This is a genomic window from Fibrella aquatica (genome assembly GCF_041321135.1).
Lineage (GTDB): Bacteria > Bacteroidota > Bacteroidia > Cytophagales > Spirosomataceae > Fibrella > Fibrella aquatica.
This window is the reverse complement of sequence record NZ_JBGGWF010000004.1, coordinates 288,357-519,042: the sequence shown is the minus strand read 5'-3', so window position 1 is coordinate 519,042 and position 230,686 is coordinate 288,357. Positions and strand designations below refer to the sequence as shown.

Sequence of the window (230,686 nt, the reverse complement as noted above, 5' to 3'; positions counted from 1 at the left end):
TCAGGGGTCGATATCTACGCGCTGCGGATTGGCAATGTGATTGAACCGCACGAATACGCGGAACTGTTTCCTCACTATTTTGCCAACCCCGAGGTGCGACGCCGGAATGCCTTCTGCTACATCGATGCGCGTGATCTGGGTCAGATCGTGGATTTATGCCTGCAAAAAGACAATCTTGGTTTTCAGATTTTCAACGCGGGGAACGATCATAACGGAGCCATTATCCCCAGTAAAGAACTGGCAGAACGGTTCTTTCCCAACGTCCCCATCACGCGCGAAATGGGTGAACACGAAGCGTTGTTCTCGAATCGTAAAATCCGGGAGGTGCTGGGATTTAAAGAGCAACACAACTGGAAGAATTACGTGAAAGGGGAGTAGTGACACTTATTGAGCTACCCAGCCACCATCGACGGAGAAACAGGCCCCGGTAACGTACCCGGAGGCCCGGCTGGCCAGATACAGGGCAACGCCGCTAATCTCGTGCAGTTCACCCCAGCGCCCCATCGGAATTTTATTGATGAAGGCCTGATACTTTTCGGGGTCGTTCAACAGGGGTAGGTTCAACTCGGTTGCGAACGGGCCGGGTAAGATGGCGTTGACCGTGATGCCTTCTTTGGCCACTTCCAAAGCCAGGGCGCGGGTCAGTTGCAGAATGGCCCCTTTGCTGGTGGCATAGGGCGTACGTTCGGGGAGGGCCGTCAGCGCCAGCATCGAACCCATATTGATGATCCGGCCGTAGCCATGCTGTTTCATCACCGGCACCACTTCGCGGCAGGCGAGCCAGGTGCCGGTTACATTAACTTGCTGTACGCGGTTGAAATCATCGAGCGAAAGGTCTTCGATAGCGCCCCGCGTGTTAATGCCCGCTGAGTTGATCAGAATGTCGATTTTTCCGAACAGATCGACGGTCTGGCTAACGGCGGCTTTAATGCTTTGCTCATTCGTGACGTCGCAAACCAGACTGGTACACTCGGTGGCATAGCGCGCTTTGAGATTTTCCTCTGCCTGACGGTTAGCTGCTTCGTCGCGGGCAGCAATAACAATGTTGGCGCCAGCCTCGGCCAGCCCCTGCGCCATCACCAAACCCAGCCCCCGGTTACCACCTATCACCAGTGCCGTTTGCCCGTGCAGCCGGAACAGGTCTAAAATGCTGTGTTCTACCGGAAGTTCTTTCATAGCTATGAACCCGAATCAGGTTGCTTATTCGATGAGGGTAAGTAAAAGTAGATGATGATAAAGGCCAAAGAGCCTCTCGATTTCAGAAGCAGCCCCGAGGTTGGTTTGTTCACCGATCATCAAAGATAGTGAGGGATGCACCCATGATTTGGTGACAGGTCAGCTGAAAGAACTCCGCAGTGAAATCGCAAATCGTATGTATTGGTGCATTACGGCTGGCGAAGGATTTTTTTGATAAACAGCTCGTTGCCAACCCGAACCTGCACGACATATAATCCCGCTTGCTCCAGTGGTATGGCCATACGAGCAGGCATTGTTCCGTTGGTTAGTTGGCGCGAATAAGCCCGACTACCCCGACTGTCGAATACATCCAGACTAATCGGTTGGGTTTCCGTTTTCAGAAACTCAATCCATAGCTGACCAGAGGTTGGGTTTGGGTACATCTGAATGCGATCAGCGGCGGGTTCAACAGCGGTCGGTAGTAAACCCGTTAGTTCACCAGCGTTGAGAATGGTCCCGGTGCCACACTGGTTCGACACAGACGTGAGCCGGGTGACGCCAGCAGCCAACGCAGCGAACGGTATGGAAGCCGGTTGTGAGGTAGCGGTGAATGAGGTGCCATCAGAAAACGCAAGTTGCCAGGGCGCTTCGCCGGTCAGACTCACGCTAACTGACACCGGCTGGCCAGCCAGGGCTGTTACCGACCCCGTAACCGAAGCCGTGGGTAGCGACTGAACCGCGAAGGCTGGTCCGGCCACTAATTCGGCGTAGGTGATTTCGCGGGGCACAAGGCGTAGGCGGTAACCGGTGCCCGGAGCGAGATCGGCGGGTAGCGTGACGGTTAATGAAGGCAACGTACCTGAGCCAATAATGCGGGTCGTAGTGAAATTGCCCGACACATCGGAAAGTTGAACGTCGTATGTCCAGGTGCTGGCAGCGGTGGTATTTTCGGGCGTGGCCGTTACCGTCACTGAGTTGCCGGGGCAGTAGGCTGGCAATGCCAATGCGTTGGTCGTCAGCTTGGGACGTGGTGTCAGCGTTACCGTGTACTCATCCGTGAGGCAGCCCTGTCCGTCCGTCACCCGGAACGTACCTGACTGATTCACCGTCTTGATCGTGCGCTCGGTTTGCCCCGTCGACCAGGCGTATCGGGCGGCTTCTCCGTTGCCGGCAATGGCATTCCCCGGCCACGACGCGGTTAGGGTCAGCGTATCGGCGTAGTTGAGCGAAAACGATTGACGACGATTGACGTTCTTCAGCATCGTGAACCGGTCGCGCACGCCGCTGGGGGCAATCCACTGTGCATCGAGCCGATTTTCAGACGCGTCGAGGAGCATTGAGCCGCCTTCGTCGGTATAACTGTAGACCATGGCCCGGTGCGGATAATTTGGTGCCCGCCCCGTATTAGCGCCCCCCGAGCCATTGACAATGTAGACCAGACTTCCGTCTTTTTGAACAATCGGGCAGGAGTTGGGCGAGCCATCATACCGGCCGTTGGTAGTATCGACGGCGTATATTTTTTTGTCGAACGTGGTTGATAGTCCCCGATGACCGCGCATTTGGTAGGTACGCTCGTAAACGTGACTATGTCCGCTCATGACCAGATCGACGTTGTAGCGCTCAAAAATGGGTGTCAACCGTTCCCTGTTCAGAATCAGGTCCTGCTCCGTATCCGAGTTACGCGATCCCTGACTGTAGGGCGGGTGGTGAAAAAAGATGATTGTCCAGGGTTTTTTGTTGGCGGCCAGATCTCGTTTTAACCACTGAACCTGCGTGCCAGTAGTATCCCAAAGACGGTGTTTCCCTGCTTCATTGCCAAACGAATCCAGCGAAATCAGGTGGACAGGGCCGTAATCAACGGCGTAGTAGGCCGACGAACCGGACGGTACGCCCCCGGCTTCGCCTTCTTTTGGATGGGTAGTCAGGTCGAAATAAGGGATATTGAAATCGTTGACGTCGTCGTGATAATCGTGGTTGCCGGGGGTGGCGTAAAAAGGCAGGTTGCGCAGTTGTTCGGGGTAATAATCAAATACGGTGCGCTGAAACTCGTCATCTTTTCCATTGGAATAGGCATTGTCGCCGAGCCACACCCACAGATCGGGCGGGCGGTTGGCCGATGCCGTCTTGAACGCCTCAAACCCCTGCCGCTGCCGGTCTGACCCCGTACCGAAGTCGCCCAAGACCCAGAACCTAACGGGTGTATTCGACCCAAAAGCGGGCGCTGTTTTGATGAAATAAGAAGCATCATTCGTCGACAGATCAGCGGTCGACGTACCTACGGTGTAAGCATAACGTGTTGTCGGTTGTAATCCGGTCAGTGAAACGGCATGCTCAGTAGTTACTGTGGGAGAAATTACCTGTTGTGTGAGGCCTACTCCGTAACGTACCCGGCTGTCGGTAGGCTGATCGGTGCGCCAGCGGACTACCACACTCGTTGGCGTTATACGTTGCAAATAAGGGCCACGAGTGATTTTCTGAGCCAGGCCGGGAAGGGTAATCAGGAAGAGGATGAGGCAATTAAGGCGTAGTGATGGCTTCATGCGCTGAGATTGTTGCAGAATGCGCAAAGGTAGGGCCAAACAAAGAAGCCCGCTAACGAGAGTCAGCGGGCTTACCGAGTTTTGTGTGTACTGTGAGGCCGTCAATTCGGCTCATTTATGGGTATTAAGTAGTTTTACAAAGACCGTGCCAAAGTGGTGAGGGGTGAGGGGTGAGGGGTGAGGGGTGAGGGGTGAAGGGTGAGGGGTGAGGGGTGAGGGGTGAAGGGGTGAAGGGTGAGGGGTGAGGGGTGAGGGGTGAGGGGTGAGGGGTGAAGGGTGAAGGGTGAGGGGTGAGGGGTGAGGGGTGAGGGGTGAGGGGGTGAAGGGTGAGGGGTGAAGCTTTCGTGAGAGTATTACGCTTGCGAAAGCAACACCCTTCACCCTTCACCCTTCACTCTTCACCCTTCACCCTTCACTCCTCACCCTTCACCCCTCACTCATCGCCCGCCTTTCAGGTTAGCCAGGAACTCGACCATGTCGCGGATTTCGCGTTTCGAGAGTAAATAACCCATCGGCGGCATGCTCGAAGGCATATTCTCCCGCTTGGCAATGCGTGAAGCAGCTACCTTCAGCGGTTCGGCTTCGGTCGTTTTAAGCACCAACTCTGTACTCGATTCCTGCATTAAAATTCCGTTGACGGTTTGGCCGTCGGTCAGCGTGAGCATCACCGAGCCATAACCAGGCGACAATCGGGCACTCGGCTCAATCAACGCTTCCAGTAGCTGATCGCGGGTGAGCACATTGCCAATGTTGGTCAGTGAGGGGCCTACTTCGCCGCCCTGACCGCCAATGGCGTGACAACGCACGCACTGCCCGGTTGAGTTGGTCATGAAATAACGCCGACCCGCCAGCCGATCTCCGCCAAACAAAGCATCCTGGTAATCAGCTACCGTCATTCCGGTCGAGCGGAACGGGGCAAGCTTGGCAATCAGCGTGGCTGACTTACTGGCGTCGACGGCTTCATTCAGGTCAAGAGACAGGCTTGGAGGTAATGTTTTCGCGGCTGTCCGGTCAATTAAACTCGCCAGAATCGGTTCGGTATTGGCCACCGGCATCTTGCCCAACACCTGAATAAGTTGCTGTTGTTCTTTTTCGGTGCCTTTCTCAAAAATGGCTTTAGCCATATCGGTCAGGGCCGCCGACGAGAGGTTCTGCCCGCCCATCAGGCCCAGCGCCACCGTCCGAACATCGGCGTTGGCATCGCTCATGCCTAACTTCAACGCAGATTCCATGCCCTGATAACGCAGGCTGTTCAAGGCTGTCAGCATAGCACCACGTACCTCCGGCGACTTGCTTTCCTGAAGCAGTTTGCTCATCTGTTCGTTGGCATTCGTCAGGCTGAGCGACGTGGCCATCTGAGCCGTAGCTACGAGGACCGCCGGTTCCGAATCCTGCAAAAACTCGTTTACAAAAGGCTGCATGGTTGCTTTAACCGCCAGTGGGTTCCGCTCCACAGCGCCCCGGTAACGGCCATCGACCCGGTCAAGCACCGATGGGTTAGCCCAGGTGCTCAGGGTTGCCAGTGCTTCGGCCCGCAGCGTTTTGTCTACATCCGTGCGCTTCACAAATTCCAGCATTTTGCCGATCTGCTCGTTGCCACCCACGCGTAAACAGGCGTTGATGGCCCGACGCAGGAGAGGCTCTGACGTGAATCGTTTCTCGCCGAGTGTAGCCGCCAGTTGAGGCAGGGCAGTCGGGATCGATTCGTCGTCGTTGATGGCGCGGGCCGCTTCGGTAACAATGTACTCGTCGCTATCTTTCAGGAAAAGGGCCACTTTATCGCTCTTCATGCGGCGTAAGGCCAGCACACCCGCGATCCGCAGTGATTTCTCGGGGCTTTTAGCGAGCGCCGCCATCTGATCAGGATTGGCAACGCGCGACAGGGCCAGCACCGCCGCATGACGCAGGTATACATCTTCGTCGTTGTTGGCCTTTACCATCGCCAGCAATGGGTCAACCGCCGCCTGATTATTGATACGACCCAGCGCCTGTGCACTGAAAAACTTGACCCGTGGGTTTTGGCTCGCCAGCAATGGCAGCAACGTCGGCCCCGCTTCGGCCAGCCGTTCGTCGCCGATTACTTTAGCCGCCTGCGCCACAATTTCGGGGTCTTTGTCGGTCAGCAATGAAACCAGTGGTTTGCCATACGTTTTGTCTTGCCGGGCCAGTTGTCCCAGACCCCAGATACCATGAATACGGGCTAGCTGACTCGTAGTCTGGGCAATCGCTTTGTTCAGCATGGCGGCACCCGAAGCACCCCGATTAGCCAGCTCGAACTGTGCTTTCTGCCGGATACGCATATCTGGGTTGCTCAACAGCGTGTACAGTAAATCAACGGTTTGGGTTGAGTACGTCAGTTGCATTAACCGTTTTGTTTCGGCCCTCAGATCTTTAAGGTCATTCTGATCGGCAGTTACGTCCATTTTCCAGACGCGTCCGTAGTTCTTGGTATCCCAGCCGTTGATCCAGTCGGCTACGTACAGAGCACCATCGGGGCCGAAGCGAATACCGGTTGGTAGCAGACCCGACAGGATATTTTTCTCGCCGTCAAGCACAAACGAAGCGCCTTTTGGCTTCAGACCAAACGACCAGATCGGTGACCGGGCGGGGTTTCCTACGAATTCAACCAGGAAAAATTTGTTCTTCCAGGCCGATCCCAGCGCCGTTCCGGGGTTGTAGACCATACCCGTGGGGCCGTTGTGAAAATTCATGATCGGCGGAATGATATAGGCAGCCTGACCATCCCAGCGGGGTGTGTACAACTTCTCGTCCATCCAGACCTTATACAGGTTGTTCTTCGGATCGGTGTATTTGCCGTACTGCCAGTTTGAGCGCCAGCCTGCGTCAGAGCCTTCTACCACGTGTACCAGCCGCTCGCTTTCGCCGGGGTGGTCACCGTCATTATCGGAGCTGATCAGGTTACCGTACTCGTCGAAAACAAACTCGTGAGTGTTCCGAAGGCCACCAGCAAAGATTTCGAAGTTGGTGCCGTCGGGGTTCGACCGGGCAATGATGCCTTCGTTCGACCGCTTATGATTCACGCCTTCGGCCGTGGTGATGTTGGCCCCGATGTCGCCGATGTTCCAGTAAATTTTGCCGTCAGGCCCTTCAATCGGGTTCGACATGCCATGTCCGCCAAAACCGATATGCACGCCGTAGCCGTGGCTGATCGATGTTTTCTGATCGAGCACACCGTCGCCGTTCGTGTCTTTCAGCCGCCACATATCGGGCGCAATCGCAATAAACGTGTCTTGGGCACGTACCAGAATACCACCGGCAACGTCAGAAATTTCGTCGAAGAAATCGTTCAGTATCCGCATCGACACGTCGGCGAGGCCGTCACCGTCAGTGTCTTCCAGCCGCCATACCTCGTCTTTCTCCACGGCAAGGTCGTGCCAGTCGTGGCTGCCATCTTCGTTGAGGTCTTTCAGCCACTCGTTTTCTTTGCTCTTCGCAGGATCGAAGGTGGAGCGTAGAAATTTTCGGCGATCTTCAACCGTTTGAAAACCGATCGACTCGGTCATCCAGTTGCGGTGACCACGAATATCAAATTCTGAATTTTTCTGCCGGTTTGTCCGCGTCAGATACACCCGTCCTTTGTCATCTATCGACATGGCAACCGGGTCGGGAGCCAGCGAATCCGACGCCCAAAGTGATACCTCTAAACCGTCGGCTACTTTCAGCGCAGTTTTGCTACGGACTTCCTTGGCATTGGCAAGGCCCTTAGTCGCATCTTCCCGAATGACGAGTGCTGTAGACTTTGTCTGTTTGGAGCCGCCACCGGGCGCCATTTTTATACAGGAGACAACGGCAATGGCCAGAAAAGCCAGCCACAGCAGGGGTGTTTTGAGTGATTTCATGCGAAGTATTGAGCAGCGATATGTCTGTATTCGTGAATTATCTTTTCTGGTTTTAGCCAGGAACTGGTAACGTACCCAGTAAAGCAGAAACGGGCCAACCCTTACCGTCTGTGCTTGGTTAAAGCAACGATAAAGATTGACCCGTTGTGGGTGGGGGTTAAGCCGAATTACACCCGCTCTACTTTCACTTTCAGCACAAACTCATCCATCTCAATCTCGACCGATGAGCCATTGAGGCCCGTAACAAGGTCGAGCGATACGGCTTGTACTTCCTGCTGAATATAGGCTTTGTTGGCTTCGATGGCCGAAATCAGGAGCTCGTTATTACGTTCTAACTCGATGCGAATCTTATCGGTCACGTCGAACTGCTGATCTTTCCGCAGGTTTTGAATCCGGTTCACCACATCGCGGGCAATGCCTTCGCGGCGCAGTTCATCGGTTACGTTCACATCGAGCGCCACCGTCAGCGGTCCGTCAGTAGCGACAACCCAACCCGGAATATCCTCAGTCAGAATCTCTACATCTGACAGTTGTACATCGTAATTCGCAATTCGTAATTCCCCTGCGCGTTCCAGTTCGGCCAGTTGCTCACTGCTCATGCCGGTGATAGCCGCTGCTACGTCTTTCATCTGCTTCCCGAATTTAGGGCCAAGCGCCTTGAAGTTTGGCTTCACTTTTTTGGTCAGAATACCGCTGGCATCGTCGACAAAATCCACCGCTTTCACGTTCACCTCCGATTGGATGATCGGGGCAACATGCTCAATTTGCCGTTTCATGTCTGGTGTCAGTACCGGAATCAACAGACGCGACAACGGCTGACGAACCTTTAGTTTGTGCCCTTTCCGAAGGCCGTGAACCATTGAACTGATTTGCTGGGCCAGTGCCATCGAGGCCTCCAGATCGGCGTCGATCCAGTCTTCGTTTGCTGTAGCCCAGTCGGTGAAATGGATCGAATCGTGCTTGAACGGCGTGTTTTTGGCAATCGATTCTTCCCGAACGCTCTCAGTCAGGCTCCGGTAAAGCCAATCGGCGTAGAACGGCGCAATCGGCGACATCAACTGCGCTACCTCCGCGAGGCAATGTTGCAGCGTTTGGTAAGCGGCCCGCTTGTCTGTACTCATTTCCCCGGCCCAGAAACGGCGGCGACAAAGCCGAACGTACCAGTTCGAGAGTTGGTCGTTCACAAAATCCTGAACCAGTCGACCCGCTTTCGTCGGGTTGTACCCGTCGAATTGCTCGGTGACTTCCTTGATCAGCGTGTTCAGTTTCGACAGAATCCACCGGTCCAGTTCGGGCAGTTGCTCGCGTGGAATGCGGTCAAACTGCTCGATTTTATAGCCGTCGAGGTTGGCGTAGAGCGCGAAGAAATTGTACGTATTGGTTAGCGTACCGAAAAAGCGGCGCTGTACTTCGGCGATCCCATCGAGATTAAATTTCAGGTTGTCCCACGGTTCGGCGTTGGTGATCATGTACCAGCGCGTGGCGTCGGCCCCATACGTACCTAGCGTCTCGAACGGATCGATGCCGTTGCCCAGTCGCTTCGACATTTTGTTGCCGTTCTTATCCAGCACCAGCCCGGTCGATACCACGTTTTTGAACGCGACCGAATCGAACAGCATACCGGCAATGGCATGCAGGGTGAAGAACCAGCCCCGCGTCTGATCGACCCCTTCCGAGATAAAATCAGCCGGGAACGACCGTTCGAAAACCTCTTTATTCTCAAACGGATAATGCCACTGCGCATACGGCATAGCCCCCGAATCGAACCAAACGTCGATCAGGTCCGGCTCGCGCTGCATCAGCTGACCATCTTCCGACACGAAGAAAATCTCGTCGGAGTAGGGACGGTGCAGGTCGAACGTACCTGACGCATGGGCCGCCAGAAACGACTCATTTTTTGCCCTTTGTTCGTCGGTCAACACATCGGTAGCCAATGCTTCCAAGACGTATCCACGCAGTTCTTCCACTGATCCGATACATATTTCAGCCTGTCTCACGCCCGGCGCAGGTTCGCTTCGCCAGATCGGCAGGGGCGTACCCCAGAACCGGCTGCGGCTCAGGTTCCAGTCGACCAAGTTTTCGAGCCAGTTACCAAAACGACCGGTGCCGGTGCTTTCGGGTTGCCAGTTGATGGTTTTGTTCAACTCCACCAGTCGGTCTTTCACCGCCGTGGTTTTGATGAACCAGCTATCCAGCGGGTAGTATAGAATCGGTTTATCCGTCCGCCAGCAGTGCGGGTAGGGGTGTTCGTATTTCTCGACCCGGAACGCCTTGTTGTCTTCTTTCAACTGAATGGCAATGAGCACATCGGTTGGTTTGAAATCAGGATCGGCGCGTTCTTCGTCGCTGTAATATTCTTCCTTCACGTATCGGCCCGCGTAATCGGTGATCTCCGCCACAAACCGGCCCTGACGATCCACGATGGGTACGTCTTTTCCGGTTTCGTCTTTGACCATGATGGCGGGAATGCCGTTCTGCTGCGAAACCCGGAAGTCATCGGCCCCAAATGTGGGCGACGTATGAACCACACCCGTACCGTCTTCAGTCGTGACAAAATCGCCCAGAATAACCCGGAACGGCTTGCCAACCCCCTCTCCGGTTGCGGGTGTCACATACGGCATCAGTTGCTCATACTCGATGCCTTCGAGGTGTTGCCCCTTGAACTCCGACACCAGCGACCAGGGAATGACTTTATCCGTAGGCAAATAAGCCTCGAAAGCCGCCAGACTTTTATCGGCCTCCACTTTGGCTTTCTCGCTAAACCAGCGGCCCACCAGATTTTTGGCCAACACCACGTGCACCAGCCGGTGTGTGTAGGGGTTGATCGTTTTCACCAGCACGTAATCGATGTTGGCTCCAACGGTTAGGGCCGAGTTGGCGGGCAGGGTCCAGGGCGTGGTAGTCCAGGCCAGGATGAACACGTCGGCGTCTGCCGAGTCGAAGAACAGGAATCCCGATTTGCCATTGGGTTTTACCTTGAACTGCGCTACGATGGTGGTATCCCGCACATCGCGATACGTACCTGGCATGTTCAGTTCATGCGAGCTTAGGCCCGTTCCGGCTTTGGGCGAGAAGGGCTGAATCGTGTAGCCTTTATACAGCAGGCCTTTATCGTACAGCTTCTTCAGCAGCGACCAGACCGACTCGATGTAATCGTTCTCGTACGTGACATAAGGATTGTCGAGGTCGACCCAATAGCCCATCTTCTCGGTCAGGTCGTTCCACAAGTCGGTGAAACGCATGACCGTTTCCCGGCATTTCTGGTTGTAGTCCTCAACGCTGATGGTCTTGCCAATATCGTCTTTGGTAATACCCAGCTCTTTCTCAACCTGGAGTTCGATCGGTAGCCCGTGCGTATCCCAGCCGCCTTTGCGGTCGACCTGGAATCCCTGAAGCGTTTTATACCGGCAAAAAATGTCTTTAATCGTCCGGGCCATCACGTGGTGAATACCGGGCATGCCGTTGGCTGAGGGCGGACCTTCATAAAACGTAAAGGTCGGCTGTCCGTCGCGGAGCTTCACCGACTGGTCAAACGCACGGGTACGTTGCCAATGGGCCAACACGTCGCTGGCCAACTGGGCGTAGTCAAGATTCTTATATTCTTTATAGATCACGGCGTAACGCAGGTCATTTCAGGGTGCAAAGATACGGCTTCTTCTACACCTACAAGGTTATAGAGTCAGTGGAGGGTTCCCACAAAGAGTAAGTTCACTACTCAGAAACTGCAAATGGTCCAAACGAATAAAGCCCTCGCTGGAGGGCTTTCACTTTATCTCTTGAATCCAGTCAACAAGTTCTTTTAGTTCTGTGTCATTGAGCGAGGAACGCTCAGACTTATCGTAAACAGATAACAAGTACACCTCATTGTCGGCTACATACACGCATGTGATGACGCGGGCTCCTCCTGATTTGCCCTTGTTTTTACTAGCAATGGCAAGCCGGATCTTATAGCATCCGTTCCCAAGCGGCGTTCCTTGCTCGGGTTCATTTTGGAGTTGTTCGATTAGTGTAGATAACTCACTTTTTAGTGAAGGGTATTTCTTCACTAATCGCTTTGCCTGCCGCTGAAACGGTAAAATAGGAATTACATCAAAGCTCATTGAGTTCGCTTAAAAAATCGCTGAGTTTGGGTTTTGGCAATTTGCCTTCTCTCATTTGCTTCATCTGTTCGAACGCCTCTAGGAGTTCCTGGCGATGGAGATTTTTAGACTCATCAGGTAAGTCTAGTCGCTTTCTAATAGAATCCCATTCTTTGATCGGTATAAACACCCCGGTTACATTCCCTTGGTGATCAGCGAGATATTGAAGGTTCATGGTCTTATCTGATTGATGAATATGCAGTTGTATTTGTTGGTAATCTGCAAAAGAAAGAATGGCTCTACTGATCGTATTTGTGTCAATCAAATAGCTCTTTCCCATTCGTTCCGTTTACCTGCATAAAGCCGTTTGTTAAAAGGGGAAAGATACACTTTTTGACCCTGAATTGCTCGTGAAGAAGATCTTCTTCTACACCTAAAAGCCTGGTCAGTACCGATAGGGTTCCGGTTATTAGATTTTGGTTAGCGAAATTGGCTGTATAAACTAATGCCGATCGCCGTACGTTTTATAGAGAGTAAACAACCAACGTTTTATCTATGAATATGCACAACGTATGGCGGCAGCCTGCCCGGCGTCTGGCACTCGGAGCCATGGCTTTTGGACTGCTTTTCGGGCTTTCGGCCTGTAGCAGCACCGCCACCGATGACCTGAGTCCCGAAGACTCTAATGTGATCATTACCAATTACGATCGGCAAGCCGACTTTAGCCAATATGCTACTTATAGCCTGCCCGATTCGGTGCTGGTTGAATCGAACGATCGCTATACACAGTCGGCTTTAGCGACTGAGCAGCGCTTTGTGGCGAGTTTAGCGACAGAGTTGACCAACCGTGGTTTTACGCGGGTACAAGCCGGACAGCCCGCCGATATGGGTGTTGTTGTTACAAGGGTGAATGATCGGTATACGGGCGTATCGGTGAATCCGTATGCTGGTTATTTCGGGAATTATTGGGGCGGTTTCGGTCCCGGTTTCGGTGGATTTTACGATCCCTTCTTCTCACCTGGGTATTACCAGTATTATCAGGTAGCCGATCAGTTCTGGCGCATTCAGATTGTTGATCTGAAAAACCGGCCCATCATCACGCCCAACACCGACCCCAACGCGCCGCAAAACCAACTGCGTGTGCTGTACCTGGCCGAAATGCGGGGTAACGGTATTTTCAACGACAGTGCCGTTGACAAACTCATCGCCGACGCTTTTGCGCAATCAACGTACCTCCGTCCAACACGTTAAGACAACTCGTATGAAACTCACTCAACTACTGACAGCGTCATTGCTGTTAGCTTCTTCTATGGCCTGGGCGCAGGTTCAGCCCATGCCCGGCAACCCGGATTACGACAATAGTGCCTCCCGCAACGCGTATAATCTAATGCGGGAATCGACCTATAACAGGTACGTTACCTTCAACGGATCAATCCGTTATGGTGTCAGCATGCCCATGGGTACGTCTAAAAATTATATTGATAAGCTGTCGCCTGCCAATGTGATCGCCACGATGGAATGGCAGTTTCCGCAGAAATTCTCGCTGGGTTTGCAAACAGGCTATCAGTATAGCCAACAGCGATTGCCCCGGGCAATTTATGATTTAGGCGAAGAAACCATCTCGGCGGTGCAAACACGCACGCTCACGCTGACACCGGTGATGGCGACGGCGTCGTACTACTTCAGTGACCCCGCCTCGGCCATTCGTCCTTACGTTCAGATAGCGGGTGGTGGCGCCTTTGTGAACTACACGAACTTCTACGGAACGCTCTCTGATGCCAACAAAAAATTCGCCGGTGCCATTGCGCCCGCGATTGGTCTGAAAGTGTTCGGCCAACGCGAAAGTCGCCTGGGTGGTGAAGTTCAGGCGCAGTACCAGAACGTATTTTATAACTACAACGAGATCAACAACGCCCAGAACGTCATGCTCTCGGCCGGGTTGACGTATCGGTTCTACTAAAGGGAGTTTGTGGTTTGTAGTCTATGGTTTGTGGTTGCGCTGCTGCTCTACGAGTTAGAGACTTAGCAGCGCAACCACAAACCATAGACTACAAACCACAAACTTATTTCCCCCCCTTCGGATGAGCCTGATCGTGGGCTTTCTTTAATTGATCCAGGCTGGTGTGGGTGTAGATCTGGGTGGCGGCGAGGCTGCTGTGGCCCAGTAAATCTTTAATAGCGTTTAAATCGGCCCCCCGGTTGAGCAGATGCGTGGCAAACGTATGGCGCAACACGTGGGGGCTCTTTTTTTCCAGCGTGGTCACCAGCGAAAGATACTTGTTCACGATCCGCTGAATCAGCACCGGATAAGCGGCAATGCCTTTGTCGCTCACGATGAGGCTGCTCGGGTCAGCTTTTCCATCAAAGAAAATTGTCTTTTGCTGCTGGTACTGGCCAATCAACTCGAAGAGGGGAGGCGTTAGCGGAATGAGTCGGTGTTTATTCCGTTTACCTAAAACGGTAATCGTGCGGTCGTAGGGGTTGATATCGCCAGGTTTCAGGCCGGTCAGTTCGCTTAGGCGAATGCCGGTGCCGTAGAGCAGTTCGAGTACGAGTTTATCGCGTAGGCCAATGAAATCGTCGGGAAATTCGATGTCGTCGAGCAGCGTTGCCATTGGCTTTTCTTCCACAAACGTCGGCAGCTTTTTGCTCATTTTCAGCGCCACGATCTTCTGCATCGGGTCGACGGTAATTTGCTGACGACGAAGTAAATACCCGTAAAAACTGCGGAGTGTGGCGATCTTCCGGTTAACGCTCGACTTATCGAGTTTGGCTTCAACCAGTGAGACGATCCAGGCACGGATCAGGAGGTGATCGGCCTCGCGGGGTAACGTACCTGCGTGGTGTTCCTGCAAAAATTCGGTGAACTGAAGCAGGTCATTTTCATAAGCCACCAAGGTGTGATGACTCAGCCGCTTTTCGTAGCGGATATGCTGTAAAAAATCAGAACCGGAATCTGCCGGCGGTAGGGGAGGAACGGGCTGCATAGGAATAGAACGAAGATACGCACCAATTCACCAAACCTGTTACACCAATACTGCCGGTAAATTCCGGTTCAAACAACGGGCGTCGATTAAAAAACCGACTACTGCTGCGTGTGGTTGCCGTACATTTTCTCTTTGTAGGCAGCGCGAATGACGTCTTTCCGACGGCTGATCGAAGGCTTCTGGAAAGCAGTACGTGAACGCAGTGAGCGCAACACACCTGTTTTCTCGAATTTCTTCTTGAACCGCTTGAGGGCTTTGTCAATCGACTCGTTTTCTTTTACGTTAATGATAATCATTGAATACCGGTATTTTTGTGTTTTGCAAAACGGACTGCAAAGATAGCAAAATTGCTACATGAAACAAGCGGTGATTGACCTCGGAACCAACACGTTCCACCTGATGATTGTTCAAAAAAAGCCGGACGCGGCCCGTGCCGATGCTGACCCTGGGGCGTATCAAACGCTCTTTCGCGAGAGCAGACCCGCTAAAATAGGACGCTCATCGTCGGCCAGTGGTGGCGGAATCAATCAGCGCATCATTACCGACGAAGCCATAGAGCGGGCGTTGAGTGTTCTTACCTACTTCCGCGGCGTGCTCGATCAGCATCAGATCGACCCGGCCGAGGTAGCGGTATACGGCACCAGTGCCATTCGGGTAGCGCAGAATCAGCAGGCATTCGTTGATCGGGTGAAACAGGAAACGGGCCTGCAAATTCGGGTTATCTCGGGCGACGAAGAGGCTGGCCTGATTTATAAGGGCGTACGCTCGTCGGGGGCTATTCCGGCCGATGAAACAGCCATGGTCATGGATATTGGCGGCGGCAGCGTCGAATTCATTATCGCTGGCCGTGACGGAAATGACAGCCGGATTTTCTGGAAACAGAGCTTCGAGATTGGCGGTCAGCGGCTGATGGAGCGTTTCATGGGTGAAGCCGACATCATTAGTCCGGCGTCTGTTTCGCGAATGCAAACGTTTTTCCAGGAACAGTTACTGCCGTTGACCAACGCCGTGCATCAGTATCAGCCCACGGTGCTCGTTGGCTCATCCGGTTCGTTCGATACGCTGGTGGATATGTATTTCCATGAGCAGACAGGTACGTGGCCACCCGCCGAACAGGCGGCGTTCACCTTACCAATTGCCGATTTCTACCATTTTTACCAACTGCTCATCGAGCGGAATCACGACCAGCGCATGGCCTTACCCGGCATGATCGAACTGCGCGTGGATATGATCGTGGTAGCTGTTTGCCTGATCGACTTCGTCCTGCGATCGTATGGTATCAAGTCGATCAGCGTCTCGACGTATGCGCTAAAAGAGGGAGCGCTGGTATGATGTACGATTTACGACGTACGATGTACGATTTATTGCTTCCGCGTCACTTGTAATCGGCGTAAGCTGACGCGAAAGCAATGAATCGTACATCGTACGTCGTAAATCGTAATTCAATTCGCCGAATAGTGTTGCAAATACGACACCAGTCGGTCGAAGTTCATGGCTTCGTAGGCGTTTTGCGACTGACGGGTGAGTTGATGCCGGTAAAGATCGACCAGGCCCAGGAAGTGCGGATTGTGTGTCAGGCTGGCAACCGTCAGCCCTTTATAGCAGCGGAATGTCTGGTTGTAGACAAACGGACAGGGTTGCGATGGGTTTTCGTTCAGGATCGTATCCAACGTACCCAACGACATGGAACTATCAATCAGATCGAGGCCGGTTTCGGTGAAAAAATCGGTGATTTGGGTACAGACCGAATCCAGTTCGCTATCCGTGCGGATGCTATAGCGCGGTGGATTCACCTGTTTGTACTTGCCAATGGAGATCAGTAGGGTGTTGGCATCGGGCCGAAAATCGGTCAGCGTGGGCAGAAATTGCTGGGCAATCTGTTCCACCTGCTCGTTGCGGCAGCCGAAGTTCACGTCGAGCAACGTAGTGGACCCGTAGTAGGAGGGTGATAGAATGATGTTCTGAAAACCGGTGGAGGTCACTTTGCGAAACTGCTTCTTTTCGGGAAGTAGCACAAAGTCGTAGCGCCCAAAAAAGTGGGCCAACTGCCGGTACAGGCTCGTTTCAAAAGGCGTCAAAGTCATGGCTTTGGTAGAACCCGCTGGTTCGCGTAGCAAGCGTTGTACGGAATATTCCCTTACCTTAAATTCATTATCAAGGTAACTCTTTTTGGTGGCATCTGTTTCCACGCGGTTGCTTTGCCATGATTATCGGCTTTCACCTGATTTTTCAGGATAGACAACTGATCGTCAGTTAATAGGCTGAGGTGGCTGAAAACGACACAACGGCTGGAAACTTTTGCGACCTAGACCCGGTTTACCGTATACATTAACTGGGGGCGACTGGAATTGACAGCTTGCCGAAAGTGCGTGTAAGCATGCCGGGAGTTGACGGTATTTCCCGCCCAAACAAATCGTCAAAACAATAACTGGCGAATATAACTACGCCATGGCTGCTTAATCCGGAGGGTTTAGCAAATGCCATCGTCTCCCCGACCTACGTGCTGCCGGTTGGATCAGGAGGCGTCGACTCGCAGCGCTGGCTTCGATAATCATTGTGACAAGGAGCGAGACAAAACAATGTACGGTTGTCAGTAGGCCTGTTGTGAGCCAGCTGCCCGCCCGACAATTCCAATCACAACTAAGCATGTAGAAAGCGCGACGCTTTCCTTGACTGGACCAGGGTTCAAATCCCTGCGTCTCCACGAGGTAAATGCCTGATAATCAATGGTTATCGGGCATTTTTTTTGCCATTTATGAAATATGGCAAAAAAAATGGCAAGCCTAATTGTATTAATCCATGAATCAGGGCAAATCCGACAAATTTCCCTTCAAGCTGGCCGTTCTCCGCAAGCCCGCTGACAATGACCTCACCAAGCAGTGGGTGGTCGAGTATCACATCTGGCATATCACCGAAAAGATACTGAAGCGCAAGCGCGTGGTCCTGGCTCAGCCGACCGTAAAAGAGCGGTTACAGGCCGCTTCTGACCACATCAAAGATCTTAATCAGGCGCTGAAAACGGGTAGGGCATTTACTGGTGAGAAGCCCGCCGACGAGGAACCGTGGCGGGTACCTATCAAACGGGACCGGTCGCCCATTGTCAAGTCGGTTCCTGAGAAAATCGCGGCTAACCGGCCCATCATTCCGGCCATTGTTGAGTACCTGGCCTTCGTTAAAAAGACGTTGGCACGAAACACCCATATGGGCTATAAGACCTCGCTGTATTCGCTGATGAACTACCTCAATCGGCATAGTAAAAGCCATATCTGGCTGGGCCACTTCGACCAGCTGGAGGCGCTGACCTATCTGGAGGAGGTTATCACCGTAGAGGGTAATGGCAATCGCACCCGAAATAACCGGCTGAACGACGCCAGTGTGTTCTTTAACTACTATATTAGCCGGGATCAGCGGACCCGAAGCCTGATCAATCCGTTTGAAAACTTAAACCTGCTGCCCTACCTGAAGCACAAACACCAGGCGTATTCCAAACGGGAGCAGACCGCCTACCGTAAAGCCTGTGAAGAACTGGGCTTCAACCAGCTGCTACTCTTTGTGCGGTTCATATACTATACACTGGCCCGGCCCAATGAAGAGGTACGTCGGCTCAGGATCCGGGATATACGGGAAAAGGTGATCTACATCACGGCCGAGAGCGCCAAAACCTCGGAGGGGGAGTATATCGATATACCCAGCCCGCTGGCTAAACTCATCGAGACCTATAAGCTACGCAGCTTCCCGGATCACTATTATGTCTTCAGCTACAACGACGAGCCCGGGCCGGATCTGATCGGGCCCAAGTATATGTACCGGCGTCACATCAAAGTGCTGGAGAAGATGGAGCTGACCGATACCCACCACGATGTATACAGTTGGAAACATACGGGGGCGGTGGCCCTGTGGGAAGCCACCAAAGATATTGAGCTAGTTCGGCGGCAATGTCGTCATAAGGACATGAAGCAGACGATTGAGTACCTACGTGACTTAGGTGTTCACGCTGACAACGAGAAAATACACCAATTTCCAGAATTCTAATAGGTTCCCGTACTATAAATAATGGTGATCATATTCCTTGTAAATCTAGATTCACTCTATTGATAATCATTTCGTTTTCTATATTATGCTTCCAGATTATACACTTATCATAGTCCAATAGCTTAACGGAGGCTTGGTTTCTAGGATAAATTCTTAAGATAGCTTTATTTGTTTCCAGGAAATTACTTTTTGAATTTATGATATTTCCTTTTTTGTCATCTATGTAAATAAATCTATCTTTTGGAAATTTAATACTCAAATTAATTGAATCTTCTTTGTTGAATTTAAATTTATAATTAAAAAACAACTGTTCCCCTGCCTTTAAAAGAAAATCAATTAATTTTCTTTTAAAATTGTACTTATAGAAAAGGAGCACTGATGTATCATTGGTCACTTTAGCACTTGTAGCACTACTAAAATCAGACGCAAATCCCTTGTCAAGTATATTATCAATATATTTATCATAATCCTCTTGATCTTGGCCTTCTTTGCCAGAATTAAATTTTACTATGGCTGCATCTAAGCAAAAAGTAAGTGCCTGTCTAGTTCTGATATCTTGTGTATCGATATTAATAGCAGATTCTTTGTAACTATTGTCGCAATAGTTAATATAATCACATATTATAGGATAAATAAAGGTTTTTCTAAAAAGATCATAATCTTGTTCGTGTAAAAAATCAATAATATTCAGATAGCTGTCTTTTGAGGATTTATAAATTAAGCTGAATATTGTCTCTCTATCTACCGAATTGACAATAAATTCAGCGGCAAAATAATCTTGTAAAGATTTGTGAGCCCATTTCAAAGATGTGCCTAATCTTACAAATAATGGAACACTCGATTCTAGGTCTTCTATGTAGTTAACTTCTTTAAAGATTAAAGAAGAATTCTTATCCTTAGCAGACTTTACGAAACGAATAAGTTCTTGTTCGGTAAACTCTACTTTAGTTAACTTTGAAGATTCCCAAGCTAATCGCCTCAAAATTAATCTAAAATCATGAATATCTAGTCCCGATTGCTTATCACGTCTGTAGCCATCTTTTGATAAGTCATGATGCTTATATAAAGCATTGTAAACTTCATCGTAGAATGATGATTTTTTTGATGGGATATCTTTATTATACGTATAAGTTTTATAGAGTAGTGATGATAAAAAAGGGTTACTTAAAAAATCCTTAGCTTGTTTTTTGGATTTAATATCCGCTATCAATTTTTCACTAATACCTAATTTGCTCACTTGATCATACTTTCTAAATAGTTCGTATGACTGGGCCTCAGTTAAAGATTCAATTTCGAATGATTGAAAATCACCAAAAGCAGATAAAGATGATTCAGGTCTCGATGTTAATATATACCAATTCTCATTTGCTCTACTTATAAAATTTTTTATGTCTTTGATAACCACTTCTTTATGCTTATTCTCAATCTCATCAAATCCGTCTAGCAAAATAGTAAAATGTCCTGAGTCTAATAGTTTTACCACAAGGTCTCGATCAACGGTATTGTTTAGGCCATTAATTTGATCTAGTATATTTTCTAAAAGAGAATTTTTTTTCTTTAAATGCCTTAGTTCTACTACTACCGGTATTGATAGATTTTGTTCAATCAGCGATAAAGCAATCCATTTAGTTAAAGTTGATTTTCCCATGCCAGCCGTATCAGAAATTAATAATTTCTGATACGGCTTTATATATTCCTCTTTAAATTGATCAATTAAAAAACTCTTCATATGCTTTTCGCTGGATCGAATGGATAAAGGCACATAAATTGATTTTATATTTATTTGCTGATTCGGAAAAACTAGAACATTCATTTTATTGAAATCAATATATGATCTAGTTAAATAATTTCTAAATTTAGCCTCAATAAGTTCTGCCGAAATTTCTTTATTTTTTTCCTTGTTTTTGAACCACTTACTCATGCTATCAACTTTCGACTTAAGCAGAGCGCTTATAAAAGGCTCAATCGCGTATTTGCCAGCTTCAAGCATAGCTTGCGCCTCTTCCGAAGAAAGATTAATGTCCATGTTCATAGTAGTACTTAATTTGTTTTAAAAAGTTGACTGATAAATATTCTCTCATTCACGATTGAAGTGTGCTTGTCCCTTCGCTAATAAGTTTTGTTTAAAGCTTTAGTTGTTCAGTTGACTACTCTTGATAAAGGAACCAACTGTTTGCCGATCAACACCCAAAATTCGTCCAATGGCGGAGAGCGATACTTTTGATTTTAGTAGCTCCCGGATCGCCTCCTCTTTGCCCGACAGCTTCACTGATTCGTTTCGGCTACCCTTCGGCCGGCCAAGCTGCATGCCTTCTGACTTTTTTCTGGCCAGTGCTTCTTTGGTCCGCTGGCTGATTAGTTGACGTTCGATCTCAGCAGATAGACTAAAAGCAAAGGCCAGTACTTTCGAGTTTATGTTGTTGCCCAACTCGTAGCCCTCCTTAATGGCGAACACCCGGACATCCCGTTCCATGCAGTCGTGCAGAATGCTCATGATCTCCATCAGGGAGCGGCCGAGCCGGGACAGCTCCGTCACATAGAGCACATCTTTTGCTTTCATTGATGAGAGCAAACTCCCCAGGGCGCGATTGGCAGCAGACTTGGTACCACTGGCGGTCTCTTCGATCCACTGATCGACATGCACCCGATCGGCAGCGGTCTTCTTCAGGATTTCGAAGCGTTGGTTTTCGGCCGTTTGGCGGTCGGTCGATACCCGGAGATAGGCGTAAATCATAGGGTGCGTGGTTAAACCCATTCAACTCCCTAAATATATGCAATTGCTGAAAGTATTTAAGGTGATTTACTATAAGGCAAAAATGGGGTAGACAAACGGTCGTTTACCCTCCACAGGAAAGGCCACTCTACCGTTTGAATTTTAGTTTATTACCGACTTAGCAAAATCTGGCTCTCGTCTCACCCGCCCGCTCCCTTGGTTTGTTGTACTTCCCATGACCGCCTCCTCCCGGCCTGCTCTAAACGAAAGAAGCCCACTCAGTAAGTAGACTTCTTTCGTTTAGCGCCATTTGGCTAACTTTATGAACGGTTACAAACTCGCCACCTGACGATCGGCGTTTACCCTGTTCAGTCAACATCAACGCCCATGAAAATAATTACAGCCAGAGTACCGCCTGAGATATACAGCGCGGTCAGACATTACAAGCAGATCCGCTCGGCAAAGGATCAAAAGCTGACCATCAGCGAGGCCCTGGCGGAACTGCTGAAGAAAGGATTAGAAGCCACCGATACTCCGATCGCTAAACCCAATTAAAAGAAGCCCGCTCACTGAGCGGGCTTCTTCGTTAAATCGTGTTCTGGGTACGTACCTGCAAGACGTCATCGCGGTACTCCTCACTGAGTCGGTAGTTGTTGACCACCTTCAGGTTCTTGATCTTGCCCAGCTCACCCCGCATCATCCGCATCTCCAGCAGCAGGGGCGTGATGTCCATGCCCGGGGCGGAGGCCGGTGCCGCCTGACTTCCTCCGGAGTTTCTGCTGACTGAGCCCATGTTTCGATAAGCCCCCGTGACCTGCACCGCCTGGAGGGCATGAGCCAGATTAGCCATCACCGGATTCTGAAGCATCTCGCCCCCCATGATCCACTCGGGCCGTTTCTCGCCTACTATGTAAGAACCTGCTCCCTTGTTGACCATCGTCGGTTTGGTTTTGAACCCTGATGCCCCGCCATAGAGCGAATCCACGTCGGTAAAGCCCCCGTCGTCTTTCATAGCAATGCCACTCACGGCAGCCCCCGCCGCAATGCCCCGTCCCAGGGCCAGAGCCGAATACAGCCCCTTGACCACAGGCCCCCCGAAGCCCAGCAGCGTAAAGGCCGGGTTGGCCCATACGTCACTGATCTCCTTGTAGGTATTCATGGCAATCTTGGCGATGGCGTAGGCCCGCTCGGCGGCAAACATGGCTTTGTAGGCTACCGTATGCTCACCCACCAGCGACCGGAAGCCCGAAATACCCTCGGCCACAAACTGAGCCATGGCGTCCTCGAAGGCCCGCTTGGCCTGCAAGCGCTGCCCATCGGTGAGCCGTTCATCCGAGGCCAGTTGCTCCATGGCCATGAGCTGGCGGTTGACCAGCCGCTCCTGAATGGCGGCCCGCTGATTGGCCTGATCGTTTTGGTTGGCGGTGATGTCGGCCTCCACCCCGGCACTGTCCTGATGAAAGGTTTCCAGCAGCGTGAGCTTGGCGTGCAGGAACTGATCCAGAATGGCCAGCTCGGTGGTGTGGTGCACCTGATCGCTGATCTGCCCCCCCGCATGCGCCAGGTTATTGGCCGCCAGATCCGCATCCCGCAGCACCTCCAGCCGCTTCAGGGCCATTTCCACCATCATCTCGTTGTAGGCCTGCTGCTCGGTCAGGGCCTCATCGTTGGCATCTTTGGTCGCCTTTGCCTGCCGCTCGTGTTCTTTGGTCTGAATGGCCGACAGTTCGGCGTACATCGCATCAGATACCTCCGCCTGTTTGGTTTTGTCACTGCCGGCCAGCTCGAGGAGAACGGCGTAGTGATCATAAAACTGAAGCTGCTCTTTCTCAAACTCATCGTCGCGGGCCTGCGCTGCTCTGATCCGGGCGTCACTGAGCAGTTTTTCGTATTGCTCCTGGTGTCGCTGGGCATCGGTCAGCTGACGATCACTTTTCTTTTTAGCGGCTTTCTCCTCGGGAGTTGGCCCCAGATCAATGCCCGGCCCGTCTTTGGGCGGTGCAATACCGGGTTGGCCACCACTGGCCCCTGCCTCGGCCGATCGGCGGGCATTGCGGCGGCGGGTCAATTCTTTCTCTTCCAGGTAGTCCCCGCTCAGCCGGGTGCGCCGGGCCTCCAGATCCCCGATCTCTTCGAGTTTTGCCCTCAGCTCGGTTTGTACCTGGTCGAGTTCCTGATTGGTCATCGCCCGACGGCGAGTCATGCCGGTTCCGTCGTTGGTGGCCGTTCCCTGCACGCCGTTTGCCTGGCGATAGGCCATCCCTTTGGCCATTGCCCGCGCCAGAGCCAGTTCCTTTTCGGTTTCTTCGATGGCAATCCGGTTGGTGTACTTGAGCACTTCTTTCTGTTGGCGTACGTACTCGCGGGCTTTATCAGTGCTGACAGCCATGGCGTTGCCCATCGAATCGAACTGTGTCACGGCCGAGGGGATCGTTTGGGCGATGGTGGCGATGATCTTGTTGAGTTCGGTCTGCTCGCCGGTGGTCAGCTTGGTTTTCCCCTTCAGCTCATCGTGGCGCTTCAGCAGGGGGGCGGTATCGCGCTCTAGTCCCTTCACCGTTTCCCGCTGATTCTCGAAGCTGGTATTGGCCTCCTCTGAAGCATTGGTCAAGCCCAGCAGTTTGGTGGTCAGGCTGACCAGGCCACTGGCCAGCGGAATAAGCTTAGTCAACAACTGCTCTTTCAGATCGGCGAGCTTCTTCAGGTTCACCGCCAGCTCCAGATTCTTCTTGTTGTACTCGGCGGTGATGCTGTCAGTCTGGGTCAGGGCTACCGTGGCCCGGCCAGACTTTTGGGCCAGCAGCTCGGTGTTGCTGGCCAGCTTGCTGAGCACCTCCATCTCACCTGCGCCGGTGAGCTTTGATTTCTCCAGCACGGCCATGAACTCGACCTGGCTACCCGATACTTTTTTGAGCCCCTCCAGATACTTGGTAAAGGCTCCGTACATATCGGTCTGGATCAGATCCCGGTACTCCTTAACCGGAACGCCCGCCACTTTAGCAAACGTCTCGGTTTCGGTGAGCATTTTCTGGAAGATATTGACGGTGGCCGTTGAGCCCCGCTCGGCCGTCACGTTCAGCTCCGAGAGCGCCGCCGACAGGCCCAGTACCTTGCCCTCGCCCACGCCCAGCGGAATCAGCACACCCCCCATGCGGTTGGTGAAATCGGACAAAACCGGCGCGGTGGCTTTGCCTTCGGCTCCCAGCACGTTCAGGGCATTACCGATGTGGAGTAAATCGTCATCAATGTTATCCGTACGAATGCCGGTCAGTACGTTGCGCAGGCCCAGCACGTTCTCTACGGTCTGCTCCACGCCCCCGAACTCGTCACCGATGGCCACGTTGACCCGGTTGGCGCCATCGACGAACTTGTCCATCTCACCCGCTGCCACCCCGAACTGCCCACCGGTCGCCGCCATCGCGCGCAGATCCTCGGTACTGGTCCGGGTGGGCATCTTGTAGAGCTTCTCGTTGAGGGCCTCCACCTGCTGGCCACTCATGTCGGCATTCTTGGCAATGTCGGCGAAGCTATCCGCCATTTTGAGCGAGTGATCCAGTACGATCGGAGCCAGCCCCACCAGTTGCTGTAGTCCGGCGGTGAGCAGATTCCCCCCCAGCACGCCGGTGAGCGTACCCACCACGTTTTGTTTGAAGCCCGCCCAGCCTTTGGCCGCTCCGTTTAGCCTCGCCCGCATGTCGGTCTCGGCAGCGGCCAGCGTCTGGTACTCCTTCATTTTCTTGGCAAACGCCGCCGGATCGTCGGCCTCTCTCATTTTAGAGAGTTCACGCCGGGCCACGGTGGCGGCTTTGCCCACTTCGGTGAGCATGGTCTGGGCCTGTTGCCCGTTGATGACCAAATCAATAACGGCCCGTTCATTTTGAGTTGCCATGGTAGTTACAGGGGAATGGGTAGGGAAAGGGTAAGCGCATTTTCAAGCAATTGCACCGGGATGGTGAGGTATTTGGCGGCGAGTATCTCCCGTAATCGGTGCAGCTCGTAGCCCTTCTTTTTGGCGTACCAGCGTTTAGGCTTGCGGCCGGGTGAACCCATGCGTAATCGCCGGGCCGTAATGTGATCGGCGGTGTCCGTGCCCCGCCCTACGCCCATATCGACAAAGCGGCCGTAGAGCAGGAACTCCATCACCACGCGGGGCGAGGCGTCCCCACCCGATACGTTCTGCCACCAGCGCCGGCGCAGGTTGCCGGTTCGTTGCTGGCCGGCGCTTTGCCCACCCATGCCGAAGCGGTAGCCCCGGCTTAGCCTGGTGCTGGTAACGCCACGCCTGGTGGTGCGCTCAGTGATCAGTACCTTATCGATCGACTCCTGAAAGTGCTGGGTCGCGTAGTTGGCCCAGTCCGAAATCGCTCCCTTCAGGTTGATGCGCTGGTTGAGGTCAAGTTCCTGGTAGGTCATTACAGTAGGACGTAGCCCTCACCGGGTACCAGGCTGATGGTGCGCGATCGGCCCAGGATCAGCTTGAGCGAGACCCGGATCAGAATGGCGGTGTAGTGCTCAAACTGGGGATCGATCACCTGCACGGCTCCCGCGATCGGCGCGGTGATGGTGTATTCGGGGTTAGGGTTGGTCATCGTCGCCGTCTGCTCAAAGTCAGGGCTGTAGCTTTCCTTAACCCGAAACGTTAAGGCCAGCGGGGTCTGAAAGGTAGCAGGCTGGGTACGGGCCGGATCCAGCCATGCCCGCACGGTCAGGGTGGTGAAGCGCCGCGACAAGCTAGAACTGATCCCCTGCGGATACTGGGCGGTGGGGTAATTGATAATCTCGGTGGGGGGAATGCGGGTCACCTGACTCAGTTCCACGTACACAATCGGGGGCACCGCCGGGGCCGGACTTTCCCCGATCGGGGGCAATAGCCGCGTGGTCAGCCGGGCGGTGACCATCCCCGCGCGGGCGGGCAGCTCGGTCTGAATCAGATCGAGCAAACCCGTGGCCTCATTGCCCTGCCCGTCGCGCAGGTGCAGCCGGGTGCCGGGCAGTAGCCCCGATGCCTGCGCCACCGGCAAGAGCAGCACCTGCGTCAGCCCTTTGGCCTGCGATCGAAAGGAGAACACTGACCTAAGGCCCGAGAGCCATCCGCCCCGTCTGCCCCCCAGCGTCACACTCTCACCCGACAGGGGAAAGGGCGTAGCACTGGGATACACCCGGCCCTGACTGTCGCGATGTTGAGGGACGTAGCTGATCACCAGCAGGCCCAGACTATTCTTACGTTTACCCTCAGCGTTCAGATACCGATCGGATTTGGCAAACAGGGGCTCGGTCACGTTACCCGGACAGCGCAGGGCGGGCATGTCCCAGCTGGCCGTCGAGCCCGGGCGCACCTCCCGAATCATCGAGACTGTGCCCACCCGCAGCTTGACCGGCGTTTTGCCGTCGCCGTACACCACCGGCGGTATCACCACAGGCTGGTTATCGACGCCTTTTTGCAGAGCATCACTGCCCTCGACGTACTCAAAAACCGAGTAGCCCGCCCGGGCCGCGTCACTCACGCTGCCGGGCTCCAGATAGCGCGCTTGGCGCAGATCCACGGCGGGCTGTAGCAGCAGATCACTAAACCGGTCCACGTAACAAACTCGGCTCCGGGAATCCCAGCGAAAAAACAGCCCGTAGCGCTCCCTGATGCTCTTGAGAAACTCGCCCACGCTCACCTCCGGGAGATGTAAACCCGGTTTGGCCCAGTACTCGCTGATCTGGTTAGTCCCATCCGGCGAAACGCCCGAGCGGGCCGTCGATCGGATCGCGGTCATGTTGATGATCACCAGTCGCTTCACCCCTTCGTCCCCCGCCCAGTTTCCCGCCATGCGGTAGCCAAACTTACCCAGGAGCTGCCCTACCACCCAGCTCAGAAAGAAGAACGGCACGATCGGCCGGGCCAGTGACCCCGTGAGCGAATCCGTCAGAAACGCCCCGTTTGCATCTACCTCATTGACGTAATTGGGCCGGGCGTAGGAGAAGCCGGCGGGCAGATCGGGGATACGCTGGGCGGTGAACTCCTCGTCCATGAAGTGCTCATTACGCAGGGGGAAGAACGTCAGAGGAAACGAGCCGATCGGGAGCTGGGCAATCTGCCCCATCCGGGTGGCCATCTGACCCGGGTTCATCGCCCCCAGAAAGACGGGATCCGACAGCGCCTCGACCAGGCTTAGCTGGCTCAGCTCATCGGTGGCGGCGGAATAATCCAGCCTCAGCGTGCCCGAGCCCTTGCCGTTGTCCACCCGGTAGCGCAGAATGGCGTTGCGGTACAGGCCTCCGTCGACCAGCAGGCGCACCGCCAGCTCCATGGCTCCCGAGGCGGCGGGCCGGTGGGTCTGATGGACAAACGCCTGATTGGGCGGGCAGTCGTGGAGCGGAAAGGTGAGGGGGTAGGAAAAGCCGCCGGGCAGGGTGTCCGTGTCCAGCAGCCCCGCCGCCTGCTCCAGCGTCAGGGTGCTGCCCTCGGATAACAGCAGGGAAAGGCCGGCCTGATTGCGGATATCGATCATGGAAAAGAAAGGGGGTAGTGTAGGCTATGGTAAAAAGTTAATCTCCGACCGTTTCGGGTCGGAGATCAGACTAGTTGAACCGGCCTAAATTGGCATTGTAATCAGCCTGCACCTGAGCCAGTGGATTCTTGCCGGAAACAGTCAGGTTTTCCATGTAAGCCCGGTACACCAGCGCTTTACAACCGCCTCCCATATTAGGAATAACTGCCGGGTTGGCTAGAGTTGCTTCGGGCATAGTTGCGGTGCGTATCTGGACACCGTTTAAATAAGTAGAAATTGAGGCACCTACGCGAGAGAATGCGATGTGATAAAGTGTACCTGCAACTAGAGACCCATTGGGTATTTCAGCAACCGTGGCTTGCACTGACCCACCTGCTCCCCCTCGCGGGCGCAAACCGTCCAATCCCATATCGATTCTCCACTGAGTGTTATTGGGTGTAGTCGTGGTGGAGCGCCCTAGAAGCTGAGCGTAAGAGTTTGAAGCTGCGGTCATCTTGATCCACATAGAGATCATGAAGTTTGGGTTAGATGAGGCAAGGTTATAATTGTCACCTAGAACCACATTCCCCACAGAGTTAAACTCAATGGCTCCCGCGCTATTATAAGCAATCTGTGTGCCGTTGACTGTGGCTAAAGGCGCGGCATCTACCAAATTATACAGTGATGCGCCGTTGGCTAAGAAGCCAGGTGCTGGCAATGCCCCCCCCTGATAGGTGGCCGGGTTTTTAAAATCAAAGAGGAAAAGTGACCCCAGATTAAGGACAGAATCCTTGTACAGCTTGGGAAGTGAGGTGTCCGTGAAAGTGGACGTTAGTTTTATGACTAAACCCATGATTGATTGAAAGTTGAACTGTTGAAAAAAAGATTAGAATTACCAGCCTTTAAGTGTGATAAAATTGTGTATTGCCGGGGCGACAATTGTCTGATTGGCGGCGTCTGTTAAGTGAATGTTGTCAGAGCGCAATGAGGACGGGACAGTGTCATTGTTGAAGTCGGTCACGTCCTGAGGAATAGCAGGATTATAATTCCGTATCAACAGTTCGCGAATGTCAAGGAAGTTTCGGGGGTAAGTGGCGCGGAGCGTGTTGTTCAGGGTCATCATGTTGTTGTAGTTGTTGTTTCCAACAAACTCTCCAGCATAGTTTCCATTGAGCACCGACATGACAATGAATCGCCTATCCAGGCTCTTTTGCATCGCAACCGTGGCGGCAATGTCAGCGAGTACCGTTGCCGTTTCGTTGTAGTTGTTTCGACCCATCCAGATAATGCAAATCGATTTATCCCAGCTCGACGTAACAGGGTTGACCATTACGTTCTTATCGATAATCACGATAGAACCCTGTGTTGTCCGGGTAAACGTGTAGTTTCCCGACGAATCACGGGCAAGCGTGCCGGCTATATTAGAAATGGTTGCCGTGATGCTTCGCCCATTCTGCATGATGTTCAGGTTGGCGGGGGTAACGGCTACGCTACCTGAGGCGGGTATCTGGTAGCCGGCCACCTGCACACTCACCGAAATAGCCCCATGCCTGAAGGCGATCTGTGTACTGGTGTCACCGCCTACACCCCCATTGCTGACGGTACGTCCATCGCTAAAAAGTGCCTGGAGATGGGTCGGGTAGCTTGCTGCTGTCAGGCTATCGCCAATAGCACGGATATTCTTACTAGCCACGATCAGCCCGGAAAGCGCATCGATCTGAGCCTGTAGGTTGCCCGACAGGATCGAGGAAATAGACTGACCCCTCAGAATTATATCCCCGTTTACCACTAGGTTCCCGGCGCGGTCAATACCGATCGCTACCTTGTCGAGCAGGTCTTTTATCGAATAGGTGTAACCCGATTGATCGGGCCACTCAGTAGGCATCAGCGCCTGTAGCACCATGATGGCGGCCGATATGTCGCCCACCTGCGGCGTGCACAGCCTACCCGCCTTGTTGGTGTAGAAGCTCGTTCCCAGGATGGCATCGATCAGGGCGAAAGAGTGCTCAGCTAGATCATAGCCTGGTGCGGAAAGCGCATCAATCGTGTTGCGCAAACTGTTGTCCAGCTTGCTCCGTCCAATGGTATCATTGGCAACTCCCCCTCCCAGCGCGGTAACATCCCAATTAGCCGGATCGAACGTAGCGCCCGAGGTGCCATTAGCTTTCCTACGGTAGCTATTGCCCCCGTTCGTGACCGTGTCGCCAGCGATGTACGGCGTTTCCGGTGTCCATGCTCCCTTGAAGGCAGCGGGGTTGGCCGCGTTCCATTGCGCCTTTTCCTCCTGAGAGACCAGTAACGCCCCGGTTTCGTTTTCTATCTTCTGTCTTAGTGTAGGCATCTTAATTGTAGGTAAGTATTTTGAGAAGGGTAGGACTGGCAGTGGGCGAATAGATATAGACGGTTGTTGTGCCCGAAATCGTCTGTATAATCAGTTTGGCCGGGCCGGTGGCCGCTGCCGTGGTCTCGGCCGTGGTCGTGGTTTCTGTCAGGCTGAGTTTCCCGCCCAGCGCCGTCGCAATCTTGCTGTCCACCTCCGCGCGGTCGTTCAGCCGGTTGGTCGTGTACAGTGCCGTTTCCAGCTTGGCACCCAGGGCCGTGCTGGTCAAATACGAGGGAATACCCGTCAGGGCAGAGAAGGCCGTGACCGGCGTGGGGATGAGGCTAATTAACCGGTTCACTTCAGCCGTGGTGGCCAGCGTGACGGTGGGTTTATTGTCACGGGGCCGATAGATCGGATTGCCCTGACTGTCCTGACTGAACTGCGCCTGCGCGAGGGTGGAAACAAGGGCCAGAACAAGGCCTATTAAGAGTCGTTTCATACGAAAAAAGGGAGGAATTTGTTTGTTCTTGACTAGTCAGCTAATAGAATCTTGCGCCGGGTGGTGATGCCGTTTCGGGTCTTGCACAGATAGAGCGTGTCGGTATCGTTCCAGCGCTCATCATTGGCGACCTCGACCAGGCACGTACCCGAGGGCAGGGCCACGGTCAGTAAAGCCTGGTAGGTAGGCCGCTCGATCAGGGTCAGGCCACTGAGCACGTACACCGTTGAGAGGGAGGTGAGCCCAGTGCTGGATACGTAATCGATCTGGATAGCGCCCGGCTCGCGGGGCCGATTCGGCACAAAGGAGGCGGGCTTACTGAGCCACTTCCAGGTGAAATAGCCCTGGGGGTCGCGCTTGCTTTCGCCGGTGATCTCATAGAGGTAGACCGTATAGGTCTCGGCCGAGAGAGACATCCGGGTCTGGGGAGACAGATCCAGCTTCAGCCGATCGGTGGTCCCCTCGGGGCGGGTCAGCTCAGCCCCGGGGACCACCGCCTCAGTGGCCAGTCCGATATCGAAGCGCTCAAGCTCTTCGATGGAGTCCTTGCGGCAGAAGCCGATGGAGAAGCGCATGGCCGCGATGTTGAGGGATAATCCGTCGCGGGTGAACAGAAACAGTACCTCGCCGGTCTCGTCGTTGCGCAGCCGATCGATGGAGTCAGTAGTAAGATTGGAAGCCGAAGCCATAGGGAGGTGGGGTTAGGGTCGCTGATCGGGAGGGCTAGTTGATCAGCGTACGGGTGATGGGAGCCGGTGGGGTGGGGTTGGCGCCCGAAAAGGAGACGTTGTAGCTACCCGTCCAGGTGAACTTCTGGCCCAGCAGCGAGGTGAACTGAAACCGGAAGTTCTCCGGCTTGGCGGTCTCAAAACCGGCGGGCATTGTCCAGGCATCGAAGGCCGCATTGCGGTCTTTACACCGCAGGATCCAGGAACCTGATTTCTGGCCGTTATCCAGCTCGATCCAGCAGGTGATATCCCGCTCGTGGAGGGGGTTGTTTACGTCCTGCACCGGCCAGACCCACAGCCCGAAGAGGCGTCGGCCAGCCTGTTCCTTCATCAGCCAGACGATGGGTTTTTCTACCTCACGCTCACCGACCGAGACGTTTCCCTTGTAAATAAATCGTTTGGGGATGATGAACTCGATCTTGTTCTGATCCATGAGCTCGAAGAATCGCGGGAAGTTTTTGGCCTGAAAATTCCCGGCGATCATCATCTCGTATTGCCCCATCGACAGGGCGGGCTTGGGCACCATCTGACCGCCTTCCTCGGCTGAGAAGGCCTGACCCTGCACAAAGTCTTTGTACGCTTTATCTGACCACAGAATATTACCATGGTAGAGCAGGCTCCGGATCAGCAGCTGAAAGCGGGTTGATCTGGGATTGAGTGGTCGACGGTTCCCTTCCGCTTCACCCACGAACTCAGCGGCACCGTTGCCCCCATTCAAATCCGGGTTCCACATCTGCTCCGATTCGGTGTCGTCGCGGTACCAGCCGCACAGCTTCAGATTGGCAATGGCCGCGCGCAGATCAACAGTGCCTTTGGGGTAGGGCATCTGACCCACCACCTGCAAGCCATCGTAGCTGATCGGCGTATTGCATTTCCAGCGCCAGTCACAAAGCACTTTCTCCGCTTCCTCGTACCACATCTGGTACCAGTAGAGGGGCTCGTAGGTGTGGACGGTGGAGTTAACGCCAAAATTCTGAACCTTCTCGGTGGGGTAATTCGCCTTTACGTGCAGGGGATTGCCGGCGTTATCGAGCTTGATTGAGCCGTCCCCGTTTTTCTGCCACAGCGTGCGATCGTCCCAGGTGCGCCGGGCGTACTGATCGCGGCCCACAAAGGCACCACTAGTCCGGTAATACGTGGCCAGGGTGGAGGCATCCGGATCGAAGAGGCCACCCGCTCCCCGCCAGTCCGGACCGGGGATGCGCATGTAGATATCGTTATCCTGGCGATTCTTGATGTAGTTGACCACATCGGCGAGGCTTCCCCCATACTGGAAGAATTTGGCCGGATCACCCGTTTCGGCGATGCCCTGCGTAACGCCCAGATTCGCAGCAACCTGAAATTCATGCCTCAGATACTCCGAGGTATTGTCGGCAAATACCTCGATATCGAAGCCCACCAGCCCCAGGCCCGGACCACGTGCCGACAGGTAGACCCGTTTGCCCAGCTCCTGCCAGAGCGACCAGTCCGTAGAGGTAATCGATCGGTCGTTGCCGTAGGCCAGCAGCGGCGCTTTCTTGGGATCACCATCGGCCAATGTATTTGCCCAGGCCGTGGCCATGTTCTTGGCATCGGCATCGGTCATCATCCGGTAGCGTTTCGATACGGGCAGATTCAACCGGTTGACGATCACGTCCCGCTCCATGTGGGTGAAGCCGGCGTTGGTGAATCGACGATTGTTCTCGGCCACATTCGCCGTAAACGGCACGCCGAAGCCCATGATGAACACCCGATTGGCCGGGTTTGTCCAGCCGGAGGGGAAGCGACTGGCTAGCAGGGTGTTTTTGGCCAGCTGCTCGGTAAAGGGAAACCAATTGCCCTGGGGCCGGGGGGCAGTCTGTTTTTGGCCCAGCGAGCTACTTAGCAGCAGCAGCCACAGAAGTAGGGTGTTTAGGAAACGCATGGGGATTTGGAATAAGGGTTTAAAGAGAAGCAACGGTGGTATTGAAGGCATTGCCGAAGAGATCATTGCCCGGCTCAGCGACGGGAGCACTGCCCGCTTCCCGACCCTCAGCGATCGCGTCGGTGCTGATACCTCCTCCGCCCCCGCCAGTCGGTGGTTCGGGGCTGACGGTACCGGTATCGGAGGTGCGGACGGCCAGCTCAGGCCCCGAGTCGGTCACGTCGATGGCTTTCTGATAGAGCATGGCCGTGGCCGACCGGATCTGAAGGCTGTAGGTGCCGTTGGGTACGTCCGCCAGCAGGCAGGCGTAGTGCTGCACATCGGCGACGGGAATCAGTCCCTCACGGGGCCAGCCTATCGCCTTGTAGCCCATCCGGACGGGTACAGCGCTGTAGGCAGGGGTACTGCCGGTGGCGATCAGCAGCGCGTACAGCTCCTGGCCATCCTGACCACCGCCCGGGCCATTGGTGTACACGCTGAGCGTGCCCAGTCCATTGCCCGCCCCGTTTCGGCCGACGTACAGCAGGACAGGAGCCGCGACCGGAGGGGTATCCGTTACCCGCAGGCGGTTGGTGCCTGGCATGGCCGCGATGAGCTTCTGGAGCGCCAGCCCTGCGGCCAGCTCCGCCGCCAGCAGGGCTTCGCCCTGCTCGACGGTTAGGTTTTCGGCGTAGGGGAAATACCGGTCGACGCCCTGGGGAGCGAGCGTCGAGCTGGTGTTGCGATTGCGAACGAGAATATGGTTCATGACAAAAATGGTTAGGAGATGGGCGCTGGGGGCAGCGGGGCTGATGGGTAGGCGGTGGTCCAGTTGTAGTAGTTCTCCAGCGAGAAGCCGTAGACGGCGTAGCTAGCCGGATCACGGGCTACCATCACGTGCAGGTAGCGGTTGCCAGCTCCCAGCGGCGGGGTGGGGTAGGTGTCCGTGCCGGGATTGGTCGATTTTGACGAGTAGGCCTCCGTCACCGAGGTGGTGCCACCGGCCAGCTGAGCATCTTCCGCGCTGGAGATGGTATACAGCCGGTTACGCTGCGAGCTGACCTCCCGAAAGACAATGCCCGCCTGCGTGGTGGTGATCTCGATATCGAGTTGCCAGTCCCTGCCGCCCAGCGAATAGAGCCGACCCCGCACCTGGGTGATGGTCGGGAAGGTGATGCGCAGTACCTGGCTGGCTGAGCTGGCCAGATTCGCGGTGTTGCGGGCTGAATAGGTCAGACTCAGTTGCCCCGACACCTCAGCATACCCACTGAGCTTGCGGGTCAGGGGATCGAAGGCGAGCCCTTCCGGAATGCCCGTCAGGGTGTAGGTCAGGGCCAGACCGCCCGGATCGCTGAAGGCCGGAAGGATCGTCTCAAAATAAACCACATCGGCCACCAGCGTTAGTAGCGGTAGGGCCGGAGCCACGGGAGGCTGCGCCGCTGGTGGCGTAATGCTCCAGTTGAAGGCCGCGACGGCCGAACCACCCCGACCGTCGACTGCGCCGTAGCTGATCGTTCGGATGTAGGTCTCACTACCGGCGTTGGGCGTACCCGATACCACGCGCGTAACCGGATCGAAGCTAAGTCCCTGGGGCAGGCCATTGATCGAATACGTCAGGGCATCGCCATCCGGATCACTGAAGGCCGGGAGGGTCACGCTCAGGGCAGCACCGCCCACCGAGGAGCGGTCAGCGATCACCGGAGCCACGGGCACCCGGTTGGGCTGCGCGGCCACATCGATGCGCAGAGTGCCCACCGCCGAAGCACCCAGGGCATCGGTAGCCGTCACGGTAGCGATCACCGCCCCCGTAGCCGTGGGCGTACCCGATACCGTACGATTGCTGGCGGTGTAGCTCAGCCCACCGGTGAGGCCCGTCAGGACGATCGTGACCGAATCGCCATCGGGATCACCGATGACGGGTAATTGATAGCTGAAGGCCGTGCCCACCTGCGCCGACTGATTCGGAAAGGTTGGCATGATCGGTGGCCGGTTGGGCTGGGCATCGGGCGATAGAACGGCCGTGTTGCTTGGGCCGGATTCGCCCTGGGTGTTGCCCGTAATGATTTGGAAACTGTAGGTTTGGCCGGCCGCGTTGACGCGTCCATCGGGGGTGCTGAAGGTGGTCTCCGCTGGCCCCAGATCCACGAGTTTCTCCCAGCTGCCACTGCCCGCGCGGAACTCGACACGCTGGTAGTTGGCGTTGGTGGCATTGACCGACCAGTCAAGCCTGACCACCGCATTGGTCCGCGCGGCCCGGAGCGCCGAGGCAGGCAGGGGCTTGGTCGGCACGGCCGTCAGCTGCACGCTCACCGAGGCCGTCGCCACCGGGTTGTTCTCACCCAGCGACAGCACCGCCTGCACCGTGTGCTGACCTGGTACCAACGTGATGCCACCGGGCCGGGGGAAGGCCCACCTCGGTGCCTCGCCAGGACCGGCGTTGACGTCGGCATCCCAGCCCACGGTTTGGCCGGTCGGCAGGGTCACGTAGAGCGCCATCCGGTCATAGTCCAGCGTGGTAGGTACGTTGCCGTTGCGGTCGCGTACGGTCACGCCCAGGTTAGCCCCACCGGCCGGAAGCTGCGCCTGTGAGCCTGCGCTCAGCGTAGCCAGCCGAACCGGGGGTTGACCCTCGCCAAATAGCGCAAAATCGAAGAGGAACGTCTGAAAGCGTACCGAGGCCGGATCACTCCAGGGGCCTTGTCCGTGTGTGTTTACGCCACGTACCTGGTAGGTTCTGGTGATGCCATACCCGATGGCCGGTACGTTCATCGACTGCACACGCGCCGCCAGCGAAGCCGGAGTGCCCCATGAGCCATCGGCGTTCAAGAGCCGGTATTCCACCGAGGTCTCGGTCTGATCGGCCAGTCGCCAGGTCAATACGGCATCAGTGGCGGCGCCCACTTTGGTCAGTTGCACATTCGTCGGCTTACCAGGCACATCGCCCACGGCCACCGGGGCCGGTTCGTAGTGGGCGATGATCTCCAGATCAGGGGTGGTATCGACCGGCACGGGTTCGTAGTGGGCGATGATGGCCAGATCGGGCGTCACACTGCCCCCGCCAATGGTCAGATCAGCCAGGGCGATCTTCACCACTTCCTTCAGCCCATCGCTGGCTGTGCGCTCACAGAGCAGGTATTCGGCCGAGGTTACCGTCGGGAACACGCGCACTTTTACGCCGGCCACGATGGCAATCCGGCTCGATACATTACCACGCCGCATGATGGCCTCCAGATCCGGTAGATCCAGATCAGGCACCAGCAGGCAGTCTTCAGGACCAGCCCGGAAGGTGACCAGTTCCGAAAGCAGACTGTTGGAGGGAAGGTGATACACGTAAACGGCATACACCACGCCATCAACGAAGGGCAGTCCGTTTACGTCTCGGGTAAAGGTGCGGCCTGTCTGAAAGGCTTCTTTGGGCAGGTTGGGATCCAGGGCGTACGCCCAGTCAGCCCCCTGCGGGTCGTCAATACGTAGGTGCTCGTTCATTGGGGAAGAGAAGTGGCCGGAACGGCCCGCACGCGAATACGTACCTGGCTGACCAGCGTGCGCTGAAGAGTGAGTTGCTGGTCATCAATTTCCGACCGGGTGTATACCGTCTCGTTTAAGTCGGCGATCTGGGTGACGGGGATCGGGTCTTCTTTAGCCCGGTAGAGCTGATCGCCGATGGCCTGCTTGAGAAAGCCCTTCTGGTTGATATCGCCCTGCGCTTTGAGCTGATTCAGCGTGATCAGATCGCCCTGGGTCAGGTTGCGCGCCGCGTCCGAGATGGTTGGATCCCGGGCCTGTAGTACAGTGACCTGATTGACGGTGACTGATCCGGCCGGGGCAAACTGACGGGGCGGCAGGGGCTCCTGCTGCGCGTCATCCTCGGGACTGTAGTAGTGCTCCTGACGAAGGGCAATCAGCTCGAAGGCGTGGGCGTGCAAATTGTCGCCGTCCTTGCCCTGCTGAATCGACCCGGACACCAGCCCCATGGGCATCAGCGCATCCGCCGCCAGCGGCGTCAGGGGACGGCGGATGAGCCACTTTTCCCGCGAGCGGTAGAAGTCTTTCCAGTGGGCCAGCTCCGTTTTGGGGCGGTAGCCGGTGGTCAGGCTCAGCCGATCCTGAAGATGAGCTTCATACACCTGAAATTCGCCTTCCTCAGCCGCGTAGGGATGAATCAGGGCGCGCTGGGCCTGCTGGGCGAAGTAAGCCAGTTCCTCGGAGCCCTTGCCCCAGGTGGTCAGCACGTCGACGGCTCCCAGGCTATTGACGTACGCCAGCTGCCGGGCGTAGGGCCGGTAGGCGTAATCAAGCGTGTAGGTATAGGCCTCGGTGATGGGTTGCCGGGTGGCCGTATTGATCAATCGGACACTGTAACCCGACAGGGTACGGCCCGGATCGACCTGGGCCAGATCCAGCGCCACCGGCCCCACGGCGTAGGTCAGCACGCCCGAGGCGGGCCACGGCCGGGGGGCTACCAGCTCAGTTCGCTCCTGCGCAAAGCCGTCCGCCCACGACAGGGTCACCAGCAGGCTCACGCCCAACGTGGCACCCGGATTGAGAAACGACAAAAACTGCACCGAATCAGGCGCGATATAGCGCCGGGTCGGTCCCAGCCGCAGGGCGTAATCCAGCCGGTCAGCCGGGCGTACCCACCCATCCAGGGAGAAGCCACTGCCCGACTGACGGGCCAGTGAAGCCCCGCCCCGGTAAATGTGACGAATGTCTGTGCGCGTTACCCGGCCTACCTGAAGGGGATCCCCGTAGGCCTCGGCGTATTCCACGTAATAGGCGCGGTGCTGCTCCAGGCGGGGCGTAGTCAGGGGATAGCTCGTGGTCAGATACCCATCCAAAAGGGGAGCCACGTCCAGTTCAGCCCGGCCGTCCTCACCCGTTTCGATGGGCGTGGTATAGACCGTCTCATAGTCGGTGTCGGCGTTCTCGCCGGTGGTATCGGGAAGTTGTACCCGCAGGGCCACGTGCACACTATACCGGGGTCGGATGCCCGCCGATCGGCCGGGGGTCAGGTTACCCACCACGTGGCGAAGCAGGGAGGTCTGGGCGGTCAGATTGTACTGGGGGCCGGGGCGGCGGGCGGTGAGGGTAAAGCCGAGGAAGTCACTCAGCTCGATATCGACGGTAAAGGCCTCCCGGATGGCGTACAGGTCGCGCAGGTAGGGCAGCACCTGATTCAGGTACGCCGTATTACCCACCCCAGACGTGCCCAGCGGAATCTCGTAGGGGCCGGAAGGGTTGGCCCGGCCCGTCAGGATGAGCTCCTGACCCGCCCAGACCAGCCGGATCTGATCACCGGCCCCCACCGAAAACAGCGAGAGCCGATTAACGGCTACCACGCCCGCGCTGGTCAACCGGTCGTCCCCGTAGAAAATATACTGGGTCTGCCCGCTTCCGATCAGGGCGCGGGCGGCGGGTTCTTGCTGGGTAACGATGGCCATGGGGCGAAATAGGCCCCGCTCGGCGCGCCAAAACAGGTCACAACTGAATTAGAAGCGGCGGGTCAGGGGCAAACGCCAGTAAAAAGCACAGGCCATGCCGTACCAGTGCGCGCCGAGGGGGCCGATTTTCTCTAGCCGAATCCGTTCATTTTCCGTGTCGGTGTCGGGGTTCGGCAGCCGGTGTTCCGCCTCGTCCAGGCGAATCTGTTCCAGTAGGATCAGCAGGGCGTCGCGGGCCTGAAGGCGGGCCGTACGCCGGGCGGCAATGCTGCCATCGGTCTTATACAGCACGGCCATACTGCCCTCGATCCGGCTGGTGTAGTTATCGCGGTTAGCCGATAAATCTTCCTCAAACGCTTCCCAGACCAGCAGGGGAGCGCTGCTCAGGGTGTTTTTGGCCGCTTCGACGATCTCTTTGGGATCGCCCACCTCTTCCACGTAAATGAACTGCGCGGCCTGCTCACCGGGCACGTGCGGGAGCAGGGTCTTGCCGTAGTCTTCATATTGCTGATCCGTCATGACTCGTTGAGTTTATCGGCCTCCTCGATCAGTGCCTGAAGCGTGGTTAAGACCAGGTACACGTTAGTTTGCTCCAGCTGGGCGTAGGTGCCCAGCGCCCCGGTCTGGCGGGCCAGGCTCAGCCCCACGTCGAGCCAGGTACTGGAGCCGGATCCCGCCTCCGAGGGGGTGAAGATCCGGGGAAACAGGCGGATCAGTTCCGTCCGTGCCCCCACGTAGTTGTAGTGCGTGCCGGCAATCATGGATCCGGCCCAGTGCTTCTTAACCAGCCCGGCGATTTTAGGCAACAGTTTGGAGTTGAAATCAGGCGGCCCATCAAAGGAGAATTTCCAGCTGCGGCTCACATCGACAGCGGCCACCAGATCATACAGGCTCTCGGGGTTACCCCCGGTGTACTCGCTCAGGGCGGCCTCGGCGAAGAGAAAGCCCCCGAAGGTGAGATTCTCCAGCCCGTCCCCCGGCCCCCAGAACCGCCGAAACCGCACCCTCACCCGGCCGCGCATCCATTTCGTTGGGGGCGTATCCAGCCAGCGAAGCAGCTCCAGCAGGTGGAGTTTCTGATCGGTAGTCAGGGCCTCCAGGTGCGAGAGCGTCAGCCCCGACCACAGCATCAGCAGGGCGTAGGCGTAGTGCTCGGTCTGCCGGTGCAGCACGCGTTCGACCTGACCCCATTGCTTCGGGGTCAGGTCTTCCCAGCACGCGGGGAGCGTGTAGTGGCGGAGTCTACCGTCAGGCAGGCGAAGGCTGAAGGCGTGCATCAGGCGGTGGCGGGCTTGGGTTTACTACCGTTGACGTTCCGCGTGGTACGGCCCACCGATGTTTTAAGGTCTTTGACCTCATTCATGAGCTGCTCGTGGCTGGTGCGATTGGTTTCCTGCATCTGGTTGATGGCCGTGGCCAGTTGCCCGTTGGAGGTCACGTTATCGCGGGTCATACCGACGAGCATGGTCTGGGTATTGGCCCGCTCGATGTCATGCTTTTCCTGCTGGGCCTTTAGCTCGGCCGTGTGGGCGAGCTGACGGGCATCGGCGGCGGTGATCAGGTCTTTGACGTAGTTGACCAGCTTGTAGATAGCCACGATCAGTACGGCCACAAAGGGCGTTGCCTTGAGCATTTCGCTCAGGGCGGACATGATGTTGAGATCCGGAGTCGGAGTCATATAAAAAGGAGGGTTTAGGTACGTTGGAGGAGGGGTTAAATCACGTCGTAGGCGGTCTTTTCGACCACTTTGCCCTTGACGGTTACGCGGGCAATTCTGGCCCGGAGCACCTGCTGACGGTTCTTGCCGTTGGCCCGAAAGGAGACGTGCACCCAGCGGGGGTTACCGGTCTTCTTGTCGGGATGCTCCAGAATCAGCTGATCAAACACGAAGTTGGCCCGGATGTAGGTCAGCAGCTCCAGATTAGTCAGAAAACTCAGCCCGTCACAGTCGATATCGATGGCCTGCCCCAATGTGTGGGCCGAGGTATCTGATGCGCCGGGAATGACCTTATTCAGCGACGGGGAGCGAAAAAAAGAGCTGATGGGGAGGCGGTACAGGTAATGCTCGCAGAGCGGCGCATAAATGGTCTCGTAGACCAGCAGCATGTTGGCCCACTGGGCCGCGTTGGGCGTATTGGGGATGCCGTGGGCAATGGCCGTGTCTGAATAGGTGGCCTCCTGATAGGAGCACCATTTACCCAGGGGGGCTTTTCCCTTCACCACTAGCTCAGGCAGTTCGATCGGCCCCAGCGTGGAATTCTCGTCGTCTAGCTCTTCCATGATCTAGCGAAGCAGAAGAAACGTGCCGACTGAACCGATAGCCACCCCGACCACAAATAACCGCCCGGATCTACGCTTCAGATCAGCCTCGTACTGACTCAAACAGTCATAAAGCATCATGAAAGTAGGTGTGGCCTCGATCCGTTTCCGGTACCGGCGTGGCAGGGCATCCCGGATCAGGTTATACACGCGCCTGGCTTCGGACAGCTCTGCTTCGGCGGTGCTCAGTTCAGCCTCCAGTCGGCGCTGCTTGGCCTGATCGTAGCTGGTCAGCGTATCACCCTGAGCCACCACGTTATGGATGGCAGCCAATTCAGCCTTCAGGGCCGCAATGCGCGCCTCAGCCTGCACGTACACATTATCCGCCGCCTGGGCAAACTTGTAGAAATCAGTGATGCTGATGGCCGTCAGGCTTTTGGGGAAATCAGCGGGCAGTGTCCGGGGCGGCTGGGCGGAGGCCAAACAGGCTATCACGCACAAACAGATACTCAGTAACAGCGTTCTCATACGGTTTTTGGGTTTGGTAGGTACGTTGGTGGGCGGCTTTAGCGGTGTCTTTGGCTGTGGTCACCTTGCGCTCCAGGCGCTGACGAACCGTGTCAACGTGCGGGGCTGTGGTGCCGGATTGTCCTTTCTGGGACTTGTTGCAGCTGAGCAGTAGCCCGCCCATACCAATCGATAGCAGGGTGGTCAGGATCGCCGCCGTGATCCAGAAGAAGCGTTTTTGGGTAGCGTTCATGGTGACGGGAAGTTTAGGCAAAAAACCAGCGGAACGAGTCGCAGATGATGCTGACGGTGACCTCATGGCAAAGCAGCCACTTTAGCCAGGACAGAGGCGCGAAAAACAGGTTAACGATGGCCCAGAACAGGCTGTGGTGAATCTGAAAGCCGATCAGGGCCGTGGCAAAGCAGAACAGGGTATACAGGAAGCTGCGCATGGGAATAGAGGGGTTTACAAGCCAACAATGCGATCGCCACCGATCCGGGTGGCGCGGAGCTGTGGTGCGGCCGGATCCGGGGCCGGGGTAACTACCAGTATCTGAAGCGTGGCGCCCGTCTGCTGCTGGTAGTAGCGGATCAGGCCGTCGATGCGGGCACTGTCCTCGACGGGTTTACGGTAACCCGCCGCCGTGGAGGCCTCCGATACGCCCAGTACCTGAAGGCCCGACTCGGTAATGTCGATCTGCCGCTCGCGCAGACAGATGGCCAGCGTGGCGAAGACCAGGGCTTGCTGCACCGTCTCCAGTTGCTCATCGGTGAGCTCTTCCGGATCCAGGGCTAACCGGGTCAGGTAGGGACGAATCTGTCCCCGCTCGGCCCGGCGCATGCTGGGCAGCATGGCCTGATAGGTCATCCGGCGCGAGTCGATGAAGTAGAACCGATCGAAGATCGCCGCCGAGGGCACCAGGAGCGGAGCCGGGCGGGATTCGACCCACGCGGGAAAATCGGCGGGGCTGCTCTCCAGCACCATGAGCAAATCTTCCACCGCGTCCCAGCCCTCGGTCTTCAGACTGGTCTTGACCTCATCGTACTGCCACTGAAAGGCATCGCCTTGGGTGCCCGATGACTGGCGCAGTACGCCCGCGTCGGTGATCTGCACGTTCTGGATCGGCAGGGCTTTAAGCAGAGCCAGATTGCCCACCGATCGGCGCATGTAGGCCAGCGCCCGGGTTTGGGCCGCGTTGGGGGCGGGTAAGCGGAGCAACTCGTCAATCAGGCCGAAGCCCCCCAGCAGGCGGGCCAGCACGGCCTCGGCGCTGCCCAGGTAGGGACGCAAACCGTCAAGGTTCGTATCCCGGTTTACGTTGACGGCGGCTTTCAGCTGGTCGATGGTGGCAATTAGCTGGCTCATGCGGCGGCGGGGGTTGTCACCGCCTGCGTGGAGCCGCCCGTATCGAGCGTGGTCAGGATGGTGTCTTTGAAGTTAAACGTCAGGTCAGGGTAGCGCTCGTACCAGCCGTTGTACTCAGCGACCAGCTCCAGGGGCTCCAGTACCCGGTCGCGGTAGGGCTTGGCTTTGGCCAGCATGATCCAGAAGGCCTCGCGTTTGTTGGAGCCTCCGTTGGTGGAATTGGTGCCCGCACTGGAGAACCCGAACAGGGTCGGATCCACGCCCAGGGCGTAGAGCAAATGAGACGTACCCTCGGCCATGTCCAGGTTGTACTTCCCGTCGCGGGCCTTGTCATCGAGCACGTTGATGACGATACCCATCTCGCGGTTATCGTTGCCGAAGCCGGTCCACTTCTCGGTCAGAATGCCCTTGTTGGCGTTTTTGACGTCGGTGAGCCGGTCCATCAGATCCGCCAGAAACTCATCGCGCAGCTTGAGCTGCTCCTGCTCGGTGGCATTGGTCCACTTGCTGCCCCAGACTTTTTCCCAGTACTCAGTCGGCACTTCGATGTGGTACCGAAGCGTCATCTGATTCTGAAGGCCGTACTTCTTAAACTGGGGAATGGCTTCCAGTACCGCCAGCCAGCCCGAGGAGCGGGCCGCATCCCAGGCGGCCAGCTGATAGTGCGCTTTGCCTGGCGAGGGAAACGAAATGGGGTAGATGATTTTGTAATCCGGTTGACCCCGCAGCCATTCGGCGCGGTCGTAGCGGTAGGGATTCAGGGCCTTGATCTTGGTCGTTTCCGGATCGGTAGCCCGGGCCTCGGGCCAGTTGGCGTTGACGTAGACCGTATCCAGCTCCCCGCGCGCATTGGCCCGGCCCCAGCGGCAATCAGCCGTTTCGTTGTTGTGCAGCTGCACAATCTTTTTGCGATCGCGCGACAGGATCAGTTCCGGGAACCCGTTCCACCACCAGGCCATGTCCAGATTGGCCTCGAGCAAATAGCGCTTGGTGGCCACTGAGCGCAGGAAGGCCTTGATCTCAGGATCATTGACCATCGTGGTGCTTTCCTCGTCGGCTGAAGCGATGACGCCTCCGCCCATCCACAGCGTGGCCGTGTCGGTCAGGGCGCGGGGGATAATGGTGGATTTGGAGGCGGTCTTGACCACGTCCTGGGGGAAACTGTTGTTCTCGCCCCAGTAAATCAACTCGTTATCACCGGGCTGATTGGCCAGCTTGACGGGGGGCTGAGTCGGGCGAAAAACCGCACTGGTGCCGATCTGGGGAAGACCCGAGACAACGGCTTTGGCAGTAGGCAGGTAAGCCACCGTACCGCCCGCGTTAAGATGTATGGGCTGGTCCATTAGCGCACGGGGTGGGCATTGATGTACATGATCAGGTGTAGATGCAGCTGCCGGATCTGGTTGTTATCCAGATTCCGGATGTGATACATCCAGTCCCGTTTGCGCGGGCCGTTTGACGCCGATCGGGCCGGAGCTATGCGCTTGGCGTCGTGGTGGTCATCTCCGCGCCGGGTCAGAACGGCCCGCGCAAACTGGATAGATTCGCCACCCGTCTGCTTGGTCTCGTCGGCGGTGACAAAGCAGATCGAGAAGGGAACGGGGAGCCCGTTCTTGTCCGTCTCTTTCATGATGGCCAGGGCCTGCTGAAACGTGATCAGTGGCGATTTCATGGGTCAAAATTGCCCGCTGCCAGCCGGGGGAAACAGGTCACAACTGAATCTTATCACCTTTCGCCCCAAAAAAGGAGTCTTTTTGGTCGCTTTCAGGCAGTTAGCCATTTCAAAACCAAAACGCGAGGGGCTTTTCACGCAGAGGACCCCGCCACGCACTACCGGTCAGATGCAATTGCACCCCCCGTTTCCGGTGATATATGACAGGGGTTGTCGTGGAACAGGCAGGGCCGTGGAACGTTGCGTACGTACTTGGTGCAACAAAAATGCCCGATCACAGCGCGATCGGGCATTCCATATTACTCTCAAAATGCTTAGACAATCTAAGCGTCGTTACGCACCCTTGTTGTAGGTACGTGGCTCATAGGGTACGGCCTTGATCAGGCGTATACCTAATTGCTCTATGTCTTTCACGTGGTCAGCAGGGATGATACCACGAGCGACCCAGTTAGTAATGGTGGCCACGCTGGGGATATTGAATTTCTTGATATACCGGGTAGGGGTGAGCCACTCGGTCAGGGGGTAGTCTACCCCATTCAGGCGCAGCACGTCGCGAAACTCGGCTACCAGGTCACCGGCCTGATCGATGAGCACGTCGCGTTTGTTATCGTACTTCTGCCAGATCTCGGCAATGTCTTCGGGGCTCACGTTGGGCTGTTGTTCTAACTGCTGAATGGCTTCACGGGTGGCAATGCACTCCTCAGCCGTGCCCATCTTATTGAGTTGCTTGTATACGTCGATTAGGGTAAGCATGTGTTGGTAAGTGGTTAGGCCGGGGCCAGTACTGGCCCCGGCTGGTTGGTTATTTGATTTCTAAGAATACGGTCTCACCTGCTTTCTTCGCCGGTGGATACACCCGGAAGGTGTCGCCCGTGCTTTCGTCGGTGTACATCGTACCCGTGTAGGGAATGGCTTTCAGGTACGTTTCGTGTTGCTTTCTGGCTTCAGTAGCCTGAGCAACCACCGCGTTCAGGTTGGCCCACGTTGGGTTCAAGCTGTAATCGTATTTAGTACCTGATTCCTTCACGGTCATGCTCACCCCGTAGCGGTTAATCCCTTCTTTACCGTAGGCCCGAACCTCTTCGATCGTGGCGGTTTTGGCCGACTCTTTCAGGCACGTAGCCAGAAACTCCAGCCGTGCGGCCTGAGCCAGCAGACTGATCGAGTCGCCCCCGTCTTCGACTAATTGGCGGACAAATTCAGTGGCAAACTGAGCCAGCTCTTTTTTCGTCGTGGCAGTGGCTACTTGCTGAGGGATAAGAAGATCGAAGTTCATAACTATTTGTTGTTGTTAGTAATCAATAAGTTTAAGAAGGTGGGGGCTGGTTAGGCCCCCTTTGGTGTTAGTCGAACATTTCCAGTGTATCGTACAGTTGGAGCAGCTTCCATTCCTGTTGTTCGATCATCCGTTCACATTCCTCCATGAGTTCCGGGTTGCGGACCATTCGGAGGCGGAGGTCGTAGATGTAATCCTCCATCAGGTGAATTTGCTGTGTTAAGCGCTTTTTGATACCGTCTTGCATTTTGAGAGTTGTTTTAATGCCCTCCCTTTGAGGACATAACAAAGGTACGTATTGTTTAGTTACTAAACAAATTACAGAGACGCTATTATTGATTTTTTTACGATAAAAAAGGGTCAAAAAAAAGACGCAAACAGACTAGTTCTGTTTGCGTCTTTTTTGTTGTTACAACTTTCTATTTCGCCTATATCTTGGCTTTACTTTAAGATGAAGCCCTCTACTCTTTTTATTCTGAATCTTTAGTTTCCAATTCTCTCGAATTGTATATAATTTTCCTAGTATGTGATATTTAAGATAACCTACAGGTTCAAGTATTAGATTTTTTGAAAATTCCTTTTGAATGTCTTGTACACTTTCTTGTAGAGACACAACTTTAATTTCTTCGAAATTGGTTTTCGACTTAGCTTTTTGAAGCCTAATGTATTTTTCTAATTGATCTTTGCTTTTTAAACTTTCCTCAGTCAGTGAAAAATTCTTGAATGGCGAATTCTGAGTATGATCCTCCCGTATCTTAATAATCTCTTCGATACCACCCTTAAACTTGAACGTAACGAGATATTTGATTCTGTCGCCATAGCCTTTACCTTGATGATGTAGTCTATAAGGATAAATTATAGCCGTGAAGTAATTATTGAAGAAGTCATCTACAGCATCCCAGATTTTCAAATTTGTTTTGACTACGTATCTACCATCTGTTGTTGATAAATGAATTTGCTTCGTTATTTTCTTATTCTTAAATAGTTCATTTATTTGAGTTGAGCTCATTCCTTCCAGATATACTACAACTGGATCATACGTTTTTCTGTAAACTTCGAAGGGTCTCAATATTAATGGCGAATCTCCAAAATCTTCAATCAGTAGGTAAATATTGTTGCTTAATTTAAGGTATATCTTCAAAATTACTGTAGACCGATCCTTTAAATTTTCAAGTAGAACACTAGAAATATAATCGTTATCAGATTCTATTGTTGATGTTGTACCATAACCTCCTCTTACTTGATGACCTGATTTTAATAGATAGGTAAAAATAGTATAAACAAGCGCAACTATAGAAATTAGTAAAGCAATTATTGCTACTATTAACCCTGTTAAACTGATCAATTCATCCTGGTTCATTTTTAGTTTTGGGTTATACGCCTGTATCGTATCGCAACCTATGCATTGTTAACTAAAACAGCAAATTCCTTGGATAGCTAAATAAGTTATCCAAGGAATTTGCTGTTTTAGTTGGGGGGTATCGCCTTTTGTTTATTGATTAGGCAAAACCTTGTAGCAGGGTCAGATCGCTGTTACTCAGTCGCTGGTGGCGCAAACCGCCCTTGTCGATAATGCACCTCAGGTACTCGTCATCAACGGCCTGAGATCACCACTGCCCCCCATCAGCACCGTCAGCCACCAGAACAGGGTATCGGCCCCGTCGGTGAGGTGGGTGGTCAGGCTCTGATCGATCGTGGTGGTGTACTTCTCATCGGTCTTATCCTTCTCAAAGCCGTTCTTGCCCTGTTTGGTACCAGCCGCCAGCATGGCCGAGGTGCCCACCAGGGTATTCTCCCGGTTGAATCGCTGACGGGCCACGCCGGGCGTTTTCTCGCGCAGGGCCTTACCCCAGGCAATGTAGCGCTCATGATGGCCCGGAACCTTGCCGATGTAGCGCTCGGTGACCTTCCAGCCGTTTTTCCTCAGCGTATCGATCACCACCGAGGCGTAGGTGTTCTTGCCCAGCCCTGAGCCGCCCACCGCCGTCTGATCAAAGACAAAGTCCACCTGCTTTTTGAGCCGGTATTTGAAGTAATCACAGAAGGCCTGAGCCACGTCGACGGTCTCGTGCGGATGGGGCAGGTAGAAATGGTTCAGGTAGCGCACCTCGTCAAAGCCAGACTGATTTTTGATGTGCAGGCGGCTCAGGCGCTGGCCGACCCACAGGCAGTTGAAACTCGCGCCATAGTCACCGGCGATGGTCAGCGATTGAGCCGGATCATCGTCATCATCCTTGCGGCAGTCGGTGAAGACCGCCCCAAACTCGTGTTTGTCGACAAAGCTGTAGTTGTGGGCATCGTAGCAGTGAATGTCCCGGTCCAGACTGGGGTAAAATCCGCCCTCGGTGGCCTGATCGCGCTTGGTCAGGATCTGGGCCAGCCACTTGGCGGGCGGCAGATCCCGCTTCTGCTGACGAAAGTAAGCCATGCCCAACACGTCGATGTTGACGAAGCTACTGGCCTCGAAATAGTACGTCAGATCCCGCCGCAGCTGATCCTGTAGTTTTCGGCACTCGCTGATGCGGGCCGTTGCTGAAGCGTTAGGCCCTTTCAGCAACCGCTGCTGATCATCGTAGACCGCCTGCTCCAGATCCAGAATCAGCTTCACGGCTTCCGCGTTGTGAGGCTTGGCCCCTTCGGTTTCGGCCTCAAAGATCCACTTAGCCTCCTTGCCCGTGGGCATATCGGTGGTGAACCACTCGCCGTGGTGGAGGTGACAGTGTCCGAAGCGCTCCCGATTGCCCCTTTTGATGGGGCGTACCTCCTCATCAAGCTTGCGTTTGTTGAGCAGCTTGACCTCATCGCCCAGCACCGCGTCGACGGAGAGGCCGTTGGCACTACCGGGCCGATCCTGCCCCACAAAGGGCACCACCGAGAGCTGCTGGCCATCGCGCACAAACATGCAGTGCTTGGGATCCAGCGGCGTGTAGTAGGGCAGTTTCAGGCCCAGACTCTTCTCGGGGTAGCGGCCCACCCAGTAGTTGCGATCCCGTTCGTAGCCGATCCGGTGCAGTCCGTTGAGGATCGCCGGGAGCGTACGGGTCAGGATCTGCATGTAGGTGGTCCCCAGCAGGGGGAACGAACCGCCGGGCATCTGTTTAACGCAGTCGTGCAGGTGGGGCGCTAAGATGCCGTCTGATTTACCCCCGCCCCGGCCGACCACCCCCGTAAAGTTCTGGGGATTGATCAGCCGGGCCATGATCTGGGCGTAGTTGACGTGCACGTCACGACGTACCTGATCGGGCTGTTCTACCTGGTTCTCGGTCATGGCAGGGGATCCAGTGGATCGGCAAAGGGTTCAGCGGGGGCAATGTCTTCAAAATCCACGTCACTGATCAACAGCTCCCGCGCGGCCCGCTCGCCCAGGTGGCGTTTGACCTGAGCCAGCAGGCCCGGATCCCGCTTGGCACCCACTAGCGCCGGATTGAACTGCATATGGACGTTGATCACGCCCGCCCCGATTTCAGCCTGAGGCGCGGGCTGGTCGTAACCACCCAGTTTGATCAGGTTCTTATCGCAGTTGGCCGCCACGGCAAGGTTACCCTTGGCGATCGCTTTCTGGCGCAAATCTTTGATCTGGGCCGTCAGGACGATCTTCTCAAAGTCTGCTACGGCGGGGGCGCAGTGGGCGTAGAAGCGCTTGGCGTGGCTGATCTCGTGGTAGACCTGGGCCTCGGATAGCTTCCACTCAATGCTGAAGTGAGAGGCCACCTCCCCGTCGTGCTTGGGATTGAAGCTCAAGATATAGTCGCGGATCTTCATCCAGCGCAGGGCGTGCGCTTTCAAATCGGGTGGTAATTCATCAATACCCCCCGCTTTGTACCACTTGATCAGGGCATCGAAGATTTCGTCAAACCGGTTTTTCATGGTGGGTCATTTGGGCTAGTAGGGCCTCGTAATGGGTTAGTTGCTGCTGGGCGGCTTCTTTCTTTGCCGGATCCGTGGCCTCCCGGACACGCTTGCGATACCGACTCACCGAGGCGCGTACATTCAGCAGTTTCATGGGCTCCGGCGCGGGTTCTTCCCGGGGATTGTATAGCGCATCCAACTCGCGGGTAATGGCCTTGATGCGCAGGGCCAGCACCCGCCGGGGATCATCTTTGCCCTCATCGGCCAGTATCGCCCGGAGCTGGGCTTTGGCCTCCGATCGCTCATTGAGCAGGGGCGGAATACCCAGATTCAGCACGGGCTTTTGCAGACTGGCCGGCGCGGGGACAGCAGGTGTGTCGACCGGCGCGATCACGGGGGCGGGCAGAGGAGCAATACTGGCCAGCGCTTTGGTGAGCGCATCGGATAGCTTCACCCGGGTGAAGCTATCCGATCCACGCTGGAGCAATCGCCCCGTGAGCGAGGCCGGATCAAGGCCAGTTTGTTTCAGTAGCTCCAGGCCGGCGTTATAATCGGGATTGGCCTGATCGAGCCAGGCTTGAATAGCTGCATGCATAGGAGGATAAAAAAAGGGGAGCGCACCGAAACGGCGGCTCCCCTTTTTTCCGGTTTGAGGGTAGGTAACTAAGCAGGTTGGACAAGCTCCACATGTGGGAATTTCAGCGCGTGGAGTTGTTTAAGCTGATCCTGCGATATCGAAGCGGGATTGTAGGTACGCCCCGTGGCGGGTACGTAGAAATCCTGCTGCGTCTGAAGACCGCCGAGTTTGTAGCTCGGCCCTGTCCCTGGGAGTGCGGCCGCTGCTTCAGCGACCACCTCCGTTTTCTTTGACTCTGCCATGCGTTAGACCGTGGGTAGCATGGGCAGCGTAGCGGCCGTGTATTTAACCAGGTTGGCGGCAAACCACTCCAGTTCGAACTTCATGCCCCGGCCGTCACCACTGTTTTTGCCGGTACCGTAGGTAGCCCGCACGTTGACCTGGAATTCTTTGTCTCCGCACTGGATCATCTCGGTCGAACCCGGCAGGGGAGCCATCACGATAAAGCGGTCGTTTTTGGCCAGGTTAAACAGGGCCACCGCCGCGTCGGATTCGCCGGGCAGGTAGAACTCGGCTTTGCCTTTGAGCGACTGCCGATCGGCTCCACCCATGGCCTCCAGCAGCACCTCGGACAGGTCTTTGGTGGAATACACTTCGATGAAGCCCTTGCCATCCGCGCAGACGTGCGGGGTGGTAACCTTGTAATCGACCGGCTCCTGGAGCGTGTCAATATCGGCAAAAGGGCAAAGGAAGATCCGCTGTTGCAAACCACCCATGCGGCTGACGTTGCCCGGATCCTTGATGTTTTTGTAGGTTGCCATGGTTAAACGGATTTAGTAAGCTCCAGAAATCCGACCCCTTTCTTCACCAGCTCCGTCTGAAGCGCCGCATCGGCCAGTAGCTCGGCTACCGTGTACTCCCGGGCTTCCTGCCCCTCACCCGCGCGGCGGTACTTGAAGCTGCGCACGCTCACCTGGTAGGTCTTTCCCTTCAGGGTGAAGCTGGGCGTCAGGCTGGGATCCGCCTTCAGCGCGTCGCGCTCCGCCTCCAGGGCCTGAATCGTCTCGGCCTGGCCGTCGATGATCTCATCCCGCTCGGCCAGCTCGTCCTGATGAGTCGCCAGCAGGGTGTCACGCTCAGCGATCAGCGCATTACGCTCGGCGATCACCGTATCGCGCTCGGTCTCCAGGGTAGTGAAGGCCTGGTCCTGGGCGAGGATGGCCTGGTCGCGCTCCTTGATGGTCGCCTCCAGTTCCTCAATTTTTTTGGTTTGTTCACTCATGATCGATTGATCGTTACGTCTCTGGAGTGAGCCGGATTTGTTTTGCGCGCTTTCTACGCAAAACAAATCCGGCTACCTGAAACAAATGGGAGGTTGATTACAGGTCTGAGCGGAAGACCAGCTCAGGCAGCACGAAGCCCACCCCGCGCCAGAAGTCAGTCAGCAGTTTGACTTCCCGGTTGAAGGGCTGAATGTCAAAAGCCTGCTCGTTCTGGGTGCGCTTTTTGAGCATCACCGCGTTTTCTTTCAGCGTGCACCAGATCCGGCTCGATGAGGCCATGCCCGCGTAGCCTTTAACCAGCAGGTTGGTGTTCTCAATCGAGTTATCGATCCGGGCGTCGCCCCGCGTGTTCTTGCCGTACACCTTCTCTTTGCCCCGCAGGTAGCGGCGCTCGATGGTCTCCGAGCAGGCCACGATCATGGGCTTTTTCCAGTAGCGCTTGTCGATCTGGTCGGCAAAATCTTCGAAGTACTCCACCAGTTCGGCGGGATCCGTTGGCACGGCGCCCATCACGATGGGGGTAATGCGGCCCGCCGTAGTCAGCGTGTTCTGCACCGTCAGGTAGCCGTTCATCGACGCACCTGCCGCCCCGGCCGTATTCGCCGTTGGCTCCACGCGCACGCCCGTGGCGATCTCGTTGAGCTCCAGATCTTCCTGCATCTGAGGAATGATGTGCATTTCTACCCACCAGCGGATGAAGGGCCACTCCGAGGGCTTCACCCCGTCACCGGTCAAAAAGCCCAACCAGGTAGCCTCCAGCTCGTGGGGCGTCACCGACGTATCCACCTTCTGGTGGAACATGCGGATCTCGATGGGATCGAAGGTGGTGGTGCCGATCGGCGTGAAGGCCGCCTGGTAGGCTTGGATCAACCGGGTCTGGAGCGACTTGGCAGCCCGCCAGATGGTATCGTCCTGGATAACGACCGTGAAGAGCTCTTCGCTCTCCTGGGTGCGGCGAAGCAGCTGATACAGCCGCTTCATGTTCTGACCCGAGTTCAGGTAGTACGCCCCGAAATCGGCGATAATGTTTGAGATTGCTAATGCCATGATTAGTCGTAAAAAAAGGGGTGAAAAATGTCGCTTAGTCGATCAGGTGACTGATGCCCGCTGATTCAGCCGTGTAGCTGAGCTTGATGGGCTGGGCCTGCTCGGCATCCGGCTGTTCGTCCTTGGCGTTGCTGGGCGTGGTCGGCTCGGCCCCGTTAAGACTACCCAGCCGCGTTACTTCTTTCTGAGAAGTTTCCAGCGCCGACTGGGCTTTGTCCCGCTCAGATTTGGCGGTGTTCAGCTCCGTGGTTAGCCGGGTCACTTCCGAGTTGGCCGTGGCCAGCGCCGCAGGATCCGGGGCAGAGGCGATGGCCTCGAACTGGGCCTGGGTAACCAGGGCGCAGCCGGTAACGCCCAGCGTGGCCAGTTCAGCATTGGCTGATTCGAGCAGGCCATCGGTGAGCTGCTCGCCCTGAAGCCCGGAGAGGGCCTCCAGGGCAGGTACTTTTTTAAATCCGAACATATCGGTACGGGTTGAAGAAATAGTTAGTGAAGCACTGGTGCCGCGCAGGGCGGCGATAATCTCTTTTTGACTGGCAATACCGTCGAGCATGCCTTCTTTCACGCCCTGATCGGCGGGGAATATAGCCCCTTTGAGGATGCTGGCGTTTTTGCCCAGGTTCGGGCGGCGGTTCTTGACGTAATCAATGAAGCGGGTCGCCTCAGCGGTGGCAATGGCCCGGAGCGGTTCGGTGTTGCCTTCCTGAGCGGCCCGTACCTCGGCGTTCTTTTCGGTGGACTGATCGGCGTAGAGATCCTTGATGACAATGCCGTTCTTTTTGAAGTAGCCCGAGAAATCCTGCCAGGTAATGTAGGTGCCGATGCTGCCGACCATATCCGAGGCTCGTCCGGCGTAGAAGCCATCACAGGCTGCCCCGATGGCGTAGCCCGCCGAAGCCGCCATGCCATAATCAATCACGCAGGCCGTGTTCCAGGGAGCGGCCAGTAGTTTGTCCGCGATTCGGCTGCCCGCCATTGATTGCCCACCCGGCGAGCTGAGGATCACCAGCATGCCCGATACGTTTTTATCGCGGTAGATCAGATCGAGCTTCTCGCAGATGTACTGGGCGTAGTAGTCGTAGATTGCCCCCCGGATCTGGATGACGGCGATGGAGCCCGGGAGCTGAGCCTTCGGGTACCAGACCCAGCTGTATTCATAAATAACTGGCTCTTCTTCGGGCGTTTCAAGTGCCATAGGCGCATGGGCCAGTTGCATGGCCAGCGCGTTGCCCGTGGCGGGCTCGATGGCCCAGGGCTGGTTGGCCAGATCGGCCAGGGTGAGGGTATACTTAGCCATTTTGGGCGATCGAAGGAGAAAGGAGAAAACAGGCCTGATCAAAGTCGCCGGCCAGCTTGAGGGTATAGCCCCGGCTGTCGGGTACGTCGCTGCCCGACTCGTAGGTGTAGGTCAGGGTCATGCCCGTGGTGAGGGAGCCCACCTGCCGCCACGTAGAATCGGCATATTCCCGAAACCGGATCAGGAGCGGAATGCCCGTCAGGCGGGCCAGAACATCCGAGTACGTCGGGGCATCGTTGGGCGCAAAGCCCTGCACGCTGATCTGGTGGAGTGCTCCGTTATCGGTCTGACTCACCTGATCGATATAGCCCAGCGTACCGGGCGTCACGTAGAAGTCCTGCCAGTCGTAGCCCTCGCGCAGCTCCACGCCGCCCGTGGCGGGGCTGAGATCGGTGATACCGGCAATCGGTGTCACGCGCAGCTCAGCCCCGCCACCGGGATTCCAGGATGTCGGGCGGGTGTTCATCAGGTTTAGGTGGGTGATGGTACTACATGGCTGAAGAAATGAGTAGGGTATCTTGTGGCCACGAAATAGGGATTCGGCGGGGCGGGAAAACAGGTCACAACTGAATCAGTACGCCCGGCGCAAAAAAAAGACTACCCCCAGCGGAAGTAGTCTTTTCAACACCTAACTCTTATTAATCAAGGTTTAGCCCTCTGCCTCCTGCCGGTTACGGCCGTAGTAGCGCACGGCCGCGCTCAGGGGATACAGATCCTCGCAGACGCCCCAGCGCAGCAGGGTCTGCTCAGCCGCCCGGCGAATCGAAGCGGTGGTTTCCATGCGAATGGCGATCTCATCGCGCAGGCGCTGGCGAAACAGCTTCATCACAAACGTGTTAAAGGCCAGCTCCCGGGCGGGGGTGATTTCTCCGCCGCCGCCGTAGCGGATCTGCCAGTCGGGAATCTCTACCTCCAGGGTGTCGGTCAATGCCTCGTGGCCAATCTCGCGGCCGGCCGCCTCGAAGTAGCGCATGTGTTTCCGATCCAGGAGAGCGAACAGGTGCACGGCGTAGGGGTTAAAGGGCCTGCGCGGATCCCGGCTGATGAAGAGAGGCTTCCCTTTTGTCGAGGCCAGCACAATGTTTTTTACCAGGGGCGTTACGGCCAGCGTCAGCGTGCGACACGGAGTAGACATAGGGAATAGAGGAGGGCTTTTCAGAAACGTGATTAAACTTAACAGGCTATCTCAAGCTAAAACAGGTCACAACTGAATCAACAAGCGTAGAACTACGTAGATTCCTTATTTTCCTGCGCAATGCGCGTAGTTTCCTGCTCAACCGCCTGAGCATTAACCTCCTCGATAAAGCTAGTCTGCTTAGTGAGGAGCTGGTGAAATTCCTTGGCCCAGTTCAGCGTCGAGCGCAGCTGCCGGGCCACTTCGGTGATCGACTGCCGTTTCTGGGTGCTGCTCAGCGTATCCCAGTTGCTGATCAGGGGAGGGAGCAGGGTGGGGACGTCAAGACCCGTGATGGTCTCCTCCAGCTCGTTGATGTAGTCGCGCATGTGACCCTCGGCATACTGGAGGTAGGCGGCAGTTTTGACGCTTTCCGCCCGGCCAAATTCAGAGAGGTTGGTGTCGATAAGTTGCTCGGCCAGCCGGGTAGCCTGTTGTAGCTGTTCCTTTTTCATAATGATATAACTAGTTGTTTGTGGAACCGTCCTGTCTTCCCATATCGCCTACGTTTCCAATTATCACGCCTGTCAAAGTTCAGGTGACAGCGATTACATAAAGCCTTCAGGTTATCCAGCGCATCGTTCTTCTCGTTGTGATCCAGATGGGCCACCGTCAGGGTGACTACCGAGAAGCGAACGTTCCATTTTCCCGCAGATTGATGGCTCTGGTTTTGCGCATCGGCGAAGGCACGGGCTTCTTTGAAGGTATCGAAGGGGTGGGTATCGTCGATGGCCTCATCCAAGTATTCAATCACCGTGTAGTTGCGAATCCCGCACTGCTCACAGCAATTCTTCGCCCGCTCAAAGCGTATCCAGGCACTCAGCTTTTTGAAGTTCGGATTGTAATTCAGCTTATAATTTATGGGCATGTGGCTCAGATTTTAAGGGAAGGTTTAGGTTCTGATTTGTTTACAGGGAGTCTTATCAAATCAGAACCTTTAGGTCATGAAAAAATTAGTTTTGATCCTACTGCTCATGAGCACGCTGAGCGCTTGTAAAGAAGATGAAGTGGTCAGCTTTGGCCAGCAAACTGCTGCCAGGATTCAGGCTGAACTCCCACCAGGAAATAACAGGACCGCCAGGGTGTACATCGGTACTACGCAGATCAGTAGTGGTACTTTTATCTTTGATGGGGATTTCATTATCGTCGAAGGTGCCCGGTATAATCTGAATAGATTGGTTAGCTACCAGGTGTTTGGTGCAAACAGCACCCCGAACATGTTTCTCTACTTTTGATGGATTCAGCGCCAGCCTGTTCATTTGCAACAGGCTGGCGCTCGACTTGGATTGGTCTAAAACGGGGCTTTCTCTTCGCTGGGCAGGTGCAGCACCAGCGGGCTACGTTTGGCGATTTCGTCATTAATCTGCTCCAGCGTCTTTTGTAGAACTGGCGGAGCATGTTCGGCTCGGTACGGTTCACGGCGGCCAGACGGTACCAGCCCAGTGGCTGGTTTTCCAACGTTGACACCACAGCATTGTGGTGCGTGTTGCTATGTTGACAAGAATTCACGTTAGTTTAGTCCTATTTAGGGGTTAACTATCTGATTTTCAGTTTACTCTACCGCGCAACTAGAGTCAACATTTTGCCGTTTTTGAAGTGGTTAACTCCTTGATTATCAAAGGGGGTGTGTCAACTGTGGTGTGTTGACATAGGTTGACACCGTGTCAACCTGTGTCAACATGAGCGGGTTGCTATGCTACTACTGATAATCAAGGAGTTAACCACTTCAAAAACGGCAAAATGTTGACAGATGTTGACACGTGTTGACATTGATTATCAATGAGTTAAGGTTAAAATTGCACTAAAACGTGTCAACATGTCAACACGCACCACAATCGCCTAGAAATTACGGGCTCCGAACGCGCCGGGGTACTTGTCCATGTAGTCGTGGAGCTTGCGGTTAATCGCCTGCCGGGACACGTTCAGGTGCCTGCCCATCTCGGTCTGGTTGTAATTGTGGGCTTTGAGCAGGGCCGCAAATTCCAGTACTTCGGGCGGAACCATGACCTTGTTTTTGGCTACCTGATAGGCTTCAAAGCCGCTGGCCATGAAGTACTCGCATACCCGCAGGGCAGCGGCTACGTAGTCGACCTTGATGCCGAAGCCCTTCACGCTGCCCAGCGTGCCGTAGGCGAAGGTCCAGTCCATCGCCGCCAGAATGAGCGATATGCGCAGCACGTACTCCTTGATCTTTCCGAAAATGCCCCCCAGTACGTTGCGGTCCGTTAGACTCTCCATCCGGTTGATCTGCCGGGTGTGCTTATCCTGCCATTCCTGAAACAGCTTCACCCCCTCCACGTGCATGGTCACTACCTGGGGTTCGGAGTCGGGCCAGTCCATGCGCAGCTCGTTGTGCAGCCGCTGGATCATCTGGATATACGGCTCAATGACCTCATCAGGCAGGCTATAGGTCAGGTTGGGGGAGATCACCCGGTCGGTCTCTGCGAAGGCAAATAGCATACGGAAGATGTAGCCCGTCTGTAGCCGGTTCTGCTCGTAAAACCGGTAGAGCACGTCGGGCTGGGTGGAGCCCATCACCGAGGCTACCAGGTGGTTCTTGTCGATGTAGGTAAACTTGTTACCCGCCCGGCGCATGGAAAACGAGGAAGAAGGCGACCAGGCTGAGGTCCAGAACGAGGCTTCGGACTTGCCCGTCTTGTAGCGATCCATGTCATCGAGCCACTTGAGCAGCTCGTCTTCATAGCGAACGACGCCCTTGAAATTGTGGCCGAAAACGTCTTTGATGAGCGACTCGAAGGTGATATCGGAAAACAGCAACACCTTCTGGTTGGGAAATTTGTCCGAATTCTCAGCGGCGGCTGCCCGGCATTCATCCAGGTACAACCGGTTGTACTCGTCCTGGATCTTGTGCAAAGGACGCAGCAATACGCCCTGGATCATGGACTTACCGGAACTACTGATACCCACCGTGGCTCCCCACATGCTCAGGCACACCTGCCACCGGGAAGGAGTCTGAGCTCGCAGGGCCGAGCCGATAGCGGCCGAGGCACATTGCAACAAGGAAAGGCCAATAAAAGCCCGCTCACCGTGCATATTGTCTACCAGCTGGGCGATCAGCGGTTTGAGCCGGTCGGGAAACACGTCCAGGGGGAAAACCAGGCCCGCCCGGCGTTTCTTGGTCTCCGCTTCCAGGTCGTCATCAGTCACCAGTGACGCATAGGCGTTGGGTTCGCCTGGTTGAGGTCCGGCTGGCTTTCTGTAGCCAGTACCGATATTGGGGTTGTACTGGCGCATCAACAGTTATAGTCGTTGTGAAGAAAAGCCTCAAGCCGGATGGCCTCCGTCTCGGTCAGAGTAAGGGCGGCGGCGGGCGTGTAGAGCTCCCTGGTCTCCGGCCGGAAGAGAAACTGACCGCTCGTTGAGATGATCAGGTTGGTAGAGAGCCGGTAGAAACGCTCGATAGGTACATTGACCTCGGTGGTGTGATGCTGCACCGACCGGGGGGCAACGATCTGGTGTTGAATGAAATCGCCCGTGGGCTGATTGTACTGCTGGTTGGTGGTCTCATACCGGGGACCATATACGTTTTTGGGCGTGGCGGCGGCTACCTCCAGGCCCTCGATCAGCTCGACGGCCCGGTTGATGACCTCCTCGACAGTAGCCGGGTCAATAGGGCCCTGTTCCAGGAGGGGAACTAGCTCCTGCTGGGCGTCGGCAAAGGCCTGACGCTTTGGATTTAAAACGCTACTTGGATTCATACTTGGTGAAGCGGTTAGGTTAGTAGTGGGTTAACGGGCCAGCGGAAAGCGGGGCACCTGCCGCAGGTTGGCCAGGTGGGCCAGGATGGTCACCGGGTCCAGATCATCCAGCAGGGACATGGCCCCCAGCTGCTCCTGTACAATCTGGTAGGTGACCAGCACGTACGTCAGCCGCACCCACTGCTCGTGGGTCAGGATGACAATGCCGAAGTGTTCGGGCAGGATCTGATCAGCCCGCTCCAGCAAATGCGGGGGCGCGTACGTGTCCTGATGATCCAGCCAGCGGAGCATATCCTGATTGATGAGGCGGCGCAGGGTGGCCACGGCCTGGGTATTGACAAAGTGAGTTTCCCAGCCTGTGTTTCCTGCCAGCAGGACGGGGGCGATGGGCGTAGTTACCGGGCCGGTGGTCACAATATTGCGGGCAACGAAGCGGGTAAAGGCTTGACGAAATAGATTCATGGCTACAGGCGGACAGTTTGGTGCAGAAAGGTGATCAGATCATGCTGGGCCATGACCAGCTCAAAGCGGGGCCGGACGGGGACGGGAGTTGCCCCGCCCAGATCGGCGAAGCTGGTATACTGCCCGGCTTTTTCATCGTAGTGAATCGAGCCCAGCGTGCGGTGACTGCGCTTGCTGATGCCGTCGAGCCGGGGTTCCTCTACGGTTTGGCGCAGCTCACAGCTGCATTCATCCAGGTGTAGCCAGTGGAGGGCATCCTGGGCAACGTCCTGAAGGGTAGGATCGACGGCTTCCATGTGGGGAGTGGGGAAACTAGTCATTGAAATGCTTGTCTAGGGGATTTTTGAGGGCCTCCTTCAGGTGGGGAATCAGGAAGGAGGCCACGATGATGAGTATGATGAAGGTGGCCAGGCTGTTCATAGTCCGTCCATCTGGTCTCGAATGCGCGCGGTTTCCTTGTCGATATCGCCCAGGATCGCTACGATCAGATCGCCTACCAAGAGTCGATATTTCAGCGAGCTATTTATTGCCACGTTCTGGTGCTGATCTGCCAGGGCGAACGTTGTGTTAATTTGTTCTCCGTTCAGAAAGCGATTCATGATAATGAAGATCTTGTCCCTGCCTTCTTTCAATTTGTGCATGTCGGTGATTAGCCCCTGTGGTTGGCCAGAAGCGCTAACTGCTACGGGGGAGAGATCAACTAGCATGTAGTCAATCACACAGTTACTCCCTGACCGACGGGACGTAACATTGAGCAGCATCAGATCGAGGCGTTTCAACTGCTCAACAAACAGTGGGGTTAGGGCAAGCACCGGCGCTGAGAGGGTTAAGACAAACGCTCTGGCCGGATGCTCGGGAATCGGCATAGCCAGTATCTGTAGATCGTCACGATTGCAGGCCTTAAGCTCATCGACCAGCAGAGCCAAGGAAGTAACTTTGAGCAACGTATTGTCTATGCGAATAGTCATAAGATCAAGTAGTTAAGGGGCTAAAAGCCGGGTTGTTTGCGGTTACGGGCTGCCTGCACAGAGGCCCGGATGTGACGGCCGATTAGAAGGCGTCGATTCACCGCGCTTAGTGGCTCGGGCTCACGCCGGGGCGGGATGGGCTTAGGTACGTTCATGAGCGGGCGGGGTGGGCGTCGAGCGGGTTGTGCCTTTTTTTTAGGAGGAAGGGGATGGTAACAACCACCCCCAATCCAATCGTTAATCAGCCGATCATAGCGCGGCGAGCTGACTCCGCTTCCTATCGATCCGTTTCTGAGTTTCCTCGATGAGCATGTACAAAGGCGTGCTGATCAGAAACGAGCCGTCCTCTTCACAGGTGAAGGCCAGGCCGACGCCCTTGCCCTGATCGACTTCCTGCCGGAGAATTAATTTCACTTTCTTGCCCTCCTCCCAATCCTGCTGCACAAGAGCCAGGACATTCATATTTTCGGTCAGCTTATCAAGGATGGCCTGTAACTCAGTTGCTGTGTTTTGCTGCTCAATGCTCATTGGTTTACTGGTTTTGAGGTTAGTAGATGGCCTTTAATCATAGCATGAAACTGGCTCATCAGCCAGGTGCAGAAAAAGGATAGCAGGACGTTTCCCCGAAGGTTAGCCTGGAGGCGCAGGGCCGCGCAGGTCTGATACAGGCGCACCCACTCGTGGCGGGTGAAGCCATTTTTTGTGTACGTTTGCATTCTGATTTACTCTGTTTAGTGCCCCCGGCCTGCTTCCAACAGGCCGGGTTTTTTGTGAAAAATAAACTGGGTAAGCTTTTATGGTCAGACAGGTGGCTTCAGGCGCTGGCGCTTCAAGCGGTCAGAGATGGGAGCTACGATAGGATCAGCCTTCATTTTAAGCTCCTCCAGCACATCCACCGCCTGGGAAGCCGCCTCCAACCCGCCACCTTCGTTGATAATTGTCAGTAACTGGGTCAGCCAAACCTGGATAATGCCTGGCATTTGGCGACTCAATGCCCGCAGATCACCGCTCACCGAATCGACTACGCGGGCTTGTTCGGTGATTTCTCTGGCCACTACGCGGGCCACTAGGTTCGCTCCCTTCCGATTGACGCTCAAGTCAGTAATGGTGAGGTTATAGTCAACCCTTAAAAGGTCCGCATTCAGCAGCAGTCCCAGGTCAAGTTCGGGACTCACTAGCTTGATAGTACGGGCATTCACTCGCCCGGCAAAAGTGTTCTCTGTTTCGCTGATCGTATGGGAGGGTCGCTCACCGTTGTAAGCTGTGAGCTGGGCTACAAGACGCTTGACCGATTCGTCGAAACTCTCTTTTGTGTGCATATAACTGGTGGATATAAGCCCGCTTGGCAGGCAGACGCAGTGAAGTAATAGAAAGCGTACAGGGATAGGTATCAATCTAAAAGATTGAATTTCTGACGTTTAAATACCTTCGGGGTAGCCGGTTCTTCCTGGCGAGACTCCACTTTTAGATCCAGCCGCTCCAGGAGCAGTACCAGCCGGTTGGTAGCTTGTAACCCGCCGCGCGAGTTGACAATGTTGGTCAGCCGCGAGTAGCCAGTCAGCCCCTCGAAATACTTATCCTCGCTGGCAATACGCTCAGCCAGGTTCTTGAGCGTCATCTTCTTCGGTATCAGCTTACGTAGCCGTTCACGCCAGTGCTCGACCGTCAGGGGGTCTGGGTAGACCGTTTGTTTATTCGCGTTGCTCATGGGTTGCCCGGATAATGTCAGTAGACTACATTTACAGTGTATGTATTTCTTTGTGATACTTACGATGTAAAAGTAATGTTCAGAGTATTACAAGTCAACTGTAAGAACTACCTTTTTTAAATGGGTACCCTAGGAGGAAGAATTAAAGAAAAGAGAGAGGCAGCTGGTCTTAGTCAAAGTGATCTCGCAGAACAGCTTGGACTTCGCAGTGGGAAACAGACGATTTCTAAATGGGAGCTTGATAAAACAGAGCCGTCGGTTTCTGACTTGAAACGAATCGCCCAATTGCTTGCCACTACAGCGGCTTATCTGCTTGACGGAGTTGAGGAGGGGGAGACTATTCCCAAAGGATATACCTTAATCGAGAAAGACCAGCTTCTCGATTTACAGAATGAATTGATCTCCTACCAGAAGAAGGAGCTGTCTAGACAAAAGGTCTAGGTGCTCATACGAGCCCTACTCCTTCTTAGCTCATCGATTAATAGTGTCGCAATTTCGATTCTTTTCACGCTTTATAGCCTGTAAACCAAGATGATCTACAAAAAAAATGCATCAAAATGAAACAGAAGTACGCCCTATTTTATGCGTTTGTCATTTTGTCATGCTTAGTTGTCAGGCTAGAAGCTAAGCCAGTCACTGCCGCACCAGACAATCCTTATGAAATAATGTCTGTGGCGTTTGTGGGAAATCCTCGCCAAGAGGTAATTAAGCCACTAGTTGAACTCGTACTTCGTCGGCACAAAACCCCCCTCACCCGAGAGAACATTCTAGGATTGGCTAATGGACTGGTCGTGATGCGGAAAGACAGTAAGTCAGGAGTGACCGAAATAGCCATTCTAAGGCATATGGCCAAAACCGGATCGAGCCGCTTGACACTGGCTCAACAACTAGGACTCTCGGCTACCTTGTTAGAGTAAGATTCAGGCCTTTATGAAAGATATAGCCCTGATCATCCTGGCTGTTTTATCCTTTTTGCTAAGTGGTATTCTGGTCTACTGGCGGGAGAACAAAAAACAGTTTCAGGAGAAAATTTTTGAGCAAAAGCTCGGAGCCTATAAGGAGATTATTGAGGAACTTGGGATGTATTACGAGGACGTTTTTAGCTTCCTTAACTACTTTCAGTTTTATGAACAGTCTGCAGAGCAATGGCTAATTGACTCTAAGCCGTACTTCGCCGAATACTTCCCAAAAGCTTTTGCGCTAAAACGGCTCTACTACAAAAATCTGATCCTGTTGCCAGAGCCCCTGTTAACCCATCTTGATGAGGTACTGGGACGATGCATTCGGCACATAACGGTCCATCACCATATACATACAACCATTCCGCTTGATTCTCATGACGAACTCTACGACTTGATTGCCGCCTTCGCCGAAAAAGCGAGGGAGGACCTAAGCATCAGTGTTCTTAATGGGACGTTGAATAAACGACTGGCGCATCAGTTCTATCCGATCGACCTACCTAAAAAGTCGATAAAGAATGTAGAAGAAAGTGATGAGGCAGAAGAATAAATGAATAAGCCTGTACTCAGACTTCTCATTACACCAATAGAAGCCCAGTTGAGAAGCGGAGTAATACACAAAGAATAAAGACTCGAAGTCGAGTTGAAGCCGAGTGTTTCTTTTTGACTCCATGTTCAAATTTTGATTGATGGTGAACTATCAGCAAGTTCTGAAATGAAGCTTAATCAACCAAAGCTAGCGATGTTGCCACCGCTTGGTATAAATTCTTATTCGTTTGATAATCAATTAATTAGTTTCTGTGTAAGGAATGGTTAGGAAACGCTCGCAAATGGCAAGCTACAGAGGGGTAAAAGTGCCTCTACAATGCTTTAAAAGCCTTTTTTGGGGTAGTCCATTAATGGTTCAAATCCCTGCGTCTCCACAAAAAGCGTCTAAAACCCCGAAATTGGCTCAATTTCGGGGTTTTTTGTAGGTGGCATTTATTAAAAATGCCACCGATTGGCCCATTATCAGCAGATAAATCTATCTAGGTTTTAATAACTTTTGTCTATTACGGATTGATACAACTTAATCTACCAGTCATGGAAAGGAGTCAGATAACTGAGCACTTGAATTTAATAACTTCTGACTATAGGTTTATACAGATTTTAGCTATAATAAACTACCGAGATTTTTGTCAGACAGATATAGGGATTTTAAAAGCAAACCCATACGAAACTTTGAATTATAATGAATACAAATTTCTAACAGGATTATGGTTGAAAAATTGCAAACCAGTATTTGAGCAAGGTTCTTATAATTACCATAAAATATTAGATGAAACATGTGGTCTAATGTCTGCTCTTCACAATACTTACAAGAGTGCATTTGCAAATTTGAACCGACCTAAATCATATACAGAAAATGGAGAAGTATTTAAAGAGGCATTTTTTTATAGTGGTGCTGGTGCATTTGATTCTCAATACGCTAAACTTTCGGTAGATAAATATGCTCTAGATGGAGTCTGGCTAAAGAATAATAAGGGGTTTTCTCCAAAATCAATGAATAAGTTCTTTAATGCTATTCATACCAAGTTTCATAACAAACTTAATGATATTCTGTATAGAAGAAATTTAACTAATCCGTTAGACTTAATAGGGCTTTTCTCTTTAACTTATGATGAAATAGTTCAGGGCGATATTGAATTTGAAGCAATACTGAATAATATAAGCACTTCTTACGACAGTCGCATAGTTACTGAACTTAATGATATAGGCGATTATAATCCATTTTTAGAAAGACCAATTATAAAATTGAGGGATGGTAGGTACTTCATATCCGTTCCTCTTCTTGTAGCTGAAGCTCTATATGAATCACCGTTTTACTGGATGACTAAAGATAAATCATATGCGAGTTTAAGTCTTGCTAATAGGGGCGTAATAGGTGAGACAATAACATATTCGATTTTAAACAATGTATTCGGTGTTAAAAACGTATATAGAGGTGTTAAAATATTTAAAAACAAGTCTAAAGATATTACAGATATTGACCTTTTGGTTATACATAAAAATGTTGGATTAATATTTCAGGTAAAATCAAAAAAGCTAACAACTCTTTCCAAACAAGGCAACATTGATAGCATTCATAACGATTTTGAAAAGGCTATTGAAAGTGCTTATCTTCAGGGTGTAACAAGCAAAAACAGTATTTTAGATGCAGCAGAGTATGGTTTTAGCTGCGATGATAAAGATATAGGTGGTAAAATAAAGAATATAAAGAAGGCTTACATAGTATGCCTTGTGTTAGATTATTTTCCTGCAATAGTTCACGCGACACAAATTATGCTCTATGATAAACATTCTGAATTTGCAATTGCTCTTAATATTCCAGATTTAGAATTGATATGTAAACTGTTAAAAACGCCAGAGAAGGTGGTTGATTATCTTATAAAGAGAATAAAAAATTGTCGTAATTATTATGCGGATTCTGAACTGAGTTTTTTAGGTTATTATATTAAGAAAGGATTGAATCCTTTAAAAAAAGATATAGCATTTGTAGATTTCACTTATCTTAATTACGTGACTACATTATATTATAAATCGTTTTTTGAACGAAAAAACTTAATGGAAGAAAAGTTAGATGATGTTAGAAATGTTCTATGTCTGTGCGGTAGCGGAAAAAGATACGTGGAATGTTGTTCCTCAAAAATGGGAATTCAAAGTGACTCTATTAAATAAATAAAGAAGGGATATGCTACAATTTCATAAATAGTGTAGCTCTCCCTTCTTCAATCATTTACCTTCCTATTCTTTTGAATATGTCAAGTGCTTGAGCTGAAGCTTCGCTCAAAAAAGATGGCTGTATAACTTCAATCTTTGTCGATTGAGATTTCCCAAATCTTTCAAGCGCATAAGTTTGTAACTCGCACGACTGTAAAGAGTCTATGACTGGCTGTTCTGATGGGCGGGCCTTGTCTAAAATTTCTCCGGCTATGGCTTCTTGAGCCTCTATTTTATTAGGCTTTGCATCGTTCAACAACAAGCTGATGTATGAATCGGACACTTGTTGAGGCGTCATGTTTGCATGTATCATGTCGGCAGGGTATGAACTTAACGCGTTTGCTTGAGTATCGGCAGTACTGGCGGCATTGGCATTCTTTACCTTCGTTGCTTTACGATCAGCGATAAACTTCACCAGATCAGTAAAGTGGTTATGTCCGGTTATGTCAATTATGCCAGTTCCCGGATTGCCATTTACTTCGGTTACATAGCAAGAGTTAGTTTCACCGTGTTTCTTACCTGCTTCACGCATTAAGTCTACACCTGCGAATTCAAGCCCTAAAGCTTTGGCCGCATTGATACACACTTTTTTCTCATCTTCGCTGAGCCTAATCTTTGCTGCTTTGCCCCCTTGCGATAAGTTGGCGCGGAAGTCCCCACCACTTGCCCCCTGTTCCATCACAGATACAACCTCATTGCCGACCACAATAGCACGGATGTCGTTAACGCTACCTGTAGGCCCACTTGCCGATTTGATGAAGCGTTGCATCTTCACTGGCACATTAGCCTTGTAGAAGCTCTCTAATATGGTCTTGACTGATAGTAATGAGTCCAAGATAGATACGCCGCTACCTTGAGAGCCGGTAAGCTGTTTGACCGCAATAGGCAAGCCCAACATATCAACAGCAAAGGCCGAATCTCCACCAAAAGAAAGTTATTAGAAAGGAGGAAGGATGCCTATAGCAGATTCCTTTCTTTTTTGTTAGCGGGTGGAGAACTTAAGCTTTATATCGAGCAAAATTTGTTATAATACATCATCATTGCACGGTCACATATAATCATAGGTAAAGGTGGAAAGTAGACAGGAAGAGTTTTTGACGCTTGATCTTCGTAAGAAAGATGTCCATACCGGGTTAAGGGCATTAGTTTTTCCTGATGGAGATCATACGATCATTTATTTTCCCTCACTAAACCTCTCGGCTTATGGCAACGATGAGCGGGAGGCTACTGACATGGCCCGACTGGTTATCGCCGACTACTTTGATAACCTATTGACGTTATCTGAACAGCGAGTGATAAAGGAGCTCAGGCAATACGGGTGGGTACATAAGCCTTTTCTTACCAAACAACTCAGAAATAGTCAATTTATTGACATAGAGACTGTTAAAGCAAATTTTGAATTGCCCAAAGAGACGCAGGTCCGAGAACAATACATGACTGCATAGATGGGTAAGATTGATTCAGGCACAGTTCGATGTTGGATTAAGTTTCTTGAGTCTACAGCCATTTTTAATAGGGCTCCGGCATCACCATATTGACTATCCCAATAATAGCCTTCCTTTATTTCGATTTTGACGCTGGTGATTCATTGATCATTAACGCCTTCTGAGAGCCACGTTTTCATGATAGACCCCAGAGCTCTTCGATTAACTTCTTATGGGTCGAAATGGTCGCTACGCCATAAACGCTCAGGAAATCAGAAAGGCTAATCTTTGATACTTTCCTTTCATAACAGTAACATCAATATTGGCTACGCTTTTCATCATTGATAAGGCTGTAGCAGGCTCTTAGTCAGGATACAGCAAAAAGATAGAATACAAACCGAGAATGGTTAGAAGAGTAATAGTACTCGCAGCTTTGCTAATTAGTAGCATGACCGCTGTTTTCGCGCAAAATAGAGTGCAGCCAGTCAGGCAGGACATTCCGCTGGATTCGATTCGGCTGAGCGACCCGTTTATTTTGGCGGATAAAAAGACTTCGACGTACTACATGACCGGCACCGGAGGTATGCTGTGGAAAAGCAGCAACCTGAAAAAATGGACTGGTCCGTTCAACCCGGTCAAGACCGACCCTGACTCCTGGATGGGGAAGAATCCGATGATTTGGGCCGCCGAATTACACGCCTACAAGGGCAAGTACTACTACTTTGCCACCTTCACCAATCGGGCGGTAAAAATTGATACCGTCGGCGAGAATGTCATCGAACGGCGGGCTAGTCATGTGTTAGTCAGCGATAGCCCCGAGGGCCCCTACGTACCCATGGCCGATCCTACGTACCTGCCTGCCAACAAACCAACGTTGGATGGCACGTTCTGGGTGGATAAAGACGGGAAACCCTACATGGTGTACTGTTACGAATGGCTGCAAAACCTGAACGGCACTATCGAGAAAATTGAACTCAAGCCTGATTTGAGCGGATCGGTAGGGGAGGGTAAGCTACTTTTCCGAGCTAGCGACAGTCCTTGGAGCCGACAGAAAGAGAATGGTAAGGAGGGCCCGAATAAAGTGACCGATGGCCCGTATCTATTCCAGACCGGAACCGGTCGGCTGGGTATGATCTGGACCAGCTGGATCTACGATGTCTATACGCAAGGGGTTGCCTATTCGAAAAGCGGCACGCTCGATGGCCCCTGGTTGCAGGAAAAAGACCCGATAACGCCACCGAATTACGGCCATGGTATGCTGTTTCGCACACTGGATGGCAAGTGGTTGATGGCCCTTCACAGCCATAGAAGCAGCAACGGCCGTACCATACGGATTCCTAAACTCATTGAAGTAGATTTCTCAGGTGACAAGCTGGTTGTGGGTACGTTGTATAAGCCTTAGGCGGCTTACCTAACAGACTTGTCGTTGGAGCGGTCCGGCGCAAGCATAACTATTATTGTAAGCTATGAATGAGTTCTATCTAAGGTTGCTGACGCTAGGCCCTTCGACAGGCTCAGGGTGACAGGACACTCAGGTACGTTGATCACTGGCTTGAGTGTGCTTGTCACCCTGAGCCTGTCGAAGGGCCCGGGGCGCGAAGCCTATAGCGCGAAGCAACCTTAGCTAAAACGCATCCTAATTCGCGTCAATGAATAAGACTGAGTTGAGCGCGAAGCCTCACTGAAAAGCGCCCTTTTTGACTAAGGCATCTTTTTCTTCTCCACCCGCCAGGTCGGGTTCTGCGCTAGTCCGGCAGGTTCACCGGTAAAGAGCTTACCGGCAGCGCGGTCGCCTTTGAGCTGCCACTGGTACCAGGCGGTGGCCACTTTGGCAAATTCACCCCCGTGCGGCTGGCGGTAGGTGCCCCCGTGGCCAACGTCCATGTTAGCCATAAACACCGGCACGTGGTTAATGCGTTTGTAGTCGTCCATGCCGTTGTTGTAGGCAATGTCTTTCTCACCGCCCAGCATATACAGGGTTGGTGTATGCAGTTTGCCCAGCTGGTCTTTGGTCAGGCTGGGCATGCCACTCATGCCGCTGGCGGGATTGCCTAAAATGCCACTGTTACACACCACCACGGTGCTGACGCGCGGGTCACCAGCTACTTCAAGGGTTTGCAGACCACCGCACGACATACCGCTTACGGCGATCTTAGCCACATCCAGTTTATTGTAGTAGGGACTTTGCTTGTCTGCGTTTTGAGCCGTTGCCCAATTGATGGCATCCAGCAACTGAGACGAGGTCGATTTGCCACTACCTTTTTCGCCCTCCCGGGGCATGGGTCCAATGGCGACCACCAGAAAACCGTGTGAGGCTACCTCAGACAAAAAATTGACGTGTTCCCAGGGCGAATTAGCGCACGCGCCATTACCCCAGGCAATGATGGGTAGCTTATTTTTTTTGGTAAAGGCGCTCAGGTCTTTGGGGCGAAAGACGGTATGGGTTGGCAAGGAAGCTTCGCTGATCATCAGGGCGCTATAAGGGCCACTTCCGCCATCTTCCACCACCCTCGACGCCGGTTGAGTAGTGGTAGACACGGTCTGGGCATAGCTAAATTGGTAGGTGCCAAGCGAAATAGTGGCTATTAGCAGGCCGGTTAAAAGTCTCATAAAGAGTGTCTTTAGGAATAAAGGTTTATGCAGACCAGTGCCGGCTATTGACCGATAACAGGCGGACGTTGGCTTTGTGGTAAAAGGCAGTCCTGACGAGTTCGTTCCCTGGTGGTTTTGAAAGAAGATCAATCGCGATTGATACTATACAGCCGGGCGCTAAAAACAGAATTTCACGAAGAGTAGGACGTACCCACCCTGTATGCATACAGGGGTAATCTTCCTGAAACGACGGAGGGCCGATGCAGTAAGCCCGGCCCTCCGTTAGTAGAAAAACTCTTTTACAGATCACCTGCGGTGTCCGCACCTAAACCGTCAACGTGCCTTCAATGGAATCATCCAGCGTTTTGCCCAGCACGGCACCGGCAGCCATTTTCAGGAGGGCTACGGCATCGCCGTGCTTGTTGTCCCAGTAATAGCCTTCTGTGGTTTCGACCTTGATGACGGTTATCCGAGGGTCATCGACACCTTCCGTAAACCACGTTTTGAGTATCGGCTCCCACAACTCCTTGATCAGCTCCTTATCGGTGGAGATCGTTGCTTCTCCGTAAATGCTCAGGAAATCAGAGTGAGCCGAGCCCTGGAACAGGAGCTGAACGTGATTATCCGACTGTATTTCCTGATTTTTATGGCTGTCGTTGGCACTCAGGAACCAGAAGTTGCCCTGCTCATCCACTTTTTGCGCCGACATTGGGCGAACCGTCAACGGCTGTCCCGCTCTGATTTGCGTGCAGAAGAAGCAGGTATTCGTTTTGGTGGCCAACTCCTTGATTTTCTTACCGGCCTGGGTACGTTGCAGGTCCTTGTGATTCTCTTCGGGCTGATTGCGATTGATGCTATCCATATGATTGGGCGTTGAGTGGCTGGCGTTTCCAGCGGTATCGAATGATGCTGGATAAACCTCGTCAATCGGTATATGTTTATACGATCAACATTTTTTCATAGGGTATATCTACGATGGCAACCTGTTGATAGCCAGTTATTAAAATAATTTAATTAAGTAGTTATAGTCATATGTTTAGTGTCTAAATTGACATTTTCCTATATTATTTGTTCTCATTTTTTGATTAGAAGTAGTAACGGCACCCCTTATCAGGGCTTAATCGTTAGGGTTTACCCTAATCTATCGTTAACCTATCTAATCAACTATCATGAAGAACCCTTTACAACGAGTTGGGTACGTGGTCACTACGCTGCTGCTGAGTTGGCTGCTATGTGCCGGAGTCATGGCCCAGGATCGGCGAATCACCGGTCAGATCAAAGATGAGCAGGGATCTGCTTTGCCCGGCGTTAGCGTTGTGGTAAAAGGCACCACGCAGGGAACATCCACCGATGCCCAGGGAAACTACAATCTGCTTGTTCCCAATGGCAATGCCACACTCGTTTTCTCGTACGTTGGCTACGTAGCTCAGGAAGTAGCGGTTGGCAACCAAACGGCCATTAACCTCTCGCTGCTGAACGACGATAAGGCCCTCGATGAGGTGGTGGTTATCGGCTATGGCACGACCCGTAAATCAGATCTTACCGGGGCGGTGGCCAGTGTGAAACAATCACAACTGATGGAGCGTCCTTCACCGTCGCTCAATCAGGCGCTGTCGGGACGGATGCCGGGCGTGCAGGTAAACACTAACTCGGGCCGTCCGGGTGGTCGTACTACCGTTCGTATCCGGGGTTTCAGCTCGATCAATTCGTCCAACAATCCGCTTTACGTGGTCGATGGGGTGATGCTGCCGCAGGGCAACCAAAACCAGTTCAGCTCGGCCATCGATTTCATCAACCCCAACGATATTGTGTCGGTCGAGGTGTTGAAAGATGCGTCGTCTACGGCTATCTACGGAGCACGCGGTGCCAACGGGGTTATTCTGGTAACGACCAAAAAAGGCAAAGCGGGCGAAGGACAGATTACCTACAACGCCGACTTTAGCGTGAACACCATTGGACCAAACCGGCCGCAGGTGCTGAATGCCCGCGAATACCTGGCTACCGAAGATCTGGCCTATGCCAACATTGCCAAGTTCGACCCGGTTGGCTGGGCGGCTGGTAAATACACCAACCTGGACCCGGTGGCGCGTCGCCGTCAGTTCAGCGCGGCCCATCCGGGTGTGTTCGACAGCAACCTGAATCCGCTCTACGATACCGATTGGTTTAAAGAAACCACGCAGAATAAACTGTCGCAGAACCACCAACTGGGTTTCAGCGGGGGTAACGAACGTACCCAGTATTCGTTGTCGCTGGGTTACCGCAACGACGAAGGCCTGATCAAAACATCGTACATGAAACGGTATTCGAGCCGCTTCACCATCGATGATCAGGTGAAGAAATGGCTGAAAGTAGGCGGAACGCTGAGCTACAACAACCAGACTGAAAACCTGGTGGATATCAATGATGCCGTACCCCGGCAGATCGTGGAAGATTTTCCGTTCCTGCCCGTGAAATACGACAACGGTGCATACGCCAGCAACCGGGACTACCCAAGTGCCGAGGGGTCGTTCAGTTCGGTACATCGGCTGATGGACCGCCGTTATATTCTGAACTCGCAAACAACGCTAGGTAGCCTGTATTCAAACATCAGCATTGCCAAAGGACTGGAAATGAGAACCGTACTTGGCGTGAATGTATTGACGCAGGAAAACAACGAGTCACAAACCAGAACGCTGAATCCGGGTAACTTTGGGAATGCCGCCGCCAGAAACCGGAAAGAAAGCTTCTGGTCGCTGGAAAATTACCTGACCTACAATAAGCAGCTTAGTGAGAAAAGTAACCTCACCGCCTTGCTGGGTCTGTCGTGGCAGGAGACCAATATCTTCAGCATTGGCGCTACGGTCAACAACTTTGCCACCGATTACTTCGGCTTCAACAACCTGGGTGCCGGTGCTACCAATCCGCAGGTAACGTCGGGTGCATCACGGTTTGCGTTTAACTCGTACTTCGGTCGGGTCAACTACAGCCTGCTCGATAAGTACCTGTTTACGGTAACGGGCCGCGCCGACGGATCGTCGAAATTCGGAGCTAACCACAAGTTTGCGTTCTTCCCCTCGGCCGCTTTCGCCTGGCGCGTATCGGAAGAAGACTTCCTGAAAGGCAACCAGACCATTTCAAACCTGAAATTCCGTACCAGCTATGGCCTGACGGGTAACTCGGAGATTCCGCCCTACTCATCGCTGGCCCTGCTTAGCTCGAACTACTCGGCCATCTACAACGACACCCGTTTCGGCGGAACAGGCATCGACCGGCTGGCTAACCCCGATTTGCGGTGGGAAAAAACCGCACAGGCCGACATTGGTCTGGAGATTGGCCTGTTCAAAGGGCGCGTATCGCTGGAAGCAGACTACTATTACCGCTTAACGTCGGATATGCTGCTCGACGCACCCGTGGCGCGCACCAGTGGGTACGGCACCATTCGCCGGAACGTGGGTACGATGCAGAACGCCGGTTTCGAATTAGGCCTGAACACGGTCAACATCGACCGGGGCGATTTCACCTGGAACACGACGTTCAACATTTCGCTGAACCGTAACAAGGTGCTTTCGCTGGCCACGCCATCCGACATCTTTAACGTAGGCGGTCCGAACTTCACCAACCCCACCAACATTATTCGGGTTGGCGAAGCGGTTGGTTCATTCTGGGGGCTGACCCGACTGGGAACGTGGAGCGAGGCCGAGCGCGAAGAAGCGTCTAAATTCACCAGCTACCGGAATAACCTGACCCTGCTGCCGGGCGATATCAAGTACCTGGACGTAAACGGCGACAAAGTGATCAACGACGCCGACCGGAGCATTATCGGTAACGGTAGCCCGAAAGGATGGGGTGCGTTGACCAACAGCTTCCGATTCAAGAAATTCGATGCCACCATCGAGTTGCAGTTCATGTACGGCAACGATGTGATGCTGATGAACCTGCACGCCAGCGAAGACCGGCAGGCATTGGCCAACAGCTACACGTCGGTGCTGAACGCCTGGACGCCACAGAACCAGAATACGCCGATTGCCCAGATTCGGGAAACCCGCGCCGGGTACGTGACCAACGTAGATTCGCACTGGATCAAAGACGGCTCGTTCCTGCGTGGCCGTAACTTCCTGATCGGCTACACCATGCCTGCCGAGGTGACCAACCGGCTGAAATTGAACCGGCTGCGCTTCTACGCTACGGCGCAGAACATATTCCTGCTCGTGAAAGACCCAATCGTTGGCGACCCCGAAGTGACGCCTACCAACCAGGGTGATGGCAACAGCGCCTTCTCTCAGGGAATGATCTGGCACAACTACCCCAAACCGTCGACATTCCTGCTCGGTTTGCAAATCGGCCTTTAATCAGCACGCTGACCTCAACTCACATTATCATGCGAATTACCCTACGAAATACCTTATTTAAAGCGATGCTGGGCGGAACGCTGCTGTTCGGCCCCGTTGGTTGTACTAATTTTCTGGACGAGATGGCTCCGTCTAACCTTACAGCCGATAGCTTTTATACCATTCCTGACCATGCCGAAGCAGCCCTGGTGTCGGTTTACGCCAGCATGCGCTTCATCGGCGATGGGGCCAACATCTTCTCTAACAACTGGCAACTGCTAGAGGCGATGACAGGTACGTCGACCACCGAAACAGCCCAAAATTCTGACCTGAACAACCTGTATAGCCTGTCGCACGATGGCAATACGGTGCATGTGGTAAACTACTGGAACGGCCTCTACCGCGTTATTGCGCAGGCCAATCAGTTGCTCGATCGGGTGCCTGGTATCACGCCAATGGACGAGGCGCAAAAGACGAAAATTCTTGGTGAAGCGCGTTTTCTGAGAGCCTGGGCTTATTTCACGGCGGTTCGGCTATGGGGTGATGTGCCGCTCGTTACCAAACCACAGCCCGACGCTACGGCTCCTGATTTCAACCCGCCCCGTGCCTCGCAGGAAGAGGTGTATAACCTGATCGTCGAGGATCTGAAAGCGGCCGAAGCGGCTGGTTTGCCCTGGATGGATGTGAGTGGTCGGGTTAACCTGGCGGCGGTGAAAACGCAGCTGTCGAAAGTGTACCTGACCATGGCGGGTTTCCCGCTGAACAAAGGCGCGGCCCACTACAAGCTGGCAGCCGACAAAGCGTTTGAGGTGGTTACGTATGCCAACGCCAATCCGTCGGTGATTAACCTGTTTACGACCTACGAAGATGTACACCGCGAAAGTCAGGAAAACCGGGTCGAGCACCTGTTCATGTTGCAGTACAACGCCGTGGTAGCGTCGAACCCGATGGACAATTTCTACGGTAACTTCAAGCCTATCAATTACAACGGTCCAACCGGAACGGGAAGCTCGGTACCAACGGCTTCGTTTTACAACTCATACGAAACGGGCGATCTGCGGACCAAAGATCAGGAGGGTTATTTCTACACTACCTATTTCACCAATGGTACCGGCGCGCGCTTCAATCTGGGTGCTCCTTATGTGTTCAAGCACTTTAACCGCACGGCCAATGGTACGCAGGGCGTAGCCGGCACCCGGTTGAACAACCTGAATGTGCCGCAGATTCGGTATGCCGAAACGTTGCTCTTGTACGCTGAAGCACAGAACGAACTGGGTGCGCCTACGCAGGCGGCCTACGATGCCCTGAAGCGTATTCGGGATCGGGCGAAGCTCACCACACCGGCACTGGGCGCTTACTCGCAGAACACCTTCCGCGAGGCTGTATGGCGCGAGCGCTGGCACGAACTGTGTTACGAGCAGCTTACCTGGTTTGATATGGTTAGGCTTCGGAAAGTGTTTAACGAGACAACCAAAGGGTTCGATAATTTCGTGGGTCACGTGAACCTGAGTACCAACAAGGCGCTGGAGCAGAAGCATTTGCTGTTGCCGCTGCCTCGTCAGGAAATGCTGAACAACCCGCAGCTGAAGCCACAAAACCCCGGTTATCCTAACTAAGGGTACTGATGTCTTAATCGGTGTTGATCATCTGGTCACGCCTTGTAAAACCCCGATAGCAATAGGCTGTCGGGGTTTTTTTGTACCTTCGCTTTTATCTGAAACACCTTAATAATCAGTTTGATGGCCATGATTAAACTCACTATAAACAATCAGCCGAAAACGCTCGACGTTGATCCCGATATGCCGCTATTGTGGGCAATCCGCGACGTAGTTGGCCTGACCGGCACCAAGTTCGGTTGCGGCATTGCCCAGTGCGGAGCCTGTACCGTTCACCTCGACGGATCGCCCGTTCGATCATGTAGTGTACCTGTTTCGGCGGTGGCTGGACAGAAGATTACCACCATTGAAGGTCTTTCGAAAAATGCCGATCATCCGGTGCAGAAAGCCTGGATCGAGCATCAGGTGCCGCAGTGCGGTTACTGCCAGTCGGGGCAGATCATGTCGGCGGTGGCGTTGCTGAAACAGATTCCAAAGCCAACCGATGCTGATATCGACGCGGCCATGCAGGGTAACATCTGTCGTTGTGGCACCTACGTCCGAATCCGGCAGGCCATTCATACTGCGTCGGCCGAAATCACGGCTACGCCTAAAGTGAAGAACAGTACTAAACTCGGGAAACGATGAGCACAGACACTATACTAACAGCCAACCGCCGCGATTTTCTGAAAACGCTTGGTCTGGCGGGCGGGGCACTGGTACTCGGCATGTCGTCGGCCACTGCTGGCGTTCCTGACGTGGCGGGCATGGGTATCCTGAATATCAACGCGGCTCCCGTTGGTACCGAGCTGACACCCTACATCATCATCGAGAAATCGGTGGGAGGGAAGCCCGGAAAAATTACGATCATGAACCCTCAACCGGATATGGGTCAGGGTACGTTCCAGTCGGTTCCGGCGCTGATCGCCGAAGAATTGGGGGTATCACTGAATCAGGTGACGATTCTGCAAACGGGGGGTGAAAAATCATTTGGCGGTCAGATTTCGGGCGGTAGCGCATCGGTTCGTGGTCGGTATATGACCCTACGCAAAGTGGGTGCTTCGGCCCGCGAAATGCTGGTAATCGCCGCCAGCCAACAGTGGAACGTACCTGCCGACGAATGTACCGTAGCCAATGCGCGGGTGCACCATAAAGCATCAGGACGCAGTATCGGGTATGGTGAACTAATCGACGTGGCGTCGACATTACCCGTACCGACCAGTCCGAAACTAAAAGACCCGAAAGATTTCACGATCCTGGGTAAGGCGGCGCTCCGGCCCGAAGTGCCCGCCAAATCATCGGGTCGGGCGCAGTTCGGTATCGACGTAAAAGTGCCGGGTATGCTGTATGCCTCGGTAGAACGCAGCCCCGTTATTGGCAGCAAGCTGATTAGCTTCGATGATACCAAAACGAAGCAGGTAAAAGGCGTGCAACAGGTAGTGAAGGCGACCCGCGTGCTCGAAGAAAATAAGTATGATGGCGTAGCGGTGGTGGCCGATACGTATTGGGCTGCGCTGAAAGGCCGTCGGGCATTGGCCGTAAAATGGGATCACCAGGGCCTCGATGCCTTCAACACGGTAGCTTACGAAAAGCACCTTCGCGAACTGGCCAAACAGGACGGTGTAGTCGACCACACCTCGGGCGATTTCGGCAAAGCGTTTGCCAATGCCACTACCAAAATCGACGCGTTTTACGAAACGCCCATGGTGAGTCACTCGCCCATGGAGCCGATGAACTGCGTGGTGAACTGGCCTACCGCCGATACGGTAGAGGTCTGGACCTCGTCGCAGGCACCGGACTGGATCAAGTCGAAGATAGCCGACGAGTTCAAGATCAAGCCTGCCGATGTAAAGGTGAATATCACCTTCAACGGCGGGGGTTTTGGGCGTCGGTTATTCCAGGATTTTGTGCTCGAAGCGGCCCATATTGCCAAATCAGTGGGTAAGCCCGTAAAGGTGGTCTGGACACGCGAAGACGACACACAACTCGGCCCCTTCCGACCCATGACTTTCTCGGCCATGCGCGCCGGACTCGACGCTACGGGTAAACCGGTTGCTTTTCAGCACAAAGTCATTTCGCCTTCGATCGATGCCACGCTGGGTCGGGGCCATAAAGCCGACAAGCCCGACAAAACCATGACGGAGGGCATCAGCGAACAGAAGTACGAGATACCGAATGTCGACAACCGCTACGTCTTTGCCGACCTTCAGGTACCAACAGGCTATTGGCGGGCCGTTACCAGCACCACGCTGGCCTTTGCGCACGAGTGTTTCATCGACGAGATGGCGCATCAGGCGAAGCAGAACCCGATGGATTACCGGATGGCGATGCTCACAAAGGAGTCTGATACGAAAAAGGTGCTGGCCAAACTCCGTGAGGTGTCGAACTGGGACAAGCCGCTACCGGCCGGTAAAGGCCGCGGCGTAGCGCAGTGGGAGTTCTTCGCCGGTCTGGCCGGTCAGGTTGTCGAGGTGTCGAAGCAGAAAGACGGGTCGGTGAAGGTCGACAAAGTGTATTGCGTGATTGACCTGGGCACGGTTGTTAACCCCGACATGGTGCGGAATCAGGTAGAAGGGGCGATCTGTATGGGGCTGGTAGCGGCCACCAAAGAAGGAATCACCTTCGCCAACGGACAGGCGCAACAAACTAATTTTGATACCAATCAGATGTTGCGCATCAACGAAATGCCCGCCATTGAGGTGCATATTCTGGCCGACGGTGGAAACACGATCAAAGGCGTAGGTGAACCCGGCTTACCACCGCTAGCCCCCGCGCTGGCCAACGCCGTTTTCGCCGCCACCGGCAAACGAGTGCGCCGACTGCCGTTTGATCTAGGGAAGGTGTAAAACGAACGGAGGAAAGGGAGAAAGGAGGAAGGGGAGTTTACGGCTCAGCATTGCTTACGCGTAAGCTCCCTTTCCTCCGTTCTCCCCTTCCTCCTTTCCTCCCTTCCTCTTACTTTTGCCCCATGAATTATTGGTTAGTAAAGTCGGAGCCGGAGACATATGGCTGGCATCATTTTATTGAACAGGGGCGCGCTACCTGGGACGGTGTACGTAATTATCAGGCCCGTAATAACCTACAGGCCATGCGCGAAGGCGATCAGGTGTTGTTTTACCATAGCGTGACCAAACCCGCCGTGGTTGGTCTGGCCAAAGTTGTCTGCGAAGCCTACCCCGACCCAACCGCCGATCCTGTGCCAGCGGGCAAGCAAACGCCCTGGTGCGTAGTGGAACTGGAGCCAGCGCTGGCCTTTGCACAATCCGTTTCATTGGCACAGATCAAAGCTGAACCCATGCTGGCCAATGTGGCCCTCATCAAACAATCCCGCCTCTCGGTCATGCCCATCAAACCCGACGAGTTTGATCTGATTGTGAAGATGGGGAATAACTAAAATTTTCAGTTTGTGGTTTGTAGTCTATAGTTTGTGGTTGCGCCGCTAGTCTACGAGATGGTGACTTAGCAGCGCAACTATACACTGTAGACCACAAACCACAAACTACATTCCATGCCCACCCTCCAGCCTATCCTGAATTTTGTTGAGTTGTTGCACCAGAAAGGGCTGCGCGATGTGGTGGTGTCGCCGGGGTCGCGGTCGGCACCGCTGACGCTGGCTGTAGCGCGGCATCCCGGTTTGCGGGTACGGGTGGTGCCCGACGAGCGGGTGGCCGGCTTTACGGCCCTGGGCATGGCGCAACAGACGAAGACACCTGTGGCGCTCATCTGTACGTCGGGGAGTGCCGTGTATAACCTTAGCCCGGCGGTGGTGGAGGCTTATTTTAAACAGGTTCCGTTGTTACTACTCACCGCCGACCGGCCCCACGAATGGCTGCATCAGCAGGACGGACAGACCATCGATCAGGTAGGAATTTTCGGGAACCATGTAAAACGGAGTTACGATTTCCCCGCCGACTATACCCATCCCGATGCGCGTTGGTTTATGGAGCGGGTGGCGAACGAAGCCTTCGATTTGAGTTGCCACGGCCCCGCCGGACCGGTGCATATAAACGTACCCTTGCGCGAGCCGTTCTACCCAAAAGCCGATGAGGTGTTTCGGCCGGAACGGGGTCGTGTTGTCGAGCAGCTACCTACGCTGGCACAGTTACCGGCCGACACCTGGCACCGCTTATTGGCCGATTGGGAACGAGCCGAACGTAAGCTGATTCTGGTCGGGCAAACCACGTTCCAGCCTGATTTACAGCAGGTGCTTGCCCAGATTGGCCGTGAACTGAACGTACCTGTGGTGGGTGAAATTATCAGTAATCTTGGCCGAAATGACGTGTTTATCAGTCAGTCAGACACGATTCTGGGACAGCCTAATGAAGAAGAACTGGCCAACCTGCGCCCCGATCTGCTCGTTACGCTGGGCAACTCGTTTCTGACGCGTAATCTGAAAACCTATTTCCGCCGTTACTCGGCCGCCCAACACTGGCACATTCAGGCCCACGGTGATCGGCTCGTCGATTCGTTCCAGTCCATGACCACCCGGATTCCAATGGAACCGGCCGATTTCTTCCAGAAACTATTTGCTGATCTCGATTACCAGCATTTTCGAGAAGGCGTTGAGGAGGATGACGAAGAAGCAGAATACCTTACGGCCTGGCAAGCTGCCGAACAGGCCGCCCGTCGGATTGTAGCCCAGTCGCTCCGGGAGTCGCCATTTACTGATTGGGTGGCTACAGAAGCTGTATTGGATGCGTTACCCGCGGAGTCGCACCTGCATCTAGGCAACAGCATGCCTGTTCGGTACGCCAATATGTGCGGGCTTGACGCTAATCAGGCTATTCGGGTGTGGGCCAATCGGGGCACAAGCGGGATCGATGGGTGCCTGAGTACGGCCGTTGGCGCTGCCCTGCGAACCGAGCAGATTGTGACGGTGCTGTTGGGCGATGTGTCGTTCTTCTACGACCGCAATGCACTTTGGCAGTCAAATTTGCCAGCTAATCTGCGCATCGTGATGCTCAATAATTCGGCGGGCCATATATTCCGAATCATCGACGGTCCGTCGCAACAGCCGGAGTTAGAGACTTATTTCGAAACGCCACATCAGCTAACCGCCGAACGTACCTGCGCCGACTTCGGAATTACCTATCACCAGGTGGCAGAACTGGGTACGTTGGCCACTACGCTGGGTACGTTTTTCCAGGCATCTGACAAGCCTAAGCTGCTCGAAATCACCACCGACAAATACCTGAATGCCGAAGCGTTTAAAGCCTATAAACAGCGGTTGTAGTTGGGTTTGGTACTGTAAATTTGCTATAAGGGTGGGGGGGCTTTGAGGAAATTGCTTTCGTTAAGCTTCGCGAACTAGGCCCTTCGACTAGGCCGGTCCGCCGGTGCGGTCCCCGACAGGCTCAGGGTGACATCAATCATCACCATGTTCTGGCTAACAACCCTTAGGTTCCTGTCACCCTGAGCCTGTCGGGGACCGCACCGGCGGACCGGCCTAGTCGAAGGGCCTAGTTCGCGAAGCCTAACGAGAGCAATTTCCTGCTGTCACTCGCGACAAGCAAGCAACAACGAAAATCCTATTAATCCCGCCAAAGCCTGTCCAGACCTACATCCGGCAATCTTCCAGAATCTTCTCGTTGTTTTTGATGTAGGCATCGTCACCGGCTTTTTTAGCCAGGTCGAGCGACATTTGGGCGTCGGCGCGGGCGGCTTTGCAGTTGCTCAGCTTCGCCTCTATTTTTGCCCGCAGGTGATACGCCCAGTATTCGGTGTTCTTTTCCACCACCTTATTGGCCCAAACCAGCGCCTGATTTAGATCGCGGTTAGTGTCGAGGTAATATTGGGCGGCTCCAAAATACGTATCGGTTGAAGCAGTAGGCGAGGCCGTTTTTTCTTTAATCTGCGCCATCACGCGTGTATCGGCATCGTTTGAGATAGGCAACCGAGCAACCAGTTCATCCCAACGTACCTGAAGCGTGGCCGACGTAGGCGTGATGTCGACAAACTCAAAGGTCAGCGTTTCGGTCTTCATGATCGAGCGTTCGGGCCGTACCACCAGCCGAATCACATCGTTTACTTCCTTGTAATCATAAGCGCCCCAGGCTTGTGCGTCTTTGTTGATGATGAAGGTAAACGAATCTCTGTCGGGAACGGAGTAAAGGCCATACGTACCCGCCGACAACGCCTTTCCATTGAGCGTCATTGTCTCCGAGAGCGTGATGTTGGTGATTTTATTGGCACCCGAACGCCACACTTTTCCGTACGGAACCCGGTCGCCAAACATCGTGCGGCCTCTTAGCGAAGGACGGCCATAATCGACCGTAACTGAGCCTAAACCGACTTGTTGCGTAACGGTGGCGGCAGGGCTGGCTGCTGGTAAATCAATCTGGGCATAGCCCGCTGTCAGGCAAACAGACAGTATCGTAGAAAGGATTAGTTTATGCATGGTAGAATCGATAAAAACAGACAACAAGTTTACGACGAATATCGACAAAAAAGCCCGGTCATGTGACCGGGCTTTTGACAAACCGATAGACTATAGGGTTTAATGAACCCCACGCTTTTTTTTCGTCAGTATTCGTTGAAGCCTGACAAGCCAGCAATCAGGCGCTAGGCCGTGTCGCCAGTAGTACGGATCAGGCTAATGCCGGTGAAAAAGAAGATACCGCCCAGGACCAGATAAACGAGGGAGGCCTGCGCCACACCGCCCGCCATCAAATCCTTGCCACCCATCAGGAGGCCTGCCAGACCAAGTAAGGTCAAAATGACACCGAAAACGCGTTTGAGATTCATATGTTGAGTGATTGATAGAGATGAGAACTGCTCATGAAACAGCAAAACACCCGATCTGTTTAAAATTCAGGCTAAACCGATTGACTGGCCGTTTTCACGCAGGTACGTAACGTCAGGCTACAGCGGCTCAAGGCAAGTAACTCCTACGGTATAAACCGGCGTTTCGGCAAAGCGGGAGGCAACGATTAGCTCGGTCTGATCCATGTGGGGCCGAAAAAAATCGTGGGCGATTACCGGACTGTTATTGTCTTTCGAGAGGTGCGATAACAGCACGTGACTCATAAATGCCGGTTTGTGTTCCCTGAAGAGTGTTAGGGCCTGCTGATTCGACAGGTGACCATGCCCGCCCCTGATTCGTTGTTTCAGAAAAGCCGGGTAACGCCCATTTGCCAATAGGTCTTCGTCGTAATTCGCTTCCAGAAAAACAGCGTGACACTGTTTAAAATGGTGAATCACCTGCTCACAGGCCGCGCCAATATCGGTAAACACGCCCACGGTCGTCTCTCGATCATCGACCAGAAAGCTTTGCGGATCAACGGCGTCGTGCTGCTTGGGGAAAGCCGTCACGCGAAGCGTACCAACCTCGACGGGTTCGTAAGGCAGCAACACGCGAACGGGAAATCGAGCCGGTAGTAACCTCGTGGACCGGAGGGTTGGCGTGGTAATGTATACCGGAATCTGGTACTTGAGCGACAGTTGAGCCACCCCGCTGATGTGGTCGCTGTGTTCGTGTGAGATAAAAATCGCCTTCACCATACGGAGTGATAACCCCAGCCGCTGCATGCGTACCTCGGTTTGCCGACACGAGAGCCCTGCATCAATCAGTACGGCTTCCTGCTCATTGCCAACATAATAGCAGTTGCCATTACTGCCTGAATTTAACGAGGTAATGTAGAGAGGCATATAAAAAGAAAGGCTATTTAGTCAGGCGAGACCCTGCAAAAGAAGGGGCTCACCTGACTAAATAGCCAAGAATAAATCGAATTCGTTCGCCGGAATTAAGATAACTAACTTGGTCCGAAATCCGACGTCCCAAATCCAAAATCCCTTCTACTTTCCTCCCGACATTTTAGCCGGTGCAACTGATCCGGTTGTGGCAGGGGTGCTTTTTACGTATTTATCGAGCCAGCCGTTCATTTCCCACAGCATGTGTAGCAGGGATTCTTTGGCTGCGTATCCGTGCGATTCGTAGGGCAGGAAGACTAACCGGGTGGTGGCTCCAAAACCCTTCAGAGCATTGTAATAACGATCTGACTGAATCGGGAACGTACCTGTATTATTGTCGGCTTCACCGTGAACCAGCAACAGCGGCGTTTTCATTTTGTCGGCATTCATGAACGGCGACATCTTGTTATACACATCAGCCGCCTGCCAGTAGCTACGCTGCTCGTTCTGGAAACCAAACGGGGTGAGCGTACGATTGTAAGCACCGCTACGGGCAATGCCTGCTTTGAATAAATTGCTGTGCGTTAGTAGGTTAGCAGTCATGAAGGCGCCGTATGAGTGACCACCAACACCAACCCGACTGGCATCGACTACGCCCAATCGAACACCTTCGTCGATCGCGGCTTTGGCACTCGCTACTAACTGCTCCACATAAGTGTCGTTCGGCTCTTTGTCGCCCTCACCTACAATCGGAATACTGGTGTTGTCGAGAACGGCGTAGCCCATAGCGGCAAAAATAGCACCGCCCATAGCCGCAATCCGGTTGAATTGGTAAGGTGATCCCGATACCTGACCGGCGGCTTCCTTGCTCTTAAATTCGGCCGGATAAGCCCACATGAACGTCGGTAATGGCCCGTCTGATTTCTTGTACCCAACCGGCAAATAGAGCGTAGCCGTCAGGTCAACACCGTCGGGGCGTTTGTAGCGAAGCTGCTGTTTGGTGATACCTTTTAGCTGAGCGTATGGATGCGGGAACGACGTGATCTGCAAGGGCGCAATGCGTCTCTTCAGGTTGCGAATGAAGTAGTTCGGGTTCTCGTCGGGGGTTTCGCGGGTTGTCAGAATAACACCGGCTGCGGCATCGAGAATGGCGATGGGCCGCTCGAAAACGGGCGCTTCTGACCGCCAGAGTGGCGTAATTTTTTTCGTCGTCAGGTTCATCACGCTCACAAAAGGGCGATCCCCTTCGGGTGAGGCACCCTGTCCGTTCACGAGCATAATGTCGTTGCTGGGCAGAATATTCAGCACATCTCGGCCATATTGGTTAGGCTTCGTATCGGGCGAACCTGGGTTGCCGTAACGATCTTCCGACGAACGATCAAAAAGTACGGTTGACGCGAAATTGGCTGATGGGTTCACCAGTTTGGTGATGCTTTTTCGCGTCTGCCACCAGCGTTCGGTAGCCATGGCGGTAGTGGCGTTGCCCCAGGTAAAGCCCGTAAACCGGAAGGCAGCGTCGTAAATGGCTTTAGGTTCGCCGGTAAATGGAGCGTCGATCAGGAAAACCCGGTCGCGAACCTCTGCTTGCACTTTAGGGTCGCCTTTATCCTGCGCTACCGTGTAGTAGATCGACGCGGGTGCATCGTCGCGCCAGTCGAAATTGCGGGGACCACTTGGTGCGCCATCTGAACTGTAAGGAACACTTTCCTGCAACGGACCATCGTTAAGCATTTTCACCAACTGACCGCCAATGGCAAACACATCGGTGCGGGTTGGAAACCGGTAGGCAGGAACGAGGTACGAGAAAGGCGTATGGATGGTTTCGATCATGACGTATTTACCATCCGGCGAAGGGGACGCCGCCGCAATAATACCAGGCTGACCAATGGGCTGAACCGCACCATCTATGCCCACGCGGGCTACCTGCGAGGTAGTGAAGTAGGCAAACTGCTTTTCGTCGGATGGATTCTTCAGCAGATCCTGGTAGGTCGGCGCCTGTCCGCGTTTTCCACTGCTGTTATCCTGCATGGTTGGGCCAACAGGCACAAGGTTGGCTCCCGGTGCGGCCGCACGGCCATCTGGAATCAGCTTCACAACCAGGCTTTTGCTGTCTGATGTCCAGCGAAAGGGCGCGCCAAACGCGGCGTTGATCGCTTTATCGGTTAGCTTTTTGGCGGTGGCCGTAGCTACATCGGCGATGTATAGTTCAATCTTGCTATCGCTCGATACGGTAAAGGCGAATTTAGTTTCGTCGGGCGACCATTGGACCGATGAAATCAGGGGTGATTCGGGTAGGCCTTTTACCGCAATCTCGGTACCTGAGGGTAGTTTCTTCAGTCGTAGTCCGGTGATATACGACGCCCGGCTTGGGCCGTTGTTGGCTGGGTTCATTCGCAGACCTGCCAATTTTAGCTCGGGTTGGGCCAGTTCGGCAATCGAGGGGGCCGATGACCGTTCCAGAATCAGCATCTGATCGCCCTTCGACGTAATGCTTACGCCCGGTGTTGGCGGAATCGTAACCAGATCGGCCAGCGCTTTAGGTGGGGTTTGGTAGGTCAGTGCGTCCTGAGCAAAGGTGGTTGCTACCGTCAGTGCAAAAAACGCAGCTGTGCAGAGCAAGCGAGAATACTTGTTTACCATGTTGATGCCGTTTATGAAGTTGATCAACCAAAAGTAACGAGAAATGCCTTTCAATCAGGCTACTGTATAGCTAGTTAGTAGGCCAAATTGGGTTTTAATCCCTTTTTTTGTGCGCTCTGTCGGCTGGTCTAAAGCAGCACTTTCTGAAAGGTGTACTCTGCCGCTATTATCTTTGATTATTCGGTTTAATTTCTCCGTAGACATTCACTTCTATTTTACCAGCTACATGGAACAATTTTTTGATTTTTTTCGGCGGTTACCCGATACCAGCGACTGGCCTCCCCGCTGGTATTGCGGCACCTGGTCTGATTTCCACGGCTGGTTATATATTCTGTCTGACCTAACAATCTGGCTGGCCTATATGGCCATTCCGCTGGTGCTGATCCGGTTTGTGATCATCAAGAAAGGCGTGCCGCTGTCGGGTGTGTTCTGGCTTTTTGGCGCTTTTATTCTGCTTTGTGGCCTTACTCACCTGCTCGATGCGCTTATGTTCTGGTATCCCGCCTACCGAATTAGCGCGGTAGTTCGCTTTCTGACGGGTATTGTATCGATCCTGACGGTGCTTGCGCTGATTCGCCATTTCAATGAAGCAGTTGGGCTGCGTACTTCCGAAGAATATAATCGGGAGTTAGCCTACAGGCAGTTGGCGCTTCAGGAACTGACCCGATCAAACGAAGAATTACAGCAGTTTGCCTACGTCGCCTCACACGATCTGCAATCACCACTGAAAACGATCGCCAATTACCTGAGTCTGCTGGAAAACGTGCACGGCCCCAAGCTCGATGACGATGCAAACCGGTTAATCGGCGTATCTACGGCGGCGGCCGAACGGATGCGCAACCTGATTGATGATTTGCTGGAGTTTTCGCGGGTGGGTAATCAAGTAGCTCTGGTACCTCTGAATCTGAACGAAATAGTAGCCGAAATTCTGGACGATCAGCAAGCCGAAATACAGAATCTAGAGGCAGAGGTAGAAGTTGGATCGTTGCCTACCATCATGGGCCATAAAACTGACATCAAGCAAGTGTTTCAGAACTTGATCACCAATGGTCTTAAGTACAGCAGACCCGAGGTACCTCCTCATGTACAGATTAAAGCTACGGAAGATAAGAACGACTATCACTTCTCGGTGAGCGACAACGGAATTGGGATAGACAAACAATATTATGACCGGGTCTTCCAGCTTTTCCAGCGATTGCACGGGCGTGGGAAGTATTCGGGCACAGGTATAGGTCTGGCCACCTGCAAAAAAGTCGTCGAGATTTACGGCGGCAAAATCTGGCTCGATAGTACCGTTGGCATTGGCACTACGTTCTATTTTACCTTACCCAAAAATAACAAACGCCTGCATCACTACGCCGAGGCAGCTACCGGGAGAGACCGAGGGAGGAAGTAGTTCGAGTACCATCCATGAATTAATAAAAAAGCCTTCCTGCTTGCGTAGAAAGGCTTTTTGTCGATTTACTACTTAACCTTACGGCCGTGATTTAGGACCGTCGGGGCTAACCAGCGTACCTGGCGCGGCTTTACCAGATGGAGCCAAAGAGTTAATCCAGGCGGCAATCTTCAGCGCATCGGCTTTAGGTACCTGCGGCATGGGCGGCATCTCGGTCGCATAGTCGGGCCAGTTGGCGGGCTTCGGGTTGTAGATCAGCTCAACCAGTTGGTCGTTGGTGTACCCGCGTTTGGCCACGTCTTTATAGGCTGGCCCAATCTGCCGTTTGTCGGCGTTATGGCAGGCCAGGCAAGTATGCTTAGCCAGCAGACCTTTTACCTCAGCAAAAGTGGGGGCTTTGGCCATCGACACGGCCTGACCACTCTGCAAAGCTGGTTTGCCTTTAACGCCTGCTTTCACGGGTTTTCCGGCCGGGGTCTTGGCGGGCGCCGGGGCAGGTCTCGCAACCGAATTTTTAACGCTTACCTCAGCCATAGCCAGTTTCTGACCCTCTGGAATATTGTTCAGCGTGTAATACGCAATCGGATGAATGAGCGAGTAAGTGCCCTCTTCCGAACGTACCCCGTCGAGGGTGATCTGATGAATGTAGTTTTTCCGCAGGTTATCAACCACAATCCGGGCGCGCATGCCGTCTTCGGTGAGTTTCACGCCTTTGATCGCATGTTTTTCCTTGTTGATCGTCGGGCTTCCGTAAACGGGGTGGTATTTGTACAGAAAGCTTTCTACTGAATAGGACGCCAGATCTTCGGCCGATAATTTGGTGACGGGCTTTGTGAACTCAATCTCGAAGCCGTCGGGCATGGCCTTTACCGTACGCATTTCAAACGGCGTTCCGTTGTTCCAGACAAGGCGCTGAAGACCCTCGTTGGCATCGCCTGCCGAGCCCCAGCCCCGGTTGGTTTCGCCCACAAACAGGGAGCCATCCGGCGCAAAAACGAGCCGCATCACACCCGAGCGGAAGCCCGAACGGAATTCGATAGCCGCGCCCTGATATTCGCCGTTTACTTTCTCCATCATCACGCGCGATATCTTGCTCATGCCCTGATCGCCCACCAGTTGCTGACCGGCAAATGGGCCGAATACCCCTTCCGGAATGGTGATGATCTCCGAGTTGGAAACACCCAAAACGCCGTGAGGCAACCAGACGGCTGGCGTCTGAATTTCTGGAAACTGTTCTTTTACTTTAAAAAGTAGATCGGGCGTTTCATTCACCACGTTCTCCGGCTTAATCATGCGTCCGTTAGCATCACGATTCTGTCGGATATCAATTTTGGCATAAAACTGCTCGGCGGTCAATTTCAGCGGTGAGTTGGGCATACCCGTCCAGCGAAGACCCGCCGGATGGCCGGTGAAAGCACCCTTTTTTACATGGATCACACCACCTGAACCCTGCCAATCGCCCTGATTGTCGGTATAGAAAAGTTCACCATTGATCATGCTGGGACCGGCAGGTGAGCGCATACCGGTAGCCCAGGGCTGCATGTTACCATTCTCCGAAATCTTCATTGTCCAGCCGCGCCAGGGTACCCGACTTTCGCCCCGCCACCATTCTTCGTCGCCAAAGGCCACGTTACCCGTTACGAAAAAGGTGCCGTCGGGTGCAATTTTCGGGCCGAAGCTGTACTCATGATAGTGGCCAGACAGGGGCCAGGCGTATACTGTTTCAAACAGGTCAGCTTTCCCGTCGTTGTTGGTATCTGTCAATTTGGTTAGCTCGCCGCGTTGGGCGCAGTAGAGCGAACCATCTTTATAAGCCAGCCCCAGTACTTCGTGCAAACCCGAGGCAAACTTGCGGAAGAAAGGTCGTTTGCTGGTTGGGTTTTCAACGATGAATATGTCACCCCGACGCGTCGAAATGCCGAGGTTCCCGTTGGGAAGCATGGCAAGACCACCTACCTCAAGCAGGGTTCCTTCGGGAGCCGATACTTTGGTGATGCGGAAAAAGTCCTCTTCTTTCGGAGATTCCTGCGCCCGGGCCGCTATTGGTAGAGCCAGTGCAGCCAGTAGTAAGTATTGTTGTATCTTTTTCATAGTTGATTAAAAAAGGATCGAGTACGTCAGTTTGCCTGAAACAGGAATAAGTAGCTCCTGCACGCCGTTGCTGGTTCTGACAATCGGCTGGCTGTTCCCTGCGTCAGTCAATTGAATCATGTACGTTTTACCATCGATCAGGTACGTGTTGTTCGGCATTGGTTCGATAGACGTACCTGAGGCCAGTCGTGCATAGAGGCCTGTTCCCGGTTGAGCCACCGTTAACTGACGGCGAATTCCGTGACCGTCGGGTAAGGGCATAAGCTGGTCTTCCACCATTGTCGACGCGGTTATGTAGCGGAAGGTGGGCCTTTCCTGATCATCAAGATGATACCCTTTCGGGCGAAAACCGCTGCCTGTGGTATCGGTAGGCCACGGAGCATCTGTCGACGTAAGTCGGGCCAGTGCCAGTTGAGGTTTGCCGCCCAGATAATTCACCGTTCCCATCGGGCGCGACGACCCGTCTCCCCGGTTTTCCCACATTGGAGTTGCATCCAGGAACATACCGCGCCAAACCTGAACAACGTTGCCAAAGTCGGCATCGTAGGTGTAGTGCACCTGCTGGGGGCTACCCACAGAGATACCGTGTGTAACGCGATAAGCGCGGCCACGTTCGTTCCGGGCACGGGGAAGGTCCATGAAACTGCGAAGAATGGTGTTGGTTTCTGCCGTAACCAGAATAGGGTCTGTTTCGCCCGATTCAGTAATGGCGGTTGGGGTCAGCATGAACTGCCGGAAACCGGGGCCGGTCACCGAAATCTGGAAATCGGGATTGCCACCGCCGTAGATTTTACTGTAAACAGCTTCCAGCGGCATATCACCAGCGGGGAGGGTGATTTTTCCTGAGTTAGTCCACTCCGTCCATTTGCTAACTACCTGATTATTGATTTTCATTTGGCCGGCACCGTTGGCTGTGCTCATGCTGAATGTGTACTCACCGGGAGACTCGATGTGCAACGTACCTGAATATTTTACCGCAAAATCATTGGTAAGACGTGTGACGCCTGCTGTCAGCACCGATGAGGGGCCTTTCGATTCGGGCGGGGTGCCACCAAAGGAGGCCTCATTCTTGAAATTTCCCTTGTATAGTTCATACGACAGGTTGGTTAGCCGGGGTTTGCCTTTATCGTAGAGGCTGTAGGTGAGATTCCGGAAAGCAACGGCACCATGATCGCCCTGAAAAACCAAAGGTCCACGAGCTGTTTCGTCAGCCTTGAGCGGACCACGTGTTGGGCCTGATAGTTCTACATTTTCATGAATGAGCACACCGTTCAATTCCGCACGCAGAATGATGGCATTGGCTGTTTTTTTGCCATTGGCATCGAAACGCGGAGCCTGGAAGGCAATCCTCATATGTTGCCATAGGCCGGGTGCTTTACCCGCGTTCTGCCGGGCCGGGTGGCCTTCATAGCCCTTTTTGCCCTCAGGGCGGCTATCGTCCCAACGTTCGTAGACGGCACCTACGTCAGAGGATTTGGGTGTTGTGACGCCCCAACTGTCATTAAGCTGAATTTCGTATCGGCCTTGCAGATAGACACCAGAGTTAGCGCCTTTAGCCATCATAAAGTCAAATTCCAGGTCAGCATCTCCGTGCTCGAGGGTAGTGACCAGATTAAACTGGTTGCCATATTGCCCGGTTGGCGTACAAACAAGGACAGATGCGGTCTGTGTGCCCGAGCCCGGCTTACTTTGCAATGTATTGGCTTTGGCGAGATCGGCCATTACATCGGCAGCAATGCGCCAGTTAGACGAAACAGGCGTTCTAAAGGCACTCAAATCGTTGAGTGGTAACTTTCCGGTCGTTTGGGCACTGGCCAAATGACCGGAAAGACAACTGCCTACAAAAAAGGCAAGTGAATAAGCTATTCGCATGAAACAGGGTTGGTTAACGCCTAAAAACTTCCTTAAAAATACTATCTATATCGTACAAACAGCGAATCGTCGTGAATTGCCCCTTTGGCGGGTAAGAAAACTGATCGTTTACTTTTAGGCGCAAGGCCCCTATATTTGACACATACCTTATTGACTCATGAAAAAATTAACCTTCCCTTTTGCACTCCTGCTCTTGACTGCTGGTTTCGCTTTTGCTCAAACCCAACCTAAACAAACGCCCGAATCATCGGAAACCTGGACACCGGTTCCGCCGATTGTAACTCCCGGCAAGAGCTCGCCAACCGCTTCGGGGTTGACCGCCCCTTCCGACGCGATTGTGTTGTTCGACGGTACAAATACTAACGAATGGGTGTCGGTGAAAAGCCACGTTTCTAAAGATTGGAAAGAAACAAATCTGGGTCCCCTCAAGTGGGCTGTGAAAGACGGAGCCATGTATTCGACCCTCGGCTCGTATGCCCGCACCAAGCGCGAATTCGAGAATTTCCAGCTGCATATCGAGTTCCGCACGCCGGAAAAGCCGGAAGGTAAAAGCCAGGGACGGGGAAACAGTGGCGTGTTCCTACAAGGCTATTACGAAATTCAGGTGCTGGATAACTACGAGAATCCAACCTATTCAAACGGACAGGTCGGCTCGGTGTACAAACAGGCTATTCCATTGGCTAACCCCAGTCGTAAACCGGGTGAGTGGCAAACTTACGACATCGTGTACCATGCCCCCCGCTTCAATAAAAGTGGTATTCTGGCCGAGCCCGGCTATGTAACGGTAATGATGAACGGCATTGTGGTGCAAAACCATACGGCCATTAAAGGCAACACCGATTACATCGGTTACCCAACCATGGAGCCCCACGGCGCAGGCCCAATCCTGCTTCAGGACCACGGCAACCCCGTAGGTTTCCGCAATATCTGGATCAGAGAACTTTAAATTAATTAAGAGTTAAGAGATGAGAGGCAAGAAGCAAGAGACAAGAGTGCTTCGCCGACAATACAGTTTGCGCAAGAGCGAAGTACTCTTGTCTCTTGCTTCTTGCCTCTCATCTCTCAATCCTTAATTCCCAATTATGAAGCGTACTTTATACGTTGTCCGGCATGCTAAGGCAGAAGACCGGGCTAGCTTTATGAGCGATCATGACCGCGATCTGCTGCCGGAAGGTATCATGGCGGCGGCACGGATTGGTCGGTATCTTGCCGAAAAGGGAGTTACGACCACCCGGCTCATCAGTAGTACCGCCAATCGGGCTAAAGACACAGCAAAGGTTATTGCCGAGCAACTTGGACTGGCTCCCGACACCATTGAACTCGACGAAAAACTGTTTGAAGGTGGCCCCAAAGCGTATTTAGCCGCCATCAATAGCTTGCCTGATTCCTGCGAATCGGTGATGCTGTTTGGCCATAACCCAGATGTGTCGTACTTCTCGGAATACCTGACCCATCAGGATGTGGGTTCTATGAGTAAAGGGAGTGTGGCGGCGATTACGTTCGAAAACCTGCATTGGGCCGAAGTGTCGGGACGAACGGGTTTCCTGCAGTTCTACGTTACTCCGAAAGAACTCCTGAAGCAATGAACCGCAACCGCCGTATTTTTATCATCATTTTTATCGCTTTCACGCTGATCGTTGTCATGCTCACCGTCGACATGGCGAGTCGTACTACGGCACCCTGGAACCGGAAAAAACAAGCCTCCCGCGCCCTCCCCGGAAACCGCGTCGAAGATAAATCACTCCTCATCGACACAACCGGGCTGGATTCAGTAGCGAGGGAAAAATAAGTTTGTGGTTTGTCGTTTGAGGTTTGTAGTTGCGTTGCTACGTGTCAATTTCGTAGGTAAGCAGCGCAACTACAAACCTCAAACGACAAACCACAAACTACCTTAATGCTTCCACCAACGCCTGCACGTCGGCTCTTGAATTATATACGTTTGGCGACACGCGGATGGCGCGGCCACGAGCTGACACCGACACGTTATTAGCTTGTAACACCTTCGATAGCGCCATCGAATCCACTTTTTCGGGAACCCATACGCCCAATAAGTGATGGGCACGGCCGTTTTCTGGTTCAATCTGATAACCAAGGGCTTCCAGTGCTGGCAATGCGTCGGCCATCAGGTTCTGGCAATAGCGCTGAATGCGTTCGGGCTGGTAATCAAGAATCTGGCGAAGAGCTGTTTCCAGCATAGGCATTTGCGTGAAGTGCGTATGCTCACCCACATTGTAGCGGTACGCGCCGGGGAGGTAAACAGGCTGATACTCAGCCAACCGGTGAAACTGATTGCTGTTTAGCCGATTCATCCAGGCCTCTTCCAGCGGAATTCCCTCATCAAACGCTGGGCCATAGCAAGCTAAGCCCATCGAATAGGGGCCCATCAGCCATTTGTAGCTGGCGCAGACAAGCGCGTCGGGCTGGATAGCTTGCCAGTCGAACGGCATGGCTCCAACACTTTGCGTTCCATCAACGGCCAGCCAGGCGCCCACCTCGCGGCAGCGTTGACCAATCGCTTCCAGGTCGAACCGGGTTCCGTACATCCAGTGAATCATGGGAGCCACTACCAGAGCCGTGTCTGCCGTAATAGCGGCCAGAATAGCTTCGTTCCATGCTTCGGCAGCGGGTAACAAAGCGGGCATGTCAACGGTGTGAATCACCAGTTGCTCATCGGCACTGACCCGATCCCAGGCATACACATCCGACGGAAACTCGCTGCCAATCAATACAATTCGTTGCCCTGCCCGCAAGCCGGGTTTGTTGGGTAGGTTACGGGCCACCACCGCCATACCATAGGAGATAGACGGAATAAGAGCAATACGATCAGGGTCGGGTTGACTGATAAGTTGGGCGAATAACTCGCGAACGATTACGCCACCACTGAAAAAATCATCGGGCGTCAACCCCATTGGGTTGGTTTGCAGTTGCAGCGCATCGAACCCCGCTTGGGTAACGGCTTTGCTGAGTGGGGCACGTGTGGCGCAATTGAGGTAATGCACATCAGCCGGGTACGTATACTGATTGCGCTGACAGGAAAGATCAAGTTGTTGCTGAATCATAAGGGAAGTTAGCACTTTGGCACAGTAATTATGATGAATTATAGTACGCGGATTTTCTTTGGGTACGCGGATTAAGGGGATTTAAACCGATTGACGCGGATTTCTGGATTTAAAGGGATTTGCTTCGCTTCTGGCTATGAATCCGCTTAAATCCAAATCCGCGTCAATCGGTTTAAATTCCTTTAAATCCGCGTACCCATTATCCATCACACTAATCCGCGCACCCATCAATAACATGCAACTACTCGGTATTGGCTCCCGTATACGTCATTCAGAATTTGGACATGGCGTAATTATTAACCTGAAAAGCAACGGCTACACTGTCACCTTCATGGATGAAGGAGTGAAGGTACTCGCCTTTACAGCCTCTTATGAGATTATAGAAGCCATTGAGCCCGATGGCGATTTGGTTAGCCTTTTCGATGTGGAGCAGGCCCTATCGCGGGTGTTGCAGAAGTGGGGCGGACTTACTGAAATCGTACCGCTCGGTGATAAGTGGAAAGGAGGGAAGCTGATTATGAAACCCGGCCGAACAGATCTTGCCAGCAAAGAAATGCCGATCGATGCCTTTTTTCACAAGATCGTGATGGTGCGCGATCGGCTGCGCGTGCTCGAGCAACGCGTGAACGCCAGTGACCTTAACGACGAAGAAAAAGTAAGCATCCAGCAGTACATCACCCGAATCTACGGCAGTTTAACCTCTTTCAATCTCCTGTTCAAACACCCCGAACAAAGCTTCGTCGGGGAGAAAAGCGGGGCAGATGTATGAAATTTTAAGTCCAAAGTCTAACGTTCAAGGTCCAATGTTGCTCCGCTGACTCAGCATTCGATTGTCAGCGGAGCAACATTGGACCTTGAACGTTAGACTTTGGACTTAAAATTTCATTTCATCACCGCCAATAGCTCAGCGATCATCATGGCGGTGGCTCCCCAAACGCGGTGGCCCTGAATGTCGTAGAAAGGGGCATCCACGGTGACACCGCGCACTTCGATCTGACTATCGCCCACGATGGTTGTATCCAGCAACGTGGTCAGGCTGACTTCAACGACGGCATCGACCTCGCGTGGGTCGGGGTAAAAATCGGGCCGGGAGGTCATGACGCCTACTACCGGTTGCACGTAGAAGTTGCTGGGTGGAATGAACAATTCAGTGAGTAGCCCCAATACCGTTACGTCCTGCACTTTGATGCCAATTTCTTCCTGTGCTTCGCGAAGAGCTGTCTGTATTAAGTCGCGGTCGGTTCGTTCAGCTCGCCCGCCCGGAAAGGCCATTTGCCCAGCATGCACACCGTCATATTGCGGACGCAGAATGAGCGGCAGGTAAATTTCATTCTGATAGGGGTAGAACAAAATCAGTACGGCACTGCGTCGGGTACGTTCATTGGGTCGAATGCCAAGCTTGGTACGGGCTGTAGAGGCCATGGTACGATGAGCCGTTTCGCCCGGTAACGATTCCTGAAGGCGTTGACGAAGATGGTCGGTCAACTCAACAAAAGGTTGATAAGGCATTCGGGTTAAACGGTAAGCCGTGTTTTCAGAAGTGTGGATCTAGCCTTTTCAAAGGTAACAATTCGTTCATAAACAGACCACGCCATGCCGCCGATGCACCTCATAATCTCCTTATTTTGTTGAATGATACCGTATAAACCCGTTTTTGATCCTACCAACCAGGAGTTACATCAGCGTAGCGAGGCATTTTATCAAGACCTGAATGCCCGTCGATCTGTCCGCGATTTTTCGGATCGCCCTGTGCCACGGGCCGTTGTCGAGAATTTGATTATGACGGCATCGACTGCGCCGTCGGGGGCTAACAAACAACCGTGGACTTTCTGTGTGGTTAGTAATCCAACGCTGAAACGGCAGATTCGGGCGGCCGCTGAAGTAGAAGAAAAGCGAAGTTACAGCGGACGAATGTCGGTCGAGTGGCTCGAAGATCTGGCTCCGCTTGGTACCGATTGGCAAAAACCATTTCTGGAAACAGCGCCCTATCTGATCATTGTTTTCCGGCGTTCCTATGAATTAAGGGGTGATCAGAAACGACAGAATTATTATGTCAACGAATCAGTTGGACTGGCCTGTGGGCTTCTGCTAACCGCCGTTCATCACGCGGGATTAGTGGCCTTGACGCATACGCCGAGCCCGATGGATTTCCTGACAAAACTGCTGGGTAGACCCGCGAACGAAAAGCCATTTCTGCTCATACCCATTGGCTATCCGGCAACAGATGCCCACGTACCCGACATTCAGCGTAAAACGGCTGGTGAGGTTATTGTTTGGTATGAGTCAGACGTATAAAGCGAACTAGTCAGGATCGGTAGTGTATTTTAATTTTCAGTAATTATTGAAAATTAAAAAATCAGATATACATTTGGTTCATGGAATTCACGGAGGCAAAAGACAAGTTCATTCAGACCTGGGGTACCCTGGCAACGCAGTGGGGCATTAACCGCACGATGGCGCAGATTCACGCCTTGCTGATGATCTCGCCAACTTCGCTGGATACCGATGCAATCATGGCCGAGTTGCAGATCTCGCGTGGCAATGCCAACATGAACATCCGCGACCTGATGGATTGGGGGCTCGTGTTCAAGCAACTGAAAACGGGTGAGCGGCGTGAGTTCTTTTTCGCCGAAAAAGACATCTGGAAGGTAGCAAGGCAGGTTGTGAAGGAACGCCGTCGCCGCGAGATAGCCCCGGTATTAGAGGTGCTCGATGAACTAAAAGCAATAAATGCCGATTCGCCGGAAGCCGTTGAGTTTACAAAAGTGATCGCAAACATCAGTCGGGTAGCCACGTTCGCGGATGCAACAGCCGGCGCTGCGTTAAAAGCGGAAGAAACCTGGCTGCTGACTAATTTTGTTAAGCTATTTTCCCGATGAACAGGGTAGGGACGTCTTGATGCAGGCCACAAATGGGTGGCTTTTTTAAGGTTACTTATTTTCAATTATTTCTGAAAATTAAATTAGTTAAATCTAATTTGCCATGAACAAGGTCTTGATTTATGATGCCGATTGCCCTATGTGCAGGGTATATACGAAAGGAATGGTTGTGGCTGGTGCGTTACCGGCTCAGTCCCGCAAGCCGAGTACAGATCTGACCGATAAAGCACTGATTGATCGCCTCGACCCGGTGCGACGACGGCACGAGATTCCGTTGCTCGATCTGGAAACCGGCGAAGCCCACTACGGCGTCGATGCCATTCTGACCGTATTGGGAGAGGCCTGGCCCCGCTTCACGAAGTTTGTCCGCAAAACGGTACTGTTTGAATTGGCTCGTCAGCTTTACGCCTTCATTTCTTATAATCGCCGTATCATGTACCCGGTGCCGGCCGAACGTCAGCACATCATGGACCTTACACCAGATTTCAATGCCGCCTATCGGATTGTTTTTCTGGTTCTTCTCTATGCCGGGGTAGTCCTTATGCACCTGGGAACCGTTGACCAGTTTGATTCAACCGCGATGGCTATTCTGGCGGGGCAGATTGGTCTGACGGCAGCGGTGATTATCCGGCATTCCTCGCAATTCAGGTTGGCTAACTGCCTGGATTACATCGGCCATTTGGGTGTGAGCCTCCTGATTGGGGGTGTTATCAAAACTGCTGGAGTAGCGTTCGATGTACCTGCGCTGCTGATGCTGGGCAGTGCCATTATGGTCTGGCAACACGGCGTACGCCTTCGCGTCATGCAACTACCCAGCTACCTGAACCTTCCATTCGTAGTCTTCGCGCTTCTTGGTTAGCAGGAAGTACTGATAATTGATCTCCGGTCATTCTGCCAGAAAATCGATCAATAGTTTATTGACCAGGTCAGGCTCTTCATGCTGCACCCAGTGGGTGGCCGTTTCAATGAAGACCAGTCGACCATCTGGGCATAAGTCAATGCTGGGTTGCGCCATGTCTCGAATGAGGAAAGCATCTTTCGCGCCCCAGATCAGAAGCGTTGGTACGGTGATTTGTTCATTGGCGGGTAGGGGAGGACGATGTTGGGCTAACGCCCGGTACCAGTTTACCATCGTCTTGAAAGCGGTATTGCCTGTAGGGCCGGTTTGCGACCAGGCAGTCCGATACATGGTCAGATCGGCTTCGGCAAACGTACCTGAACGGCTGCTTCGTTGCAGAGTGCGCGTCATCAACCGCCAGTTATCCCGTTCGGCAAGCCATTCGGGCAACCACGGAATCTGAAAAAAGCCGGCGTACCAGCTGTGCAGCAACTGACGCGGACTTTGGCGGAGAAAGCGGAGCATCACCGCGTAGTGGGGGACGTTCAGGCAGACGAGCCTGTTCAGGCGGTGTGGGTACGTTGCGCCTAGCCACCAGGCCACTACTGCGCCCCAATCGTGCCCGATCACGGTGGCTTTATCCCGCCCGGCGGCATCGATCAGGCCAATCATATCGGCAACCAGCTTATCGATAGTATAGGCCTGGATGCCAACGGGTTTGTCGCTCAGGTTATAGCCGCGCTGATCGGGTGCCCACACCCTGAACCCGGCTTGGGCCAGCGCGTCGATCTGGGCTTTCCAGCCATACCAAAACTCTGGAAAGCCGTGCAGCAGGATAACCAGCGGTCCATCGGAGGGCCCTTTTTCCATAACGTGAAGCCGAACACCATTGGTGTCGATGAAGCGTGTCTGCATAACCTTAGTGCCTATCTATCAACCAACTCTTGCGGGTGCATCGCGTTGCTCAATTGCCTGCTGCACAATTTCCTGAATCAACGTTACGGGGAGATCCTGCTCGGGATCGATGGGTAGAATCCTGATGCGCGTACGGCCTTCAGCCAGCAGGTCGGGGTGGGGCAGTTCGTTGCCGTTGGTCACGGCGAGGTAGGGGAGGTTGAGTTTCTTATGGCTCGGTGACAGGTAAAAGAGCATGCGTCCCTTGTAGTCGAAAAAGGGGAGGTTCCACTTCCAGGCAGGGGTCAGTGCAGGGTGTTGCGCCAGAATAAGTTGCCGAAGCGCCAACAGGCAGCTTTGTACAGGCTCTGACTGATTGCTGTAAAAGTCATCCAGGTTCTTCATGTGGGTTAACTCATTGTCTGGTCGGAAACGGGCACGTCTTTAATCGATCAGTGCAATAGCCCGTCGCTCAACGGAAACCAGCACACAAACAACCCCAATTTCGAGCATAAAATAGGCAATTCCCAGCCTTGTTAGTTGAGCAAAGTACCCGACGACTAGTCCGGCTGTTAGGCCACAATACAGCAGGTTTGCAACAGAAATAGCTTTCATGAACAAACGCCAGTTGGCGAGCCACTGGCCACCTACGCATAGAGTTTCGCCAGCTCGTCGGCACAGCGTTCGCCATCCATAGCGGCGGAGACAATACCACCGGCGTAACCCGCCCCTTCGCCGCACGGAAATAACCGACGTACCTGAACGTGTTCGCAGGTAGTGCGATCGCGGGGGATGCGAACGGGCGAAGAGGTGCGGCTCTCGATTCCGATCAGTTGAGCTTCGTTGCTAACGTACCCACGCATTTTCTGCCCGAAATCACGCAATCCTTGCCGCAATGGCTGGGCAATATGAGCGGGCAGCACATCGCGCATATCCACCGATATCAGACCCGGTTGGTAGGAGGTAGGCAGTAAGGAGGCAGACACCCGTCCATCCACGAAATCGGCGACGCGTTGGGCTGGTGCCCGTTGCGACAGAGAGCCATCTTCCGCGGTGGCTAGCTGGCAAGCGCGTTGCTCCACCGCCTGTTGCAACATCAAGCCTGCCAGCGGGCCGTGTTCTGCATAAGGTTTCAGGTCGGCGTCGGTAATGGCCACAACCAGGCCCGAATTGGCAAACTTTGAGTCTCGACGCGAGGGCGACATACCGTTGACGACCAGTTCGCCGGGGGCAGTTGCCGAGGGAACGATGAACCCGCCGGGGCACATGCAGAACGAGAAAACACCCCGCTCGACGCCCCCAAATTTGGTTTGCGTCACCAAACTGTACGAAGCAGCGGGTAGGTAGTCGCCCCGGCTGGGCGTATGGCCAAGATGATATTGCAGGTTGTCGATCAGCGATTGTTGATGCTCGATACGTACTCCCATTGCGAAAGGCTTCGCCTCGATGAGTACGCCCCGTTTATGTAATAAATGAAACATGTCGCGGGCCGAATGGCCCGTTGCCAGAATCACGCCTTCGCCTGTGTATTCGCGCCCATCGGCGGTTACAACACCGCGTAGTTGCCCGCCCTCGAGGATGAGGTCGATTACTTTGGTGTCGAAATGGACTTCGCCACCAGCACCTAAAATGCTTTCGCGAAGGGCCGTTACCACGCCGGGCAGTTTGTTGGTGCCAATGTGCGGATGGGCATCGACCAGTATCTGATCGGTCGCGCCGTGGGCAACCAGAATCTCTAGAATTCGCCGAATATCGCCGCGTTTGCTCGATCGGGTGTAGAGCTTTCCATCGGAATACGTACCTGCGCCGCCTTCGCCGAAACAGTAGTTCGACTCCGGGTTTACGATGTGGTCTTTGTTAATCGCGGCCAGATCGCGCCGCCGCGCCCGTACGTCAGAGCCGCGTTCGAGTACAATAGGTTTCATCCCCAACTCAATCAACCGAAGTGCCGCAAAAAGTCCGGCCGGACCCGCACCAACGATCACCACCGACTTCGCCCGGCGCACATCCGGGTACGTTAGCCCGTGCCGAATCTGTGGCGGCGGTGTTTCGCCCGCGTACACATCAACGTCGATATGCACTTTGGTTTGCCTACCCCGCGAATCGATCGACTGTCGGCGCTTGCGCACGACCACATCGGACGTATCGGGAAGTTGTAGCTGGCGGAGAACGAAGGCGCGAAATGTGGCTTCGTCAAGTCCCTGTTCAGGCGACAGGGTCAGTGAAAGAGAGTGAATCATGAAAGTATGGCCAGTGTTTATCCGGCAACGTATGACGCAAATTTACGAAATTGGTGGCGTTGAACGCTGTGCTGTGCGGTTATTGCCGGTGAGGTAGCCGTCAAAACAAGTGCAAAACGTAACAAGCCTTCCTCTTTAGACGTTACCCCGATATGCAACCACAAACTGTTCCGACCTCGACCCGATTGAAAGCTGACTCGTTTGAGTCGCCCGATTTTTACCTGATCGATGACCTGCTCACGGCCGAGCAGAAACTGGTACGTTCGGCCATGCGCGATTTTGTGAAACGGGAGATTACGCCGATCATCGACGACTATGCACAACGGTGTGAGTTCCCGGCGCATATGATTCAGAAGTTTGCCCAGATTGGGGCTTTTGGAGCAACCATCCCTACAGAATATGGCGGCGGCGGACTTGATCACATTGCGTCGGGGCTGATCTTGCAGGAAATCGAACGCGGTGATTCGGGCATGCGCTCAACGGTATCGGTGCATAATTCGCTGACCATGTACCCGATTTTGACATACGGGTCTGACGAGCAAAAAGAGAAATACCTGCCTCGTCTGGCCAAAGGAGAGTTAATTGGTTGTTTTGGCCTCACCGAAGCTAACTACGGCTCGAACCCCGGCGGCATGCAGACGAACTTCATCGAACGGAGCGACTATTACCTGCTCAACGGCTCGAAACTCTGGATTACCAACGGCCCCATTGCTGATCTGGCAGTGGTTTGGGCCAAAAATGAGCAGGGAAAAATTAAGGGGTTGTTGCTCGAAAAAGGCATGGAGGGCTTCACTACCAACGAAATTGAGCGGAAATGGTCGTTGCGAGCCAGCCGCACGGGCGAACTCGTTTTTCACGATGTGAAGGTGCCCAAGAGCCAGATGTTGCCCGATGCCAGTGGCCTGAGAGCGCCCCTCGATTGCCTCGATCAGGCGCGGTATGGCATTGCCTGGGGAGCGGTTGGTGCCGCTATGGATTGTTACGAAACAGCCCGTAAGTATGCTGGCGAACGCATTCAGTTCGATAAACCTATTTCTGGTTTTCAGTTGATTCAGAAGAAATTAGCTGAAATGCTTACCGATATTACCAAAGCGCAACTGGTTTGCTGGCGGCTGGGTACGTTGAAAAACGGCGGATCGGCCACAACGGCGCAAATCTCGATGGCCAAGCGCGACAACGTAGCCATGGCCCTGCGCGTAGCCCGCGAGTGTCGGCAAATTCTGGGCGGTATGGGTATTGTAGGCGATTACCCGATCATGCGCCATATGATGAATCTTGAATCGGTGGTTACCTACGAAGGCACGCATGATATTCACCTGCTCATTATGGGGGCCGAAATAACTGGTATCTCGGCTTTCAAGTAGGTACGTTACTTGTCGACGAAAGCTATGCTAAGCTATCGTAATGCACCGGCTGCCTCAGCATCCAGCCACACATGCGCCGATGGCAATGCCTGAAAAATACTGGCGGGGCACTCTTCGGTAATCGGACCGCGGATAGCCTCTTTGATGGCGTTGGCTTTACGGGGGCCGCTAGCCATCAAGATGATGTCGCGGGCCTCTGCCAAATGCTCTAAGCCAAGTGTAATACCCCTGTCGATGGTTGTTTCCTGCGTAAAATATTTTTGCCCAACCGTAATTGTCGATTCGGCCAGTTTAACCACGTGCGAACGTAGCTTGAATGACGTACCTGGCTCATTCAACGCTATATGGCCATTTTCGCCTATGCCCACCAGAATCAGATCAAGCCCGCCAAATGCGCCGATTGCCCGATCAATACGCTGGCACTCGGCCTGAAGGTCGCTCGATGTGGCATCGAAATACGTAATCTGGTCCGGACGAATTTGGGCGGGCTTAAACAGATCACGGTACAGGAAATAGGCACAACCACCAGCGTCTTCCGGGCCGAAACCAACCCACTCGTCGAGGCCAACAAAATGACATTGACTCAGATCCAGCGTACCGGAACGTACCTGATCAGCCAGGAGTTGGTAAGTCCCCGCCGGGGTTGCGCCCGAAGCCAGGCAGAGAACTGCATTGGGCTTTTGCCGCACAGTTTCAGCAATATGTTGAGCAGCGTGCGTTGATAGGCTGTCGTAGTCGGCAAAGGTGCGTAGGTTCATACTCGTAAATGTATTGGATAGGGGGCTATTTAATTAAAACCGATGCCAGAACAGACTAAACCCGACAATGAAGACAAGCGCAATTTGCAGGGCGGTTAACACATAAATGTACTTGGTTTGACCTCTTGACTCGTTTAATAACTCTTCTCCGACTGTCAATTGTACGGCAGACAACTCAGTCAGCGTTTGCGCAACCTGATTGAATGTGGTGTACCCATTGCCGGCAAACAAAACTTGCTGTGCCTTGGGAAGGTTGGCCAGATTCGTTGTAAGCTCTTTTTCCAACTGATTATAGGTGGCCAGTCGCTGCTTTAGCAGCGTTAGTTGATCTGCTTCGTGGGAAGTTAGCCGGGTGTGCTCAAATTCTGTCAGCAACGAGTCGATCTGATCATTGACGCCGCTCAGCGTTGTCTCGATGAGTTTAGCATCCGGATTGGTTTTGCCCAGCATGTAGGGTTCGAGCAACAGCCGTTTCTGGTAAATCTTCGCCGTTAACCGGGTGATGATTGCAGTCGGTATCAATCGATCTTTGTAGATAGAAACTGACGTTTCCTGAACCTGGTGAATGCTACGACGATTAAGGAAAATACTGGTCAGAATCAGTCCCAGCAGACTAACTACCAACAAGGTGAGTTGTAAACGCGAACGGTTTTCGGGTAGTTGTTTCATGTGACAAACGGGCTTATAGTTGCTATTTAGTACGTAAAAAGATCTCGAACAATAAGACGGCGGTTGTCCTCTGGCTGGTATCCTGTTGCAAAACGAAACTATTCGCCAACGGCAGACTTACTTTTGTCGGTATCAATTGACTCTTTTATTACACAATACCTATATGCTTACTCATCTTACTCCCGAAGGCAACCCCGCTATGGTCAACGTGGGGGCCAAGTCGGTTTCTAAACGTACGGCGAAAGCTCGTAGTCTGGTTACGCTGGGCGATACCATTTTGCAACACCTCGAATCGGGCGATATTCAAACCCGTAAAGGCCCGGTTTTTCAAACGGCCCGCATTGCTGGCACGATGGCTGCCAAGCGCACCGACGATCTGATTCCCCTCTGCCATTCACTCGGCCTCGACAGTTGTTCGTTCGATATTCGCGTTGAGGGGGCCGATGTGGTGATTGAGTGTTCGGTGTCGGTAGAAGGCAAAACGGGCGTAGAAATGGAGGCGTTGGTAGGGGCATCGGTGGCGGCCCTGACTGTTTATGACATGTGCAAAGCCCTCTCGCACGACATTGTCATTCGTGAAACACGCTTGCTGGAAAAAACGGGCGGAAAACGCGATTTCCGGCATGAGGAGTAGCAACAACGTACCTGAGGCGAAACCAGCTGTGTATGGTCTGGTGCTGATGGGTGGGCAAAGTACGCGGATGGGACAGGATAAATCGGCGCTTGATTACCACGGAAAACCTCAACGCGAGTATCTGACTGATCTGTTAGTAGCAAGCTGCCAGCAGGTTTTCTGGGCGGTCAATGAAGCGCAGATGGCCGCGCTGACTTACCCAAACAAGCTGCTGGATGCTTATCCACAAACGGGACCGTTGGGTGGATTGCTGACGGCATTCGATACGTATCCGGACGTAGCCTGGCTCATCGTTCCCTGCGACCTGCCGAAGCTTGATCTAGGTACGTTGCGTATGTTGATCACGAACCGCAAACCCGAATCGTTGGCTACTGCGTTTTGGTCGGCTGACCACTTAGGCCCTGAGCCATTGGTGAGTTTGTGGGAACCACAGGCTGGGCCGGTGCTACGTACCTGGTTTAAGGCTGGAAACCGGAGTCCCCGCCGATTTCTGTCAACGTACCCCGCTACTCTGCTGGACGTACCTGATGCCCGCGTGTTCGAGAATGTGAATGACTGGAAAGGCTATTTGAGCCAAAAGCAGGGGTGAGCTATTACTCTACGTCGAGCTTGCGCACGAGCATTTTATCGATGCGGTTCTTGTCCATGTCGATGATCTCGAACACAAACGATTGCCAGCGGAACGTCTCGCCTTCTTTCGGAATATCTTTCAGAATATGCAACGCAAAGCCGCCAAGTGTATCGAAATCGGTGAAGTCGCGCCGCGCCTGAGTTGATAAATTAATGTCGAAATGCGACAGAAAATCATCAAACGGAAGCGACGCGTCGATCAGGTAACTACCATCTTCGCGCTGATGGATGTCGTAATTGAATTCGCTGGTGTCAGAAATGTCGCCGACAAGCGCGTCCAGAATGTCGTTGAGCGTGACAATACCCAACACACCACCGTACTCATCAACGATAATACCGGCGTACTGTCGACGTTCCCTGAAGCGTTCGAGCACCTGATAGGCTCGGTTATTTTCCGGCAAGAACAGCACATCCCGTTTCAAATCGTTAAGGCGGGTAAGCTCTACATCGAGGTCGGTGCCCAGAAAATCTTTGGAGTGAATCAGACCCACCACTTCATCCACACTGCCGTTGACGAGTGGGTAAATGGCGTGGCGGTACTCTAAAATCTGCTCTTTGTTTTCGGCGACGTCAGCTTCCAGATCAAGGTAGACGATGCTCTGCCGGTTGGTCATCAGCGAGGTGATTTTTCGGTCGCCAAGCTGAAAAACGTTCTGTACAATCTCATGCTCGATCTCTTCAATAGCACCAGCTGTACTGCCTTCCTGCACCAGGCTTTTAATTTCTTCTTCCGTAACGGCGCTCTCGTTAGGCTTGATTCCCAGTAGTTTAATTAGCAAATCGCTTGAAAAGGTGAGCAGTGCAATGAACGGAGATGTTGCTTTAGAGAGCAGTTCCATCGGCGCCGCCATTGTTTTGGCAATACCTTCGGGGTTAGAAAGGCCAATGCGCTTCGGTACCAGTTCGCCCAACACCAGCGAGGTATAGGTCAGGGCCAGCAGCACGCCCACCACGGCAATACTGGAAGAATAAGGCCGCAAAATCTCCACTTTCTCTACCCACGCCTGAAAGTCTGTCGTGATTTTATCGCCGGAAAAAATACCAAGCAAGATACCGATCAGCGTAATGCCAATCTGAACGGTTGAGAGGAAGCGATTGGGTGAGTTGGCCAGATCGAGGGCCGTCTGTGCACGGCGGTCGCCATTCTTGGCGGCACTTTCCAATTTAGATCGGCGCGACGATACCAGCGCTATTTCCGACATCGAGAAGATGCCGTTTAAAATCGTCAGCACCAGAATTATGAGTAGCTCCACGTAGTAGACAATTGTCCTGTGTGCAAAAATAGCATAACATTCGGGGCCGCAAAAGGTAAAGGGTTCGCTATTTTTGCATGATTTCCGGCTATAAGGTCGTTTTTTCTCTTTCCATGATCATATTTATCGACGACCGCCCAGTGCGGCTAACGGGTTCCAAAAAAGGGGACAAACTTGCCCAGATAGCCGACTTTGACCGTGTGGTCGATGCGCGCTTAGAATCATTAAAGGCCGACGCGCTCAATGGTCATCTGTTATTGCTGAACGCGACGCCCGCCATGTCTGAACGACTGATCGGGCTGCTGGAAGAAGCCGACATCAGCGATTTGCTGTCGGTAACGCTGCAATGCCTGGATAAAGACGCAGTGGAGTCGCGCATAAAGAGCCTCTACAAAGTGGTGAAAGCAGCGGGCGGTGTGGTCACCCACGGAGGCCGGATGCTACTCATTTTCCGCCGGGGCGTCTGGGATTTGCCTAAGGGTAAACTCGATGACGGCGAATCGTCGAAAGTGGGGGCGGTACGTGAAGTGGAGGAAGAAACCGGGGCCATTGTGTCGTTGGGCGAAAAAATCTGCACCACCTACCACACTTACACCCTCAACGGAAACCGCATTCTGAAACGGACCAAATGGTATAATATGACCCTGGTCGACGACTCAAAACTGGCTCCGCAGGCAGAAGAAAACATTGAAAAAGTGGCGCTTATGGAGCCCCGTCAGGCGAAAATCGCGTTGGCCGGTTCCTTCAGCTCAATCCGCCACGTAGTAGAGCAGTCCCTGATGGTTAAAGAGCCCAAAGCGTAAGCAAAGGCTTAAGGGTGAATTTAATGGGTCATCTCGGTGGCGATTTTTGCCGACAGTAAACAAAGCGGAATACCGCCACCGGGATGTACGCTGCCGCCCACAAAATACAGGTTGTCGAACTCGTGCGAGAAGTTGGCGTGGCGCAGGAAAGCGGCAAAACGGTTGTTGCTGCTGTTCCCGTATAAAGCCCCCTGCGAACTCGACGTACGGGCTTCAATGCTACGCGGGTCCAGAATACTCTCGGTTTCAATCAGTGGGGCCACATCTACGCCTAACACGCGGCTTAGTTTCTGTATCACCTGTTGCCGGGCCTGATCAATAAGTGTATCCCAATCCTGACCGGTGTTGTTGGGCGCATTAAGCAGAATAAACCAGTTTTCGCAGCCCGGCGGTGCATCATCGGGCTTGTGTTTAGACGTAATGTTGAGATAGATCGTTGGGTCGTGGTAAAGCGTGTGCTGCCGGAAAAGGTGATCGAACTCAGTGCGGTAATCGTTGCTGAAGAAGATATTGTGCAGATCCAGCTCCGGAAACTCACGCTTAATTCCCCAATAAAAGATCAGTCCTGAACTTGACTTTGGCTGCCGCAGAATCCGCTCCGGCTGCCGGGCCTTGGGCAACAACTTCCGAAACGCATTCACTACGTCCATATTCGATACCACCAGATCGAAGGGAAGGGGGCTTGGGGCAGGGGGCAAGGGCGTTGCAGTGTCATGGACCACGTCCATAATTTGCAAGCCAACCACGCGTTTTTCCTGCGTCACAATCTCGCTTACCCGTGTGCTGAAATGGAAACGTACCCCCAGTTCTTCGGCTAGTTTTACCAAACTGTTGGTAATGCTCACCATGCCTTTCTTTGGAAAAAAAGCGCCAATATTGTATTCCAGGTGCGGAATAATATTCAGTGTTGCCGGCGTTTGGTACGGATCAGAGCCGTTGTAGGTGGCGTAACGATTAAAGAGTTGAACTAGTTTGGGATGGTTGAACCGACGTTCGTTGGCCGCGTTCATGGTGCCAAAAACGCCTAGCTTGGGCAAGTTCAGGTAACCACGCCAGGCGTCAGGGCCAACCCAGGTGCTCACTTTATGCAGCGACTTTTGCAGGAAAAGCTTTTCGGTAATGTCGTATTTCAACGCGCTGTCGGCCAGTTGATCCAGCAGGTGCTGACCGGGTTCGCCCAGCACCGTTTCTACTTCCTGCGCAAACCGGTCGTGGTTGGCCCATGCCGTGAGCCGCGTACCATCGTCCCAGAAATAGCGACAGGTCTCATCGAGCCGGATATACTCAAAATAATCAGCGGGATTACGTCCTGCGAGCCGAAAAAGATCATCGACCAGTTCGGGCATGGTAAACAGCGAAGGACCCGCATCGAACCGGTAAACACCGCCTGTGGCAGATCGACCATCGAACGTTGACAACTTGCCACCGGGATACGCGTTGGCCTCGAAAACGTCGACTTCGTATCCCTTCACGGCCAAGCGAATAGAGGTGGCAATGCCAGCAATACCCGCTCCAATTATGGCTGCTTTCATTTACCGCCTCAGGTAGTAATTAAGGGTGGGGTTGATCCCGTTTGCTTTCTCGCTCAGGGTAAAGTATCCCTTGTTTTCGCGATCGAAACAGATGGATTCGCCTTGTGGCTCCAGACGGTAGGGCAAATCGCGGGCTGCTGTGCGTTGCATGGCATCGGCTACAGACTGACCGCTTTTACGACTCCAGTAAAAAATGTTGGTGTAGGTACGTATCACGATTTCTGACCCATCGGGCGAAAAAGCGCCGCCTGTGACAAACGTAAACGGCAGTTCGCCCAGCAATTCGGCGGTTGTCTGCTCGGTCGTGCTTTGGGGGTAAGCCAGTCGGTAGAGGTGTACCTTCGCTTCCCGTTTCGAGACAATGTACAAATCGCGGGTTTGTGGGTCAATCAGCAGGGTCTCGGCATCGCGCGGCCCATCGGGATAGCTAAAATTGATACGCTCAGCGGGGGCGGGTATATCGGTGATGTTTTTAGGCTCGGGCAGGCGGTAAATGGTGTATTGGCCATACTGCGCGTTGTTATCACCAATATCGCCAATGTAGAGGTAGTTGACATTGGCCTGTGGGCCGGGACCAAGGGTCATGTCTTCCCAATCCCGGTTCGAGCTATTTGGTACGGGAATCATTCCCCGTATCCGCCCGTCGTGGCCAAGTAACGTCAGTTCTGCCGGATTGCCACCATCCTGCTGTACCCACAACGTACCTGGCATGCTGCGGCTGTCGGCGATGCCCGATACTTCGTTGATCTGGTCGGCGTCGATAGCTGTCATCGTGGGTTCGGTACTGAACTGAACCGGTTTGACAGACGGATCCTCGCAGGCAACAAGTGGGATGAAAAGAACGGAGAGTATGAAACTGCGAATCATGAAGTGATTGGTGATTTTGATGCAAAAGACGTTAGTTTCAACCACAATCAGGGTAGCTTAGTTATGGAATCTAGGTATACTGATAGATATTCACTGTCTTTTAAACCTTAAACGTCGTTTTTTGCTCTAACCAGTATAGCATCTCTACCGTTGACACGGATTTAATTATGAAGAAAATCGTGCTTTTTGCGCTGCTGGCTCTGCCGGCTATTTTTTATCAATGCGGTGTAAGCCGTCAGATCAGTCAGGCGAAAGCCCTGGGCGATTGCAAATACAACATCGTTTCGGCCGACAGTATGCTGGTGGCTGGCTATGATGTGCGTGAGTTTCGGAACATTCGCAAACTGGAAGATTTCAATCCCATCAAGTACCCGCGTTTGGCGGCTGGTTTGCTGACCCGTAACATTCCGTTCGGCGCCAAAATAAACCTGGAGATTACGAACCCGACTACCAAATCGGCCGGGCTGAACCAGTTGCAGTATCAGGTATTGCTGGCGGGAAAAGAACTGGCTAACGGGTTCATCAATCAGCGCATTGAAGTACCCGCAGCAGGTGGCAAAACGATTGTGCCGGTTCATCTACGCACAAATGCCTACGATTTACTGACAGATCCAACTACCCGCGATGCGTTTACCAATGTACTGCGTAACCTGAGCGGCGATCAGTCGGGTACACCTACTAAAGTGACCATTAAGATCAAGCCCACTATCGATATGTTCAACAAAGCCGTGAATTATCCCGGATTTATTACCATCGAGCAGGACCTGACAGGCAAGATGTTGATGGGAAGTTAGTCGTGATTGGAGAATCTCTATCTCTCTGATTAGTAGTCAGTCGAATATTGGACAGCGCCGCTTTGCTTTTGCAGGGTGGCGCTTTTGTTTATTGGTGAATAGGATTATAACGAGATACTTACCTTTGGGTGTGCTTATATTCTAGCTAAACGTCATCGCGATGCCCAACACCTATACGCAACTGTATGTCCAATTTGTGTTTGCGGTAAAAGGCCGCCAGAATTTGATTCGTAAAGCATACAAGGATGAACTTCAGGCATATATGAGTGGTATTGTTCAGAAGTGAAATGGAAAAGTATTGGCCATCTATTGCATGGGAGACCATACCCATCTATTTATCGGGTTTGGCCCAACGCTCACTATCTCTGACTTAATACGGGATGTGAAGGCGTCCTCGTCGGGCTTTATTAAAGAAAAAGGTTGGTGCAAAACGTTTCAATGGCAGGAGGGATATGGTGCATTCACGTATGGCCAATCGCAGGTTAAGGATGTGATTCAGTACGTATTGAATCAAGAAGCACATCACCGTAAACGCACATTTAAAGAAGAGTACATCGCCTTTTTAGATCGGTTCGACGTGCCTTATGATACGAGATACTTATTCGAGTTCTACGAGGAGGTTGTGTAATCTTCGAGAGTAAATCATGACCAGTACGCCGTAACAATTAACCCCGCTAGAGGCGACCTATCAATAGCCCGATATCCGTTCGGCACATCCCGGAGCCCCGTTAGGGGTAACCTATCAATAGCTCGGTAGATGTTGGCCGTATCCCAAAGCCCCGGTAGGGGTGACCTATGCCTTTTCGCCGGTATTAGGCCGCTCTTACAGTGCTTGGATAGATAGCGAACGTTGGGTGTGCTATTGACAGGACACCCCTGACGGGGTTGCGAAGTGAGTTCACTTCCTGATCTTTCATTATTAAGATAACTATCACAAATGCCATTCTGGCGTAATGACCAGCCTGAAAAAGCCATTTTCAGCCATTTTGACCGTAAAAACAGCTCGGCTCAAGATTTGTTTAGTAGTAGATAACAGCATTCTACTAAACCATGGACTTTAAAAATTACACCATAAAAGCGCAGGAGGTCGTGCAACAGGCGGCCCAGATTGCGCAGGGTAATCAGCAACAAGCCGTTGAAACGGGCCACGTGCTGAAAGCCATTCTCGACGAAGACCCCAACACGGTCGGTTACCTGGCCAAGTCAGTCGGTACCGACATCAGCCGGTTGAATCTGGCACTGAATGCCATTGTATCCGGTTACCCGAAAGTGGTCGTGAGCGGTGATCCGCAGCAGGGGATCTACCTTGGTGGTGACCTGAATACCGCGCTGCAACGGGCCACCAGCTTTCTGAAAGAGTTTGGCGATGATTACGTGAGCGTCGAACTAATGTTGCTTGGGCTGGTTGGCGGTAAAGACGCCGTTGCCACGTTGATGAAAGATGTCGGCTTTTCTGAAAAAACGCTGAAAGACGCTATTAAGGCCCTCCGGGGTAAAAATAATCCTGTGAAAAATCAAAATGCAGAGGCGACGTACCAGTCGCTGGAACGCTACAGCATCAACCTCAACGAACGAGCCAGCGCGGGGAAAATAGACCCGGTGATTGGCCGTGATGAAGAGATTCGGCGGGTGCTTCAGATTCTGAGCCGCCGTACCAAAAACAACCCGATTCTGCTTGGTGAGCCGGGGGTTGGTAAAACCGCCATTGTGGAAGGGCTGGCCCAACGCATTGTACAGGGCGACGTACCTGAAAACCTGAAATCGAAGGTCATTGTATCGCTCGATATGGGGTTGCTGGTGGCTGGTGCCAAATACAAGGGTGAGTTTGAAGAACGTTTGAAATCGGTCATCAAAGAAGTGACCGATTCAGAAGGAGAGATCATCCTGTTTATCGACGAAATTCATACGCTGGTGGGAGCTGGCGGCAGCGGAGAAGGCGCTATGGATGCCGCCAACCTGCTAAAACCAGCCTTGGCTCGTGGTGAACTGCACGCCATTGGTGCCACCACGCTGAAAGAATACCAGAAGTATATCGAGAAAGACAAGGCGCTGGAGCGTCGTTTCCAGGCGGTTATCGTCGACGAGCCCGACGTACCTGATGCCATTTCCATTCTTCGTGGAATCAAGGACAAGTACGAGTTGCATCACGGTGTACGCATTAAAGACGACGCGGTTATTGCTGCCGTTGAACTTTCGAACCGTTATATCAGCGATCGTTTCCTGCCTGATAAAGCCATTGATCTGATGGATGAAGCGGCTGCCAAACTACGGCTTGAAATGGATTCTGTCCCTGAAGAACTCGACGAGTTGAACCGGCGTATTATGCAGCTGGAAATTGAGCGCGAGGCCATTCGCCGCGAAAACGACCGCGATAAAGAGACGTTGCTGAACAAGCAGATTGCTGACCTGAGCGACGAACGGAATGAACTGCGGGCCAAATGGGAAACCGAAAAAGCGTCGGTCAACGAAAGTCGCACCGCTAAAGAGCAACTCGATCAGCTACGTCTTGAAGCTGAGCAGGCCGAACGCGCCGGTGATTACGGGAAAGTGGCCGAAATACGCTATGGACGGATTCCTGAACTGGAAGCAAAGCTAAACACGGCTACGCAGGCAGCTAATAACGCAGATAGTACTGATCGGATGATGCAGGAAGAAGTGACCGCCGACGATATTGCCGAAGTGGTGGCCAAGTGGACGGGTATTCCGATGAGCCGCATGGTGCAGTCGGAACGTGATAAACTGCTGTTGCTGGAAGCCGAGTTGGGGAAACGTGTGGCGGGGCAGGAAGAAGCCATTGAAGTGGTGGCCGATGCCGTTCGCCGAAGCCGTGCCGGTATGCAGGACCCCAAGCGACCGATTGGTTCATTCATTTTCCTGGGAACAACGGGCGTCGGTAAAACCGAACTCGCCCGCGCTCTGGCCGATTTTCTGTTTAACGACGAAAACGCGCTGGTCCGCATCGATATGAGCGAATATCAGGAGCGCCACGCCGTGAGTCGTCTGATTGGGGCACCTCCTGGGTACGTCGGTTATGACGAAGGTGGTCAGTTGACGGAAGCCGTTCGCCGGAAACCCTACAGCGTAATTTTGCTGGATGAGATTGAAAAGGCGCACCCGGATGTGTTCAATATTCTGCTGCAAGTGCTCGATGATGGCCGCCTGACCGATAATAAAGGTCGCGTAGCCAATTTCAAGAACACGATCATCATCATGACCTCGAACATTGGTTCGCAGATCATCCGTGAACGATTCAGCGATATTACCGCCGAGAATCGGGATCAGGTCATCGACTCGACAAAGGAGGAGGTGTTTGAGTTACTGAAACAAACGGTCCGCCCCGAGTTCCTGAACCGGATCGATGAACTGGTGATGTTCCAGCCGCTCACGAAACGGGAGATCCGCAAGATCATGGATATCCAGTTCAGGCAGATTCAGAGCCGTTTGGCCGAGCAGGGAATGGTCTTGGAAGCCGACCCTGAAGTGCTCGATTTCATCGCTCGCGAAGGCTACGACCCCGTTTTTGGTGCCCGTCCGCTGAAACGCGTCATGCAGCGCCGGATTCTAAATGCGCTCTCGAAGGAAATACTGTCGGGTCGCATCCAGAAAAATGCCATCGTTGGTATGATGATGAATGAAGACGAAACCGGCCACGAAGACATCATCTTCTACAACCTCGATAAGGTAGTGCCGGTGTTAGACTGATTCTAGCCAGATTATATCTGATTTAAGTTTACATGGTCTGGTTGCTTGGCAAAGCGGCCAGACCATTTTGTTTTTGTAATGCGAGATGTATCTTCGTTGGAGGGCCTTATTACAGATGACACGCACAGAGTTTATAAATACTTTCAACAGTTTTCCTGCGAAGGATAAAATACTGATAGTAAAAAAGTTGCAGACTCAAATGGCCGATGTGTTGTTTGATGAGTTAGATCGTGAACTGCCTGATGAGGAAATAAGCATGTCTTTAATTATGAAGGAGGTAAAAGCATACCGGAATGCCCGCAAAAAGAAAAATTAGGGTTGTACTCGATGCTACTTGGTTTGTATCAGCCTGCATTAGCAGCAACTCGCGGCGAACCGTTTACTACCGTATTTTGCGGAATTCCCGCTTAAAAAGCACTATTCAAACGAGCTGATTCTTGAGTTTGAAGGTGTAATCAGCAGAAAGAAGTTTGCCAGAAAAATTACACCCGCTCAAGCTAAACGCTTCATGTTGCTTGCGCAATTATTTATGAAGCGAGTTACTCCTGCGCCTACTCCCGCTACATCCCGTGATCCCGATGATGATTATCTATTAGGCATATCGGTAGCCTGCCAAGCCGATTTTCTGATTACCGGTGATGATGATTTACTATCGCTAGGTACGTTTGAATCGACTGCTATTCTTACAATGGGACAATTTTTGCACATCTTACCGCTGCTTTAAGAAGAACGTACCCAAAAAAAGTCATCGTTGGTACGAAGACGAAAACCGGCCACGAAGCCATTATCTTCTGTAACCTTGATGGCCATAAAACGCAAAAAGGCGGACCAACGGTCCGCCTTTTTGCGTTTTTGATCTTCTCAGTAAGCAAGCACGGGGGCCAGCCAGCGTTCGACTTCTTCGAGCGGCATGTCCTTGCGATGAGCGTAATCGACAATCTGGTCTTTGCTCAACTTGCCCGTCGCAAAATATTTCGATTCGGGGTGACTGAAGTAGAACCCGCTAACCGACGAGGCCGGATACATGGCAAAACTTTCGGTCAGCACAATACCTGTTTGCTCAGCCTCTAGCAAATTGAAAAGGGTTGCTTTTTCGGTGTGGTCGGGGCAGGCGGGGTAGCCCGGTGCAGGACGAATGCCCTGGTATTTTTCTTTAATCAGCTCTTCGTTGCTCAACTGTTCGTTACTGGCGTAGGGCCAGAACTCCTTGCGAACGCGGGCGTGCATGAGTTCGGTGAAGGCTTCGGCAAGCCGGTCGGCAAGGGCTTTCACCATAATGCTGTTATAATCGTCGTGTTCGCGATCGTACTTCTCGATCAGCGCTTCAATGCCAATACCTGCCGTAACAGCAAACGCACCGATGTAATCTTCCCGACCACAATCGAGGGGAGCCACGAAGTCGGCGAGGCAGAGGTTGGGTAAACCGGCTGCTTTCTGATTTTGCTGCCGCAGGAAGTGGAGCACCGTCTTAGTATCGAACAGCAGTTCACCCGCCGGAGTAACCTCTGTTTGCGATTGCGCCCGACTGATCTTGTACTCCGTATGCTGATGAGAACCGTGGCGTTCGCAGGGAATTTCGCGCGTAACGGTCTCATAATCATGAATCAGTACGTCGTCTTCGGTGGCATTGGCGGGGTAGAAGCCAACCACTGCTTTTGCGCTCAGCAGCTTTCCGTCAATGATCTGCTGCAATAGCTCATTGGCGTCGTTGAACAGTTTTTTTGCCTCGGTCCCAACTACGGCGTCCTCGAAAATAGCGGGGTATTTGCCGCTGAGCTGCCAGGTCTGGAAGAAGGGAGTCCAGTCGATGTATTTCGCGATTTCGTCGAGTGGGTAGTCATCGAAGTAGCGATTGCCCAGGAAAGTCGGTTTTGTTGGCTCGAAATTACTCCAGTCGATAGGTACGCGGTTGTGGCGTGCTTTTTCGATGGTCAGCAGGTTCTTTTCTTTCTGCCGTTTGGCATGGTCTTCGCGCAGTTTCACGTACTCGGCCTTTATTTCCTTGAAAATCAGGTCACGGGTTTCGGCTTCGTTACTAGCCAGTCGACCGGCTACGGGTACGCTTCGGCTGGCGTCGAGCACGTGAATGACTGGTCCTGAATAGTGCGGGTCAATCTTCACGGCCGTATGAATGCGTGAGGTAGTGGCACCGCCAATGAGCAGCGGCATGGTGAAACCCTGCCGTTCCATTTCTTTGGCCACGCCTACCATCTCGTCCAGCGACGGAGTAATCAGGCCACTAAGGCCAATAATGTCTACATTATGCTCACGGGCCGCATCCAGAATTTTCTGGGTCGGCACCATCACACCTAGGTCAATGATCTCGTAGTTGTTACAGCCAAGCACCACGCCAACGATGTTTTTGCCAATGTCGTGTACGTCTCCTTTCACGGTAGCCAGCAGAATTTTGCCCGCTCCCGCCGCCTCACCTACCTGCTTTTCGGCTTCAATGTAAGGTGTCAGGTGAGCCACGGCTTTCTTCATCACCCGTGCTGATTTCACCACTTGTGGCAAAAACATTTTTCCTTCACCAAAGAGGTCACCCACCACGTTCATGCCATCCATCAACGGCCCTTCAATCACGTGCAATGGCCGTTCGGCTTGTTGTCGGGCCTCTTCTACGTCGGCATCGATAAACTCGGTAATGCCTTTTATCAGAGCGTATGTCAACCGTTCGCCGACAGTGCCGTTGCGCCAGGCATCGTCGACTACAACTTCTTTCCCTTTCGCTTTCACCGTTTCGGCAAACGTAACCATACGTTCGGTAGCGTCGTCGCGACGGTTAAGTAGCACGTCTTCCACGTGTTCGAGCAGGTCTTTTGGAATATCATCGTAGATGGCTAACTGACCGGCATTGACAATACCCATATCCATACCGGCCCGAATAGCGTGGTAGAGGAAGGCCGAATGGAACGCTTCGCGAACGGGTTCGTTACCCCGGAAACTAAATGAGATGTTGGATACGCCGCCGCTGACTTTGGCCAGGGGTAGGTTTTCCTTGATCCATCGTGTGGCGTTGATGAAGTCGACTGCGTAGTTATTGTGTTCTTCGATGCCGGTGGCAACGGTCAGAATGTTCGGGTCGAAAATGATGTCCTGTGGAGCAAAATCAACTTTATCGACCAAAATTCGATAGGCCCGTTCGCAAATTTCGATGCGTCGTTCGTAGCTGTCGGCCTGTCCATCTTCGTCAAACGCCATCACCACTGCCGCCGCGCCGTAGCGTTTCACCAGTTGTGCCCGTTCAATGAAGGCTTCTTCGCCTTCCTTAAGTGAGATCGAGTTCACAATGGCTTTACCCTGCACGCATTTTAACCCGGCTTCAATGACTTCCCACTTCGAAGAGTCGATCATGAGTGGCACGCGGGCAATATCGGGTTCAGCAGCGATCAGGTTCAGGTACGTTGCCATCACTTCGGCCGAATCGAGCATGCCTTCGTCCATGTTCACGTCAATCACCTGCGCCCCGTTTTCAACCTGTTGCCGGGCAACGGCCAGGGCGGCTTCATAATCACCGGCTTTGATGAGGCGGGCAAACGCTTTAGAACCGGTTACGTTGGTGCGTTCGCCGATGTTCACGAAGTTGGTTATCTCCGTAATTTTCAAAGGCTCCAGTCCGCTCAGCTTCTGATACGGTTCGGGCGTTGGTTTTTGGCGGGGCTTGAACCGACTGGCGGCGTCGGCAATGGCCCGGATGTGGTCGGGCGTAGAGCCGCAGCAGCCGCCAATAATGTTGATAAACCCGTCGCGCATGAAGCCTTCTACCTGCGTGGCCATCATCTCCGGCGTTTCGTCATATTCGCCAAATTCGTTGGGCAATCCGGCGTTCGGGTAAGCTGACACGAAGAACGGGGCTTCTTTCGAGAGCGTCTGAATGTAGGGCCGCATTGGTTCTGCTCCCAAGGCACAGTTCAGGCCCACGCTCAGCAAAGGCAGATGTGAGATCGAGTACAAGAAGGCCTCCGTGGTTTGCCCCGACAAGGTACGTCCCGATGCATCGGTGATGGTGCCGGAGATCATGATAGGCAGCGGCCACCCCACCCCCGTCCCCTCCCCGTTAGGGAGGGGGGTATGCTCAGGCGTAATCTCCAGTTTTTGAGTCTGGTCGGTTATCGCTTGCTTTATGGTCGTGAGAACAGAATCGATGTTATTAAGAACATCCTGGTTTGTAAAGCGTATAACTCTAAAACCGTTCGCGTTTAAATATTCTGTTCGGATAGCATCATACTCGCGCTGTTCATCATGTATGCCACCGTCAACTTCGATGACAAGTCGTTTTTCGATGGCAGCAAAATCAGCAATAAACTCCTGAATAGCATGTTGACGACGGAATTTCACGCCAAGGATTTTCTTCCCTCTAATTTGCTGCCAGAGTGCTTCCTCGGCTTCAGTTGAATTTTTTCGATTTGCCCGCGCAAACTCTTTCAACATTTTCCACCGAGCTTCGTCTGTATGATAGAAAGGCGCATTGTTGTAAACCAGAGGTTCAGCTGTTTTATCAGATTGATTTCCCGGCAACGCTTTTTCCCCCCTCCCTGACGGGGTGGGGTGATTGGCGAAATACTTATCAATGGCGAACAGCGCGGCTTTGGCGTTGAGCGTATCGAAGATAGTTTCGACCAGCAGAATATCTGACCCGCCAGCAACCAGGGCTTCTACCTGTTCGTAATAGGCATCTACCAGTTCGTCGAAGGTTACGGCGCGGTAACCGGGGTTGTTCACATCGGGCGATAGGCTGGCGGTGCGGTTGGTTGGCCCCATAGCTCCCGCGACAAAGCGAGGCTTATCAGGGTTTTGGCGGGTGAACTCGTCGGCTACTTCGCGGGCAATCCGGGCCGATTCGTAGTTGAGTTCATACACCAGATCCTCCATGTGATAGTCGGCCATCGCGATCCGGGTGCCGCTGAAGGTGTTGGTTTCCACAATGTCGGAGCCCGCTTCGAAATACTGGCGGTGAATTTCAGCAATTATATCGGGCCGGGTAATCGACAGCAAATCGTTGTTACCCTTTACATCGTGTGGATAATCGCGGAAGCGCTCGCCCCGGTAGTCGGCCTCAGTGAGGTCATACCGTTGAATCATTGTGCCCATGGCACCATCAAGAACGAGAATACGCTGCTGGAGGAGGTCAGAAATATGTTGCAAGGGAAGCCAACTTTTTCGTGGAATAAGTCAATAAGAAAAGCTTATGACTCAGGAAAATACAAAAATACGCTTTATTGGGTATTGTCTGAACAATGCTAAAATCACTGTAGTTTTGCCGCCTATCGTCGAAGAACTTTCTTCTTACGATTTCATTGCTCTTTTTTTTAGCCGTGTCGCAGCGTTTCAGAGTTTACACTCAGCCCTGTTGACCCTCAAACTCATACACTCTAGTGAAACTGGCTGCCATTGACATCGGTTCCAACGCCGCACGCATGCAAATATCGACAGTGCTGACCAACGACGAAGTGGTTAGCTTCAAGCGTGTCGAATATGTACGTTTTCCGCTTCGGCTGGGGCACGATGTGTTTACCCACGGTGCCCTGACCCCCGCCAGTGTACAACGTACCGTTAAGCTGATGCAGGCATATAAATTACTGATGGAACTGCATGAGGTCGAGGCGTTTATGGCCTGTGCTACGTCAGCCATGCGTGAAGCAACCAACGGACTCGATGTAGTTGATCTGGTTGAACTGCGGTCGGGCATTCCCATCCAGATCATTGATGGTCAGAAAGAAGCCGAGTTGATTAATAATGTGGTAGTACTGGCGCTCGATGAACGGCAGACTTTACACATCGATGTGGGCGGCGGAAGTACCGAGTTGAACGTGTACATAAACCGGAAAAAGCTAGCCTCCCGGTCATTCAAAATTGGCTCGGTGCGGTTACTGGAAGGTAAAGACATGCGCAGCACCTGGGCGAAAGTAGAGGCCTGGATTGCCGAAAATATTGACCGTAGTCAGCCGGTGGTGGCCGTTGGCACGGGCGGAAACATCAGTAAATTATTCAATCTGGTTTCTAAAACGAGTAACACAACCACTACGCTGGAAGAAATTATCCGTATGCGGGATTATATCTCCGGGTTTAGCCTCGAAGAACGGATTCATAAGCTCCGCCTGAATGCCGACCGGGCCGACGTGATCGTGCCGGCTGCCCAGATTTACATTTCGGCAATGCAATGGGCGGGTGCTGTCGATATTTCTGTACCCGACCTGGGGCTCAAAGACGGTATTCTACAGGTGGTTTACCAACAACTAAGCCAGTAACGTACCTGGAAATGATATTTTTTTAACAGGCTTGACAGAGGTTAGCAGTTAAGCCTGTTAAAAAAATATCTACTTCAGATTAACGGATTCGCTGACTGACAATCTGGAGGCAGGTTTGGACGCAGGGGCCAGCTTCCTGAACGCCTACGTCCAGTGAGTGAATGGTCTGACCCGGCAGGCTCACCTGAAACTGCATAACGGGTAAGCCATTCAGAGCAGGAGCCGTGGTAGAGCCGGTGAGCAGAACGGCATCAGAGTCATTCTGGGTGGCGTTGGTACCTTCACCCTGATTCCAACTGGTGATACTGTAGCGTTTGTTGGCTACGGTGAGTACCTTCTCGGCTACGCTAAACTGCTGTGCCGACTGGTCGGCACCTACCGCAATAAAATAAGGCACGTTGTAATTGAAAGTTATTCCCGCTCCAGACTTGAAACTGTATAGTCCCTGTTCATTGCTGGTGGTGGTGGCTAACCATGCACCCGAAGCAGAGTAGAGCGATAGTTTCACCCCAGCCAGCGAAGGTTCTGTTGGTCCCTGAATGCCATCGCGGTTAAGGTCTACCCAAACCCGATTGCCAACAGATACCGAAGCGGCTTCGCAGAGCGCATTCAACTGCCCCAATCCGTTTGAAGCCCCAAATGTAGATCGCGGGGTTGGCAATGTTGCGTTATCGACCGTTGCATCTCTGTATACTTCATATCGACGGAGTAGATCACCGTTTTTCATGTCAAAAAAAGCCGTTCCTCCCGACCAGGTAGTAAGTGGATTGAACAGGTTGACGAACAGGTTTTCGAAACTTGGATTACTGTACAAAGAGCCGGCAAATGTTTCCTGGTTAAGCGTGCTGTATTGATCGTTACAATAAAATTCACCTGCCGCTGTCAGATTTCCCGGACTGGTGTACACTGGCCCTTGTCCATTATCGAGTCCACAACCTGAGTTGGAACCGGTAGAACCGTTCGCTTCGATCAGGTACGTTCCGTTTACAAAGGCAGCCCGCAGCAAATCACCTCCTGTGTAGCCGCTAAAGAGCGTTGTTGGCGTAGATGATGTCTCAGTCGGTGAAAGCTGATTGCGTGACGTTTGGTGGCCGGTACGGTCCATCAGTCCGATGAGCATGGCTCCTTCGGCATCAAACCCAATCGATGACAGAATGGGCTGTGGGCGAACAACGCGGAGCACTTGTGGCGTGGTGGTAGCACTCATTATGTTGGTAGCATACTCGGCCCAGTTGTCGCTCCAGGGTTCCCAATACTCGCCGAGCGACATACCCGGATCGGGACTTGTTACGGCCCACCCTTTACGATAGGTAAGCGGAACAACAATAACCGGCGTTGGATCGAAGGTATTTGTAGCCAGGTCAAAAGCATACACACAGGCTTTCAAATCAGCCCGTTGTTTGCTCACCGATGCATCATTGACAGCGCCAACGTAAAGTTTCCCGTGATGATATACTACTGCCCAGGGCCTGTTTACGCCGGTTGTAAACGATTGAGGAATAGTGAAGCTCGAAAAAGCGTCGGGTGTTAGTGTACTGGCCGGGCGCAGGGGAGCACCCGTTTGAATACTGACCAGCGTTTTTTCGTAGAGGTTTACGACCCAAAGCTTGTCTTCGGTAGGAGTGAAGGTGGCTCCGCCCATGCCTACTTTACCTACTAACTGAAAGGCAACCTGATCGGCGCTTGCCGTTGTAAACGACTGGGGTAAGGTACGCGCTGAGAGGGCGGTCAGATCAGCAGGCGAAGCCAGGGTTAGGTACTGGCCTGCGTTGATGTAGGCTGCAGAAGTGGCTGTGGCGGGATTAGTGACGTAAATGCCGCCAATGCCCAGAGGCCCCAAAGCAGCATGCCTTTTCAGGAAACTTACACTCACCAACTGATTGGTCTGCCGTTGAAGGGTTGTAGCCCATACCGTTCCCAAATCGTTGCTGGTGCCGATCTGGTTGGGCATTTCCTGAATGGTAAGCGGCTGACCTTGGGCTGCGAAGGGATACGTTACCAGCGTTGCTGTCGATTGTAGTGCTCCGGTCTGGTAAACGGGTGTTACCAGCAACGGTTCTGTCTGGCAATACTCAGCCGGGTCGCTGAGGCCGTATTTGACAGTAGCGGGTGCCTGCACAAACTGTATATCACCCGCCGCATTTGGTGTGCCATATGAATAAAGTGGACCACCCGAAAATTCGAGACGTACCTGCTTACCCGGGATAATTACTGAAGATGAAAAGGAAAATAACCCGTTGGCGGCAGTTGTTGTAGTAAAAGGCTGAGTGATACCATCTACATAAGCAGTTACCCGTATGCCGGCAACGCCTAATTCAGTTGGTGTGGTAGAAGACTGCTGCCCGTTTCGATCATAATCGCGATAAACCGTTCCACTGACCTGGGCTGAGACAAACGGGGAAGAGAGAAAAAAATAGCTGATTATCAACGAACTAAGGACGTTACGTGACGCCTTTGATTGAGCATTCACGCCGAGGCAGGCACAAGCGTACCTGACTGGAGTATCAAGTCCAAATATCATAAAAATCACATATTTACAGGTTCTGTAAAGGCTCTTATCTAAAATCATGCCAAAAGCTGTAAATGCTATATATGATTTATTAAGTGTATTTGTACGTGTATTTTCTGTAGAGTAGTTCTTATCAGAAGGCCATTTTAAACCGCTTACCTTTGCCGTGCTTCGTTGTCCGTATGTACCAGATTCAAACGCATTATTCTGAACTTGATCCTTCAATTCCTGTTTTCAGCCAACCGGGTTTTTTCTTCAATGAAGAGGTGCAGTTACGGCAACAGGATAACGGTTCGTTTCATTTGCTGACAGCCTTGAATATGGTTACTCGGCAGGCCGATGCCCGCTGCGCCATTTTTGTGGATAATCAGTTGGCAATCAGTCCAAAGCTTGCCCCTTTCGGGTCTGTTGAGTTTACCAGCACCCTGCCTGAACGTACACTGACTGAGCTGATTGATACCCTGGAAGACGAAGTGACTCGAATGGGATTGCCAGTACTTCGCCTCATCAATTATCCGCATTGTTATGCTCCGCAACAAGCCGAACGGCTGGCTCAGGAGCTACAGCGAAGGAACTACAAACTAGTTGATCAGCTAACTAATTTCCACCTCCCGGTAACGCTCGATCCATTGTCTGCACGCATGCACCTGTCGGAACGGCGGCGGCTTGCTAAATGCAATCGGGCCAATTTTTCGGTATCGTTATGGATTAACCCGTCTATTGCGGAGGTAATTCAGTTTATTCAGCATAGTCGCCGCCAGAAAGGGTATACGCTAACCATCACCCCCGAGCGTTTGGCTCACTTGCTGACCCGTTTCCCCGATCAATACCCGGTCTTTGTTGTTCGCGACGGAATCAACGTTGCCGCGCTAACCGTAGCCGTTCGGGTACGTCCTGATATTCTGTACAATTTTTTGCCCGCCGATGATCTGACCTACCGTGTGTATAGTCCGGCGGTGATGCTAACGCAGGGGCTTTATCAGTACTGTCAGCAGGAAAATATTCAGTTGCTTGATTTAGGCGTTTCGGTTGATGAGCACCGGCTGCCAAAGCTTGGACTGATGCGATTCAAACGAAATTTGGGCGCTCATGAGTCGCCCAAGATGGTTTGGGAAAAACGCTTCTGACACATGCTTCAAGAAGCTTAGCCAATAGCCACTTTTTTCAGAATTGAATCAATGACTTGCAGGGACGTGATGCCGTCGGCTTCGGCCTCGTAGTTGAGCAGCACCCGATGATTGAACACATCCGGACATACTTCCTTGATGTCTTCAGGCAATACGTAATCGCGCTGATCGAAATAAGCCACTGCTTTGGCGGCCAGGTTCAGGTGAATACTGGCCCTGGGCGATACGCCGTACTGAATGTATCGGGCTTCGTCGCGCAGACCGTAATCGAGGGGGCGGCGGGTGGCAAAAACAAGCTCGATAATGTACCGTTCCAGCGATTCTGAAATATTGACCTGGTTTATGTCGTCACCAATCGCAAAAACGTCGTCTTTATCCAGAATAGGTTGTACTTCGTAGTTGAAGTTCATGTTCGACATGCGGCGCATCACCTCCAGTTCGTCGTCTTTGCTCAGATAATCGACAAAGACTTTCATCATGAATCGGTCAACCTGTGCTTCGGGTAGTGGGTACGTTCCTTCCTGTTCAACCGGGTTTTGGGTGGCTAACACCAGAAAGGGCCGGTCGAGAATGAACGTCTCTTCGCCGATGGTTACCTGCTTTTCCTGCATAGCTTCCAGTAGGGCCGATTGCACTTTGGCGGGCGACCGGTTTATTTCATCGGCCAGAATGAGGTTGGCAAAAACGGGCCCTTGCTTTACCTCGAAATCGAACGTACGCTGATTATAAATCATCGTACCTATCAGATCGGCCGGCAAGAGGTCGGGTGTGAATTGAATACGTTGAAAATCAAGCTGTAAAACTTTAGCAAGCGTGTTGATCGTCAGGGTTTTGGCTAGTCCGGGTACACCTTCGAGCAGAATATGTCCACCCGTAAACAGGCCAATAAGCAGCCGGTTGATGAGGCTATCCTGCCCCACCACGACTTTGCCAATTTCGGTGCGCGCCCGGCTAATTTGAGAATGGTAAGACATAAATAAAGTTTACTGTTTTCTGTTTAGTGTTTTCTGTTGCGTTGCCAAAGCGCGGATTGCTGAATTAGCAGCGCAACAGAAAACACTAAACAGAAAACAGTAAACTATTTTTTCGATGCCCTGACGCTGCGGTCTTTGCCGTGAATGTCTTTGTAGACCTGTACACTGGCAAATCCGCGTTCGTCGAAAACGGCTTTGGTTGCCTCGCCGAACCGCTCGTTTATTTCTACGTAACAGATGCCCGTTTCTGATAAATGGGAAGCGGCAAAATCGGCCACCGCCTTGTAAAAAATCAGGGGATCGGCGTCGTCGACGAACAGCGCAACGTCGGGTTCGTAAGCCAGCACGTTACGATCCATCAGCGCCGCTTCGGAACGGGTCACGTAGGGTGGGTTGCTCACAATGCAGTCGAAAAGGTCAACCATGTTTTCAGGTACGTTCAGGATATCCTGAATCTGAAAGTTGACATCGGCCTGTAACGTGTCGGCATTTCGGCGGGCCGTAGATAGGGCTTCCTCCGATACGTCCCAGCCTGTCACGTCTGATTGTGGCAGAAAGCGGGCGAGTGTAACGGCCAAACAGCCACTGCCTGTGCCAATATCGATTACCCGTACGGGGCGCTCGGTCATATCGGCAAAGTCGTGCATGATAAGGCGAATCAGGTCTTCGGTTTCAGGACGCGGAATCAGCACGTCTGACGAAACCTCAAATTCAAGGCCGCAGAAGATGGTGGTGCCAATCACGTGCTGAATGGGCTCCTGCCGGTTTAGTCGCTCAATAATGCGGAACCAGTCGGGTTCGGTGCGGTTAGTGGGCAGGGCACGGTCGGCTAGCACGTCGGCCTTACGGAGACCAAAGTAGTGATCGAGCAGCATAAACGCCATTTCCCGCGCTTCTTCGGGTGGGTAGGCGATGATGTTACGGCTAAGTTGCTGATAAAGGGGTCGGGCAGTACTGGCCATACGACAAACGGGTGTTTGGCTCAAAAATAGGGAAGTTTTCCCGGTTGCCGTTATGGAAACACTGAACCTGACAGAACCAACAGGAATTACAGGTACGTCTACCCGCTTATATTTGGCTTTTTCTCTTTGTAAATCATGACAAAACAAACCATTCTCTCCGGTTCTCCCTGGGAAGACAAAGTTGGTTATTGCCGCGCGGTTCGCGTTGGTAATCTCATTGAAGTATCGGGTACGGTAGCCATTGTTGATGGCGTGACGGTGAAGGCAGACGATGCTTATGCCCAGACCGTCAATATCATCGAGCGCATTGGTAAGGTGCTGGAAGAAGCTGGTGCCAGTCTGAATGAGGTGATACGGACCCGGATTTTCACCACCGACATTGGCCGATTCGAGGATATTGCCCGGGCTCACGGACAGTTCTTCAGCGAAATTAAACCCACGACCGGTATGTACGGCATCAGTCAGTTGGTGGGCCCGGAATATTTGGTTGAGATTGAATTTACGGCCGTAATCAGCGCATAGCGTGCTGAATAAAAAATGCCGCTGTCGGCCCGTAAAGGCTAACAGCGGCATTTTATCAGGATTGATAAAGAAATACTAAGCCTCTACTTCCAGACTTCGCTGACGGACCACTTCGTAAAGTACCACACCCGTGGCTACCGATACGTTGAGTGATCCCACCTGACCAAGCAGGGGAATTTTTACGTGGTTATCGACTGCCCGCAGAATTTCGGGCGAGATACCATCATCTTCTGATCCCATCACAATGGCGAGTGGGCCTTTCACGTCGGTAGTCTGCGCGTACAGGTCGCGGTGCGATTTTTCGGTACAGGCTATCACTTGAACCCCCGACTTTTGCAGGAACTTGATGGTGTCGACCAGGTCAAATTCGCGGCAAACCGAGATGTGGTTCAACGCGCCCGACGAGGTTTTCATGGCGTCGGAATTGATGGCGGCCGACCCTTTTCCGGGAATGACAATGCACTGTACACCGGCACACTCGGCGGTGCGGGCAATGCCCCCGAAGTTACGAACATCGGTAATGCGGTCGAGCAGGAGCAGGAACGGAACCTCACCGCGTTCGTGTACATCGGCCATTACGTTCGACAGTTTCACGTACTGAACGGCAGCGACCAGACACACAACGCCCTGGTGGTTTTTGCGGGTCAGCCGGTCCAGCTTTTCAACAGGTACACGCTGAATGGTAACGCGGTTCTGGTAAGCAAGCGCCTGAATATCAGGGTTGCTCAACTCCTTCTCCATATATAGCTTATCGATCTGCTGGCCAGAACGCAGCGTTTCGATCACCGTCTGAATACCATACACGATTTCGTCTGATTCGGGCCGAGGCGTATTATGCCGGAAATCAGGGCGAGGCTTATCGTATCCGCCGGAACGGGGCGGACGAGAGCCTGATTCCGATGACTCTGAGCGCTCTGTCCGGGATGTTGGGCGTTCTGTTGTTTTATGATCGTCGGATGATGCTTCCCGGTCACGGTTGGCAAAAGGACCACGCCCTTCTTCACGACGGCGATCGAATGACCGTCCCGAGGGTCGTTCAGTGGCGGGGCGGTTGGCGGGGCGTCGTTCGGGCGTGCCACGCTCAGGTACGTCCTGACTGGCTGAGGGACGCGAACGGCCCACGGGTGATTGCGAACGGTCGGGTTCGTCGGTCCGGGTAAAATCGCGGGGGCGGTCGTCGTCAAACGACTCGTCGGAACGATTGGTATCTGTATTTACTCGCGAATTGCGCCGGTTCTCCATGCTTCTACTATTGGGTACCAAATGGGCTGATATTCGCTGTAGCGCACCAGTTCATAGTGGTCCTCGACAAATTGATTTTGCTTTCTATTAAATGTAAAATTTACTTCCGACAAATTGCTTCGGCGGTTGTAGACCCATACCTCCCGGTCGCGGCTACGCTGCACCCGGTCGGGCGAACCCAGAATAATGTAGATCATGCCCTTGTCTGTTTTCCAGCCCTCTTTATAGGTGGTAAACAGTTGATTGGCATCTTCTACACGATTGTAATAGGCGCTAATAGCCTTTTTTGCCACGTCTTCATTACCTGCCATCAGCGACAGCCAATAGCGGTCAAGGGCTTTTTTTGCTTCTTTGGTGTTATTCAGTTCCGCAATTTCAGTTCCCGTACTCATATAAAGCAATGGCTTCACCAATCGTTCGGGGCGGGTCATTTTCGGGTAACGCATATCGGTCGCCATAAGCCCTAATCCAGACAGGTCAGTCGTGTCGGCCATGAAATAATACAGCCCTTCGCCCGGCAACCGAATTGGTTCATTGGTAGACACCACCATCAGTGAATCAACGTTCAGCGTCCGGGAGGCAGGGCGTTGGGTCGAGGTCATGGGTGGCAACGCCGGGTCGAACTCGTGCTTATACCGGTAAGCAAACAGATTCCGCTTCGTTCCCAGCATATCGCGGATGACTACGGTGTCTTGCGCCCGCACAAAGTTACGCATTTGAGGCAGGCTACCGGTAGCGTCGAAAACGGCGTATTGATCAGAAAGACGGGTGGGTTTGAAGTGCAGCGGCAAATCGTTCAGTGATTTTTTGCCGGTTCCGGTCTCGGAAATCTCGGTCAGTAGCACGGCGTTGGTTGCCCCTTTTGGCCGATTGATGGTGAACATGAGCATCAGCCGGTCATTCACCGTTGTGATAGCTTCAGGCGTGATGGGCACGTTACCGTAACCAAGCCGTTCGCGGTTATTATAGTCGGGATAAATGACATAATTCACCACAAACCGTTCCCGAAATGTCTCGGCCGACATGGGTTGTCCGTTGGGCTGGGTGGTTGTCACCTGCAGAAATACCCGAATACCCGTGGTGTCGATGGTCATAAACTTGCCTTTGATGGCTAACACCGCCCATTCGCTGCCCGGTTGTTCCGGGTTTGTAGGCGCATTGCTGACCGGGTTCGACGGAGCGGGTCGTGCACTTGTGTTGGGCCGCGAACCCGTATTCGATCGCGACTGATTAGGGTCTGACGTCATTGGCCGGGTACGTGCTGGCTGTTGCGCCGTAGACGACTGGCTGGGCATTGGAAACTGAGGCTTTTGAGGAGCGCAGGCTGCCAGAAAGGCTATAATCGGAAGTAGAAGGAAACTACGCATGAAGTAAGAGCTTGTCATTGTCGGGCATAGTACTGGATGGTGGGCGCTGGATAGCAGATTAAAACGGGTGATAACCAATTGGCTACCCTGTTGTGCAGAAGCGCCCGTTAGTTAAACGAATAACCCTGTTCCTTTCGTTTGGTTCAGCGCCTTTAGCTGCCCGAAATCTGCTCAAATCTACCAACAGATTGTTGTTTGGGAAGAAGGATGAGAAATGTTGCAGGTCATCTTCTGGCTTATTGGTCTAAGCAACGCTTTTTAGACAGAATTTGCAGGGTTTGACTTTGCTTTATTTCCTGGCCAATTTAACTGTTTGAATAAGCAGCGCTTTTGTCATCCTGACCGCACCGGCGGACCGGTCGGGATGACAAAAGCGCTGCTTTCCCTGACATGAAGAAGGCTCCAGATTAGTGGAGCCTTCTTCATGTCAGGGAAAGATCAATTTCTGAATTTACGGAATTTGCTTTTTTGCTTCTTAGCCGGTGCGTCTTCAACAAGGTCGGCTCGGGTATCACTCAGGAGCTTCTTGGCCAAATCGGGGCGGTTGAGTTTCGCGAGCCGGTTTTTAATCCAGCCCCTGAACTCGTTTTTGTACCAGAAGAAATAGTTGTTCTGATTCTGTTTTTCCTCCTTCGTTTTGGCGGTGTGTACAGGCTGCAACGTGTAGGGATGAACGCCCGTGTAGTAGATCACCTCGGCCACCGTCATTGGAGTAGGGGTGAAGTCCTGCACCTGTTCGAGGCGGAAGCCTAAATCCTTGGTTTCAGCGGCGAGGTTCGCCATGTCCTGCTCTTCGCAGCCGGGGTGCGAACTGATGAAGTACGGAATCAACGGCTGATTCAGGTTGTGCTTATCCTGAATCTGATCATACTTCTCCTTGAACTTCCTGAAATACTTGAACGACGGTTTCCGCATTACTTTCAGCGTAGCATCCGATGTATGTTCGGGCGCTACTTTCAACCGACCAGATACGTGGCGCGTTACGAGTTGCTCCATGTACTCGTCGTGGTTACCGTCGGCGTTGTTCTTGTTGAAATCATCGACCAGCAAATCGTAACGTACCCCAGAACCGACGAATGCTTTCTTAATCTCGGGATGAGCGTCTACTTTCTGGTAAATGCTGGTCAGCGGTTTGTGCGACGTATCGAGGTTCGAACAGATAACCGGGTTGATGCAGCTTGGCGCCTGACAACGGGCGCAGATCGATTCGTCTTTGCCCTTCATGCGGTACATGTTGGCCGACGGACCGCCCAGATCAGAAATGTAGCCTTTGAACTCGGGGTGTTTCGTGATCTCGTCCACCTCTTTCATAATCGACTCTTCCGAGCGCGACGCCACAAATTTGCCCTGATGGGCCGAAATGGTGCAGAAGCTACAGCCGCCAAAACAGCCCCGGTGCATGTTGACCGAGAACTTGATCATGTCGTAGGCTGGAATTGGTCCCCGGTTCTTGTATTTCGGGTGCGGCAGGCGGGTGTAGGGCAGATCGAATGATTTGTCCATCTCAACCTCGTCCATCGTCTTGAACGGTGGATTGATCACCAGCGTGCGGTTACCCACTTGCTGCAGAATCCGGTTCGCCTGCCATTTGTTCGATTCTACTTCGACGATTTTGAAGTTGGACGCATACTTGATTTTATCCTGCAAACACACTTCGTGACTCGCCAGCGAAACCGTAGACCAGCTTTCGTGCTCAGGTACGGCGCTCGTGTCATCCATGTAAGCGATCTGGTTCACTTCACGTACCTGGTTAAGGGGCACGCCGCTCTTTACCAGTCGTAGAATCTCGCGCAGGGGCTGCTCGCCCATACCATACACCAGCAAGTCGGCGCCCGAATCTTCGAGAATCGTCGGCATCAGCCGGTCTTGCCAATAATCGTAATGCGTTACCCGACGGAGCGACGCTTCGATACCGCCGATGAGAACAGGTACATCGGGATAAATTTCTTTTAGAATTTTGGTATACACCGTGGTGGCATAGTCTGGTCGGAAACCAGCCTCGCCGCCGGGGGTGTAACTATCGTTGGACCGGAGCCGTTTGTTGGCGGTGTAATGGTTCACCATTGAATCCATACAGCCAGCCGTAACGCCGAAGAAATACTTTGGCTTACCCAGTTTTTTGAAGTCGCGCAGATCGTCGCGCCAGTTTGGCTGGGGAATGATGGCAACTCTAAAGCCCTCGCTTTCGATGATTCGACCAATAACAGCCGTGCCAAACGATGGGTGGTCCACGTAAGCGTCACCCGAGATCAGAATCACATCAACCTCGTCCCAGCCTCGCTGCTCAACCTCTTTCTTCGTAATGGGTAACCAATGGGTAATTGGCCGTTCGCGGATTGTGATCATTCGACAAAAATAAGCGTTAGTCGTGCTTTGTTGATTGGGGAACAACGCAGGAAAAGGCCAACAAGTTTGGTGTTTAGGACATTGGATGTTGGATAATAGACGCTGGATATTGGTCATCACAGAGGCTTGTTAATAGCCGTTTATTCTTCAGCATCAAACATCCAGCGTCCAATGTCTCCAACTCTTGTAGTTACTAGCTGAAGTTTAGTAAACAGCATTGGGATCACAGAGTTAACTACTTATAACCTGCTCGAATTAACCTGTTTATTAATGAAATATATAGTTCTTCTTCTTCTTTCTGGGGTCGTGGCAATAAACGCATCTGTTTGCCCTGTAATGGCTCAACAGCCTACACCTGCATCGTCTGGTGTTTTGAAAGCGCTGGGTATGCAACCGGATACCACGCGGCCTATTGCCCCAACTCGCCCCGATACCACACAGCTTAATTCAGCCGATCGGCTCGATACTACCCGGCGGGCATCTGTAACCAAACCAATTGCTGCTGATAGTACCCAACCCAAACCGGTCATGACCGAAACGGCGGTTCCTATTGGGGCTCAATCGAACGCTCAGCCCACTACATCGGTAAATAGCACGTCGAGGTCAGGTACGTTGCGGGGGCGTTTGGTGGCAACTTCGGGCGGAAAAACGATACCCATTGAATTTGCCAGTATTGGCCTGTTTCGGGCTCGCGATTCCAGCTCGGTTACAGGAGCCTTGACCGATGAAACCGGTGCTTTTGTGATTCCTAATCTGGCTCCCGATGTTTATTACGCATTGGTGCAAAGCCTCGGTTACGCGCCTAAACGGGTTTCCCGCATCACGGTCAGCGCCGACAAAGCCAGTGTTAATTTAGGCGATGTGGTATTAGCCGAAACTGCGCGGCAACTTCAGGAAGTAGTAGTGCAGGGGCAGCGGGCAGCCTTCGAATATTCGCTCGACAGGAAGATTGTCAATGCCGACCAGCTACCTATTGCTCAGGGTGGTTCAGCCATCGATATTTTGCAGAACGTACCGTCGGTTACCGTCGATGTCGACGGAGCGTTGAGTCTGCGTGGTAGTGGCAACGTGATTGTGCTGATTGACGGAAAACCCTCGGGACTGACGGGCATTGACCGGCAGGCAGTGCTGGAGCAGATTCCGGCCAGTAACATTGAGCGGGTCGAGATTATTACCAATCCGTCGGCGCGTTATGATGCTGATGGAGCTGCCGGCATTATCAATATTGTGCTTAAAAAAGAACGGGCACCAGGTTTCAACGGAACGGTTCAGGTCAACGTGGGTACGCGCGATAAGTACAACGCGTCGGTCAATCTGAATGCCCGGTTCAAGAAACTGAACCTGTTTGGAAACTACAATTTCCGGGATACCCGCCGTTTTCAATACCGTGTTTCTGACCGTCAGAACCTCTTCACTGATTCGACAAGCTACCTCTCGCAGCGCAACGACGCTATTCGCCGGGGCGTGAACAACAACCTTCGGCTCGGATTTGACTATACACTGTCTGATCGTGACAACATTACCATGTCGGCCCTCTATCGGCCCGAATACAGTTACGATTCAGAAGTAGAAACCTTTAATACACAGGATGGAAATCGGCTGTCGTTGGGACAAACACTGCGTATCACTGAAGAGCGGGAGCCGGAACGGGGATTGGATTATACGGTAGGATACCGCCGCACGTTCGACAAAGAAGGTCGTACACTGTCAGTAGATGGCACCCTATCCACGAATCGAGGCACCGAAAATCAGGCATTCTCGAATACAACTACCCTGCCCGAGACCTTGCTAACACCGAATTTCCTGATCGGTCAGCAACGCGCCCGCAATACGGGCGATAACCGGGTAGGCGTGTTACAGGCCGATTTTGTGGAACCACTCAAAAACAAGCAGCGGTTCGAGACGGGCCTGAAATACACCTACCGCCGCCTGGGGGCCGATTATGTTTTTGAAAACCAACTCGACCAAGGATGGGTGGTCAACACAGACATCAGCAATAATTTTATTTATAACGAAGGCACGAGCGCGGCCTACGTCAATTTTGGAAACGAACTGAAGAAATTCAGCTATCAGGCCGGGTTACGGACCGAGTATACTACAATCACAACTGATCAGCGCACCACGAGTCAGCAGAGCAAGAACGATTATATCTACGTGTTTCCCAGTGCCTTCCTGAATTACAACCTGAGTCAGGCGCAGAAGCTACAGGTAAACTATACCCGGCGCATCAACCGCCCGTCGGTGCGGTCACTTAACCCGTTTGTCGACTTGTCTGACCCGCTCAATATCAGGTTTGGTAACCCGCTGTTGAGCCCGGAACTGATCAATTCGTTTGAGCTGAGCTACCTCTGGAATGGCAAAGCGACTTCGGTAACGTCTTCGCTGTTTTACCGGCAAACGAATAACGAAATCACGAATTACCGCACCCTGCGCGAGGATGGCATCACCGAGCAAACCTCGCTGAACCTGAACCGGTCACAGAACTACGGGCTGGAAGTGGTGGCCAATCAAGACATCACCAGTTGGTGGAAAGTGAACGGCACTTTCACATTCTTCCAGCGATCGATTCAGGCGAGTGTGGACGTACCTGGCATTCTGACCCGCACCAACCGTAGCTGGACCGGCCGCATCACCACTGACCTTCGCCCCGCAAAAGGAACTGCCATTCAGATTGCGGCCAACTACCGGTCGCCGTTTATTGTGGCGCAGGGAACGATCAACAGTTTTTTCAACGTAGATATCGGCGTCAAACACGACGTGCTGAAGGGGCGAGGAACGGTCAACCTTCGGGTGAGCGATATATTCAACACCCTTCAATTCCAAAGCGACACATTCGGTCCCAACTTCCTGTCGACCAGTTTGGGTAAGCGCGAAAGTCGAATCGGGTTCATTGGCTTTAGCTACCGCTTAAGCCGCCAACTGACAAAAGAAACCGAGCGTGAGGACGACGATTCCCGCCGCGATAATCCAGCGGGTGATATTGACTTCAACAATTAACGGCGTATACGGCTTTTCCGGATCAGCGTCGTAATTTTGGGGTACTTATGTACAAGACCACGGAAATAACCTCCGCCGACATTGCGTCGGATAATCCCGTTCACCAACGGCTGCTGTTTCCTTATACCGAAGCGGCGAAGATCGTCAGCGGTAATGTACTCGAAATCGGTTGTGGATGGGGGCGTGGCCTGCACCTGCTTACCGAGGCGGCCGATCAGTATACGGGGATCGACAAGAATGCCGAACTGATCGATGCGCTGGGCAAGGCATACCCCCAATCGACCTTTATTCAGGCCAATATTCCGCCGCTGTCGACGCTCCCCGACAATACGTTTGATTACATTGTCACGTTTCAGGTGATCGAGCACATCGAAAACGACGACCTGTTTGTGAAGGAATGTTACCGGGTGTTAAAGCCGGGTGGGCAACTGTTGCTAACCACGGTAAACAAAACGTTCTCACTGACGCGCAACCCCTGGCACGTGCGCGAATACCTGGCCGATGAGCTAAAGAACCTGATAGGCAAGTATTTCCCAACGGTAGAAACGCGGGGTGTACATGGCAACGAAAAGGTGATGACCTATTACGCTCAGAATAAGGCGTCGGTTGAGAAATTCACGCGTTGGGATATACTCGATCTGCAACACCGTCTGCCCCGTCGACTGCTTCAGATTCCGTACGATCTAATGAACCGCATGAACCGTAATCGCCTGCTCCAGCAAGACGGCCTGGCCTCAGAGATCGACTACACCGATTACCTCGTCAGCCAAAACCCCGCCGGTAGTCTGGATTTCTTTTACATAGGAAAGAAGAGATAAGAAGTGAGAAACGAGAGTCAAGAGGTGCTTCGCTAACCAGCATGTTGTGTCATTAGCGAAGCACCTCTTGACTCTTTTTTCTCACTTCTTGTCTCTTCTTTACTTAAAGCTCCCCACCATGGCGTTATGCAACGTCTTGGGCGACCAGTAGCCGCTGGCGATGATGCGGCGGACGCTTTGGAGTGGGTATTGCTCGTCGCGCTTTTTCTCCGATAATTGGTAGGAGGCCAGGTATCCGATTTTCTGCAATTCAGCGGCGGCTTCGTGATTCCATAGGCCAAACGGGTACACGAAATACTTCACCGGTTTGCCCGTAATGTCCTCCAGTTTCTTCTTGGGTTCTACTGCCTGCGTCACCCAATCTTCGGCCGTGTATTTCTTGGTGTTGTGGTGATCCCAGGTGTGGCAGCTGATCTCGTGGCCACGATCGGCCAGATCTTTAATCTGTGTTTTATCCATGTACGGCTGCTTTCCCCGGCGACCAATGGCCACGGTCATAATGCCGAACATGGCTTTGAATTTATGCTTGTCCAGCACGGGTAATGCATTTTCGTACTGATCCAGATCGCCATCGTCGAAGGTCAGAAATACGGGCTTGTCGGGCAATGCCGCGCCTGTAGTCATGTAAGCATACAGTTGGTCTGCCGTAATGGCGTTGTACCCGCTGTCGGCCAGCATCTGCATCTGCCGGGTAAATACGTCGGTCGGGCAGATGTAGTCCTTCGCACTTTTCGAGTCTGAGCCACGCCAGTCACGAATCTGGTGATAGCATAGAATTGGCACCTGTTTGCGGGCTAATATGGTGGCTGCATCGGCGATTTTACCAGCAGGAATGGTCGTAGGGTTGCTCGTGGGTACGTCTGTAGCTGCGGTTTCGGTAGTTACTGAGGTTGCTGAGGCGGCGGTTTCTACGGGCGGGGTAGCGGTGGCGTTACCTTCATCGACGTTTTTACTTTTTACGCCGCAGCCCAGGGCTAATGAAGCCAGTAGGGCTGTTGTCAGGAGAGGTTTGTACATGAATTGGAATCGATACGTTTTGTCAAAATTAGCTAAAACTGTATCGGGTATATATAGTCCATGAAGTTTATATAGAGTATTGCGATGAGATCGTCATTTCCTGAATAGCTAACGGACTGGAAGCCAACGTACCTGACAGACGATTTGTTGACAATGACATTTGTTCTACAGATATAGTAGAATAAATTACTCACAACCATTTCTCGGAATAAGCTAACTACCACAGTGTCAGCGTATGGTACAATAGTTGTTCAAATGATAATGTAATCAATAAATACAGTAAACTAAACCCAACTTAAGCTATGGCAACGATTGGAAAACAAATCGCCGATTTCTTCTCTGGAGACTCATCTGCTGATAATGATGAAGGGCTGCGTGGCCTTTTCGTAAACGAGTTGAAAGGTATTTATTACGCTGAGAAAACACTGCTCGATAATATGCCAAGCTTGGCCGACGCAGCTACAACCGATCAGGTACGTCAGGCATTCCAGCTACACATAGAAGAAACCCGCAATCAGGTTGTCCGGCTTGAGCGGGTTTTCCAAAGCATTAATGAGTCACCTGATACAATGACCTGCAACGCTATTGATGGCTTGGCCGACGATGCCGATGTAGTGATCAGCAATACGGAGACAGGTTCGCTCACCCGTGATGCCGCTCTGATTATCGCCGGTCAGAAAGTAGAACATCATGAGATTGCCGCATATGGATCATTGCATTCACTGGCGCAGTTGCTTGGCTATACAGAAGCCGCTCAACTGATTGAGCAAACATTGCAGGAAGAGAAAAATACCGACAAAAAGCTGACGCAACTGGCCGAAACGTTTGTCAACGAACGGGCGAAGTCAGAAGGAAATGCTGATTCGAACTATGCCAGTCCGAATCGTCGCAACTCGTTCGGAGACGATGATGATTTGCTTAACACCAACACGGGCAGCGCAAGCGGTGTTCGTTCAGGCTATGCCAGTGGTGCTACCTATCAAAGTGGCTCGGCTGTAGGTGACTCAACTACTTACGGTACCGACGTACCATCTGGCGGTTCGGGAACCTTGGGTTACTCGTCGGGTCGTGAAGGCTCAACGGGCAATGCTACATCGGGCGGTACGCTCGGTATTTAACGATACGCTTTTCGGATACTTCCTCTATAAAAAAAACTCCCCGCCTGTGATAGACGGGGAGTTTTGCTTTGTAACGTAACACGGACTTTAGTCCGTTTTTTCACTTCAGTCCGTTTTTTTATACGATATACGGACTAGGCGTCCCCGACTGAAGTCCGTGTTACACGCTTACAGCCTCGCGGTGTACCAACGCTTCGCGGTCTGGTCCGGTAGAAACAAACGCGATGGGTAAGTTGAGTTCCGCTTCCAGGTAGCTAACGTACTCAGCTAGTTCGGCGGGCATGGCGTCGAATGTACGGATACCATCCAGCGAGGTTTTCCAACCGGTAAAGTCCTTGTAGATTGGAACAACGTCCGTGTCACACAGGTCGTAGGGGAGTTGCTCAGTCACGGTGCCATCGGGAAGCTGATAGTGCGTGCATACCCGGATTGTGTCGAAAATATTCAGCACGTCGGCTTTCATCATCACCAGTTGCGTTACGCCGTTGAGCATAACCGCGTATTTCAGGGCTGGTAAGTCGAGCCAGCCGCAGCGACGGGGACGACCCGTTGTGGCTCCAAACTCACGACCTTCTTTCCGCATCAGTTCGCCGGTTTCCTCCAGCAATTCGGTCGGGAAAGGGCCACTACCCACACGGGTGCAGTAGGCTTTAAAAATACCATATACCTCACCAATCTGACCGGGAGCAATACCCAGACCAGTACAGGCGCCGGCCGCCATCGTGCTCGAACTCGTTACGAATGGATAAGAGCCAAAATCAAGATCGAGCAGTGAACCCTGTGCGCCCTCGGCCAGAACACGCTTGCCTGCCTGTAAAGCATGGTTTACGTCGTATTCGCTGTCGGTAAGTTTGAATGTTTTCAGGAATTCAACCGCCGAGAAAAACTTCTCCTCCGACTCGGCCAGTGCCGTGTAGTCGAATTGTAGCCGATCCAGAATGATTTTGTGGGCGCTGACCAGCGCATCATACTTCTGCCGGAAATTGGGCGACAGCACATCACCGATACGCAAACCCTGACGGGCTACTTTATCCTGATACGTAGGGCCAATTCCGCGCAGGGTCGACCCAATCTTGGCGGCACCTTTGGCTTGCTCATAAGCCGCATCGAGCAGGCTATGACTAGGCACAATCAGCGAAGCCTTCTTTGAAATGATCAGGTTAGCGTGCAAATCCAGGTTGTACTTAGCCAGTCCGTCAATCTCGCGCCGAAAAACGATCGGGTCAAGTACCACGCCGTTACCGATAATATTAAGGGCATCGGGCCGGAAAATGCCGGATGGAATTTGGTGGAGTACGTGTTTGAATCCGTCGAATTCAAGCGTATGCCCGGCATTAGGACCACCCTGAAAACGCGCAACAACCTGATATTGCGGCGCAAGCACGTCCACAATTTTTCCTTTACCCTCGTCGCCCCATTGGAGGCCTAATAATACGTCTACCATTTCAATTCGGAATAATTCAGAACGCTTCGCTACACGTCCATCTTTATTTAAGCGAAAGTTGTATTCGGTTTATACCTCGGCGGGACTGGCGGGTTCGCCTTGCCGGTCTTTTTCGCCTTCACGGCGATTGTCGCATGGGTCACGCTGGCATGATCCGTAGAAAATCAGCGAATGGTGCATGACATTAAACTTCAGCATATCGCCCACCATATTCTGAATATTCTGAACGCGGGGATCGCAAAATTCCATCACCTTATGGCAATCGGTGCAAATCAGGTGATCGTGTTGCCGGTAGCCATATGATTTCTCGTACTGCGCCAGATTGCGACCAAACTGATGTTTCGTCACCAAATCGCAGTCAACCAGAACATCGAGCGTATTATACACCGTGGCCCGACTAACCCGATAATTTTTGTTTTTCATCGAGATATACAGTTCATCCACGTCGAAATGGTCGGCGCGGTTGTATATCTCTTCCAGTATGGCGAACCGTTCGGGGGTTTTCCGGAGACCTTTATTCTCCAGATACGCCCTTAGAATGGTCTTCGCCGAGTCGATATTCGCTTGATTGGGAGCAGACATAGGGCAAAAGTAATTAAGAGTTAAGAATTAAGAGTGAAGAATTGAGACTTGCTCCGCTTAACTCAAGTAGTCTAAGTTTGGCAGAGCAACTCTTAATTCTTAATTCTTCACTCTTAATTCAATCGAATCGTACCACATCGAACACACCATCAACGCGTTCCAGTTTTCGCATCAGGGTGTCGAGGTGGCTGGTGTCGTTCACATAAAGCTTAATATTTCCCTCGAAGATGCCATCTTTCGAGTCAATCGTGACTGAGCGCATGTTGATGTTCAGTTCATTACTGATGACGCGCGTTACGTCGTTAACGAGTCCCATGCGGTCGGTGCCCGTAATACGTAGACCAGCCAGAAAGGCCAGTTCTTTCTGTGACGTCCATTTCGCTTTGATGATCCGATTACCGTGATTCGACATCAATTCGACGGCGTTGGGGCAGCTAACCCGGTGAATTTTAATACCATCCATCACGGTGACAAAACCAAACACATCGTCGCCGGCAATGGGGTTACAACATTTCGAGAGCGTGTAATCGATCTTATCCAGGTCTTCGCCAATCAGAAGCGTATCGCTGTCTGTACGTTCACCGTGAATCTTTTTAAGCTCGCGGGTTACTGTTTTGCCATCCTGCACTCCATCGGTATTTACCTTGTTGGCGCGGTTTTCTTTGGCTTCCTTATCTGCCTTGAACTTGGTGAGCTCTTTTACCTCAATGTGCCCTTTGCCAACGCGGTAATAAAAATCGCTCGTTGTTTTCGACCCGAAGTAGGCCCGAATCTGATTGACCAGTTCATTGGTCATTTCCATTCGCATGATTTTCAGGCGTTTGGTAATCAGTTCTTTACCATCGGTAATGTAGCGTTTGTTATCTTCCTTGATCAGGTCTTTGATCTTGGTTTTGGCTTTCGAGGTCACCACAAACCGAAGCCAGTCTTCTTTGGGCTTCTGCTTGTTCGACGTAATGACCTCTACCTGATCGCCGTTTTGCAGCACATGGCTCAACGGCACCAATACATTGTTGACCTTGGCCGCCATACAACGCGCTCCAATCTGCGTGTGAATCTCAAACGCAAAATCCAGGGCGGTGGCCCCGCGTTGCAATACTTTCAGTTCACCTTTGGGCGTGAAGACGAAAACTTCTTCGCTGTATAGGTTGCTCCGGAAATCATCCAGAAATTCAATAGCGCCGGTTCGATCACCTTTCTCCGACGTTTCCAGCATTTCACGTACCTGTCCAATCCAGGAGTCAATGCCGGCTCCGGTGCGGGTGTCGTTGCCTTTGTATTTCCAGTGGGCTGCATAGCCTTTCTCGGCAATCTCGTTCATCCGTTCGGTACGAATCTGCACCTCTACCCACTGCCCCAGCTTACTCATCACCGTTGTGTGGAGCGACTCATAGCCGTTGGCGCGGGGCGTACTGATCCAGTCTTTCAACCGGTCGGGGTTAGGTTTGTAATGATCCGTAACGATCGAGTAGGCACGCCAACAAGCGGCTTTTTCCTGCTCGACAGGTACGTTCAGAATGATTCGGACCGCAAATAGATCGTAAATCTCCTCGAACGGCTTCTTCGATTTGTTCAGCTTGTTCCAGATCGAATAAATCGATTTTGGGCGCCCCTTGATTACATACGGATAGCCTGAGGCAATCAGATCGTCTTCAATGGGCTTGATGAACATATTGATGAACCGATCCCGCGACGTCTTCGTCTCGCGCAGTTTCTTCGCCGTGTCTTTATACGCTTCCGGTTCAACGTACTTCAAATACAGGTCTTCCAGTTCCGATTTGATGGCGTTCAGGCCCAATCGGTGCGCCAGTGGTGCGTAGATGTAGATCGTTTCTGAGGCAATCTTCAACTGCTTATCACGCGGCATCGAGTCGAGGGTCCGCATGTTATGCAGTCGGTCGGCCAACTTGATCAGAATAACCCGCACATCATCAGAGAGCGTAAGCAACATCTTTCTGAAGTTCTCGGCCTGCTGCGATGTGCCGTACTCAAAGATGCCCGAGATTTTAGTCAGGCCATCAATGATGCGGGCTACTTTCTGGCCAAACGTGCGCTCAATGTCGGCAATCGTGGTGTCGGTATCTTCAACAACGTCATGCAATAGGGCGGCAACAATGGATGTTGTACCCAAGCCAATTTCCTCAACGGCAATCTGGGCAACGGCAATGGGGTGGTAAATATAAGGTTCCCCCGATCGCCGACGCATCTCTTTGTGGGCTTCGGCCGAGGTGTTGAATGCCTTCTTAATGAGTTTGGCATCATTTTCTTTCAGATACGGCTTGGCAGAGCGGAGAAGCCGGCGGTATCGTTTTAAGATTTCCTGCCGCTCCAGGTCTAAATCGATGACAGGATCTACAGTAGTATTCATACAGACGTGGTGTCGTTGTTACTCGTACTACAATATAACAACCAAAAAGGGCTTTGCTGATAAAAAAGGAAGACTAAATAAATTCATTTGGAATAAGCGTTGGAACATCAAAAGAATTGTCTAGTTTTGCACTCCGAAACCGGGAAAGAACGCAGTTAACGTTCTCCTACCACGCGGGCGTGGCGAAATTGGTAGACGTGCCAGACTTAGGATCTGGTGCCGCAAGGCATGGGGGTTCGAGTCCCTCCGCCCGTACAAGAGTCAATTGTGAATGAGCGCATGAGTGAATTAGTGAATAAATAAGCTTCGGCTACCTATTCACTCAATCGCTTATCCGCTCATTCACTCATTTTAAACCGAATCGAACTCGTGGATATAGCCCTCGAAAAAGCAAGCGACACCAATGCGTCGCTGATAATTACGCTCAAACCAGAAGATTATAAAGCTGAAGTTGACAAGAAACTGAAGCAGTATGGCAAGCAGGCATCGCTGAAAGGCTTTCGTCCTGGCCACGTACCTGCTGCGGTTTTGCAAAAAATGTACGGCAAAGGAATCTTGGTTGAAGAGGTAAACAGCCTGTTGAGCAAAAGCGTAACCAACTACATCCGCGAGAACAAGTTGCAGGTAGTGGGTGATCCAATGCCGAACCGCGAAGAAGCTGATGCTATTGACTGGGATTCACAGGACGAATTCAAGTTTAGCTACGAACTAGGCCTGGCCTCTGATTTTGAGGTCGACATGACTTCGATTGGCTCGGTTAATAGCTACCAAATCGAAGCGGGCGACAAAGAGGTGAACGATACCATCGAAAACCTTCGCACTCAGTTCCAATCGCATCAGCACGCTGAAGAAGCAGCCGAAGGTGATACCATTTTTGGTGAGCTGAAGCAGCTTAACGCTCCTGAGGGCGCTGAAGCATTCGTGACCAAAACTGCGCTGCCGCTGGCTAAAGTTGCTCCCGACGCGTTAGGTACGTTCCTCGGTAAGAAAAAGGAAGAAACCTTCACGTTTGTAATGGAAGCCGCTTTTCCCGATGAGAAAGAGCGCGCGTTGGCAACCGGTGCTAAAAAAGAAGAAGCGGGTAACCTGACCGGCGAATTCTCATTCACAATTGAAGATGTAACCCGCCACGCGCCAGCCGAATTGAACCAGGAGTTCTTCGACAAAGTATTGGGCGTTGGTGCCGTTTCTGATGAAGAGACGTTCCGGGTGAAGGTGAAAGAAATCATTGGCCAGAATTATGGTCGTGAAACCGAGATGTTGCTTCGTAACGACATTGAAAAGGCGTTGCTCGAAAATATTCTGATCAGCCTGCCCGATGAGTTTCTGAAGAAGTGGTTGCTGGAAATGAACGAAGGCAAGTTCACACCTGAGCAAATCGAAGAGCAATATCCTGATTTCACGAAGTCGGCCAAATTGCAATTAATCAAAAACCGCGTTGCCGAGAAGAATGAACTCAACGTATCATTTGAAGAGGTCATGGCCGCTACACGTCAGATGGTTCGTGATCAGTTCGGATTTACCGGCAGCGATGGCGGCGAAATGGATGAAACCATTGAGAAGATCGCTAAAAACTACCTGATGGACGAAAAGAATAACGGACAGAACTACACGCAGACGTTTAACCGGGTATTCGACGATAAAGTGATTGACTATATCAAATCACAGTTGACGATTGTTGAGCAGACAGTATCACTCGATGAATTCCGCGAGCGGGCCAATGGGTAATCTGACCACAACGTGCAATCCATAAAAAAATGCCCCACGATAACTCGTGGGGCATTTTTTTATGGATTGCACCTGCACACGCAGTGTATAGGCTAAAACCCAATCTTAGGCCGTTCCTGCTTCTGACCCAGCGCCCAGACCAATTCAAGGGCTATCCGCTCGTCGTAGCGGCGTTTATGGAAATCAACCTCAAGCCGTAGTTTATCCAGTTCAAGTTGTTGCTTCTCAACGGTATTGCGTAACCGTTCGAGTTCATTGGGGGCAATCACGGTCGGTTCAAAAGCGGTCGGGCTGTCAGCAATCAGGTCGACAACGGTGGTTTGCAGCACATCGGCAATCTGCGCTAAACGGCTCAGTGTTAACTCTGTTTTGCCGCGTTCAATATCACCGTAGGCGGTGGTTGACAGACCCAGCAGGTCAGCCATATTTTCCTGCGAGAGGCCCTGCTGTAAACGGGCCAACCGAATGCGTTCGGGAGTGGGCTGAGCGTTGCTTAATTGCTTCATAACAAGGAATAGCGAGGAAATATCAAGAAAAAGCGACAGGGATTCTCCACTCTACAACGCAACTTTGTGGCGGATAAGTTTTGAAACTTACAACCTGACTCGTTCGTTACTTTTTTAAATCTGTTTAATGTTCAATGTCCAACCGTTCAAAGTTTGAGTGCTCTAGGTAAAGTAGCTTTGAACTTTAGATATTAAACATTGAACTTCCTTTAATCACACACATGCAGTACGGAGACGAATTTCGCAAGTTTGCCGTCCACCACATGGGCCTTAATGGTCTGACGGTCGACGGGTATGTTAAGCACACGGTTAACAACCATTACGTTGAAAATATGACGCGCTCGGTCATTGAAGAGCGGCCAATGAACTTCCGGGAGGTAGACGTATTTTCGCGTCTGATGGCCGACCGGATTATCTTCATGGGTATGGGCGTTGATGATAACATTGCCAACATCATTGTTGCCCAGTTGCTGTTCCTCGAATCAGCCGATCCGAAGAAAGACATCCTGATGTACATCAACAGCCCCGGTGGCTCGGTGTATGCCGGTTTGGGCATATACGACACTATGCAGTACGTTCGGCCCGACGTGGCTACGGTTTGCACTAGCCTTGCCGCCTCAATGGGCGCGGTATTGCTGGCGGGTGGTGCGGCCGGCAAACGGTCGGCGTTGCCACACGCACGGGTTATGATTCACCAGCCATCGGGCGGGGCACAAGGCCAGTCGGTCGACATCGAAATCACCGCACGTGAGATCGTGAAACTGCGCGAAGAACTGTACCAAATCCTGGCCGATCACTCAGGAAAGTCGTTCGAGCAAATCGAAAAAGACTCGGATCGTGACAAGTGGCTCCGTGCCGAAGAAGCCAAAGAGTACGGCCTCATCGACGAAGTCCTCCGCCGCGAACGGACGATTGGGGAGAAGTAAGTTTAGTGTTGCCTTACTAATTGTATGGCCTTATCACTAATCGTTAATATGTAGGGGCTGGCCATCGTGCCCGCCCGCTTTCGAACGCAAAGCGACCACTAAATTTGCCTCAGGCTACTCAGTAGTCTGTGACAAATTCAGCGGTCGCTTTTGCGTTTGGGAATGTTGGTATTTGCGGGAGTTGTCGAATTCAAGAACGGCACCTGAAGTAGAACGTTTCGTTAACTGACGCGCACTTTTTCAGCGGTCGCTTTGCGCCCGAAAGCGGGCGGCCACTGTGGGCCGCCCCTACATGCCAACCCACTTCCTAATGATCTGGGCCAGGGGTTTGAACTCGATCAGAAAGCCGTCGTGGCCGTATAGAGAGTTTATCTCTTCGTAGACGGCGTTCGGGATATGGCGGGCTAGAAACTGCTGTTCGGTCGGCGGGAAGAGCACGTCGGAATGAATACCGACAACCAGCGTTTTGGCTTCGATAAGACCCAAAGCGTTGGGAATACTACCCCGGTTCCGGCCGACATTATGCGAATCCATGGCTTTCGTTAATAGCCAGTATGTGAATGCGTTGAACCGGCTGACTAGTTTTTCGCCCTGATAGCGCTGGTAGCCGGCAGCCTTGTATTGGTCGGTCTGCTCGTTGTTATCCAATGCCTGCGTAAAAGCATACGTTTCGTAATTGCGGTAGGAGAGAAGGGCAATAGACCGAGCCGCTTTCAGGCCGCGTTGACCCGCTTCAGGTACGCTATCGGCCCAGGTAGGGTCTGCTTCCAGCGCCATCCGCTGCGATTCGTTGAAGGCAATTCCCCAGGGCGAGAATACCGCATTGGTCGCAATCAGAATCAGGTTTTTAATCAGCTTAGGCTGCATAATGGCCCATTCCACTGCTTGTTGGCCACCCACAGATCCACCTACGCAGGTATGAATCTGTTCGATCCCCAGTTCTTGCCGTAATAGATCCAGTGCCCCGACCATATCGCGAATGGTAACGGTAGGGAACGTGTGGCAGTAGGGTTCGCCCGTTTTCGAATTGATGGTCAACGGCCCGGTAGAGCCATAACAGCCGCCCAGCACATTGGCGCAGATGATAAAATATTGAGCTGGGTCGTAGAATTTACCGGGTCCTACCAGTCCGCTCCACCACTCGCCGGGGTCTGCATTACCGGTCAGGGCGTGGCAAACCCAGATCACGTTACTGCCGTCATCGTTGATGGTACCCCGCGTGGTATAAGCCAGTCTGAAACCGGACAATTCCTCCCCCAATTCAAGGGAGTACGAAAACTTGTAGTCGAAGTAGTGCAAGGGGGAAAGAAGAAGGGTTTGTAGTTTGTTGTTCGAGGTTTGTGATTGCGCTGCTAGCCCACGGAACTGGAGAGTTGGCAACGCAACCACAAACCTCAAACCACAGACCACAAACTAATTAAGAACAGCCTGTTCAATTTGGGCGAATGCCTGTTCGAAGTCGGCTTTTATATCGTCGATATGTTCGATGCCGAGCGATACGCGCAAAAGGCCTGGCTCAACACCGGCGGCTGTCTGGTCATCGGTCGATAACTGTGAGTGGGTTGTGCTGGCGGGGTGAATGATCAGCGTTTTAGCATCGCCCACGTTGGCCAGATGGCTCACCATCTTCAGTGAATTCACAACAGTGTCGCCGGCTTCGCGACCTGCTTTCAGTTTGAACGACAACACACCACCCGAACCGCGTGTCAGGTATTTTTTGGCCAGGGCGTTGTACTTGCTGCTGGCGAGGCCGGGGTAGTTCACGTACTCGACCAGTTCGTGCTGCTCCAGCCATTCGGCTAGGGCGAGCGCGTTTTCGCAGGTACGTTCAACCCGTAGCGATAGCGTTTCGAGGCCCTGAATCAGCATCCAGCTATTGAACGGACTCTGTGATGGACCCCAGTCGCGGAGGCCTTCGACCCGGGCGCGGATGATGAACTGAATGTTGCCGAATGGGCCGCCAATGCCGAATACATCGTTCATCACCAGTCCGTGGTAACTCGGCGATGGCTCGGTAAACTGCGGATACTTGCCATTGCCCCAGTTGAACGTACCTGCATCGACAATAACGCCGCCCATTGTGGTGCCGTGACCACCAATCCATTTTGTGGCCGACTCGACCAGAATATGCGCACCGTGCTTCAAGGGTGCACAGATGGCACCTCCCGCGCCAAACGTATTATCGACGATCAGCGGTAAATCATACTTGTTGGCCAGCGCTACGAAGGCTTCGAAATCAGGAATGCTGAAGCTGGGGTTACCGATGGTTTCGAGGTAAATCGCCTTCGTTTTCTCGTCGATCAGCGGCTCGAAACTGGCAGGGTTGTCGCCATCGGCAAAGCGTGCTTCTACGCCGATATTTTTAAACGAGTTCTTGAACTGATTATAGGAACCGCCGTACAGAAATGACGTCGTTACGAAGTTGTCGCCAACCGACGTGATGTTGTTGATGGCCAGAAACTGGGCCGAGTGCCCTGATGCTGTTGCCAGTGCCGCTACTCCACCTTCGAGCGCCGCTACGCGTTTCTCGAAAACATCGGTGGTGGGGTTCATCAGGCGGGTATAAATATTGCCAAATTCCTGAAGGGCAAAGAGCCGCGCACCGTGGGCCGAGTCGTTGAACTGATAGGCGGTTGTTTGGTAAAGGGGCACTGCCCGAGAGTGCGTTACCGCGTCGATCTCCTGCCCGGCGTGGAGCTGGAGCGTCTCGAATTGAGGTTGATTAGCCATAAATAGCGTGTAGAATCAGCCGGCGACGGCTGGTTGGTTTGTAGAGGCCATAGGCCCGGAATAAGTAGGAATAGGAAGAATTGACCAGTGCTTCTGAAGACTGGTTGTATGGAACGTCAATAGCCCGTGGCGGGCATACGTCGGTAGGTAAGGCGTGTATAGCGCATGTTGTCAGTTTGGTTTATATGCCCCACGAACACCTTGTTGCGGGCAGGACGTAGCACCTTGCCATGTGGTAGGTTGCCTGAGGTTCGCAGAGCCTGATCTCTCCCCTCATCTCTATAAATCAACGGGTGGCTGTTTATCCCGGGTGGGCAGTACCGTATTGACTTGATGTTGCAAACATACGGCTCAGCCGTTGATTGCGCAATGTTTAGTGTGCTGAACGTACCTGACCCAATGAGGATACAGTAATGAATTTACTTACCGATGAATCTGTTTTTAATGTAACTACTCTTTCAACCAACAACTTACTTATGGCTTCTTTTGGCAGTATTGGCCTTCTGCTTGTTGTATTAACCAGTCTCATCACCTTCGGGGCATTCCGACGGGAAGCGCTACTGGATCAGTACATATTTTCTGTTGAGCGTATCTTGGTTTACAAAGAATACCGTCGTCTGATCAGCTCGGGTTTTGTGCATGCCAACTGGATACACCTGCTTTTCAATATGTATGCGCTCATGTCGTTTGCCGGTACATTGGAGCGGGTAACCGGCCCGTGGCACGTGTTAATTATTTATTTCGCCAGTCTCGTGGGTGGAAATTTATTATCGCTCTTCATTAACCGAAACAACTACGGGTATCGGGCAGTGGGTGCGTCGGGGGCTGTGGCCGGGATCATCTTTGCTGTTATTCTACTTTTTCCGGGCATGCAAATGGGTATGCTGTTTTTACCATTCCGTTTACCTGCCTGGCTTTTTGGCCTGGCATTTACGCTGTTCTCTATCTATGGAATTAAATCACGCACCGATAACATTGGGCACGAGGCTCATTTGGGAGGTGCGTTAATTGGCGTGCTGACCATGTGTGCGCTCGAACCGCTTGTGTTGCAGGGCAACTGGCCTATCGCGCTACTGCTGACGTTACCGACCATTATGTTCATGCTATTTTTGATCAACCGGCCCGAGTGGCTTTATATTAATGGCTTTTCGTCAACGGCCACGCAACATGAAACAAAAGATGAGCGGTATAACGCGGCTAAATTTCAGCGGCAACAGGAGATTGACCGGATACTGGATAAGATCAACGAGCGGGGTGTGAACAGCCTTACCGAGCAAGAACGCGACTTACTTGAAGGACGGTAGGTACGTTCATTTATGAAATTTTAATACAAGCGTAGATACTCTATGGGTCAGTAGGTTAAGTATAGTTGTGGTGATAATTCCACAATAATGTAGAATGTAATCAGCATAAAAAGCCATCATTTGTTTGGTCTTATGACGGGTTGGCCATAGTTTAGCAACTGTAACTACGACTTAACCCGTCCGTTTATGCTGAAGAAAGTGCTCCTGACAGCCTGTTTCGCTGTCTCGTTTGGCATCACCCAAGCCCAGACCAATGCCGAACTGGCAATGGTAACGGTTGACATGAAGCCGGTTGTTTCTGCTGATAAAGTAGCCTCAACTTCGTCTGAATCCGCTTCTTTTTACGACGATATACCCATTGTCAGCGACGTAATCGGCTTTGCCAAAAAGCATCTTTCCATTCGTTACCGTTCCGGCGGCACTACCCCGAAAGGGTTCGACTGTTCGGGGTTCACCCGGTTCTGTTTTAGCCAGTTTGGCGTCAATTTACCCCATTCAAGTGCCGCTCAGGGAAACGTGGGGGTCAAGGTAGATAAAGAGGCTGCCAAGCCCGGCGACTTGATTTTCTTCAAAGGACATTCATCGGGCGGGAGTCGCATTGGCCATGTTGGCATGATCACAGAAGTGGTCGGTAATCAAATCAAATTCATTCATTCGGCCTGGGGCGGCGGCATCCGTTTCGATTACCTGGACGCTGCTTATTACCGCAATCGCTACATGGGTATTCGCCGGGTAGCCCGACTTGTGGCCGAGAAATAAGGCTTACGCTATAGCTTTGAGAGGTCGTTGCCGAAGGGTAGCGACCTTTTTTAGTAGAATACTGGCTGAATCGTATTACTGAGTAGATACCTGCTTTACGGAAAGTAACTCTGGGCCACGGAGCAGTTAATGCCTGTTTTATTACGCTGAAAGCTTTCTATGATCCATACACGAATTGCTGTCTATACAACGGCGCTGGCGCTCTTGCTTGCCGCTGCGAGTTATACTCGGGAGGCGTACTGTCAGACAATGCAGCAGTCGGTGCAGGTATGGCTGACTAACCCAGATCGGTCTGCACTCTTTGCCCAACAGCCAGGTACGTTGCCGTTTACCAGCAAGACAAGTTCAAACCCATTAATTGAGATTGATGAAAGCCAGAGGTTCCAGTCAATAGATGGCTTTGGTTACACGCTGACAGGCGGCAGTGCCAAACTCATCAGCCAGATGGGTACAAAGGCGAAAGCTGCTTTACTACATGAACTTTTTGCGGTAGATGGTCAAAGCATTGGCGTGAGTTACCTGCGCATCAGTATTGGTGCGTCGGATCTGGACGATCGGGTATTTTCGTACGATGACCTGCCCGAGGGTCAGACCGATGTAGCACTGGCAAAATTTTCAATAGCACCTGACCGGGCTTATCTGATCCCGATTCTCAAACAGATTCTGGCGATCAATCCGGCTATTAAGATTATGGGTTCGCCCTGGTCGCCGCCAGCATGGATGAAGACGAATCAGCAATCGAAAGGGGGGAGTCTGAAGTCTGAATACTACGATGCCTACGCCCAGTACTTCATTAAGTACATTCAAGCCATGAAAACGGAAGGTATTCGAATAGATGCCATCACAATTCAGAACGAACCGTTGCACCCGGGAAATAATCCTAGTTTGCTGATGTTGCCACAAGAGCAGGCCGCGTTTATCAAGAAGAACCTGGGGCCAGCGTTCAAACAGGCGGGAATAACCACCAAGATTATCATATACGATCATAATGCTGATCGTCCCGATTATCCGATCTCAATCCTCAACGACCCGGAGGTCAAACCCTATGTCGACGGATCGGCTTTTCATTTATATGGAGGTCCTGTTTCAGCGCTGAGTGAGGTTCATAAAGCGCATCCCGACAAGAATCTGTACTTCACTGAACAATGGACTGGAGCGCCCGGTAATCTGAAAGGCGATTTGGGTTGGCACGTGGCCAACCTGATTATCGGTGCCACCCGAAACTGGAGCCGTACAGTACTGGAGTGGAATCTGGCCGCTAACCCTAAACAGGAGCCGCATACAGACGGCGGCTGTACAGAATGCCTCGGGGCTATCACACTGGATGGTAATACCATTACCCGTAATCCAGCCTATTACGTCATTGCGTCGGCTTCTAAATTTGTGCGACCGGGGTCGGTACGAATAGCTACCAATATGCCTGAGTCGTTACCGAATGTGGCTTTCAAAACGCCGAATGGTGGTACCACACTTATTGTGCTGAACAGCGGTAAGGGCCCCCAATCGTTTGCCGTCCGCTATCGGGGTAAGAGCATTACCAGCACACTGAAAGAGGGAAGTGTAGGTACGTACGTGTGGTAAACTAAGCAATTCAGGCTAGGTTACGAACACACTATCTAAAGCGCTTGATTCTGCAGATTAATAAATTCTATTAGCTCAAGTACGTCTAAAACCCTGTCCACGGCGGCGTTATCAATGGCCTGTTGTGGCATGTAGGCAACCTGGGCTGAGGTCGGTTGCTGAGCCACACTGATACCGCCCGCCTGTTTAATGGCTTGTAATCCCCGGGTGCCATCGGCATTCGCTCCCGACAGAAGAATGCCCACCACACCGGCTCCATACACATCAGCGGCCGACTCAAACGTAACGTCGATAGAGGGTCGGCTGAAGTGGACTTTCTCAGAATCGTCGAGCGAAAAAGTGCCGTTTTTCTCGAATAGGAGGTGGTAATCGGCCGGGGCTAGGTAAATGTGGCCCGGTTTCAATAGGTCTTTGTCGTCTACTTCGTGTACGGGTAGGCTTGTTTTGGTAGCCAGAAGGGCCGCCAAAGGTGAGTTTGATGTGTTTTTCCGGTGAACGACTACCACAAGGCTGAGGGTCAGGGGCGATTGTAGTGCCGATAGCACGGGTAGCAATACATCGAGGCTACCGGTAGAACCTCCAATAACAACAACGGTACGGGTCTGCTTTGCCATGGCTTTCATCAGCCGATTTTACGCCATATTTTTTCGGGCGTCACCTGTCTATAATTTGTCCGAATGGCCGAGAGTTTCAGGGTTTCTCTGGAACCCAGGGCCAGATAACTAAGTGGACCCAAACTTTCATCGAATAGCCGTAACACACGTTCCTGAAGTTCCTTATCAAAGTAGATCAGCACGTTACGGCACATGATCAGATCGAACTCGTTGAACGAATGATCAGAAACCAAGTTGTGGGTAGAAAAAACCATCTTTGTGGCCAGGTCCTCGTTGAACTTCACGTACCCATAATTCGCGGTGTAGTACATCGAGAAATCCCGCGTGCCGCCCGATAGCTGGTAATTCTCGGAATATTGCGGCATGGGAGCGAGCGTAAAAATGCCTTTACGAGCTGACTCCAACACGTCGGGATTCAGGTCGGTGGCGTAAATCAGGGATTTATGCAGTAGACCCGCTTCGTGCAGTAAAATAGCCATCGAATAGACCTCTTCGCCTGTTGAACAGCCCGCATGCCAGATACGGATAAACGGCTTGGCGGCCAGCGTGGGCAGTACTTCGGTTCGCAGGCATTTGTAGAACAAAGGGTCCCGAAACATTTCGGTCACGTTCACGGTCAGTTCTTCCACGAAGCGTTTGAGGTAGTCGGCGTCGGAACGTACCTGATAGCGCAACTCGGCAAAGCTGGGAAACCGATCGGCCACCCACAACCGGTTGATCCGGCGTTTCAGCGATGCCCGGCTGTAGCGGGTGAAATCGTAACCGTATAATTCCAGGATGTCGTGTAGCAGAAGCGTTACCTGTTCGTCCTCAATCATCTTCACTAGCAACTACTTGACAGTAAATGAATCAGCCGGTCAACGTCGATTGGTTTGGCTACGTATTCGGTTGCCCCGGCTTGTAAACATTTTTCCCGATCACCCACCATCGCCTGTGCTGTTACAGACAGAATGGGTGTATCGCGGCGGCTCGGAATGTTTTTGATACGCGGAATAGCTTCGTAACCATCCATATCGGGCATCATCATATCGATCAGAATGGCGTCTATAGGCTCATCGGTTTGTAGCAAAGCGAGTGCCTCCTGCGCACCAAGGCAGGATAAACAGTCGAATCCTTTCGCCTTCAGCGTAGCGGTCAGCGCAAAAATATTCCGGGGGTCATCGTCTATGACTAAGACTCGTTTTTTAGGCATTCTGTTTATGGTTAGGCCCGTTGTAGCGCCGAAGCTCCAGCTTCGATAGTGATTGATATTACTAGACTACCGAAGCTGGAGCTTCGGCGCTACAACGTACTTATCTTCGGTCGTAAAGCCAGACGCGCAGCAGTGATACCAGTTGGTCAATGTCTACGGGTTTGGTGATGTAATCCGATGCGCCTGCCTGAAGGCATTTTTCGCGGTCTCCAGTCATGGCTTTGGCCGTAACGGCAATCACCGGCAGGTTTTTCCACTGGTAGTGTTCCCGAATATGGCGCGCCGTTTCGTAGCCATCCATTTGCGGCATCATCATATCCAGCAAGACCAAATCAATTTCCGGGTGTTCGGTAAGTTTTTGCAGAGCCTCTTTACCATCCAGGGCGGCCACTACGGTCATGTTATACTGCTCCAGGGCTTTAGAAAGTGAGAAGATGTTCCGCACATCATCGTCGGCTACCAGAACCGTTTTTCCCGTCAGTACCTGATTCAGTGCGCCCAGCTTTTTGCCGGTACTGCCAGTTGGCGTTGCTTTGTTGCTTTCAACCAGGTGCAGGAACAGCGACACCTCGTCGAGCATTCGCTGGTAGGAGTGGGCCGTTTTGACAATGATCGAATCAGCGTATTTTTTGATCTTCAGCTCTTCCGTCATCGATAGGCTCTTACCCGTGAAAACGATAATTGGCAGGTTTTCCAGCCCCGGATTTCGCCGGGCTTCTTCGAGCGTTTCGTACGCTTTCTGATCGGGTATACCCATATCCAGAATCACACAATCGACTTCTTTCCCCTGAAGTGCGTCGATGCCGTCTGCGATGCTACTCTTCAGTTCTGAACTGATGTTGAACGTTTCCAGGAAGTAAGCCAGCGCCTTGGCGTGTTTGGGATTATCTTCCACAATCAAAACTTTCTTGGGGTCGCGGGTCAAGACGTCTTCCAGCTTTTTAAAGACGGTCTGCATCTGCTCAAACGCCATTGGCTTGTCTACAAAATCGATCGCCCCTTTCAGTCGACTTTCATTCTTAAGCTTGTGCGACGACATAATATGCACTGGAATAGGCCGGGTTTGCGGGTCGGCTTTCAGGGCGTCCATCACCTCCCAGCCGCTCATAACCGGCAATTGAATATCCAGCAAGATACCAATAGGCTTGTATTGGGTCGCCAGCGTCAGACCTTCGTCGCCCCGAACGGCCACCACGCCTTTGTAGCCTTTCTGACGGGCATAGTCGAGCAGTGATTTGGCAAAGTGAATATCGTCTTCCACAATCAGAATCACTTTGTCGGTATCCTCAATACGATCCCGATCGTCGGGCACGGCGTCGGGTATTCGGTTGCTGAGGTATCGTTTTTCCGGTTCCGGAACTACGGTTGCCGGCATCACCGGCTGCTGACGCGGGGCTGGCAAAGCGGGTGCGGGCGTTGGCGTTACCGGCTGCGTGCCTCTGATTGGCAGGCGTACCGTGAACTCACTGCCTTCATTGACCTTGCTTTTTAGCGTGATTTCGCCGCCGAGTAGCTTAGCCAATTCACGGCTGATGGACAGGCCTAACCCGGTGCCGCCATATTTGCGTTTGGTAGACCCGTCGGCTTGCTGAAAAGCCTCAAATACCAACGGTTGCTTTTCGGTCGGAATACCAATTCCCGTATCGGTTACGGCGAAACTGAGCACCTGCGTACGCGGCTGGCTCGAAATAGTCAGACGTACCTGACCATTGGCCGTAAACTTGAGCGCATTCGCCAACAGATTTTTAAGAATCTGACCCAGTCGCATCCGGTCGGTTTCGATGGTGGCAGGTACGTCTGGTGCTACAATAATCGAGAAGTCCAGACCTTTTTCTTTGGCCATCAGGCCAAACAGGGCTTGTAGCTCGTCGGTAATGTCAGTGAGGGCTACGTCCTGAAAATCCAGATTCATCTGCCCCGCTTCAATCTTCGACAGATCCAGAATTTCGTCGATCAGCCCCAATAGCCCGTTGCCCGACGATTGAATGACTTTGGCGTATTCGACCTGATCGCCCGAGAGGTTGGCTTCGTTGTTTTCAGCCAGCAGTCGGCTCAGGAGGAGAATTGAGTTGAGTGGCGTGCGTAACTCATGCGACATGTTGGCCAGGAACTCCGATTTGTAGCGGGTTGCCAGTTCCAGCTCATCGGCCTTCTTCTGTATTTCGCCGTTCCGTTCTTCCAGCAATAGCCCGCGCTCTTCTAACTCGGTGTTGGTTTGCTGCAATTCTTCCTGCTGCACCCGAAGTTCTTCTTCCGACGCCTGCAGTTTCTGTGCCTGCATTTCCAGTTCGGCGTTCAGGTTTTCCAGTTCGCTGTGCTGGGCCTGTAATTCTTCGGCTTGCACCTGTGTCTCTTCCAGAAAATCCTGGAGCCGGATAAAATCAAGCGCGGCATTCACGCCCATTGCCATCGCTTCGCCGTTCTGCTCCAGGAACTGAATTTCCAGCGGAGTTGGCTGGCGCAGTAAACCCACTTCAACCGCCCCAACACAAGCGTTATCGTAGACTAGCGGAACAACAGTGACCGAAGCAGGAGGAGTCTGGCCCAACGACGAACGTACCTGACTATAGGTGGCGGGCAGGTCAGAAACGGTGAGGGTTTGCTTGCTGGCAATGGCCTGACCAACCAGCCCAACGCCGGCGGTAACGATCTGTGGGGCCTGATCGGCTGCATAGCTGCCCGCCAGTTTAAAGGTGCCGTCTGTGTCTGCCAGATAAACCGTTCCCAGTGGCGCGTTCAGGTAACCGGCAATGGCGTCGATCAGGCGGGTACCCAGATTGGTTAGGCGTTTTTCGCCCCGTATGGCATCGTTCAGCTTTACCACGCCGGTCTGGAGCCAGTTCCGGTCTTTCAGGTCAGTAAAGGTCTGTTCCAGCGAGTTGGCCATTCGGTTCAGCGCTTTGGCAATCCGCCCCAGTTCATCGTCCTGATCGTCGTTGCTACGAGCACCGTAGTCACCATCAGCAATTTTTCGGGTAATGGTTTCCATCACGGTAATGCGGCGGGCTGTTTGGGCATATTCCCGTTCGGCGGCCAGTTGCTGGGCCAGTCGGGTATCCATGTCGGTTTTGATTCGCCGGTAGGTAAAGGCGGTGATCATCATAGAAATAACCGCGGCAATAATGAGCAGGAAGGGCGTATAGGTGATGTAGAACTGCTGTTGCTGAAGGCGGGTTTGCAGTAAATCACTCTCTGACCGCTGGATACGGCTGATGGTCGTCCGCAGCGAATCCATGGTCCTTCTTCCGACCGACAGGGCGGCGTATCGTTGCGCTGAGTCCTGACGTACCCGGCGTTGCTGATAGAGGGCTATTCCTCGCCGCATGTGCATGAACTTACGTTCGTACAGTCCCTTAACCGCTTCCAGGTTTTTCTGCTGGAGTTGATTATCAGCTGTCAGCGTCTGAAGCTTACCATAGCTTGTCGTTACCTTTTCGTAGCTGTCTGTATAGGGTTGCAGAAAACGCCGATCGTACGTCAGCAAATAGCCGCGTTGACCGGTTTCGGCGTCTTTCATATACGAGATGATGTTCTCTGCTTCGATCAGTACCTGATTGGTATGATTGACCAGATTCGAATTGCTGATCAGCTTCTGAATACTGTAGAATGAGGCAGTCAGGCTAACGAGCAGGAGCAGCGTTGACAGCGAAAAGACAACCTGAAGTTGCCTGATGACCGAGTTTGTTACTTGCGGCATAAAAGCGACTAAAAAAGCTTAGATAGGGAGTAGGGTAGTAACCTGCTCTGACTGAGTGATTGGTAGAATAAGCATAAAGCGCGACCCTGTTCCTTCACAGCTTCGGGCGGCAATGAGCCCGTGGTGCTTATCGATGTTCTTTTTGGCAATGGCCAAACCGATACCCGTGCCCTCGAAACGAGATTTGTCGTGTAGCCGCTGGAAGAGCACAAAAATGCGGTTCGCAAACTTCTCATCGAACCCAATGCCATTATCAGTGACTACAATCCGGCAATATGGTCCGTTGTGCGAGGGGAGGGCGTCGACCTCTTTACTAGCAATGCGCTCGGCTGCGATAGTGATCACCGGTGGCACGTTTGGCCGGGTAAATTTGAGGGCGTTACCAATCAGGTTCTGGAACACCTGCCGAATCCGGGGCGGAATGGCATCGAGAATGGGCAGATTTGCTACCGTGATCTGCGCCTGTTGCCGATTGATGGCTTCATCGAAATCGAGCAGAAGTTCACGTAGCAACGCATTTAAATCGGTAGGTTGAAACGGCTCCGGGGCCGATAGTTGGGCGTAGGTGAGCAAGTCATTGATAAGACTTGTCATCCGTGCCGAGGCCCGAATCGACCGGTCGAGGTAGGCGAGTGCATCGGGGTTATCGGTGAGGCACTGCTCTTTGATGAGGTCGTTCAGGAACTGGATTTTCCGGAGCGGTTCTTTCAAATCGTGCGACACCACCCAGGTAAACTGCTGTAATTCATGGTTGGCCCGTTCCAGAGCAGCGTTGTTCAGCACCAGTTCGTGGGTACGTTGGGCTACTTCCTGTTCGAGCCGTTCGGCGGCCTGCTTCTGGGCGTGAATGTCGGTGAACGTACCTATCCAGCGAATAATGCTGTCGTTCTTTCGAATGGGAAGCGCCCGCAGTAGGTGGTAGCGGTGGTTGTCAGATGTCAGCTCTTTCAGTCGTACTTCGCTGGTCCATTCTTTCCCACTTATCAACGCCGCTTCCCATTGTTCGGGGAAGTAATCGTCGGCGTGTGCTTCCGGAAACGTAGTGGCGCTGCCTGTATAATTTCGCCAGTGTTCATTGGCATATTCGAGTTTGCCATCGGGCCGGGCCGTGAAGGCCATGAGCGGTATGGAGGCCAACACTGTTTGAAGGTCATCGACCTGGGTAGCCAGGGCATCCTGTGCTTCTTTGCGAACGGCTATCTCGTGGCGAAGCGAGAGCTGCGTGGCCCTCAGTTCCTGCTGTTGCTCGTAAAGCTTTTGCAGCGTTTTTACCTTCAGAACCAGAATATCCGGATCAACGGGTTTAATCAGGTAATCGACGCCACCTGCGGTATATCCTCTGGTAATGAATTTCTTATCTGTATTAACGGCCGACAGAAAGATGATGGAGGTATCGCGGGCTTTGCCGAAACCGGAGATGGCGCTGGCTACTTCAAAGCCATCCATATCGGGCATCTGTACATCCAGAATAATGACAGAATAAGCCGTAGTGAGTACTTTCCGAAGGGCTTCTTCGCCCGATTCGGCCGTATCTACCTGGAAGCGATGCAGTTCGAGGATCTTCTGTAGAGGAAGAATATTTTCCCGCCTGTCATCAACGATGAGAATCATGTATGATTATGGTTAGTGCGCCGAAGCTGGGGGATTGCGCCGCAAAGATAACGTACCTGATCATGCTCTACCAGTCATGTTTACTACATGGACTATTCAGAGTAATAAGTTGATGGAGTGGCCTAAGGCCCAGCGGGCCGCAGCATCGGTAGAAAAAATAATAGGTGAGAAGGCCTAAGCCCATCGGGGCGGAGCATGCGTTCTTTTGAAAAGAATCGTATGTTGCGAATCGCTTTCATTTTGGTAGGTAAGGCCAATTTAAGCTGACTCTCAAAAAGCAACTGGCGAATAGCGTAGGTACGTATCCACCACTAAATGAAGCAGATAATCCACATGAACAAAGATCTGATAACAGCCTTCTGTAACCGTCTATTTTTGGTGGTATTATTACTGTTTTCAGTGAGTGGCCTTGCCCAAAGGGTAGTCTCTCCGACATTCAATTATGTGGAGCCGAGGTCAAAAAAAGTGGTTTCAATGGGTAGCTACCTGACTGATTTGAGAGGCTGGGGGAAATCAGCAGGCCCCCGGTGCTATTACAGCATCAGTTCGTATCGGTTTCACCTGGCCCAAACCGGTGAGATTGATAGTGTGGCGTTTAGTGGTGAGTTACCAAGGCAATTGAGCGAATTTTTTAAGGAGGGTATTCGTGAAAGCGAGCAATATTGGGTGTGTAAAAATTGCGCCAAAACGAATGGACATTGGTTTACGGTACCGGTCATGGCCTCATTTTTTGTTGGTTCGCCCTGCCCTTCCAATCAATCGTTTGATCAGATGAGGGCCATGTGGGACAGCCTTTTCGGAAAGGAACCCACCAAACTGATCAAGGTGTCAACCAACGAATGGTTACTGGAGCCAGTATATCTTGTACAAATGCGCTAACTACAAAAGTTGGCAGGTACGCTAGCCTTCGTCAAGTTTATAATCCCCCAAGCCAATCTTACCTTTGTCAGGTCGCTACGCTACTCGTGGCGGCCTTTTTTTGTTGGTATGTCGTTGATTTCCAATACTTCGTACTATTGTGTCGGCTTTGTTTCACTATATTCAGTATATGGTGAAGATCAAGGGAACGGACTGTCCAAATTAGCTTGATATGAGACTACAAGCCTTCGGGTATATACTGATGATGGTTTGCCAGACTTATGCGTTTGGACAAAGCTCCCCCAACGTTCGGTTTCTGGACGCTGAGGGACGATCTGCCATGAAGCGGATTGCTGTTGCCTTCTGGGGGCATCCTCAGGCACCGGAAACGACCTGCCTGGAAGCGTTTTGTTCGGTCACGTTCATCATTCCACGTAGCAGTCAGATCGATAGTATTCAGTTTTCGGCGGGAGTGCCGCCCGAAATCAGTCAGCCGATGACTCATGCGCTGAAGGAAACGGCCGAATACTGGTCGTTAGATCAGGCTACACCGGTGCGGATCATCATTCCTTTGTACATTGTTCCTTCCGCTTTATGTGAGGAAAAAGACCGGATAGGCTTATTCTTTCCCACTGTAAGTCAAGTGTTTGACTACGGGAAACCGCTAAACACTAAGATAAACCGTTTTTCGTACATGGAGCAGCCCTTGACGCCCGTGCAAGGAGTGGTCTACCCGCCGATGGTGATTAAAGGGAGAATAAATGATGTGTACTTGGTTAATCCATCGAAGAAGTAACTAGGTACGTTGGCTTAATCTACTGAAAAGCTAAACCAGAAACTTACCTTTGCCGGGCCGCTACACCAATCGTAGCGGCCTTTTTTTGTTGGTATGCCGTTGATCACCACCACATCGTACCGCCCGACCGCTTATTTGTGGAACGGTCATCTTCAGGCCGTTGTGCCGGCCCTGTTTCGCCATATCCCTGTCAGGTACGTTCGGCAACGGGTGGAAACCGACGACGAACCTATATCATTTTGCTCTATTTCTGTAGACTAAGAAATGCACAGAGTAGCGTGAATAGTTGATCAAATGATCTTCAACCGTTTAATAATTGTACTTAAATAATATTTTCTCATATTTTATTGATTTAGGGTGAATTCCCTACGTTTATAGGGAATTCACCCTAAATCAATAAAATATGAGAAAGCTATGCTTATCGCTGCTGACCAGTGTTCTGTTTATCCTTGTATTTTCTTGCGCTCCTGTAAGACAGGAGGCCATTAGTACGGCCGATGTGGCTGGTTTGGAAGAGACCCGCGCCTGGTTTGAAGCCACCCATCAGCCAAACGGTAGCGCCCGCTCAGGCGGTAAAGACGCGGCTTAGTTAGCCGATGTGAAAGTGGCCTGGGAAAAGGGTAAGCGGGTAGAGACAAAAAATAGTGAGGGCTTCACTATTCCACTGAGCCACAACCGGGTGATGTGGGGTGAAAGTGAAGATAAAATGACCGAAGTGCCTCCTTTACACTTGGTGGTGATGGAGAAAGACGGTAAACGCTATGCTTTTCTAGTGGTTATGCAGCCCGATGACCCGACCAACTGGTCAAAAGATCCTAAAACATTTACGGGTAAGGTACGTGTACTGGATTGGGAAGGGCATCCTGTTAAAGGCTGGAACGTGAAAAAGGGGGTGATAACGGGCCGAATATTCACGGGTACTGATTCTGGTTCATCCAGAAATGGCCGGGGTTGTGTAGACTTCTCCGACGACGTATATGAATGTGTGTATGAGGGTCATTGGGATTGCAAAAAGCCAAACCCTGATGGAGTCGTTGTTTACAAAAGAACAGAACAGCGACGTGGGAGTATGCCTTGTTCAAGGGTTTTTACCGAGAACTGCAAGAAATATGAACTAGATGAGGAGAATCTAGTCTCAGCCGAGGTAACCACAGTCTGTGATTCTCAGGAGGAGGCTGATTTGTTCGGCTTTATGACCTTTGAGCAGTACGCGAGTAGTTACAGTTATAGTTCAGGCTCAGGACCGAACGTGAACATATCAAATAATGGAAGCGTCATATATATTGGCAATAATAAAATCACCATTGATGCTTCAGTTACAGGTTGTTACCGAGAGCTTATTGAGAAAATTGTTAATGACAAAACCACTAGAGACCGCATTATTGATGATTTTGCCTCAAATTTTAGAGAGGGTGGCGCAGACATTAAGTTCATCCAAGTGAGTGAACCAGGGAAGGCACATGCCGCGTATAACCCAGGGCCGCCTCAATTAATTAAAATAAATAGTGCTTACCCTGGATCAACGCAAGAGTTTATGACTGCTATCATATTGCATGAAATGATTCACGCACTCATTATCATGAGTACTAATACTCCTGTTAATCCAGAGCAACTTGAGATGCATAGAAGTATGTTTTTTAACTGGGTGGAGAGGACAGCGACTACTATGGGTATTTATTACCCTAACTTAACGAGAGAAGAGTTGATAGCTTTCGGCTTAATTGGGTTAGACGATTATGTACAAACTGACAGAGAAACAATTGATTCATTGGCAAAGCAAAAGTATGGTATGACTCCAGAGGAAGCGATGTCAAAAATCACCCCTTACATGACGAGACAAAAAGGAACTACCTGTTCGTACTAGACTTAACCCAAATGAACCGGATCATTCTGACATTATTTGTATCTGTGTTGTCTCTAACTTGTTCAGGACAAACAAGATCAAACGTTCGATTTCTGCATCCTGACGGGCAGTCAGCTTTGGAGAGGATAGCTATGAGTTATTATGAACATCCACTAGCTCCTGATACCACATGCATAGAAGCGTTTTGCTCAGCTACCTTTATCATTCTGCGGAGTAGCCAGATAGATAGTATTCAGTTTTCGCCAGGTTTGCCTGTTAATATTCTGCGGCCTTTGACAGATGCGATACTAGATAATGCCGAATTTTGGGCTTTAGATCAAACCCTACCAGTTCGTGTAGTAATTCCTCTTTACGTGGTGCCTTCCGGTCTTTGTGCAGAACAGTATAGACGAAATGTCTATTATCAGACAGCGAGTCAACTGTTTAACTATGGTACACCCTTAACTGATCGGGTGCATACCTCCAATTACCTCCATAAGGCCAACTCGACAATTGAGGGATTGATCTTGGCTCCTATGATCGTTCGAGGGAAAGTAGGCGATGTATTTTTAATTGAGCAAAAGAAATAAGTAAGTCTAAGATTCTGAGTACGTTGGCTTAATCTACTGAAAAGCTAAACCAGAAACTTACCTTTGCCAGGCCGCTACGCTAATTGTGGCGGCCTTTTTTTGTTGGTATGCCGTTGATCACCGCCACATCGTACCGCCCGCCCGCTTATTTGTGGAACGGTCATTTACAGACCATTGTCCCGTCGCTGTTTCGCCATATCTCCGTCAGGTACGTTCGACAACGGGTGGAAACCGACGACGATGACTTTCTGGATCTGGACTGGAGTACGGCCCAACTGTCAGCCGATTCCGCGAAAAATCCGCTAGTCATTATCTCGCACGGGCTCGAAGGCGACAGCACCCGGCAGTATATGGCGGGCACGGTTCGTCTGCTGAATCAGCACGGGTTCGATTGTCTGGCGTGGCACTACCGCTCGTGTTCGGGTACCATGAACCGGCAGGCCCGGTTTTACCACATCGGCGAAACGGGCGATCTGCACACGGTTGTTCAGGCAGCGTTGGCCGCTGGTTACCAGACCATTCATCTGGTTGGTTACAGCGCGGGCGGAAACATCACGGTGAAATACCTCGGCGAACAGGGCGCGACGGCCAATGCGTCCATACAACGAGCGGTTGCCGTCTCTGTACCGCTGGAGTTGCTGACCACCGCCGACCGTCTGGAACAGTGGGACAGCATGGTGTATAACCGACGATTTCAGAAGACGCTGAAAGAAAAAGTCCGCCAGAAGTCAGGTACGTTACCCGAGGCCATCCGGGCCACCGATCTGAGCCGGATTCGCTCGCTTCGGGAGTTCGATGACCTCATCACGGCCCCATTGCACGGGTTCAATGGCGTCACCGATTACTACACCCGAAACAGCTCGTTGGGCTTTTTATCGAAAATAACGGTGCCTACATTGGTCCTGAATGCGCAGAATGACCCATTTTTGTCCCCTGAATGCTTTCCGGAGGCGTTGGCCAAGGAACTCACCAGTGTTTGGATGGAGTTTCCAAAGCAGGGCGGCCACTGTGGTTTCCCATCCGCCAACGGTTTACAGGCACCTACCTACGCCGAAGAACGAGTGTTGCAGTTTCTGACTCGGGCCCTCGGCTAACGTACCTACACTTCATCGCAAGAGTCAGTTTACACTGGCCCCACTTCATAACTGATTGCTGTACAACAACCTGATTTCATTTTTTCCTCTTGCAGATGACTACGCAAACGCTTGCCGATCAAACCTTTTACGTCATTGATTTCGACAGCACCTTCACGAAAGTAGAAGCGCTGGATATTCTGGGCGAAATCTCACTCGCCGGCCGACCCGACCGCGACGATGTGCTCGATCAGATTAAAACCATCACCGACCGGGGTATGTCGGGCGAGCTGTCGCTGGCCCAATCCATTCAGATGCGGTTGAAATTGCTAAACGCTCACCGCGATCAGTTGCCGGCCCTAATTGAACTGCTGTCGACAATGGTGTCGGACTCGTTCCAGCGCAACCAGGCATTTTTGACCGAACAGGCCGATCAGATTTTTATCGTGTCGAGCGGGTTTAAAGAATTCATCGTTCCCATCGTAACGGCACTGGGCATCAAGGCCGAGAACGTCTACGCCAACACCTTTGAGTTCGACGAAGATGGCCGCATTGTTGGTTGCGACGACGCCAACCCGCTTTCGCAGGATAAAGGCAAAGTAAAACTGATTAAAGAGCTGAATTTCGACGGTGATGTGTATGTCATCGGTGATGGTTATACCGATTACGAAATTCGGGAATCGGGGTTGGCGAACCGCTTTTATGCCTTCACCGAAAACGTATCGCGGCCCAAGGTGGTGGCTAAAGCCGACCATATTGCCGCTTCGCTTGACGAGTTTTTATTCGATAACAAATTGAGTCGTAGCCATTCATACCCAAAGAGCCGCATTAAAGTATTGCTGCTCGAAAATGTACACCCGATTGCCGTCAGCCTGCTCGAAAAAGAAGGGTTCAGCCTGGATATTCGCAAAGGCGCACTCGACGAAGACGAACTGATCGAGGCGCTTCAAGGCGTTCATATTCTAGGCATTCGCTCGAAAACGAACGTGACCCGCCGGGTACTAGAGAATTCACCCAAGCTGATGACCATCGGCGCATTCTGTATCGGCACAAACCAGATCGATCTGGCCGCCGCTACCGAAAAAGGGGTGGCCGTGTTCAACGCGCCCTACAGCAACACCCGCTCGGTGGTTGAACTGGCTGTGGGCGAGATGATCATGCTCATTCGGGGCATTGTGCCGAAAAGCAATAAAATGCACACCGGCGTTTGGGACAAGTCGGCGGTGAACAGTTTTGAGGTACGGGGTAAAAAGCTTGGTCTGGTCGGCTACGGCAACATCGGTACGCAACTGTCGGTGGTGGCCGAGGCGCTGGGCATGGAAGTATACTTCTACGACGGGGTGGATAAACTCGCCCTCGGTAACGCCCGCAAATGCCAGACCCTCGACGATCTGCTGGCCGTGTCGGACGTAGTGAGTTTGCATACCGATGGCCGGAAGGAAAATAAAAACCTGATCGGTGCCCGTGAGTTTGGCCTGATGAAACAGGGTGTTATTTTCATGAACCTGTCGCGGGGCCATATCGTCGATATTCCAGCGCTGGTCGATGCTATCAAGTCAGGTAAAGTAGCGGGTGCGGGTATCGACGTGTTTCCGTACGAGCCGAAGACTAATAACGAAGAGTTTCTGAACGAACTGCGCGGATTGCCCAACGTAATTCTGACGCCCCACATTGGCGGAAGCACCGAAGAAGCGCAGGCGAACATTGGTCAGTTTGTGCCCGCCAAGTTAGTGAGCTACATGAACAACGGAAGCACCTACGGCAGCGTAAACTTCCCCGAGTTACAGTTGCCGTTGCTCCACGATTCGCACCGGTTGTTGCACATTCACGCCAACGTACCTGGCATTCTGGCGAAAATGAATAACATCTTCGCCAAGTACCATATTAACATTCAGGGTCAGTACTTGAAGACGAACGAAACCATCGGGTACGTAATCTCCGACATTTCGAAAGACTACGCCGACGAAGTTGTTCAGGAATTGAAAGACATTGATAATACGATTCGATTTAGATTGTTGTACTAAAAGGAGGAAAGGGAGGAGGGAAGAAAGGGGTGCTCCGCCAGGGAATGTACCTACGTGTAGATTCCTTTCCTCCTTTCTTCCCTCCTCCCTTTCCTCCCCCTATATGAGCTACACCTACTTTACTCCCGGCCCTGCCGAACTGTACCCGACTTTTTCCCAGCACCTAAAAAAGGCCATGGATGAACAAATTGGGTCGATTTCGCACCGAAGTCAGCGGTTCCGGGATATTTACCGATATACCGATGAGCAGCTACGCGCCCTGCTGAATATTCCGGCAACGCACGGAATTTACTTCACCGGGTCGGCCTCGGAAGTGTGGGAGCGGATGTTGCTTAATTGCGTAGAGCACGAAAGTTTCCATATGGTAAACGGGTCGTTCTCGCGCAAATTTTACGACTATGCCTTGAGCCTGCACAAGTTCGCGCACATTGCCGAGAAGCGTTTTGGCGAAGGCTTCGACGCCGCTGAGATCGACGTACCTGACTATGCCGAGTTGGTAGCGATTACGCACAACGAAACGTCGTCGGGGGTGCAGTTCCGGCCAACGGAGATTCATAAGCTGAAGCGGAAATACAGCAAAAAGCTGTTTTGTGTGGATATGGTGTCGTCGGCCCCGTACCCCGATCTGGATTATGCGCTGGTCGATTCGGCGTTCTTCTCAGTGCAGAAGGCTTTCGGAATGCCCGCCGGTCTGGGCGTCTGGATCGCCAATGAAGCTTGTCTGGAGAAAGCCGAACGGTTGCAGAAATATGAGTCGATGACCATCGGCGCGCACAATACGCTGCCCATGTTGCACAAGCATTACCAAACGTTTGAAACGCCCGCTACGCCTAACGTGCTATTTATTTATCTGTTAGGAAAAATAGCTGCCGACATGAACCGGACGGGTGTTGCCGCCATTCGTCGGCAAACCGAGGAGCGGGCTAAACAGCTTTACCGCTTCCTGGATTCACACGACGGATTTACGCCGTTTGTAAAGGAGGAACGCCACCGGTCGCAGACGGTTATTGTGGCCGAAACCACCCGCCCGGCCGCCGAGGTGATTGCTGCCGTGAAAGAAGCTGGTATGGTGGTAGGCAGCGGTTACGGTAAATTCAAAGACAGTCAGATACGCATCGCCAATTTCCCCGCCACATCAGCCGAGCAGGTAGGCAAGCTGATGGATCGGTTGAAAGAAGTTGGGTAGGGAATAAGTAGTTTCAGGTTTCAAGTTTCATGTTTCAAGTAGCGTTGCTGACCAACTGTCTGGTTAGTTACCAACGCCACTTGAAACATGAAACTTGAAACCTGAAACTATTTTGGGGCAAACCAAACAGACCCTACCTAGTTAGTAGAAGATATTGTCTATTCAACTCAACGATGAAAAAACTTATTTACACCGCCGCCCTAGTCGCGGCCTGCACAGCAACAGGGTTTGCTCAGGACAACCGATCACGATCTGATACATCACAAACACGCGAACGAATTAATCGGAAAGCCGACGATGTGAAGGAAGATGTGAATCAAGCCGCCGACCGAGCCAAAGAGAAGGTTCAGGAAGAATATGAAGTGAGCAAATCCTATCAGGAGCGCAATCAGCTCACCTGGTTTCAGAAAGGAAGCATCATGGGGAGTGCATCGCTTGGTTTCGGTACTGGATCAGGTAGTGGTACCTACGTTTCGTTCAGTCCGCGGGTTGGTTATTTCTTCCAGCCGGGCCTGGTTGCTGGCTTACGATTAGGTTTCGATCGGCGTTTGAGTACAAGTTACCGGGCTAACCAAACAGGAGCGTTCCTACGCTATTATCCCTTCCGCACGCGTATCAGTGGATTTGGTGGCTTTGGCTACAACTTCGGCCGGGAGTATTCAAGCAATATCGCTTCTGACGAAAAAGCACGTTTCAACAGTGTGAACCTCGAAATCGGGACCATGTTCTGGGTACGTCCAAACCTGGGTGCAGAACTGGCACTAGAGAACAACTACTACGATCAGTCAGACCCACTCGCCGGGCGCAATAAAGGCGGGCGTTTCCGGTTCGGTATCAATTATTTTTTCGGCCGGCCGAATAAGTTTTAATCAGTAGCATCGAAGCTCCAGCATCGGTAGTAATCTATATAAAATTAAATTACTACCGAAGCTGGAGCTTCGGTGCTACCTGTCAACGTTATGGATCAGAAAAAAGGAACCGGGAAAACAGCGCTCATCACGGGTGCGTCGAGTGGAATAGGTCAGGAATTGGCCAAACTGTTTGCCCAGGACGGGTATAACCTCGTTTTAGTGGCTCGCAGCGAAGATACACTTCATCGCCTGAGTGAGGTGTTTGAGATGAACTACGGCACCGAAAACACAACAGTTATCGGCAAAGATTTGTCGGAAGTGAACGCTGCTCAGGAGGTGTACGATCAGGTGAAGGCAAAAGGCATTACCGTTGATGTGCTGGTTAACGATGCGGGTGTTTCGACCTACGGTAAGTTTGCCAATGAGACAGACTGGGAAACCGAAAAATCGATGATTCAGCTTAATGTGGTGACCACAACCTTACTAACCAAGCTGTTTCTGAAAGATATGGTGGCGCGCAATGAGGGCAAGGTGCTGAACCTGGCCTCGTTGGTGTCTATTACGCCGTTCCCGCTTCAGGCCGTGTATGCTGCCACAAAATCGTATGTCTGGAATCTATCGCAATCGCTGGTGAATGAATTGAAAGACACCAACGTGACCGTTACAGCACTGATGCCAAACGCCACGGATACCGACTTTTTTAACAAAGCGGGAGCATCCGATATTCTGGCAACCGAGATTCTCGACGATGCCGCCATGGTAGCCAAAGATGGTTATGAAGGCCTGATGGCTGGAAAAGCCAAAGTGGTGCCAGGTGGTGTAAAGAATAAACTGACCGAGGTTATGGCCTACGTAGCGCCGCAACAAATGCTGGCCGGACAGATGCGTACCCTGAACACACCGAAAGCTCAGGTGGCCGAAGATAGTAAAGATTCGGCCTGGACAATTGGGCTGAGTTTGGCTGCTATTGCGGTCACGGGTATTGCCCTGGCTGCGCTGTATCGCAACGCGCCCCTGGCCGACAAACTAGCTTATAAATACCAGTATGGTAAAGCGCGTTATAAAGCAGGTAACGCAATTAAAAATGCGAAAAACGCTGTAAGCGACGTGCTTGCTTGATGAAATTCAACGTCTAAGGTCTAATTGTCAAAGGGCTCCGCTTATCAATCAAGGTTGACGAAGCGGAGCCCTTTGACCATTGGACTTTAAACGTTGAACTTTAAAACTTCCCCTATCCTATGGCTACCACACTACCTCTCGCATTCCAGCACCCTTATGAATTCGAGGATCGCTTTGCTAAATCAGTGGCGTATTTCTCAATGGAATTCGCAATCGATCAGGCGCTTAAAACCTATTCGGGCGGTTTGGGCTTTCTGGCTGGATCGCACATGAAAAGTGCGTTTGATCTAAAGCAAAACCTGATCGGTATTGGTATGCTTTGGAAACAGGGCTATTACGATCAGGTACGTATGCCGGATAACGCCATGAACGTACTCTTTCGCGAGAAGATATATTCATTTCTACAGGATACCGGCGCTTATTTCACCATCAACATCTTCGGACGTCCGGTCTGGGTACGTGCCTATTTTCTTGATCCCAAGCATTTTAATACGGTGCCCATGTTTTTTTTGACAACTGATGTTGACGGAAATGACGAACAGGCCCGATCAATTTCGTATCGGCTCTATGACAATGACCCCACATTGAAAGTAGCGCAGTGCATGGTTTTGGGGTTGGGTGGTGCCAAATTTCTGGATGAGATTGATTATAGTCCGGCCGTTTATCATTTCAACGAAGCGCATGCTCTATCGGCGGCATTTCATCTGTATCAGCAACTAGGTAAATCGAAAGAAGCCCTCCGGAACCGGTTAATCTTTACGACACACACACCCGAAGAAGCAGGCAATGAAAAGCACAATATTCATTTTCTGGATAACCTGAGCTTTTTCGGCGGTTTGTCGCTCGATGAGGTACGTGACCTGACTGGTATTCGAGAAGATGTATTCAATCATTCGTTGGCTGTGTTGCGTATGGCGCGCCGGGCCAACGGGGTATCGAAACTGCACGGTGAGGTAGCTCGAAAAATGTGGGGCGAATACCCCGACACCTGCGAAATTACGCACGTGACGAACGCCCAGAATTATCGCTACTGGGCCGATACACAGCTGGCCGAAGCGCATCGACATAAAGAAGCCGACACAATGGCCGTGCGAAAAAGAGCGATGAAACAGCCGCTGCTCAATGTAGTTGCCGATCAGGCAGGAAAGCTTTTTGACCCCACGGTGTTGACCATTGTCTGGGCACGCCGTTTCGCGGCCTACAAACGCCCCGATCTGCTGCTTTATGATGAAGAACGGTTTATGCGACTGCTCAACAACCCGCGTTACCCCATACAAATTATTTGGGCAGGAAAACCCTACCCGTTCGACGAGGGAGCGAAGCACAATTTTAATAAACTACATTACCGGAGCTATTTGCACCCCAATATGGCGGTGTTGACGGGCTATGAACTGGCCCTCTCAAAAATGCTTAAAGATGGTGCCGATGTGTGGCTGAATACGCCGGTTGTACCGCGCGAAGCTTCAGGTACGTCGGGTATGACCGCTGCTATGAATGGAGCCATAAACCTGTCGACTAATGATGGCTGGATCTGTGAATTTGCGAAGCCGGGGGTAAACAGTTTTATTGTACCCGAGGCCGACCCGCAAGCCACTGCCAATGTGCGCGACGCCCACGACCGCAATGGTATGTTCGATCTGCTGGAACAGCAAATTCTACCGATGTATTACGACCGCCCTGCCGAATGGCAAACGCTGGTCACTCAAAGCATGACCGACGTCCTGGCCTATTTCTCCGCCGACCGCATGGCGGGGGAGTATTACGAGCGGGTGTATTAGTTTGTGGTTTGTCGTGTGTTGTTTGTAGTTGCGCTGCTATCGAAAATCGTTGGCTCATTGGCAACGCAACCACAAACGATACACGACAAACCACAAACTAACTACACCTTCCTCGCTGCCTGCTCGTCTTTTTGCAACTGCTCAACCAGCGCGGGGAGGCCGGAGAATTTCTGCTCGGGGCGGAGGAACGCTTTAAATTGTAGCGTCATGTGTTCGCCGTAAATGTCTTTGTCGAAATCGAAGATGTAGGTTTCTATGGTTTGGTGCTCGCCCGCTACAGTTGGCCGGAAACCGATATTCAGCATGCCACTGTGTAGTTGATTCCCCTGAAGCACGTCTACAGCATAAACGCCATTGGCCGGTATCAGTTTTACAGCGTCATCGACCTGGAGATTAGCGGTGGGAAAACCAATGGTTCGCCCTAGTTGACGGCCTTTCACAATTGTGCCCGTCAGTGAGTAGGGGCGACCCAGAAACCGGTTTGCCGCATCTATATTTCCGTCGTTCAGAGCCGCGCGAATTTTCGATGAACTGATGCCCACAGCTTCTATATCCTGCCGGGGAATCTCCTCCACTTCAAAGCCATAATCGGCCTGATGAGCCTGAATATAGTCGAAGCCCCCTTCGCGGTCGCGACCGAAACGGTGGTCATAGCCGATAACCAGTTTGCGGGTGCCCAGCCCATTCACCAGCACTTGCTGAATAAATTCTTCGGAAGTCAGTTGCGAGAAGGCGCGCGTGAACGGAATCACCACCAGATGATCCACACTCGCCTCTTCGAGCAGGGTAATTTTTTCCTCTAACGTGCTCAACAGGCGTAGATCCTGACTGTCGTTCGACACCACCGTGCGGGGATGTGGCCAATAAGTGATGACAACCGATTGCCCATCAGGATGGGCACGCGCCACCTCGTTGAGGCGTGTCAGAATGGTTTGGTGCCCCAGATGAACCCCGTCGAATGTGCCGCTGGTAACAACGGCGTAGGGGAGTGGTGATAAGCTGTCGATGCCGCGATGGACGATCATAAATAGAAAGTGTAGAGACGCAAAATCTTGCGTCTCAGGGGCGTAAGCAACAGGTATAGAACAAATTGCTGACGCGTCTGAGACGCAAAATCTTGCGTCTCTACGACGTTAAATAATCCTCAATAAACCCTTCCACGGTGTGGGCGTCTTTTACATCAAAATCGCCGATGCGGGTTCGGCGAAGTACCGACATGTAGGCTCCGTTGTTGAGCAACAGGCCCAGATCCCGCACCAAACTGCGAACGTACGTGCCTTTCGAGCAGACTATTCGGAAGTCGATGGTGGGGAAATCATTGGTCATTACGTTGAATGTAGACACTGTCACTGTGCGGCTTTTAATACCACCTTCGACCTGATCGGCCGTTTCGCCGCGTCGGGCGCGTTCGTAGAGCCGTTCGCCATTCACGCGTATGGCTGAGTAGATAGGCGGAATCTGCTGGATTTCGCCGGTGAGTTGCGCCGCCGCCGCCCGTATCTGCTCGTGCGTGATTTCCGACGTATCGTACTCGGCGTCGAATTCCGTTTCCAAGTCAACAGAGGGCGTGGTTTTACCCAGTACCAACGTACCTGTATACTCTTTCTCCTGCGCCTGATAACTGTCGATCTGCTTAGTCATTTTACCGGTGCAGAGAATGAGCAAGCCGGTAGCCAGGGGATCGAGCGTACCGGCATGACCAATTTTTTTGATCTTACAGGCACGACGTATTTTGTTCACCACGTCGAACGAAGTCCATTCGCGGGGTTTATCGATCAGAATAAGCTGACCGGGGTCGGGAGTGGGTTGGTTTGGATCCATGCCAGCCCTTACAGAATATCAATCTTAACACCAGCGGCCAGCAAACCCAGCAGTACCAGACCCACAACGATGCGGTAATAGCCGAATACTTTGAAGCCATATTTGTTCAGGAAGCCAACAAAACCCCGAATGGCAAGCAGACCAACCAGAAAAGCAACGCCATTGCCAATTAGCAATATTTTGTAATCGGCCGGTTGCAGCATCTTGTATGTCTTCAACAGTTTATACCCAGTGGCAGCTGCCATAGTGGGAACAGCCAGAAAGAATGAAAACTCAGCGGCCTGCTGCCGGGTAAGCCCCTGTGTCATACCACCAATGATAGTAGATGCCGACCGTGATACGCCGGGAATCATGGCAATGCACTGGAAGAAGCCAACTTTTAACGCTTCAGGAAATGTAATGTCATAATCGCGGGTAGCGTGTTTTTCGATAATCCGGTCGATGAACACCAGAATAACGCCGCCCACAACCAGTGAAATGGCCACTACCACTACGTTTTCGAGTAGGCTGTCGATAAAATCGTTAAGGAGAAAACCAATAACGGCAGCGGGAAGGAAGGCAACGAGTAATTTCAGGTAAAAATCGAGTTGGCTCGATACGGGACCAATCATTTTCTGAAGAGAGTCTGGGAGGGCCTTGTACCAGACCATATCGGCACGAGTACGGGTGTCGCGCAGAAAACGGCGATAGTAGAGCACCAGCACCGACAAGATGCAGCCAAACTGAATGTCTACGGTGTAAAGCTTGGTGAACTCGTCGCTGCTGATGCCGGCGAGTGATGAATAAATAATCATGTGGCCGGTTGACGACACGGGCAAAAACTCGGTCAGGCCTTCGATTATGGCCAACATGATGGCATGAAACAGACTCATAAGGTTGTTCTAGTGAATAAGGGGGCAAAGCTACGATGAACAGAAACGGCTACCTACAAAAAAAGGGAACACAAAGCGAGCGGCCGGTCAGCAACCCGTTTATGTTCCCCTTGCAATAACCTCAACGCAATCAGTTGGCTGATTCGGTTGGTTTTTTAAGGATGGCAAAAAATTCGATGATAAAACCTGCCGTTACAATGAGGGGGCCGAGGGTAAGTCCCAAAAAGCCAAAGCCAAACGGTTCGGTATCGATGGTCATGACAAAAAAGCCGATCAGGATGGTAACGATACCAGCAATCATCAACTGAAAGTTACTCTTGCCAAACGGCATAGCGGGTACGTATGACTCGGTTGGCTTGGTAGAAGAAGGCGTTGTGAAGCCGGTAACCGGTGTCGTTTTCGTTGTTTGTGGGCGAACAGATTCCATATCAAAATTTCGGTTTATATCGGTTTAATACATTTCGTCGAGCGACAGATCGAGGTAGCGGTGTACGGCTTGAAGCGTACTCAGCAGGCCAATAATCATGCCCAGTACGATTAACCCGCCTGCCAGCATTAATAACTGAATAGGGTCGGTAAGCGTGGTCAGTTCGGGCATGCTTAGAATCGCGGCATACCAGGCAACAAACAAAATGGCCGCCGCAATAAGGCCCGCCATGAAGCCCTGCGTGAGGCCACGGGTCAGGAACGGCCGGGTAATGAAACCGTTGGTAGCTCCAACCAGTTGCATACTCCGAATCAGCAGCCGTTGCGAATACAACGCTAGCCGGATCGTGTTGTTCATCAGCACGACAATGATAATGAGTAGCACCAGCGCAAAAACAGCCATAACGGCGTAGATCTTGGTGATATTTTTATTGATGTTATCCACCATATTCTCGGGATATACCACTTCAAACACACCATCCATTTTCTCGATCTCAGCCCGGGCCTGCTTTAGCTTGTCTTCGGCAAAGTAATCTTCCCGAAGCCGAATGCGATAGCTGGCATGCAGCGGATTGTCGGACAGAAACTGGGTGAAATCTTCTTTCGTTTCAGCAATAAATTCTTTTGCTGCATCATCTTTCGAGACGTACCTGATCTGCGCTTCACCTCCGGTGTTCACCACAAACGGTTGTTCGGCCAACGTTTTAGCCAGCTTCATGCGATTGGTGGAGTCGAGGTCATTATCCAGGAAAGCCCGAATCTCATTGCCCTCGCGCACATTGGTTACCAGCCGTTTCGACTGAATAGCCAGCAGGCCACAAGCGCCAATCAGCAATAGGGCCAGCGTCAGGCTGAACAGGATTCGTCCGGTTGGGTAGGCACCCACATTCTTCTTTTTACGCGCCATTGAACAAAATTAGCCTTTTTCAACCAACGACAGCCTTTAACCAATCGTGTGTGAAGTGGGAATTAGGAAAAATTAACGGAGGAAAGGTGGTTCGTAGTTTGTTGTTTGAGGTTTGTAGTTGCGCTGCTAATTCCCCGTGTCGCGGCTTAGCAGCGCAACTACAAACCTCAAACAACAAACTACGAACTCATTTCTCCAACGCCTGATACACCAGCACGCGGAACTTGTCGTTCAGGTCGCCGTAGGAGTTGGGGTATTTTTGGGTCATGATAATGCCGATAAGGCCGGTTTTGGGGTCGGCCCAATAGTTGGTACCGAAGAAACCGCCCCAACCAAACAGACCTACCGATACCGGAAGCTTAGCAGCCGACTGTTCGGTAGCAATCTCAAAACCCAGGCCGAATTTTTTGTCGCCTACAGTCAATCCCCCGATCTGATTTTGGATCATCAGGTTTACCGTAGCAGGTGCCAACAGCCGTTTGCCGCCATATTCGCCGCCATTGAGCATCATTTGCAGGAAAACGGCATAATCGTAGGCCGTCGACGATAAACCCGCGCCGCCCGAATAATACGTACCTGCTTTGGTGGGGTAATCGGGAGAGATACCGCCCTGCATGGGCATTGGCATTACCGCTTTTGTGTCAGGCTTTTCCGTATACAGGGTTGCCAGTCGGTTCTGCTTGCCGGTGGGCATGTAGAAATACGTATCGTTCATGCCCAGCGGCTCAAAAATTCGGGACCGGAAAAACTGATCCAGCGACTGTCCCGACATAATTTCGACAAAATAGCCGAGTACGTCAGTACCCAGGCTGTACGTAAACCTTTCGCCCGGTTGATGCACGAGAGGCAACTTGGCCAGGGCAGGAATCGTAGCTGATAGGCTGTACATGGGTGTGCCAATGCCGCTCGGAATGCCCGCTTTGGCGTAGATGGCAACGGCTTGTTTGGTGCCAATGCCGGCATAGCTGAGCCCCGATGTGTGGGTGAGTAACTGCCGGATAGTTATTTCGCTCTTGGCCGGTTTGGTGGTATAGGTGGTGTCTTTTTCGTTATATGTATCGAGTACCGTCGGGTTTTTAAAAGCGGGAATATACTTCGAGATAGGATCGTCGAGCAGGAAACGACCTTCTTCGTAGAGCATCATCACAGCCAGGCTGGTAATGGCTTTCGTTTGCGAGGCAATCCGCATGATGGCGTCGCGTTGAAGCGGTGCTTTGGGAGCCGTTCCGTTTTCGCCCAACGCTTTGTAATAGATGATCTGTCTATTACGAACCACCAACGCCACAATGCCTGCCTGTTTCCCTTCATCAACATATTCCTTCAACACCCGGTCAAGACGTTGAAGACGGGCTTCATCCATGCCGGTTAGCATCATGTTTTTGGGGTACGACAGTTTTGATAACGGAGCCAGCGATTCTTTTAGAGAAACCGATTGGGCAATGACCTGAGTACAAAGCGCCGTGAGTACCAGAAGCGAAGAAAGTAAACGCATAGAGAGGGTGGTTTAGGAGTAAATGGGGAGAGGTATGGGCAACGAAGTACGGCTTTTTAGCGCATTTTTTACGCCGCCGCTCGTCTCAATCGGTCATTGACAGCACGGCCGAGATCTTCATCAGGAACCAGTTGTGCATAGAGTTGACTGACAGGGAGTTGGTCGAGACGGCGCAAGTAGGCGAACAGGTTACGGGCCGCTTCGAGCACATCGCCGCCGGGAGCCAGCACGAGTTGATTTGCCTCGGGAATACCCGGCAACGTACCTGAGAATGCCAGTACTCCTACCGATTCGGCGGACAACGTACCTAGCACCGGTAGTTCCTGCCCAACAGCCAGCAACGTCAGCGGTTTGCGGGGGGCGTAGTGCGATGTAAGCATACCCGGTGCCTGTGGGGCCGACTGCGCGTGCGGGTTAGAGGTCGACGTTTGTATTCTTAGAGGGCCAAGCGTCGTTTCCAAATGCTCCACGGCCATACCGCCCAACCGATACACCACCGCCTTCCCTTCATCGTCGAATCCAATAATGGTCGATTCAACGCCAACCGGGCATGGACCACCATCGAGAATATAGGGTACTTGATCGCCCAACTGATCGGCAACGTGCTGCGCCGTGGTGGGACTGATGTAGCCAAATGGATTTGCACTTGGTGCCGCCAGCGGAAAATCGAGCGACTCGAGTAGGGCCAGTGTCAGCGGGTGGTTGGGAATACGGATGGCAACGGTGCCGAGTCCGGAGGTGGTCAGGTCGGGTACGTGGTCCTGTTTCGGGAGTAGCAGGGTAAGCGGTCCCGGCCAGTAGGTACGAACCAGTTGCTCGGCCAGAGGAGGAATTTCGCGCACCAGCCCACGCACTTTAGCGAGCGAGTCGGTATGTACGATCAGCGGATCGAAGGCGGGGCGGTTTTTGACCCGAAAAATGGTCAGCACCGCCTCTTCGTTCAGCGCATTACCCGCCAGACCATATACGGTTTCCGTGGGAATACCAACTACGTTACCCGCCTCAAGCCATTGCCGGGCGGCGTTGAGGTCTGTGCCAATCATGCCAAATAAATACCGTCTTCTTTGAGCACAATTTTACGGTCTTTATACAGCGCACCAATCGCTTTTTTGAACGTCTTCTTGCTCATTTCCAAATGCTTGTAAATAGCTTGTGGTTCCGACGAGTCGGTGAGGGGTAGGAAGCCATTCTGGCTCTTCAGCTTATCGAGGATAGCCTGGGCATTGGGTTCTACTTTGGCGTATCCGGCTGGTTGCAGGCTCAAGTCTACGCGCAGGTCTTCGCGAATGCGCTTCACGTAGGCCTTTACTTTGTCGCCAATGCGGAGGGGTTTGAAGAGCTCATTCGCGTAGAATAAGCCCCGAAACTGGTCGTTGACTACGGCAATCAGGCCAAGATCGGTTCGGTCGTAGATGAGGGCGGTTACTTCGTCGCCTTCTTTCAATTCTTCCGGTGCTTCATCGACAACCAGTGCGTTAATCTTCGAGGAGCCAATCAGGCGGTCGGTGTCAGCGTCGTAACCGCAATAAACCACATACCAGCGCCCTTCCGACATGGGTTCTTCCTGGGCTTTGGTGGGCACCAGCAGGTCTTTTTCCAGACCCCAGTCCATAAAAGCGCCGAATGAGGAGAGGGCCACGCATTTCAGGGCAGCAAATTTGTCGCGCACCACGGCTGGGCGAAGCGTAGTAGCGATGGGACGATCTTCGGAGTCGGTATAAACGAATACCTCGATTTCGTCGCCTTCTTTCAACTCATCGGGTACGTACTTGTTGGGTAACAGAATATCGTTGTCGTCTTCGTCTCCCAGGTACATGCCCACGCTCGTCATCCGCAGGGCTGTGAGCCGGTTATGTTGGCCAATAGTAATCATGCTGCAAAGGTAGGCAAGAAGAGTTCGTGGTTTGTTGTTTGAGGTTTGTAGTTGCGCTGCCAGATAAACGTGCTGCCAATCAGCAGCGCAACCACAAACGACAGACTACAAACCACAAACCACCCCCGCCATGGCCAGGCCAGACAGGAAAGCGCCTTCGATGTTGCCTTGCCCGAAGCCGTCGCCGCCAAACAGGAGTGGAGAGGGCGTCGATGCTCTCAGAAAGGGCTTTTCATATCGTTGGGTGGCGTTGCTATAGCGCCAGCGGTGAATTTGCTGGTCTACAATGCTTCCGGGTGAAATGTAAGCCGAAGCGGCCGCGATTAATTCAGGAATTAAGGCTGTCAGATCGGTATCGTCTACATGCTGTTGACTGTAACTGTGCGAAGCGTGCAGCGTCAATGTGGGTACGTCGGGCGAAATGCCTTTCTGCTGATTGTCGGCAATCCAGGCTACCGGGCTGGCGGGGGGAAGTTTCAGACCGCCGGGTTTGGGTACGTGGCTGGACTGACTTAGCTGAAGCATTACCGCAATGCAAGGTTCGTAGTGAATAGCTTCCAACGCTGTTTGCTCTTCGGAAGATAGTGTGAGGCCCGACTCACGCCAAAGCGCCAACACCTGCGGAGCGGGCAACGTCACCAGTAGTGAATCGGCGTTCAAGGTTTGGCCATCGTCGAAAGTTACGGCCCAACCCTGTGCTGTCTGGCTCACCTGAGTAGCCCGCTTGCCGATTTGTACGTTTAATCCTTCGGCCAGAAACTTCGCGATACTGTTCATGCCGTTGCTACCTACATAACGCGGATGCTGAAACGAAGCAGGGTCCGATTCCTCGATGTGCCATTCGTGAACCACACCTGCCGAAAGCATTTCTTGCGTCAGCACCTGAAAATCAGCCGACCGAGCCGAGAAATATTGACCGCCGTGGTCGGCGCGGCCGTTGGCCATTCGGCGGGTAGCGAGTCGGCCACCCACACCACGCCCCTTATCGAAAATCAGTACATCGTGGCCTTTTCTGGTCAATTCGCGGGCGGCAGTCAGGCCAGCCAGTCCCGCACCGAGTATAAGTGTAGTAGGCATGTAATAGGGGGAAGTTGTCGGTGAATCAGAGTTCACTCTTTGTAAAACTGATTCGCCGTCAGAAAGTATCCGTGAAGGCTAAAAAGTGTCGGATTTAGTCTGTTTTGGCGGAGAAGCTTACTGTTGCCAAGTCAGACAACATGATCGTTTTCATACAAAAAAAAGCCGCTCGGTTCAGAGCGGCTTTTCAAGATAAAAGGCAGTTGACCCTATTTGGTAGGCTTCTTGAAAATGGCTTCGTCTACGGGGCCATTTACAACTACTTTATTGGTGATGAACGAAATGGGTCCCATCTGACCGCCAACAATTTCCATCGTATTGGGGAATTTTACACCGCTCACTTCTTTGTAATCGGAGAATAAAATCTCGTTTTCCTGTCCGTTGGCCGATGCTTTTACCTTAGTCACCAGGTACGTTGCGGCGTCAATGTATTCATCGATCGACTGTCCATCTTTAGTAGTTACTTTCAGGTGGTACACATCTTTCTTATCAACCTGCTCTTTGCCAACCAGTTCCACTTTAGTACCGTTGGCCTTGTAATCGACCAGTGATCCGAAGGGCTGCAACTGACTCATCGACTGTTGAAGCATTTCGGCAGGCATATCTTCGGGATCGCCGGTGCCGCCCATCATGGCCGGGCGGATCATCCAGCCTGAATTGCCATTGACTGCCTGGATCATGGAGTTACCCATGATGGTCATTTCCGAACGCATAGCCTTGCCCACCATGATTGTAGTGACGCTCGGAATCTCCATGTTATTCACAGACAGTGCTCGCTCTGTCACCACTGTTTTAACACCACTCAGCTTTTCGGCACCGCCCAGGGCTGTCACGTGTTTGTCTACAATTTCGTCAACAGTCTGCGCGTAAGCACCGAAGGTGACGAATACGGCCAGGGTTGCGGCCAGGAATTTGTTGGTTTTCATGATTTAAGCTTGTGTTAAGGTTTTGTTTATTGCCGTGGTGCGCCGCCAGCAGGAGCGCCTCCGGTGGGTGTTTGGCCACCGCTGGCACCGTCGCTTTTCACGTCGTCGTTATTCACCGATTTTGCTTTTTTACGAGGGGCATCCATTGTCATTTTCCCGATTTTGTACGAGAACGTCAACCGAATGCCGCGGTTGTAAAGATAAACGTCGTTGACCTGATTGAACCGGGGTGAGTTCAAAACGGTGTGAATATTGAATCGATTCGAGAGGAAGTTTTCGGCGGCCAGACCAACGCTGCCTTTTTTCTTGGCAATGTCTTTTTTTACACCGAGTGTGTAGAAGCCGAATCCGCCCTGCGTTCCCTGCAATTGAATCGTGTTTCCCTGCATAAAACCAAATGCTTGTACGCCCCAGCCATGACTGAACTGCGCCGAGGCAAACGAGCCGCCGCTGACAGTGAACCCATCATTGGTATACTCCTGCGACAGATTATTCGTACCGATTACCTGCCCGGTAAGGCTCGTGTAGAAAGCGTTAAAAAAGACGCCAATGTTAATCTTCGAGGTGGCCGCTACGTTAGCAAAAACGTTGGTGCCGTAGGTACGTTGCCGGCCAATGTTCTGGTATGTGGTTACAATAGCACCCTGGAGCGTATCAGATGGCTGGCTGGTTTGCGTAATGGCGTTATCAGTGATTCGGCCAAAGAAAGTAGCATTTACGAACGTTTTCTTGATGGTGCGGCTGACACCCAACTCAATATTGTCGGTCAGTTCGGGCCGTAGTTCGGGGTTGCCTACGGTGATTACCTGCGGGTTCGAAGCGTTGAAGTTGGGGTTCAACTGCTGTAGACCAGGCCGCTGAATCCGGCGGTTGTAGCCCAGTTTGAAGGTGGTCCCGCTGAACGTTTTCGAGGCATTGACGCTAGGAACTAACGCGCCATAATCGCCGATGCCTACTTGACCACCCTCCTGCGTACTGGCATCGATGAAGGTGTGTTCATACCGTACGCCTCCTTTGAAGGTATAGCGCTTTTTGGTGGTATAGGTGTATGACGTGTAGCCCGCCGCAATATTTTGGTTATACAGCAGGGCACCCAGCGTGTTGTTGTTTTCGGTCGTAAAAGGTCCCGTTGGTCCGGCAAACTGGTAGCGATAATCGCTGTTCACCTGCCGTAGAATGGCTTTTCCGCCAAACTCAATCAACTGATTTTTCTTAATCGGTGTCTGATAATCGGTTTGTAGCGTAAACTCCTGGTTCAGGTTGCCGTTCAGGTTCCGCTGCCGACTCAGGAGCTGGTTGGCTCCGTTGAACAGGTTCGCGTCGAAATTGTTGGTCAGGTCGGTGCGGCTGTATAGAGTCGAGATGCTCCATTCCTGTTGAGGCTTGTAGGTGTGCAGGTAATCCACGTTCATATCCACGGTGCCCGACAGGTTTTTGGCGTCTACGAAGCGGTTGATGCCCGCACCGGGAACGCCATTGGTAAACAACCGAGTAACCAGATCCTGGGTGGTCGAGAAATTACGTACCCCATAACGTACCCCGGCGGTGATGCTCTGGTTTTTGGCCAGATCGTAATCGAAACCCAGATTATACTGTCCGAACAGGCCTTCACTGTTGCCTTTCCCGGCCTGCTGACTCAACGTGGTGATGCCGTTCGACTGGCTGGTTTGCTCGAGATTGGTTTCTGTTTTGGTGTTGTAGATACCCCGTCCGAAACCGCCGAGTGTGAAACCGGCTTTTCCTTTCCGATAACTACCATTCAGCGACAGCGTCGATCCCCGGTTGCCAACGCCCGAATCGATGTTGAGATTCAGGCCCTGAAGGCTGTTTTTCTTGGTGATGATGTTGATGATACCGCCCGATCCTTCAGCGTCGTACTTAGCTGACGGGCTGGTGATTACCTCGACCGTTTTGATCTGGTCGGCCGGAATTTGCTTGAGGGCATCGGCAACGCTGCTGGCAATGATGGTGCTGGGCTTGTTATTGATCAATACCCGGATGTTCTGGCTGCCCCGCAACGACACATTGCCGTCGAGATCTACGGTGAGCAGGGGTACTTTTCGTAACACGTCGGCGGCGTCGCCCCCTTTGGCCGTAATATCCCGGTCGGCGTTATACACGAGTCGGTCAACTTTTTCTTCGATCAAAGCGCCCTGTCCAACAACGGTTACCTCGTTGAGCATTTTCACGCTGGGGCTGAGTTTGATAACGCCCATGTCCAGCGTTTGGCCGTTTGTAACGGTCAGGCTGTCAACGGTTTTAGTGCGGTAGCCAACAAAGGTGATCAGGGCACGATACTGCCCTGCTACCAACTTAGTGAGCGTGAATTTCCCTTTTTCATCGGCAACCGTACCATCCACCGCTTTGCCTGTGGTTTTGTTATACAGGGCTACGCTGGCAAATTCAACGGCTTTTGTCATTGTGGAATCAATAACGTACCCGGTTATTTTGGCGGTGCCTTTGGGGCTTTGATCGCCTGCCGTTCCGGGCAGGGCTTTTGGGGTGGCCGCTCCACCCATGCCCGGAAACTGCGCATGAACGGGGGTAAGTACACTGGTTGTAAAAAGTGCGGCAATGAGAAGTAAAGCGTTCGCTTTCATAGAATCGTGTTTGAACGCTACAAAGGTGGGTTACGCCCTTATTACCCGAAAATGAAAGGGGATAGACCCGGAATTTGGCGGGATAGACAGAGGTTTAAGCCCGACGAACGGCGCGGGGATTCGCCCGATGGTTAAAATCTGGCGTCAGGTAGCCGACACTGAATTTTCTGATTGTAAAACTGTCTGCGCCTTCTTGTCGTTGAGAGATGCATGCGTTGGTCTGTTGTTCGCTGGTTTATTACGCTCCTGATTGCCCTGCCAATTGGGGTTATTCTTCTGTTTCCAACCCTTTGGCGGTGCCTGACTATCCGGTATGCCACTGAGTTTAAGTTGGCCGTTATTGAGAAACGGACGCTCTACATTAATGAAGAGGCCACACCCCGCCAACGTGCTGTATTGCAGAATCACCTGCAGGTGGCCTCTAAGCGCATTCGGCAGTTTTGGGGCAATCAGCAGGGGCGGGCTATTCTCATTTACTGTCCCACGCAAGAGCAATATGCTCAGTATTGTTCGGGTGGCGAAGGTGCCGGTTGCAGTCTCGGTATGCCTTGGGGTGACTCATTTCTGGTACTGGGACCTGAAGGCAACAGCCCCGACGTGATGGCCCACGAGCTATGCCATGATGAACTGTTTGCCCGTCTGGGTTGGCTGACCATCAAGCGGCAGGTTCCTCAGTGGTTCAACGAAGGGCTGGCCCTGATGGTCGACTACCGATTTTCGAACGGCAGTAGCAATCCCCGTGAACGATTCCTGACTTACGATGCCGAATGGCGATACCGGGCCTATGGGTTGCGTGGCCTCAGTCCGCAGGTGGTGCCTGGTTTATCGTCGCTCGAAACAACCCGCGATTTCTTTTATGGTGATTACAGTCGAGTCATGCTGGCGTATCTGACGGCCGGCCGTGAAGTATCGCGTTGGCTCAGCACGGTAGGTCCTTCGGCTCTGCCACGACTTATTACCGACTTGTCGGCCGGAAAACAGTTTGACGACGTGTACCAATTTGCCCGTACAAGAAAGTCGAGTACAGCGCAAAAAAATGTTCCTGCCCTAAACCATTCGCCACGTTAAGGCATTGTTATCTTTGTCTTGCTCCCCAAACGCTTTGCCCCGATATGACCGATAACAAGTACGTAACCGCCACTTCGCGCCACCCCGGTACCACCACCGTTAAAGAAGCGTTCGACAAGTTGCTACAGGTCTATAAATTGCGGGGAAGGTTCAACGAAACGTACCTGGAAGCCTATTGGGGCAAAATGATGGGACAGGCTATCGCATCGCGTACCACCCGCCTCTACGTGCGCGAAAGCACGTTATACATCGAACTGTCGTCGGCACCACTCCGTAGCGAACTGGTCAACGCCAAGCAGAAAGTGATTCAATTGGTCAATAAAGAAGTAGGTTCAGAAGTGATCTCCGACGTGGTTTTTATCTGAGTCCAAAGTTGATATTGCAGCCGTATCCAGATCAGCACACACGGAACAGCCTTGATGCTGTAGGGGACAAAAAAGCTATTCTGCCATACTTTTGGGAATAGATCTGTCGGTGATAGAGACGTAAAAACGATGACCAGCGCCAGTAAAATCTTATCGGTTGTCGACACTGGTGGACTTAGTGTTACCCACCACAGGGCCACACCTAGTACGGCTAGCACATAGGTCGGCGACTCGGCCATTTTATTGAAGATGATGACGAAGAGCAGGAAATAGGCTAGCATCCTGCACTGGTAAGTTCTGTCTTTCCATAGACTAAACCGCGCAAAAGGAGCTAAAAAAAGAATACTGCCAATTAGCTCCAGTATGCGCAGATTACCGTCTGTTTTTGCCATACCAAACCACGCTACCAGAATGCCTGGTATAGAGGTTAATACCCCCAGCTTACTGTCTACAACTACACGGCCCCATTCGGTGTATTCGCTTACAACGCTGGGCCATGGGAGCATTGTCCAGGGAGCAAGTCCCAACAGAATGGTCCAGACCACCATAGCCAGCAAAAATTCGCCCTTTTTAGGATAGAAGATAAAGAAAATGGCAGCCCCAACTCCATAAAACTTTATGTACAGGCACAGCGTGAAAAGGAAAGCTGCCAACCAAACGTGCTGATTGCGGAGAAAATAAATGCCCAGCAATAGGGCACCGGCAATAAAGTTATTGCTCTGCATATTTTGGGCCGTAGTTAGGCCCTCTACAAAGACAATCAGCAGCACAATCACTCGTTTGCGGTTCGCGTCAACGTAAGCACTCAGGTAGTGCCAGATACCGGCAACCAGCATGGTTGCATTTAGTAAATTCCACAAGAGTACTCCCAGCCAGTTGGGCATGTAGTAAAAGGGCCCCATTAGCCAGGCAAACGTAGGACTGTATTTGTAATTATCTTCGAATAGATCTGGATGAAGGCCGTAAATCGTTTTGTTAATCAGTAGGTTATGGAATGGCTTAGCAAACATCAGGTAGTTGTTAAAATGCCCGAGTGCGTATTTTTGAGCGGCTACGGCAGTGAAAATTACCAGCGTAAATGCAGCCATACGAAAGGGTGTTAGCCAGCGGAGGCGACCGGTAAGTATAGACTCTGTCACGAGAAAAGATGTTTTGGCGATGATAGTGTCTCCGTAAATTCACCCATAGTTGTGTAGTCGCCGTGTTGCTTCAGAAATTTGAGAAGGGATTCCACACGATCGAGCAGTGCATCGTGGGAGTGACGTTTGACGTAGGCCGGAATCTTATCGAACTCGACCAGATCTGTGAATTCCCAGGGGTGGACATAGAGATTCACAAAGCCATCGGCCCGAAGCGTTTGAAGGCAAAGCTGTTTGTAAACGCTAAACGGAAAGTTTTTCAGGCTTAACCAGAACAGCGGTAAACGTATCCGGGGTGTTACCGAGGCAGGAATTTGCCAGATGGTTTTCTCTCGAAAAGGCAGCCGAGGTTCTCCCCAATGATTATACCGCCCTGGAATAAAGGTTGGATGTAAGGAGGAGTTATATACGTACCCGGCAGCCACTAAATCGTCAACATTTGTTTCACCCATACGTGCTCGTCGGAATCCACGAATTGGTTGGCCAAGCAAGTCTTCCAATGCTTTTTTCGATGTGGTCAGGTCGGCCGGATCAAACGTGGAATGGTAGTATCCGTGCGAGGCTATTTCGTGTTTTTTAGCCAGCCGTTTCATCAATTCGGTTTCGTGCAGCGCATAGTTGGCTGTTGTGAACAGGGTAGTACGTGCCTGAAGCGCATCGAAGCGATCGGCCAGTAGGCGCAGCCCTTTGGTTGATACGGCAATTTGCTCGCTGAGTGATAAAGGATGACCATATTCAACGGCCGTATCGAATTCTTCTACATCAACTGTGAAGAGTATGTTTCGTGGGGGAGTGATTGCCATATACTGACTTCTTCAATTTCGCTTGTATCACCAATGATATAAGGCGGGCGTCGTTTCACTTCATCAAACGTTTTTCCTAAATACACGCCCATGATGCCGATGACGATAAATTGAGCTCCACCGATAAATACTGTTAATACAACAAGCGTTGTCCAGCCGGAGACGGTTGCCTTGGTGAAAAAGTACTCGTATAAAACTTCCAGACCGGTGAGCGTGGCAAACAGAGACATCATAAATCCCATTGCCACAGATAGATATAATGGCTTGGAAGTGAATGAAGTAATGCCCATTATCGCCAGTTGTAACATCTTCCTGAATGAGTACTTTGTGGTACCAGCAAAGCGGGACCCGGGCTTATAGGCAATGCGACACTGTCGAAAACCCATCCACGAAATCATGCCTCGTAAAAACAGGTCTGTCTCCTTAAACTGCTTCAGAACATTGAGTACTTTTCGGTCGAGTAACCGAAAATCGGCGGCTCCTTCTTCCAGTTCCAGGCCAGAAGTTGCGCGAAGGAATTTATAGAAATTGCGTGAGGTAAAGCGCTTCGACCAGGGTAAGTTTGGGTCGGGAGTTCGTGTAGTGTATACAACATCGAATCCTTCGCGCCACTTCTTTATTAGCGTCGGAATGAGTTCGGGCGGGTGCTGCAGGTCAGCATCCAGGCTAATGGCACAATCACCTCGAGCATGATCATAGCCTGCCCTCAGAGCAGCCTGATGTCCAAAATTGCGCGAAAAAGAGATAAAACGGACTTCATTGAAGGTGTGACTTAGCCGCTTAAGCACCTCTTTTGTATTATCTATACTACCATCGTCGATGATGAGAATTTCGTAGCTGTTTAATGACGACTGCATCACTGCTCGTAGTTGTTCGACCAAGACAACGAGGTTTTTTTCTTCGTTGTAAGCAGGAATCACTAAACTAATTAAGTTGGGGATAAGCGGAGTGACCATTTTAGCCGGCGGATATACCAGAAAAATACTAGTAAATATACATAGTATTTCATTATAACCAGTCGCCTAGTTTATTGAGTACATCCTGTTCGGTAGCGTCGCCGCTGATTGTGATATTGGCCTGCTGGTAAATCGGAAGCCGATGATCGTGCTTTTGCCGTAGGTTGTCTAGCAACTCCTTGTCTTCGGCGTTGAAAAGTGGCCGTTCAGGAGCATCAGAAGGGAACTGCCGGGCGTGGGCAATCATGCGCTGAGCCAGTTCTTCGGGAGCTACATCCAGAAATACAGATACGCCCGTGGCTTTTATGTACGCCATATTCTCGTGAAAACAGGGCATTCCTCCTCCGGTTGCCACCACCAAACTGCCGCCCGGCTTAATTTTTCGTAACACACGGGCTTCTGCTTCGCGAAAATACGCTTCTCCCTCCTGCTCAAAAATAGCCGCCACGCTACGGCCTTCCTCGCGGGTTATCAGCCGGTCGGTATCAACAAAGTGGTAGTGCAGTTCTCGCGCCAGCCGCTTCCCCAGCGTACTTTTGCCCGAGGAAGGCATCCCAATCAGGTAAATATTTTTCACTGGTTCACGAGTTCCAATACCTCTGCCTTGTCTGGTGTGCGGTTGTTGTGCCATTTGCCGCGTACCACGCCGTTGCTGAGGAGCCACGTACCCGGGTCAGCGCGCATGATGGTTTTCAACACGGTGGCGTCACCTTTGTAGGCAGGCAGGTCGAGCAGAAATTCTTTCTTAAACGCGTCGACTGCTTCATCAGAGGCCGAGGTGAGTAGTAGAGGCGTTACGTTGGTTCCCTTCAGGTCGTTGATTAGCGTACGAATGGCCGGCACCGTGCCCGCATCGATCGTGGCGGGATCTTTAATGATGATGAACAGCTTGTTCCCCTGGAAACTTTGCTCCGTGAAATCGCCTTCCGTGTCGCTCCAAATTCGGTAATCGGTGATTTTGGGCTTGGCCGATTCGTTCAGCGTGAGCATTTCCTTAAACTTATAGGTCGTGTCGGTGGGGTACGTTTCCATCTCGTATTCTTTACCGCCTTTGGTCATTACGTAGCTAAAACGCAATGGCTCCGATGGCTTCAATTGCGTTGGAATCGATTTACCTACGGCATAGGGCAGCATATCGAGCGGGGGCAGATATTGAACTGCCCAAACACCCAGCCCAACCGATAGTACAAACGACAGAAAAACGGCCCAGCCTGTCTTGCGCGACTTCATACGGTTGCGGTGACCAATAATGAACAGAATTAGCACCATCAGCACCACATCTTTGGTAAATGAAGTCCAGGGCTTCAGTTTCAGGGCTTCGCCAAAACAGCCACAGTCGGTAACTTTGTTGAAATAGGCCGAATAGAAGGTCAGAAAGGTGAAGAAACCAACAAGGAGTAACAGCAGCCAGGTGGTTAGTTTGGGACGGTATGATACCAGCAACGCTACACCCAGCACTACTTCAGCGGCGCACATGAATATCGAGAAATAAAGCATGTACGGAATAAAGGCGTGGAATAAACTCGCCAGAGCGGGTAGATCCTCGGCGAACACCTCGAAATATTCCGTCATCTTGATTTGCGTACCAACGGGGTCGTTCATCTTGATCAGGCCAGAGGCTATGAAAAGAAGGCCGACGAGCACCCGCGCTATCCGGGCTATGATAAGCATAAAGGGCGTACCCGTTTTCACAGGAATCTGTGGTGTGGTTGCGTTCATGGTTGGGTTAAAAAGAAGCTGTCTTGCAAACTTTATTCCAGAGTCATCTTTATGAGGCAAAACACGGCATAATTAATCATGTCCATGTAATTGGCATCAACGCCTTCGGAGACGAGTGTAGTGCCCTGATTGTCTTCAATTTGCTTGGTACGCAGTAATTTCATCAGAATCAGGTCCGTCATCGACGAAACGCGCATTTGCCGCCATGCTTCACCGTAATCATGATTTTTAGCAAACAACAGCGTCATGACACGACTCATCTGAGCGTCATATAACTGTTCGAGTTCATCAGTTGGAATATCGGTCCGGGTATCATTGGTCGACGCTAAGTCGATCTGGATCAGGGCCATGACGCAATAATTCAGGATGCCGACAAACTCTGGTTCGATACCTTCGCCCACTTTACTGACGCCGGTTTCCTGCAGCGTACGGATACGTTGGGCTTTGATGTAAATCTGATCGGTAATGCTCGACAGTCGTAAAATCCGCCATGCGGTGCCGTAGTCATGATTTTTTTTCAGGAATAACTCCTTGCAGCGCAGCACGACCTGCCGATATTGGGCTTCTGTAGACAAAATCAGTAACAGTTATCAGTTATCAGTTATCAGTGAACAAATAACAACGATCACAATTGGTTAGTAGATGCGTTGATAACTGTTTACTGATAATTGATAACTGCTTCTTTGATGCTCAAAATTACGCAAAAAACGTTGAACTGCCGGGGGAGGCTGGTTGATCTAACGCAACCTAAGGTGATGGGAATCCTGAATGTGACGCCCGATTCATTCTATCAGGGAAGTCGACTGGATGTGGGGCAGGAGGTAGCCGTAGCCGCCCGAATGCTCGACGAAGGGGCTACGTTTCTGGATGTAGGTGGTTACTCTACCCGCCCCGGTGCGGCAACTATTAGCCCGGCCGAAGAGGCTGATCGGGTGTTGCCCGTTATTGAGGGCATTCTGGATAGCTTTCCCGAGGCGCTCATTTCAGTTGATACCTTCCGGGCCGATGTGGCCCGGCTGGCGGTGGAACAGGGAGCCGTGATGATCAACGATGTGGCTGGCGGCACGCTCGACCCGGCTATGTTTGCTACCGTGGCCGATCTGGGTGTACCGTATGTGCTGATGCACCTGCGCGGAACGCCCCAAACCATGCAGTCAATGGCTACTTACCAGCACATAACGCGCGAAGTGATTGACGAACTGGCTGTTCAACTGGCGCGACTACGTACCTGTACCGAGTCGGGAAAAAGGCCGGTGGATGTGATTCTTGACCCGGGGTTTGGCTTCGCTAAAAACGCCGATCATAATTTTCAACTGCTCCACGAAATGACTGCTCTGACTACGGTTTTCAGTGAACCTGTGTTGGTAGGTCTGTCGCGAAAGTCAACCATCTGGAAAACATTGAACGTCACCGCTGACGAAGCGCTGAACGGAACAACCGTGCTCAACACGGCGGCTCTGTTAAACGGTGCCTCCATTTTGCGGGTTCACGACGTCCGGGAAGCGGTTGAAGCTGTGGTACTTACAGAAAAGTTAAAAAAAGTTTACCGGTAAGCTTGCGTTTACAAAAGCAAACTCCGACTTTTGCAGTCCCAAATCAGTAACCGGAATACGGGCATTGATTTAGGAATGATCTGGTAGCTCAGCTGGTAGAGCAATACACTTTTAATGTATGGGTCCTGGGTTCGAATCCCAGCCGGATCACGAGTAACAAAAAGAGGTCTGGTAGCATTTGCTACCAGACCTCTTTTTGTTGTTCAATGTCTAAAGGTTCAATGTTGCGCTGCTAATCCAAATTACAGAGGATTAGCAGCGCAACATTGAACCTTTAGACATTGAACATTGAACCATTTTTTTCCTCAATCCCTCCCAAACTTCAGCGACGTACCTATCAGGAAGCCGGTTCCCATGTACTTGCCGCCCTGCACTTGGCCTACTACTTCGAGGCGAAAGAAGGGGAAACCCGGAATGAGACCGTCGAGGCCGTAACCAATTTCGGTGTAGCCCCGGCTGGCGGGAGTGGCCAGGTGATGCACAAACAGGTTTTCTTTCAGGCCAGCCAGCCTAACCAGGGTGAGTTGGGTAATCAGCAACTGACGGAACTCACCGAGTACATGCGCCTCCGCAAACCGGCTGCGCGTGCTGTACTGGTAATAAGGTAACATGCGGAATGAACTGACCGGATCGCCGAGCTGGAAAAAGAACTCGTTACCCTGAAAATGCTTGAAATCAGGAAAAAACACCGACGAGTTATTCAAAAAGCCACCCGCCGTTGCCTGATAGGCCAGGCGGCTGCGAATGCCCGTTTCAAACGAATGCCGCCAGGTAGCCTGCGCGAAATCATAGTTGACATCGGAGCCGCCAATACCCGAAATGCCTTTGCGGTAATTGAGCGAAAGCAGCGGGGCTTCGCTGTTACGAAGCTGAATCCGGCGACCGTTACGAATCCGGTAGCGTAGCTCGCCCAGCCGGAGCGATGCGTTCACGTTCAGGATCATGGCCTGATGAACCGGGAAAGCGGCACTGCCTACCTCACTCGTAGCAGGCCGGTTGGGTGTGTACTGAAACTGATTCCAGTTGATCAACGGCTTGATGCCTTCCTTGTAGTTAGCCAGTTCGGTACGTTCGGCGTATTCCAGGCTACCACTCAGTTGCAAACGACCTTCGATGGGGAGGGCCGATACGTCGAGTTTTACGTAATCTTTCTGGAACAGCTTCATGAAATTGCGCTCAAACAGCACCGTTGTTAGAGCGTTCAGGCTAGGGCTAATCGGATTGTCGGGGTTCAGTTGCGCCACAAATCGCCCGCCCGACACGTCAATTGCCGTTCGTTTATGCTGGTAGCCAATCGTTCCGTATCCTATAAATTGCTGGCGACCGGTTTGGTAACGACCCAGCCCCGACCACGACCAGTAATTTTGCTTCACACTGTCTATGCGATGCCTGTACCGTAGCGCGGCGTCGAGTGTGATGCCTTCAATGGTGTTAAAATTAGCGCCAGCCAGCGGGCTTACCCACGTGATCGACGTGGCTCTGGATGGGCGCCACACCTGCGTACCGGTCAGGATGTTCATGGTGGTCCGAGCTTTTTTCTTGGCGGCCTGCACCCGCTTAGCGCTGTCGGTTTGAGGAACAATGGCACCCGTACGAACCACTTTCAGGCTGTCACCAATCTTGTAGCTGACCTTCTCTACCTGCGTCAGCGGCACGGTTCGTAGCGAATCCCAAAAGGCGTTACTGCGTTTTTTTGCCAGCGTATCAATCACCGTCGAATCGTTTCTGACGACGGCTACATCTTCTTTCCGTTCTTTCCGGGCCTTGTATTCCTGCTTCTCGTATTCTTTCACGAGTTGCTTCATGTTCTTGGTCGAAAACTCCTTCTGCTTCGCCACAGCGTCGGCAAATGTCTGCGTTTTCACGTCGTTCTTGCTCAGAGTGCGGGCGGGGGGATTAAACCGTTCATCGACCACTTTTACATCGTCGACAAAGCCGGGGTTAATGGTGAAGTCGCGGAACGTCTGGTTACGCACCAACAGGGCCGAGAACGTGGCTCCCATAAATGCCCCTTTGATGTCGAATTGCTGGTTGACAGGCATCCAGACGTTTTTTATCGGGCTGCAGACGATTTTTGATATAATGCTGAAGCCCAACTCGTTGCGCGTTTCCAGTTGCGCCCTATAGATAGCCCATGAATTTTCGATGATGTATATGGTTCCCCGCATCACGCCATCGCCAAACTGCCGGGGAATAACTTTTATTTTGGAGACGTCGACGCCCTGTTCGTGGAACGTACCTTCATACTCGAACTTGTAATACCCGAAGGCATTGGGAGCCAGCGGCGACACAGCACCTAGTAGTTTGGGCGTATACAGGTTCGCATTGTAGTAATTGGATACCTGAACAAAATCACCGGTTGAATTCCGGTTGGCAATGATGCGCTGCTTGACGGTGTTGGGCAACCGGAAATCGACCTCGGCCACTGTTTCGTTCAGCATCGGCCGGCCCACTTTGAAATTGGCTTCTTTCTCGGCCTCTTTCAGTTGCTTCTGATACAGAAACGTCATGGGCAATTTGTGTACCGTGACCGATGATTTGGTGTAGACCCTGGCCGTAAATCGCTGCACCTGCAACTGGTGGTATTTGGCTTTGGCAATGGCCCGCCGCATAATGCTCACCGCCGGGTCTTCGGTATTCTTACCAATCTTCACGTCCTGAAGCGTAATTGACTGCTGGGTCATAGTCACGTTAAGCTCCTGAAAGTCATTGGTAATCGTGACTGCTCTCGCCTCGGCTTTAAAGCCTAGAAACTGAAAGATAATCTCGTATTGGCCGGGTTTCAGCGCCAGTTCATACTGGCCTTCTTCGTTGGCAATGGTACCCAGCGTGGTGCCTTTGGCAGCAATGGTAGCGAACGACATCACTTCGCCTGTATTCGACTTTACGAGGCCCCGGATGCCCTGTGCCGAAGAGGGGGTAAGACCAATCAGCAACATACTGATCAGTAGACTGAGTAAGGATAGAAGACGAAACATACGCTGAATGGCTAAGTAGATAACAGGGAATAACAAAGAAAGTAATATACGCGACTGGGTACGCTGCTTTTGGATAAAGCCGGGCCAATTAGGTTTAAAGGCAGATTTTATGATGATGAGTAATTGGTGGTATAGATGCTTTCCTGAGGGTAAACGTTGTACCGCGTCAGAATAATGTCGTGAATCAAACAACGGGCAGATTTGTACTACAGACGAATCTCTGCACAAATGACTACGAAAGATACAGGGGATACAGATCGGAATTCCTTGCTGAGCCAGGCCGAAAATCGGTCGATGAAGCAGCGTCTGGCCGATCAGCGTCGGGGCAATAGTTCGCTCGTTGAACAGGAAGAAAAACGGGAAGACCTGGGTTTCGGGACCAAAATCAACGATGCTTCGTCGCGGCTGGTCAACAAAGACGGTAGTTTCAACGTGGTTCGGGTGCATCAGGGTTTCTGGAACCGGGTGAATCTGTATCACACGCTGATTACTATGCCCTGGCCCAAGTTTCTGGGTCTGGTTTTTACGTTTTATATCTCGTCGAATACGCTTTTCGCCACATTGTATGGCCAACTGGGCTACGAAAACCTGACGGGCCTGGATAAAGTGACGCCAAACACACCGCTTGGCCGGTTTATGGGGGCTTTCTTTTTCAGTTCGCAAACGCTGACCACGGTAGGCTACGGTCACATCAGCCCAATGGGCTACTGGACAAGTACCCTGGCCGCTATCGAGTCTATGTTTGGTTTACTGCTCTTTGCCATGGCTACGGGTTTGATGTATGGTCGTTTTTCGCGGCCGGTAGCCAGTATTCGTTATTCCACCGCTTCCGTATTCGCCCCTTATCTGGACATTAACGGCTGGATGTTTCGGATTATCAACCAACGTACCAACCAACTCATCGACGTTGAAATTGAGGTATCGTTGTCGCGTCTGGATACAAAAGCAGACGGTTCGCTTTACCGGCGCTACTATCCGCTTAAACTAGAGCGGAGCAAGGTGAGCTTTTTCCCCGCCAACTGGACCGTGGTGCATCCCATCACCGTAGATAGTCCACTGTACGGATATACCGCCGAGCAATTGGCTGAATCTGATACCGAGTTTCTGATTCTGTTCCGGGGCGTCGAAGACACGTTCAATCAGGCCGTACATAGCCGTTATTCGTATCGTTTCGACGAAATTCGCTGGGGCCAAAAGTTCAAACCCATGTTTACTGGCACCCTGCTGAATAGTCGGGCCACCCTGGTTGATCTCGACCAACTGGACGAAACCATTCCTGCCGAACTCAATTGAGCGATTCATCCATCGCCATGCACATGCAAATTCCACCCTATTTACAGCCCGGCGATACCGTGGTTATCGTGGCTCCTGCCAGTCCGTTTCCGTATGATGACCTGCAGGCTGCTTTTAACTTGTTGCGCCACAATTGGCAGTTAACCGTGTTGGAAGGGGCACACCTGCAAGCCAGCACCGGTGCTTTTGCCGGAACCGATGCGCAACGCCTGGCCGATTTACAGAACGCGATTAATGACCCATCTGTCCGGGCCATTTTTGCCGCCCGAGGGGGATACGGATCGTACCGTCTTGTTGAAAAACTTGACTTTTCGCCGTTGCTTACCAACCCTAAATGGCTGGTTGGTTTCAGCGATATTACCGTGTTGCTCAGTCACGTACAGCAGTTGGGCGTAGCCAGTTTGCATGCCATTATGCCCCGTCAGTTTCGGCTCGATGGGGTCGACGATGATGTGGAGTCGCTTCGGCAGTGGCTGTTTGGCGAAACCGTAGCCCCCTACACTGCGAAACCGAATCCGCTCAATCGGGAGGGAGGAGCGGCAGGTACGTTGACGGGAGGAAACCTGTCGATGCTGCTGCACACGCTGGGTACGTCGTCGGAGGTTGACTGGGCCGGAAAGCTGCTGTTTATTGAAGACATTGACGAAACCGTTTTTTCGCTCGACCGGATGATGATTCAACTGCGACGGTCGGGCAAACTAGCCAATCTGGCTGGTCTGCTCGTAGGTACGTTTTCCGATATGCGGGATAACCTCACTACGCCCTGGGGGAAAACGGCTGATCAGATCATTGCCGAAGCCGTTTCAATGTATACGTACCCGGTTGCGTTCGGTATGCCCATCGGGCACGAAGGCCGTAATCTGGCTATACCAGTTGGTATGTCAGGTACGTTAGCTGTCGATTCGGCCGGAAGTATACTCACTTTCTAACTAATTATTGCCTGTAGGTTGTAGTTACTGAACAGTATTGTCAGATGCGTCGACCTCGGTGATTTCATAGCCGATCGCGTTATCGGCGGGAACGGCGGCCAACTCAGCCCAAAGTGCAAACTGCCGGGTAAAGGCTGCGCCGTAGTAGAAAATCAGCGAGCAATAAAATACCATGAGCAGCACCAGGGTGATGGCCCCCGATCGCCCGTGAACAGCCTGCATTTGCTGATCGGTCAGCAGGAGGGTGAGTACCCCTTCGCCCATAGTGAATAGCACGGCCGTAACCAGCGAGCCTACCCAAACGGCTACCCAACGTACCCGAACATCGGGCAAATATTTGAAGAGCAACGCAAACCAGCACGTCAGTGTTACCACCGAGGTAGCATAGCGGCCTATCGACAGCACCACGACGTACAGTAGCGGCGAGGGTTCGGTGGGAGTGGGTAGCAACCGGCCCACCGCCAGTGAAGCGGTGAATAAAAAGCCGGAGGCGATGATGATGGCGAGGGCAATGCCCCGGTTTCTAACAAAAAGGATAGACGACTGATTGTCTTTCATTTTGACGTTCCAGAGCTGGTTCAGTGAGTTTTTTATAACCTGAAACAAGGTTGTAGACGCTATGAGAAGGATGGCGATGCTGACAAACGTGAGCCATCCATCGGCTTTTTGTGGTTCAAGATGCTTGGAGATATCCTGTAGCTGATTGGCACTACGGGCCCCTAATAGTTCGGATAATTGCCGAAATAGCCGGCCACTCACGGCGGGTTGTGCATCGTTGAAAAGCACACTCAGCACCTGACTTACGATGATAATGCTGGGGGGCAGGGCGAAAAAGGAAAAGAAAGCAGTGGCTGCCGCCATCCGAATCGGGTCATTGTTTTTCAGATTGGCGAAGGCCTGCTGAAACAGAACCAGAAATAGACCAAGTTTTTTCAAGGCGTTAGTGGAATGGGTACGTTGTAAACCGAACCGCTTGTGCATTGGTTTTCTTTTGTTTGGCCGCGTCGCTCGTCGTATTCTGCCTCATATATATCTGAATTGACAATTTCATGCCCGATATTGGGGGGCGTTGCTCAACTTTGCCGGTAACATCTGCGTAAGGGATGGGTTATAGTTAATAAGCACCTTGCTGTTGACGATTCAATACCAACATTATCAGTATACTATGACTACAGAATCATCCACTGCCCAATTTACATTTGGCATGATCGGGCTCGGTACTATGGGCCGCAACCTGCTCCTCAATATGGCCGAAGAGGGTTTCGCCGTATCGGGATACGACAAAAATCCGGCTCAGTCGGTAGCCCTTAAAGAGGAGGGAGCCACTATTCCGGGCGCTGTATTGCAGGGATTTGTCGATATTGAGCCATTTGTAAAGAGCCTCAAAAGTCCTCGTGCCATTATGATGCTGGTACCTGCCGGCAAGATCGTCGATAGTGTGATTGCCGAACTGATTCCGTTGCTCGACAAAGGAGATATCATCATTGATGGGGGAAATTCGCACTTCACCGATACCACTCGTCGGGCGCTCGACCTGGAAGAGAAAGGCTATCACTTCTTCGGAATGGGTATCTCAGGCGGAGAAGAAGGAGCGCGTAACGGCCCAAGTATGATGCCCGGCGGCGATAAAGAAGCGTATCAGTTTGTGAAACCGGTACTCGACGCGGTATCTGCTAAAGTGAATGGCGAGCCGTGCGTCACCTACATCGGGCCCGGATCGGCCGGTCACTTTGTGAAGATGGTGCACAACGGCATCGAATACGCCGTGATGCAACTGCTGGCCGAAACGTATGAAATTATGCGCAAGGGGCTGAAAATGGATACCAAAGCCATGCACGCTGTTTTCCAGGAATGGAACGCCGGCCGTTTGCAGTCGTTCCTGATGGAAGTGACCAGTGATATTTTTGGCTATAAAGAGCCCGGTTCATCTACGTACCTGCTGGATGAGATCAAGGATGAGGCAAAATCGAAAGGGACCGGCAAATGGACCTCACAAGTTGCCATGGACTTATCGACGCCGGTGCCCGCTATCGACAGTTCGGTTTCAATGCGTGATCTGTCGAAATACAAGGCATTACGGGTGAAAGCGGCTTCGATGTATGGTGATGAGCAACCCGCATTACCCGTTGATAAAGAGGCGTTTCTGGCCAGTCTGGAAGAAGCGTTTTTCTTCTCGATGATCACTACCTACGCCCAGGGAATGCACCTGCTGGTATCGGCCTCGGCCGAGTTTGGATACGAACTGAATTTAGGTAACATCACCCGAATCTGGCGCGGTGGTTGCATTATCCGGGCTGCTTTCCTGGAAACGATGCTGAGCGCATACGATAATGACCCCACGCTGGAGCATCTGCTGCTGGCTCCTGAAGTAAAAGCCATTATTGATGAAACACTGCCCGGTATTCGTACTGTGGTGAGTACTGCCATTTCGGCTGGTATTGCCGTGCCTACGTTTGCTACGTCGGTAAGTTACTTTGATGCCTTTTGTAGCGCCAACATGCCGTCGAACCTGATTCAGGCACAGCGCGATTATTTTGGTGCACACACGTTCGAGCGCATCGGGCAAACGGGTGTATTCCATGCCGAGTGGCAGGGCGAAGCATCGGTTCAGCCTTAGTTTTCTGATAATTATCGGTTAAAATTCAGGTACGTAAAGCCGTAAAGTAGGGGTGTCAATTCCTGTTTTACGGCTTTACGGCTGATAGGCCAATGATTGGCTGGCCGTTTACGATTGCTTCCCAGTATCCCTCCTCGTGGGCCTCAATGCCTTCGGGAGACGCTTTCACCGAATGCCACTGAATCTGAGATAGCCCTGCCCGGCTTAGTACCGTCTCGTGCGTAGACTTGTGCAGGTGGTAATTAGTGACAGCAATGTGAGAGGCGTCGGGCTGGTAAAAGCGCCAGGTAATCTCGGCTCCTTCTGCCCGACTCTGGTTTTCGCGGGTAAACCCATACGGAAACATAGCCTCAACGGTGGCCTGATAATCGGGATTACTGTTGATCGTGACAAAACGTCCGCCGGGTTTTAGGTGATTGGCAATCACCTGCCCCATCTGGTAGAGTTCAGACTCATTCTGAGCGTAGTTGAGCAGGTACGTCGCCGTGATGAGGTCAAATTTTCGATCCAGATTAAGTGAAAGCGCATTCTGGCAGAGATAGACTACATTCATCGGATTTTGCGTCTCTGCTTCTCTGGCCAGCCGGATCATTTCCTCCGAAATATCTACGCCAATCACGTCGGTTGCTCCTCTCAACTTGATCTGTCGGGTATAAAATCCTTCACCACAGGCCAAATCGAGTACATCCAAATCGGTCAGATCACCCGCCATCTGGAAAAAAGTGTGCGATTCCACGTGTTTTCGCCAGGGCAGCATCTTGGAGGCCTGATACTCTTTCGCGATGGCATTGTAATTGGTCGACATAGAAGGGGGATTCAGTTGTAACACGTTGATACACCAGCCATTACTGGGTGCGTGGCAAAGTACGCCAACGGATTCCTGAATGCCTATGTGGTAGTATACCTTCTAATCAATTTATCGTAAATAAAGAGTTTACAGATTGTTGATTTCTGTTTATAATTGACGCCCTGCATACCTGACAACGGTAAAGCGCCTGATACCACTGTTATTGAACAGGGCATCAGGCGCTTTACCGTTGTCAGGTACGTTCCTGCTTGTGTATGTTTAACGCCACTCTGAGCTTACACGGTCGCTTCTGTGCCGATAGAGGAATTGTCTTTACGCAGAGAAAACCATAATCCGGCCGCTACCAACAGAATCAGAATGATGTTTGCTACCAAGTCAAGGGTGTTGCCGAGGGCCACCACAGGCGGATCGAAGCGGAATTCGATGGTGTGCTTACCGGCCGGTACCCGCATACCGCGAAGGATGTAATCGGTGCGGAAATGGGGCACTTCTTTGCCATCAATATACGCTTTCCAGTCTTCGTTGCCCCGGTAGAAAACCTCCGAAAATACCGCTACCTGCTCGGTTGGACTATAACTCTGGTACGTTAGTTTATCGGGCGAATAATTGGTGAGCTGAATGGTGCCTGCTTTAGTCAGGGTAGCTGGCAATCCGGTTAGCTGATCAGCATACCGCTTGTCGACAATGGCTGTTTGTTGCGGATTCAGCGAACGTAGCGCGGCCATTTCGGCGTCGGCGTTGGCCACCTGCTGCACATTTTGAACGAACCAGGCATTACCCAACGCGTTGGGATTCTGCTGTGGAACGGGTTCGCCAATGGGCCGACCTGTACTATCGATCGGCGAGGCGATCACGTACTTCACGTTCAACATATTCAGGATGTTGTCGGCGTTATCAGAGAAAGCGTAGGTAATCATCTCCTGATACCGTTGCAGCTTCGCCGCGCTGTACCCACCAATTGATTTGTGGAAGTAAGAGGCCCGGTTATCATTCATGAAACCACCTCCGCCGGTGTTTTCAAATACCCGGTAGCTCAGCGACTTATCCTGCAAAATTTGTGTATCGGCTGGTGTTTCCTCAAAGGCAGAATCGACCGTTGAGCGGGGAATGAAGCTTTTGCTGTCGATGAACCGCCGCCCCAGGCTAAATACGTCGATAGTGTTCAGTACGAAGAGAATGGGCAGTAACAGGCTTGCTTTCAGCTTGTTGTTCAGGTAAAACCAGATCGCTCCGGCGGCTATTAGAATGTAGAAGAAAGCTCGGAAGGCATCTGTGCGAAGCAAACTTGCCCGGTCGCTTTGCAAGGCCCGCAATATATCAGACGCTTCGGCGCCAAACATAGCGGCGTCATTTGGTCCCTGAAAGTCGAGTAGGCTACCACCCACGAGGGCCAGCAGTAACGCCAGTCCACCTGTAAGGCCAAAAGCAATCAGAAAGGGACGCTGAACAGTCTTAAACGTTGGTTTTGTTGTCAGCAGGGTTTGCAGCGCCAATACTGCCCCACCTCCCAGGAAGATGGGCGTCATGGTGAGGGTCATGGTTACGGCCCTGAACTTGTTGAAATAAGGCAGGAAGTTGAACAGAAAGCCGTTGAACCACAGCATATTCTTGCCCATCGCCAGCAGCAAGGTCAACAACAAACCGCCGAGCATGAACCACTTCAGCGTCGATCGGCTGATTAGCATACCCAGCACAAAAAGAAATACTAGAATGGCTCCCGCATAGGCCGGTCCGTTTGTGGTACCCCAATAGGTGGGAATCTGGCCAATTATTTCGTCGGCCGCCATACCTCTGTCGACCAGAGCCCGGTAGGTATCCGATTTGCTATCGAGTCCACCCTGACCTGCCAGGCCGCCGTAGAGATTAGGTATCAGCATGGTCAGCGCCTCGCCTACGCCATAGCTATACTGAAACGCATAGTCTTCGTCCAGTCCGTCGGCGGGTTTGGCACTGTCCGACGTTTGGGCTTGCCCCGGTGTAGCGGCGGCGGTGGTGGTAGATGTCAGTTCTGATTTGCCGCGTGTGGTTTCTTTTGAGTACTGATTAAGCACCATCAGGCGTTTGCTGAATGACGCCATGCCAATGCCGGTAGTGACACCGAAGATGGCCAGCCCAACCAGCAACTGACGTATCTGCCCTGACTTGACCAGCCGAAAGCCTTCGATGAGCACGTAAAGGCCCACGCACAGAAACAGGTAATAAGTGATTTGTACGTGGTTGGCGCTGATGTTCAGGCACGTGAATAAAGCGGTAACGGCAGCACCCGACCAATAGCGGCCTCTTAGGCACAATATCAGACCAGCCAGCATGCCGGGTGCATAGCCCAGCGCTAGAATTTTGGAGATATGGCCAGCCTCAATGGTGATCAGGTTCCACGAAGCCAGTCCGTAGGCGACTGATCCTGTAGCGGCCAGCCAGCCCCGTGCGGTGCCCGACAGCGCTGTCGACTTGTCGTCTTCACTGCCCGGATTGTTGCGACTTAGCACGACTACCAGCAGGATATATATGCCGAGCATCTGCATAAAGACTACGTCGATCGGACGGGGGAACAGCCTCAGCACCGCCGCCGCCGTTAGCCCCACATACGTATTCGGATAGTCGTGGGCGATGAGGTAACCGGGCATTCCGCCAAACAAGGCATTAGTCCAGTTGGGAAACTGGCCGGTCTCTTTTTTGTATTGCCGCAACTCCATTGTGGCGGCGTTACCCTGCCGTACGTCCTGAAGCTGGAGTTCTTTGCCCTGCCAGGCCGGTAAAAAATAGATGGACGTAATAATGAATAGCCCGAATATAAACAGCAAGTGCGGCCGTAGCCGCTGAAAGAGGGTGCGTTGTTCCATACGGGGCAAAGATAAGTTTCAAGTTTAAAGTAAAGTCCAAAGTCTAAGGTCTAAAAAAGTCTAAAGTTCAAGGTCTAAAGTCCAAAGTGCTTCGCCTGGTCAACCAGTGGCTGATAAGCGAAGCACTTTAAACTTTGGACCTTGAACTTTAGACTTTTTTAGACCTTAGACTTTGGACCTTATTCTAAACTAATCCATACTGCTTCAGCACGGCTTCCGGTGGGCCTTCCCAGTTGTTAGGGGTATTGCCTTTGTAGCCGAGGTCTTCGATACCCATTTTGCTGGTGTAGAAGCCGGTAAGGGTGTAGTTACGCATCAGCGTAAAAAACGCCACGCCCTGCGACAGTTCTGGTTTGGCCTGCTGCGGGTAAGCGATCAAGTCAACCATTTCGATCTGCTGCGCCCGCGTTGCTTCGGCGAATGGCTTGCCAAAGCGTTTCCGGCACTGGTTGTTCAGCCAGGCCAGTCCACCGCGCATGGATGTCTGGTTGGCGGGCTGGTCTTTCATCACAAACTCGATGAAGGCCGGCACGCCCGCCTGCGAGGCACTGCCCGATTTAGCATCGGCGGGTAAAATAATGTCGGCCAGCAGCGTAACGGTCTTCAGTTCGGCGGGCGTGAAAAACTTCTCGGCGTTCAGCTTCGCATCGCGCTCCGCCTCGAATGGTTGCCGTCCGCCGGGTACTTTAAGGGGTACTTTTTTGTCGGGTGGTGCGGGAACGGCCGCTTCCACAGGGCCAACAGCCAGGCCAAAGCTACTCAGGCCAAGGGCTTTAAGGGTGTCTCTGCGCTTCATGGTTCTTCAATGATAAAGGTTTGTGGTTTGTAGTCTGTAGTTTGTGGTTCCTCGGCCATCGACGACTGAGTGTTGTACTTAAAACCACGGTGTTCCGATGTCTTCAGGTAATTGATGAACGAGGCTACCATTTTGGTGATTTGGTCAGCTTTCCGATAAAGATGGTTGAACTCTTCCTGCGAAATGTATGACCTGTCATAGGCTCTGTATAACTGTGATTTGACTTCATCAGTAGACCCCATCGAAAAGCCAAGAAACTGAATGAATTCTTTCCGATTACCTCTTCCAAACCCCTCCGCAATATTATCCATCATGGACCCGCTGGCATCGTTGATCTGTCTTGAGTGACCTAAATCAGTCTTGAAAGGAAGGCGTTGTGTCTGTTTGAAGATCAACATAGACAATTTCCTTGCACTCTTCCAGACGTTTAAGTCATCGAATCGTTGTACTGTTGCCATAGCTACGCGCCAAATAAAGGTTTTAAAGCGAAGTAGTCGCTCGATAATGGTCTGCTGTTCTGTGAAGCAAAGCAACTACGAACAACAGACCACGAACTACAAACTCTTTTAAATATTCTTCTTCTTCACCTGATCGATCAGGTAATCAGACGTGCGCATCGATGAGGCCAGGATGGTCCAGGTTACGTTTTTGTCGCCTTGCGTTACGAAGGGGGCTGCATCGACAACGAACAGATTTTTTACATCATGAGCTTGCTGGAAGGCGTTCAGGGCTGATTTTTTAGGATCACTACCCATTCGCACGGTGCCAATCTCGTGGATGATCTTGCCGGGTGCTTCCAGACCATAGCCGTGGTTGGTGTTTGGGCCGGGTTTCGGGCCGGTTGGAATGGCACCCATCGCGCTGAAAATCTCCTCGAACGTGTCCTGCATGTGCTTGGCCTGTTTCACTTCGTAGTCAGACCACTTGTAATTGAAACGCAACGTAGGAATGCCGTATTTATCCACCTTTGTTGGGTCAATTTCGCAGTAATTGCTTTCGAGCGGCACCGGTTCACCGCGACCGGCCAGATTAACATAAGCGCCGTAGAAACGGCGGGCGTCTTCTTTCAGGCGCGATCCGTAGCCACCGGCTGGCAATGACTGGCCATTGGCATACGGGTATTTACCGTTCATGTTTTCCAGCCCCATGCCAAAACCGAACGAAGGCATCCCCATACCGCCACCGTACTCGATGTGGTAACCACGCGGGAAGTCGAGCTTCTTGTTATCGAGCCACCACGGGGTGTATACGTGCATGCCGCCAACACCATCTTCGTTATACCGTACCCGGTCCATGAGTGCCGGTACAAACGCCGACCGCGATGCACCTGTTGAGTCGTTCAGATACTTGCCCACCACACCACTAGAATTGGCTAATCCATCCGGGTGCCGGGCCGATTTTGAATTCAGCAGAATGCGCGCCGATTCGCACGCACTCGCGCCCAGCATCACGGCCTTGGCCCGCACGGTATGCTCCTGCAACGTACCTGTGTGTACGAAGCTGATTCCTGTAGCTAACCCTGTTTGTGGATCGGTCAACACCTCGCGGCACATAGCCCCGTTGATCAGTGTGACATTGCCGGTTTTTACCGCTGGAATACACAGCACCGACGACGATGAAAAATCGGCGTAGGCCTGACAGCCCCGGTTGCACTGGTTGCAGTAAAAACATTGCCCGCGTTCGTTATTGATGGCTTTGGTCAGAATAGACAACCGCGACGGAATGACGGGAATACCAAGACCCCGGCCCGCTTTTTGGAGCAGTAACTCGTGTAATCGTGGCTTTGGTGGGGGCAGGAAATGACCGTCGGGCTCATTGCGCATGCCTTCTTTCGAGCCAAAAACGCCAATCAGCTTATCCACTTTGTCGTAATAGGGGGCCAGATCATCGTACGTAATTGGCCAGTCGTCGCCAACACCGGTCATCGAGCCGCGCCGGAAATCGTCGGGACCAAAGCGGAGCGAAATACGACCCCAGTGATTGGTACGACCGCCCAGCATCCGCGAGCGGAACCAGTGAAATTCAGTACCGGCATTGGCCGAATACGGTTCGCCGTCGATTTGCCAGCCACCCCAGGCGGCGTCGAAATCACCGAAGGCCCGCGTGGTACCCGCCCCGCGCCGGGGCGATTCGTACGGCCATTTTAATTGCGTAATGTACTTTGGATCGGCGGGGTCGAAATAGCCGCCCGCTTCGAGCAGCACTACTTTGGCACCCGCTTTGGCCAGCATATAAGCCGCCATGCCGCCGCCAGCTCCTGAGCCAACAATCGCAACGTCGTATACGGTGGGAGTTTCTTTAATACTAAACGAATCCATGAAATGCCCGATTTTGAATTGATGAATGACAAAAGAGAAAGGCGATATTGGCTGAAATATCCCCATGGATTAATCTGGAAAGTGAAAAGAGTTTAGTGCCAAGTCTGGAAAGTCATCTACAGCTTTCCCGGCTTGGCACTAAACTCTTTTCACTTTCCAGACTTACCTTTTAATTTCCGCTCATGAACACGGCATTGCCGAAAAGAAGCTTACCACTGTACCAGAAACCCCGGAACAGCGGGTTGTCGGCCAGGTAGATTACCTGTCCGCGACCCAGGTCCTGCACGCCGATCGCCAACGTTTGTTTTAGTTTTTCTTTGGCATTGGTGCCCGCAAAGCCAGCCACTAAATTGCTGTCTTTCAGGTAGCCTACGTTCCAGCCGTCCTTCAGCATGTCATACGAATGTGCCTCCTGCACCAGTGTGTAGTAGCCACCCGACAGGCCGAAGCTCAGCGGATGGGTAGTGTCCAGATTTAGGCGGTAAATGCTGCCCGGCGTTTCGTCCGAAACGGCACTACGCTCCCGAGCGGCGTACGTTTTCAGCGAATCAGTCAGGGCTAGCGCCTTCTTGCCTTTCGCTTTATCCTGCTCGCCTTTATCGTCTTTTTCTTTCAGATCGAACCCCTCTTTGCCCACAAAAGCAGCAGCGGCCCGCTCCATCACAATCAATTTACCACCACCACGAATCCAGTCGCGAATGGCCGTCAGCGTCCGTTCGTTGATGAGGCGGCTGTATGCGTAGCCATTGGCCAGTACCAGTACATCGAGCTGCTTCCAATCGACACTGCCCAGATCGGCGCCGTTGACCATGCTGATGGGATATTTTAATTCCTGATCGAAATAATGCCACACTTCACCAACGGAGGTCGCCACTGTGCCTTCACCCGATACAACGGCTACACGAGGGGCTTTCAGGGCCATCACGAAATCAGAACCGAAGTCAGACCCTTTGGTCACGAAACCCGTAGTGACGGGCATTAGCGTTACTCCCAGGCTGAGTGCTTCCTGTTTCACCACAGCATCGAACTGATTACCAAGCCGTTCGTTACCCGCCCGCGTGATCAGTAACGTACCTGCGTCATATTGCTGACCGTTTAACTCAAATGGCTTTTCGGCCGAACGTACCCGAATTTTTTTCTTCAGCAGACCAGCCAGCAATTGAACAGACGGCATCGATTGCCAGCGCGCCAGATACGCGTAGGGCGGGGTAGTGGTTGATATGGTGGTGGTCGACGTTGGTTTTGCTGACATCGCTGCGGGATCGATCCGGTTGGTGAGGCCATACGTTTGCAGACCGTAAGCATACGGCAGCGACCAGGCCGTGATGTCGTATGTTACCGAATCTTCCAGCATTGATTTTGGTTCGAACAGAATTTTTAACAACGTCGATTTGGGCTGGTGAGCGCTGATGACCAGGTCCTGTTCCTCCACCGACACGCTTTTCTCGTTGCTCTGCGTCATGTAGTTATACACTCCGGCCGACGTACCTGATGATTTACCTTTTGCTGCCGTACCGCCCGAGATGGTTTGTGTTTTACCGGCAACGCCATAGCGAATGTTGTTCCGGTCTAGCAATTGGCGCAGGGCCGATAGTTTTCCTTCGTCACCGCCGCTTTTCACCACATAGGTTTTGTACAGGCCAACCGGCGTAGCCTGAGCCTTGTCGAAAAACTGACCAAATTCTTTCACCACCTCGGCTGACCGATCGGCTACAGATTCGAGTGTGGCAAACGAGGCGGCTACGTGATGGTCAATGCGTTGCCTCAACGTTAGGGTGTCGCCGTCGACTTTCCGAATAGCTAGTCCTGCGCGGCCGCTGCCGCCCTGTTCGTAGGTCATGCCAATGGCACCGTTGTAGGTCGGGTACGTATCACCGTAGCTTGGGTAAAATAGGTCGAAGCGTTCACGGGTGTAATACAACCAGTTATTCTTATCGAAATAGCGGCTGCAATATTCGCCAACGATGCCCTGGAACTGCCGTTGAAATGGCGTAATGTCTTCGTGGTACGGTTTAGCCGACGGGGCGAAATAATACGGGCTTTCCACGGCCATTTCATGAAAATCACCGTGCAGGTGGGGCATCCATTGCTGGTAGAGGGCCATGCGCTGCTGCGTGATTTCCTGTGTTTGCCAAGCCCAATCGCGGTTTGGGTCGAAATAATAGTGGGTATACCGACCACCGGGCCAGGGTTCGCTGTGCTCGCGCGAGAATGGGGTCGGGTCGGCTACGCGGCCCTGCATCTGATTGTACCAGTTCACGTAGCGGTCATGCCCGTCGGGGTTAAGACCCGGATCAAGAATGACGATGCTTGTTTCCAGGATTTTTGGTGATACCGTAAACTGAGAACTGGCTTTGCCAGGTTCGAGCAAGCCATACAGCACATCCATAAACGCCTCTGAGCTCACGGCTTCATTACCGTGTACGTTGTAGCTCAGCCACTGAATGGTGGGCATGGTTTTGCCCGATGGTTTACCCGGCAGCATACCGATTCGGCGGAGGTTGTCGGTACGAATCTCTTCGAGCCGTGCCATGTTGGCTTCAGTGCCAATGGCTACTACGGCTAGTTGCCGCCCTTCGTAGGTAGTGCCGTAGGGGATTACTTTAATTCGGTTGGGCGCCTGCCGGGCAATTTGTTCGGCATAGGCCAATACGCGATGATGAGGTGTAAATCGTTCGCCGATGGCATAACCCAGAAATTGGGCCGGCGAGGAGAGGGTACTTTGGGCAAACAGGGACGTGCCGCTCAAAAAAGTGAGACAGACAACGCAAGCGATGAAAATTTTTTTCATGCCGATGGCGGGGTAAAACAGGTTGAAATTGAGGGAATTATTACGTCTCAAAAATAGCAGTAAAAGAGGTTGAACCCATTTTAAAAGATTTTTTTGAGGCTAGTATTTGGATTTTAAACGTATCGCCGTACTTTTGCATCACGATTCGCTGACGGCGTAGTTGTTCACACAAAAACACGTCAGGTCTTTTACAAGACGGTCGATTCGTCTAGCGGTTAGGACACTGCCCTTTCACGGCAGCGACACGGGTTCAAGTCCCGTATCGATCACAGTGCAGCCCCGGTGCCGAAAGCATCGGGGCTGTTTTTTTGTCCGCTCCAAACAAAAAATGGCTCCTCTGCCAAGCCGCGCTATATTTTGCGTTCTTCCCTGCTTTAAATCAAAAAAAATAGGCTAAAATTACACTTTAGCTTATACCTTACCGGTGGCAGATTTGTGCGTATGCCGAACTTGCTCCCATTCACGATTAAACGTATTCATGAGACGTAGAGAAGCGATACAGCGGGCGGCCCTGATGATGGGCGGTATTTTATCGGCACCCACCCTGGCCGGTGCTATGGGGCGGGTTATCAACAAAGGGCCAAGCCTGTTGGTGACACCTCAGCAAGAGGCACTACTGGCCGACGTGGCCGATGTGATCATTCCCACCACCACCACACCCGGTGCCAAGGCGGCCGGTGCTGAAAAATTCATTATCCGGGTTATGCGCGACTGCTACCCCGCCGATGAGCAAACCGCGTTTTATGCCAGCTTGGATAAACTGGCCACTGCCGGTAAAACCAAATTCGGTAAAGAATTTGCCAGTCTCGACGACGCACAGAAGATCGAGATTGTCAGGCAGACCATGACCGACGATAAGGCGTTCTTTCTCAGGATGAAAGAACTGACCACTACCGGCTATTTCACCTCCGAAATTGGTGCAACCCAGGCCCTTGCTTACCTACCCGTTCCCGGAAAGTTTGAAGCCTGTATTCCCCTCAAACCCGGTCAGAAAGCCTGGGCGCTCTAAAAAAAAGTTTACAGTTTGCCGTTTACCGTTGCGCTGCTAAAGAACGTCAAGTTAATTGGCAGCGCAACGGTAAACGGCAAACTGTAAACAGTAAACTCATTTCCTATGAATCTCAATATTGACGCTGTAAAAGAAATGACCTACGACGCCATTGTGATTGGCTCGGGGATATCGGGAGGGTGGGCTTCTAAAGAGCTGACCGAAAAAGGATTACGGGTGCTGATGCTCGAAAAAGGCAAGCAGCTCGAACACGTTTCCGGCTACGAAAATGCCATGAAAGACCCGTGGCAAAGCAATTATAACGGCCGGCTGACGATGGCGCAGAAAGAGTCGCATCCGAAACTGGCGCGCGACTATCCGTACAACGAAATGACAGAGAAGTACTGGATGAACGATTCAGACTCGCTGTATAAAGAAGATAAACGGTTTGACTGGTACCGGCCCAACATCGTAGGGGGAAAGTCGATCATGTGGGGGCGGCAAACGTATCGCCTGAGCGACATCGACTTTGAGGCCAACTTAAAAGAAGGTATAGCCGTCGACTGGCCCATTCGCTATAAAGACATTGCGCCCTGGTATACCTACGTCGAAAAATTTGTTGGTATTTCGGGCGAAGCACTGAACCTGCCCCAACTGCCCGACAGTGTATTTCTGCCGCCGATGGAGATGTACTGCGTAGAAAAAGAAGTGCGGAAACGGATCGAGAAGAATTTTCCCGGTCGTACCATGACCATTGGGCGGGTGGCCAACCTCTCTAAAGCGGCACAGGCCCAAATGAATCAGGGGCGGGCGTCGTGCCAGTATCGCAACAAATGTTCGTTGGGTTGTCCGTACGGCGCTTACTTCAGTACTCAGTCGTGTACGTTGCCACCGGCGGCCAAAACCGGTCGGCTCACATTGCGCCCCGATTCGGTGGTGACAAACATCATGTACGACGAAAACACCAAGAAAGCGACTGGCGTGCGCGTTGTCGATGCGGTGACGCTACAGGAGCGGGAGTATTTTGCCAAAGTCATTTTCGTATGTGGCAGCACGTTGGGCACCACGTCGCTGCTGCTTAACTCAACATCGAACCGTTTCCCGACTGGATTTGGTAATGATTCGGGACAGCTTGGTCATAACCTGATGGACCACCACTTCCGCACCGGCGCATCGGGCGAGTGGGAAGGCGACCTCGATAAATACTACGAAGGGCGGCGGGCCAACGGTATTTACGTACCGCGTTACCGCAACATCGGTACCGACAAGCGCGATTACGTGCGTGGCTTCGGCTATCAGGGAGGAGGCAGCCGTCAGGGATGGCAGCGCAACGTGGCCGAATTGACTTTTGGCGCCGATTATAAGGAAGAACTCACTAAACCCGGTGCCTGGACAATGGGTCTGCTTGGCTTCGGCGAAACGTTGCCTTATTTCGAAAACCGCATGTATCTCGACAAAACGGAAAAAGACAAGTGGGGTATGCCCCTCGTGGTGTTCGATGCGGAACTGAAGGAGAACGAGAAGAAAATGCGCGTAGACATGATGAACGACGCTAAAGAAATGCTGGAGTCGGCGGGTGTGAAAAACGTGAAAACCTACGACCGGGGTTCATACTTGGGCATGGCTATTCATGAGATGGGTACCGCCCGGATGGGCCGCGACCCTAAAACGTCGGTCGTAAACGGAAACAATCAGTTGCACGCCGTGAAAAACGTATTCGTTACAGACGGCGCTGCTATGACGTCGGCTTCGTGTGTGAACCCTTCGCTGACTTACATGGCGCTCACAGCCCGTGCCGCCAGTTTTGCGGTGGCTGAAATGAAGAAAAAGAATATCTAATTTTTAGTGGTAATTGGGTAGTTGCTTCGCGAGCGGAGTCGAAGGGCCTAGCTCGCGAAGCAACTACCCAATTACCACCTTTTCATCAGCTTCACCAGTTTACGAGTGATCAACGCGTAGGCGTCATCAGACGGGTGGAGGCCGTCATACGTTTTGTTGATCGCTCCAACCGGATACGGATACTCGTCGGTTTCGGGATTGAAAGGGACGTCGATAAAGGCGGGATAGCGGTAGTTTTTGTACACGCCTGTGGTTGGGTCTTTAAGCCGTTTATACTTTACCAGATGCTTTATCGCCAGCTTTTTGGTGTGGTAGAGGTCAAGGACAGGGAGGTTTTCTGCCTGCCCGATTGAATCGATGGCCAGCGCGAAGGCCTCCAGCGATTGGCCATTTTTGGCTTTGTATGAGCCATACGCGTTGTTTTTGGGGTTGGCTATGTACACAAAATCGGCCCGCTGCATAGGCGTGATCAGGATGATCGGCGCTTCGGGATTCAGGCTTCTGATTTTGTCGATTATGAGCCGGAATGAGCCGTAGACGGTTGCATTGCCCGTGTTGCGCTGGTAATCGTTGAGGCGGCCTAGCGGTCGGCCCTGCCACCAGTCGTTGGTTCCCAGAAAAATAGAATATACATCGGCTTTAGCCAGACCAAGGTTATCGATCGAACTAGCAATGCGGCCCGCCGTCCAGCCATTATGACCCTGGTTGACGTATCTGATATAAGGCAACTGTTCAACCAGCCGTGTCATGTATCCCTTAGTTATCCGATTGCCGGTTTGATCCTGATGGTCATTCAGATACGTAATTGAATCACCAATGGCAACCCAACTCAGTTCTTTACGAGCAAACGAACTGAGGAGACAAATGATGACCGCCGACAATAGCAGTCCGATCAGGAAATTTCGTTTCATGGTGACGTGAAGGGCTTACGTTTCCGGGATAGAATACGTTTGCTTAGCCGTTCTACTTCCTGAAAAGCGTTAACTTGCCCCTATGATACAGTCCCTAAAAAAGTACAGCATTCTGTTGCTGAGCCTGCCCATGCTAGTAAGTGGTTGTCTGTCGAACGATCAGGATCCCTGCAATTCGGCCCCGGTTTCTATTCAGGCACCCCAAGCGGAGGTGACGACTCTGAAAGCGTATATTGATGCCAGTAAAATTAATGCTACGGCCGATCCACGTGGCTTTTACTATACCATTCAGTCGCCTGGTACAGGCACGAAGCCCACGGTATGCTCTAACGTAACCGTCAACTACAAAGGCCAATTGACCAACGGTACTCAATTCGATGCTGGCAATGGCATCAGTTTTGGCCTGAATCAGCTTATTGTTGGCTGGCAGGAGGGTATTCCGCTGATTGCGCCGGGTGGTAGCATTACGCTGTACCTGCCACCAAGCCTGGCCTACGGTTCACAGGCACAGGGAGGTATTCCAGCCAACTCGATTCTTGTTTTTCAGATCGATTTACTCCGCATTAATTAACACAGGCTATCTGGTGATATCCTGGCTACAGCGTGGTTGGTTTGGCGTATTGTCTGGATACATGAATCGTATGTTGACGGTGCCAGGCATACAGCCGTTCCAATTCCTGCGGTTGCCACGACTCCGTATTTTCCCGCCTGAGCTGTAGTTTCTCACGAGTGAGTGAACTGGCTTTCAGAACGAGTTTTTTCTCCGGTTCGGGCAGATATTCAATCAGTTCGGCCAGGTGATCGAGCCGCCTGGGACCGCCATCCCAAAGCCCGGAAATGGTAGCGAATGCGTAAATTTCCGAGGGCTTCCACAAATCCGGGTTTAGCTCGCGGCGGTATTTCGAGTTGCCGTCGAGGCCGGTAACCCGAGAAAATTCAGCCTTTGTCATAGCCTCGAACGACATAGATCGCAAGACGGCTGCCCGAAAATTGAGATAAGACTGTACAATCTGGAAAACCTGTTCCATGAGCGTCGGCGGATAAAGTTACTAGATGGGATCACCATCTGACTAACGCCTCTACAAGAACTAAGCCAATAGTGTGTAAGTTGCTCACTTTTATGAAAGATTTGACTCTAAGTTCTTGTTAGCCAATATTTTATTTTTCAGGTACGTCCAGATATCGGGTTCCGGAGAGTAAAAAAAAAGACCTGTTCGACCTTGTTTATCAGCCATGATAGGCGGGGTTGGATGGAGTAGAGACTGGGTATTTTTCGCTTCTTTTTGTCGACACATACAGGCGTCGGGATAGCGGTAACCAAGCGAATACCGCCCTTTTGGTACGAAGCGTTTACAGCATGAAAATACGAATTTTACTGGCCGGTTTTTTGCTCTGGCAAAGCCTTGTTTTTGCCCAGCAACCCTTCCGTGGCGGGCGGTTGAAGGTGTCTGATAACAAACGGTTTCTGGTGCATCAGGATAATACGCCGTTTTTCTGGCTGGGCGATACAGCCTGGGAGCTTTTCCACCGGCTTAACCGCGAAGAAGCCGATACGTACCTGAAACGACGGGCTGCACAGGGTTTTACGGTGGTTCAGGCGGTGGCATTGGCCGAATTTGACGGCCTTAACGAAAAGAACCCCTATGGCGACGTGCCTCTGGTTGGCAATGACCCGGAAAAACCGGATGAAGCCTATTTCAAACATGTCGATTTCATTATCGATAAAGCGGCTCAGTATGGCATTGTGATCGCTTTTCTGCCAACGTGGGGTGACAAGGTCTTTAAGAATACGTGGGGGAAAGGCCCGGAGATTTTTACTCCGGCCAATGCCCGTGCCTACGGCCGCTATCTGGGCGATCGCTACAAAAACCGCGAGAATATAGTGTGGGTGCTGGGCGGCGACCGGAATCCGCGTAGTGGTACTACCGACGTTGCCATTTGGCGCGCCATGGCCGTGGGTGTGCAGGAAGGCGTAGGCGGGGCCGAAAAAGCCCTGATGACCTATCACCCGCAACCCAACGGCATGGATGGGGGTGCGTCGACATGGTTTCACGATGACCTCTGGTTCGACTTCAACATGCATCAGAACGGCCACTGCCGACACACACCCGTTTATGATCAGATCGGCGTATCGTATAATCGCCAGCCAACCAAGCCAACCATGGATGCCGAACCGATCTACGAAGATCATCCGGTGTGTTTCAATGCCAACGAACTGGGTACGTCCAACGCCTATGATGTGCGCATGTATGCCTATCTGGATCTGTTTGCCGGGGCCCACGGACATACTTACGGTTGCCACGACATCTGGCAGATGTACAGCGCCAGCCGACCAGCCGTAAACGGTCCGCACCTGTATTGGCAGGAAGCGCTCGACTTGCCCGGTGCTAACCAGATGCAGCATGTTCGTCGCCTAATGACGGCCCGTCCACTGTTGGCCCGCGTGCCCGATCAGTCGCTGATTGTAGAAAATAACCTTGGCCCTGCCGAGCGTATCCAGGCCACGCGGGGTGCCGATTATGCATTTGTGTATACAACCACGGGTAAGGCTTTTACCGTTAATCCGGGGAAGATTTCGGGTAGCCTGGTCACAGCCACGTGGTTTGATCCACGCTCGGGAAAAACGCAATCGGCCGGTAGGTTCGACAATCAGAAGCCACAGTCTTTTTCGCCGCCCACGCAGGGCTATGGGCAAGATTGGGTGTTGGTTCTCGACGATGCCGCCAAAAACTACCCGGCGTTGTAGACATTATTTTCTTGTCCAATAGCTAGCGTCCAGCTTCTAAAATCCAGAATTAACAACCACCCTATGTCTTCTCTTTATTCCATCAATACGCTACGTGCCGGGTTGCTGGCGGGTTTATTCGCACTACTCAGCCAATCGGGGCAAGCGGCCAAAATCGATACGGTCAATACCGACAGTCCGTCGATGAACAAGAAAATTAAAGCGGTTGTCGTCATGCCGGATTCGTACGCAAACGCGACTGCCTTACCAGTGCTGTATTTGCTTCACGGCTATAGCGGCAACTACAGCGATTGGGCGAAAAAGAGCCCCGATCTCGGTAAACTCGCCGATACCTATCAGATGATGATTGTTTGCCCCGACGGGAATATAGGCAGCTGGTACATGGATAGTCCGGCCGATCCGTCGTTCAAATACGAAACCTACGTAGCCAACGAACTGGTGAATTGGATAGACAGCCGGTACAAAACCATCAAGAACCGGACGGGACGGGCTATTACCGGGCTGAGTATGGGCGGGCATGGCGCGCTGTACCTGGCGTTCAAACATCAGGATGTGTTTGGGGCGGCGGGCAGCATGAGCGGCGGCGTCGACATTCGGCCGTTTCCCAACAACTGGGATATGGCCAAACGGCTGGGTACGTACCGCGAATTTCCCGACCGCTGGGAGCAGAACACAGTGACCAACATGCTCTATTTGCTCACTCCTGGTTCTTTATCGCTCCTGATCGACTGTGGTACCGGCGATTTTTTCTACGGTGTAAACACGACGTTGCATGAAAAACTGCTGGAACGCAATATTCCGCACGACTTCATTACCCGGCCCGGTGTGCACAATTGGGCCTACTGGAACAACGCTATAACCTATCAATGCCTGTTCATGCGCCAGTATTTCGATCGTAAGTGAGGGGGTGAGGGGGGATTTGGTGAAGGGTGAGGAGTGAAGTAATTGCTCTGCTTATTGACTTGTTTTGTATAGAGCGGAGCAATTACTTCACCCTTCACCAAATCACCCTTCATGCCTAACCCTTCACCCGCTCTCCCCACGCAGTAGTAAGGGCACCCAGAAAGGTTTCGGGCTGTTGCGCTCCTGATACGGCAAACTGACGGTTCAGTACGAAGAATGGAACGCCACGCGCGCCTACCTGCTGCGCTTCGTACACATCCTGCGCCACGGCATCGGCAAATTGATTGCTGTCGAGCATCTGTTGCACAGTGGTTGAGTCGAGGCCAATATCGGTGCCTAGTTCCAGCAGGGTAGCGTGGTCGGCGGTGTTGCGGCCTTCGGTGAAATAAGCCAAAAACAACCGTTCTTCGGCGGCATCGCCCAGCCCGTGCTTTTTGGCCAGTTGCACCAACCGGTGCGCATCCCACGAATTGGCCACTACGGCTTTATCGAAATCGTAGCTGAGACCTACTTCACGAGCCAAACCCGTGACGTGGTCGGTCATGCGTTTGGCTTCGTCGAGGCTCCAGCCTTTTACTTCAGCCAGGTGCTCAACCGTATTTTTGCCGGGGAGCGTTTGTTGGTCCGGGTTTAGTTGAAAGCTTTTCCAGACAATGTTAACTTGCTCTTTATGGGGAAACTGCGCCAGCGCCTGCTCGAATTTTCGCTTGCCGATGTAGCAAAAAGGGCACATCACATCACTCCAGATTTCTACGTCCATCATTTTGTAGCTGTTTATAGCCGCGTTGTCGATCAACTGCGGATTGTTTATACTATCAACTCATCCACCGGTTCACGCGTTCGGCATGGTGGGACATTGGCTCTGTACTGGTGGGTCATGCTGTTGTGCTTCGCCTGTCGAACGGCCCGGGGCGCGTAGCCATGTGTCAGCCATTTTATCCTTCTTGCTTTTGCCCGCTCTGCGCTAAGTTTTCTTAACGGTTCGTCATCTGTTGTTGCCAGAGGGCTTACTTTTGACATCTAACCTGTTAATCTCTCTTTTACCAGCGAATATGCAAACCGAAGTAACCAACAGCACCGCCGATAAATCAACGAAGGCAACCTTTTTTGAAAGCCGATACGCCAGTTCACCCACCGAGGTGAAAGGCATGAATACCGAACAGCTCCGGCAGAGTTTTCTGATCGAGTCGTTGTTTGTGGCCGATCAGATTCGGTGGACGCTTTCCTTTTTCGATCGCTACATGACCGGGGGCGTTATGCCGGTGTCGGGCGCGGTTAGCCTCGATACGCCCGAAAACCTGAAAGCAAAATACTTTTTAGAACGGCGCGAACTCGGCATCATCAACGTGGGCGGTGCCGGTCAGGTCATCGCCGACGGGCAGCGGTTCGACCTGAATTACAAAGAAGCGCTCTACATCGGGCAACTTACCCAGGATGTGGTGTTTGTATCGACGGATGCGAACGTACCTGCGAAATTTTACCTGAACTCAACGCCAGCCACCCACAGCTACCCCACCCGCAAAGTGTCTCGCGAAGAAGCGGAAGTGGTTGAGTTAGGCAGTCCCGCCACGGCCAACCACCGGATTATTAACAAGTTACTGGTGAACAGCGTGTTGCCGACTTGCCAGTTGCAGATGGGCATGACCGAATTGAAAACGGGTAGTGTGTGGAACACCATGCCCGCGCACGTACACGATCGGCGCATGGAAGTTTATTTCTATTTTGAAGTGCCGGAAGGTCAGGCGGTTTGTCATTTCATGGGCGAGCCACAGGAAACCCGCCACATCTGGATGCAGAACGAGCAGGCCGTTATCTCGCCCAACTGGTCAATCCACTCGGGCTCAGGTACGTCGAACTATACCTTCATCTGGGGTATGGCCGGCGAAAACCTCGACTACGGCGATATGGACTTCTGCGCCATCACCGACCTGCGCTAACGTAACACGGACTTCAGTCGGGGACGCCTAGTCCGTAAGTAATTAATGGTTAGTTAATAATTACTTACGGACTAGGCGTCCCCGACTGAAGTCCATGTTACGATTTTAAGTCATAGAAGCGCCAGTTGCTTTTGAAATCTTTGGGGAGCGTTTGGTTGGTCAGTATGGCGCGGATCATTTCAACGGGCATGGAATTGATCTGGAGAATGGCATCGTGAAACTGCTTGTGGGTCATCTTTCCGCTGTCGACGAGTTCTTTTTTCAGGGCCAGGAACTGGAAACCGCCCGTCATGTAGGCCAGTTGGTACAGCGGCGGGTAACCTCCGATAAAAGACCGGCGTACTTCGCCCTCGGCGTTGGCGCGTTCATGCCCAACCCGATCCACCAGGAAGTCGATGCACTGCTGTGGGCCCCAGTTGCCCAGGTGATAATTGAGGGAAAAAATGATGCGCGCGCACCGGTGCATTCGCCAAAATAACATCCCGATACGGTCTTCCGGCGATTGCGGAAAACCCTGATCCCATAACAGCATTTCCCAGTACAACGACCAGCCTTCGACCCAGAAAGGCGTGTCGAAATTGCGGTAGACCTTGTAGCGGTTATTCATGAAACCCTGTAAATGATGCCCTGCAATGAGTTCGTGGTGTACCGTGGCCCGCGAAAAGTGCGGATTGTTGCCCCGCATGCTCATCACCTTGTCGGGGTGTTTCATGCCATCGGTTGGGTACGAAATAATGATCGATTCGCCGCCCAGAAAAAACGGATTGACTAGCTGCCGCTCGGGCGACATCATGCTCATTCGCCAGGTTTCTTCGGCAATGGGCGGAATAGTGATGAGATTTTTGGCCTTTAAAAACGCAACCGATTCATTGTAAAGCCGCAGGATCAGTTCGGGCTGTTTGCCCACAGGTACGTAGCTGTTCTTTACTTTTTCCTGCGCCGCTTTCCAGTCGTCGCCAAATCCCATCTCTCGCGATGCTTTCAGTAACTCTTTATCGCACCAGGCAAATTCTTTGTTGGCCATGGCAATCAGCTCTTCGGGCGAGTACGGAATCATCTCCATCTGTAATTGCCGAATCAGTTCCGTGCGGCCAACGGCCACGCCCACAATGCCGCTGCCGTCTTCTTTAACGGGGGCTGCCTGTCGCGCTTTTTTCTGAAAAAAGGCCGCATAGGCGGTCAGTAAGCTGTCGGTTTTCTGGTAAGGTTGCGGTACCCAGAACGTAAAATCGGGGTCATACCGGTTGTAGAAGGTGTAGATGCTGGACAAAGCTGTTTTCAGCCCTAGGGCCGTTTGCTCAGCCTGCCGTAACAAGGCGGGGTCCAGTTTCTGAATTTTGTCGATCTCCTGCCGCACCTGTACCAGTTGCTGACTGATGGTGGTCAGATTCTGTGCGAGTTGCCGGGCCTGAGGTACGTGTCCACGCCGACGGAGTTTTTCGGCGGCGTAAATGGTGTCGGCAAACGGAAACCAGTCTTTAATCTGCTGGCGTTCGGTGGCTTCGGCGGCCAGTTTATACAGGCTTTCCTGTAAATCTCGCTTGAACAGCAGGTAATCGACCCGGCTGTCGGTGTTCATGCGGGCGAAGTTCAGTTGCTCGACCTGATTCAGATAATCGGTATGAAGCCGCTGAAAGCGTTCGCGCCGCTCGGGCGATCCCAGCACAGTATAGAACCGGCTCAGGCTACCCCGATCGGCGTAATACTGGGTGAGCAGGTGGTGTACATCGCTGCTTTGCGGGTTGATCGACGCGGCGGGTGCAGGTTGTGCAGCGAGTCTGGCATTCGTGATGAAAAGGCTGACAATCAGGTAACAAATGGTCAGCGATCGGTAGGGTGGGGTGGTAGTTTTGGGCAACATGATGGAGTTAGTTGGCACGACCGGTTACAGGAGTTGAGTTAACGGGCCAGGCGGGCGGATTCACGTTGAGCAGGTGCCTGACAAAGAAATCGCGGCGTTTACGTTCGCCAAAATCACCGCCTGTCGAGTGGCCCATGCCGGGCACAACCACCAGGTCGAAATCTTTTTTTGCCTTGATAAGCGCATCGGCCAGTTGCATGGTCGAAGCCGGGTCGACGTTATCGTCTACTTCGCCTACAATCAGCAGCAGGTTGCCGCGTAGTTTATCGGCGTTGGTCACGTTGGAACATTCGGCGTAATGGGGCCCGATGGGGTAGCCCATCCACTGCTCATTCCACCACATCTTGTCCATCCGGTTGTCGTGACATCCGCATGACGAAACACCCACTTTATAGAAATCGGGATGAAACAGCAAACCTCCGGTTGAGCTTTGCCCCCCGGCCGAGGTGCCGTAGATGCCTACATGGTCGAGGTCAAGGGCGGGGTAGCGGCGGGCGGCGTCTTTCAACCAGGCAATACGATCGGGGAAACCGGCGTCTTTCAGGTTCTTCCAGCACACATCCTGAAACGCCTTCGACCGGTTCGACGTACCCATACCGTCGATCTGCACCACGATGAAACCGAGTTCGGCCAGTTCGTGCATGGCCAGACTGGTCATAAACGTTTTGGGGACAAACGACCCGTGTGGTCCGGCGTAAATGTTCTCGATGACGGGGTATTTGCGGGTCGAATCATAGTTGGTGGGGCGAATGATAATGCCCCAAATGTCGGTTTTGCCGTCGCGTCCTTTGGCGGTAAACACCTCGGGCATTTTCCAACCCGCCTGCTGCCAGTCGCTGATGTCGGCTTTTTCGAGTTCCAGCACCGCCGATCCGTCCGTTGTGTTGCGCAACACCGTTACAGGCGGCATATCAACGCGGGAATAGGTATCGGTGAAGAAGGCGAAGTCGGGCGAGAATGTGGCTACGTGATTGGCATTCTCGGTGGTCAGGGCGGTGAGCCCGGTTCCGTCGAAGTTGACGCGGTAATACTGGATCAGGTAGGGGTCTTGGTCGGCGTTCATGCCACTGGCGGCAAACAGAATGGTCCGTTTCTTATCGTCGACGTTTACCACATTGCGCACCACCCAATTGCCTTTCGTGATCTGCTTTTTCACCTCGCCCGTCACACCATCCAGCAGGTAAAGATGATTCCAGCCGTCGCGTTCCGAGGCCCAGATCAGCTCTTTTCCGTCGTCAACATCGTGGCGGTATCGTTTGCCGCTGTAGTCGATGAATGTTTTGCTCGTTTCTTCTACCAGCGGGCGCACCGCACCGGTGGCGGCGTTGACTTCCAGCACCCGGTACACCTGATGTCCCCGTTGATTGTACTCGAACGTAAAGGCGCGACTGTCTTTCCGCCACGTCAGTTCCGACAGGCTGAACTGTTGATTGAACAGCGCATCATCGATTGAAATCTGCCGTTTACTGTCGAGCAGAAACAACTGCGGCCGTCGAACGGGCAGGGCGTCGCCGGGTTTCAGGTACTCCCGGTTCTCGAGTTTAGGCTGTAGTTGATCGGTCGGCGATGAGCGAACAAAGTAGATCAGGTGCTTTTCGTTGGGGCGGACTTTGTTGGTAACCAGCTTCTTCGAGTCGGGCGACCAGCGAATGGTTGCCGCGTAGTACTCGCCCGCCGAACCATCGAAGCTGAGCTGGATTTCGGAACCTTGCTGTCGCGGACGTACATAGAGGTTGTAGTCTTTGATGTAGGCGACCCAGTTACTATCAGGCGAGGTAACGGTACGGGTTCGGTCTTCTTCGCGCGATGCCCCCCAATACCGGTTGGTGACCGGTTCGGCTTTAAACGGGCCTTTTTTGCGGAAGGCCACTTCGCCCGGTCCAAATTGCCAGACCGACCCTTCGGCTACAAACTCAACGGCCTCATCGTCTTTTCCGAAGCTGATAGCCGTAAACGGAAGCTGATAAGGATTTATCTTTTTGCCCGTTGCCGCCGACAGTCTCTGCGCCAGTTGCTCGGCGTCGAAAGCGGGTTGCCGGGTTTTTCGAACCGCATCGACAATCACAAATTCGGCACCTCTCCGGGTGCGGGTGAGGTACCAGAACCGTTGGCTGTTGGGTAACCAATGCACCGTGCCAGGTACGTTGTAAAGCTTGTCTTTCAGTGCTTCTTTCAGGGCGTCACTCCGCTTATAGTCTTCGGCTTTGCCCTGTCCGAAACTGCTGGGCACATGCAGTAGCCACAGGGTGCTGATTATCAATACGCTGGTGAACGTTCGGCGCAGGGTGGATGACGGTAATTGAGTTACGTGCATCATGGAGTTGAGTGGTTAGCGGCTATCAGGCTTTGGGCGCTTGCCGAATGAGGAGGTAATAGACCGGAACACCTGAGAGAATAATGCCCAGACCGGGTAGCGTGTATTGCGTTTCGAAAATGAGCAGCAGCACCGCCAGTACAACAGCTACCACAATGTAAACCGCAGGCAAAAACGGGTAACCGGGTGCTTTGTAGGGGCGCGGCATATCGGGGCGGGTGCGGCGAAGCCGGTAAATGCCCAGGATGGTAAGGATATAAAAGATCAGCACGCCGAAAATAACCAGCGCCAGCAAGTTGTTGTATTCGCCCGTCAGGCAAAGAGCGCTGGCCCAGAAACACTGAATCCAGAGGCTGAAGGCAGGTACGTCGTTTTTGTTGAGCACCCCCGCTTTCCGGAAAAACAACCCGTCTTTCGCCATGATGTAATAGACCCGTGCGCCCGATAGAATAAGTCCGTTGTTGCAGCCGAACGTTGAAATCATGACCATAATGGCAATGATGATGGTGCCGCTGCTGCCGAAAATATAATCGGCGGCTACCACCCCAACCCGGTCGCTGGGTGCAAAGGCGATGTCTTTCAGAGGCACTACGGCCAGATACATCAGGTTGGCCAGCATGTAAATGACCGTGACCACCAACGTACCCAGCACCAGACTCAGACCTATGTTGCGCTGCGGCCGTTTTACTTCACTGGCAATAGACGTGATGCTGTGCCACGAATCGCTTGAGAAGAGGGTGCCTTTCATGGCCACGGCAATCGCTCCAAACGCCGCCAGTCCCGACAGAGACGTGTAGGTGAGTTGACCGTCAAGTAGTTGAACGGATGAGAGCGTCCAGGCGTTCTGCCAGTTGGCGTTCCAGACATCGGCATCGACGCCCCAGATGAAGCCACAGATGATGAGCCCGAACAGCGAGGCTATTTTCACCAGCGTCAGAAACGTTTGCAGGGCAGCCCCATCTTTCACGCCCCGGCTGTTGATGTATGTCAGCAACACAATGATGAAAATAGAGACCAGCTGAGCGGCGGACAGTCGAAAGAAACCGGCTTCGAGCAGGAAATTCGTTTCGCTGAAAGCAGGAATGAGATAGGCGGTGAACTTGGCAAAGGCAACACCCACGGCGGCAATAGTGCCGGTTTGTATGACGGTGAAAAAGGACCAGCCGTAGAGAAAACCAACCAGCGGATTGTAGGCTTCGCGCAGGTATACGTACTGACCGCCCGCCTTGGGAAACATGGCCGCCAGCTCACCGTAGCTGACCGCTGCAATCACCGTGACAATACCAGCCAGGGCCCACATCGCCAACATCCAGCCTGCGCCGCCCACGCTGCGGGTTATTTCGGCGGTGACGATAAAAATGCCTGACCCAATCATGGAGCCCGACACAATCATGGTAGCGTCGAGCAACCCCAATCGGGGCACAAATTCAGTTACTTCGTCGTTTTTAGGTTGCATAGTGGGAGGGTGGCGAATGAAATTTCGCTTATTCGTTGTGAAGCGACTGATTATATGGCAAGTAAATGATTGAGCAACTTAATTGATTGGACGCGGCGGGTATTTGTTAAAATACTATTAGCACTCGCGCACCACGGCAAACTACCGGGCAGCATCTTCGCCTATCTTCGGTCTCCGTTGGATTCAGCCAACGGTAATGAGCGAAAAGTCCCATTGGGACTGTCTGAGTGTAGTCCCGAAGGGACTTTCAGTTTTTGCCGTCGGCTTCAGCCAACGGAGCCTATCCTTTACCCCCAGACTCCTTATCTGTGATGCGAAATTCAATCAAAAATACGCTGCTGACAATCGCCTGTAATGGCCTATTTTTCAGTGGTTTGGCCCAGCCGGCTCCTAAGGGCGATTATCCGATACAGCCCGTTCCTTTTACGTCGGTGAAGGTGACCGATCAGTTCTGGGCTCCGCGAATTCGACTCAATCACGATGTGACCATTCCGATTGCGCTGAAGCATTGTTACAGCACCGGCCGGGTCGATAACTTTCTGGTGGCCGGGCATTTGAAAGCAGGCGATAAGTTCTGCACCGAATACCCGTTCGACGATACCGATATCTATAAAATCATTGAAGGAGCCAGCTATTCCCTGCAAACGTTTCCCGACAAAAAGCTGGATGCCCGCCTCGACTCGCTGATCGAGTATGTGGCCAAAGCGCAGGAACCCGACGGCTACCTCTACACCGCCCGCACCATCGACCCGCTCCATCCGCACCCCTGGGCGGGTTTGAAACGCTGGGAAAAAGAATCGGACCTGAGCCACGAATTATACAACAGTGGTCACCTGTTCGAGGCCGCCGTGGCTCATTATCAGTCAACGGGGAAGCGGACTTTTCTGGACGTGGCGATTAAGAATGCTGATCTGCTGGTGCGGGAATTTGGTCCCGGAAAATTGCGGCATGCCCCCGGCCATCAGGTGGTAGAGATGGGGCTGGTAAAACTGTATCGCACAACGGGGAAAAAGCAGTACCTCGACCTGGCCAAGTTCATGCTCGATGTGCGCGGAACCGGTAAAGAGTACAGCCAGGATCATTTGCCGGTGACGCAACAGACCAAAGCCGTGGGGCATGCCGTGCGGGCTACCTACATGTATTCGGGTATGGCCGATGTGGCCGCCATCACCGGCGATAAGGCCTACCTGACCGCTATTGATCAGATCTGGAACGACGTGGTGGCCGACAAATACTACCTCACTGGTGGCATTGGTGCCGAGGGTGGGCACGAAGGATTTGGCACCGGATATGAATTGCCTAATATGTCTGCGTACAACGAAACCTGCGCCGCCATTGGCAACATTTACTGGAATCAGCGGCTTTTTTTGCTCCACGGTGATGCGCGCTACTACGATGTGCTGGAACGGACGCTGTACAACGGCATGCTCTCCGGCGTTTCGCTGAGTGGCGATCGTTTTTTCTATCCCAATCCGCTCGAATCCAAAGGACAGCACGCCCGTAGTGCGTGGTTTGGCTGCGCCTGCTGCCCCAGCAACGTGTGCCGGTTCATTCCGTCGGTGCCTGGGTACGTCTACGCCCAGCGGGATAACCGGCTCTACGCCAATCTGTTCATTAACAGCACCGCAACCGTGACCCTTACCGGAACGGCTATTTCGGTGAAGCAGGAAACAACGTACCCGTGGAAAGGCGACGTGGCGTTCACCGTTGACCCTGCCAAAACGAAAGCCTTTGAATTGGCCATCCGGATTCCGGGCTGGGCGCAGAATAAACCGGTGCCGGGAAACCTGTATTCATTTGCCAGTCAGGCAGATACGCCGGTTACGATTAGTGTCAACGGTAAGCCGTTGGCCTATAAGCTCGAAAATGGGTATGCGCTAATTAGTCAGACCTGGAAAAAGGGCGATGTGATACGGCTGTCCTTACCCATGCCCGTTCGTCGAATCGAAGCGCATCCGAACGTGAAAGCCGATCAGGATAAGATTGCCCTGGAGCGCGGTCCGATCGTGTACTGCGCCGAATGGCCCGACGCCGCTGACGGTCACGTGCTCGATTTGATTGTTCCGGACAATGCGCCGCTGCAAGTGAACTTCGACCCGGCTCTGCTGGGAGGCATTGAGGTGATTACGGGCGATGTGCAAAAGGCCCGACGTACCACAGGTGGACCGCTGGAGACCAGCGCCGCCAAACTGACGGCTATTCCGTACTACGCCTGGGCCAACCGGGGTGCGGGCGAAATGGCGGTCTGGCTGGCTACCAAACCGGCAGCGGCCCGGCCAACACCAGCCGCCACTATTGCAGCTACCAGCACGATCACGGCATCGCACAAAACCAAAACGCTGATGGCGCTGAGTGATCAGGATACGCCCAAAAATTCAAACGATCGCGACAATCTGTACTACCACTGGTGGCCTAAAAAAGACACGCTACAATGGGTGCAGTACACCTTTGCGAAGCCCGCAACGGTGTCGAAAGCGAAAGTGTACTGGTTTGATGATAGCCCCTGGGGTGGTTGCCGGATTCCGGCGTCGTGGAAACTGCTTTACCAAACTACCAGCGGAGATTGGCAGGAGGTAAAGGCCCAAACGCCCTACGCCGTAACGAAAGATCAATTCGACGAGGTTCGTTTCGAACCCGTGCAGACCGGGGCATTGCGCATGATGGTGCAGTTGCCAAAAGACGCCGCCAGCGGTATTATCGAATGGTCAGTTGAGTAGATGGGCATATCAGTCTTCGTCGACGATTGATGTGCCCGCCGATTCATCGCCCGAAGTCCACTGCCAGGTTTCGTGCAGCCGAATTTTGCCCGTTGGCAGTATCTCAGGTACCGACCTGCACCAACCCGTCATCAGCTTTCCTTCTGTGTTAAGCTGATGATACCGAAAGTCAAGATGCCCGTTTTCATCAACAAGTCCCAGTAAATGGCCGGTTACGATGCGTCCGCCGCTGTAGTTGGCGGTTAAAATGGTGCCCGTTTGCCGGTAGTGGAAAACCGTATCCAACGAGGTTTCGCCGTTTTGCGTGTTGGATACGGCCCGAAAGGTTTTGTTGTCGTAACTAATTGGCATTCCTGAAAGCGTTGGTTGATCAGGCGAAGCGGGACGGGCTGAAAGGAGCGAGATCGAGGCTGGTCACCGAATTACTGGCCAGTTCGCTGACCAGTTTACCCGTGGCCGGACCTAAACTCAGGCCCATCATACCGTGGCCCGTGGCCATAATCAGGTTTTCAAATTTCTCAGAAGTGCCCACGTAGGGAAGTCCATCCGGTGAGCAGGGGCGTAGTCCGCGCCAAACCGTGTCGACAACTGGCATCTCGACCGGAATGTCGGGGTAATAGTTGTTGATGGATTGCACGATGCCTTTTACCCGGTTCATGTTTACCGACATATCGGTGCCTGCTACTTCCAGGGTGCCAGCAAAGCGAAGGTCGCTACCCATCGGCGTAGCGGTGGCGCGGGCTTCGAGCATAATGGCCGGAATACGTACGTTTTTCGTCAGGTTTCGCAACATGAAACTGTAGCCCTTGCCGCCCTGCAATGACAGGCTTATACCCAGTTGCCGGGCAATGTCGGCCGACCAGGCACCACCTGCTACTACTACGTTGTCTACCTCTACAGCACCCTCCGCCGTCTGTACTGAGGTGATACGCGATCCTGTTTTTCCGAAACCAGTTACGGCTTGATTGTCCTGAATTGAAACGCCCTCGCGCTTCAGGTACGTGACCAGCGATTGAATAAGCTCGTTGGGGTTCAGGTGCGCATCGCCGGGGTACAAAATTCCGCCCCTTACATCAACGCGGGTGTCGGGCTCCATGTCCTGTACCTGCTGACCGTTCAGGAGTTGGGCTTCAATGCCCGCCCGGTTTGCAATATCAGCTTCTTCGGCCATTTCGTGTTCGGCCCCGGCGGTTTTGTAAAGCATGAACAGGCCACGTTCCTGCCACTCGAAGGTCAGGTCACCATTGGCAGCCAGATCCTGGTAGAGCGTTTTGCTGAGCAGGCTCAGATCGCGCAGGACCGGAATGGAACGGTTGACGTGTTGGGTATTAGCGTGGCGGTAAAAGAGCCAGCCCCAGCGCATCAGATCGGCATTGAGGCGGGGTTTAACGTAGAACGGACTGGTCGACTTCAGCATCCAGCGCATGCCTTTTGCAATCATACCCGGTTGCGCCAGTGGGATAATATGGCTGGGGACAATCATACCGGCATTGCCAAACGAACAGCCGTCGGCAATTGGTGCCTGATCGAACAGGGTAACGCGATGTCCCTCTTTGTGCAGGTAGTAGGCTGAGCAAAGCCCAACGATGCCCCCACCAATAACGCCAATGTGCATGTGATGAATACGTGTTGAAGTAAACGAGTTAATCGAAACGATCTGGTTTTAATCGCCTGTCAAAGATAAGGCCGATTTGACCGTCAGTTTGTTCCGGTGCCACGTTGTTTTCTTCCGTAGCTACTGACCGGTCCAGTAAAAATAGGTGCGTCTTTTACTGGCTTGTTAAAGATTACTGTAGTATCCACCGAACGAGTCTGCTGATTTATTGCATGTTTTGAGTGCGAATACTTGCTTTTTTGAGTGCAAACGCGTCTGCCTTAGATCCGATATCGTTGCTTACTGCCCTAAATTTGCTACTGTCTCATTTTCTAATGCGGCCATAGATACACTACCCACCTCTCTTCTCTTAAATCCATTCTAATATGCTAAAAATTAGCTACCTGCTTACGCTCGCCATCGGCTTGACTGTGGCTTGTTCAACCAAAAAGGAAACGTCGGAGACTAAGGCCGACACAACGGCAATAGCCGGGGCTGATCAGGATGAGCATGGCTGTAAAGGTTCGGCGGGCTATCAGTGGTCGGCCGTGCAAAACAAGTGCGTCCGGTTATTTGAAACAGGCATTGAGTTGGCTCCATTACAGGCGAAAGAAGGCACAGTGGCCTACCTGCTATTTGCTTCCCCGGACGAAGATGCGCAGGCGGAGATTTTTCTGCCTGGTGATCAAACTAGTCGGATATTGATCAAAGCACCTGGTGATGATGCGGGTACCTGGACACTCGATACCCTCACCCTGCGTCAGTGGAAAGGAATGTATACGTTGAGTGGGCCTAACGAAGTCGACTTGTACCAGGGGCACAGCATCGCTGAAGCGACCGAAACGACCACTTCGACTGATGCTGCTCCCGCAGTGTTGACTATGATTCAGGGCACCTGGCAGTCAGTAGACGATCCGAGAACAACTTTTACAATCAAGGGTTCAGCCTTGACAACCTATTACGACCGTCAGAAGCGGTTAACCGAAGTGTTTACTTACGAAGCCGATTGCGGGGGTAATGCCTGTGCCGGCAAGAAGAGTACCTATGGCTGTTTTACAACGGCCGGGAAGTTTGATATCGATTGCCAGATGATTGTTGCTATTTCTGAAACAACACTGCAAGTGACACAGGGAGCTGATGGCAAGACTATTCTGTATAGGCGGCCTCAATAATCAGCAGCCTGTTTGTGTAGATAAATGACCAATACAAGTCCTGACCACATTCACCAGTGAGCCTATTACGTAGGTATGGCTCGCTGACAAGTAGTTGGTCTTAAGTTACTTTTGACTTTATATAGTTGATCATAAATTAATTGATTACATAAAATTACTAATATACCTCGTGATAGGTATAGATTAACTCGCTGGTAACCTCCAAATTCGTGGTCGCTGAGTCGAGGTCAGACAGAATACCGGATAGCTTACTTGTGTATTTAAGTAATTACCACAAAAAGAGATCCTGATTGTCGCGTTTGCATGCTTCGTAGTACTCAAGCTCAACCGCAATCAAAAATTGTTTATGCCTTCCTCGTTTATGTGCTGGTTCTACGTGCTCTTGCTGGGTTTTATCCACAGCACAGGGAAGTGCCAGTCCACGCCTTTTCAGCAAATTGAGGAGCGTGTTTATCAGTATAACAATGCCTTGCAGTATGAAAAGTCACAGGCATTGCTGTTACCTATTTTAAGCAATTCCAGCTACAGCACAGACGAGCACTACCAGGCGGCCATTTTGCTTTCGTACACTTACAAGCGGTTACTCGATTACACAACAACACTCCAATTTCTGGATGAAGCGGAGCAACTAGCTCCCAGGACGGCTAACCCCGCCGTTAATACCGCCAATGTTCAGGCCCAAAAAGCCTTTGTCTATTTCGACACGCACGCCTACGCCAAATCAGAGAACCTGATGGCGCGTTTGGCCAAAACAGATTTTCGGTACGTCAGTCAGGAGGACAAGGCTAAACTGATTCACCAGCAGGGTTATTTGCTGTTTCTGGATAAGCAGTATCCGGCGGCTGAAGCGACCTACGACCGGGCGTTAGCGGATTTACGGGTGGCTTCCGGCTGTGATCAGCCGATGATTTTAGTGAAGAAAATGCAACTTTATGCGGCCATGAACCGCATGGATCTCGCCTTAAATGCGTTCAATGCATCGAATCGGTGTGCTGATTCATGTGGTATTGTGAAGTACCGGATATATGCTTACGATGAGTTAAGCCTCATCTACAAGCGGCGGAAAGACATGGCTGGCTTCGCCGCCGTAAACCAGGTGCTGGATTCGCTCAACGAAGTGTATTCCAGAAGTGAAAAGATTGCTGACCTGCACAACCAGAAAGAGACAATTAAGCAGCAAGCTTTTACCCGGCAACTAAACGATCAACAACGATTAAACTGGCTGACCGTGATAGGAAGCCTTTTAGGTGTGGGTGTACTACTGCTGTTTGGCTTGTTCATGTTTCGAAAACAACAACGTCGACTGACCAGCGAACAGGCCCGGCTTCAGCTCCCGGTGGATCCGACAGTGATGGATGATCATGCAACACCAATTAGTGTAGCACAAAAAAATACCAGTGCCTTGTCGGAGCGGCAACAGCTGGTTGTAACCTATTTGTTGAAAGGGCGCTCCAATCGGGAGATAGCCGATGCCATGTGCATATCAGAGAATACGGTGAAATATCATATAAAGAATATTTACGATGAACTGGATGTGAAAAACCGGGCAGAATTACTGGCGCGGTTACGAGATTGATCGTGATCCACGGGTAGCATTATAGGCGAAACTTATTATTGTTTTTACGTATAAATACTCTATTTGGCGCCTAAATGGCCCTACCCGCTTGGGTAGTCTTTGCATTTGGCCGCAAAACTACCCGTCTGAGTAGGGGACAGTCAGAAGTGAGTCAATAGGTTTGGGGTAGTTAAATCAGATCGCTTCGTCTGATCAACCAGCTACGTCAATTATGATTCCTCCTCTACTTGTTCAGTGCCAAATCAGTCAGGACTCGACTGCTGATTTACGTTCGTTACCTACAAACAACCCAGGGGCGGGCTACTTCACACGCTTACTTCTACTGATGCTATTCAGTTTTATCTGGATGCAGCAGGGGGTGGCCCAATGTGTGTTGGCAATCACTAAACAACCCGTTGGAGCCACCAAATGTGTAGGCGATACCTATTCGTTCTCGGTGACCAATACTGGTTTGGGGACTTACCAGTGGCAGAAAGACGGCGTTAACTTAATTGATGAGGCGGGTACTATTAGCGGTGCAACCACCCGTCAACTGACGTTAACCGATCTGTGTGCCACCTGCGATCCGGGCGATTATGTGCTGGTTTTGACGGGCACGGGTGCTTGTCAGGGGCAGACTGCGAGAAGTAATGCGGCCAGGCTGACCGTAAACTCGCCGGCTGCCATCACTACCCAACCCACCAATCAGCAGGCGTGTGAAAGCAGTATTGCTACGTTCACGGTGCGGACAAGTGGCATTGTCAGCGGTTACCAATGGTTTCGCAACGGAGAGCCCATTAATGGGGCAACCAATAGAGACTACCTGGTGAGGGTCAACAACACGCTCAACGGCAATACATACAAAGTAAACGTAACGAGTTCCTGTGGTACAGTTACCAGCAGTGAAGCAACGATGGGAGTGACCCCCAAACCAGCCATAACGCTCCAGCCGGTAGGGGCGACCGAATGCGTGGGCGACGACTACACATTCACCGTCACGGCTACAAACGCCGGAGGCTACCAGTGGCAGAAAGACAACGTTGATTTGGCTGACGTACCTGACAGGATCGACGGGTCGACAACGAACCAGCTAACGTTGACGAATTTGTGTGCTACCTGCGATCCGGGCAGCTACGTGCTTGAAGTAGAAGGTATAGATGCCTGCGCAGCAACGGTCATCAGAACAACTGCCGCTGCCTTACTGGTTAACGAACCGGCGACGATTACTGCTCAACCCA

The 230,686-nt window shown here is 52.3% G+C and carries 203 protein-coding genes, 3 tRNA genes, 1 other RNA gene, 2 pseudogenes and 1 riboswitch (2 of these 210 only partly in view); of the genes and pseudogenes, 79 read left to right on the top strand and 130 right to left on the bottom strand.

Going from position 1 to position 230,686, the window contains the following annotated elements; genetic code table 11:
• A protein-coding gene (locus ACAW87_RS12990; RefSeq protein ID WP_370723824.1) for an NAD-dependent epimerase/dehydratase family protein crosses the window boundary here: on the top strand, window positions 1–378 show its end. Its footprint begins 516 nt before the window's first position; the window shows 378 of its 894 coding nt (coding positions 517–894); the start codon falls outside the window, past its left edge; it ends in the stop codon at window positions 376–378.
• Window positions 379–384: 6 nt separating this feature from the next.
• Here ACAW87_RS12990 and ACAW87_RS12985 read toward each other — a convergent pair whose 3' ends face one another.
• From ACAW87_RS12985 to ACAW87_RS12960, 6 genes are all read right to left on the bottom strand, one after another.
• A complete protein-coding gene (locus ACAW87_RS12985) occupies window positions 385–1,176 on the bottom strand; it encodes an SDR family NAD(P)-dependent oxidoreductase (protein ID WP_370723823.1) in 792 nt (263 codons plus the stop codon).
• Between the two features lie 209 nt (window positions 1,177–1,385).
• The gene (locus ACAW87_RS12980) at window positions 1,386–3,716 is read right to left on the bottom strand and encodes a metallophosphoesterase (RefSeq protein WP_370723822.1); all 2,331 of its coding nucleotides are present in this window, start codon (window positions 3,714–3,716) and stop codon (window positions 1,386–1,388) included.
• Window positions 3,717–4,153: 437 nt separating this feature from the next.
• Window positions 4,154–7,576 carry a DUF7133 domain-containing protein gene (locus ACAW87_RS12975; RefSeq protein WP_370723821.1) on the bottom strand — a complete coding sequence of 1,141 codons (3,423 nt, stop codon included), beginning with the start codon at window positions 7,574–7,576 and terminating at the stop codon, window positions 4,154–4,156.
• Window positions 7,577–7,743: 167 nt separating this feature from the next.
• The gene (gene ileS / locus ACAW87_RS12970) at window positions 7,744–11,190 is read right to left on the bottom strand and encodes an isoleucine--tRNA ligase (RefSeq protein WP_370723820.1); all 3,447 of its coding nucleotides are present in this window, start codon (window positions 11,188–11,190) and stop codon (window positions 7,744–7,746) included.
• Between the two features lie 150 nt (window positions 11,191–11,340).
• The gene (locus ACAW87_RS12965; RefSeq protein WP_370723819.1) at window positions 11,341–11,676 is read right to left on the bottom strand and encodes a type II toxin-antitoxin system RelE/ParE family toxin; all 336 of its coding nucleotides are present in this window, start codon (window positions 11,674–11,676) and stop codon (window positions 11,341–11,343) included.
• Window positions 11,666–11,995, bottom strand: a complete 330-nt coding sequence (locus ACAW87_RS12960) for a hypothetical protein (RefSeq protein WP_370723818.1) — start codon at window positions 11,993–11,995, stop codon at window positions 11,666–11,668. Before ACAW87_RS12960 ends, ACAW87_RS12965 begins: the two co-directional genes overlap by 11 nt.
• Before the next feature lie 215 nt (window positions 11,996–12,210).
• On the opposite strand from ACAW87_RS12960, the gene ACAW87_RS12955 reads away from it, so the two are divergent.
• Window positions 12,211–12,906 carry a DUF4136 domain-containing protein gene (locus tag ACAW87_RS12955; RefSeq protein WP_370723817.1) on the top strand — a complete coding sequence of 232 codons (696 nt, stop codon included), beginning with the start codon at window positions 12,211–12,213 and terminating at the stop codon, window positions 12,904–12,906.
• 10 nt (window positions 12,907–12,916) lie between these two features.
• Window positions 12,917–13,615 (top strand): hypothetical protein, encoded by a 699-nt coding sequence (locus tag ACAW87_RS12950; protein ID WP_370723816.1) that lies wholly within the window; start codon window positions 12,917–12,919, stop codon window positions 13,613–13,615.
• Window positions 13,616–13,718: 103 nt separating this feature from the next.
• Here ACAW87_RS12950 and ACAW87_RS12945 read toward each other — a convergent pair whose 3' ends face one another.
• Both ACAW87_RS12945 and rpsU read right to left on the bottom strand, forming a co-directional pair.
• Complete coding sequence (locus ACAW87_RS12945) at window positions 13,719–14,642, bottom strand: tyrosine-type recombinase/integrase (protein ID WP_370723815.1); 924 nt, start codon at window positions 14,640–14,642, stop codon at window positions 13,719–13,721.
• A gap of 98 nt (window positions 14,643–14,740) precedes the next feature.
• On the bottom strand, window positions 14,741–14,938 hold the full coding sequence (gene rpsU, locus ACAW87_RS12940; RefSeq protein WP_085413261.1) for a 30S ribosomal protein S21: 198 nt from the start codon (window positions 14,936–14,938) through the stop codon (window positions 14,741–14,743).
• 58 nt (window positions 14,939–14,996) lie between these two features.
• Between rpsU and ACAW87_RS12935 the strand changes: the two genes are divergently transcribed.
• Window positions 14,997–15,974, top strand: coding sequence for a Ppx/GppA phosphatase family protein (locus ACAW87_RS12935; RefSeq protein ID WP_370723814.1), 978 nt, complete (start codon window positions 14,997–14,999; stop codon window positions 15,972–15,974).
• 110 nt (window positions 15,975–16,084) lie between these two features.
• Here ACAW87_RS12935 and ACAW87_RS12930 read toward each other — a convergent pair whose 3' ends face one another.
• Complete coding sequence (locus ACAW87_RS12930) at window positions 16,085–16,726, bottom strand: hypothetical protein (RefSeq protein WP_370723813.1); 642 nt, start codon at window positions 16,724–16,726, stop codon at window positions 16,085–16,087.
• Window positions 16,727–16,976: 250 nt separating this feature from the next.
• On the opposite strand from ACAW87_RS12930, the gene ssrA reads away from it, so the two are divergent.
• Together ssrA and ACAW87_RS12920 are read left to right on the top strand one after the other, a co-directional pair.
• Window positions 16,977–17,349: a transfer-messenger RNA gene (gene ssrA / locus ACAW87_RS12925) on the top strand.
• A gap of 92 nt (window positions 17,350–17,441) precedes the next feature.
• A complete protein-coding gene (locus tag ACAW87_RS12920) occupies window positions 17,442–18,674 on the top strand; it encodes a tyrosine-type recombinase/integrase (RefSeq protein WP_370723812.1) in 1,233 nt (410 codons plus the stop codon).
• 28 nt (window positions 18,675–18,702) lie between these two features.
• Here the strand turns inward: ACAW87_RS12920 and ACAW87_RS12915 are convergent, their stop codons facing one another.
• Both ACAW87_RS12915 and ACAW87_RS12910 read right to left on the bottom strand, forming a co-directional pair.
• Entirely contained in the window at window positions 18,703–20,706 is a 2,004-nt protein-coding gene (locus ACAW87_RS12915; protein ID WP_370723811.1) for an NACHT domain-containing protein, read from the bottom strand.
• 99 nt (window positions 20,707–20,805) lie between these two features.
• Complete coding sequence (locus ACAW87_RS12910; protein WP_370723810.1) at window positions 20,806–21,408, bottom strand: master DNA invertase Mpi family serine-type recombinase; 603 nt, start codon at window positions 21,406–21,408, stop codon at window positions 20,806–20,808.
• 366 nt (window positions 21,409–21,774) lie between these two features.
• Here ACAW87_RS12910 and ACAW87_RS12905 point away from each other — a divergent pair, with 366 nt between their 5' ends.
• Window positions 21,775–21,942, top strand: a complete 168-nt coding sequence (locus tag ACAW87_RS12905; RefSeq protein WP_370723809.1) for a hypothetical protein — start codon at window positions 21,775–21,777, stop codon at window positions 21,940–21,942.
• Window positions 21,943–21,973: 31 nt separating this feature from the next.
• On the opposite strand, the gene ACAW87_RS12900 is transcribed toward ACAW87_RS12905, so the two are convergent.
• The 8 genes from ACAW87_RS12900 to ACAW87_RS12865 all read right to left on the bottom strand — a co-directional run bounded on the left by ACAW87_RS12900 (window position 21,974) and on the right by ACAW87_RS12865 (window position 33,316).
• Window positions 21,974–25,276 (bottom strand): phage tail tape measure protein, encoded by a 3,303-nt coding sequence (locus ACAW87_RS12900; RefSeq protein WP_370723808.1) that lies wholly within the window; start codon window positions 25,274–25,276, stop codon window positions 21,974–21,976.
• Window positions 25,277–25,281: 5 nt separating this feature from the next.
• On the bottom strand, window positions 25,282–25,800 hold the full coding sequence (locus tag ACAW87_RS12895) for a hypothetical protein (RefSeq protein WP_370723807.1): 519 nt from the start codon (window positions 25,798–25,800) through the stop codon (window positions 25,282–25,284).
• Window positions 25,800–27,884 (bottom strand): hypothetical protein, encoded by a 2,085-nt coding sequence (locus tag ACAW87_RS12890; RefSeq protein ID WP_370723806.1) that lies wholly within the window; start codon window positions 27,882–27,884, stop codon window positions 25,800–25,802. Before ACAW87_RS12890 ends, ACAW87_RS12895 begins: the two co-directional genes overlap by 1 nt.
• Before the next feature lie 70 nt (window positions 27,885–27,954).
• Window positions 27,955–28,716, bottom strand: a complete 762-nt coding sequence (locus ACAW87_RS12885; RefSeq protein ID WP_370723805.1) for a LamG-like jellyroll fold domain-containing protein — start codon at window positions 28,714–28,716, stop codon at window positions 27,955–27,957.
• A 39-nt stretch (window positions 28,717–28,755) separates the two neighbouring features.
• Window positions 28,756–30,204 carry a hypothetical protein gene (locus ACAW87_RS12880; RefSeq protein WP_370723804.1) on the bottom strand — a complete coding sequence of 483 codons (1,449 nt, stop codon included), beginning with the start codon at window positions 30,202–30,204 and terminating at the stop codon, window positions 28,756–28,758.
• A gap of 1 nt (window position 30,205) precedes the next feature.
• A complete protein-coding gene (locus ACAW87_RS12875) occupies window positions 30,206–30,685 on the bottom strand; it encodes a hypothetical protein (RefSeq protein ID WP_370723803.1) in 480 nt (159 codons plus the stop codon).
• Between the two features lie 32 nt (window positions 30,686–30,717).
• Window positions 30,718–31,374 carry a hypothetical protein gene (locus ACAW87_RS12870; protein WP_370723802.1) on the bottom strand — a complete coding sequence of 219 codons (657 nt, stop codon included), beginning with the start codon at window positions 31,372–31,374 and terminating at the stop codon, window positions 30,718–30,720.
• Between the two features lie 34 nt (window positions 31,375–31,408).
• On the bottom strand, window positions 31,409–33,316 hold the full coding sequence (locus tag ACAW87_RS12865) for a hypothetical protein (RefSeq protein WP_370723801.1): 1,908 nt from the start codon (window positions 33,314–33,316) through the stop codon (window positions 31,409–31,411).
• Between ACAW87_RS12865 and ACAW87_RS12860 the strand changes: the two genes are divergently transcribed.
• On the top strand, window positions 33,315–33,977 hold the full coding sequence (locus tag ACAW87_RS12860) for a hypothetical protein (protein WP_370723800.1): 663 nt from the start codon (window positions 33,315–33,317) through the stop codon (window positions 33,975–33,977). The two genes, ACAW87_RS12865 and ACAW87_RS12860, sit on opposite strands and share 2 nt — an antisense overlap.
• 98 nt (window positions 33,978–34,075) lie before the next feature.
• Here the strand turns inward: ACAW87_RS12860 and ACAW87_RS12855 are convergent, their stop codons facing one another.
• From ACAW87_RS12855 to ACAW87_RS12665, 39 genes are all read right to left on the bottom strand, one after another.
• Window positions 34,076–36,781 (bottom strand): putative Ig domain-containing protein, encoded by a 2,706-nt coding sequence (locus tag ACAW87_RS12855; RefSeq protein ID WP_370723799.1) that lies wholly within the window; start codon window positions 36,779–36,781, stop codon window positions 34,076–34,078.
• The gene (locus ACAW87_RS12850; protein WP_370723798.1) at window positions 36,778–38,736 is read right to left on the bottom strand and encodes a hypothetical protein; all 1,959 of its coding nucleotides are present in this window, start codon (window positions 38,734–38,736) and stop codon (window positions 36,778–36,780) included. Before ACAW87_RS12850 ends, ACAW87_RS12855 begins: the two co-directional genes overlap by 4 nt.
• Window positions 38,737–38,784: 48 nt before the next feature.
• Complete coding sequence (locus ACAW87_RS12845; RefSeq protein ID WP_370723797.1) at window positions 38,785–39,207, bottom strand: hypothetical protein; 423 nt, start codon at window positions 39,205–39,207, stop codon at window positions 38,785–38,787.
• A gap of 44 nt (window positions 39,208–39,251) precedes the next feature.
• A complete protein-coding gene (locus tag ACAW87_RS12840) occupies window positions 39,252–40,013 on the bottom strand; it encodes a hypothetical protein (RefSeq protein ID WP_370723796.1) in 762 nt (253 codons plus the stop codon).
• On the bottom strand, window positions 40,013–40,414 hold the full coding sequence (locus ACAW87_RS12835; protein WP_370723795.1) for a hypothetical protein: 402 nt from the start codon (window positions 40,412–40,414) through the stop codon (window positions 40,013–40,015). Before ACAW87_RS12835 ends, ACAW87_RS12840 begins: the two co-directional genes overlap by 1 nt.
• A gap of 35 nt (window positions 40,415–40,449) precedes the next feature.
• Window positions 40,450–41,016, bottom strand: a complete 567-nt coding sequence (locus ACAW87_RS12830) for a D-Ala-D-Ala carboxypeptidase family metallohydrolase (protein WP_370723794.1) — start codon at window positions 41,014–41,016, stop codon at window positions 40,450–40,452.
• Window positions 41,017–41,019: 3 nt separating this feature from the next.
• Window positions 41,020–41,523: a hypothetical protein gene (locus ACAW87_RS12825; protein WP_370723793.1), complete on the bottom strand. Its 504-nt coding sequence runs from the start codon at window positions 41,521–41,523 to the stop codon at window positions 41,020–41,022.
• Entirely contained in the window at window positions 41,441–41,755 is a 315-nt protein-coding gene (locus ACAW87_RS12820) for a hypothetical protein (protein WP_370723792.1), read from the bottom strand. Before ACAW87_RS12820 ends, ACAW87_RS12825 begins: the two co-directional genes overlap by 83 nt.
• Before the next feature lie 13 nt (window positions 41,756–41,768).
• Window positions 41,769–41,954, bottom strand: coding sequence for a hypothetical protein (locus ACAW87_RS12815; protein WP_370723791.1), 186 nt, complete (start codon window positions 41,952–41,954; stop codon window positions 41,769–41,771).
• 14 nt (window positions 41,955–41,968) lie between these two features.
• Window positions 41,969–42,868, bottom strand: a complete 900-nt coding sequence (locus ACAW87_RS12810; RefSeq protein ID WP_370723790.1) for a DUF6712 family protein — start codon at window positions 42,866–42,868, stop codon at window positions 41,969–41,971.
• Entirely contained in the window at window positions 42,865–44,211 is a 1,347-nt protein-coding gene (locus ACAW87_RS12805) for a hypothetical protein (protein ID WP_370723789.1), read from the bottom strand. The genes ACAW87_RS12810 and ACAW87_RS12805 overlap by 4 nt, the downstream gene beginning before the upstream one ends.
• On the bottom strand, window positions 44,211–44,540 hold the full coding sequence (locus tag ACAW87_RS12800; protein WP_370723788.1) for a hypothetical protein: 330 nt from the start codon (window positions 44,538–44,540) through the stop codon (window positions 44,211–44,213). Before ACAW87_RS12800 ends, ACAW87_RS12805 begins: the two co-directional genes overlap by 1 nt.
• Window positions 44,541–44,873: 333 nt before the next feature.
• Entirely contained in the window at window positions 44,874–45,293 is a 420-nt protein-coding gene (locus tag ACAW87_RS12795; RefSeq protein ID WP_370723787.1) for a hypothetical protein, read from the bottom strand.
• 49 nt (window positions 45,294–45,342) lie between these two features.
• The gene (locus tag ACAW87_RS12790) at window positions 45,343–45,816 is read right to left on the bottom strand and encodes a hypothetical protein (RefSeq protein ID WP_370723786.1); all 474 of its coding nucleotides are present in this window, start codon (window positions 45,814–45,816) and stop codon (window positions 45,343–45,345) included.
• Between the two features lie 67 nt (window positions 45,817–45,883).
• Complete coding sequence (locus tag ACAW87_RS12785) at window positions 45,884–46,063, bottom strand: hypothetical protein (protein ID WP_370723785.1); 180 nt, start codon at window positions 46,061–46,063, stop codon at window positions 45,884–45,886.
• Between the two features lie 162 nt (window positions 46,064–46,225).
• Window positions 46,226–47,176 carry a hypothetical protein gene (locus ACAW87_RS12780; protein ID WP_370723784.1) on the bottom strand — a complete coding sequence of 317 codons (951 nt, stop codon included), beginning with the start codon at window positions 47,174–47,176 and terminating at the stop codon, window positions 46,226–46,228.
• A 219-nt stretch (window positions 47,177–47,395) separates the two neighbouring features.
• On the bottom strand, window positions 47,396–49,084 hold the full coding sequence (locus ACAW87_RS12775; RefSeq protein WP_370723783.1) for a hypothetical protein: 1,689 nt from the start codon (window positions 49,082–49,084) through the stop codon (window positions 47,396–47,398).
• Window positions 49,081–49,683: a hypothetical protein gene (locus ACAW87_RS12770; RefSeq protein ID WP_370723782.1), complete on the bottom strand. Its 603-nt coding sequence runs from the start codon at window positions 49,681–49,683 to the stop codon at window positions 49,081–49,083. Before ACAW87_RS12770 ends, ACAW87_RS12775 begins: the two co-directional genes overlap by 4 nt.
• Entirely contained in the window at window positions 49,667–50,260 is a 594-nt protein-coding gene (locus tag ACAW87_RS12765; RefSeq protein WP_370723781.1) for a hypothetical protein, read from the bottom strand. Before ACAW87_RS12765 ends, ACAW87_RS12770 begins: the two co-directional genes overlap by 17 nt.
• 68 nt (window positions 50,261–50,328) lie before the next feature.
• A complete protein-coding gene (locus ACAW87_RS12760; RefSeq protein ID WP_370723780.1) occupies window positions 50,329–50,544 on the bottom strand; it encodes a hypothetical protein in 216 nt (71 codons plus the stop codon).
• 3 nt (window positions 50,545–50,547) lie between these two features.
• Window positions 50,548–51,063, bottom strand: coding sequence for a hypothetical protein (locus tag ACAW87_RS12755; RefSeq protein ID WP_370723779.1), 516 nt, complete (start codon window positions 51,061–51,063; stop codon window positions 50,548–50,550).
• Window positions 51,064–51,065: 2 nt separating this feature from the next.
• The gene (locus tag ACAW87_RS12750) at window positions 51,066–51,524 is read right to left on the bottom strand and encodes a hypothetical protein (RefSeq protein ID WP_370723778.1); all 459 of its coding nucleotides are present in this window, start codon (window positions 51,522–51,524) and stop codon (window positions 51,066–51,068) included.
• Window positions 51,525–51,621: 97 nt separating this feature from the next.
• The gene (locus ACAW87_RS12745; protein ID WP_370723777.1) at window positions 51,622–52,572 is read right to left on the bottom strand and encodes a hypothetical protein; all 951 of its coding nucleotides are present in this window, start codon (window positions 52,570–52,572) and stop codon (window positions 51,622–51,624) included.
• A 34-nt stretch (window positions 52,573–52,606) separates the two neighbouring features.
• A complete protein-coding gene (locus ACAW87_RS12740) occupies window positions 52,607–53,869 on the bottom strand; it encodes a S49 family peptidase (protein WP_370723776.1) in 1,263 nt (420 codons plus the stop codon).
• On the bottom strand, window positions 53,862–54,335 hold the full coding sequence (locus tag ACAW87_RS12735) for a hypothetical protein (RefSeq protein ID WP_370723775.1): 474 nt from the start codon (window positions 54,333–54,335) through the stop codon (window positions 53,862–53,864). The genes ACAW87_RS12740 and ACAW87_RS12735 overlap by 8 nt, the downstream gene beginning before the upstream one ends.
• A 183-nt stretch (window positions 54,336–54,518) precedes the next feature.
• Window positions 54,519–55,004, bottom strand: coding sequence for a hypothetical protein (locus ACAW87_RS12730; protein ID WP_370723774.1), 486 nt, complete (start codon window positions 55,002–55,004; stop codon window positions 54,519–54,521).
• 92 nt (window positions 55,005–55,096) lie between these two features.
• Window positions 55,097–55,498, bottom strand: a complete 402-nt coding sequence (locus tag ACAW87_RS12725; RefSeq protein ID WP_370723773.1) for a hypothetical protein — start codon at window positions 55,496–55,498, stop codon at window positions 55,097–55,099.
• Window positions 55,495–55,911, bottom strand: coding sequence for a hypothetical protein (locus ACAW87_RS12720; RefSeq protein ID WP_370723772.1), 417 nt, complete (start codon window positions 55,909–55,911; stop codon window positions 55,495–55,497). Before ACAW87_RS12720 ends, ACAW87_RS12725 begins: the two co-directional genes overlap by 4 nt.
• A 97-nt stretch (window positions 55,912–56,008) precedes the next feature.
• Window positions 56,009–56,302, bottom strand: coding sequence for a hypothetical protein (locus ACAW87_RS12715; RefSeq protein WP_370723771.1), 294 nt, complete (start codon window positions 56,300–56,302; stop codon window positions 56,009–56,011).
• Window positions 56,303–56,882: 580 nt separating this feature from the next.
• Window positions 56,883–58,298, bottom strand: coding sequence for a DUF3987 domain-containing protein (locus ACAW87_RS12710; RefSeq protein WP_370723770.1), 1,416 nt, complete (start codon window positions 58,296–58,298; stop codon window positions 56,883–56,885).
• Window positions 58,298–58,762 carry a hypothetical protein gene (locus ACAW87_RS12705; protein ID WP_370723769.1) on the bottom strand — a complete coding sequence of 155 codons (465 nt, stop codon included), beginning with the start codon at window positions 58,760–58,762 and terminating at the stop codon, window positions 58,298–58,300. Before ACAW87_RS12705 ends, ACAW87_RS12710 begins: the two co-directional genes overlap by 1 nt.
• Window positions 58,763–58,792: 30 nt before the next feature.
• On the bottom strand, window positions 58,793–59,224 hold the full coding sequence (locus ACAW87_RS12700) for a hypothetical protein (protein ID WP_370723768.1): 432 nt from the start codon (window positions 59,222–59,224) through the stop codon (window positions 58,793–58,795).
• Between the two features lie 2 nt (window positions 59,225–59,226).
• Window positions 59,227–59,544 (bottom strand): hypothetical protein, encoded by a 318-nt coding sequence (locus ACAW87_RS12695; protein WP_370723767.1) that lies wholly within the window; start codon window positions 59,542–59,544, stop codon window positions 59,227–59,229.
• A 96-nt stretch (window positions 59,545–59,640) separates the two neighbouring features.
• On the bottom strand, window positions 59,641–60,192 hold the full coding sequence (locus tag ACAW87_RS12690) for a hypothetical protein (protein ID WP_370723766.1): 552 nt from the start codon (window positions 60,190–60,192) through the stop codon (window positions 59,641–59,643).
• A gap of 20 nt (window positions 60,193–60,212) precedes the next feature.
• Complete coding sequence (locus ACAW87_RS12685) at window positions 60,213–60,347, bottom strand: hypothetical protein (protein WP_370723765.1); 135 nt, start codon at window positions 60,345–60,347, stop codon at window positions 60,213–60,215.
• Between the two features lie 94 nt (window positions 60,348–60,441).
• The gene (locus ACAW87_RS12680; protein WP_370723764.1) at window positions 60,442–60,720 is read right to left on the bottom strand and encodes a hypothetical protein; all 279 of its coding nucleotides are present in this window, start codon (window positions 60,718–60,720) and stop codon (window positions 60,442–60,444) included.
• The gene (locus tag ACAW87_RS12675; RefSeq protein WP_370723763.1) at window positions 60,717–60,908 is read right to left on the bottom strand and encodes a hypothetical protein; all 192 of its coding nucleotides are present in this window, start codon (window positions 60,906–60,908) and stop codon (window positions 60,717–60,719) included. The genes ACAW87_RS12680 and ACAW87_RS12675 overlap by 4 nt, the downstream gene beginning before the upstream one ends.
• A gap of 84 nt (window positions 60,909–60,992) precedes the next feature.
• Window positions 60,993–61,511 carry a hypothetical protein gene (locus ACAW87_RS12670; protein WP_370723762.1) on the bottom strand — a complete coding sequence of 173 codons (519 nt, stop codon included), beginning with the start codon at window positions 61,509–61,511 and terminating at the stop codon, window positions 60,993–60,995.
• A 71-nt stretch (window positions 61,512–61,582) separates the two neighbouring features.
• A complete protein-coding gene (locus ACAW87_RS12665; RefSeq protein WP_370723761.1) occupies window positions 61,583–61,900 on the bottom strand; it encodes a hypothetical protein in 318 nt (105 codons plus the stop codon).
• 120 nt (window positions 61,901–62,020) lie between these two features.
• Here ACAW87_RS12665 and ACAW87_RS12660 point away from each other — a divergent pair, with 120 nt between their 5' ends.
• From ACAW87_RS12660 to ACAW87_RS12645, 4 genes are all read left to right on the top strand, one after another.
• On the top strand, window positions 62,021–62,341 hold the full coding sequence (locus ACAW87_RS12660; RefSeq protein WP_370723760.1) for a helix-turn-helix domain-containing protein: 321 nt from the start codon (window positions 62,021–62,023) through the stop codon (window positions 62,339–62,341).
• Between the two features lie 239 nt (window positions 62,342–62,580).
• Window positions 62,581–62,817, top strand: coding sequence for a hypothetical protein (locus tag ACAW87_RS12655; protein WP_370723759.1), 237 nt, complete (start codon window positions 62,581–62,583; stop codon window positions 62,815–62,817).
• Between the two features lie 13 nt (window positions 62,818–62,830).
• Window positions 62,831–63,409 (top strand): hypothetical protein, encoded by a 579-nt coding sequence (locus ACAW87_RS12650; RefSeq protein WP_370723758.1) that lies wholly within the window; start codon window positions 62,831–62,833, stop codon window positions 63,407–63,409.
• A gap of 533 nt (window positions 63,410–63,942) precedes the next feature.
• Window positions 63,943–65,577, top strand: a complete 1,635-nt coding sequence (locus ACAW87_RS12645; RefSeq protein WP_370723757.1) for an SEC-C domain-containing protein — start codon at window positions 63,943–63,945, stop codon at window positions 65,575–65,577.
• A gap of 58 nt (window positions 65,578–65,635) precedes the next feature.
• Here the strand turns inward: ACAW87_RS12645 and ACAW87_RS12640 are convergent, their stop codons facing one another.
• Window positions 65,636–66,517: an ATP-grasp domain-containing protein gene (locus tag ACAW87_RS12640; RefSeq protein ID WP_370723756.1), complete on the bottom strand. Its 882-nt coding sequence runs from the start codon at window positions 66,515–66,517 to the stop codon at window positions 65,636–65,638.
• 172 nt (window positions 66,518–66,689) lie between these two features.
• Here ACAW87_RS12640 and ACAW87_RS12635 point away from each other — a divergent pair, with 172 nt between their 5' ends.
• Both ACAW87_RS12635 and ACAW87_RS12630 read left to right on the top strand, forming a co-directional pair.
• Complete coding sequence (locus tag ACAW87_RS12635) at window positions 66,690–67,064, top strand: hypothetical protein (RefSeq protein ID WP_370723755.1); 375 nt, start codon at window positions 66,690–66,692, stop codon at window positions 67,062–67,064.
• 427 nt (window positions 67,065–67,491) lie between these two features.
• Window positions 67,492–68,445 carry a glycoside hydrolase family 43 protein gene (locus ACAW87_RS12630; protein ID WP_370723754.1) on the top strand — a complete coding sequence of 318 codons (954 nt, stop codon included), beginning with the start codon at window positions 67,492–67,494 and terminating at the stop codon, window positions 68,443–68,445.
• A 299-nt stretch (window positions 68,446–68,744) separates the two neighbouring features.
• On the opposite strand, the gene ACAW87_RS12625 is transcribed toward ACAW87_RS12630, so the two are convergent.
• The gene (locus ACAW87_RS12625) at window positions 68,745–69,653 is read right to left on the bottom strand and encodes a poly(ethylene terephthalate) hydrolase family protein (RefSeq protein WP_370723753.1); all 909 of its coding nucleotides are present in this window, start codon (window positions 69,651–69,653) and stop codon (window positions 68,745–68,747) included.
• Window positions 69,654–69,960: 307 nt separating this feature from the next.
• On the bottom strand, window positions 69,961–70,497 hold the full coding sequence (locus ACAW87_RS12620) for a pyridoxamine 5'-phosphate oxidase family protein (RefSeq protein ID WP_370723752.1): 537 nt from the start codon (window positions 70,495–70,497) through the stop codon (window positions 69,961–69,963).
• 307 nt (window positions 70,498–70,804) lie between these two features.
• Here ACAW87_RS12620 and ACAW87_RS12615 point away from each other — a divergent pair, with 307 nt between their 5' ends.
• From ACAW87_RS12615 to menD, 6 genes are all read left to right on the top strand, one after another.
• Window positions 70,805–73,963, top strand: coding sequence for a SusC/RagA family TonB-linked outer membrane protein (locus ACAW87_RS12615; protein ID WP_370723751.1), 3,159 nt, complete (start codon window positions 70,805–70,807; stop codon window positions 73,961–73,963).
• A 29-nt stretch (window positions 73,964–73,992) separates the two neighbouring features.
• Window positions 73,993–75,558 (top strand): RagB/SusD family nutrient uptake outer membrane protein, encoded by a 1,566-nt coding sequence (locus tag ACAW87_RS12610; RefSeq protein ID WP_370723750.1) that lies wholly within the window; start codon window positions 73,993–73,995, stop codon window positions 75,556–75,558.
• A gap of 123 nt (window positions 75,559–75,681) precedes the next feature.
• Window positions 75,682–76,185 carry a (2Fe-2S)-binding protein gene (locus ACAW87_RS12605; RefSeq protein WP_370723749.1) on the top strand — a complete coding sequence of 168 codons (504 nt, stop codon included), beginning with the start codon at window positions 75,682–75,684 and terminating at the stop codon, window positions 76,183–76,185.
• The gene (locus ACAW87_RS12600) at window positions 76,182–78,383 is read left to right on the top strand and encodes a xanthine dehydrogenase family protein molybdopterin-binding subunit (RefSeq protein ID WP_370723748.1); all 2,202 of its coding nucleotides are present in this window, start codon (window positions 76,182–76,184) and stop codon (window positions 78,381–78,383) included. Before ACAW87_RS12605 ends, ACAW87_RS12600 begins: the two co-directional genes overlap by 4 nt.
• A 122-nt stretch (window positions 78,384–78,505) precedes the next feature.
• A complete protein-coding gene (locus tag ACAW87_RS12595; RefSeq protein ID WP_370723747.1) occupies window positions 78,506–78,931 on the top strand; it encodes an EVE domain-containing protein in 426 nt (141 codons plus the stop codon).
• A 114-nt stretch (window positions 78,932–79,045) separates the two neighbouring features.
• Entirely contained in the window at window positions 79,046–80,770 is a 1,725-nt protein-coding gene (gene menD / locus ACAW87_RS12590) for a 2-succinyl-5-enolpyruvyl-6-hydroxy-3-cyclohexene-1-carboxylic-acid synthase (protein WP_370723746.1), read from the top strand.
• 324 nt (window positions 80,771–81,094) lie between these two features.
• Here the strand turns inward: menD and ACAW87_RS12585 are convergent, their stop codons facing one another.
• The 4 genes from ACAW87_RS12585 to ACAW87_RS12570 form a co-directional block, all read right to left on the bottom strand.
• Window positions 81,095–81,934, bottom strand: a complete 840-nt coding sequence (locus tag ACAW87_RS12585; protein WP_370723745.1) for a DUF2911 domain-containing protein — start codon at window positions 81,932–81,934, stop codon at window positions 81,095–81,097.
• A 164-nt stretch (window positions 81,935–82,098) separates the two neighbouring features.
• Window positions 82,099–82,281, bottom strand: coding sequence for a hypothetical protein (locus ACAW87_RS12580; RefSeq protein ID WP_370723744.1), 183 nt, complete (start codon window positions 82,279–82,281; stop codon window positions 82,099–82,101).
• A 117-nt stretch (window positions 82,282–82,398) separates the two neighbouring features.
• Complete coding sequence (locus ACAW87_RS12575) at window positions 82,399–83,184, bottom strand: MBL fold metallo-hydrolase (RefSeq protein ID WP_370723743.1); 786 nt, start codon at window positions 83,182–83,184, stop codon at window positions 82,399–82,401.
• Between the two features lie 147 nt (window positions 83,185–83,331).
• Window positions 83,332–85,806 (bottom strand): S9 family peptidase, encoded by a 2,475-nt coding sequence (locus tag ACAW87_RS12570; RefSeq protein ID WP_370723742.1) that lies wholly within the window; start codon window positions 85,804–85,806, stop codon window positions 83,332–83,334.
• Window positions 85,807–86,032: 226 nt separating this feature from the next.
• Here ACAW87_RS12570 and ACAW87_RS12565 point away from each other — a divergent pair, with 226 nt between their 5' ends.
• Window positions 86,033–87,202 carry a sensor histidine kinase gene (locus ACAW87_RS12565; RefSeq protein ID WP_370723741.1) on the top strand — a complete coding sequence of 390 codons (1,170 nt, stop codon included), beginning with the start codon at window positions 86,033–86,035 and terminating at the stop codon, window positions 87,200–87,202.
• Between the two features lie 78 nt (window positions 87,203–87,280).
• On the opposite strand, the gene ACAW87_RS12560 is transcribed toward ACAW87_RS12565, so the two are convergent.
• Together ACAW87_RS12560 and ACAW87_RS12555 are read right to left on the bottom strand one after the other, a co-directional pair.
• A complete protein-coding gene (locus ACAW87_RS12560; protein ID WP_370723740.1) occupies window positions 87,281–89,293 on the bottom strand; it encodes a c-type cytochrome in 2,013 nt (670 codons plus the stop codon).
• Between the two features lie 6 nt (window positions 89,294–89,299).
• Window positions 89,300–91,165: a 3-keto-alpha-glucoside-1,2-lyase-like domain-containing protein gene (locus ACAW87_RS12555; protein ID WP_370723739.1), complete on the bottom strand. Its 1,866-nt coding sequence runs from the start codon at window positions 91,163–91,165 to the stop codon at window positions 89,300–89,302.
• Between the two features lie 157 nt (window positions 91,166–91,322).
• Between ACAW87_RS12555 and ACAW87_RS12550 the strand changes: the two genes are divergently transcribed.
• The 3 genes from ACAW87_RS12550 to ACAW87_RS12540 all read left to right on the top strand — a co-directional run bounded on the left by ACAW87_RS12550 (window position 91,323) and on the right by ACAW87_RS12540 (window position 92,954).
• Window positions 91,323–92,111 (top strand): 3-keto-disaccharide hydrolase, encoded by a 789-nt coding sequence (locus tag ACAW87_RS12550; protein WP_370723738.1) that lies wholly within the window; start codon window positions 91,323–91,325, stop codon window positions 92,109–92,111.
• A gap of 136 nt (window positions 92,112–92,247) precedes the next feature.
• Complete coding sequence (locus ACAW87_RS12545) at window positions 92,248–92,751, top strand: SixA phosphatase family protein (protein ID WP_370723737.1); 504 nt, start codon at window positions 92,248–92,250, stop codon at window positions 92,749–92,751.
• The gene (locus tag ACAW87_RS12540; RefSeq protein ID WP_370723736.1) at window positions 92,748–92,954 is read left to right on the top strand and encodes a hypothetical protein; all 207 of its coding nucleotides are present in this window, start codon (window positions 92,748–92,750) and stop codon (window positions 92,952–92,954) included. The genes ACAW87_RS12545 and ACAW87_RS12540 overlap by 4 nt, the downstream gene beginning before the upstream one ends.
• Before the next feature lie 97 nt (window positions 92,955–93,051).
• On the opposite strand, the gene ACAW87_RS12535 is transcribed toward ACAW87_RS12540, so the two are convergent.
• On the bottom strand, window positions 93,052–94,224 hold the full coding sequence (locus tag ACAW87_RS12535) for an aminotransferase class V-fold PLP-dependent enzyme (RefSeq protein ID WP_370723735.1): 1,173 nt from the start codon (window positions 94,222–94,224) through the stop codon (window positions 93,052–93,054).
• 235 nt (window positions 94,225–94,459) lie between these two features.
• On the opposite strand from ACAW87_RS12535, the gene ACAW87_RS12530 reads away from it, so the two are divergent.
• Window positions 94,460–94,993, top strand: coding sequence for a DUF8685 domain-containing protein (locus ACAW87_RS12530; protein WP_370723734.1), 534 nt, complete (start codon window positions 94,460–94,462; stop codon window positions 94,991–94,993).
• A 113-nt stretch (window positions 94,994–95,106) separates the two neighbouring features.
• Here the strand turns inward: ACAW87_RS12530 and ACAW87_RS12525 are convergent, their stop codons facing one another.
• Window positions 95,107–95,733: an NUDIX hydrolase gene (locus tag ACAW87_RS12525; protein WP_370723733.1), complete on the bottom strand. Its 627-nt coding sequence runs from the start codon at window positions 95,731–95,733 to the stop codon at window positions 95,107–95,109.
• 123 nt (window positions 95,734–95,856) lie between these two features.
• On the opposite strand from ACAW87_RS12525, the gene ACAW87_RS12520 reads away from it, so the two are divergent.
• From ACAW87_RS12520 to ACAW87_RS12510, 3 genes are all read left to right on the top strand, one after another.
• A complete protein-coding gene (locus ACAW87_RS12520) occupies window positions 95,857–96,519 on the top strand; it encodes a nitroreductase family protein (RefSeq protein WP_370723732.1) in 663 nt (220 codons plus the stop codon).
• Window positions 96,520–96,599: 80 nt separating this feature from the next.
• Window positions 96,600–97,103, top strand: a complete 504-nt coding sequence (locus tag ACAW87_RS12515; RefSeq protein WP_370723731.1) for a GbsR/MarR family transcriptional regulator — start codon at window positions 96,600–96,602, stop codon at window positions 97,101–97,103.
• Window positions 97,104–97,206: 103 nt separating this feature from the next.
• Window positions 97,207–97,962 carry a hypothetical protein gene (locus ACAW87_RS12510; protein ID WP_370723730.1) on the top strand — a complete coding sequence of 252 codons (756 nt, stop codon included), beginning with the start codon at window positions 97,207–97,209 and terminating at the stop codon, window positions 97,960–97,962.
• Between the two features lie 27 nt (window positions 97,963–97,989).
• Here the strand turns inward: ACAW87_RS12510 and ACAW87_RS12505 are convergent, their stop codons facing one another.
• The 4 genes from ACAW87_RS12505 to ACAW87_RS12490 are packed head-to-tail and all read right to left on the bottom strand — an operon-like array spanning window position 97,990 to window position 101,075.
• Window positions 97,990–98,856 (bottom strand): alpha/beta fold hydrolase, encoded by an 867-nt coding sequence (locus ACAW87_RS12505; protein ID WP_370723729.1) that lies wholly within the window; start codon window positions 98,854–98,856, stop codon window positions 97,990–97,992.
• A gap of 18 nt (window positions 98,857–98,874) precedes the next feature.
• A complete protein-coding gene (locus tag ACAW87_RS12500) occupies window positions 98,875–99,240 on the bottom strand; it encodes a DUF1801 domain-containing protein (protein WP_370723728.1) in 366 nt (121 codons plus the stop codon).
• A gap of 39 nt (window positions 99,241–99,279) precedes the next feature.
• A complete protein-coding gene (locus ACAW87_RS12495; protein ID WP_370723727.1) occupies window positions 99,280–99,450 on the bottom strand; it encodes a hypothetical protein in 171 nt (56 codons plus the stop codon).
• Between the two features lie 32 nt (window positions 99,451–99,482).
• Complete coding sequence (locus tag ACAW87_RS12490) at window positions 99,483–101,075, bottom strand: NAD(P)/FAD-dependent oxidoreductase (RefSeq protein ID WP_370723726.1); 1,593 nt, start codon at window positions 101,073–101,075, stop codon at window positions 99,483–99,485.
• A gap of 152 nt (window positions 101,076–101,227) precedes the next feature.
• On the opposite strand from ACAW87_RS12490, the gene ACAW87_RS12485 reads away from it, so the two are divergent.
• Window positions 101,228–102,439 (top strand): acyl-CoA dehydrogenase family protein, encoded by a 1,212-nt coding sequence (locus ACAW87_RS12485; protein ID WP_370723725.1) that lies wholly within the window; start codon window positions 101,228–101,230, stop codon window positions 102,437–102,439.
• A gap of 32 nt (window positions 102,440–102,471) precedes the next feature.
• Here ACAW87_RS12485 and ACAW87_RS12480 read toward each other — a convergent pair whose 3' ends face one another.
• A complete protein-coding gene (locus ACAW87_RS12480) occupies window positions 102,472–103,197 on the bottom strand; it encodes a glucosamine-6-phosphate deaminase (RefSeq protein WP_370723724.1) in 726 nt (241 codons plus the stop codon).
• Between the two features lie 33 nt (window positions 103,198–103,230).
• Window positions 103,231–103,866: an MCP four helix bundle domain-containing protein gene (locus tag ACAW87_RS12475; protein ID WP_370723723.1), complete on the bottom strand. Its 636-nt coding sequence runs from the start codon at window positions 103,864–103,866 to the stop codon at window positions 103,231–103,233.
• Window positions 103,867–104,029: 163 nt separating this feature from the next.
• Here ACAW87_RS12475 and moaC point away from each other — a divergent pair, with 163 nt between their 5' ends.
• Window positions 104,030–104,500 carry a cyclic pyranopterin monophosphate synthase MoaC gene (moaC, locus tag ACAW87_RS12470; protein ID WP_370723722.1) on the top strand — a complete coding sequence of 157 codons (471 nt, stop codon included), beginning with the start codon at window positions 104,030–104,032 and terminating at the stop codon, window positions 104,498–104,500.
• A complete protein-coding gene (mobA, locus tag ACAW87_RS12465) occupies window positions 104,490–105,089 on the top strand; it encodes a molybdenum cofactor guanylyltransferase (RefSeq protein WP_370723721.1) in 600 nt (199 codons plus the stop codon). Before moaC ends, mobA begins: the two co-directional genes overlap by 11 nt.
• Before the next feature lie 4 nt (window positions 105,090–105,093).
• On the opposite strand, the gene ACAW87_RS12460 is transcribed toward mobA, so the two are convergent.
• Window positions 105,094–106,383: a hemolysin family protein gene (locus tag ACAW87_RS12460; protein ID WP_370723720.1), complete on the bottom strand. Its 1,290-nt coding sequence runs from the start codon at window positions 106,381–106,383 to the stop codon at window positions 105,094–105,096.
• Between the two features lie 113 nt (window positions 106,384–106,496).
• Between ACAW87_RS12460 and ACAW87_RS12455 the strand changes: the two genes are divergently transcribed.
• Window positions 106,497–107,186, top strand: coding sequence for an NUDIX hydrolase (locus tag ACAW87_RS12455; RefSeq protein ID WP_370723719.1), 690 nt, complete (start codon window positions 106,497–106,499; stop codon window positions 107,184–107,186).
• 20 nt (window positions 107,187–107,206) lie between these two features.
• Here the strand turns inward: ACAW87_RS12455 and crtD are convergent, their stop codons facing one another.
• Both crtD and ACAW87_RS12445 read right to left on the bottom strand, forming a co-directional pair.
• Complete coding sequence (gene crtD, locus ACAW87_RS12450; protein ID WP_370723718.1) at window positions 107,207–108,718, bottom strand: 1-hydroxycarotenoid 3,4-desaturase CrtD; 1,512 nt, start codon at window positions 108,716–108,718, stop codon at window positions 107,207–107,209.
• Window positions 108,719–109,585: a PE-PGRS family protein gene (locus ACAW87_RS12445; protein WP_370723717.1), complete on the bottom strand. Its 867-nt coding sequence runs from the start codon at window positions 109,583–109,585 to the stop codon at window positions 108,719–108,721.
• A gap of 167 nt (window positions 109,586–109,752) precedes the next feature.
• Between ACAW87_RS12445 and ACAW87_RS12440 the strand changes: the two genes are divergently transcribed.
• The 5 genes and pseudogenes from ACAW87_RS12440 to ACAW87_RS12420 form a co-directional block, all read left to right on the top strand.
• Window positions 109,753–110,379, top strand: coding sequence for an LEA type 2 family protein (locus ACAW87_RS12440; protein ID WP_370723716.1), 627 nt, complete (start codon window positions 109,753–109,755; stop codon window positions 110,377–110,379).
• Between the two features lie 160 nt (window positions 110,380–110,539).
• Window positions 110,540–111,007: pseudogene (gene tnpA / locus ACAW87_RS12435) on the top strand (IS200/IS605 family transposase).
• Between the two features lie 422 nt (window positions 111,008–111,429).
• Window positions 111,430–114,081 carry an ATP-dependent chaperone ClpB gene (gene clpB / locus ACAW87_RS12430; protein ID WP_370723714.1) on the top strand — a complete coding sequence of 884 codons (2,652 nt, stop codon included), beginning with the start codon at window positions 111,430–111,432 and terminating at the stop codon, window positions 114,079–114,081.
• 115 nt (window positions 114,082–114,196) lie between these two features.
• Window positions 114,197–114,397, top strand: a complete 201-nt coding sequence (locus ACAW87_RS12425; RefSeq protein WP_370723713.1) for a hypothetical protein — start codon at window positions 114,197–114,199, stop codon at window positions 114,395–114,397.
• 75 nt (window positions 114,398–114,472) lie between these two features.
• Window positions 114,473–114,805, top strand: a pseudogene (locus tag ACAW87_RS12420) (putative toxin-antitoxin system toxin component, PIN family); the annotation flags it as partial.
• 137 nt (window positions 114,806–114,942) lie between these two features.
• On the opposite strand, the gene metH reads toward ACAW87_RS12420, so the two are convergent.
• Window positions 114,943–119,172, bottom strand: coding sequence for a methionine synthase (metH, locus tag ACAW87_RS12415; protein WP_370723917.1), 4,230 nt, complete (start codon window positions 119,170–119,172; stop codon window positions 114,943–114,945).
• A gap of 284 nt (window positions 119,173–119,456) precedes the next feature.
• Here metH and ACAW87_RS12410 point away from each other — a divergent pair, with 284 nt between their 5' ends.
• Window positions 119,457–120,329 carry a Ppx/GppA phosphatase family protein gene (locus tag ACAW87_RS12410; RefSeq protein ID WP_370723712.1) on the top strand — a complete coding sequence of 291 codons (873 nt, stop codon included), beginning with the start codon at window positions 119,457–119,459 and terminating at the stop codon, window positions 120,327–120,329.
• A 79-nt stretch (window positions 120,330–120,408) separates the two neighbouring features.
• On the opposite strand, the gene ACAW87_RS12405 is transcribed toward ACAW87_RS12410, so the two are convergent.
• Window positions 120,409–122,757, bottom strand: a complete 2,349-nt coding sequence (locus tag ACAW87_RS12405; RefSeq protein WP_370723711.1) for an SdrD B-like domain-containing protein — start codon at window positions 122,755–122,757, stop codon at window positions 120,409–120,411.
• A 263-nt stretch (window positions 122,758–123,020) separates the two neighbouring features.
• Here ACAW87_RS12405 and ACAW87_RS12400 point away from each other — a divergent pair, with 263 nt between their 5' ends.
• On the top strand, window positions 123,021–123,965 hold the full coding sequence (locus ACAW87_RS12400) for a GNAT family N-acetyltransferase (protein ID WP_370723710.1): 945 nt from the start codon (window positions 123,021–123,023) through the stop codon (window positions 123,963–123,965).
• A gap of 17 nt (window positions 123,966–123,982) precedes the next feature.
• Here the strand turns inward: ACAW87_RS12400 and ACAW87_RS12395 are convergent, their stop codons facing one another.
• Together ACAW87_RS12395 and prmC are read right to left on the bottom strand one after the other, a co-directional pair.
• Complete coding sequence (locus ACAW87_RS12395) at window positions 123,983–124,939, bottom strand: AAA family ATPase (RefSeq protein ID WP_370723709.1); 957 nt, start codon at window positions 124,937–124,939, stop codon at window positions 123,983–123,985.
• 104 nt (window positions 124,940–125,043) lie between these two features.
• The gene (prmC, locus tag ACAW87_RS12390; protein WP_370723708.1) at window positions 125,044–125,901 is read right to left on the bottom strand and encodes a peptide chain release factor N(5)-glutamine methyltransferase; all 858 of its coding nucleotides are present in this window, start codon (window positions 125,899–125,901) and stop codon (window positions 125,044–125,046) included.
• A 135-nt stretch (window positions 125,902–126,036) separates the two neighbouring features.
• On the opposite strand from prmC, the gene ACAW87_RS12385 reads away from it, so the two are divergent.
• On the top strand, window positions 126,037–126,423 hold the full coding sequence (locus ACAW87_RS12385) for a RidA family protein (protein WP_370723707.1): 387 nt from the start codon (window positions 126,037–126,039) through the stop codon (window positions 126,421–126,423).
• 75 nt (window positions 126,424–126,498) lie between these two features.
• On the opposite strand, the gene rlmB is transcribed toward ACAW87_RS12385, so the two are convergent.
• From rlmB to ACAW87_RS12370, 3 genes are all read right to left on the bottom strand, one after another.
• Window positions 126,499–127,665 carry a 23S rRNA (guanosine(2251)-2'-O)-methyltransferase RlmB gene (gene rlmB, locus ACAW87_RS12380; protein ID WP_370723706.1) on the bottom strand — a complete coding sequence of 389 codons (1,167 nt, stop codon included), beginning with the start codon at window positions 127,663–127,665 and terminating at the stop codon, window positions 126,499–126,501.
• A complete protein-coding gene (locus tag ACAW87_RS12375; protein ID WP_370723705.1) occupies window positions 127,638–129,032 on the bottom strand; it encodes a GWxTD domain-containing protein in 1,395 nt (464 codons plus the stop codon). The genes rlmB and ACAW87_RS12375 overlap by 28 nt, the downstream gene beginning before the upstream one ends.
• Before the next feature lie 438 nt (window positions 129,033–129,470).
• Window positions 129,471–131,369, bottom strand: coding sequence for a YgiQ family radical SAM protein (locus ACAW87_RS12370; protein ID WP_370723916.1), 1,899 nt, complete (start codon window positions 131,367–131,369; stop codon window positions 129,471–129,473).
• Window positions 131,370–131,714: 345 nt separating this feature from the next.
• Here ACAW87_RS12370 and ACAW87_RS12365 point away from each other — a divergent pair, with 345 nt between their 5' ends.
• Window positions 131,715–134,375, top strand: a complete 2,661-nt coding sequence (locus ACAW87_RS12365) for a TonB-dependent receptor domain-containing protein (RefSeq protein WP_370723704.1) — start codon at window positions 131,715–131,717, stop codon at window positions 134,373–134,375.
• Between the two features lie 47 nt (window positions 134,376–134,422).
• Entirely contained in the window at window positions 134,423–135,193 is a 771-nt protein-coding gene (locus ACAW87_RS12360) for a class I SAM-dependent methyltransferase (protein WP_370723703.1), read from the top strand.
• A 99-nt stretch (window positions 135,194–135,292) separates the two neighbouring features.
• On the opposite strand, the gene ACAW87_RS12355 is transcribed toward ACAW87_RS12360, so the two are convergent.
• Complete coding sequence (locus ACAW87_RS12355) at window positions 135,293–136,210, bottom strand: polysaccharide deacetylase family protein (protein ID WP_370723702.1); 918 nt, start codon at window positions 136,208–136,210, stop codon at window positions 135,293–135,295.
• Window positions 136,211–136,512: 302 nt separating this feature from the next.
• Between ACAW87_RS12355 and ACAW87_RS12350 the strand changes: the two genes are divergently transcribed.
• Entirely contained in the window at window positions 136,513–137,328 is an 816-nt protein-coding gene (locus tag ACAW87_RS12350) for a DUF892 family protein (RefSeq protein ID WP_370723701.1), read from the top strand.
• A gap of 160 nt (window positions 137,329–137,488) precedes the next feature.
• Here the strand turns inward: ACAW87_RS12350 and ACAW87_RS12345 are convergent, their stop codons facing one another.
• The 3 genes from ACAW87_RS12345 to ACAW87_RS12335 form a co-directional block, all read right to left on the bottom strand.
• Window positions 137,489–138,772 carry an adenylosuccinate synthase gene (locus ACAW87_RS12345; protein ID WP_370723700.1) on the bottom strand — a complete coding sequence of 428 codons (1,284 nt, stop codon included), beginning with the start codon at window positions 138,770–138,772 and terminating at the stop codon, window positions 137,489–137,491.
• Between the two features lie 69 nt (window positions 138,773–138,841).
• Window positions 138,842–139,354 carry a Fur family transcriptional regulator gene (locus ACAW87_RS12340; RefSeq protein WP_370723699.1) on the bottom strand — a complete coding sequence of 171 codons (513 nt, stop codon included), beginning with the start codon at window positions 139,352–139,354 and terminating at the stop codon, window positions 138,842–138,844.
• A 118-nt stretch (window positions 139,355–139,472) separates the two neighbouring features.
• Window positions 139,473–141,722: a RelA/SpoT family protein gene (locus ACAW87_RS12335; protein WP_370723698.1), complete on the bottom strand. Its 2,250-nt coding sequence runs from the start codon at window positions 141,720–141,722 to the stop codon at window positions 139,473–139,475.
• Between the two features lie 173 nt (window positions 141,723–141,895).
• Here ACAW87_RS12335 and ACAW87_RS12330 point away from each other — a divergent pair.
• Window positions 141,896–141,977, top strand: a tRNA-Leu gene (locus ACAW87_RS12330).
• 114 nt (window positions 141,978–142,091) lie between these two features.
• Window positions 142,092–143,450, top strand: a complete 1,359-nt coding sequence (gene tig / locus ACAW87_RS12325) for a trigger factor (RefSeq protein WP_370723697.1) — start codon at window positions 142,092–142,094, stop codon at window positions 143,448–143,450.
• Window positions 143,451–143,542: 92 nt separating this feature from the next.
• On the opposite strand, the gene ACAW87_RS12320 is transcribed toward tig, so the two are convergent.
• Complete coding sequence (locus ACAW87_RS12320; protein WP_370723696.1) at window positions 143,543–143,956, bottom strand: helix-turn-helix domain-containing protein; 414 nt, start codon at window positions 143,954–143,956, stop codon at window positions 143,543–143,545.
• Window positions 143,957–144,177: 221 nt separating this feature from the next.
• On the opposite strand from ACAW87_RS12320, the gene ACAW87_RS12315 reads away from it, so the two are divergent.
• Window positions 144,178–144,882, top strand: a complete 705-nt coding sequence (locus ACAW87_RS12315; RefSeq protein ID WP_370723695.1) for a ClpP family protease — start codon at window positions 144,178–144,180, stop codon at window positions 144,880–144,882.
• A 288-nt stretch (window positions 144,883–145,170) separates the two neighbouring features.
• Here ACAW87_RS12315 and ACAW87_RS12310 read toward each other — a convergent pair whose 3' ends face one another.
• Both ACAW87_RS12310 and ACAW87_RS12305 read right to left on the bottom strand, forming a co-directional pair.
• The gene (locus ACAW87_RS12310) at window positions 145,171–146,181 is read right to left on the bottom strand and encodes a homoserine O-acetyltransferase family protein (RefSeq protein WP_370723694.1); all 1,011 of its coding nucleotides are present in this window, start codon (window positions 146,179–146,181) and stop codon (window positions 145,171–145,173) included.
• 114 nt (window positions 146,182–146,295) lie between these two features.
• Entirely contained in the window at window positions 146,296–147,612 is a 1,317-nt protein-coding gene (locus ACAW87_RS12305; protein WP_370723693.1) for an O-acetylhomoserine aminocarboxypropyltransferase/cysteine synthase family protein, read from the bottom strand.
• A 178-nt stretch (window positions 147,613–147,790) separates the two neighbouring features.
• Window positions 147,791–147,900: riboswitch (SAM riboswitch) on the bottom strand.
• Between the two features lie 188 nt (window positions 147,901–148,088).
• On the opposite strand from ACAW87_RS12305, the gene ACAW87_RS12300 reads away from it, so the two are divergent.
• The 3 genes from ACAW87_RS12300 (at window position 148,089) to ACAW87_RS12290 (ending at window position 151,256) form a co-directional block, all read left to right on the top strand.
• Window positions 148,089–148,916, top strand: coding sequence for a rhomboid family intramembrane serine protease (locus ACAW87_RS12300; protein ID WP_370723692.1), 828 nt, complete (start codon window positions 148,089–148,091; stop codon window positions 148,914–148,916).
• A 186-nt stretch (window positions 148,917–149,102) separates the two neighbouring features.
• Window positions 149,103–149,675: a C40 family peptidase gene (locus ACAW87_RS12295; RefSeq protein WP_370723691.1), complete on the top strand. Its 573-nt coding sequence runs from the start codon at window positions 149,103–149,105 to the stop codon at window positions 149,673–149,675.
• 249 nt (window positions 149,676–149,924) lie between these two features.
• Complete coding sequence (locus ACAW87_RS12290; RefSeq protein ID WP_370723915.1) at window positions 149,925–151,256, top strand: glycoside hydrolase family 30 protein; 1,332 nt, start codon at window positions 149,925–149,927, stop codon at window positions 151,254–151,256.
• 35 nt (window positions 151,257–151,291) lie between these two features.
• Here the strand turns inward: ACAW87_RS12290 and ACAW87_RS12285 are convergent, their stop codons facing one another.
• From ACAW87_RS12285 to ACAW87_RS12265, 5 genes are all read right to left on the bottom strand, one after another.
• On the bottom strand, window positions 151,292–151,870 hold the full coding sequence (locus ACAW87_RS12285; RefSeq protein ID WP_370723690.1) for a chemotaxis protein CheB: 579 nt from the start codon (window positions 151,868–151,870) through the stop codon (window positions 151,292–151,294).
• A gap of 8 nt (window positions 151,871–151,878) precedes the next feature.
• On the bottom strand, window positions 151,879–152,688 hold the full coding sequence (locus ACAW87_RS12280; protein WP_370723689.1) for a CheR family methyltransferase: 810 nt from the start codon (window positions 152,686–152,688) through the stop codon (window positions 151,879–151,881).
• 5 nt (window positions 152,689–152,693) lie between these two features.
• A complete protein-coding gene (locus tag ACAW87_RS12275) occupies window positions 152,694–153,062 on the bottom strand; it encodes a response regulator (RefSeq protein ID WP_370723688.1) in 369 nt (122 codons plus the stop codon).
• A 100-nt stretch (window positions 153,063–153,162) separates the two neighbouring features.
• Window positions 153,163–156,759 (bottom strand): response regulator, encoded by a 3,597-nt coding sequence (locus ACAW87_RS12270; protein WP_370723687.1) that lies wholly within the window; start codon window positions 156,757–156,759, stop codon window positions 153,163–153,165.
• An 18-nt stretch (window positions 156,760–156,777) separates the two neighbouring features.
• Entirely contained in the window at window positions 156,778–158,370 is a 1,593-nt protein-coding gene (locus tag ACAW87_RS12265) for a sensor histidine kinase (protein ID WP_370723686.1), read from the bottom strand.
• Window positions 158,371–158,814: 444 nt separating this feature from the next.
• On the opposite strand from ACAW87_RS12265, the gene ACAW87_RS12260 reads away from it, so the two are divergent.
• The 12 genes from ACAW87_RS12260 (at window position 158,815) to glgP (ending at window position 170,488) form a co-directional block, all read left to right on the top strand.
• Window positions 158,815–159,249 (top strand): hypothetical protein, encoded by a 435-nt coding sequence (locus ACAW87_RS12260; protein ID WP_370723685.1) that lies wholly within the window; start codon window positions 158,815–158,817, stop codon window positions 159,247–159,249.
• 211 nt (window positions 159,250–159,460) lie between these two features.
• Window positions 159,461–160,024, top strand: coding sequence for a hypothetical protein (locus ACAW87_RS12255; RefSeq protein ID WP_370723684.1), 564 nt, complete (start codon window positions 159,461–159,463; stop codon window positions 160,022–160,024).
• Between the two features lie 93 nt (window positions 160,025–160,117).
• On the top strand, window positions 160,118–160,285 hold the full coding sequence (locus ACAW87_RS12250) for a hypothetical protein (protein WP_370723683.1): 168 nt from the start codon (window positions 160,118–160,120) through the stop codon (window positions 160,283–160,285).
• Between the two features lie 142 nt (window positions 160,286–160,427).
• The gene (locus ACAW87_RS12245) at window positions 160,428–160,613 is read left to right on the top strand and encodes a hypothetical protein (RefSeq protein ID WP_370723682.1); all 186 of its coding nucleotides are present in this window, start codon (window positions 160,428–160,430) and stop codon (window positions 160,611–160,613) included.
• Between the two features lie 9 nt (window positions 160,614–160,622).
• A complete protein-coding gene (locus ACAW87_RS12240) occupies window positions 160,623–161,888 on the top strand; it encodes a hypothetical protein (protein WP_370723681.1) in 1,266 nt (421 codons plus the stop codon).
• Window positions 161,889–161,899: 11 nt separating this feature from the next.
• Window positions 161,900–162,457: a hypothetical protein gene (locus ACAW87_RS12235; protein WP_370723680.1), complete on the top strand. Its 558-nt coding sequence runs from the start codon at window positions 161,900–161,902 to the stop codon at window positions 162,455–162,457.
• Between the two features lie 107 nt (window positions 162,458–162,564).
• On the top strand, window positions 162,565–163,551 hold the full coding sequence (locus ACAW87_RS12230) for a YheT family hydrolase (RefSeq protein ID WP_370723679.1): 987 nt from the start codon (window positions 162,565–162,567) through the stop codon (window positions 163,549–163,551).
• Between the two features lie 95 nt (window positions 163,552–163,646).
• The gene (serA, locus tag ACAW87_RS12225; RefSeq protein WP_370723678.1) at window positions 163,647–165,554 is read left to right on the top strand and encodes a phosphoglycerate dehydrogenase; all 1,908 of its coding nucleotides are present in this window, start codon (window positions 163,647–163,649) and stop codon (window positions 165,552–165,554) included.
• 103 nt (window positions 165,555–165,657) lie between these two features.
• Complete coding sequence (locus ACAW87_RS12220; protein WP_370723677.1) at window positions 165,658–166,740, top strand: aminotransferase class V-fold PLP-dependent enzyme; 1,083 nt, start codon at window positions 165,658–165,660, stop codon at window positions 166,738–166,740.
• Between the two features lie 173 nt (window positions 166,741–166,913).
• A complete protein-coding gene (locus tag ACAW87_RS12215) occupies window positions 166,914–167,609 on the top strand; it encodes a YtxH domain-containing protein (RefSeq protein ID WP_370723676.1) in 696 nt (231 codons plus the stop codon).
• Window positions 167,610–167,699: 90 nt separating this feature from the next.
• Window positions 167,700–168,710: an SDR family NAD(P)-dependent oxidoreductase gene (locus tag ACAW87_RS12210; protein WP_370723675.1), complete on the top strand. Its 1,011-nt coding sequence runs from the start codon at window positions 167,700–167,702 to the stop codon at window positions 168,708–168,710.
• Window positions 168,711–168,829: 119 nt separating this feature from the next.
• On the top strand, window positions 168,830–170,488 hold the full coding sequence (gene glgP, locus ACAW87_RS12205) for an alpha-glucan family phosphorylase (RefSeq protein ID WP_370723674.1): 1,659 nt from the start codon (window positions 168,830–168,832) through the stop codon (window positions 170,486–170,488).
• Window positions 170,489–170,589: 101 nt separating this feature from the next.
• On the opposite strand, the gene ACAW87_RS12200 is transcribed toward glgP, so the two are convergent.
• The 11 genes from ACAW87_RS12200 to ACAW87_RS12150 all read right to left on the bottom strand — a co-directional run bounded on the left by ACAW87_RS12200 (window position 170,590) and on the right by ACAW87_RS12150 (window position 182,482).
• A complete protein-coding gene (locus ACAW87_RS12200) occupies window positions 170,590–171,513 on the bottom strand; it encodes a bifunctional riboflavin kinase/FAD synthetase (protein WP_370723673.1) in 924 nt (307 codons plus the stop codon).
• 100 nt (window positions 171,514–171,613) lie between these two features.
• On the bottom strand, window positions 171,614–172,309 hold the full coding sequence (truB, locus tag ACAW87_RS12195) for a tRNA pseudouridine(55) synthase TruB (protein WP_370723672.1): 696 nt from the start codon (window positions 172,307–172,309) through the stop codon (window positions 171,614–171,616).
• 8 nt (window positions 172,310–172,317) lie between these two features.
• Window positions 172,318–173,181, bottom strand: coding sequence for an undecaprenyl-diphosphate phosphatase (locus tag ACAW87_RS12190; protein ID WP_370723671.1), 864 nt, complete (start codon window positions 173,179–173,181; stop codon window positions 172,318–172,320).
• A 130-nt stretch (window positions 173,182–173,311) separates the two neighbouring features.
• Window positions 173,312–173,608, bottom strand: a complete 297-nt coding sequence (locus ACAW87_RS12185; protein WP_370723670.1) for a DUF3098 domain-containing protein — start codon at window positions 173,606–173,608, stop codon at window positions 173,312–173,314.
• Between the two features lie 24 nt (window positions 173,609–173,632).
• A complete protein-coding gene (locus tag ACAW87_RS12180) occupies window positions 173,633–174,514 on the bottom strand; it encodes a cell division protein FtsX (RefSeq protein ID WP_370723669.1) in 882 nt (293 codons plus the stop codon).
• A 187-nt stretch (window positions 174,515–174,701) separates the two neighbouring features.
• Window positions 174,702–176,006 carry a serine hydrolase domain-containing protein gene (locus ACAW87_RS12175; protein ID WP_370723668.1) on the bottom strand — a complete coding sequence of 435 codons (1,305 nt, stop codon included), beginning with the start codon at window positions 176,004–176,006 and terminating at the stop codon, window positions 174,702–174,704.
• A gap of 68 nt (window positions 176,007–176,074) precedes the next feature.
• A complete protein-coding gene (locus ACAW87_RS12170; protein WP_370723667.1) occupies window positions 176,075–177,049 on the bottom strand; it encodes an L-threonylcarbamoyladenylate synthase in 975 nt (324 codons plus the stop codon).
• Window positions 177,046–177,879: a CvfB family protein gene (locus ACAW87_RS12165; RefSeq protein WP_370723666.1), complete on the bottom strand. Its 834-nt coding sequence runs from the start codon at window positions 177,877–177,879 to the stop codon at window positions 177,046–177,048. The genes ACAW87_RS12170 and ACAW87_RS12165 overlap by 4 nt, the downstream gene beginning before the upstream one ends.
• Before the next feature lie 105 nt (window positions 177,880–177,984).
• Window positions 177,985–178,956: an NAD(P)/FAD-dependent oxidoreductase gene (locus ACAW87_RS12160; protein ID WP_370723665.1), complete on the bottom strand. Its 972-nt coding sequence runs from the start codon at window positions 178,954–178,956 to the stop codon at window positions 177,985–177,987.
• Between the two features lie 209 nt (window positions 178,957–179,165).
• Window positions 179,166–179,882 carry an outer membrane lipoprotein-sorting protein gene (locus ACAW87_RS12155; RefSeq protein WP_370723664.1) on the bottom strand — a complete coding sequence of 239 codons (717 nt, stop codon included), beginning with the start codon at window positions 179,880–179,882 and terminating at the stop codon, window positions 179,166–179,168.
• A 26-nt stretch (window positions 179,883–179,908) separates the two neighbouring features.
• On the bottom strand, window positions 179,909–182,482 hold the full coding sequence (locus ACAW87_RS12150) for a TonB-dependent receptor (RefSeq protein WP_370723663.1): 2,574 nt from the start codon (window positions 182,480–182,482) through the stop codon (window positions 179,909–179,911).
• A 210-nt stretch (window positions 182,483–182,692) separates the two neighbouring features.
• Here ACAW87_RS12150 and ACAW87_RS12145 point away from each other — a divergent pair, with 210 nt between their 5' ends.
• Both ACAW87_RS12145 and ACAW87_RS12140 read left to right on the top strand, forming a co-directional pair.
• Window positions 182,693–183,550: a hypothetical protein gene (locus ACAW87_RS12145; protein WP_370723662.1), complete on the top strand. Its 858-nt coding sequence runs from the start codon at window positions 182,693–182,695 to the stop codon at window positions 183,548–183,550.
• Between the two features lie 44 nt (window positions 183,551–183,594).
• A complete protein-coding gene (locus ACAW87_RS12140) occupies window positions 183,595–183,915 on the top strand; it encodes a DciA family protein (protein WP_370723661.1) in 321 nt (106 codons plus the stop codon).
• Here the strand turns inward: ACAW87_RS12140 and ACAW87_RS12135 are convergent.
• From ACAW87_RS12135 to ACAW87_RS12110, 6 genes are read right to left on the bottom strand one after another with little or no spacing between them, the layout of a single operon-like run.
• Window positions 183,858–185,003 carry a glycosyltransferase family 87 protein gene (locus tag ACAW87_RS12135; RefSeq protein ID WP_370723660.1) on the bottom strand — a complete coding sequence of 382 codons (1,146 nt, stop codon included), beginning with the start codon at window positions 185,001–185,003 and terminating at the stop codon, window positions 183,858–183,860. The two genes, ACAW87_RS12140 and ACAW87_RS12135, sit on opposite strands and share 58 nt — an antisense overlap.
• A gap of 47 nt (window positions 185,004–185,050) precedes the next feature.
• The gene (locus tag ACAW87_RS12130; RefSeq protein WP_370723659.1) at window positions 185,051–185,857 is read right to left on the bottom strand and encodes a polysaccharide deacetylase family protein; all 807 of its coding nucleotides are present in this window, start codon (window positions 185,855–185,857) and stop codon (window positions 185,051–185,053) included.
• Window positions 185,812–186,813: a glycosyltransferase family 2 protein gene (locus tag ACAW87_RS12125; RefSeq protein WP_370723658.1), complete on the bottom strand. Its 1,002-nt coding sequence runs from the start codon at window positions 186,811–186,813 to the stop codon at window positions 185,812–185,814. Before ACAW87_RS12125 ends, ACAW87_RS12130 begins: the two co-directional genes overlap by 46 nt.
• A gap of 52 nt (window positions 186,814–186,865) precedes the next feature.
• Entirely contained in the window at window positions 186,866–187,390 is a 525-nt protein-coding gene (locus ACAW87_RS12120; RefSeq protein WP_370723657.1) for a shikimate kinase, read from the bottom strand.
• Window positions 187,387–188,532 (bottom strand): BT_3928 family protein, encoded by a 1,146-nt coding sequence (locus ACAW87_RS12115; RefSeq protein ID WP_370723656.1) that lies wholly within the window; start codon window positions 188,530–188,532, stop codon window positions 187,387–187,389. The genes ACAW87_RS12120 and ACAW87_RS12115 overlap by 4 nt, the downstream gene beginning before the upstream one ends.
• Before the next feature lie 32 nt (window positions 188,533–188,564).
• Window positions 188,565–189,110, bottom strand: a complete 546-nt coding sequence (locus ACAW87_RS12110; protein ID WP_370723914.1) for a DUF1599 domain-containing protein — start codon at window positions 189,108–189,110, stop codon at window positions 188,565–188,567.
• 108 nt (window positions 189,111–189,218) lie between these two features.
• Here ACAW87_RS12110 and folP point away from each other — a divergent pair, with 108 nt between their 5' ends.
• Both folP and ACAW87_RS12100 read left to right on the top strand, forming a co-directional pair.
• On the top strand, window positions 189,219–190,085 hold the full coding sequence (folP, locus tag ACAW87_RS12105) for a dihydropteroate synthase (protein ID WP_370723655.1): 867 nt from the start codon (window positions 189,219–189,221) through the stop codon (window positions 190,083–190,085).
• A gap of 77 nt (window positions 190,086–190,162) precedes the next feature.
• Window positions 190,163–190,235 (top strand) — tRNA-Lys (locus ACAW87_RS12100).
• A 155-nt stretch (window positions 190,236–190,390) separates the two neighbouring features.
• Here the strand turns inward: ACAW87_RS12100 and ACAW87_RS12095 are convergent.
• Window positions 190,391–193,063 (bottom strand): DUF5686 and carboxypeptidase regulatory-like domain-containing protein, encoded by a 2,673-nt coding sequence (locus ACAW87_RS12095; RefSeq protein ID WP_370723654.1) that lies wholly within the window; start codon window positions 193,061–193,063, stop codon window positions 190,391–190,393.
• A gap of 228 nt (window positions 193,064–193,291) precedes the next feature.
• Here ACAW87_RS12095 and ACAW87_RS12090 point away from each other — a divergent pair, with 228 nt between their 5' ends.
• On the top strand, window positions 193,292–194,356 hold the full coding sequence (locus ACAW87_RS12090) for an ion channel (RefSeq protein WP_370723653.1): 1,065 nt from the start codon (window positions 193,292–193,294) through the stop codon (window positions 194,354–194,356).
• 23 nt (window positions 194,357–194,379) lie between these two features.
• On the top strand, window positions 194,380–195,285 hold the full coding sequence (locus ACAW87_RS12085; RefSeq protein WP_370723652.1) for a S66 peptidase family protein: 906 nt from the start codon (window positions 194,380–194,382) through the stop codon (window positions 195,283–195,285).
• Window positions 195,286–195,309: 24 nt separating this feature from the next.
• On the opposite strand, the gene ACAW87_RS12080 is transcribed toward ACAW87_RS12085, so the two are convergent.
• Window positions 195,310–196,266, bottom strand: a complete 957-nt coding sequence (locus ACAW87_RS12080; protein WP_370723651.1) for a YihY/virulence factor BrkB family protein — start codon at window positions 196,264–196,266, stop codon at window positions 195,310–195,312.
• Between the two features lie 184 nt (window positions 196,267–196,450).
• Between ACAW87_RS12080 and gnd the strand changes: the two genes are divergently transcribed.
• The gene (gene gnd / locus ACAW87_RS12075; RefSeq protein ID WP_370723650.1) at window positions 196,451–197,902 is read left to right on the top strand and encodes an NADP-dependent phosphogluconate dehydrogenase; all 1,452 of its coding nucleotides are present in this window, start codon (window positions 196,451–196,453) and stop codon (window positions 197,900–197,902) included.
• Window positions 197,903–197,969: 67 nt separating this feature from the next.
• Here the strand turns inward: gnd and ACAW87_RS12070 are convergent, their stop codons facing one another.
• The 6 genes from ACAW87_RS12070 to ACAW87_RS12045 all read right to left on the bottom strand — a co-directional run bounded on the left by ACAW87_RS12070 (window position 197,970) and on the right by ACAW87_RS12045 (window position 207,455).
• Window positions 197,970–198,707 carry a class I SAM-dependent methyltransferase gene (locus tag ACAW87_RS12070; RefSeq protein WP_370723649.1) on the bottom strand — a complete coding sequence of 246 codons (738 nt, stop codon included), beginning with the start codon at window positions 198,705–198,707 and terminating at the stop codon, window positions 197,970–197,972.
• A gap of 278 nt (window positions 198,708–198,985) precedes the next feature.
• Window positions 198,986–201,550, bottom strand: a complete 2,565-nt coding sequence (locus ACAW87_RS12065; RefSeq protein ID WP_370723648.1) for a hypothetical protein — start codon at window positions 201,548–201,550, stop codon at window positions 198,986–198,988.
• A gap of 184 nt (window positions 201,551–201,734) precedes the next feature.
• Window positions 201,735–202,346: a gluconate 2-dehydrogenase subunit 3 family protein gene (locus tag ACAW87_RS12060; RefSeq protein ID WP_370723647.1), complete on the bottom strand. Its 612-nt coding sequence runs from the start codon at window positions 202,344–202,346 to the stop codon at window positions 201,735–201,737.
• Window positions 202,343–202,804 (bottom strand): four helix bundle protein, encoded by a 462-nt coding sequence (locus ACAW87_RS12055; protein WP_370723646.1) that lies wholly within the window; start codon window positions 202,802–202,804, stop codon window positions 202,343–202,345. Before ACAW87_RS12055 ends, ACAW87_RS12060 begins: the two co-directional genes overlap by 4 nt.
• A 108-nt stretch (window positions 202,805–202,912) precedes the next feature.
• On the bottom strand, window positions 202,913–204,664 hold the full coding sequence (locus ACAW87_RS12050; protein ID WP_370723645.1) for a GMC oxidoreductase: 1,752 nt from the start codon (window positions 204,662–204,664) through the stop codon (window positions 202,913–202,915).
• A 169-nt stretch (window positions 204,665–204,833) separates the two neighbouring features.
• A complete protein-coding gene (locus ACAW87_RS12045; RefSeq protein ID WP_370723644.1) occupies window positions 204,834–207,455 on the bottom strand; it encodes a M14 family zinc carboxypeptidase in 2,622 nt (873 codons plus the stop codon).
• A 197-nt stretch (window positions 207,456–207,652) separates the two neighbouring features.
• Between ACAW87_RS12045 and ACAW87_RS12040 the strand changes: the two genes are divergently transcribed.
• The 3 genes from ACAW87_RS12040 to ACAW87_RS12030 all read left to right on the top strand — a co-directional run bounded on the left by ACAW87_RS12040 (window position 207,653) and on the right by ACAW87_RS12030 (window position 210,282).
• Window positions 207,653–207,724 (top strand) — tRNA-Glu (locus ACAW87_RS12040).
• Window positions 207,725–207,933: 209 nt separating this feature from the next.
• Window positions 207,934–208,464 (top strand): gluconate 2-dehydrogenase subunit 3 family protein, encoded by a 531-nt coding sequence (locus ACAW87_RS12035; protein ID WP_370723643.1) that lies wholly within the window; start codon window positions 207,934–207,936, stop codon window positions 208,462–208,464.
• 105 nt (window positions 208,465–208,569) lie between these two features.
• Window positions 208,570–210,282: a GMC oxidoreductase gene (locus ACAW87_RS12030; protein WP_370723642.1), complete on the top strand. Its 1,713-nt coding sequence runs from the start codon at window positions 208,570–208,572 to the stop codon at window positions 210,280–210,282.
• A gap of 71 nt (window positions 210,283–210,353) precedes the next feature.
• On the opposite strand, the gene ACAW87_RS12025 is transcribed toward ACAW87_RS12030, so the two are convergent.
• Complete coding sequence (locus ACAW87_RS12025) at window positions 210,354–211,193, bottom strand: SGNH/GDSL hydrolase family protein (protein ID WP_370723641.1); 840 nt, start codon at window positions 211,191–211,193, stop codon at window positions 210,354–210,356.
• Between the two features lie 82 nt (window positions 211,194–211,275).
• On the opposite strand from ACAW87_RS12025, the gene ACAW87_RS12020 reads away from it, so the two are divergent.
• Window positions 211,276–211,764, top strand: coding sequence for an FKBP-type peptidyl-prolyl cis-trans isomerase (locus ACAW87_RS12020; protein WP_370723640.1), 489 nt, complete (start codon window positions 211,276–211,278; stop codon window positions 211,762–211,764).
• A gap of 25 nt (window positions 211,765–211,789) precedes the next feature.
• Here ACAW87_RS12020 and ACAW87_RS12015 read toward each other — a convergent pair whose 3' ends face one another.
• Window positions 211,790–212,221 (bottom strand): hypothetical protein, encoded by a 432-nt coding sequence (locus ACAW87_RS12015; protein WP_370723639.1) that lies wholly within the window; start codon window positions 212,219–212,221, stop codon window positions 211,790–211,792.
• Window positions 212,222–212,550: 329 nt separating this feature from the next.
• Here ACAW87_RS12015 and ACAW87_RS12010 point away from each other — a divergent pair, with 329 nt between their 5' ends.
• Window positions 212,551–213,939 carry a glycoside hydrolase family 140 protein gene (locus tag ACAW87_RS12010; protein ID WP_370723638.1) on the top strand — a complete coding sequence of 463 codons (1,389 nt, stop codon included), beginning with the start codon at window positions 212,551–212,553 and terminating at the stop codon, window positions 213,937–213,939.
• 63 nt (window positions 213,940–214,002) lie between these two features.
• On the top strand, window positions 214,003–214,842 hold the full coding sequence (locus ACAW87_RS12005; RefSeq protein WP_370723637.1) for an alpha/beta hydrolase: 840 nt from the start codon (window positions 214,003–214,005) through the stop codon (window positions 214,840–214,842).
• A gap of 115 nt (window positions 214,843–214,957) precedes the next feature.
• Here ACAW87_RS12005 and ACAW87_RS12000 read toward each other — a convergent pair whose 3' ends face one another.
• Window positions 214,958–215,602 carry a DsbA family oxidoreductase gene (locus tag ACAW87_RS12000; protein ID WP_370723913.1) on the bottom strand — a complete coding sequence of 215 codons (645 nt, stop codon included), beginning with the start codon at window positions 215,600–215,602 and terminating at the stop codon, window positions 214,958–214,960.
• 292 nt (window positions 215,603–215,894) lie between these two features.
• Between ACAW87_RS12000 and kduI the strand changes: the two genes are divergently transcribed.
• Window positions 215,895–216,779 (top strand): 5-dehydro-4-deoxy-D-glucuronate isomerase, encoded by an 885-nt coding sequence (kduI, locus tag ACAW87_RS11995; RefSeq protein ID WP_370723636.1) that lies wholly within the window; start codon window positions 215,895–215,897, stop codon window positions 216,777–216,779.
• A 97-nt stretch (window positions 216,780–216,876) separates the two neighbouring features.
• Here the strand turns inward: kduI and ACAW87_RS11990 are convergent, their stop codons facing one another.
• Genes ACAW87_RS11990 through ACAW87_RS11980 form a run of 3 tightly spaced genes read right to left on the bottom strand, consistent with a single transcriptional unit; the run spans window position 216,877 to window position 222,410 of the window.
• The gene (locus ACAW87_RS11990; protein ID WP_370723635.1) at window positions 216,877–218,640 is read right to left on the bottom strand and encodes a DUF885 family protein; all 1,764 of its coding nucleotides are present in this window, start codon (window positions 218,638–218,640) and stop codon (window positions 216,877–216,879) included.
• Between the two features lie 7 nt (window positions 218,641–218,647).
• On the bottom strand, window positions 218,648–220,957 hold the full coding sequence (locus ACAW87_RS11985) for a S9 family peptidase (RefSeq protein ID WP_370723634.1): 2,310 nt from the start codon (window positions 220,955–220,957) through the stop codon (window positions 218,648–218,650).
• A 22-nt stretch (window positions 220,958–220,979) separates the two neighbouring features.
• Complete coding sequence (locus ACAW87_RS11980; RefSeq protein ID WP_370723633.1) at window positions 220,980–222,410, bottom strand: APC family permease; 1,431 nt, start codon at window positions 222,408–222,410, stop codon at window positions 220,980–220,982.
• A 311-nt stretch (window positions 222,411–222,721) separates the two neighbouring features.
• Between ACAW87_RS11980 and ACAW87_RS11975 the strand changes: the two genes are divergently transcribed.
• On the top strand, window positions 222,722–225,127 hold the full coding sequence (locus ACAW87_RS11975; RefSeq protein WP_370723632.1) for a glycoside hydrolase family 127 protein: 2,406 nt from the start codon (window positions 222,722–222,724) through the stop codon (window positions 225,125–225,127).
• Window positions 225,128–225,136: 9 nt separating this feature from the next.
• Here the strand turns inward: ACAW87_RS11975 and ACAW87_RS11970 are convergent, their stop codons facing one another.
• Entirely contained in the window at window positions 225,137–225,478 is a 342-nt protein-coding gene (locus tag ACAW87_RS11970; RefSeq protein ID WP_370723631.1) for an avidin-fold protein, read from the bottom strand.
• A 19-nt stretch (window positions 225,479–225,497) separates the two neighbouring features.
• Complete coding sequence (locus ACAW87_RS11965; protein ID WP_370723630.1) at window positions 225,498–226,742, bottom strand: NAD(P)/FAD-dependent oxidoreductase; 1,245 nt, start codon at window positions 226,740–226,742, stop codon at window positions 225,498–225,500.
• A 365-nt stretch (window positions 226,743–227,107) separates the two neighbouring features.
• Between ACAW87_RS11965 and ACAW87_RS11960 the strand changes: the two genes are divergently transcribed.
• From ACAW87_RS11960 to ACAW87_RS11950, 3 genes are all read left to right on the top strand, one after another.
• Complete coding sequence (locus tag ACAW87_RS11960) at window positions 227,108–227,893, top strand: hypothetical protein (RefSeq protein ID WP_370723629.1); 786 nt, start codon at window positions 227,108–227,110, stop codon at window positions 227,891–227,893.
• A gap of 346 nt (window positions 227,894–228,239) precedes the next feature.
• Window positions 228,240–229,469: a response regulator transcription factor gene (locus ACAW87_RS11955; protein ID WP_370723628.1), complete on the top strand. Its 1,230-nt coding sequence runs from the start codon at window positions 228,240–228,242 to the stop codon at window positions 229,467–229,469.
• Window positions 229,470–229,794: 325 nt separating this feature from the next.
• A protein-coding gene (locus ACAW87_RS11950; protein ID WP_370723627.1) for a hypothetical protein crosses the window boundary here: on the top strand, window positions 229,795–230,686 show its beginning. The gene runs 8,954 nt beyond the window's last position; the window shows 892 of its 9,846 coding nt (coding positions 1–892); the start codon lies at window positions 229,795–229,797; its stop codon lies beyond the right edge, outside the window.

What these genes read in the sequence shown, in the direction of transcription:
- ACAW87_RS12985 (WP_370723823.1), bottom strand. Translation starts at nt 1,176, where the DNA reads ATGAAAGAACTTCCGGTAGAACACAGCATTTTAGACCTGTTCCGGCTG.
- ACAW87_RS12980 (WP_370723822.1), bottom strand. Translation starts at nt 3,716, where the DNA reads ATGAAGCCATCACTACGCCTTAATTGCCTCATCCTCTTCCTGATTACC.
- ACAW87_RS12975 (WP_370723821.1), bottom strand. Translation starts at nt 7,576, where the DNA reads ATGAAATCACTCAAAACACCCCTGCTGTGGCTGGCTTTTCTGGCCATT.
- ACAW87_RS12965 (WP_370723819.1), bottom strand. Translation starts at nt 11,676, where the DNA reads ATGAGCTTTGATGTAATTCCTATTTTACCGTTTCAGCGGCAGGCAAAG.
- ACAW87_RS12960 (WP_370723818.1), bottom strand. Translation starts at nt 11,995, where the DNA reads ATGGGAAAGAGCTATTTGATTGACACAAATACGATCAGTAGAGCCATT.
- ACAW87_RS12955 (WP_370723817.1), top strand. Translation starts at nt 12,211, where the DNA reads ATGAATATGCACAACGTATGGCGGCAGCCTGCCCGGCGTCTGGCACTC.
- ACAW87_RS12950 (WP_370723816.1), top strand. Translation starts at nt 12,917, where the DNA reads ATGAAACTCACTCAACTACTGACAGCGTCATTGCTGTTAGCTTCTTCT.
- ACAW87_RS12945 (WP_370723815.1), bottom strand. Translation starts at nt 14,642, where the DNA reads ATGCAGCCCGTTCCTCCCCTACCGCCGGCAGATTCCGGTTCTGATTTT.
- rpsU (WP_085413261.1), bottom strand. Translation starts at nt 14,938, where the DNA reads ATGATTATCATTAACGTAAAAGAAAACGAGTCGATTGACAAAGCCCTC.
- ACAW87_RS12935 (WP_370723814.1), top strand. Translation starts at nt 14,997, where the DNA reads ATGAAACAAGCGGTGATTGACCTCGGAACCAACACGTTCCACCTGATG.
- ACAW87_RS12930 (WP_370723813.1), bottom strand. Translation starts at nt 16,726, where the DNA reads ATGACTTTGACGCCTTTTGAAACGAGCCTGTACCGGCAGTTGGCCCAC.
- ACAW87_RS12920 (WP_370723812.1), top strand. Translation starts at nt 17,442, where the DNA reads ATGAATCAGGGCAAATCCGACAAATTTCCCTTCAAGCTGGCCGTTCTC.
- ACAW87_RS12915 (WP_370723811.1), bottom strand. Translation starts at nt 20,706, where the DNA reads ATGAACATGGACATTAATCTTTCTTCGGAAGAGGCGCAAGCTATGCTT.
- ACAW87_RS12910 (WP_370723810.1), bottom strand. Translation starts at nt 21,408, where the DNA reads ATGATTTACGCCTATCTCCGGGTATCGACCGACCGCCAAACGGCCGAA.
- ACAW87_RS12905 (WP_370723809.1), top strand. Translation starts at nt 21,775, where the DNA reads ATGAAAATAATTACAGCCAGAGTACCGCCTGAGATATACAGCGCGGTC.
- ACAW87_RS12900 (WP_370723808.1), bottom strand. Translation starts at nt 25,276, where the DNA reads ATGGCAACTCAAAATGAACGGGCCGTTATTGATTTGGTCATCAACGGG.
- ACAW87_RS12895 (WP_370723807.1), bottom strand. Translation starts at nt 25,800, where the DNA reads ATGACCTACCAGGAACTTGACCTCAACCAGCGCATCAACCTGAAGGGA.
- ACAW87_RS12890 (WP_370723806.1), bottom strand. Translation starts at nt 27,884, where the DNA reads ATGATCGATATCCGCAATCAGGCCGGCCTTTCCCTGCTGTTATCCGAG.
- ACAW87_RS12885 (WP_370723805.1), bottom strand. Translation starts at nt 28,716, where the DNA reads ATGGGTTTAGTCATAAAACTAACGTCCACTTTCACGGACACCTCACTT.
- ACAW87_RS12880 (WP_370723804.1), bottom strand. Translation starts at nt 30,204, where the DNA reads ATGCCTACACTAAGACAGAAGATAGAAAACGAAACCGGGGCGTTACTG.
- ACAW87_RS12875 (WP_370723803.1), bottom strand. Translation starts at nt 30,685, where the DNA reads ATGAAACGACTCTTAATAGGCCTTGTTCTGGCCCTTGTTTCCACCCTC.
- ACAW87_RS12870 (WP_370723802.1), bottom strand. Translation starts at nt 31,374, where the DNA reads ATGGCTTCGGCTTCCAATCTTACTACTGACTCCATCGATCGGCTGCGC.
- ACAW87_RS12860 (WP_370723800.1), top strand. Translation starts at nt 33,315, where the DNA reads ATGGGGATTTGGAATAAGGGTTTAAAGAGAAGCAACGGTGGTATTGAA.
- ACAW87_RS12865 (WP_370723801.1), bottom strand. Translation starts at nt 33,316, where the DNA reads ATGCGTTTCCTAAACACCCTACTTCTGTGGCTGCTGCTGCTAAGTAGC.
- ACAW87_RS12855 (WP_370723799.1), bottom strand. Translation starts at nt 36,781, where the DNA reads ATGAACGAGCACCTACGTATTGACGACCCGCAGGGGGCTGACTGGGCG.
- ACAW87_RS12850 (WP_370723798.1), bottom strand. Translation starts at nt 38,736, where the DNA reads ATGGCCATCGTTACCCAGCAAGAACCCGCCGCCCGCGCCCTGATCGGA.
- ACAW87_RS12840 (WP_370723796.1), bottom strand. Translation starts at nt 40,013, where the DNA reads ATGCACGCCTTCAGCCTTCGCCTGCCTGACGGTAGACTCCGCCACTAC.
- ACAW87_RS12835 (WP_370723795.1), bottom strand. Translation starts at nt 40,414, where the DNA reads ATGACTCCGACTCCGGATCTCAACATCATGTCCGCCCTGAGCGAAATG.
- ACAW87_RS12830 (WP_370723794.1), bottom strand. Translation starts at nt 41,016, where the DNA reads ATGGAAGAGCTAGACGACGAGAATTCCACGCTGGGGCCGATCGAACTG.
- ACAW87_RS12825 (WP_370723793.1), bottom strand. Translation starts at nt 41,523, where the DNA reads ATGAGAACGCTGTTACTGAGTATCTGTTTGTGCGTGATAGCCTGTTTG.
- ACAW87_RS12820 (WP_370723792.1), bottom strand. Translation starts at nt 41,755, where the DNA reads ATGAACGCTACCCAAAAACGCTTCTTCTGGATCACGGCGGCGATCCTG.
- ACAW87_RS12815 (WP_370723791.1), bottom strand. Translation starts at nt 41,954, where the DNA reads ATGCGCAGCTTCCTGTATACCCTGTTCTGCTTTGCCACGGCCCTGATC.
- ACAW87_RS12810 (WP_370723790.1), bottom strand. Translation starts at nt 42,868, where the DNA reads ATGAGCCAGCTAATTGCCACCATCGACCAGCTGAAAGCCGCCGTCAAC.
- ACAW87_RS12805 (WP_370723789.1), bottom strand. Translation starts at nt 44,211, where the DNA reads ATGGACCAGCCCATACATCTTAACGCGGGCGGTACGGTGGCTTACCTG.
- ACAW87_RS12800 (WP_370723788.1), bottom strand. Translation starts at nt 44,540, where the DNA reads ATGAAATCGCCACTGATCACGTTTCAGCAGGCCCTGGCCATCATGAAA.
- ACAW87_RS12795 (WP_370723787.1), bottom strand. Translation starts at nt 45,293, where the DNA reads ATGCTTACCCTAATCGACGTATACAAGCAACTCAATAAGATGGGCACG.
- ACAW87_RS12790 (WP_370723786.1), bottom strand. Translation starts at nt 45,816, where the DNA reads ATGAACTTCGATCTTCTTATCCCTCAGCAAGTAGCCACTGCCACGACG.
- ACAW87_RS12785 (WP_370723785.1), bottom strand. Translation starts at nt 46,063, where the DNA reads ATGCAAGACGGTATCAAAAAGCGCTTAACACAGCAAATTCACCTGATG.
- ACAW87_RS12780 (WP_370723784.1), bottom strand. Translation starts at nt 47,176, where the DNA reads ATGAACCAGGATGAATTGATCAGTTTAACAGGGTTAATAGTAGCAATA.
- ACAW87_RS12775 (WP_370723783.1), bottom strand. Translation starts at nt 49,084, where the DNA reads ATGACCGAGAACCAGGTAGAACAGCCCGATCAGGTACGTCGTGACGTG.
- ACAW87_RS12770 (WP_370723782.1), bottom strand. Translation starts at nt 49,683, where the DNA reads ATGAAAAACCGGTTTGACGAAATCTTCGATGCCCTGATCAAGTGGTAC.
- ACAW87_RS12765 (WP_370723781.1), bottom strand. Translation starts at nt 50,260, where the DNA reads ATGCATGCAGCTATTCAAGCCTGGCTCGATCAGGCCAATCCCGATTAT.
- ACAW87_RS12760 (WP_370723780.1), bottom strand. Translation starts at nt 50,544, where the DNA reads ATGGCAGAGTCAAAGAAAACGGAGGTGGTCGCTGAAGCAGCGGCCGCA.
- ACAW87_RS12755 (WP_370723779.1), bottom strand. Translation starts at nt 51,063, where the DNA reads ATGGCAACCTACAAAAACATCAAGGATCCGGGCAACGTCAGCCGCATG.
- ACAW87_RS12750 (WP_370723778.1), bottom strand. Translation starts at nt 51,524, where the DNA reads ATGAGTGAACAAACCAAAAAAATTGAGGAACTGGAGGCGACCATCAAG.
- ACAW87_RS12745 (WP_370723777.1), bottom strand. Translation starts at nt 52,572, where the DNA reads ATGGCATTAGCAATCTCAAACATTATCGCCGATTTCGGGGCGTACTAC.
- ACAW87_RS12740 (WP_370723776.1), bottom strand. Translation starts at nt 53,869, where the DNA reads ATGGCTAAGTATACCCTCACCCTGGCCGATCTGGCCAACCAGCCCTGG.
- ACAW87_RS12735 (WP_370723775.1), bottom strand. Translation starts at nt 54,335, where the DNA reads ATGAACACCCGCCCGACATCCTGGAATCCCGGTGGCGGGGCTGAGCTG.
- ACAW87_RS12730 (WP_370723774.1), bottom strand. Translation starts at nt 55,004, where the DNA reads ATGTCTACTCCGTGTCGCACGCTGACGCTGGCCGTAACGCCCCTGGTA.
- ACAW87_RS12725 (WP_370723773.1), bottom strand. Translation starts at nt 55,498, where the DNA reads ATGAAAAAGGAACAGCTACAACAGGCTACCCGGCTGGCCGAGCAACTT.
- ACAW87_RS12720 (WP_370723772.1), bottom strand. Translation starts at nt 55,911, where the DNA reads ATGCCCATAAATTATAAGCTGAATTACAATCCGAACTTCAAAAAGCTG.
- ACAW87_RS12715 (WP_370723771.1), bottom strand. Translation starts at nt 56,302, where the DNA reads ATGAACAGGCTGGCGCTGAATCCATCAAAAGTAGAGAAACATGTTCGG.
- ACAW87_RS12710 (WP_370723770.1), bottom strand. Translation starts at nt 58,298, where the DNA reads ATGCGCCAGTACAACCCCAATATCGGTACTGGCTACAGAAAGCCAGCC.
- ACAW87_RS12705 (WP_370723769.1), bottom strand. Translation starts at nt 58,762, where the DNA reads ATGAATCCAAGTAGCGTTTTAAATCCAAAGCGTCAGGCCTTTGCCGAC.
- ACAW87_RS12700 (WP_370723768.1), bottom strand. Translation starts at nt 59,224, where the DNA reads ATGAATCTATTTCGTCAAGCCTTTACCCGCTTCGTTGCCCGCAATATT.
- ACAW87_RS12695 (WP_370723767.1), bottom strand. Translation starts at nt 59,544, where the DNA reads ATGACTAGTTTCCCCACTCCCCACATGGAAGCCGTCGATCCTACCCTT.
- ACAW87_RS12690 (WP_370723766.1), bottom strand. Translation starts at nt 60,192, where the DNA reads ATGACTATTCGCATAGACAATACGTTGCTCAAAGTTACTTCCTTGGCT.
- ACAW87_RS12685 (WP_370723765.1), bottom strand. Translation starts at nt 60,347, where the DNA reads ATGAACGTACCTAAGCCCATCCCGCCCCGGCGTGAGCCCGAGCCACTA.
- ACAW87_RS12680 (WP_370723764.1), bottom strand. Translation starts at nt 60,720, where the DNA reads ATGAGCATTGAGCAGCAAAACACAGCAACTGAGTTACAGGCCATCCTT.
- ACAW87_RS12675 (WP_370723763.1), bottom strand. Translation starts at nt 60,908, where the DNA reads ATGCAAACGTACACAAAAAATGGCTTCACCCGCCACGAGTGGGTGCGC.
- ACAW87_RS12670 (WP_370723762.1), bottom strand. Translation starts at nt 61,511, where the DNA reads ATGCACACAAAAGAGAGTTTCGACGAATCGGTCAAGCGTCTTGTAGCC.
- ACAW87_RS12665 (WP_370723761.1), bottom strand. Translation starts at nt 61,900, where the DNA reads ATGAGCAACGCGAATAAACAAACGGTCTACCCAGACCCCCTGACGGTC.
- ACAW87_RS12660 (WP_370723760.1), top strand. Translation starts at nt 62,021, where the DNA reads ATGGGTACCCTAGGAGGAAGAATTAAAGAAAAGAGAGAGGCAGCTGGT.
- ACAW87_RS12650 (WP_370723758.1), top strand. Translation starts at nt 62,831, where the DNA reads ATGAAAGATATAGCCCTGATCATCCTGGCTGTTTTATCCTTTTTGCTA.
- ACAW87_RS12645 (WP_370723757.1), top strand. Translation starts at nt 63,943, where the DNA reads ATGGAAAGGAGTCAGATAACTGAGCACTTGAATTTAATAACTTCTGAC.
- ACAW87_RS12640 (WP_370723756.1), bottom strand. Translation starts at nt 66,517, where the DNA reads ATGTTGGGCTTGCCTATTGCGGTCAAACAGCTTACCGGCTCTCAAGGT.
- ACAW87_RS12630 (WP_370723754.1), top strand. Translation starts at nt 67,492, where the DNA reads ATGACCGCTGTTTTCGCGCAAAATAGAGTGCAGCCAGTCAGGCAGGAC.
- ACAW87_RS12625 (WP_370723753.1), bottom strand. Translation starts at nt 69,653, where the DNA reads ATGAGACTTTTAACCGGCCTGCTAATAGCCACTATTTCGCTTGGCACC.
- ACAW87_RS12620 (WP_370723752.1), bottom strand. Translation starts at nt 70,497, where the DNA reads ATGGATAGCATCAATCGCAATCAGCCCGAAGAGAATCACAAGGACCTG.
- ACAW87_RS12615 (WP_370723751.1), top strand. Translation starts at nt 70,805, where the DNA reads ATGAAGAACCCTTTACAACGAGTTGGGTACGTGGTCACTACGCTGCTG.
- ACAW87_RS12610 (WP_370723750.1), top strand. Translation starts at nt 73,993, where the DNA reads ATGCGAATTACCCTACGAAATACCTTATTTAAAGCGATGCTGGGCGGA.
- ACAW87_RS12605 (WP_370723749.1), top strand. Translation starts at nt 75,682, where the DNA reads ATGGCCATGATTAAACTCACTATAAACAATCAGCCGAAAACGCTCGAC.
- ACAW87_RS12600 (WP_370723748.1), top strand. Translation starts at nt 76,182, where the DNA reads ATGAGCACAGACACTATACTAACAGCCAACCGCCGCGATTTTCTGAAA.
- ACAW87_RS12595 (WP_370723747.1), top strand. Translation starts at nt 78,506, where the DNA reads ATGAATTATTGGTTAGTAAAGTCGGAGCCGGAGACATATGGCTGGCAT.
- menD (WP_370723746.1), top strand. Translation starts at nt 79,046, where the DNA reads ATGCCCACCCTCCAGCCTATCCTGAATTTTGTTGAGTTGTTGCACCAG.
- ACAW87_RS12585 (WP_370723745.1), bottom strand. Translation starts at nt 81,934, where the DNA reads ATGCATAAACTAATCCTTTCTACGATACTGTCTGTTTGCCTGACAGCG.
- ACAW87_RS12580 (WP_370723744.1), bottom strand. Translation starts at nt 82,281, where the DNA reads ATGAATCTCAAACGCGTTTTCGGTGTCATTTTGACCTTACTTGGTCTG.
- ACAW87_RS12575 (WP_370723743.1), bottom strand. Translation starts at nt 83,184, where the DNA reads ATGCCTCTCTACATTACCTCGTTAAATTCAGGCAGTAATGGCAACTGC.
- ACAW87_RS12570 (WP_370723742.1), bottom strand. Translation starts at nt 85,806, where the DNA reads ATGGTAAACAAGTATTCTCGCTTGCTCTGCACAGCTGCGTTTTTTGCA.
- ACAW87_RS12565 (WP_370723741.1), top strand. Translation starts at nt 86,033, where the DNA reads ATGGAACAATTTTTTGATTTTTTTCGGCGGTTACCCGATACCAGCGAC.
- ACAW87_RS12560 (WP_370723740.1), bottom strand. Translation starts at nt 89,293, where the DNA reads ATGAAAAAGATACAACAATACTTACTACTGGCTGCACTGGCTCTACCA.
- ACAW87_RS12555 (WP_370723739.1), bottom strand. Translation starts at nt 91,165, where the DNA reads ATGCGAATAGCTTATTCACTTGCCTTTTTTGTAGGCAGTTGTCTTTCC.
- ACAW87_RS12550 (WP_370723738.1), top strand. Translation starts at nt 91,323, where the DNA reads ATGAAAAAATTAACCTTCCCTTTTGCACTCCTGCTCTTGACTGCTGGT.
- ACAW87_RS12545 (WP_370723737.1), top strand. Translation starts at nt 92,248, where the DNA reads ATGAAGCGTACTTTATACGTTGTCCGGCATGCTAAGGCAGAAGACCGG.
- ACAW87_RS12540 (WP_370723736.1), top strand. Translation starts at nt 92,748, where the DNA reads ATGAACCGCAACCGCCGTATTTTTATCATCATTTTTATCGCTTTCACG.
- ACAW87_RS12535 (WP_370723735.1), bottom strand. Translation starts at nt 94,224, where the DNA reads ATGATTCAGCAACAACTTGATCTTTCCTGTCAGCGCAATCAGTATACG.
- ACAW87_RS12530 (WP_370723734.1), top strand. Translation starts at nt 94,460, where the DNA reads ATGCAACTACTCGGTATTGGCTCCCGTATACGTCATTCAGAATTTGGA.
- ACAW87_RS12525 (WP_370723733.1), bottom strand. Translation starts at nt 95,733, where the DNA reads ATGCCTTATCAACCTTTTGTTGAGTTGACCGACCATCTTCGTCAACGC.
- ACAW87_RS12520 (WP_370723732.1), top strand. Translation starts at nt 95,857, where the DNA reads ATGATACCGTATAAACCCGTTTTTGATCCTACCAACCAGGAGTTACAT.
- ACAW87_RS12515 (WP_370723731.1), top strand. Translation starts at nt 96,600, where the DNA reads ATGGAATTCACGGAGGCAAAAGACAAGTTCATTCAGACCTGGGGTACC.
- ACAW87_RS12510 (WP_370723730.1), top strand. Translation starts at nt 97,207, where the DNA reads ATGAACAAGGTCTTGATTTATGATGCCGATTGCCCTATGTGCAGGGTA.
- ACAW87_RS12505 (WP_370723729.1), bottom strand. Translation starts at nt 98,856, where the DNA reads ATGCAGACACGCTTCATCGACACCAATGGTGTTCGGCTTCACGTTATG.
- ACAW87_RS12500 (WP_370723728.1), bottom strand. Translation starts at nt 99,240, where the DNA reads ATGAAGAACCTGGATGACTTTTACAGCAATCAGTCAGAGCCTGTACAA.
- ACAW87_RS12495 (WP_370723727.1), bottom strand. Translation starts at nt 99,450, where the DNA reads ATGAAAGCTATTTCTGTTGCAAACCTGCTGTATTGTGGCCTAACAGCC.
- ACAW87_RS12490 (WP_370723726.1), bottom strand. Translation starts at nt 101,075, where the DNA reads ATGATTCACTCTCTTTCACTGACCCTGTCGCCTGAACAGGGACTTGAC.
- ACAW87_RS12485 (WP_370723725.1), top strand. Translation starts at nt 101,228, where the DNA reads ATGCAACCACAAACTGTTCCGACCTCGACCCGATTGAAAGCTGACTCG.
- ACAW87_RS12480 (WP_370723724.1), bottom strand. Translation starts at nt 103,197, where the DNA reads ATGAACCTACGCACCTTTGCCGACTACGACAGCCTATCAACGCACGCT.
- ACAW87_RS12475 (WP_370723723.1), bottom strand. Translation starts at nt 103,866, where the DNA reads ATGAAACAACTACCCGAAAACCGTTCGCGTTTACAACTCACCTTGTTG.
- moaC (WP_370723722.1), top strand. Translation starts at nt 104,030, where the DNA reads ATGCTTACTCATCTTACTCCCGAAGGCAACCCCGCTATGGTCAACGTG.
- mobA (WP_370723721.1), top strand. Translation starts at nt 104,490, where the DNA reads ATGAGGAGTAGCAACAACGTACCTGAGGCGAAACCAGCTGTGTATGGT.
- ACAW87_RS12455 (WP_370723719.1), top strand. Translation starts at nt 106,497, where the DNA reads ATGATCATATTTATCGACGACCGCCCAGTGCGGCTAACGGGTTCCAAA.
- crtD (WP_370723718.1), bottom strand. Translation starts at nt 108,718, where the DNA reads ATGAAAGCAGCCATAATTGGAGCGGGTATTGCTGGCATTGCCACCTCT.
- ACAW87_RS12445 (WP_370723717.1), bottom strand. Translation starts at nt 109,585, where the DNA reads ATGATTCGCAGTTTCATACTCTCCGTTCTTTTCATCCCACTTGTTGCC.
- ACAW87_RS12440 (WP_370723716.1), top strand. Translation starts at nt 109,753, where the DNA reads ATGAAGAAAATCGTGCTTTTTGCGCTGCTGGCTCTGCCGGCTATTTTT.
- clpB (WP_370723714.1), top strand. Translation starts at nt 111,430, where the DNA reads ATGGACTTTAAAAATTACACCATAAAAGCGCAGGAGGTCGTGCAACAG.
- ACAW87_RS12425 (WP_370723713.1), top strand. Translation starts at nt 114,197, where the DNA reads ATGACACGCACAGAGTTTATAAATACTTTCAACAGTTTTCCTGCGAAG.
- metH (WP_370723917.1), bottom strand. Translation starts at nt 119,172, where the DNA reads ATGGGCACAATGATTCAACGGTATGACCTCACTGAGGCCGACTACCGG.
- ACAW87_RS12400 (WP_370723710.1), top strand. Translation starts at nt 123,021, where the DNA reads ATGTACCAGATTCAAACGCATTATTCTGAACTTGATCCTTCAATTCCT.
- ACAW87_RS12395 (WP_370723709.1), bottom strand. Translation starts at nt 124,939, where the DNA reads ATGTCTTACCATTCTCAAATTAGCCGGGCGCGCACCGAAATTGGCAAA.
- prmC (WP_370723708.1), bottom strand. Translation starts at nt 125,901, where the DNA reads ATGGCCAGTACTGCCCGACCCCTTTATCAGCAACTTAGCCGTAACATC.
- ACAW87_RS12385 (WP_370723707.1), top strand. Translation starts at nt 126,037, where the DNA reads ATGACAAAACAAACCATTCTCTCCGGTTCTCCCTGGGAAGACAAAGTT.
- rlmB (WP_370723706.1), bottom strand. Translation starts at nt 127,665, where the DNA reads ATGGAGAACCGGCGCAATTCGCGAGTAAATACAGATACCAATCGTTCC.
- ACAW87_RS12375 (WP_370723705.1), bottom strand. Translation starts at nt 129,032, where the DNA reads ATGCGTAGTTTCCTTCTACTTCCGATTATAGCCTTTCTGGCAGCCTGC.
- ACAW87_RS12365 (WP_370723704.1), top strand. Translation starts at nt 131,715, where the DNA reads ATGGCTCAACAGCCTACACCTGCATCGTCTGGTGTTTTGAAAGCGCTG.
- ACAW87_RS12360 (WP_370723703.1), top strand. Translation starts at nt 134,423, where the DNA reads ATGTACAAGACCACGGAAATAACCTCCGCCGACATTGCGTCGGATAAT.
- ACAW87_RS12355 (WP_370723702.1), bottom strand. Translation starts at nt 136,210, where the DNA reads ATGTACAAACCTCTCCTGACAACAGCCCTACTGGCTTCATTAGCCCTG.
- ACAW87_RS12350 (WP_370723701.1), top strand. Translation starts at nt 136,513, where the DNA reads ATGGCAACGATTGGAAAACAAATCGCCGATTTCTTCTCTGGAGACTCA.
- ACAW87_RS12345 (WP_370723700.1), bottom strand. Translation starts at nt 138,772, where the DNA reads ATGGTAGACGTATTATTAGGCCTCCAATGGGGCGACGAGGGTAAAGGA.
- ACAW87_RS12340 (WP_370723699.1), bottom strand. Translation starts at nt 139,354, where the DNA reads ATGTCTGCTCCCAATCAAGCGAATATCGACTCGGCGAAGACCATTCTA.
- ACAW87_RS12335 (WP_370723698.1), bottom strand. Translation starts at nt 141,722, where the DNA reads ATGAATACTACTGTAGATCCTGTCATCGATTTAGACCTGGAGCGGCAG.
- ACAW87_RS12320 (WP_370723696.1), bottom strand. Translation starts at nt 143,956, where the DNA reads ATGAAGCAATTAAGCAACGCTCAGCCCACTCCCGAACGCATTCGGTTG.
- ACAW87_RS12315 (WP_370723695.1), top strand. Translation starts at nt 144,178, where the DNA reads ATGCAGTACGGAGACGAATTTCGCAAGTTTGCCGTCCACCACATGGGC.
- ACAW87_RS12305 (WP_370723693.1), bottom strand. Translation starts at nt 147,612, where the DNA reads ATGGCTAATCAACCTCAATTCGAGACGCTCCAGCTCCACGCCGGGCAG.
- ACAW87_RS12300 (WP_370723692.1), top strand. Translation starts at nt 148,089, where the DNA reads ATGGCTTCTTTTGGCAGTATTGGCCTTCTGCTTGTTGTATTAACCAGT.
- ACAW87_RS12295 (WP_370723691.1), top strand. Translation starts at nt 149,103, where the DNA reads ATGCTGAAGAAAGTGCTCCTGACAGCCTGTTTCGCTGTCTCGTTTGGC.
- ACAW87_RS12290 (WP_370723915.1), top strand. Translation starts at nt 149,925, where the DNA reads ATGCAGCAGTCGGTGCAGGTATGGCTGACTAACCCAGATCGGTCTGCA.
- ACAW87_RS12285 (WP_370723690.1), bottom strand. Translation starts at nt 151,870, where the DNA reads ATGGCAAAGCAGACCCGTACCGTTGTTGTTATTGGAGGTTCTACCGGT.
- ACAW87_RS12280 (WP_370723689.1), bottom strand. Translation starts at nt 152,688, where the DNA reads ATGATTGAGGACGAACAGGTAACGCTTCTGCTACACGACATCCTGGAA.
- ACAW87_RS12275 (WP_370723688.1), bottom strand. Translation starts at nt 153,062, where the DNA reads ATGCCTAAAAAACGAGTCTTAGTCATAGACGATGACCCCCGGAATATT.
- ACAW87_RS12270 (WP_370723687.1), bottom strand. Translation starts at nt 156,759, where the DNA reads ATGCCGCAAGTAACAAACTCGGTCATCAGGCAACTTCAGGTTGTCTTT.
- ACAW87_RS12265 (WP_370723686.1), bottom strand. Translation starts at nt 158,370, where the DNA reads ATGATTCTCATCGTTGATGACAGGCGGGAAAATATTCTTCCTCTACAG.
- ACAW87_RS12255 (WP_370723684.1), top strand. Translation starts at nt 159,461, where the DNA reads ATGAGACTACAAGCCTTCGGGTATATACTGATGATGGTTTGCCAGACT.
- ACAW87_RS12250 (WP_370723683.1), top strand. Translation starts at nt 160,118, where the DNA reads ATGCCGTTGATCACCACCACATCGTACCGCCCGACCGCTTATTTGTGG.
- ACAW87_RS12245 (WP_370723682.1), top strand. Translation starts at nt 160,428, where the DNA reads ATGAGAAAGCTATGCTTATCGCTGCTGACCAGTGTTCTGTTTATCCTT.
- ACAW87_RS12235 (WP_370723680.1), top strand. Translation starts at nt 161,900, where the DNA reads ATGAACCGGATCATTCTGACATTATTTGTATCTGTGTTGTCTCTAACT.
- ACAW87_RS12230 (WP_370723679.1), top strand. Translation starts at nt 162,565, where the DNA reads ATGCCGTTGATCACCGCCACATCGTACCGCCCGCCCGCTTATTTGTGG.
- serA (WP_370723678.1), top strand. Translation starts at nt 163,647, where the DNA reads ATGACTACGCAAACGCTTGCCGATCAAACCTTTTACGTCATTGATTTC.
- ACAW87_RS12220 (WP_370723677.1), top strand. Translation starts at nt 165,658, where the DNA reads ATGAGCTACACCTACTTTACTCCCGGCCCTGCCGAACTGTACCCGACT.
- ACAW87_RS12215 (WP_370723676.1), top strand. Translation starts at nt 166,914, where the DNA reads ATGAAAAAACTTATTTACACCGCCGCCCTAGTCGCGGCCTGCACAGCA.
- ACAW87_RS12210 (WP_370723675.1), top strand. Translation starts at nt 167,700, where the DNA reads ATGGATCAGAAAAAAGGAACCGGGAAAACAGCGCTCATCACGGGTGCG.
- glgP (WP_370723674.1), top strand. Translation starts at nt 168,830, where the DNA reads ATGGCTACCACACTACCTCTCGCATTCCAGCACCCTTATGAATTCGAG.
- ACAW87_RS12200 (WP_370723673.1), bottom strand. Translation starts at nt 171,513, where the DNA reads ATGATCGTCCATCGCGGCATCGACAGCTTATCACCACTCCCCTACGCC.
- truB (WP_370723672.1), bottom strand. Translation starts at nt 172,309, where the DNA reads ATGGATCCAAACCAACCCACTCCCGACCCCGGTCAGCTTATTCTGATC.
- ACAW87_RS12190 (WP_370723671.1), bottom strand. Translation starts at nt 173,181, where the DNA reads ATGAGTCTGTTTCATGCCATCATGTTGGCCATAATCGAAGGCCTGACC.
- ACAW87_RS12185 (WP_370723670.1), bottom strand. Translation starts at nt 173,608, where the DNA reads ATGGAATCTGTTCGCCCACAAACAACGAAAACGACACCGGTTACCGGC.
- ACAW87_RS12180 (WP_370723669.1), bottom strand. Translation starts at nt 174,514, where the DNA reads ATGGCGCGTAAAAAGAAGAATGTGGGTGCCTACCCAACCGGACGAATC.
- ACAW87_RS12175 (WP_370723668.1), bottom strand. Translation starts at nt 176,006, where the DNA reads ATGCGTTTACTTTCTTCGCTTCTGGTACTCACGGCGCTTTGTACTCAG.
- ACAW87_RS12170 (WP_370723667.1), bottom strand. Translation starts at nt 177,049, where the DNA reads ATGATTGGCACAGACCTCAACGCCGCCCGGCAATGGCTTGAGGCGGGT.
- ACAW87_RS12165 (WP_370723666.1), bottom strand. Translation starts at nt 177,879, where the DNA reads ATGATTACTATTGGCCAACATAACCGGCTCACAGCCCTGCGGATGACG.
- ACAW87_RS12160 (WP_370723665.1), bottom strand. Translation starts at nt 178,956, where the DNA reads ATGCCTACTACACTTATACTCGGTGCGGGACTGGCTGGCCTGACTGCC.
- ACAW87_RS12155 (WP_370723664.1), bottom strand. Translation starts at nt 179,882, where the DNA reads ATGAAAACCAACAAATTCCTGGCCGCAACCCTGGCCGTATTCGTCACC.
- ACAW87_RS12150 (WP_370723663.1), bottom strand. Translation starts at nt 182,482, where the DNA reads ATGAAAGCGAACGCTTTACTTCTCATTGCCGCACTTTTTACAACCAGT.
- ACAW87_RS12145 (WP_370723662.1), top strand. Translation starts at nt 182,693, where the DNA reads ATGCGTTGGTCTGTTGTTCGCTGGTTTATTACGCTCCTGATTGCCCTG.
- ACAW87_RS12140 (WP_370723661.1), top strand. Translation starts at nt 183,595, where the DNA reads ATGACCGATAACAAGTACGTAACCGCCACTTCGCGCCACCCCGGTACC.
- ACAW87_RS12135 (WP_370723660.1), bottom strand. Translation starts at nt 185,003, where the DNA reads ATGGCTGCATTTACGCTGGTAATTTTCACTGCCGTAGCCGCTCAAAAA.
- ACAW87_RS12130 (WP_370723659.1), bottom strand. Translation starts at nt 185,857, where the DNA reads ATGGCAATCACTCCCCCACGAAACATACTCTTCACAGTTGATGTAGAA.
- ACAW87_RS12125 (WP_370723658.1), bottom strand. Translation starts at nt 186,813, where the DNA reads ATGGTCACTCCGCTTATCCCCAACTTAATTAGTTTAGTGATTCCTGCT.
- ACAW87_RS12115 (WP_370723656.1), bottom strand. Translation starts at nt 188,532, where the DNA reads ATGAACGCAACCACACCACAGATTCCTGTGAAAACGGGTACGCCCTTT.
- folP (WP_370723655.1), top strand. Translation starts at nt 189,219, where the DNA reads ATGCTCAAAATTACGCAAAAAACGTTGAACTGCCGGGGGAGGCTGGTT.
- ACAW87_RS12095 (WP_370723654.1), bottom strand. Translation starts at nt 193,063, where the DNA reads ATGTTTCGTCTTCTATCCTTACTCAGTCTACTGATCAGTATGTTGCTG.
- ACAW87_RS12090 (WP_370723653.1), top strand. Translation starts at nt 193,292, where the DNA reads ATGACTACGAAAGATACAGGGGATACAGATCGGAATTCCTTGCTGAGC.
- ACAW87_RS12085 (WP_370723652.1), top strand. Translation starts at nt 194,380, where the DNA reads ATGCAAATTCCACCCTATTTACAGCCCGGCGATACCGTGGTTATCGTG.
- ACAW87_RS12080 (WP_370723651.1), bottom strand. Translation starts at nt 196,266, where the DNA reads ATGCACAAGCGGTTCGGTTTACAACGTACCCATTCCACTAACGCCTTG.
- gnd (WP_370723650.1), top strand. Translation starts at nt 196,451, where the DNA reads ATGACTACAGAATCATCCACTGCCCAATTTACATTTGGCATGATCGGG.
- ACAW87_RS12070 (WP_370723649.1), bottom strand. Translation starts at nt 198,707, where the DNA reads ATGTCGACCAATTACAATGCCATCGCGAAAGAGTATCAGGCCTCCAAG.
- ACAW87_RS12065 (WP_370723648.1), bottom strand. Translation starts at nt 201,550, where the DNA reads ATGGAACAACGCACCCTCTTTCAGCGGCTACGGCCGCACTTGCTGTTT.
- ACAW87_RS12060 (WP_370723647.1), bottom strand. Translation starts at nt 202,346, where the DNA reads ATGAAGCGCAGAGACACCCTTAAAGCCCTTGGCCTGAGTAGCTTTGGC.
- ACAW87_RS12055 (WP_370723646.1), bottom strand. Translation starts at nt 202,804, where the DNA reads ATGGCAACAGTACAACGATTCGATGACTTAAACGTCTGGAAGAGTGCA.
- ACAW87_RS12050 (WP_370723645.1), bottom strand. Translation starts at nt 204,664, where the DNA reads ATGGATTCGTTTAGTATTAAAGAAACTCCCACCGTATACGACGTTGCG.
- ACAW87_RS12045 (WP_370723644.1), bottom strand. Translation starts at nt 207,455, where the DNA reads ATGAAAAAAATTTTCATCGCTTGCGTTGTCTGTCTCACTTTTTTGAGC.
- ACAW87_RS12035 (WP_370723643.1), top strand. Translation starts at nt 207,934, where the DNA reads ATGAGACGTAGAGAAGCGATACAGCGGGCGGCCCTGATGATGGGCGGT.
- ACAW87_RS12030 (WP_370723642.1), top strand. Translation starts at nt 208,570, where the DNA reads ATGAATCTCAATATTGACGCTGTAAAAGAAATGACCTACGACGCCATT.
- ACAW87_RS12025 (WP_370723641.1), bottom strand. Translation starts at nt 211,193, where the DNA reads ATGAAACGAAATTTCCTGATCGGACTGCTATTGTCGGCGGTCATCATT.
- ACAW87_RS12020 (WP_370723640.1), top strand. Translation starts at nt 211,276, where the DNA reads ATGATACAGTCCCTAAAAAAGTACAGCATTCTGTTGCTGAGCCTGCCC.
- ACAW87_RS12015 (WP_370723639.1), bottom strand. Translation starts at nt 212,221, where the DNA reads ATGGAACAGGTTTTCCAGATTGTACAGTCTTATCTCAATTTTCGGGCA.
- ACAW87_RS12010 (WP_370723638.1), top strand. Translation starts at nt 212,551, where the DNA reads ATGAAAATACGAATTTTACTGGCCGGTTTTTTGCTCTGGCAAAGCCTT.
- ACAW87_RS12005 (WP_370723637.1), top strand. Translation starts at nt 214,003, where the DNA reads ATGTCTTCTCTTTATTCCATCAATACGCTACGTGCCGGGTTGCTGGCG.
- ACAW87_RS12000 (WP_370723913.1), bottom strand. Translation starts at nt 215,602, where the DNA reads ATGGACGTAGAAATCTGGAGTGATGTGATGTGCCCTTTTTGCTACATC.
- kduI (WP_370723636.1), top strand. Translation starts at nt 215,895, where the DNA reads ATGCAAACCGAAGTAACCAACAGCACCGCCGATAAATCAACGAAGGCA.
- ACAW87_RS11990 (WP_370723635.1), bottom strand. Translation starts at nt 218,640, where the DNA reads ATGTTGCCCAAAACTACCACCCCACCCTACCGATCGCTGACCATTTGT.
- ACAW87_RS11985 (WP_370723634.1), bottom strand. Translation starts at nt 220,957, where the DNA reads ATGATGCACGTAACTCAATTACCGTCATCCACCCTGCGCCGAACGTTC.
- ACAW87_RS11980 (WP_370723633.1), bottom strand. Translation starts at nt 222,410, where the DNA reads ATGCAACCTAAAAACGACGAAGTAACTGAATTTGTGCCCCGATTGGGG.
- ACAW87_RS11975 (WP_370723632.1), top strand. Translation starts at nt 222,722, where the DNA reads ATGCGAAATTCAATCAAAAATACGCTGCTGACAATCGCCTGTAATGGC.
- ACAW87_RS11970 (WP_370723631.1), bottom strand. Translation starts at nt 225,478, where the DNA reads ATGCCAATTAGTTACGACAACAAAACCTTTCGGGCCGTATCCAACACG.
- ACAW87_RS11965 (WP_370723630.1), bottom strand. Translation starts at nt 226,742, where the DNA reads ATGCACATTGGCGTTATTGGTGGGGGCATCGTTGGGCTTTGCTCAGCC.
- ACAW87_RS11960 (WP_370723629.1), top strand. Translation starts at nt 227,108, where the DNA reads ATGCTAAAAATTAGCTACCTGCTTACGCTCGCCATCGGCTTGACTGTG.
- ACAW87_RS11955 (WP_370723628.1), top strand. Translation starts at nt 228,240, where the DNA reads ATGCCTTCCTCGTTTATGTGCTGGTTCTACGTGCTCTTGCTGGGTTTT.